Here is a 230,686-nt window from a genome sequence, read left to right as displayed (position 1 = left end):
CTGGGTGCCAATCTGGTATTGACCGAAGGTGCGAAAGGCATGAAAGGTGCCATCGCCAAAGCGGAAGAGATTGTTGCCGGCGACCCGGATAAATTTGTCCTGCTGCAGCAGTTCAGCAACCCGGCTAACCCGGAAATCCATGAAAAAACCACCGGCCCGGAGATCTGGGAAGATACCGATGGTGCCGTGGACGTGTTTATCGCCGGTGTCGGTACTGGCGGCACGCTGACCGGTGTCAGCCGCTACATCAAAAACACCAAAGGGAAGAAAGACCTGATTTCGGTGGCAGTCGAACCCACCGATTCCCCGGTGATCGCTCAGGCGCTGGCTGGTGAAGAGATCAAACCGGGTCCGCACAAAATTCAGGGTATCGGCGCTGGCTTCATCCCAGGCAACCTTGACCTGAAACTGGTTGACCGAGTTGTTGCCATCACCAATGACGAAGCGATCAGCACCGCACGTCGTCTGATGGAAGAAGAAGGCATCCTCGCCGGTATCTCCTCAGGTGCAGCCGTCGCCGCCGCGCTGAAATTGCAGGAAGACGAAGCATTCGCCAACAAAAACATTGTGGTGATCCTGCCGTCCTCTGGCGAGCGTTACCTTAGCACTGCGCTTTTTGCTGATCTGTTCACCGAAAAAGAGCTGCAACAGTGACGGTCAAAGTCTGAAAGTGGCGAAAAAAGCACCCGAATGGGTGCTTTTTTGTGGCTCAGATCTCACTTTTACCACCTGGCAGATTGCTTTCAGTGACGAGGGTCTGGTATTTAAGCAGCCAATTATTTCGATGCCTGAAATTAATCGGGCTTTGAAGTGGATCAAGCTGAATCGATTTACTGATTTGGCGATACGGCGAATCACGGCATAATGGGCAGATGGAGCGATCATCTCTGCTTTTGATCCTTCACCTGAAATGACGCTCTCATTCATGCGCATTTTTTGGTCATCTGTGATGCCTGACCCGCGCACCTACACAGGCTAAAGTTACGGCTCCAGGCTAGACTTTAGATCCATAACACCAAACCTGATAAAGTTGGGGAAATAGAATGTTCCAGCAAGAAGTTACCATTACCGCACCAAACGGCCTCCACACTCGTCCTGCAGCTCAGTTCGTTAAAGAAGCCAAGGCTTTCCAGTCAGAAATCACCGTGACTTCCAATGGCAAATCCGCCAGCGCGAAAAGCTTGTTCAAACTGCAGACACTGGGTCTGACTCAGGGTACGGTTGTTACGCTGTCTGCCGAAGGTGAAGATGAGCAGCAAGCGGTTGAACACCTGGTAAAACTGATGGCTGAGCTGGAGTAATCCGCTCAGTTTGTAACTAAACCGACTCCTTTGCCCCATTGAGTGCAAACATCTTGATCGCGGACAACCTGTCCGCGTTATTGCTTCCGTAGATTGACTTATCCGCGACAATGGCAATGCATCGGGTCAACGAGCCATCGTGATTATAAAGGTAGAGTTATGATTTCAGGCATTTTAGCATCACCGGGTATCGCTTTCGGCAAAGCACTGCTGCTGAAGGAAGATGAGATCGTCATCAACCGTAAAAAGATTTCTGATGACCAGGTTGAGCAGGAAGTACAGCGCTTCCTTGATGGACGCAGCAAAGCTGCTTCTCAGCTCGAAGCCATCAAAATCAAAGCCGGTGAAACCTTCGGTGAAGAAAAAGCGGCGATCTTTGAAGGTCACATCATGCTGCTGGAAGACGAAGAGCTGGAGCAGGAAATCATCGACCTGATCAAGAAAGATCGCGCGACTGCTGATGCTGCTGCCCACTCCGTCATTGAAGGCCAGGCGAAAGCGCTGGAAGAACTGGATGACGAATACCTGAAAGAACGTGCGGCTGACGTACGTGACATCGGTAAACGCCTGCTGCAAAACATCCTTGGCCTGCACATCGTTGACCTGAGCGCCATCGAAGAAGAATCCATTCTGGTGGCGAAAGATCTGACACCATCAGAAACCGCGCAGCTGAACCTGAAAAAGGTACTGGGCTTTATCACCGATCTCGGTGGCCGCACCTCTCACACCTCCATCATGGCGCGTTCTCTCGAACTGCCTGCGATTGTCGGCACCGGTAGCGTGACCACCACGGTGAACAATGGCGATTTTCTGATTCTGGATGGCGTAAACAACAAAGTTTACATCAACCCGACAGCAGACGTACTGGAAGAGCTGAAAGCCATCCAGACGCAATATTTGTCTGAAAAACATGAACTGGCGAAACTGAAAGATCTGCCGGCGATCACGCTGGATGGTCATCAGGTTGAAGTGTGCGCCAACATCGGTACTGTCCGTGATGTAGCCGGTGCTGAGCGTAACGGTGCCGAAGGTGTGGGCCTGTATCGTACCGAGTTCCTGTTTATGGACCGCGATTCACTGCCGACTGAAGAAGAACAGTTCCAGGCTTACAAAGCCGTGGCTGAAGCCATGGGCTCACAGGCCGTCATCGTCCGTACCATGGATATCGGTGGCGACAAAGATCTGCCCTACATGGACCTGCCGAAAGAAGAAAACCCGTTCCTCGGCTGGCGTGCGATTCGTATCGCCATGGACCGCAAAGAGATTCTGCACGCCCAGCTGCGCGCGATCCTGCGTGCCTCTTCGTTTGGCAAACTGCGCATCATGTTCCCGATGATCATTTCCGTGGAAGAAGTTCGCTTCCTGAAAGCAGAACTGGACATGCTGAAAGCGCAGCTGCGTGAGGAAGGTAAAGCCTTTGATGAAACCATCGAGATGGGCATCATGGTAGAAACACCGGCTTCCGCAGTGATTGCCCGCCATCTGGCGAAAGAAGTCGATTTCTTCAGTATTGGGACAAACGACCTGACGCAGTATACTCTGGCGGTCGATCGTGGTAATGATTTGATTTCTCACCTCTATAACCCAATGTCGCCTTCCGTTCTGGGCCTCATCAAGCAAGTGATCGATGCATCACATGCCGAAGGGAAATGGACCGGCATGTGTGGTGAGCTGGCTGGTGATGAACGTGCTACACTACTGTTACTGGGAATGGGGCTGGACGAATTCAGCATGAGTGCCATTTCAATCCCGAGCATCAAGAAAATTATTCGTAATACCAATTTTGAAGATGCGAAGGCATTGGCGGAGCAGGCTCTGGCTCAACCCACAGCAGATGATTTGATGAGCCTGGTTAACAAGTTCATCAAAGAAAAAACACTCTGCTGATCCGCGAGACGCTGGCCCCAAATTACTGCTTAGGAGAAGATCATGGGTTTGTTTTCTAAACTTTTTGGCGACAAAACAGAAAGCGCTTCCGGAACTATTGAAATCGTAGCGCCTCTGTCAGGCGAAATCGTGAATATTGAAGACGTACCAGATGTGGTATTCGCGGAGAAAATTGTCGGTGACGGTATCGCCATCAAACCTTCAGGCAACAAAATGGTTGCCCCGGTTGATGGGACTATCGGCAAAATTTTCGAGACCAACCACGCATTTTCAATCGAGTCTGACAACGGCATCGAGCTGTTTGTCCACTTCGGTATCGACACGGTTGAACTGAAAGGTGAAGGCTTCAAACGTATCGCTGAAGAAGGCCAGAAAGTGAAAAAAGGCGACGTGGTGATCGAATTTGATCTGCCACTGCTGGAAGAGAAAGCAAAGTCCACGCTGACGCCGGTTGTGATCTCTAACATGGATGAGATCAAAGACCTGATCAAACTCTCTGGTCCGGTTACCGTGGGTGAAACCCCGGTGATTCGTATCAAGAAATAATTCGCAGTCTGGATAGTAAAACGGCACCCAATGGGTGCCGTTTTTATTTAACAGCCACTCAATTCTGCTTCCAGCGTGGCAACTTCAGCGTCAGTTCCAGGCCCCCTTCCGGGCGATTAACCGCCTGCACTTCACCGTGATGCGCCAGGATCACCTTACGAACGATGGACAGCCCCAGACCGTAACCTTTGCCCATCAGCGGTGAATTCACCCGCACGAAGGGGTCGAAAATGCTGGAAAGCTTCTCATCATCAACACCCGGCCCCTGATCGCGTACGCGAATCGCCAGCCACTGGTTCTCCGCCTGCAAACGCACCTGAATATGCTGACCACGATGGGAGAAACGCAGCGCGTTACGCAGCACATTCTCCACCCCACGGCGAATCAGCTCCGCATTGCCGTGCACGGTATAGTCGGCATTTTCATCAACCTGAAAATCGACTTTCACGCCCGGAATCTGCGCCTCATAGCGGACATCGGTCACCACCGCATGTAGCAGACCGGTGAGGTCAAAATACTGCTCCCCAGGCATGCTTTCGTGCTCGGCACGCGATAAAGTCAGCAACTCGCCAATCATCTTATCGAGGCGACGCGCTTCCTCATCGATACGGTTCAAAGAGGTTTCTACGCTTTCCGGCGTCTGGCGCGCCAGACCGGTTGCCAGTTGCAGACGCGCCAGCGGCGAACGCAATTCGTGGGAGATATCATGCAACAGCTCCTCACGCGCTTTCACCAGCGTATCCAATCGTTCCACCATGGCGTCAAAATCCTGCGCCACGCTGGACAACTCATCATGACGTTTGCGCATCACCGGATAGAGACGCACGCTCAAATCACCGCTACTCACGCGGGCAAAACCTTCACGCAGCTGACGCATCGGACGCGTCAGGTTCCACGCCAGCAGCAGGCTAAACAGCAGCCCCAACGCACCAGCGAAGGTAAACATCGGCTCAGGAATATTCAGGATACGACGCGGGCCGCCCACGCCCATTGAGCTATCCTCACGCAGGCCTTTCACGTCGTAGCGTAGCTCGTACTCTTTGCCGTCAGACCCCTTGACCCAGCGTACAATCACATCCGGAAAAGGGCCGTGAAAGGGTTCATTAAACCCTTCCGGTGGCGCGTTCTGGGTTGAGACCGGTTTGTTGTGCTGAATCACCGAAAAGAACTGTCGATCATTCGGTTCCCAGTCAGCCATCATATCGTCGAGTGAACTTGGCCCACCGCGTTCCAGCACCGACACTGCCGACGCCATCTGCAAATTGACAATGCGCCGAATCGCCACGATTTCAGGGGGTTCATGGCGATTACCGGAGAGGGAAAAACCGAGCCACAGCAGCTGGCTGATAATCACAAAAACGATCCAGAAGCCCAGCAGGATCTTCCAGAACATCCGACCACGATAGCTGTGCTGCTTCATCGAATGCGATAACCAATACTGCGCACGGTTTCAATGTTGACGTTGTCTGCGGTTAACGCCGCCAGCTTTTGACGAATATTGCTGATATGCACATCGACGCTACGGTCGTAAGCTTCACGCGGACGGCCCAGCCCTTTCTCGGACAGTTCATCTTTCGATACCACACGATCCGGAGCACGCATCAACAGGTCGAGCAGATTGAATTCTGAAGCGGTCAGGTCAAAAGCTTTGCCCTGCCATTCGGTGATACGGGTAGCGGGATTGAGGCTCAAATCGCCCCAGCGCAGCACTTCTTTTTTATCGGGCAACGGCGTCTGATCTTCAAAGCGACGCAGCACCGCACGCAGACGCGCCACCAGTTCACGCGGGTAGCAGGGTTTTGGTACATAATCGTCCGCACCCATCTCCAGACCAATCACGCGATCGATATTGTCGCCTTTGGCCGTCAGCATGATCACCGGCAGACGGCTGTTCTGACGCACCTGGCGCAGCACATCAATTCCACTCATATCCGGCAGCATGATATCGAGAATCATGGCGGTGTAATTGCCTGAAAGCGCACCTTCAACTCCGGCACTTCCGGTTAAAACCAGTTGTGCATCAAAGCCTTCCGCAATCAGGTATTGGCTCAGCATAGTACCAAGCTCTAAATCGTCATCAACAAGCAGAATTTTCATCTTTATCTCTCGTACAAAATTGCCGCTATTTTGTCCTGAGTTCGTCCCGAACGCAGCCGGTTTTACTCGATCCTTACGTAGCGGCGCGATTTATCGCGCAACGAATTTGTGCAAAAGAATAGTTTAGTGGAAAACACCGGTGGAGAGATAACGGTCGCCGCGGTCACAAATAATTGCCACCACTACGCTGCCCGGCTGAGCCGCTGCAATGCGCAATGCCCCGGCTACCGCGCCGCCAGAACTGACACCACAGAAAATACCTTCACGCCGCGCCAGCGCACGCATGGTCTCTTCCGCCTCCTGTTGCGTCATATCCATCACTTCATCCACCAGTTCCGGGCGGAAAATACCGGGCAAATAGGCACTCGGCCAGCGACGGATACCGGGAATACTGCTGCCTTCCTGCGGTTGCAAACCAATAATTTTCACTGCTGGAGCAGACTCGCGCAGATAGCGGCCCACGCCAGTGATGGTGCCTGTCGTCCCCATGCTGGAGACGAAATGGGTCATGCGTTGCTGGCTCTGCTGCCAGATTTCCGGGCCGGTAGTGAGGTAGTGGCCGAGAGGATTATCAGGGTTATTGAACTGATCCAACACCCTGCCCTCACCGCGTGCCGCCATCTCCTGCGCCAAATCACGCGCCCCTTCCATTCCCTGTTCGCGTGTGACCAGCACCAGCTCCGCACCATAGGCGCGCATCGCGTCCTGGCGCTCCTGGCTCATGTTTTCCGGCATCAACAGGCGCAGACGATAGCCTTTCATCGCCGCGATCATCGCCAGCGCGATACCGGTGTTGCCACTGGTGGCTTCAATCAGCGTATCACCCGGTTTAATTTCACCGCGCAGTTCCGCCTGATGAATCATCGACCAGGCGGCACGATCCTTGACTGAACCCGCAGGATTATTACCTTCCAGTTTTAGCCAGATCTCGCTGCCGTTGTCAGGCGTCAGGCGCTGCAACTTAATCAACGGCGTATTACCGATGGTATTTTCCAGTGTGGTCACGGTCAGATTCCCGGAGAAAGAGGGGCAAAGAAATCGGGCGGGAAAGTCCCGCCCGAAGGAGTGTCAAAAATATCAGGCGCTCTCGGCAAAGGCAACCGTGCGCAGCGGTGTTGTGCCCTGGTAAAGCCGGGCCTGTTGCAGGCCAACAAACAAACGTTCACCGCGAATCGGGGCGGATTGCTCGCCATCAAACACCAGGGTAAAAGGTTCGCTCTGCCAGCCAGCGGGTTGTACCACCAGCTGCCAGAAATGTCCGCGCGGGCTGACTTCCAGCACCTGCACTGGCAGCGGCGTCTCCAGGCTGCTCTGGCGCGATACATCAATCTCCCACGGACGCAGGAATAGCTCTACCGGGCCCTGATGCGCCGGGGTATAGCCCAGCGGCCAGCGATGTGCCGCAACATGGAATTGCGAGCCATGCACTTCACCATCAAAGCGGTTAACTTCACCGAGGAACTCCAGCACGAAGCGGGTGGCCGGATCGCGCCACACTTCGTCCGGTGTACCGACCTGCTCAATATTGCCCTGGCTCATCACCACTACGCTGTCCGCGACTTCCATCGCTTCTTCCTGATCGTGGGTGACGAACACGCTGGTGAATTTCAGTTCTTCGTGTAGCTGACGCAGCCAGCGACGCAACTCTTTACGCACCTGGGCATCGAGCGCGCCGAAGGGTTCATCCAGCAATAAAATTTGCGGTTCTACGGCCAGCGCACGCGCCAGTGCGACGCGCTGTTTCTGACCGCCCGACAACTGTGCCGGGAAACGGCTGGCGAGATGACTCAACTGCACCATCTCCAGCAGACGGGTCACGCGCTGTTTGATTTCCGCACTGGAGGGACGCTCGCGGCGTGGCAGCACCGTCAGACCAAACGCGATGTTGTCAAACACCGTCATATGGCGAAACAGCGCGTAGTGCTGGAAGACAAACCCCACCTGGCGATCGCGCGCATGCAGGCGGCTGACGTCTTTACCGTGGAACTGGATCTGACCGCTGTTCTGATGCTCCAGACCGGCGATGATACGCAGCAGCGTGGTTTTACCCGAACCGGATGGCCCCAGCAGCGCCACCATCTGGCCGGAAGGAATATCCAGAGAGATATCGTTCAACACCGGCGTGCGGCCAAACGATTTGTTAATTTGTTTAATCTCAATGCTCATGATTTTCCTCCTGTTGGCGTTTCCGCTGATGCTCTAAACGCCACTGCACCACGCTTTTCAGAAACAGTGTCACTATCGCCATAAGGGTCAGCAGCGCGGCGGCGGTAAATGCGCCAACGGTGTTGTAGTCCTGATGGAGTAATTCAACCTGAAGCGGCAAGGTATAGGTTTCGCCGCGAATCGATCCCGATACCACCGAGACCGCACCAAATTCGCCGATGGTACGGGCATTGGTCAGCACCACACCGTACAACAACGCCCAGCGGATATTCGGCAGCGTGACGCGGCGGAACATCTGCCAGCCGGATGCGCCAAGCAGCACCGCGGCTTCATCTTCGTTACTGCCCTGGCTGAGCATGACCGGCACCAGTTCACGCACCACAAACGGACAGGTCACGAAAATGGTCGCCAGCACCATGCCCGGCCACGCAAACATAATCTGGATATTGTGCGCATCCAGCCAGCCACCCGCCGGACCATTGATACCCCAGAACAACAGATACATCAGGCCAGCGACCACCGGGGAGACGGCAAAAGGAATATCGAACAGCGTCAGCAACAACTGGCGGCCAGGGAAGTTAAAACGCGTCACCAGCCACGCCAGCAACGTACCGAACACCAGGTTAACCGGCACGGTGATCAACGCCACCATCACCGTCAGCCAGATGGCATGCAGCATATCGCCGTCTTTCAGATTGCTGAGGGCAGTGCCCAGACCCTGATTGAGCGCTTCCCAGAAGATGGAGACCATCGGCACCACCAGCAACATGATGGAAACCAGCGCGCCAATGCCAATCAGCAGCCATTTACCCCAGTTAATCGGTGAACGATCAACCCGATTGATTTGCGAAATCTCTGCCATCAGTGGCCTCCTAAACGACGGCCAAAGCGGCTTTGCAGGGTGTTGATGGCGAACAGCAGCAGCAACGAGGCGGCAAGGATCACCGAGGCGATGGCGCTGGCGGCCGGATAATCAAACTCCTGCAAACGCACAAAAATCATCAGCGAGGTCACTTCCGTTTTCCACGCGATATTACCGGCGATAAAGATCACCGCACCAAACTCGCCGAGGCTGCGGGTAAACGACAGCGCGGTCCCGGCCAGCAACGCCGGAGCCACTTCTGGCAGCACCACGCGGCGGAAGCTCTGCCACGGTGTCGCACCGAGGGTTTCGGCAGCTTCTTCGTATTCCGGCCCTAACTCTTCCAGCACCGGTTGCACGGTACGCACCACAAACGGAATGCTGGTGAAGGCCATCGCCACCGCGATACCGAGCCAGGTATAAGAAACTTTGATATCGAACTGGGCCAGCCACTGACCATACCAGCCATTAACCGAGAACAAACCCGCCAGCGTCAGGCCAGCCACTGCCGTGGGCAGGGCGAAGGGTAAATCCATCAGGCCATCGAGCAGAGTACGGCCAGGAAAGCGATAGCGAGTCAGAATCCACGCCATCAGCATGCCAAACACCGCATTGAAGAGGGAAGCCACACCGGCAGACAGCAGCGTCACTTTATACGCCGCTACCAGCTGTGGATTGGTGATCACTTCCCAGTACTGCGCCAGCGTCATTTTCGACAGCTGCATCAGCAACGCGCTGATCGGCAGCAGCAGAATCAGGCAGGTAAACAGCAGACTGGTACCGAGGCTGATACCGAATCCGGGCAGTACCCGTTTTTGCGTTGAGGCAAACATTAACCGCGCCCCGCTGCCAGCAATTTGTCCAGCTCAGCGCCGCTGGCAAAATGGGTTTTCATCACGTTATCCCAGCCACCAAATGCCTCATCGACATTGAACAGACGTGTCTGCGGGAAGCGATCCTGCTGGGCTGCCATCAACTGCGGGTTGTTCACACGATAGTAAAAGCTGGTAATGATTTTCTGTGCTTCCGGTGTGTAGAGATAATTCAAATAGGCTTTCGCCGCATCCGTCGTGCCATTGTGCGCAACGTTTTTATCCACCCAGGCAACCGGGAACTCGGCGAGGATGTTGGTCTTCGGCACAATCACTTCGTAGCCATCTTTAGCGTACTGGTTACGGATGTTATTCACTTCTGACTCGAAGCTAATCAGCACGTCACCCAGGCCGCGCTCGGCGAAAGTGGTGGTGGCACCACGACCTCCGGTATCAAACACTTCGACGTTTTTCAGGAATTGCGTCATAAAGGCTTCGGTTTTGGCCTGGTCTTTGCCATCTGCCTGATCCGCAGCGCCCCAGGCGGCCAGATAGGTGTAGCGGCCATTGCCGGAGGTTTTAGGATTCGGGAAAATCAGTTTCACGTCAGCCCGTGCCAGATCGGCCCAGTCGTGAATATTCTTTGGGTTGCCCTTACGCACCAGGAACGCCATGGTGGAGTAAAACGGCGAGCTGTTATTCGGCAGGCGGCTTTGCCAGTCGGCCGGGATCAGCTGACCTTTATCGTGCAGCACCTGCACATCCGTCACCTGGTTATAAGTCACCACATCGGCGCGCAAACCCTGCAGGATCGCCAGCGCTTGTTTTGATGAACCGGCATGAGATTGTTTAATCGTCAGCTTGTCACCCGGATGGCTGGCATCCCACTGCTGCTCAAAAGGCGCATTCAGGGCGACAAACAGTTCGCGCGAGACGTCATACGAGCTGTTGAGCAGCTCTGTCGCCTGCACAGCACCCGCCATTGCCAGCGAAAGCGCGATACCGCCAACCAACTTTTTAAAAACGGGAAGTGTCATGCTGCACCTGGAAATGTGGAGTTACGGCTGATGCCATTAGATGTTGTCAGTGTATTTATAACTCGAGGCAAACCAGTAACGGTTTTATATATCGTTTGCTGATTTCAAAGTCTAAAAAGGCATAAGACGACGGGGAAGTTTATGCATCTGGCGGGATAACGAACGGACGGCATCGCCGCCGTCCGGGAAGGCATTACAGCGCCTGTAACGCGTCAAGCGATGGAGCAAAAAAGTAGCTGCCGGTGACCGGTTTGGTAAACCGCAGCATGGCGTCCATCTTGCCATCACGCTCACCAAACATGCTCAACAGCTGCTGTTCAATATTATGCAGGCGATTGCAGTAGGCAATAAAGAACAGGCCATGGGTGCCGCTGGCAGTGCCGTAAGGCAGGCTCTGACGCAAAATCTTCAGCCCTTTGCCTTCTTCTTTAAGATCGACGCGGCTGAGATGCGAGGTCACCGGGCGCTCATCGCCGGGAATCTCTTCATTCTCCACCTTGGTGCGCCCCATTACCGCTTCCTGCTTGTCAACCGCCATGCGGTTCCACAGCTTCAGGTTATGTTCCCAGCGCTGGGTGAAGACATAGCTGCCACCTGCATCCGGGCCAGCGGCGATAATCGCTACCTGCTCACGCTGTTCGCCTTGCGGATTCTCGGTGCCATCGACGAAACCAGAGAGATCGCGTTCTTCCACCCAGCGAAAACCGTGGGTTTCTTCTTCGATGTCGACAGCAGCGGCAAACGCTACCAGCGCAGCCTGCGCCAGAGAGAAGTTCACATCGTGGCGTAACGACTGAATATGGATCAGCAAATCACGCTGCGTAGCAGGCGCAATGCCTTTGCCCAGCGCGCTAAAGGCTTTCAGTTCTGGTGCAGAATCCGCACCCTGCAAGTCGCGCCACAGCGTATCACCGAAGGCGATCACCGCGCCCAACCCGGCATCAGCGAATTTTTGTTGCAGTGCATCGAGGTGTTGCAGGAAGGTTTTGCTGCCCAGGCGCAGCGCATCGAGATCACCCGTGACGCGGGCTTCCAGCCAAATGGCGAAACGGCGGTGTTCCAGCAGAATCCCGCTCTGAAATTGAGACATCGACATGCTCTCCGGCAATGGGGGTTAAACGGCGTTTTTTTCGTCCGTATCATACCGGAAAGTGGCGGCGATAGCCCGTATCACCGCACTTTTTTGAGGGATTAGCGTTGCCAGACGATCTTACTGATTTTCCAGTTTTTCAGCGTATCATCCGACGGCATCAGCCCTTCAGGACCGTGCCATTCGCCACTATAGATATAAGCGATGTGCTGGCTATTCGGCGCACGGCACTCCACATCACGGCTATCGAGACCCGGCACCATTTTGCAGTTATCAAACGCCTTGGTGAATTTGGCACTGAACGGGTCGCCGATTTTGCTGCCGTCTGCACTTTTCGCGCTCGGGTCCAGTACCTCGATACGTTCAACGCTGCTTTGCCCGTTGATCACCAGTTTGACCTTGTCACCATCCAGTGCCTGCCAGAACTCCACCACCTGGCCATTCTGGGTGCGCATGCCCTGGCGCAGCTTGTAATCGCCACTCAGCGCTTTATCGATAGCCGTTTGCGTCATGGCGGTGCTGCTGGACAGCCCGGCGACACCCTGCTCGCTTACCGTCAGCGAACCACCGAACCAGCTGAGCGGATTAAGCGCCGACCAATGGTAACTCAGGGGGTTATACCAGTGGCTTTCATCAGCCGAACCCGAAGACGCAGAGCTGGCACAACCTGCCAGCACCAGAGCCGTCGCCAGCAGCGCGGGACGAACAACTTTCATGAAAACTCCTTGATCTTGTTTGCCGGTTTGGCGTGCCTGTTGGAGTCGCAAAGCGACAAAAAGTTTATTCGTGATGCTGATGTTCGGGCAAAAAGCAGTCACACAGGCGTCGATGGGTTTGCAGCCAGTACAGCGCCAGCAGGTCGAACAGCGTTAGCAGCAGCGGGAATGGCGAATCGGGCATCGCGCCCTGCAACAGGTTAACTCCCTGCCACAACAGGTTAATCAGCAATGACAGGCTCAGCACCAGACGCCAGCTTTGCCACAGGCGCGGCCAGCGTTGACGATAACCGGTGAGCAGCAGCCCGATAGCCGCCGGAATGCCGAGCGCCAGGCCCAGCCAGAAACTTTGCCGATCGGGATAGAACAGCGCCAGCAGGTCATTCCCCTGCTGACGGGACGCCCCGGCCATCACCAGAATCAGCCAGGTTCGCGCCTGGAGCAGCAGGATCAGCCAGAAAAGAAACGGCAGCCGCAGCTGCCCTTTTGCATCGTATTCTTCTGGCGGGTATTTCAGCGTAGCCACTTAATACTCACGGTCTTCAATCAGGCGCTTGCCCAGCAGCAGTGAATCCACTGGCTCGTAATCGAGCTTTTCATAGAAGGCCACCACCTGGTCGTTCTCTTCACGCACCATCAGATGGATTTTCGGGCAGCCGCGCGCAATCAGTTTCTTTTCCAGACGATTCATCAGCGCGTTGGCAAAGCCACGCCCCTGATAATCAGGATGCACCGCCAGATAATAAGCCGCACCACGATGACCATCGTAGCCGCCCATCAAGGTGCCCACCACCTCACCACCGACTTCGGCCACCAGAAACAGTTCCGGGTCATGGTTCATTTTGCGTTCAATGTCCAGCTCAGGGTCATTCCACGGGCGTAACAGATCGCAACGCTCCCAGAGCGTGATCACTTCTTCAAAATCTTCCTGGCGGAATGAGCGGATTTCCATCGGCGTTACCCTGCAGTTAGGCACAATTCGCTGATTATCACGTATTCTTTAGCGGGCGCAACCCTCGCACCGTTCAGTGGCAGAAAAAAGCGACGAAATTCCTGTTCGCGACCTGAAATACAAAGTAAAGCCCTGAAATAGTTACGGGGTCGCACCCGTCAGGATGTTACGATATAACACTTTTCAGGTAAGCCTGTCAGGGATTCATTGATGAAACAAATTTCACTGCTCAAACGTTTAACGAATCGTCGTCAGCTGCTGCTGTCCGGGCTGGCGCTGGCGGTGCTATCGCCACGTCTGGTGCAGGCCAAAGAAGAGAGTGCCGATTTGCACCTGCTGCCGCGCCACAACAAACCCGCGCCGCCAGCTAAAAACGGCAAACGTATTGTGATGATCGACCCGGGCCACGGCGGGATTGATTCCGGTGCGGTTGGCGAACAAGGTTCCGAAGAAAAACACATCGTGCTGGATATCGCCAACAACGTGCGCCAGCTGTTGCAGGATCATCCCCGGGTTGAAGTCCGCCTGACGCGTGATACGGATTACTTTATCCCTCTGTATCAGCGGGTGGAAATTGCCCATCAGCACGGTGCCAACCTGTTCATGTCTATTCACGCCGATGGTTACACCAGCCCGGACGCCAATGGTGCTTCAGTGTTTGCCCTGTCAAATCGTGGAGCCAGCAGCGCGATGGCGCGCTATATGTCGCAGAAAGAGAACGATGCTGACAAAGTCGCCGGGGTGGAAGTGGCGCAGAAAGATCAGTATCTGAACCAAATCCTGTTCGATCTGGTACAGACCGATACCATCCGCAACAGCCTGACGCTCGGCAAACATGTGCTGGATCAGATCCGTCCGGTGCATCATTTGCACAGCCAGCACACTGAGCAGGCGGCGTTCGCTGTGCTGAAATCCCCCTCGATTCCGTCGGTGCTGGTGGAAACCTCCTTTATTACCAACCCGCACGAGGAGCAGTTGCTTGGCACCCCCGCGTTTCGCCGAAAAATTGCCAGCGCCATCGCGGATGGTATCGTCAATTACTTTGAGGAGTACGATCGGCGTCAGGCTTAGGTATAATCGCGGCAAATTTCCGGAACGAGTGACTCATGAGCAATCCCGATATTTCCCGCGTCAAAGCCTTTCTGCTGGCGCTCCAGGATGACATCTGCGCCCAGCTGGCAGCGGAAGATGGTGCCGCCGATTTTGCCGAAGATAGCTGGCAGCGCCCGGGCGGCGGCGGTGGCCGCAGCCGCGTATTACGCAACGGCGCGGTGTTTGAGCAGGCGGGTGTTAACTTCTCCCACGTCCATGGCGATCAAATGCCTGCCTCAGCCACCGCGCACCGCCCGGAGCTGGCAGGCCGCAGTTTTGAAGCGATGGGCGTCTCGCTGGTGATCCACCCGGAAAATCCGTATGTCCCGACCAGCCACGCCAATGTGCGTTTCTTTATTGCCGAAAAACCGGGTGCCGATCCGGTGTGGTGGTTCGGTGGCGGTTTCGACCTCACCCCTTTCTACGGCTTTGAAGAAGATGCGCTGCACTGGCATCAGACCGCGTTTGATCTGTGCCAGCCGTTCGGTGCGGATGTCTACCCGCGTTATAAAAAGTGGTGCGACGACTACTTCTGGCTGAAACATCGTGACGAGCAGCGCGGCATTGGCGGCCTGTTCTTTGACGATCTCAACACCCCTGATTTTGACCATTGCTTTGCCTTTACTCAGGCGGTGGGCAATGGCTTCCTGCAAGCCTATCGCCCGATTGTAGCAAAACGCAAAGCGCTGCCGTGGGGCGAGCGTGAGCGCCAGTTCCAGCTGTATCGTCGTGGGCGTTATGTCGAGTTCAATCTGGTGTGGGATCGCGGCACGCTGTTTGGCCTACAAACCGGCGGACGCACCGAATCGATCCTGATGTCGATGCCACCGCTGGTGCGCTGGGAATATGATTATCAGCCGGAAGCTGACTCACCGGAAGCTGCGTTGTATCGTGATTTTCTGCCGGTGAAGGATTGGCTGAAACATCCGTGAAAACACGCGCGATAAATCGCGCCGCTACAAAATCGCAGAGAATCGTAGCGGCGCGATTTATCGCGCAATTTGCGTATTTACAGCGGTTCGGTCTGTGCCTCCACCACCGCCAGCGCCACCATATTGACAATGCGGCGTACTGACGCGATACGCGTCAGCACATGCACCGGTTTGCTGATCCCCATCAGCACCGGCCCGACGGTCACCCCTTCCGAGCAGGAAACACGCAGCAGGTTGTAGCTGATACGCGCCGCTTCGACATTGGGCATAATCAACAGATTAGCCGTGCCTTTGAGTGGGCTGTCCGGCATCAGCTCGCGGCGGATGTTTTCCACCAGTGCCGCATCGCCGTGCATCTCGCCGTCAATCTCCAGATCCGGCGCTCGCTGCTGAATCAGCGCCAGCGCGTCACGCATCTTGCGCGCCCCAGGCGCATTGGAGGTGCCAAAACTGGAGTGCGACAGCAACGCCACACGCGGTTCGATACCAAAACGCCGCACCGTTTCCGCCGCCATCAGGGTGATATCCGCCAGCTGTTCCGGCGTCGGATCTTCATTGACGTAGGTATCGGTAATAAAGGTGTTGCCGCTCGGTAGCAGCAGCGCATTCATCGCCCCAGCCACCCGCACATCAGGCCGGAAGCCAAACACCTTCTCGATCACCTCATAATGTTCATGATAATCGCCCACCGTACCGCAAATCATCGCATCGGCTTCGCCACGATGGACCATGATGGCACCGATCAGTGTTGGATTGCCGATCACCGCGCGCTGCGCCATCTCTGGCGTCACGCCACGCCGTTTCATGATCTGATAATATTCACTCCAGTAAGCTTTAAAACGCGGATCGGATTCGTTATTCACCACCTCAAAATCTTTGCCCGCCTCTATCTTCAGCCCCTGCTTTTGTAAACGCATGGCGATGACATTCGGGCGTCCAATCAGGATCGGTTTCGCCAGCCCGAGCGACACCAGCTCCTGGGTGGCATGCAGCACCCGCACCTCCTCCCCTTCCGCCAGCACCACGCGCTTCGGATCTTTACGCGCCTGCGAGAAGATCGGTTTCATAAACAGGTTGGTTTTATAAACAAACTCGGTGAGTTTCTCGCGATAGGCATCAAAATCTTCAATCGGCCGCGTCGCCACACCGGAGTCCATCGCCGCTTTAGCAACCGCTGGCGCGATCTGCACAATCAGACGTGGGTCAAAAGGTTTGGGGATCAGATATTCCGGGCCAAAGCTCAGATCCTGATCGTCATAGGCCGAGGCCACCACATCGCTCTGCTCAGCCTGCGCCAGCGCCGCGATGGCGTGCACTGCCGCCAGCTTCATCTCCTCATTGATGGCGGTGGCACCGACATCCAGCGCACCACGGAAGATAAAAGGAAAACACAGCACGTTATTCACCTGATTGGGGAAATCAGAACGCCCGGTACAGATAATCGCGTCGGGCCGGACTGCCTTCGCCAGCGGTGGCATGATTTCCGGCTCCGGGTTGGCCAGCGCCAGAATCAGCGGATCCTGCGCCATCTGCTGTACCATCTGCGGCGTCAGCACTTGCGGCCCCGAACAGCCGAGGAAAATGTCCGCACCGGCAATCACCTCCTCCAGCGTGCGTTTCCCATTATCCTCAACGGCATAGGCGGCTTTGGTTTCCGCCATATCGGTATCACGTCCGCGCCAGATCACCCCTTTCGAGTCACACGCCACAATGTTATGGCGTTGCATCCCCAGCGCCACCAGCAGATTCAGGCAGGCAATGGCCGAAGCCCCTGCTCCTGACACCACCAGCCGCACATCAGAGATGGCTTTTTTGACAATCTGCAAACCATTAAGTACCGCCGCAGTACAGATAATCGCGGTGCCGTGCTGATCGTCATGGAACACCGGGATCTTCATCCGTTCACGCAGCTTCTGCTCGATATAGAAGCACTCCGGCGCTTTGATATCTTCCAGGTTGATGCCGCCAAAGGTCGGCTCCAGCGCCGCGATCACCTCAATCAGCTTGTCCGGGTCCCGCTCGTCGATTTCGATATCAAACACATCAATACCGGCAAATTTCTTAAACAGCACCCCTTTGCCTTCCATCACCGGTTTACCGGCCAGTGCGCCGATATTGCCCAGCCCCAGCACCGCAGTGCCATTGGAGATCACCGCCACCAGATTGCCACGCGCGGTGTATTTGTGTGCCGCCAGTGGGTCTGCGGCAATTTCCAGGCAGGGTGCAGCCACGCCGGGAGAATAGGCCAGCGCCAGATCGCGTTGGGTCGCCAGCGGTTTGGTGGGTGACACCTGAATTTTTCCGGGAGTGGGATACTGGTGAAACTCGAGAGCGCTTTGCTTCAGTTGTTCGTCCATTGGGCATCCTGTTGCGCGGAGAGATAAGCGTTCAGTATAGAAATCAACGGCACAAAAGAGGGTGAAGGCGCTCAAAGAATGCACGGCTGGCAAGGGCACAGATTGCCACAGCAGGATCAACGGGTCTGCCACAGGCTGCTATGCTTAGGAGTGGTAAAACGCGCAGCTGACACCTTTCAGGCAGGCCCTCAATCACAACCGCGCGCGGTGGGCATCCCGGCGTCACAATCAGAGAAAACGCATTTTCTTCACCTGGCGCCTGTAGCAAGGTGTTGGACCGGACCCCACCTGGAAATGGCGCAACAAAGCCAGAGCTGCCTGAGGTTTTTATTTGCCATAATTATTGCTAATCAAGGAGTTAAGCGATGAACCAGCTAGATGCATTGAAACAGTTCACCACCGTGGTGGCGGACAGTGGCGATATCGAGTCCATTCGCCAATACCACCCGGAAGATGCTACCACCAATCCCTCGTTAATCCTCAAAGCCGCCGGACTCGACGCTTATAAGCACCTGATTGATGATGCCATCGACTACGCGAAAAAACAGGGCGGCAGTAAAGAAACGCAAATCATCAACGCCAGCGATAAAGTGGCGATCAACCTCGGTATGGAAATTCTGAAAAGCGTACCAGGCCGTGTCTCGACCGAAGTGGATGCTCGCCTCTCCTTCGATCGTGGCATGTGTGTCACCAAAGCGGAAAAACTGATTCGTTTGTATGAAGAAAACGGCATCGACCGCTCACGCATTCTGATCAAACTGGCTTCGACCTGGGAAGGGATCCGCGCCGCCGAAGAACTGCAAAAGAACGGCATCAACTGCAACCTGACGCTGTTGTTCTCTTTCGCCCAGGCCCGCGCCTGTGCTGAAGCCGGGGTGTTCCTGATTTCGCCGTTCGTCGGCCGTATTTATGACTGGTACAACAGCCGTAAACCGCTTGATCCGTATGTGGTCGATGAGGATCCGGGTGTGAAATCGGTACGCCGTATCTTTGATTACTACAAAAAGCATCGCTACAACACCGTCATTATGGGTGCCAGCTTCCGTAAAGTGGAGCAAATCCTGGCACTGGCGGGCTGTGACCGTCTGACCATCTCCCCGAACCTGCTGGAGGAGCTGGCAAACAGCGATGCCCCGCTGGAGCGTAAACTGGAGCCATCCACCGAGGGCTTCCATCAGCCTGCCCCGCTGTCTGAAGCGGAGTTCCGCTGGGAACATAATCAGGATCCGATGGCAGTGGAAAAACTGTCTGATGGTATCCGTCAGTTTGCTGTAGACCAGCAAAAACTGGAGGACGTGCTGGCCGCGCGCCTCTAGACATCATCCTCACCTCATGCCGGACGGGCGTCTGCCCGTCCTTATTATTGCCAAATCACAAGGGAGAACCCTATGTCTTCACGCAGAGAGTTGGCTAACGCGATTCGTGCTCTGAGCATGGATGCAGTACAAAAAGCAAATTCAGGCCATCCCGGTGCACCCATGGGCATGGCGGATATCGCCGAAGTCCTGTGGCGCGATTTCCTGAAACATAACCCGACGAATCCCGCCTGGGCGGATCGTGACCGCTTTATCCTCTCCAATGGTCACGCTTCAATGCTGCTCTACAGCCTGCTGCATCTCACCGGCTATGACTTGCCGATGGAAGAGTTGAAAAACTTCCGCCAGCTGCATTCGAAAACGCCGGGCCACCCGGAGCTGGGGTACACCCCTGGCGTTGAAACCACCACCGGACCACTGGGCCAGGGGCTGGCGAATGCGGTGGGAATGGCGATTTCCGAACGCACGCTGGCTGCGCAGTTTAATCAGCCGGGACACGACATCGTTGACCATTACACCTATGTGTTCATGGGTGACGGTTGTCTGATGGAAGGGATTTCGCATGAAGTCAGCTCGCTGGCAGGTACCCTTGGGCTTGGCAAATTGATCGGCTTTTACGATCACAACGGTATTTCGATTGATGGTGAAACTGAAGGCTGGTTTACCGACGATACCCACAAACGTTTTGAAGCCTATAACTGGCACGTGATTGGGGATATCGACGGGCACGATCCGGCTGCTGTCGCCAGCGCCATCAAAGAGGCGCAGAGCGTCACCGACAAACCCTCGCTGATCATCTGTCGCACCATTATCGGCTTTGGCTCGCCGAATAAAGCCGGTAAAGAAGAATCGCACGGTGCTGCACTCGGCGAAGCGGAAGTGGCGCTGGCCCGTAAGCAACTCGGCTGGAATTATCCGCCGTTTGAAATTCCGAAAGAGATCTATCAGCAATGGGACGCCAAAGAGGCCGGTGCCGCCCGTGAAAAAGCCTGGGACGACAAAATGGCGGCTTATCAGGCTGCCTATCCTGAGCTGGCAAAAGAATTTAAACGCCGCATGAGCGGTGAGATGCCCGTCAACTGGGAAAGCGATGTGCAGGCATTTATCGAACAGTTGCAGGCCAATCCGCAGAAAATCGCCAGCCGTAAAGCATCGCAAAACACCCTCGAAGTGTTTGGCAAGCTGCTGCCGGAGTTCCTCGGTGGCTCCGCTGATCTTGCGCCAAGTAACCTGACGATCTGGTCCGGTTCGAAATCGATCAAGGAAGATATTGCCGGGAACTACATTCATTACGGAGTGCGTGAATTCGGGATGACGGCGATTGGTAACGGCATTGCCCATCACGGCGGCTTTCTGCCCTACACCGCCACCTTCCTGATGTTTGTGGAGTACGCCCGTAACGCTGCGCGTATGGCGGCGTTGATGAAGGCACGTCAGGTGCTGGTCTATACCCATGATTCGATTGGTCTGGGGGAGGATGGTCCTACGCACCAGCCGGTGGAGCAGCTCGCCAGCCTGCGCCTGACGCCCAATATGAGCGTGTGGCGTCCGTGTGATCAGGTGGAAACCACGGTGGCATGGAAAGCGGCGGTGGAACGTCATCACGGCCCGACCGCGTTGATCCTGTCGCGTCAGAATCTGCTGCAACCGGAACGCAGCCCACAGCAGGTCGCTGATATCGCCCGTGGCGGCTATGTGTTGCAGGATTGCGATGGCACGCCGGAGGCTGTCATTATCGCCACCGGTTCGGAAATCGAGATTGCCCTGGGTGCGGCGGACAAACTCACCGCTAACGGGCATAAAATCCGCGTGGTTTCTCTGCCCTCCACCGACGTGTTCGATAAACAGGATGCGGCATACCGCGAGTCAGTGCTGCCTTCCGGTGTGAAAGCGCGCGTCGCCGTTGAGGCTGGCATTGCCGATTACTGGTTCAAATATGTCGGCCTGGAGGGTGCGATAGTCGGTATGACCACCTTTGGTGAGTCTGCACCTGCCGGAAAACTGTTCCCGGAATTTGGCTTCACCGTGGAAAACATCGTCAGCCATACCGAAGCCTTACTCAAGCCTCACTAATCGATTCGGCCCTGCGTCTCACGGCGTCAGGGCCGTTTTTGATCACAGCCTGATACAGAAAAAAACCTGCCCTGCCCCCTTCCCGCCTCGTTCAAACTGATTACTATAAGACTTTTCTCCGCTTCTTCTGCCGGACGTCTTACCGTTGAAAAAACATACACCCTGGTTGCTGACATTAATGGTTTCACTGCTTCCTTTAAAAAGCATGGCGCAGACCGCCCCGGATCCCCTGCTGGCTTCACAGATCGTTGATCGTTATGCCGAACACATCTTTTACGGCAGTGGTGCCGTGGGGATGGCGTTGGTCGCTATCGATGGCAATCAACGCGTTTTCGCCAGCTTTGGCGAAACCCGACCGGGTAGTAATGTCCGGCCACAGCAGGATTCACTGATCCGCATTGCCTCGCTGAGTAAGCTGATGACCAGCGAAGTGATGGTGAAAATGGCGGAACGCGGCCAGATTCGCCTGGAGGACCCGTTAAGCAAATACGCGCCTCCGGGAATGCGTGTCCCCAGCTACAACGGCCAACCCATTCGCCTGATTAACCTTTCAACCCACACCAGCGGCCTGCCGCGTGAGCAACCGGGTGGCAAACCGCATCGTCCGGTGTTCAACTGGCCGACACGTAGCGACCGCTGGCAATGGCTGTCTCGCGCTTCGCTCAAAGTCGCCCCTGGTGTGGACGCGTCTTATTCAAACCTCGGTTATGACCTGCTGAGTGATGCGCTGTCGCAGGCGGCGGGTAAACCTTATCCGGCGTTGTTCCAGCAACTTATCACGCGCCCGTTAGGGATGAAGGACACCACCTTTACCCCGTCACCGGATCAGTGTCAGCGTCTGATGATTGCCGAGAAAGGGACCAGCCCGTGTAATAACACTCTGGCAGCGACAGGCAGCGGTGGCGTTTATTCAACGCCAGAGGATATGGGGCGCTGGATGCAGCAATTCCTTAACTCCGCCGTGAATCAGCGCACCGCGCAAATCGACCGGCTGCAAACGTTGATCTATCGTCGTGACCAGCTGAATAAAGTGGAAGGAATGGATGTCCCGGGTCGGGCCGATGCGCTGGGCATGGGGTGGGTCTATATGGGACCGAAAAACGGCCACCCGGGCATCATTCAGAAAACCGGCGGCGGTGGTGGTTTCATCACCTATATGGCGATGGTGCCGCAGCATAATGTTGGGGTGTTCGTGGTGGTGACGCGTTCGCCGCTGACGCGCTTCACGCCGATGAGCGATGGCGTCAACGATATGCTGGCCGAACTGGTGGGTAACCAGAGCGGTTCACCGATGATGGTGCAGGTGATGCGTTAACGCGATTGTGGTGCATTTTGCGACTGGCTGACCCACAGGGTGGGCCAGTCGTCACTGCTGTGCCAGGCATCACAGGTTTTTTCTTCCGCATACTCCGCCAGCACAAATTCAGTGCCATCAAACTGCCAGCGTGTCGCCGTACCGCAATCGCCCAGACCACGTCCCTTACTGAAAGTATAAAGTAAGCCACTGCTGGCATCGTATTCCGCATTCACCAAATCCAGCTGATTATCCGTGCGTGAGGGGGGAGTAAACGGCAGGGTGAGGGTCAGACCACGCGCCACATACGGTTGGCTGCGCGTCACTTCAAATGCCAGATCGATAACATTGTAGGCCCCGGTTTCGCAGCTAATGAGCAACAGCGCTTTACTGTCTGTCAGCGGTGCAACGCTGACTTCTCGTCGTATCGGATCAAGTGAGCAACTATCGGTGTTGATGCGCCAGGTGCCGTAATCAATCAACCCACTGGTTTCATCACGGGTGAGTGCCGCAGGCTGGGGTAAGGGGTCGGGCAGACGGGGCAATGGCGGTTGTGGCGGTACATCCCATATGACGCGGTCGCCGCGTTTCACCCAGGCACTTAAACCGTTCACCCTGCCCTGCACGTCATCCATCAGCAGCAACGCGGCTTTCATGCCGTGCAGCGAGATAGAGGCTTTGGCTTGCCAGGTGAGCTGGAGAGTATCGGCATCCAGCGTCTGCGCCAGAAATTCATCAATGGCGATGGCATTGCTGGTCGCCAGATGGTGCGGCTCTACGCTCCAGTTTTTGAGATCGGGTTTCAGCCGTCGCTGGTCCAGCAGCAAATTGTCCTGCAACGGAGCACCCGGCAATTCACCGCTATAAGCACTGCCGTAGTCGATACGTAGCAACGGGCGATCGTTCACGCCAGCGTGCCGCGATATTGTCATGACCAATCCATTATCACCAGGAAAACTGCGAGCTACACAAAAAGCCGCATTGTTACAGGTCAGCTGCCAGTCAGAAAATGACTTTTGCAGTGGATCCGCCTGCACTCCCGCAGCAAAAAGAAAAAGCAATAAAAGCAGCGATTTCATCCAATACGACATCTAAAAAAACGATCCCCAAATTCTTAGAGAGAAGATGATAGCGCAATGACAACGCTGACACCGGACCTAATCTGTGAGCTGGCCCGAAAAGCGGTGCTAACTGCCGATAAAGACGTCGCTTTGAGCGATCTGTGCGGATAAAACTGAGCAGCCATCATCCTTGGCGAATGAATTCTGCTCAATCGGATTTGTCGCACAATTGCCCGGGTTGATGCAGAAGATCCTCGTTTTCGCGACGCTGATTATTGAGAATATCCGCCGCCGTCACAAAAACGTCATAAATTGATATGTTACGATAAATAAGTTTGGCTCAGTCGCAGTATCAACATCACTTCATTATCCTACTGGCACGGGTAAAAAAACATTGTGATCCAGGGATGGCAGAATTCCCTCCTTTAATTATTTGGCAGGGAAAGTGTGCCAGAGTAACAATCTATCATAAGGGACAAGGATGAAACATGCTAAGCAGCAGCGCAGTTAATACCCTCACAATCAAACCTCCAGTCACTCAACAAATATGCAGAAAGGAAATTTCCACCAATATAAATTCAATAAGCAATCTCTCTGCCCCACGGGACCTTATTAACCGACCGATGTCTTCCTTAGGCGTATCTTTAGCACAACCCAATAGCCTGTTACCTGCTCGTATAAAACTACCAATCCGGTCTAAAAAAGCGATATATCATCCGCAACCCAGTAAATGCTCTGATATTCCAGCGAGACAGGTTATTCAACAGTTTCGTGATAATGAGCGACTCATCGAACAACTACCCACATTCACCGAGCAGCTGGCTGAATCAAAATCATATCACATCAGAAAATTTGCCAGCCAGTGTGAAGACATTTTCAATAAGAAAGAAGGATTGAGAAAAAAGATACGTCAGAAAGCGAAACACTCCTGGGAAATAAATAAAAAAATCATCAATAAAAAATTAGCAAAAACAGATAATGAAAAATTAAAAAAACTCTTTAACACCGTCTCCGCTGTTTGTGCCGATAGACAAACAAATCACTTAGATGTGTTTTGGGATGGTGTCTTATCATTATCGTCAACCTGTGAACACAGAAACAACTATCGCAGATTATGGGAGTTTATCCTGGGTAACCCTCAACTGGAAACTTTCTTAACCCAGTTTGATCTCTGGACAGGTATTGAAAATGAAGTCAGAGAAATGTTATCCAATAACAACAATAAATTCTTCACGGTCTTTAATAGCACACAAAAGGATTTGCTGGATAAATTGCAGCTGCTTTGTGCTCCTATTGAGACAAAATACTACCATCAACTGTGCGAAATCGACTACAACGGTAAAACCACCGGTGAGGTGATCGATTCACTTATTAATAATACAGGATTACAGGAAGTATTGAGTGAAACCGCCAGTGGCTGCGAGTTATGGCGGGAGTTAAACAGCTTACCAACCCTATTTAAGCTTGAGGTATTAAAAAATGAAATCGATGATTTGCTCACCGAATATAAAGAGAATCGTGCAGAACTGAAGAGGCTGAAACATGGAACGATACTTAACCGCATCAGTGAGAGCTTCAATATATTGTATCGGATACCCAGTATACTCAATGATCTAAAAGGTCGTATTGAAAATCGAGTCGAGTTTGGTGAAGTCCATATTCTGTATCAGGATCTTTTTTTCAATGCTTTGGATCGATTACAAAATGCTGGTGTAGACACGACCTTTAAATCGTTAATGACCCGAGATGATAACTTTCAGGATATGGTTGCTAATGACATAGACCTTCATGAAATAGCAGAACAGGTATCACCTAATTTGCTATATAATCCAAATGAATGCTATGACTTTATTTGTATGGCTTCGATGCTGGATGCCAGCCAGGTGATTGCGGAAAACATCGCTGATACAACGTTATTATATCAGTTGATGAGGAGTTATTATCCTGACCCGCATGAAGTCGATGCGTTTTTCACCGCACACCAACACAACATAGGCAGTGGTTATGATCGCGGTATCATGCTGGCAATCAGTCGCCTTCTTCCTCCCGCCCTCAACTGGAGAATGCGGGAACGACTATTACTGGCAGTAACCGGAACCAATGTTTACGACATCCCTCCCATCAGCGAATTCCTGTTAAACATTGAAGAACACATCGTCAGCGTGTTGAATCCTGCCAGATTAGAAAAGCGTTATCAGCAAGGCCTGCATCTCGATCCGTATCTGATCGATAAACTGAATATCTCCGCAGAGCAGCAAACACAAATCAAAGAAATAGTGATGGATTTCCTGCTGTCACGTAACAGATATATCGACCCAGATATCAAATTGCCGCAATTCAAAGTCGATATTGCGACAATCCTTAATTTATTGCCCGAGAAATTATCTTTCGATCTTCAGATCAATGCACTGCGTCCGTCTCATTTTTTTAAGTACCATGCGATAACGCACAATACTCTGCTGACTGAAACACTGGTCAAAGAAATTGACCATTTATATATTTTACATAAATTTCTCGATAAGATGCTGGATGAAACATTTTCAGCACATGCACACATCAATCGGTTGAATGAATTAGTTGCTAACACAGATATTAGCTACGAAATTGCAATATATGCCAATGTCGCCCTGGCATTGGTGGAAAACAATCCATTCACTCTTGAATCTGAGCTGGAGATTCAACGGGCTATCAAAGAGCTATTTTCCAGTGATGAAATGGAAACATTAATCAACAATGGAACCTCACCATTGACGCAGGAACTGGCAGAGATCCAGAAATCGCTGTCAACCTATCCACAAACTACAACCCGTGATTTTTTCGCTAAAGCTGCGGGAATGGGTATCAGGGTAGATTCTGACTGCCAGAAAAATATAATTAAAATGCTTGGTGAATCCATTACTACCGATATCACCAATGAGGAGCGTAGCTGCCAGATTCTTTCTTATATACTGAGAAGATCCTTCGCAGCGGCAGATGTTCTGGAATTACCTACAGATACCACCGCCGGTCAGCCTCATGATTTTCTCAACACGCTGACCAACGGATTGATTACCCAGATAAATGGCTTGATCGCCACTGAACTGGATAGGGCACTTTCCGCTTTCGATCCGGGTAATAAAGAGGGGGATCGTTATACTAAAACGGCCTGCAAGCTTATTGAAGGGGCGATTCCCCATATTGTCTTAAAAGATCTCTGTAAAACCGACAAAGGCAAAGATGATAAACTCATCGGTCAGAAATTTACCGAAGATCAGTTCGCTCATGTCCGGAAAGAGTTACTAACGTTACTGGCGAAAGGCGGGGAAGATCATCGTAAAGACATTAGTAACATCTTCAGGGATCTACGGAGAACAATATCAGGTGATGAAAACAACCATGTAAATTACTTACTAAAATGCCTCAATTTTTTCAGAAACCTACAAAGTCAGGGAATCAAATTATCATCTGGCGAGATTTATCGAAAAATTGTTGATGAAATTTATGAAAGAGGCATTCCTTCACGCATTGCCAAAACAGGGCAAAAACTCACTGAAGCAGATTTACTGGAGTATTTTATTCTGGAGGATATGGGAGGAATCAATACTGAAAGTTCACAAAAATTCATCCAGTCCACGAATCAAAAACACCATATTTCTGACTCTCTGCTCTATTCCATTACTTTACTTGAGCCTTTCCTGGCTGATGCATTGACCTGGCGGCAGGATGAAATTGATGCTGAGTATAAAAAAATCATTAACCAGGAGGAACTGGATCAAGCCATTCAGGCATATACCGATGCAAACCTTGGAATATTTTCCACCCAGGCTGAGTATGATATGGCCGAATATCGAGCCGATCGTGAAAGCCGTGATGAGGAAAATAATGATGAAAAAGCCATCGATTCAGCTAATAAGTATGAGCACTATGAAAAATTAACTCAGACATGGAAATGGTTTTTCTATGTCGCGACGCAATTTTCTGATTACTGGATAGAGATGAACAGACCGGTTTTTGTTTATATCAACACCAACGTCACAGAAACACGCACTACCACCATTTCCTATCCCACGGGTGAAGAGGCTGAAACACAAAATATTCAGTCATCGAATCCAGGACTCACAATGCTCAGGTTCAAACTCTGCGACATTATTGATAAATATGGATATATTGATTATAAAAAAATAAATGAATTAATCCGTGAGAAATACTGCCCTGGGTTTCAGATACAGCATATTCAATTCACTCCACTTTTGGATGTACAACCACTAACAATACCCAATGAAGGTTCTGGAAACGCAACGGTTGCCACCATCACCAACCGTTATGATGTTGAAATAATTTCGGATATGGATATCCAAAAAGGCAGTTATATGCATAATATGCCGAGCCGTCCCCCTGAGTTTCCACTCTGTAATGCACCCATGCATTCAGTCAGCCTGCAACATTATTCCGAAAAATTCCGGCAACCGGTCAGCCACAAAGAAGTCAGTGCTAACGTATCTTCAGCCATTCAGGCCATGAAAAAAATTCATCATCCACGTGAACAGTTCAATCCTGCCGTACAAGCACAGGGTTTAGCAACAAAACAGGGAGCACTCATACGTCAACGTGAGAATAATGCCTGGTGTACACGCGTTGAAGATTCACTGCGACTGCTCACACAGCACCGCCCGGGAAATTTGCATCGAGATAAACCTTCAGTTCAGCCATTACAAAGTGCGATTATTAGCGCAGCCTCCGCATCAACGGGTAAAAAAATCATTGTAATAGATGACAAAAAACGCGGTCATTTATATAAACCAGGTAAAGATTCCGAACGATCTGGCCAGCCACTGGACACTCAACCGGGGAATATTGGCAACCAGGGTAGCATTGCACAAATAATACCTTCAGCGATGCTAAAAGAGGCCGTCACAGGGAAGACGCTGGTATTACAGCATGATAGTACAGGAAGGTTTAACCCGGTACGAATTCAGTCTCTCGGCGCCTCCACTTATAAATCAACCGTCGTCTCACCGGGACCCGATATTCGGGGTGTCATAGATCATCCTGCTACCAAACGATTGCCCCCCCCAATACTCAGTGAGGCTGATAATGTGTTGAATGCCATAACAACCTCATACTCTATGCCGCCACCAGATCAGCCAGGGCCATCTACACAACACTCTAACTTTCCAATTCGTACAAAAATATTATTGGATCTACAAACGACAGATAATGAGCATTGATACCTTAGATCCAGAACAACCTAAGCAGCTTATTATTTAATAAGGAGATTGATATGTTAAATACCAGTATAGAATCTTACCGAAAAAGTGCGATATCCACGCTGCATCAACATAATAATGAAATAACTAAAAAACTCCCCACAATTACTCATGTCACCAACCGTGTTATACAATCTGATAATCGGCATACTACAACGTTATTGTCGAATCGTTCTTCAGGCCTGGGTTCTCAACACCCCAGGTCAAGAGTTAAAGAGCCTGATTTCCAATCGCTGCGTCATGAGCAAAACTTACCATACAAACCAGAGGACGCCATTAAACGCCCCATGCCTAAGTTGTTTTTTGAAGCCTTCAGTGAACCAGCCAAAAAAGTTAAAAACACCTCTGAACATGTCGGAGAGACAACGGTTAGTAGCATACTAAAAAACACCGCAAGAAAATCCATTATCAAAAAATCAATTATTTCTGCCAGCAAAAAAAATGATGGTTCTACACTTTCTGGCAATGAAGCGGAACAATTAAAAGCAACAACACTGAAAAATATCCGAACTGATGGTTACTGGAACAATAATGGCATGGATCTGGCCATTTATGGTGTTGCGAGTGAGTACAATTTCCAGTTAGATGTTGAAGATACCACGGCACGGGATAATCGAGTTTTTCTTTATACGATTGGGCAAAGTGATGATCCAATGCGGATCATCCGTCTGCGCCGGGTCAGAAAAGAGGGGCATGAACATTATCAGCTTATCGGTCGCAGAGAAAGCACTATCGATGTTAAAAATGACGGAAATTGTTTATTCCGCGCTATTGCATTGGCCATGAGTAATGATGAAGAAAATTACGCAGAAGTCAGGGAACGAACCGCCCGACATATTGAAGAAAACTGGGAAGAATATAAAGATTACGCGGTCAATGAACAGGAAAATGTAGAGTATTATGCAGAAAATAAAAGATTTATTGCATTGTGGGAATCGATCAAAGCCACTGCCGAGAAAAAACTTACGAACTGGAGCAAGTTCAGTGGCAGAGAAAATGATTTAATCCATGTTCTGGTGGGTGGCATTGCTGAACCAGAGAAAATCTTACAGAAACTGAGCAGTCGAGACCTGCAAAACTTAGGTTATTCCTCCCGTGATCTGAATAAAGTTACAGAGGTATTCATTGCCAAAAACAAGAATAAAACACTTGAAAACTATGGTTCACTCAATGGCATCCCCTGTACGACAAAAGAGGGTTCAACCATCCGTATGGATTTAGAACTCTTAGCTAAATTCGATGAGCGAGTATCTTTTATTGATAACGAAGGACTTGAAGGGGCAGGTGAACTTATCTATTTTAAAAAATATATAGATAACTGGTATACGATGGTCCATGAAGCTCAAAAAATCATTATGTGGCAGGGGAATTATCTGCCACGGCAATTGATTAGTAAATTTCACACCGACTATCCGATTAACCCACGAGAATTATTTATTACAAACTTCCCACTGGATTACTTATATGAGTTAGCGGCTGAGGAATCCACCGATGCTCATCGGGATTGGTACAACACCGTGCTACAACAGAATTTAGTTTATTTTAATTTCCTGGATGAACATCATCCCCAGTAATTATTATGACAAAAGCAGGGAATCATCCCTGCTTTTTTCCTGTCAGGCTTTGAGCCAGCCCGCTATCTGCGCATGTTGCAGCAACATAATGGTTTTGCCGTCACAAATACGACCATTCTTCACCATCGCCATCGCCTCTGGAAAAGGCAGCTCAAGTACCGCGATCTCTTCGTCCTCTACGCCGCCGCCGTTATTCGTGCGTTGCGCCTCGCTATATTCCGCCGCGAAAAAGTGCACAATTTCAGTGACGCCACCCGGTGACATGTAAGCCTGCCAAAGTTTTTCTACTTCGCCTACCTGATAGCCGGTCTCCTCAATCGCCTCTTTGCGGATGCAATCTTCTGGAGTGTCATCATCCAGCAACCCGGCGCAGGCCTCAATCAGCTCACCGCTTTGGTTGCCATTAAGGTAGGTGGCGATACGGAACTGGCGTATCAACACCACGCTGTTTTTTTCACGGTTATACAGCAGGATAGTGGCACCGTTGCCACGATCGTAGACTTCACGTTTGTGGCGCAGCACTTCGCCATTGTTGCGGGTGATTTCGTAGGTAAAGTTGCGCAGTACAAACCAATTTTCTGACAGCAACTTCTCTTTGATGATGTTGATCTTTAACGGCATGACCACTCCACAGCAAATTTCGAGGGAGCCTGGCATGATAGGCCGAAGCCAGCGGGAAAACTATCTTAATTGTATTAACAGTCAAAACGCGCCGCTACGGACCGTTGAACTGGGCAGCGACGCGTTCTATCGCGCAGTCAAAAGGAATCACAGATTAAAACCCGTTCTTTTCCTCTTTCATATCCGGTAAATGGTGGGCGATACCTTTGTGGCAATCGATACAGGTTTTACCTTCCTCCACCGCTTTGGTATGCATCTTCGCCGCCACGGTCTTCTGCGTGGTAAAATCCATATATTCAAAGTTATGGCAGTTACGGCAGGCCTGCGAATTGTTGTTCTTCATCCTGCGCCATTCGTTTTGCGCCAGTTCGAGACGTTTCTCTTCAAATTTCTCGGGCGTATCAACAATGCCGAACACCTTGGCGTAAACCTCTTTACTGGCCTGTAATTTACGCCACATCTTCGGTCCCCACTCGTGCGGCACATGGCAATCCGGGCAGGTGGCACGCACGCCGCTACGGTTGTTGTAGTGCACCGTCTGCATATATTCCTGATAGACGTTATTGCGCATTTCATGGCAGCCAATACAAAACTGCTCGCGGTTAGTCATCTCCAGCCCGGTATTAAAACCACCCCAGAAAATGATGCCACCAGCAAAACCAATCAGCAGCAAGGTGCCGATTGCCAGGCGGCTGGGTCGCCGCCACCAGCGCCAGATTCGGATAATCATCTGTTTCATCGCTAACCTCACTGCCCAAAGCCTTCAGCCGGGCGGAAGGTATTTTCTACCACCGGTTTGGCATCGGTTTGCGGAACATGGCATTGCAGACAAAAGTAGCGACGCGGTGATACCGAACTGCTGACTAACCCATCACGGTCAGTAAAGTGTGTCGGGCTGACGCGTGGCGCACCCGTGGTCAGGTAGCTCTGCGTGCCATGGCATTGCAGGCAACGGTTGGTGTTTTTTGTCACCTGATAGCCATCCACGCTGTGCGGGATCACCGGTGGTTGATTGACATAATTCAGCGGCTTGCGGCTCTGCTCTTTGGGCTGATGGATCGTACCCTGCTGCGTCGCCGTTACCTCGGGTGACTGATTCAGGTCTACGCCATTCGCGGCCCAGACCGTGCCGCCCAACATCAGGGCGGCCAATGTGAGAAATGTGATAAGAGGTTTCATTGCATCCTGCCTTAAATTTTCACCAGCTTAACGGCGCATTTTTTGTAATCGGTTTGCTTCGACAGTGGATCGGTGGCGTCCAGCGTGATGTTGTTCACCAGCACCCCGGCATCGAAGAAAGGCGTAAACACCAGTCCCTGCGGTGGCTGGTTACGGCCGCGGGTTTCGACGGTGGCCAGGGTTTCACCACGACGTGATACCACGCGTACTTTCTCGCCACGACGCAAACCGCGCGCTTTAGCATCCAGCGGATGGATATACAGCAGCGCCTGCGGCACGGCGCGGTGCAGCTCGGGGACACGACGCGTCATGGTGCCGGTGTGCCAGTGTTCCAGCACGCGGCCAGTACAGAACCACAGATCGTATTCAGCATCCGGCGATTCAGCAGGCGGCTCATACGGCAGGGCGAAAATGGTCGCTTTACCGTCCGGCTTACCGTAGAAGCGTACCCCCTCCCCCGCTTTGACATAGCTGTCATGCCCTTCGCGATAACGCCAGCGTGTCTCTTTGCCATCAACTACCGGCCAGCGCAGACCCCGCGCCTGATGATAGGTATCGAACGGAGCCAGATCATGACCGTGACCACGACCAAAACTGGCGTACTCTTCGAACAACCCTTTTTGCAGATAGAAACCGAAGGTGCGCGCGTCATCGTTGAGTTGATCATCCGCGACTTCACTCAGCGGGAACTGATTGACCTGGCCGTTGGCGTACAACACGTCGTACAGCGTTTTGTCGCGCAGCTCCGGTTGCCGGGCGATCAATTCTTCCGGCCACACTTCCGCCACGCGGAAGCGTTTGGAAAAGTTGACGAGCTGCCACAGGTCGGATTTTGCTTCACCCGGCGCTTTAACCTGTTGATGCCAGAATTGCGTACGGCGTTCAGCGTTTCCATAGGCACCTTCCTTCTCTACCCACATGGCGGTCGGCAGAATCAGATCGGCGGAAAGCGCGCTGACAGTCGGATAAGGATCGGACACCACAATGAAATTACGTTCATCACGCCAGCCCGGCATACGTTCCTGAGTCAGGTTCGGTCCGGCCTGCATATTGTTGTTGCACATGGACCAGTAGGCATTGATCTTGCCATCTTTCAGTGCACGATCCTGCGCCACTGCGTGATAACCCACTTTCGCCGGGATGGTGCCCGCTGGCAGCTTCCACAGTTTTTCTGCCAGTGCACGATGTTTGTCGTTGGTCACCACCATGTCGGCAGGCAAACGGTGGGAAAAGGTGCCAACTTCGCGTGCGGTACCGCAGGCTGATGGCTGCCCGGTCAGTGAGAAAGGCCCGGTGCCGGGACGCGAGATTTTGCCCGTTAGCAGATGCAGGTTGTAAACCAGATTGTTGGCCCACACGCCGCGCGTATGCTGGTTGAACCCCATAGTCCAGTACGACACCACCTTGACGTTAGGGTCGGCATACAGCTCAGCCAGCATCACCAGTTGATCTTTCTCCACCCCGCTCATTTCACTGGCTTTTTCCAGCGTGTATTCAGAGACAAATTTCGCGTATTCATCGAAACTGATCGGGGTTGAGTCACCGCTGTCCGGGTTTTTCGCCTTCGCCTGGCGGGGATCGGTCGGACGCAAGCCATAACCGATGTCGGTCGCCCCCCGGTGCAAATTCACATGGTTTTGCAGGAAGGTTTTATCCACCTTGCCGTTCTGGATGATGTAATTGGCAATAAAGTTGAGGATCACCAGGTCGGTTTGCGGCGTGAACACCATGCCGTTGTCGGCCAGCTCAAAGCTGCGATGACGATAGGTGGAAAGCACCGCGACTCTGACGTTTTCATTGCTGAGGCGGCGCGCGGTTAATCGCGACCAGAGGATCGGGTGCATCTCGGCCATGTTAGATCCCCACAGCACGAAGGCATCGGCCTGCTCGATATCGTCGTAGCAGCCCATCGGTTCATCCATACCGAAAGTGCGCATAAAGCCCACCACCGCCGACGCCATACAGTGACGTGCGTTCGGATCGAGGTTATTACTGCGGAAGCCAGCTTTCATTAACTTCGAGGCGGCATAACCTTCCCACAGCGTCCACTGGCCGGAGCCGAACATACCGATCGATTCCGGCCCGTTCGCTTTCAGCGCTGCCTTGAACTTCTCTTCCATGATGTCGAACGCCTGATCCCAGCTGACCGGCGTGAACTCACCATTTTTATCGAAACGGCCATCGGTCATGCGCAGCAGTGGCTGAGTCAGACGATCTTTGCCGTACATGATTTTTGGCAGGAAGTAGCCTTTGATACAGTTAAGCCCGCGGTTAACTTCCGCCTGCGGATCGCCCTGAGAGGCAACCACCCGGCCATCCTGGGTGCCCACCAGCACACCACAGCCGGTGCCGCAAAAACGACAAGGCGCTTTTTCCCAGCGAATGGGCGCGGCGAGCGCAGTGGCCGCTTTGGTTACGGTGGGAATCACTAATCCAGCAGCAGTCGCGGCAGCCGCCGCCGCGTTAGCCTTCATAAAATCACGACGACTTAGTTGCATAATGCTTCCTTTGCGGGTTGTTCAAATTCGTCCTGCTGGTGATACACCAGAGACACCGCCAGCACGCCGGGAATGTTGCGGGTGGCTTCAATATTGCGCAGCAGCGTCGCGCTGTCGGCGGCACCAAGGGTGACGGCCAATGTGCCGCGTGCCGCGTCTTGTGCGGCGATCTCGCTATCGGCATACGTCAGCAACGTCTGGCTGACCGCATCAACGACCGTCGGGCGTGCCTGAATCACCAGGCCACAGACGTGCCAGCTGTTATTTGTGTTCATGATCTAATCCTGTGGCTGACACCGGGCAAGGTGCGATACATGCGCCACAGCCAGTGCAAAGCTGCGGCATGGTTTCCGGTTGGGCGATGCCATTGGCGGTGAGACGAAAGCGAATCGCCTGCTGTTCACAACTTTCCTGGCAACTGCGGCAGTTAACGCCCTGAAAGGTGATGCAATCGCGACTGATATGGATGCGCTGCTGCCACGGCTGATGGTCGCGTGGATGAAACAACGGTTGCGGGCAGACATCTGCGCAGGCACCACAGAAGGTGCATTCGCCATGCTGAAAGTTGAGTTGTGGCTGCGCACCTGCCGCCAGCTGCACAATTTGCGTGGTGCAGGCAGCCACACAGCGGCCACATCCATCACAACTCGCCTGATGACGCCACCACGGCAACGCGATCGCCCCCGTGACAGCTTTGCGCTGTCCGGTAAAGAATTCGCGTCGTGACAGCACCATCGGAACACCTGTTTCGGAGTAAAAAGTGAGATGTGTAAAATAACCTGACACTAAAGAGGGCTATATCACTCGAAAGGTGTAATTCCCGATGCGGGATCAAGTCGCCGCACGATTGATCGCATGGCTGAGAAATGAGCAAAAAAAAAGGCCGTCCTACTGGACGGCCCATCGCACTGTCACATCAAAAAACTTAGCGTGGAGAGTCTTCTGCTAATGTACGCGAAACTTCTTCCTCACCCTCATGATGGTGATCATGCGCTTTCAGCGCTTCTTCATTGACGCGCTTACGCACGCCAAACCAGCCCAGTACCAATATCACCGCGATCAACGGGATGGATGCGATGGTGTAGGTACCGTTCGGATAGTCAAACGCCATCAGTACCAGCACGCTGACCAGGAACAGCAGCGTCAACCAGGAGGTGACCGGTGCCCACGGCAATTTAAAGCTGACATCTTCCGCTTTGCCTTCTTTGATAGCTTTGCGCAGACGCATCTGGCAAACCACAATGAAGCCCCACGAAGAGATGATGCCCAGTGATGCCACGTTCAGTACGATCTCAAACACCTGCGACGGAACATAGTAGTTCAGCACCACACCGACGACGTAAACGGCGATGGTGACCAGGATACCCGCGAAGGGTACCTGCTGGTTGCTCATCTTCGACATAAACTTCGGTGCCGAGCCGCCCATCGACATAGAACGCAGAATACGACCGGTGGAGTACAGACCTGAGTTAAGGCTGGAGAGTGCAGCACTCAATACCACGATGTTCATCACGCTACCGATATAGGGCACACCGAGTTTGGAGAAGAACGTCACGAACGGGCTTTGCCCCGCCTGATAAGCATTCCACGGCAGCAGCAGCACCAGCAGCACCACCGAACCAACGTAGAACAGACCGATACGCCAGATCACACTATTGATGGCTTTCGGCAGCATGGTTTTCGGGTCTTTACATTCACCGGCAGCAGTGCCGACCAGCTCGATCGAGGCGAAAGCAAACACCACCCCTTGCACCAGCACCAGCGCGGGCAGCAGACCATGCGGGAACAGGCCGCCATTATCGGTGATCAGATGGAAGCCGGTCGCATTGCCATCCAGCGGCTTACCGCTGCCAAGGAACACCACGCCAACGATCAGGAAGACCACAATCGCCAGCACCTTGATCAGCGCAAACCAGAACTCCATCTCGGCGAACCACTTCACGCCGATCATGTTCATGGTGCCGACAATGGCCAGCGCACCCAGGGCGAATACCCACTGCGGTACGTCACCAAACGCGCCCCAGTAATGCATATACAGTGCGACAGCCGTGATATCTACGATCCCGGTCATCGCCCAGTTAACAAAGTACATCCAGCCCGCCACATAAGACGCTTTTTCACCAAGGAATTCACGTGCATAGGAGACGAAGCTACCGCTGGAAGGACGATGTAATACCAGTTCGCCCAACGCACGGAGGATGAAGAAAGAGAAGATACCGCACACCAGATACACCAGCGCCAGTGCCGGCCCCGCCATTTGCAGACGCGCACCTGCACCCAAAAACAGACCGGTACCGATAGCGCCACCAATGGCAATCATTTGAACCTGACGATTACCCATCGCTTTGTGGTAACCGGTGTCGTGGGAATTAAGCCAGCGTCGTTTCGCAGCGCGCTGTTCGGCTGCGGTTTTTTTAGTAGGTTTCATAGCTTTCCTGTTTGTCCTGACCATCAATCACCGCTCACCAAACGTTTGCGTAGCGCGGTGCGAAATGGGGTAACACCCGGAAGCAGGGGGCAGAACGATGCCACACAACCAGCCGGGAAATTACGGCGATGAATCCTACCCGTTCTGCATGAATGAAGCAAAATATACCGCTAGTCTGCACGGGATGATTTGCAATTATCCGTTGTCGTGCACAAAAAAACCGGCCAAAGGATCTGGCCGGTCGGGGTTGCTACAGGGAGAAAACCTGAGAGAAATTAACGGTAAATCTCGGCAGTGCCACTCCACATGCTGGAGTCGCCAGGATTTTGCACACCGATAACGCGGTAATGGCTGGCACCCATCTCAGTGGCTTTTTGCGACAGCTGGCGGGTGGCATCGTCGAGCGAACCACTCACGCCACTGACGGAAACGCTGCCCATACTTTGCATATTTTGTGCCTGCTCCGCGTTCAATGCGGTGGCGGCCAGGCTACTGAAACTTAAGGTGGCTAGCAGTGCACCAGCCAGAACGGCATATCGTGTCTTCATGGGGATGCTCCTGTGTTTTTCTGGGAAAATGACTACCCCTAAAGTATTAACCCGCGAACGCAAACCAGATTGAGCCAGCGGTAAATTTGTTTAATATTTCGCCCGCCATCTCAGATTCATCCAGGGAAAGGTAAAGAATGGTTACTTTTTGTACAAAGAGTAACCTGATGTGGCGAGATATCGTCGCCGATGCGGTTGCACTGCTTTATAATTCCGCGTTCTTAACAGGGTTTTTAATCGTGATAGTGAAACGTCCCGTAACACGTACCATTGCTCGCGCACTCAGCGCCATTGTACTGCTTTCGCTTCTCACCTCCGGGCTGGCGCTGATGACCCTTTCCAGCAGCCTGCGCGATGCCGAGACGGTCAATGCGGCTGGCTCACTACGCATGCAGGTTTATCGCCTCGCCTGGGACAGTGCACGCGATCCGCAACAGCTGGAACATCATATCCAGCTCTATCAGCAGACACTGGAATCACCGGCATTAAGCGGTCTGGATCGCCCCTGGGTACCGGCTGAAGTCACTAATCGTTATCACTACCTGCGGGACAGCTGGCCAGAGTTACAGCAGCGCTTACAGCCGCAACACCTGCAGGTTTATCAACAACAAGTGGCGAGTTATGTGGGTGAAATCAATCGTTTTGTATTGGCGGTGCAACATTATGCCGAGCTGAAAATGCACCTGGTGGTTGCCAGCAGTTTGTCTGGCTTTCTGGCGATTGTCGGGCTGGCGCTGTGGACCATCCGTTTTATTCGCCGCAATGTGGTCGGTCCACTGGATTCGCTGGTCACCGCCAGCCAGTATGTTGAGAAAACCCGGTTTAGCTTTCCGCCCTTACCGGTGGATCAACCCAACGAACTCGGTGTGCTGGCGCAGGCTTTCACCGCGATGGCATCGCGTTTACAGTCACATTATCGTCTGCTGGAAGATGCGGTGCAGGAGAAAACCGAGAGCCTGACGCAGGCAAATCGGATGCTGTGGTTGCTGTATGAAAGCTCCCAGATCCTCACCAGCAGCGCGCTCAACCCTGATGTTTTTCAGGGGCTGCTCCAGCAACTTAAGTTACGCGAAGGTTTCCGCGTGGTGGTGCTGGAGAGCGAAAATCTGACCTTTCAGGCCGGAAGCAGTGATGAGTCACTGGTTTGGCAGCATCTGGCATTGCAGCAGGATGAACAGCTGCTCGGGGAGTTGCGCTGGCAATCGGCTAAGCCCGCTTCCGATGAATTAATGCAAAGTCTCGCCAATATGCTGGCGCGCGCCCTGTGGATCTGGCAAACGCAGAAGCAATATCAGCAAATGCTGCTGATCGAGGAACGTGCCACCATCGCGCGCGAACTTCACGATTCGTTGGCGCAGTCACTCTCCTTTCTGCGCATCCAGCTTACTCTGCTGCGACGAACGGTTGATGGCAGCCAGCCAGAGGCGCAAAGTATCATCAGCGAATTTGATCGCGCGCTGGCCGATGCCTATCAGCAACTGCGCGAGCTGCTGACCACTTTCCGTCTGACCATTGAACAGGCCGATCTGGTGGCCGCGATGCAGGCCATGATCGTCCCCCTGCAGGAGCAATCCCAGGCGGAAATCCAGTTTGATTATCAACCCGGATTGCAGAGCCTGGATGCACAGCAGCAAGTGCATGTGTTGCAGATTGCCCGCGAAGCACTGCTCAATGCGATCCGCCATGCGGGAGCACAGCAGATTACGATTCGCTACCAGCGTGTTGCCGATGAGGACCATCTGTTAACGATTGAAGATGATGGCAAAGGTATACGCAGTACGGAAGAACCGCCAGGCCACTATGGCCTGACAATTATGGCAGAACGAGCAGCGCGCCTGTCTGGCACGCTGCTGATTACCCCGCAGGAACACGGCACACGGGTAACATTACGTTTCCCGCCACGCCCGATGCACCTGCTGGAATAACAGGCTACATGGACCGTTTATTGGAGAGAATATGGACCTGCAAACTCTGACAATTATGATCGTTGATGACCATCCCCTGATGCGCCGTGGCATTCGCCAGTTACTGGCTCTGGAGCCGAAGTTACAGGTGGTCGCCGAGGCCAATAATGGCACCGAGGCGCTGGCAGAGGCGCGCCGCCTGGCACCTGACGTCATTCTGCTCGATCTCAATATGAAAGGGATGTCGGGGCTGGATACGCTGAAGGCACTGCGTAATGAGGACATCTCGGCACGCATCCTGGTGCTCACCGTCTCGGATGCCCGTAATGATATCTACGCCATGGTCGATGCCGGTGCCGACGGTTACTTACTGAAAGACAGCGAACCCGAGCAGCTGCTGCAGCAAATTTTGCGCGGCGCACAAGGTGAGAATGTGTTCAGCGAGATAGTCGTTGAATATCTGGCTAACCGCCCCCACAGTTCTAACCCATTCCGCCTGTTAACCGAACGCGAACTGGATGTGCTGCAGGAAGTCGCGCGTGGATTGTCAAATAAAGAGATTGCCAGCACCCTGCATATCTCGGAAGAAACGGTGAAGGTGCACATCCGTAATATGCTGCGCAAGCTGGACGTGCGCTCGCGCGTGGCAGCCACTGTGCTTTGGCTGGAAAGCCGCAATGTCTAGCGCATCTCAAAAATCCGTCGGGAGATTTACACTTTCTCCATAATTTCTCCACGATTCTCTAATTTGCGCCGCGTAGAGTAAGCTGCGGCAGGAGATGTCCCAGGATAGCGCTTCCACTCCGCCAGCGTGAACCCGAGCAGGGTTCACGCTTCTGATAATAAAAGTAAAAAATACGCAGCTGAGGAGTGTCGGTTCCATGTCGAATTTTTTTATCGACCGCCCCATTTTTGCCTGGGTTCTGGCGATTCTACTTTGCTTATGCGGTACGCTGGCGATTATCGCCCTGCCGATTGAGCAGTATCCCGACCTCGCGCCACCTAACGTGCGCATTACCGCCAATTACCCCGGTGCCTCAGCCGAAACGCTGGAAAACACCGTGACTCAGGTGATCGAGCAGAACATGACTGGCATCGACAATCTGATGTACATGTCATCGAACAGCAGCAACACCGGTCAGGCACAAATCACCCTGACCTTTACTGCGGGTACAGACCCGGACGAAGCACGCCAGCAGGTGCAAAACCAGCTACAAACCGCCCTGCGACAGTTGCCATCGGCGGTGCAATCCCAGGGCGTAACGGTGAATAAAACCGGTGACAGCAACATTCTGATGATTGCGTTTGTTTCTACCGATGGAAGTATGGACAAACAGGATATTTCAGATTATGTCGCCAGTAACATTGAAGATCCGCTCAGCCGTATTGATGGTGTCGGTGAAGTCGATGCCTACGGCTCGCAATATTCCATGCGTATCTGGCTCGACCCGAACAAGCTGAACGCGTATGCGCTGACCACGGATGATGTCGTCAGCGCCATTGAATCTCAGAACGCTCAGGTGGCTGTCGGCCAGCTGGGCGGATTACCCTCAGTGGAAAAACAGGCGCTTAATGCCACGGTCAATGCCCAGTCAATGCTGCAAACCCCGGAACAGTTCAAAGCCATTACACTAAAAACCAATGCCGATGGTTCGGTGGTGACAGTGGGCGATGTTGCGGATGTGGCCATGGGGGCTGAGAAATATGACTATCTCAGTCGCTACAACGGCCAGGCCGCCTCCGGTCTCGGCATTAAACTGGCCTCCGGTGCCAATGAGATGAATACCGACAAACTGGTACGCGCCCGCATTGCCGAGCTGTCGCAGTACTTCCCACACGGGCTGGAGGCGAAAGTCGCTTATGAAACCACCCCGTTCGTTAAAGCCTCGATCACCGACGTGGTGAAAACCCTGCTGGAAGCGATCCTGCTGGTGTTCCTGGTGATGTATCTGTTCATGCAAAACTTCCGGGCAACGTTAATCCCCACTATCGCCGTACCGGTGGTACTGCTAGGCACCTTTGCCGTGCTGTATGCCTGTGGTTACAGTATCAACACCCTCACCATGTTTGCCACGGTGTTGGCGATTGGTCTGCTGGTGGATGATGCCATCGTGGTGGTAGAGAACGTCGAGCGAATCATGAGCGAGGAAGGTCTCTCGCCACGTGCGGCAACGCGTAAATCGATGGGACAGATTCAGGGGGCGCTGGTCGGTATTGCGCTGGTGTTATCGGCAGTGTTTGTGCCGATGGCCTTTTTTGGTGGCACCGTCGGTGCGATTTACCGTCAGTTCTCCATCACTATCGTTTCCGCGATGATTTTGTCGGTATTGGTGGCGTTGATCCTCACGCCTGCGCTCTGTGCCACCCTGCTTAAACCGCTCGAAAAAGGTCAACATCACGGTCGGCGTGGCTTTTTCGGCTGGTTTAACCGCCACTTCAACGCCAACGCTGGACGTTATGAACGTGGTGTGGCGCGTATTCTGGTAAAAAGTGGTCGCTGGATGCTGCTCTACCTGGCGATCATTGGCCTGATGGCGTTTATGTTTATCCGCCTGCCGACCTCGTTTCTGCCCCAGGAAGATCGTGGCGTGTTCCTGACCCAGGTACAACTCCCGGCGGGGGCCACTCTCGAGCAAACCTCTAAGGTGGTGGCGAAGGTGGAGAATTATTATATGACCGCCGAAAAAGATAATGTCCTGTCGGTGTTTTCCACTATCGGTGCCGGTCCGGGTGGTAACGGTCAGAACGTGGCACGTATGTTTATCCGCCTGAAAGATTGGGACGAACGCCCTGGTGCCGATCGCACCGCCTTTGCCATCATTGACCGCGCCACTAAGGCTTTCCGTAAAATCAAAGAAGCCAACGTTATCGCCAGCAGCCCGCCCGCCATTACCGGTCTTGGCAGTTCATCGGGTTTCGACCTCGAACTCCAGGATCATGGCGGGATTGGTCATACGGCCTTGATGGCGATGCGTGATAAATTACTGGGCGAAGCGGCCCGCGATCCGGCATTATCCCGCGTGCGCCATAACGGTCTGGACGACAGCCCGCAGTTGCAGATTGATGTTGACCAGCGCAAAGCGCAGGCACTGGGCGTCTCAGTGGATACCATCAATGACACCCTGACCACGGCCTGGGGTTCAACCTATGTGAATGACTTTATCGACCGGGGTCGCATCAAGAAAGTTTACGTGCAGGCGGCGCCGGAATTCCGCATGCTGCCGGATGACATCAATAAATGGTATGTGCGCAACAGCAGCGGCACTATGGTGCCTTTCTCTGCCTTCGCCACCAGCCACTGGGAAGTGGGGTCTCCACGACTGGAGCGTTATAACGGCTATTCCTCGCTGGAGATTATTGGTGAAGCTGCAAACGGCGTCAGCAGTGGTACGGCAATGGATGCGATGGAAAAGCTGGTCAGCCAGTTACCGCTCGGCATCGGCTTCCAGTGGACCGGTGCCTCGTATCAGGAACGACTCTCTGGTTCGCAGGCTCCGGCGTTATATGCTATCTCACTGCTGGTGGTGTTTCTGAGCCTGGCGGCGCTGTACGAAAGCTGGTCCATTCCGTTCTCGGTGATGCTGGTGGTACCACTCGGCGTGGTGGGGGCGTTGATCGCCACCTGGCTGCGTGGGCTGGAAAACGATGTCTATTTCCAGGTCGGGCTGTTGACGGTGATTGGCTTGTCGGCGAAGAACGCCATTCTGATTGTAGAGTTCGCTAACGAGATCAACAGCAAAGGACGTGAATTGATTGAAGCCACGCTGGAGGCCTCACGCCAGCGCCTGCGCCCGATCCTGATGACCTCACTGGCGTTTATCTTTGGTGTGCTGCCCATGGCGATCAGCGCGGGTGCCGGTTCCGGCAGCCAGCACGCGGTGGGGACGGGGGTGATGGGCGGGATGATTTCCGCGACCGTACTGGCTATCTTCTTTGTGCCGCTGTTCTTTGTACTGGTGCGTCGCCGCTTCCCGCTGAAAGACAAGCCGCATGATTAAGCGATAAAAAATTAAGGCAGCCTGATTATTGGCTGCCTTATTTTTGTTTGGTAAGAATTACAGCAAGTTGGGGATTTGCCCTGCTTTTCTCTTCGCGGGTTACTTACGTAACATCGCGTCAATAAATTCTTTCCAGTTCCCCAGTTCAGTGTCAACCATAATACCCTCTCTTATTGTGCCGCCGAGTATACGCCGTTTTTTTCTACAGGTGAATACGCTTCCACCTGTTATCTGTATCGGCAAAAGCTGGTAAAAGCTGTAATTTGCTCAAATTGTGTACTGACGCACATTTCAGCAAACCCCTAACGTAGCGGAAGAAAATTCCTGGTGACAACGCGTAGCACAATTTTTCGATTGGGAAGATTCTGATCAGGCTTATGGTGCGGCGGGCAATTATTCACGGGGCTAATGAAAGCGGTTACTGGTACTAAACGGCAAGCGTTTTGGCAGAATCCGTAACGGCGCGATTTATCGCGCAATATCAGGAAAAAGACTTCCGGGATTGCTCCCGGAAGCCCGATTTACAACTTAGAAACGATCAAGATTCATCACTTTGGTCCAGGCCGCGACGAAGTCATGGACCAACTTCTCACGGCCATCGCTGCTGGCGTACACTTCCGCCAGCGCGCGCAGAATGGCGTTAGAACCGAACACCAGATCGGCACGGGTGGCGCTGAATTTAACCGCACCGCTGCTGCGCTCACGACCTTCATACAGCCCTTTCGCCTGATCAACCGATTTCCACTCATTGCCCATATCCAGCAGATTGACGAAGAAATCGTTGCTCAGCACGCCTTTGCGGCTGGTAAACACGCCATGTTCGCTACCATCGAAGTTGGCACCCAGTACACGCAAACCACCAACCAGCGCGGTCAGCTCTGGTGGGGTCAACGTCAGTTGCTGTGCTTTATCAATCAGCTGCGTTTCTGCCGCCTGAGTGGTACCAGCACGCTGGTAATTGCGGAAACCATCATAGCCCGGTTCCAGCAGCGCGAAGGCTTCCACATCAGTTTGCTCCTGAGTGGCATCCACGCGGCCCGAGGTGAACGGCACTTTCACCGCCACATTAGCCGCCTGTGCTGCCTGCTCCACACCGACAACGCCCGCCAGCACAATCACATCGGCCAGTGAAGCTTTACCGGATGCCTGTTGGATAGCGATCAATGTGTTCAACGCAGGCTGAATGCTGGCATTGACTTCCCAGCTGTTCTGCGGCGCTAACGCCACACGGGCACCGTTGGCACCACCACGTTTATCACCACCGCGGAAGGTTGAAGCTGAAGCCCAGGCAACTGATACCAGCTCACCTACCGACAGACCGGCATCGGCAATCGCCGCTTTCAGATTATCGATGTCAGCGGGCGTCGGGTTATGCGATGGCGTCGGCAGCGGATCCTGCCAAATCAGCGCTTCTTTCGGCACTTCCGGGCCTAAGTAACGTGCAATCGGCCCCATATCGCGGTGGGTCAGTTTGAACCAGGCACGGGCGAAGGCTTCGTTAAACGCCTGCGGATTATTCAGAAAACGACGCGAGATTTTCTCGAATTCAGGATCAAAACGCAGCGTCAGGTCAGTCACCAGCATAGTTGGCTTACGTTTTTTTGCCGGGTCAAACGGATCCGGAATGATTTCCGGGGCGTCAACCGCTTCATACTGGATAGCGCCTGCCGGGCTGTGCGTTTTAACCCACTCGTATTTGAACAGGTTCTCGAAGAAGTAGTTGCTCCACTGGGTCGGGGTTTGTGTCCAAACCACTTCCAAACCGGAAGTGATGGCATCCGCACCGACACCGCTGTTGTAGCTGCTTTGCCAACCGAAGCCCTGTGATTCCAGCGGAGCCGCTTCCGGCTCAGCACCGACATGGCTGGCTGCACCGGCACCGTGGGTTTTCCCCAGCGTATGACCACCGGCAATCAGCGCCACGGTTTCTTCATCGTCCATGCCCATATTACCGAAGGTGGCACGGATGGCCGGAGCGGCAGAAGCCGGATCGCCGCTGGCGTTCGGACCTTCCGGGTTAACGTAAATCAGGCCCATTTCTGTCGCGGAGAGTGGATTTTTCGCCAGCGCTTCCGGATGACGATGGCTCAGCCAGGTTTTCTCATCACCCCAGTTCACATCGAGATCCGGCTCCCAGACATCTTCACGTCCGGCACCAAAACCAAAGGTGCGGAAACCGGCGTTTTCCAGCGCCACGTTCCCCGCCAGGATATAGAGGTCGGCCCAGGAAATTTTCTGACCATATTTTTGTTTCACCGGCCACAGCAGGCGGCGCGCTTTATCCAGGCTGACGTTATCCGGCCAGGAGTTCAGAGGCGAAAAGCGCTGCTGACCGCGACCGGAACCGCCGCGACCATCAGTCATACGGTAGGTCCCTGCGCTATGCCAGGCCATACGAATAAACAGACCGGCATAGTTACCCCAGTCGGCAGGCCACCAGGGTTGAGAGTCGGTGAGCAGCGCTTTCAGGTCGGCTTTCAGGGCAAAGTAGTCGAGCTGGCTAAAGGCTTCGCGATAGTTGAAGTTTTCACCGAGGGGATTCGAACGATTGGAATGCTGATTGAGTAAATCGACACGCAGCTGGTTAGGCCACCAGTCACGGTTGTTGGTTCCGCCGCCCGCAGCAGGCAAATCTGCGCCCTGGTGGAAAGGGCATTTAGCTGCTGATGGGGTTGTTTCGTTGGAATTGCTCATGTTGCTCTCCGCTTTTTTAATTTGCGACTAGATTAAAACACCTCAATTGATAGGTAATACTCGTTTATATCAAACGATTTGATAGTTATTATCTTCTTACAACGACAGACCAGCGCTTTATTGCCGGGGGCGATGACAGAACGCTGTTATCCCCTCCGGCAACCTTGTTACAATCCCTGGCCGACCACGCAATTAATCTTCACGCTAAAAGAGTAGTCAAATACTATGTTCCAGCTCTACGGCATTAAAAATTGTGACACCATTAAAAAAGCTCGCCGATATTTAGAGGCTTCCGGCATCGATTATCGTTTCCATGACTACCGCGTAGATGGCGTGGACGATGCCTTGTTGCAGTCATTTATTGACCAGCTCGGCTATGAGCCGCTGCTCAATACCCGTGGCACCACCTGGCGTAAACTGCCGGAAGCGGAACGCGCAGCGGTACAGGATGCCGACAGCGCCAAAGCCATCATGCTGGCACAGCCCGCCGTTATCAAACGTCCGGTGCTGGCAGCGACCAATGGTGACCTGCTGGTCGGCTTTAATGAATCCCTTTATCACGCGTTTATCCAGGAGAAGTCATAACATGTTCTGTCCGGTTATTGAGCTGGCTCAGCAGCTGATTCGTCGTCCTTCCCTCAGTCCGGATGATGCAGGTTGTCAGGCGCTGCTGATTGCCCGACTGGAAGCGATTGGCTTCACCGTGGAACCGATGCACATTGAAGATACCCTGAATTTCTGGGCCACGCGTGGTCAGGGCGAAACCCTGGCGTTTGCCGGACACACCGACGTGGTGCCACCCGGGGACGCCAACCGCTGGATCAATCCGCCATTCGAACCCACCATCCGCGATGGCATGCTGTTTGGCCGTGGTGCTGCCGATATGAAAGGCTCACTGGCCGCGATGGTGGTCGCCGCAGAACGTTTCGTCGCCGCGCACCCGAATCACAAGGGCCGCCTCGCCTTTCTGATTACCTCAGACGAAGAAGCCAGCGCCGCTAACGGCACGGTAAAAGTGGTTGAGCGACTGATGGCGCGTCATGAGCGGATGGATTACTGCCTGGTGGGCGAGCCTTCCAGCACCGAAGTGGTGGGTGATGTGGTGAAAAATGGCCGTCGTGGCTCGATCACCGCCAATCTAACCATTCACGGCGTGCAGGGCCATGTTGCTTACCCGCATCTGGCGGATAACCCGGTGCATCGCGCCATGCCCGCGTTAAATGAACTGGTCGCTACCGAGTGGGATCAGGGTAACGAATTCTTCCCGCCAACCAGCATGCAAATTGCCAACGTGCAGGCGGGTACCGGCAGCAACAACGTCATTCCGGGCGAGTTTTTCGTACAATTCAATTTCCGTTTCAGCACCGAACTGACCGATCAAATGATCCGCGAGCGCGTTGCCGCCCTGCTCGATCGCTACCAGCTGCACTACACGCTGGAGTGGAAACTTTCCGGCCAGCCGTTCCTGACGTCGCGCGGTAAACTAGTGGATGCCGTAGTGAACGCTGTAGCGCACTATAATGAAATCAGGCCGCAGCTGTTAACGACCGGCGGCACCTCTGACGGACGTTTCATCGCCCGTATGGGAGCACAGGTGGTAGAACTCGGTCCGGTGAATGCCACCATTCATAAAATCAATGAGTGCGTGAAGGCGTCAGATTTGCAGATGTTGAGCCGCATGTATCAGCGCATCATGGAACAGCTGATCGCCTGAGAGCACGCATAAGGAGCAGGCAAATGGAATGGTTAAAAGAATATTGGTGGATCCTGGTGATCCTGCTGATGGTCGGTATTTTGATGAACGTTTATAAAGACCTGAAACGTATCGATCATAAAAAATTCATGGATAACAAACCGGATCTGCCGCCGCATCGCGACTTCAACGACAAGTGGGACGATGACGACGACTGGCCGAAGAAAAAATAACGGCCCTTCGTAACGTTAACGGCGCGATCAATCGCGCCGTTTTTCATCTAAACCATCATCACCACATCGTCATCGCCAGGTTTGGCACCGCTCAGCGCCTCGTCAAAATAACGCTTTGGAACGGTGTAGCGCAGATGGTTCAGCGCCAGTTCCATGCTGCGATGGTCAATGGCATGTGGCAAATCTTCAACAATATCCAGCGTCACATCGCCACCCAGTGCGGTTAAGCGCTGTGCTGCTTCTTCTGCATGCTGCATCGGGATCTGATCATCATATTCGCCATGAATCAGATGGATGGTGGTGCGGGTACTGGCGCGCTCCGGCAGCGTCGCGTAACGCCCGCTGAACGCCACCACGCGCCCGGCCAGATCAGGCTGCGCTTTCACGCCTTCCAGCACCATGGTGCTACCCTGCGAGAAGCCAATCAGCGCCGTCGCTTCAGGCCGCACCCCACTCTGCTGTTGCCAGTGACGTACCGACTCAACAAACTCCGGCATCGCCGCGTTGACGCCCTGTTGCTCCGAACGATCGTGTGCCGGAATTTCGGCAAACCATTTACGCCCCTGGGGAACGCTGCCTGGCAAAGGCGCGCCAACCGCCACCACCTGCGCTTCCGGGAAAGCACGGGCAAACCAGCTGCCGATTTGCGCCATCGAATCCGGGTTGTCGTTCACGCCGTGGTACAGCAGAAACAGCTGGGCGGGATCGGTGCTCGGTTGCTGAACAATTACATAATGTAGTGCCATAACATCCTCCTGACATCACTATACGCCACTGCCTGGCGAGTGATATTGGGAAAATTTGAACGAGATAATGGATTTATTGCAACGAAGCGAGCCGCTGTTGCCAGCTTGCGGCCATGCTGGCGTCCCGCTGTTGCAGCGCCTGAGCCACCTCGGCACGCAGCTTTACCATCAATGCCTTACGTCCGCTGATCCCGCCCTGGCGGGCCACCTCACTCAGCGCTTGTTTTTGTATAAGTATGGCGTGTAACAACGGCTGATGCAGCGGGGTCTGGCGTATCAGACGCTGTAACGCGGCATAGCTTGCCTCCCAGGGGCGTTGCGCCCAGGCAAAACCGGCCAGCAACGCCAGGTCATCCTCATCAATCTGCTGCTCATCATCCGCCAACAGCGGTAAATCCAGCGCAATTAACTGTTGCAGCCAGCGCCAGTCACGCGCCAGACGCCGTGTCGCCTGCTGCTGCAACGTCTGTGCCGCGGGCGTCAGTGCCAGCATCGCCATCGCGGCATAGCAGCCACTGCTGGCTTCGCGCTGCGAACCGATGCGCACCAGAGTGAAACCACAGCGCTGCCAGAAGCGCCACAAGGTTTCCGTATAACCAAAACTGACCGAGAGATAATCGCTGCCCTGAGCCTGCTGGCGCGCAGCCGCCACCAGCGCGCTACCGATGCCACGCTGTCGCATGGCGGCCATCACCGCAATACGGCTGATACGCTGTGAACGCAGCGTGGCAGCCTCAGGGAAGCCCGCATGAGCCGCCAGCGACTGCGCCACCAGGTTGCCACGCGGACGGCGCACCCCGGCCCATACCGCCCAGGCCAGCGCAGCATCCAGTCCTCCCTCCTCCACCAGCCACAGCGCTCCCTGCACGTTGTCAGGTGTCCCGGCCAGCCAGAAACACATCCCCGGCGCATCCAGCATGCGCCGTAAATCGAGCGGCGTGGTGCGATAATGTGCACTGGACAGCAGACGATAACCCGCCGCCAATGCGTCAGGATGAAGCTCTGGCGTCGCTGGAAACAGCGTCAACTCAGCTGGAGCCTCACTCTCCTGGGCATCCTCAAATAACAACGCGTGACTCAGCCAGGCTTCCAGCGGATCCCGGGGCGACCAGCGGAGCGGCTCATCCAGCGTGAAATAGCGTACATCCGGCAATGAGGCGCAGAAGCGCAGCATAAATCCACGCCCGGTACCTTCATAGCCCTGCACGGTGGTGGTCAGCAGCACGCGAGGAAAATGCGCCACCAACTGTGACAGCAGTGGTGCGGGGATAGCGGCGGCTTCGTCGATAATCAGCCATGAGGCGTCTGGTGGCGGTTCCTGTGCCAGCAACGCATCCGGGGCGATAAAGTGGAAATGTTCCGCGGCGAACTGCGCCAGCACGTCGGTGGAGACTTTAGCCGGGGCAGTGACGAGGCAATGACCATCCTGCTGCGCCAGCATCCCGGCCAGCGCTGACTTACCGCGCCCGCGCGCAGCGGTGATGACCGCCACGCCCGCAGGCAGGGTGAGCAGTTGTTGCAGGATGCGCTGTTGCTGCTGCGGTGCCTGGCAATGCCAGTCAGGGAGCGCGGCAGCAGCCGGTTCCCGCGCTGGCAGACCTTCGCGCAGCAACATAATTTGCGCATCCGACAGTATCTGCTGTTGCAACTGACGGGTGAAATGTGGCGTGGCAATCGGCTGGCTGACGTCTGCCCAGCGCAGGCTATCAGCATCAGGCCGGGTGGCCCATTCCTGCCAGGGTGGTGTCAGCAGCAGCAACCAGCTTCCGGCGGTCAACGTACCCGCCAGTGCGGCAAAAGCTTCCGCATGGAAACCGTGGCGAGCATCGAAAATGGCGTGATGAAATTCGCGTCCCAGCAGGGTGCGCAGGGCTGCTGGCGGGTGAAAGGACGCAGCGAGGTCGTTTAGTTCGCTGATGGTCAGCCAGTCACCGGGTAATGCCGCCCGCCAGACGCTAGCCTGCTGCTGCGCCCACTCGCTGCTGCCGCTTATCACGCACAAACGGCGAATACCTGCCCGCTGCATCGCCGTGCTGATGTCAGGCAAATTCATCCGTTAGTGGCGAAGGTGTTGCATTGCCCGGGATTACCGCTGTCGAAACCGCGTTTAAACCAGGTATAACGCTGCTGCGAGGTGCCGTGGGTAAAGCTGTCCGGCACCACCCGTCCCTGACTTTTTTGTTGCAGGCGGTCATCACCAATCGCCTCAGCGGCATTCAGTGCTTCCTGCAAATCACCGACTTCGAGGATATTTTGCTGCTGCATATAATGGCCCCAGACACCGGCAAAGCAGTCCGCCTGAAGCTCCATTTTCACCGATAGCTGATTGACCTGCGTCTGGCTGGCACCCTGCTGCATCTGACGCACTTTCGGTTCGATACCCAGCAGTTTCTGTACATGATGGCCGACTTCGTGGGCGATCACGTAGCCCTGGGCGAAATCACCACCCGCGCCGAGTTTGGTTTTCATCTCATCGTAAAATGACAGGTCGATATACACAGTTTGATCCGCCGGACAGTAGAACGGCCCCATCACCGACTGGCCAGTACCACAACCGGTGCGGGTGGCACCACGATACATCACCAGTTTAGGCGGCACGTACTGTTTGCCCATTTGCTGGAACAGCTTGCTCCAGGTATCTTCGGTGGTGGCAAGAATGACCGAGGTGAATTTTGCCGCTTCATCCTGCGCCGGGTTGGCGCGTTGCTGCTGGGTGGTGGGAGTGAGGTTGCCGCCGCCTTCGATCAGCGCCGTCAGGTCATAGCCGTAATAACCGGCCACTGCGACGATGATTAATAGGATGATACCGCCTTTACCACGCGGCAGACGTATTTGTCGCCCCTCGTAACCGCCTGGCGACTGGTCACGTCGATCTTCCACATTGTCGCTTTCGCGACGTCCCTGCCAGCGCATGGCGTGCTCCTGTGTTCATCAAATAAACTTTGCATGATTTTAGATGGCAGCAGCAGGAAGCACCAGCCTGTAGCGCCGCGATTTATCGCGCGCTTTTGAACGTGGCAGATAAAAAAACGGCGCGATAAATCGCGCCGCTACATAAGATGGCTACAAATTAATCCAGTTTCACACCCAGTCGGTGCGCCACTTCTTCATAGGCTTCGATCAGGCCACCGAGGCTCTGACGGAAACGGTCTTTGTCCATTTTGTCCATGGTTTCTTTGTCCCACAGACGTGCGCCGTCTGGCGAGAACTCATCGCCCAGCACCACTTCGCCTTTGAACAGACCAAACTCCAGCTTGAAGTCCACCAGGATCAGACCGGCGTCATCAAACATTTTGCTCAGCACGTCGTTGGCTTTGTAGGTCAGCTCACGCATACGCGCCAGATTCTCTTTACTCACCCAGCCAAAGGTTTCGCAGTAAGATTCGTTCACCATCGGGTCGTGTTTGGCGTCATCTTTCAGGAAGAGATCAAACAGCGGTGGATTGAGCAGCATGCCCTCTTCCACACCCAGACGTTTTACCAGCGATCCTGCCGCACGGTTGCGCACCACGCACTCCACCGGCACCATCTCCAGCTTTTTCACCAGCGCTTCGTTATCCGACAGCAGCGCTTCCATCTGGGTCGGAATGCCCGCTTCCTGCAATTTGGTCATGATGAAATGGTTGAACTTGTTATTCACCATCCCTTTGCGATCAAACTGCTCGATTCGTGCACCGTCTCCTGCTGACGTATCGTTGCGGAATTCAAGTACCAGCAGATCCGGATTGTCGGTGCTGTATACGGTTTTCGCTTTACCGCGATACAACTCAGCTCGCTTTTGCATCTTGTTAACTCCAAACATGAAAGAACCCGTGTTCGTGCCGCGGTTACCCACTGCACGGCGGCAATACGCAATCGTTTACCTCGCCGGGCGCTATTATGCCAAAATCTCAAAAAAAAGGCCGGATATTCTCCGGCCTGAGGCAATTTATTTGTTCAGTGCGCCCTGCATCACCGCCACCAGCGCATCATTCTGCGACTGAGTCAGCACGTGACCTTTAGGATCGATGAACTGCAGACTGCTGCGGTTATCGAGATCGCCGACCTGCAATTTGTAATCGCCGTTCGGTAAGCCCGGATCTTTGGCACCGATATCATCCCACGCGCCGCTACCCGGCTGTTTGTAGGTGACGTTCAGGCTACCCTGCGAGCGGTTGCTGTCGGTCACTTCCATACCTGCGCGTTTCAGCGCAGCTGGCAGACGCTGCCAGGTGAGGTTGAACGGTGAACGCAGAATCAACAGCGGCAGACCGGTGTCATCGGCACCGCTCTGGACGGCAATCTGTCCAACACCACGACCGGCTGCGGCATCCTGGCTGGCAGTATCGATCTTATCCATACCGGTGCTGATGTCGTTCAGCATCTGCGCGGTGTAGCGCTGGATTTGTACCGGTGCAGTCACGGTCTTGCCTGACTGTTGCAGTTCCAGCAGACGCACCGTCAGCACCTGCTGATAGCTCTGGTTCTGAACGCTGACCTGGTAACGACCACGATACTGATTGTCTTCATCCGCACGGTTCCACTGCACCCAATCGGTGGTCAGCTGTTGTCCGGCATCATCACGCTGGGCAATCGGGAATTTGTACGATTGCACCACGTTGACCACCTGCGGCCAGATGGAACCACGGCTGCTTTCCACGGCCAGCACGCCGGTATTGCCGGTGAACTGGGCACGTGTACCGTTCATCAGTGCCAGCGGCTGGGCAGGCGGGCGAATATCCAGCTCTTTACCCACTGCGCCTTTGGCAACCGCGTGCGGTACGTCGTAATCACCATTCTGCAGAGGCAGAATCATCCCCGCCGGGGCTTTTAAATCATGCAGTTCAGGCGCCTGCAGGTAAGATTCATCACCGCTGACCTGGCGCTTATAACGCTGATCGCTGGAACAAGCTGACAGCAGCATCAGGGTGGAAAGGCCCACCACCGTAGCCAGCGTCGAGCGCTTAACTGAATAACTCATTGATTCTCCCTAAATTATCGCAGACCCGCTTTGATCAATGCCTGCGCCGTTTTGGCCTGACCGGCTTCGGTCAGCGGCGTCATTGGCAAACGCAGCGTGTCATCCGCGATTAATCCTAGTTGTTTCGCGGCCCATTTCACCGGGATAGGATTGGGTTCACAGAAAAGCGTCTGGTGCAGGTGCATCAGACGCTGATTCAGGCGACGCGCTTCGGCAAAGTTGCCCTGCTGCGCCAGCGCGCACAGTTCAACCATTTCACGTGCCGCAATGTTGGCCGTGACCGAAATAACGCCTTTGCCGCCCAGTTGCATGAAGTCCAGTGCAGTGCCGTCATCGCCACTCACCAGAATGAATTCATCATCAACCAGCTCTTGGATCTGACTAACCCGCGATAAGTTCCCGGTTGCCTCTTTGATTCCGATAATATTTTTGATTTCGGCCAGACGAGCAACTGTCTCCGGCAGCATGTCGCAACCGGTACGGGAAGGGACGTTATACAGCATCTGCGGCAGATCGGTACTTTCCGCAATCGCTTTGAAATGCTGGAACAGGCCTTCCTGGGTCGGACGGTTATAGTAAGGCGTCACCGTCAGGCAGCCTACCACACCGGTGCCGGTGAAGCGTTTAGTGAGGGAAATCCCTTCGGCGGTCGCATTCGCGCCGGTTCCGGCAATCACCGGGATGCGGCCATCGGCCAGTTCGAGGGTCATCATCACCACTTCGCCATGTTCTTCATGGCTGAGGGTGGCAGATTCGCCGGTGGTGCCAACAGAAACAATCGCCGCGGTGCCGCTGGCGACATGATAATCAATCAGTTTTTTCAAACTCGCGCGGCAGACATTACCTTTGTCATTCATTGGCGTAACGAGCGCAACAATACTTCCGGTGAACATGGGCGATCCCCTCGACATACAAGTGCCTCATGGTACGTTTTACGCCAAGGGAAAAGCAAGCGAGCCACGCCATTCAAGCGCTTGTCAGCAGTTTTTTTTATGTTTACCTTATGGTTATTAGCGAACACACAGGAAATGTCATTTTGTCGCAGCCACAGCCTCACCACCTGGTGATCACCGCGTTGGGCGTTGATCGTCCCGGTATCGTGAATACCATCACCCGCCATGTCAGCAGCTGCGGCTGCAATATCGAAGACAGCCGTCTGGCGATGCTCGGTGATGAATTCACCTTTATTATGCTGCTCTCCGGAAGCTGGAATGCCATCACCCTGATTGAATCCACTCTGCCGATGAAAGGCGCGGAGCTGGAATTGCTGATTGTGATGAAGCGCACCAATGCGCGCATCACCCCGCCGATGCCCGCCACCGTCTGGGTGCAGGTAGAAGTACCGGATTCACCGCATATCATTGAGCGCTTCACCGATTTGTTTGATAAGCATCAGATGAATATCGCCGAGCTGGTTTCGCGTATTCAACCCGCGCAGGATGGCGTGCCACCCACGCTGTATATTCAGATGACCGCGCACAGCGTTGAAGGTGCCAGCATCGAACCGGCGTTTAATCAACTCTGTCAGGAACTGCACGCCCAGGGTACGATTCGTCTGTACAGCGCTGCCAGCACCCCTGCCGGGCACTGATCAGGCCTCCGGGTTATTTCGTCACACACTCTGCCCAAACGGGTAAACAGTGTGCGGAAATAACCCTGACGGTAAACTCCACCTGGCACTTTTGGTCCTGATGGTGTATTACCCACAGCATGAAAGAAAAAAATGGAGAGTTGTGATGAATCCACTGAAAGCCGGTGATACCGCACCGAAATTTAGCTTGCCCGATCAGGATGGCGAACAAGTAAATTTGGCCGACTTCCAGGGACAGCGCGTTCTGGTCTATTTCTATCCGAAAGCCATGACCCCAGGTTGCACCGTTCAGGCCTGTGGTCTGCGCGACAACATGGATGATCTGAAAAAAGTCGGCGTAGAAGTGCTGGGCATCAGCACTGACAAACCAGAAAAGCTGTCACGTTTTGCCGAAAAAGAGATGCTGAACTTCACGCTGCTGTCTGATGAAGATCATCAGGTGTGCGAGCAGTTTGGCGTCTGGGGGGAGAAATCCTTTATGGGGAAAACCTATGACGGCATCCACCGCATCAGCTTCCTGATTGATGGTGAAGGCACGGTGGAGAAGGTGTTTGACGACTTCAAAACGTCGAACCACCACGACGTTGTGCTGGATTACCTGCAGTCAGCCTGATAATCACGGGTGCGCCATGCGCACCCGTTTTATTTAGCTTACGATCGTCTCTTCCGGCCAGGCGCGAACCACGGCTTTGATTAATGTTGCCAGTGGGATGGCAAAGAACACGCCCCAGAAGCCCCACAACCCACCGAAAATCACCACCGATAAAATGATCACCAGCGGATGCAGGTTGACCGCCTCGGAGAACAGAATCGGGACCAGTATGTTGCCATCCAGACCCTGAACCACCAGATACACCACAAACATGGTCCAGAAATCGCTGCCCAGTCCCCACTGGAACAGGCCGACGCCAATCACCGGAATGGTCACCAGCATCGCCCCGATATAGGGGATCAACACGGAAATCCCCACCAGCACAGCCAGCAGCAACGCGTAATTAAGGCCGAGCAACAAAAATGCCAGCCAGCTCACCACGCCCACCGCCAGCATTTCCAGTACTTTGCCGCGAATGTAGTTGGTGATTTGCTGATTCATCTCCTGCCACACGACGCCCGCCAGACCACGATTACGTGGTAATACGCGACGTACCGCATTGAGCATCTGCTCTTTGTCTTTCAGCAGGAAAAACACCATCAGCGGCACCAGCACCAGATAAATCATCAGCGTCATCAACCCGACCAGCGACGCCAGCGAATATTTCACCAGCGAATCACCCAGCCCGGTAAGACGGCTACGCAGGTTCTCGACGACGATATCGATGATGCCAGCATCCACCAGCGCCGGGTAACGTTTCGGCAGCCCAGCAGCAAACTGGTAGAGTTTGTTCAGCATGTTGGGGAGGTCGTGGGTCAGGTTGATACTTTGCTGCCACGCCACTGGCACGACAATCAATCCCATCACCAGCACGATGCTACCGAACAGCACCAGCACAATGCTGGTAGCCCAGGTGCGGCTACAGCCGACCCGTTGCAGGCGCACAGTGGGCCACTCCAGCAGGTAAGCCAGTACCACGGCCACCAGCAGCGGGGCCAGCAGGCCACTGAAGAAGAACAGGATGCAGAACGCCGCCAGCAGAATCACCACCAGGCCAATCGCCTCGGGATCACTGAAACGACGTCTGTACCATTGAATAAGCAGAGCCAGCATAACTTTCGTTGCCTGAGGTCAAACGGGATGACGATTGTACTGAAATTCCGGCTGATGAACAGACTGCTGTTTAACGGGTGATACTGCTGACCAGCGCATCCTGCCCGACAATCATCACGCAGTTACGTCCGGCATTCTTCGCCTGATACAAGGCTGCATCGGCCTGTTTCAGGCTCTGCTCCTGGGTGCCATTTTCCGGCTGCCACAGGGCTATGCCGACAGAAATGGTGATGTTACCGACCGTTTCGATCCTGCTATCAGCAATATTGTTGCGTAACCGCTCGGCAATAATTCGCGCTTCTTCGGCAGTGGTGCCTGGCAGCAGCATCAGAAACTCTTCGCCACCGTTGCGGCACACCACGTCTGTTGCGCGCGCGCTGTGGCTCAGGGCCTGGGCGATTTTTTTGATCACTTCGTCACCCACATCGTGACCGAAGTTATCATTCACGCGTTTAAAGTGGTCGATATCCAGCGCCAGCACGGCAAACGGCTGGCGCATGGCATTGAAATAATCCAGCACCGCGCTCAGGCCGCGCCGGTTAAGCAGACTGGTCAGTGGATCGGTCTGAACTTCGGACTTCAACCGGCCAATTTTGTCCTGTACCAGGCTGATACCGGTCAGCATCGCGCGTTTGACCTGCGCGGCTTCAAAGTACCAGGCACGAATGCCGCCAATCTCACCTGACACACTTTGCGTATCCATCTGGCTGGCCTTACGCGCCAGCTGCCACAATGGCAGCGCGATCAAACGCGCCAGAATCACCGCCACCAGCAGCGTTAACAAGGCAAAGGGCACCGAGTTTTTCAATACTTTTAACAGCAATCCGGAGAGCGGAGCCAGGGTGACATCGGTGGGTTTCAGCGCCACCACCATCCAGCCGGTGGTCGGCACAATGGCGTAACCGGCCAGTTTCGCCGTTCCTTCCTCCGTCAATTGCAGCGAACCATTGGTTTGCTCCTGACGCTGGCTCTCGCTGATGATGCCCGGCACACTTTTACCAATCAGCTGGTTGTTCTGGTGATACAGCACCTGATTATTGCGATCCAGCACGTATACACGGGTGCCATCACGATAATACTGCTCGCCCAGTAGCTCGTTCAGAATGCTTTTCTTCTTCAGATAGATGGTGCCGCCGACATAACCCAGGTAGCGACCTTCTTTGCTCCAGATCGGCCAGGAGACAAACACCAGCAGGTTATTGGCGGCGGAAAGGGTCGGTTTGCTGACCATTGGCTGACGTTTTGCCAGCGCTTCGCGTGATGCCTGGCTGGTGAGTTTCATGCCTTTCAGCATCAGCGATTCCGGCGAAATGGCTTTCACCACGCCATCGGTGTTCACCACCGCCACCGAGTTGAAGCTGCTGGTCTGCTCGCGCAGACGATTCACTTCCTGCTGCGCCAGTTCGGTATTGTCGAAATCTTTGCCCAGTTGGGTCGCGCTGTAGTGCAGCTGGGATTGTGCCAGCTGAAAGAAAACTTCGGTGGTGGCGGCCAGTTTGGTGGCATAAGCGCGGTTGGCTTCGAGGGTGCTCTCAATCAGGACCATACGTTGCACGCGCCATGTCGCATACAAGGCGTTAGCAAGCGTGATAACAATACTGGTGATGGCCAGCAGCGTGATCAGCGTGCGCAGATCGGTTTTTGGCCGGATGCGCATTAACATGGTGGTTCCACCATGATGAGTCTGTTCATAATTCGAATGCCTGACAGTATTGTTATTGTTGGTGGTACATACCCTGGTGAGGTAACAGAGGATTGTACACCCGCAACTCAATTTGAGCACGAAGCATCCTGTCGGCACACGAATTCTTTTACTTATATCTGGTGCTGATTAGTCGATTAAGCCGTTAGCATCGTAGAATGGAAACGGTCCGGGATAATCACCAATGGCACACAGATGCGTCGTCATTCCCTGCTGAGCATGCCAGCGATGTAACAGAAAACCCGGCGGTTCCAGCACAAAGTTGGCCGGTCCCTCTGCGGACAAATCAAACGCCACCTGATGCGATACCCCTGGTGCTGTGCAGGCCAGGGTACCAGCGAAACGTGCCTGGATGGATCGATGCAGATGACCACTGAGCACCCGCTCCACCTGCGGATGCTGGCGAATCACCGCCGCCAGTGCGTCAGGGTTGCGCAGCGGTTGTTTATCCATATGGCCGATGCCGGTGATAAAAGGTGGATGATGCAGCATCACCAGGGTTGGCGTGTCGGGTGCGCTTTGCAGTTGCGCATCCAGCCACTGTAGCTGCGCTTCATCAACATAACCCCACGGTTGCTGCGGCACGCTGGAATCCAGCGCCAGCAGTTGCACACCGTTAACACGGGTTTGCCAGTTGAGGGTTTCTCCGCGTTGCAAATACGTATGTTCCGGGAAAGCCGTGCGTAGCGCCTGGCGGTCGTCATGGTTACCCGGCATCAGCAGATAAGGCAGTTGCAGCTGCTTCAGTGCCTGCCGCAGGGTTTGATACTCTTCCGGCAAGCCAAAATCGACCAAATCGCCGGTAATCACCACCACATCCGGGCGTGGGCGCAGCTGATTCAGCGTATCAATCACCCGTAACAATGCCGCCTGGGTATCCACTTTTTTATACGACAGGCGACCCTGCGCCTTGATATGTAAATCGCTGATTTGCGCAATCAGCGTCATGACTTCAGACAATCTTTATTCCTCAGGATGCAGAAAATTGGAGGGCGGCGTCCTGCGCCAGTGACCAGCTTACCGGTTGCCCGGCATGCCAGGCTTCGCGTGCATGACGATCAACCTGAATCGGTGCGGCCAGACCAATATCGATCATCAGCCGCTGAGACGCGCCAAGGAAGGTACTGGCGACGACAAAACCCTGGCGCGTATAACGGTTATCACTGGCCAGTAGCACATCTTCCGGGCGGCAAAAACGCTGGGGGTTACCACGCATATCCACATCAACGCAGTTAATCGCCCCGACAAAATCGGCCACAAACTTCGAAGCCGGATGCTGATAAATGCGCTGCGGCGTATCGATTTGTACCAGCCGTCCATGTTCCATCACCGCAATCCGATCGCCCAGCGCCATCGCTTCCTGCTGATCGTGAGTGACGTACACCGCGGTGATCGCCAGCTGCTTCAGCAGCGCCCCGATCTCCAGACGCAGACGGTCACGCAGGCGTGCATCCAGCGCCGCCAGTGGCTCGTCAAACAGCAGCACTTTCGGGCGAGCCGCCAGCGCTCGGGCCAGCGCCACGCGTTGCTTCTGACCGCCGGAAAGCTTGTCGATACTGCGCTGCGCCAGCGCGCTAAGGTCCACCAGCGCCAGCATCTCTTTAACCCGCGCCTCACGCTCCGCACGCGGCACGCCCTGCACTTTCAGGCCGTAAGCCACGTTGTCGGCCACGTTCAGATTGGGAAACAGCGCGTAGTTCTGGAACACCATGCCGACATTGCGTTTTTCAATCGGCAAATCGGTAACGTTGCGCCCGTCAAACCACACTTCACCACCAACATCGCAGCTTTCCAGCCCGCTAATAATGCGCAGCGTGGTGGTTTTACCGCAGCCCGAAGGACCAAGCAGCACCAGGGTTTCACCCGCATTGACTGTCAGATCCAGCGGATGCAGCGCCAGGTGATGATGAAAGCGACGCGAACAGTTACGCAGCGTCACGGTTACGGCAGCGTTGTTCATGCCGACTCCTTGTGTTGGCGCGCAACTGCGCGGTTAAGCCATTGATTGAGCGCATTCAGCAGCAGCAACAACGGCAGAATCATCAGGATAAAAATCAGGGTATAGGCCGAGCCCACTTCCAGCCGCATTGAGGCATAGCTATCGGCCAGGCCCACTGGCAGGGTTTTGGTCAGCGGCGTGTGCAGCATCCAGGTGATGTTGAACTCCCCCACCGATAAAGTGATGACCATAAACGCCCCGGCGAGAATGCCGTTGCGACAGTTGGGCACCACCACGGTGAAGAAACGCTGCCAGAACCCGGCACCGAGGCTGGCGGAGGCTTCTTCCAGACGCGGCATATCCACCGCCTGCATCACCGCCAGCACCGGGCGCATCATAAATGGCAGGGTAAAGAGTACGTGACCGATCAGGATAAACAGCCAGCTGTCGCGCAGGCTGGAAAACTGACCATATAACAGGATGATACCGAGCGCGGTGGCTAAACCCGGCAGCGCCACCGGCAGCATCAGGCATTCTTCAATGCGTGCCGCGAAGCCGCGAGGTGCTTTCAGTAATCCCCAGGCGGCAGGCACACCAACCACCAGCGTGACCAGCAGGCAGCACAGCGCAATCAGTAACGACAGCCAGAAGGTGTCGGCGTACATCTGCCACACCTGCTCCACCCACTTCAGCGTCAGGCCGCTGCGCAGGCCAATAAAATAGTTGTTGGTCACCCCGGCCAGCATCGACAGCACCACCGGCACCAGCATAAACAGCGCGGTGAGCGTGGTGATCAGCAGTTGCAGGGTGAAGAGTCCACGACGGGTCATTCGGCCTCCTTCGTTGAACGATGTGCCAGACGGCGCGCCAGCATCAGCGCCAGCCAGGCGACGCCCCCCATCACCACGGACAACGCTGCGGCGGTGGCAAAGTTGGCGTAGTTAGTGAACTCGCCATAAATGGTCAGCGGCAACACCGCTAAATCAGTGCCTAGCGTAAAGGCGGTGCCAAATGCCCCCATACTGGTGGCAAAGCACAGTGCACCCGTGGAGAGCAGCGCCGGTTGCAGTCCGGGGACGATCACATCCCAGGTAATGCGCCATTGACTGGCACCGAGCGAACGCGCTGCTTCTTCCAGCGAACGATCGAGTTTTTCACTGGCCGCCACCAGCGTGACGATGGCACGTGGCAGTGAAAAGTAGAGATAACCGATAAACAATCCGACCAGCGAATAGGCCAGCGTCCAGCGTTCATGCACCAGGCTCATACTAATCTGTGCCAGCAAACCCTGGCGGCCTGCCAGCATCACCACCAGAAAACCCACTACTACACCGGGAAATGCCAGCGGGAAGGTCAGCAACGCCAGCAAAATGCCGCGACCGGCAAAGCGCTGACGCGCCAGAAAACAGCCGACACTGGCGGCGATTAACAACGTCACCAGCGTCACCGCCAGCGACAACAGCACGGTATTCAGCAGGCTGACTAAATATTGCGGCTGGCTTACCACCGTCCAGTATCCGCTGTGCTGGGTGGTGCGGTCTGCCTGCATGCCGATTTGCAACAAGCGGGCAAACGGCAACAACCAGAATGCACAGAAGAACAACAGCGCGGGCAGCGTCAGCCACAGCCAGCGGCTGCCCGACCATTTACGCGTCTGGCGGCACGAGGCCGCCAGGATGTCGGACTGCGACATTAATGGATCTCACTCAGATAACGGGCAGAGAAGGCTTTCTGCGCATCGGCCATCTGCTGGTAATCAACAGTTTTGGCGCGCGTGTAATCGCTGTCCGGCAGGAAGTATTTCTTCGCTTCAGGCGACATGGCGGAAGTGCGTACCGGGCGCAGGAAAGCATTGGCCCAGATGGCCTGTCCTTTGTCCGACAGCACGTAATCGATCACTTTCTTGCCGTTAGCTTCATGCGGCGCGTTCTTCACCAGGCTGATGACATACGGCACCGTAACTGTGCCCTCTTTCGGGATCACAAAGGCTACGTTGGCATGGTCTTTATATTTAGCGCGATAGGCGTTGAAGTCGTAATCGAGCAGAATCGGAATCTCGCCGGAGAGCAGACGCGCATAGGCGGTTTGTTTCGGCACAATCGGCTGATTCGCCTGCAATTTTTTGAACCAGTCCAGACCCGGCGTAAAGTCGTGCATGTTGCCGCCCAGCGCCTGGTTCACCGCCACTGCCGCCACATAGCCAACGAAGGCGCTGGCCGGATCGAGGTAACCAATCATGCCTTTGTATTCCGGCTTCAGCAGGTCATGCCAGGATTGCGGGATTGGTGCACCACCGAGCGCATCCACATTGACCATAAAGCCCATGGTACCCGAATGCAGCGCGACCCATTTACCGTTGGGATCTTTCATACCTGCCGGGATTTCATCCCAGTGTTTGGGTTTATAGCTGGCGATCACTCCGGCGCTGTCTGCCTGGATGCCAAAGCTGACGCCGTAATACACCACATCCGCCACCGGATTAGCCTGTTCAGCCACCATCTGCGCCAGCGCCTGGCCGGAGTTTTTGTTGTCCTGCGGCACCTGAATACCGGTGTCTTTGGCGATGGCTTTGAGCTGCGTGCCCCAGTCAGCCCATTCCGGTGGGCAGTTGTAGCAAATGGCGGTTTCTGCCGCCTGCGTCTGTGCGCTGAGTAGCGAACCGAGCGTCAGGGCCAGCGCCCCGGCAATGATTTTGACTTTTTTACGCAATTTCATGATGGTTCCCTGGTGTTGGCAATAAAGGAAAAAACCGGTGCCGCCACGCTTTCACCTGGCCGCAGTCGATGTGCCAGTACGCGTGTGCCGCGGCTGGCTTGTTGTAAAAGCATCTCAATGGCGCAGGAACCCAGCCGATCGCCAGGCTGCGCCACGCTTGCCAGTGAGGGGGCAATCTGTTCACCGATATCGATGCCATCAAATCCCATCACTGAAAGTTGTTGTGGAATGCGTACTCCGGCGCGCTGGGCGTCACCAATCAGGCTGATCGCCAGCAGATCATTGGTGCAAATTACCGCCGTCAGCGCCGACTCGCCCTGCAACCAGGGTTGCAGCAGCGTGAAATCTGAATGGGTGTGGCTGGGCATTTCAATCACCGGCAGGGCCGCCTGCTGCATGGCATCGCAGTAGCCCCGATAACGCAGACGGGCGCGATCGGATTGCAGCATCGGACCGGCAATCATGCCGATATGCCGGTGCCCGAGTTGCAGCAGATGGTCGGTGGCTTCACGCATCGCCTGGCGGTTATCGACGCAAACCGCAGGCCAGTCGCTGTGCTGCGGCACGTTATGCGCCAGCACAAACGGCATCTGTGCCTCATGCAGGGTATGCAGCACCGCGCTGTTGTCTGCATCGGCCACGGTTAGCACCAGTCCCGCCACCCGCTGGCGCAGCATATGTTCAACAATCGCCGCTTCGCGATCCGGCTGATAATCACTGGTCGCCACCAGCAAGCCAAATCCGGCCTGACGCGCTTCGCGCTCCATCGCCTGCAACTGTTGCGAGAAAATCGGGTTGAGCAGCGAAGGCAGCAGCACTCCGAGGGTGGTTGAGTTTTGCGTGCGTAACTGGCGGGCGATGTGGTTGGGGCGAAAACCCAGTTGTTCCGATGCCGCCAGCACCTTATTTAAGGTGTCCGGCCGCAGCAGATGGGGATCAGAGAAGGCACGCGCTGCTGTCGCGCGCGAGACGCCAGCCAGCTTTGCCACACTCAGTAAATCGGACATATTCGCCTCGTTAGTCACCAATGAGATCGATCTCATTGGCGCTTAACTTAATGGCGAACTGTGACAGCCACATCGCGCGGAGATGACAACAAGATGACAGCAGCGAAGACTGCTGTCAGAGGGATTACAACATCAGGAAAGCATAACCTTCGTTTTGCAACGTGGCGACGGTGGTGCCACTGGACAGCGTGTGCGTGACCATCGGGTCAATCCATTCGCGTTCCAGCTGATGGAAAGCCACCGACTGATCGCAAATCGACACCTTCACCCCGGCTTTTTCCAGCTCGCTGATCAACTTCAGGTTGGGATTATCGACGCCATAAGCTTTGCGGAATTGCTCGTTGTTCAGCGCAGCAGGCACCGCATCGCTGTTAATCGATACCACGAAGTTCAGCTGGTTCAGCGGCACTCCGGCAGCGTAATAAAGGTTGGTGACGCGCGCCACACGTTCCAGACCGAGGTTCGGCTGGCGAATATCCCCTTCGCTACGGTTAATCTGGAAGACGATTTTGTTGCTCAGGCCTGGCGTGCTGCCAGGGTTAAACGCCGGTGTGTTCACAAAATGAATCTTGCCATAACCGTCGATGGCGGGTGTGCTCCAGAAATCAACCGGTTCGGTTTTTTTATCCGCAAACTTGTCGCTGACTTTACCAACAAGGTCGGGAAGCTGAAGCACATTTCCGCCGATAAAACCGGCCAGTGCTGCCACTACAATGTATGTTGCTGGACGCATTTCACTTCTCCTCAACCATCATCAAAAAGCCCGTTACATTTGTAGCCATGCATAGCCCTGATTTTGCAGCGTCGACACCGTGGTCGGGCTGGAGAGCGCATGGATCACCGATTTGTCGATCCAGTCATTGGGGTAATGATGAAACGCCACCGACTGATCGCATACCGACACCTTCACCCCTTGCTTATTCAGCTCTGCAATCAACGGCAGATTGGGGTTATCGGTGCCATAAAATTGTTTGAAATGCGCGTTATCCAGCATCGCCGGGGTCGCATCACCGGTGACTGACACCACAAAGTGCAGTTGCTCCGCCGGGACACCCGAGGCGATATACAGATTCACCACCCTGGCCACACGTTCCAGCCCAAGGTTTGGCCGGGCGATATCACCTTCGTTTTTGGTGAGTTGAAACACGATCTTGTTGCTTAGGCCGGCCACCGGCTTAAAGGCCGCATCGGGTTCGTAATGGATTTTGCCGTAGCCATTAATGCCCGGCGTGCTCCAGAACCCTTCCGGATCGCTCGGTGGCGATGAAAAGTGGTTAACGACACGCTGATAGAGGTCATCACTTTTACTGGCAACGGCACCAACAAAACCACCGACGATCGCAATCAGGGCATAGGAGACAACAGAACGCATAGGCACTCTCCGGCAGGTAGTCGCAGTCCGTTTGAACAATGTGCTTTATCTATACCACACCAGGACAACGCCTAAAGCCGCCGGTTTTCGCGGCTGTGCGCGGTTTCATTGCAGGAAAAATAATTAGCGCGACTCATTGAATAGCAACGCTGATGAAGGAAAGACGGCAGGTTGAAAAATGGCTGGACGGAAGTTTTGCCGGGGAAACCGATTGTCATGACTATCAATGATGGGAAATATGACCATCCTTTTATACAGTTCCCTGCTTAACCTTTTGCGTCATGATTAATAATGTCGATGGATAAATCAGGCCATCCGCACATTCTTTGCCCTACTTTTCAGAGTAAACCTGGAAAGATTCATGCCAGATTCAATAATTTTGAGTAATTTTACCTGAATTTACGCTTAGCCAGGCGCAACACTGCTGTAAATGGCGCATTTGTCTTATTCAAATTTTTGCTACTTTTTTCGCCATGCGTCAGCAACATTTTGCATTTATCTCATTTCGTGCCTGCGCTTGCTTGTACGATAAGTCTGGTTAAGATAAAAACCCTGTCCGTAGCGGTGCGATTTATCGCGCGTTTTTTCAAAAACAGCGCGATAAATCGCACCGCTACGGAACAGCATCGCAGAACATTTGCACCACTTACCTGTCCAATTTCAGGTCACTCGTTACAGGATCAAGGCATGTTTAACCGGTTGAAGAAATCAGTGCTGGCGGCCCTTATTCCTGCGCTGCTGCTCACACCCGCGCTGAGTGCCCGCGCCGACGTGAGCGATTCTCTGCCCGATATGGGCACCACGGCGGGCGCAACGCTGTCGATTAATCAGGAATTGCAGATCGGTGATTTCTATGTGCGGCAGTTACGTGCCAGCGCCCCGCTGATCAACGATCCCTTGCTGAATCAATATATCAACCAACTCGGACAGCGCCTGGTCGCGCATGCCGACTCGGTGCGCACACCGTTTCATTTTTATCTGATCCAGAATGATGAGCTGAACGCCTTCGCCTTCTTTGGTGGCAACGTGGTGCTGCACTCGGCGCTTTTCCGCTTCACCGATAACGAAAGCCAGCTGGCATCGGTGATGGCGCACGAAATCTCCCACGTCACCCAGCGCCATCTGGCACGCGCAATGGAAGAACAGAAGAAGAATGCGCCGCTGACCTGGGTCGGTGCGCTCGGTTCGATTTTGCTGGCGATTGCTAACCCGCAGGCGGGGATGGCCGGGCTGATGGGCACCCTCGCCGGGACGCAGCAGGGGATGATCAGCTTTACCCAAAGCAATGAACAGGAAGCGGACCGCATTGGTATTCAGGTGTTGCAACGCGCCGGGTTTGATCCCCAGGCGATGCCTGCTTTCCTGCAAAAGCTGGCGGATCAAAGCCGCTTCTCGTCTAAGCCCCCGGAAATCCTGCTGACTCACCCCCTGCCTGACAGCCGTCTGGCGGATGCGCGCAACCGCGCGAACCAGATGCGTCCGGTAGTGGTGCAGTCCTCACAGGATTTCTATATGGCGAAAGTCCGTTCTCTCGGCATGTATTCCACCGGCCAGAATCAGCTGACCGATGAGCTGCTGAATCAATACGCCAAAGGCAACAGCCGTGAACAACAGGCATCGCAGTACGGCAAAGCGGTGCAGTTTTTGCAGGCCAAAAGCTTTGAAAACGCGAAGAAAATCATTGCGCCGATGCTGGCTAAACAACCGGATAACGTCTGGTTTCTCGATATCATGTCCGACATTGATATCGGTCTGAATCAACCCCAGCAAGCTATCAACATGCTCAGCAGCGCCAAAGGCAGCAACAGCAATGCGGTGATTCAGCTCAACCTGGCGAACGCCTACGTTGAAGCCAAACAACCCGCCAATGCCAGCCGCATCCTCAATCGCTACACCTGGTCGCACCCGGACGATCCTAATGGCTGGGATCTGCTGGCGCAGGCTTCCGCCGCCCAGGGTTTGCAGGATGAGGAACTCTCGGCACGCGCAGAAGGCCTGGCGTTGAATGGTCAGATGGATCAGGCCATCCGGGCACTCAGTAGCGCCAGCGCCCAGGTGCCGATCGGCAGCCTGAAACAGGCGCGTTATGATGCGCGCATCGACCAATTCCGTGAGCTGCAAAAACGCTTCCGTCAGTATCAAAAAGGATCTTAATCATGGTGACCATTTATCATAATCCGCGTTGCAGCAAGAGCCGCGAAACCCTCGCGCTGCTGCAACAGCAGGGCGTACAGCCGGAGGTGGTGCTGTATCTGGAGACCCCACCCGACGTAGCCACGCTGAAAACGTTGCTGAAACAACTTGGGATGAGCAGCGCGCGTGAACTGATGCGCCGCAAAGAAGATTTGTATAAATCGCTGGAATTAGCCAACCCGGAACTGACAGAAGATCAGCTGCTACAGGCGCTGGCAGCAAACCCGAAATTGATTGAAAGGCCGATTGTGATTAACGGTGAGCAGGCGCGTCTCGGTCGCCCGCCGGAAGCGGTGCTGGAGATTGTTTAAAGCCCCAGCGCTTCTTTAACAAAGGGAATGGTGAGTTTGCGTTGTGCGCTGATCGAGGCACGATCCAGTCTGTCGAGTGTATCGAACAGGGTACGCATTTCACGGTCGAGGCGTTTCAGCAGGAAGCGCCCGACGTCCTCCGGCAATTCAAATCCGCGGATCCCGGCACGCAACTGCATCGCCTGCAATTTGTCGTCATCCGACAGCGGCTGTAAGCGGTAGATTTGGCCCCAGTCGAGACGGGACGCCAGGTCCGGCAATCCGAGGTTAAGCTGACGCGGCGGACGATCGCCGGTGATCAACAGACGGGTTTTACCGATTTCCAGAATGCGGTTGTAGAGATCAAAGATCGCCATTTCCCATTCGGCATCCCCGGCGATACATTCAATATTGTCGATACACACCAACGCCAGATGCTCCATGCCTTCCAGCACATCGGGAACAAACCAGGTACGTTTATCCAGCGGGACGTAGCCCACCGCCTCACCACGCGCCGACATTTCCGCGCAGGCCGCATGCAGCAGATGGCTGCGCCCACCGCCTTCGCGTGACCAGAAATAGAGATAGCTGCCGTGTTGCTGCACCAGCGCGCCTTGAAGCGCAGCGAGGAGGGACGGATTTTCCCCTGGCCAGAAGCTGGCAAAGGTTTCGTCATCAGGTAAGTAAAGTGGCAGTGAAAGCTGTGCCGGCGTGTTCAGAAGCACCTCAGGGTATGAACGGGCAGAAAACCGGGCAAGTTTATCATGATCCTTGCCAGAGATGAACCGGGCTTCCCTGCCCGGCAAAGACGCTTAGGATTCGCGTTGTTCTTCAGCGTCCAGTACCACTTCTTCCGGGCGTAACAGGCTGATTACGCGGAAGATCAGGCTGAGGGCCACACCGACGATGGTCGCCAGCGCCATACCTTTCAGCTCGGCAGCACCGATATGGACTTTCGCGCCACTGACACCGATGATCAGGATCACCGAGGTAAGGATCAGGTTCTGTGCTTTGTTGTAATCCACTTTGGATTCAATCAACACACGGATACCGGAGGCACCGATCACCCCGTACAGCAGCAAAGAGACACCGCCCATCACCGGCACCGGGATCGCCTGAATCGCCGCCGCCAGTTTACCGACGCAGGACAGCAGAATCGCCAGGATCGCCGCGCCGCCGATCACCCAGGTACTGTAGACACGGGTAATCGCCATCACGCCAATGTTTTCACCGTAGGTAGTGTTAGGCGTCGAACCGAAGAAACCGGAGATCATGGTAGAGAGACCATTAGCAAACATCGAGCGATGCAGGCCCGGATCGCGGATCAGATCTTTTTTGACGATATTCGCCGTCACCACCAGGTGACCAACGTGCTCGGCAATCACCACCAGCGCCGCAGGCAGAATGGTCAGCATCGCTGCCCACTCGAAGCGTGGCGTGTAGAAGGTTGGCAACGCGAACCAGGACGCATTCACCACCGAAGACCAGTTGACGATCCCCATAAATGAAGAGAGCGCGTAGCCCACCAGCACGCCAATCAGAATCGGGATGATGGCGAAGAACCCCCGGAACAGTACCGAACCGAAAACGGTAACGCCGAGCGTGACCATCGAGATAAACACGGTGGTGCCATCCGGTGAGGTACCCTCAGCGGGCAGCAGTCCGGCCATATTGGCCGCCACGCCTGCCAGTTCCAGGCCGATAACCGCAACAATTGCGCCCATCGCTGCTGGTGGGAACATCACGTCCAACCAGCCGGTACCGGCTTTTTTCACTATCAGCGCCACCACACAGAACAGGAAGCCGCAGAGGATAAAGCCCCCCAGCGCCACTTCATAGCCCAGCGGCAGCAGCAGCAACACCGGTGAAATAAAAGCAAAGCTGGAGCCGAGATAGGCCGGAATTTTGCCTTTACAGATAAACAGGTACAACAGCGTACCGACACCGTTAAACAGCAACACCGTGGCCGGGTTGATGTGGAACAAAATCGGCACCAGCACCGTTGCACCAAACATAGCAAACAGATGTTGCAGGCTGAGTGGAATGGTTTTGAGTAGCGGCGGTCGTTCGTTAACGCCGATGGCGCGACGAGTCATTCAGTTATCCCCTTGAGTTGTGTGGTGCTTTTTTGCCAAAAAAAAGCCGACTCTCTGGCCGGCTGCTTTATTTATTTGGTTCCGAAAATCTTGTCACCGGCATCGCCGAGACCAGGAATAATGTAGCCCTTCTCGTTCAGGCCTTTATCAATAGACGCGGTGTACAGTTCCACATCCGGGTGCGCTTTTTCCAGCGCGGCAATCCCTTCCGGTGCCGCTACCAGCACCAGCACCTTGATGCTGTTACAACCGGCTTTTTTCAGCAGGTCGATGGTGGCGATCATTGATCCACCGGTCGCCAGCATCGGGTCAACCACCAGCGCCATGCGTTCTTCAATGTTGGAAACCAGTTTCTGGAAGTACGGCACCGGCTCGAGGGTTTCTTCATCACGATAGACACCCACCACGCTGATACGCGCGCTTGGTACGTGCTCCAGCACCCCTTCCATCATGCCCAGACCGGCGCGCAGAATTGGCACCACGGTAATTTTTTTGCCTTTGATTTGTTCGATTTCTACCGGGCCATTCCAGCCTTCGATGGTAACGCGTTCGGTTGCCAGGTCGGCAGTGGCTTCATAGGTCAACAGGCTACCCACTTCCGAGGCCAGTTCGCGGAATCGCTTGGTGCTGACATCATGCTCACGCATCAGGCCCAGTTTATGTTTGACCAGCGGGTGTTTGACTTCCACGATCTTCATGAGTGTTCTCCCGGAATTGTGTTGAGCGAAAAAAAATCGCCGGATTATACCGCCTTTTTTCCGCGACGCCATATGTCATTGGTCAAGACAACGCCCTGCTCCCTCCGGGATTAAGGATTAGCGAAAAAGCGGTACTGTGCAAAGGCGGCGTGAGATGGGACTCGCAAACGTTTGCCTGCGCTGGTAGAATTACGCCGCTTTATTTTAACCACCAACCGCAACTCGCGTGGGGATTCCGCAGTGACCGACAAGACCTCTCTCAGCTACAAAGACGCCGGTGTAGATATTGACGCTGGTAACGCTCTGGTTGACCGTATCAAAGGCGTAGTGAAAAAGACCCGCCGCCCGGAAGTGATGGGTGGACTGGGTGGCTTTGGCGCGCTTTGTGCGCTGCCGCAGAAATACCGCGAGCCAGTGCTGGTTTCCGGCACCGACGGCGTCGGCACCAAGCTGCGTCTGGCGATGGATCTGAAGCGCCATGACAGCATCGGTATCGATCTGGTGGCGATGTGCGTGAATGACCTGGTGGTACAAGGCGCTGAGCCGCTGTTCTTCCTCGACTACTATGCAACCGGCAAGCTGGATGTAGATACCGCTTCATCGGTCATCACCGGTATCGCAGAAGGTTGTCTGCAATCGGGTTGTGCGCTGGTCGGCGGTGAAACCGCTGAAATGCCAGGCATGTACCATGGCGAAGATTACGACGTGGCCGGTTTCTGCGTTGGCGTGGTGGAAAAATCAGAAATCATCGACGGCTCGAAAGTGCAGGATGGCGATGTACTGATTGCGCTGGGTTCCAGCGGTCCGCACTCCAACGGTTATTCGCTGGTGCGTAAAATCCTCCAGGTGAGCCAGACCGATCCGGAAAGCAAACAGCTGGAAGGTAAATCGCTGGCCGATCATCTGCTGGCCCCGACCCGTATCTACGTGAAAAACATCCTCAGCCTGATCGAACAGGTTGATGTGCACGCGATTGCGCACCTCACCGGTGGCGGCTTCTGGGAAAACATTCCGCGCGTACTGCCGGACAACACCCAGGCGGTGCTGGAAGAGAGCAGCTGGCAGTGGCCAGCGGTGTTCGGCTGGCTGCAGCAGGCAGGTAACGTTAGCCGTCATGAAATGTACCGCACCTTTAACTGCGGCGTGGGTATGGTGATTGCGCTGAGCGCGGCAGAAGCCGACAAAGCGATTCAGCTGATGACCGACGCAGGCGAGCAGGCATGGAAAATCGGTGTGATCAAAGCTTCTGCTGCCGAAGAGCGTGTGGTCATCAACCCATGAAGAAACTGGTTGTACTGATTTCCGGTAACGGGAGCAATCTTCAGTCCATCCTCGACGCCTGCGCAAGCGGGCGGATTAACGGCAGCGTGGCTGCCGTTTTCAGTAATAAAGCCTCGGCCATGGGTTTAACGCGCGCGCAGGAAGCGGGTGTCGCGACCCATACGCTGGCCGCCAGTGAATTTGCCGACCGTGACGCCTTCGATCGCCAGCTGATGCAGGAGATTGATGCTTACGCTCCGGATCTGGTGGTGCTGGCGGGCTACATGCGTATTCTCAGCCAGGCGTTTGTTGCGCATTACCACGATCGTCTGGTCAACATCCATCCCTCCCTGCTGCCGAAGTATCCCGGCCTGCACACTCATCGTCAGGCGCTGGAGAATGGCGACGAGGAACACGGCACCTCAGTGCATTTCGTCACGGATGAGCTGGATGGCGGGCCGATTATTTTGCAGGCGCGCGTACCGGTGTTTGCGGATGATACGGAAGATGAAGTCACCGCCCGCGTGCAGCATCAGGAGCATGCGATTTATCCGCTGGTGATCAGCTGGTTTGTCGATGGACGCTTGCAGATGCGCGAGGGTGCCGCCTGGCTGGATGGCCAACCGTTGCCGCCACAGGGTTATGCCCACGATTGATCCCGTACCCAATACGACTTCGCGCGATAAATCGCGCCGCTACAGTATTCGCAACCTTTTGTAGCGGCGCGATTTATCGCGCAATATTTTAGGTTTTCCCTTACCCAAACCGTCCCGTAATGTAATCTTCGGTGCGCCGTGTTTTCGGCGTGGTGAAGATGCGGTCAGTTTCATCAAACTCCACCAGCTGGCCATGGTGCATAAACGCGGTGTAATCCGACACGCGCGCTGCCTGCTGCATATTGTGCGTCACCAGCACCAGCGTGAAATGCTGCTTCAGCGTGCTCATCAACTCTTCAATCACCAGTGTAGAGATCGGGTCCAGCGCCGAGGTCGGCTCGTCCAGCAACAGGACTTCCGGTTCGATGGCAATGGCGCGCGCAATCACCAGCCGCTGCTGCTGTCCGGTGGAGAGGGTTAAGGCACTTTGCCCCAATTGATCCTTCACCTCACCCCACAGCGCCGCCGCACGCAGCGCATTTTCGCAGGCTTCATTCAGCACCCGACGATCGCGCACGCCCTGCAAGCGCAGACCATAAACCACGTTTTCATAAATTGATTTAGGGAACGGATTCGGGCGCTGAAACACCATGCCAACACGCCGCCGCAGCGCAGCCAGATCCTGTTCCGGTTGCATAATGGCATGCTGCCCCAACAGGATCTCACCTTCCACCCGGCAGCGATCAATCACATCATTCATGCGATTAAAGCAGCGCAACAGCGTCGATTTGCCGCAGCCGGAGGGGCCAATCAGCGCCGTGATGCGATTCTTCGGCAGTTGCAGGGCAATGTTGTTCAGCGCCTGGCGTTCGCCATACCATAGCGAAAGCTGATTAACCTCAAGAGCGATGTCGTAATCGGGCGTCATGTGTAAAACCTTTTAATGCGTCATAAGCCGGTAACGCTCACGCAGACGGTGGCGCAACGCCATCGCCAGCAAATTGAGCGACAGGATGATCACCACCAGCAACAGAGCGGTGGCGTAAACCAGGGGGCGATCAGCGTCGATATTCGGGCTCTGGAAGGCCAGATCGTAAATCTGAAAACCGAGGTGCATAAATTTGCGGTCAAGGTGCAGATAAGGAAACACTGCGTCTACTGGCAGTTCCGGTACCATCTTCACCACCCCGACCAGCATCAGCGGGGCAGTTTCCCCGGCAGCACGCGCCACCGCCAGAATCAACCCCGTCAGCATCGCCGGAACCGCCATCGGCAGTACCACGCGCCACAGGGTTTCGGCCTGCGTCGCCCCCAACGCCAGCGAACCTTGTCGCAGGCTATCCGGGATACGGGACAGACCTTCTTCCGTGGCGACGATCACCACCGGCAGCGTCAGCAGCGCCAGCGTCAACGCCGCCCACAGCAGACCGGGGGTACCAAATGTCGGGTTGGGCAAGGCGCGCGCGTAAAATATCTGGTCAATGGTGCCGCCAATCAGCCAGACAAAAAAGCCCAGACCAAACACGCCATAAACAATCGAGGGAACCCCCGCCAGATTCACCACCGCAATCCGCACCAGCCGGGTCAGCGCGTTGCGCCCGGCGTATTCATGCAGCCAGACCGCCGCCACCACACCGAGTGGCATGACGATAACCGACATCAGCAACACCATCAGCACCGTACCAAAAATCGCCGGAAAGGCGCCGCTTTCGCTCTCGCCTGCCGCCGGGTTATCGCTGACAAATTGCCATAACTGGCTGAGAAAGTGCTGCATTTTCTGGCCGAGGCTCATGTTATTCGGATACCAGGTCGCGACAATTTGCGCCAGCGGGATCAGATGGTCCTGCCCCTGCACATCGCGCAACACCAGCACATCACGGTGGCTGGCGCTTTGCAACTGCGCCAGCTGGCTGCCCAGCGCAGCGAAGTTCCGTTGCAAAGCGGCGCTGTTGGCGTCGTATTCAGACTGACGCTGCGCGCTAAACTCCCCATTCTGCTGTTGCCTCTCAGCCTGCCGTTGCAGATTTTCCAGCTGGGCATTGAGGCGCGCCATTTCGATACGGCGAATATGGCTGGCCTGCCGCAGCTGCCCGTGGATCTGTTGCAAACGCTGGTGCAGCAACGCATCACGGTCGCGCGCCGTCAGCACTTCATTATCTTCACGCAGCTCAATAAACCAGCCGTAGGCATTCCCGCCGCTGCGACGTTGCAGCACTATCACATCCGCAGGCCTGCGGGTTTTCGCCCGGCTCTGGCTGTCAATCACGCGAAAATCAGGAGGGGAAAAATCACGATTACCGGTTTTCACCCAATAACGCCAGCCGCTGTCATGCCGCTGTCGTTGCAGGGTTTCCCCCAGCACCATCACCGGATCGCCCTCAGGTGGCTGGAACAGATATTGATCGACCGGCTGCGGCCAGAAGGCACGCATCCCCTGCCACGCCAGTAAGCCAATCAGCAGGGTAAAAGCCAGTAAACATACGGCCACAGCACCGGCAGTCAGCCAACGCCAGCGATCATTTTGGCGCATTGCCTTCATCCCTGTCCCTCATGCTGGCTGTAGCGCTGTCGCAGGCGCTGACGGATCACTTCCGCCACCGTGTTAATGATTAAGGTAAATATCAGCAGAATCAGCGCACTGAGAAACAGAATGCGATAATGGGCGCTGCCCGCTGCCGCTTCCGGCATTTCAATAGCGATATTGGCGGAAAGCGCACGTAATCCGGCAAATAACCCGCCTTCACTCACCGGGGTGTTACCGGTTGCCATCAGCACGATCATGGTTTCCCCCAGGGCCCGACCAAAACCAATCATCAGTGCGGCAAAAATCCCGGCCGAAGCACCGGGCAAGATCACACGCGTCAGGGTCTGCCACGGCGTAGCCCCCAGCGCCAGCGAGCCTTGCCCCAGTGAGACCGGCACGCTGAATAACGCATCTTCCGATAAGGTAAAAATCAGGGGTACCAGCGCAAATGCCATCGCCAGCGCAGCCACCAGCAGGTTGCGCTGTTCATAATGAGCCAGCCGTTCCCCCATCGCGGGCCAGAAATGGGTTGGCAGCCAGAGCGTCAGCAACGTCACCGCCAGCAGAATCGGCAGCAACAGCAGCACTTCATAACCAGGCTGACGCCAGCGCGCAGGCAGCCGCGGGCTGAGCACTCCGCATAACAACAACGTGGCCGCCAGTATCAGCGGCAGCAGTAACACGCCAATCAACGCATTGCTGATATGCGGTGCCAGCCACACCCCGGCAATCAGGCCGATGACCACGCTCGGCAGCGCACCCATCATCTCAATGCCCGGTTTCACCCAACGGCGCAGGCCCGGTGTCATAAACCAGGCGGTGTACATCGCCGCAGCCAGCGCCAGTGGGGTGGCAAACAACAGCGCCAGGCTGGCGGCCTTCAGGGTGCCAATAATCATCGGTATCAGGCTGAATTTGGCCTGATAGCTGTCCCCCGCCGCCGTGGATTGCCACACCCAATCCGGCTGTGGATAGTTTTCATACCAGATTTTCTGCCACAGGTTGCGCCAGCTAAAGTCAGGCCAGGGATCGTCAAGGCGCAGACGCTGCCATTGCCCTGCCCGTTCCACCACCAGCGTATCGCCGCGCGGTGAAAAAGCGGCAGCCACGATGCCCGGTTCCAGCTTGCGGGTGACTGTCGCCCCCTGTTGCTTACTGGCGAACAGGCTGACGTCGCCTTCAGGTGTCAGGGTGGCGAAGACGCGACGCTGTGGTTCGGTCACAATCAAAGCCGTATCCGAACTGCCGTCAAAAGTATGGATTTCCTGTAAACGTGGCCCCTGTGGACCGGTAATCGCGAACCATTGGCTGATGCCGCGTTGATCCTGAATCAGCAGGGTGCGGCCACCGGCCAGCAGATGCAGGCTACGCGGACGCTGCACCAGCGTTTGTGTTTCACGCAGTTGCGCACCGTCATCGCTGATTTGCCAGACACGCAGCAGACGGCCCTCGCTGGTATACAGCAGGTTGCCATCCGGGGAGAACAGCAGATGATCGGCCTGCTGTTGAGACAGGACAATCTGGTTGACGTGGGCTGATTTATCCAGCGTCAGCACGATAATGCCGGTGGCGGTTTGCGCAGCGATGCGCCATTGATCAGCCCCGAGGGTAGCCAGTGCCATCTGCGCTACGGCTCCCTGCGGCAGATGCATCGGACGATCGCCCAGCGGAAAACGCCATTCGCCATTAACCGGTTGTATCAACATCAGGTCACCCTGCATATTCAACAGCAGGCTGTTGTGGTCGGCGCTTTGCACCACCGCATCCGGTTTACCCTTCAGTGCCAGCGCAGGCCCGGCAGGTTGACCATCAAGCGGAATAAAGCGTGCTTCATCGCGGCTGATGCGCCATCCCAGTTGCCCATCATTGCCTAATGCCAGCACCGGGGCCTTATCCCACAGCTGCTGACTGGCGACGATCTGCATCCCTGGCGGATTAAAAAGTGGCATAACAACCCAGATCAACCAGAAAAATAGCAGTAACATCAAAACCAGAATCCCCACGCCGCAGGCGGTGACAACACGCTTTACCCACCGGTCGATGGCTCGACGGCGGCTATCACTAAAGTGGACGGGAATTCTTGTTATGCTCATGCAGACCAGGGTTACGCTCGTAGACAAGCCGCTATGTTGCCCGTAGCTGATTGATAAGACAACTGTTGGCGTTGGACAAGCCTGCCATACTCTCGCCATAATGGTGACGGACACTGAGCGAAAGCCCCTTTTCGCCGGACACCCCGTCCAGCAACAGCATCACGGAGTCAGAATGGGTCAGGAAAAGCTGTATATAGAAAAAGAATTAAGCTGGTTATCATTTAATGAACGCGTGTTACAGGAAGCAGCGGATAAAAGTAACCCGCTGATTGAACGTATGCGTTTCCTCGGGATCTATTCGAACAACCTTGATGAGTTTTATAAAGTCCGCTTCGCGGATTTGAAACGTCGCATTCTGATCGGTGAAGAACAAGGATCGCCCAGCACCCCACGCCATCTGCTGAAGAAAATTCAACTACGGGTGCTGAAATCCGACCAGGAATTTGACGCGCTGTATAACGAATTGCTGCTGGAGATGGCGCGTAATCAGATCTTCCTGATTAATGAACGTCAGCTGTCGCCCAATCAGCAGGTCTGGCTGCGGTATTACTTCAAGCACCAGCTGCGCCAGCATATCACGCCGATTCTGCTCAACCACGACACCGATTTAATCGAATTCCTTAAGGACGATTACACCTATCTGGCGGTGGAAATCATTCGTGGTGAAGACAAACGCTATGCCCTGCTGGAGATTCCGTCCGATAAAGTGCCGCGTTTCGTTAACCTGCCGGCCGAGTCACCCCGCCGTCGTAAACCGATGATCCTGCTGGACAACATTCTGCGCTATTGCCTTGATGAAATTTTCAAAGGCTTTTTCGATTATGATTCGCTGAATGCCTACTCCATGAAGATGACGCGCGATGCCGAGTACGATCTGGTCACTGAGATGGAATCCAGCCTGCTGGAACTGATGTCCTCCAGCCTGAAACAGCGCCTCAACGCCGAGCCGGTGCGCTTCGTGTATCAGCGTGATATGCCGGATGAAATGGTGGAGATGCTGCGTCATAAGCTCTCTATCTCCAACTATGACTCGGTGGTGCCGGGCGGCCGTTACCATAACTTCAAAGATTTCATCAGTTTCCCGAATGAAGGTAAAAGCAATCTGGAGAATCGCCCGTTACCGCAGATTCGTCATATTGGCTTTGATGGCTTCCGCAACGGCTTTGATGCCATTCGCAACCGCGATGTGCTGCTCTACTATCCGTACCATACTTTCGAGCATGTGCTGGAACTGCTGCGCCAGGCTTCCTTCGACCCCAGCGTGCTGGCGATCAAAATCAACATCTACCGTGTGGCGAAAAACTCGCGCATCATGGATGCGATGATCCACGCGGCCTACAATGGCAAAAAAGTGACGGTGGTGGTGGAATTGCAGGCGCGCTTTGATGAGGAAGCCAACATCCGCTGGGCGAAGCGCCTGACCGAGGCTGGCGTCCACGTGATTTTCTCTGCGCCAGGTCTGAAAATTCACGCCAAACTGTTCCTGATCTCGCGTCGCGAAGGGGACGAGATTGTGCGCTACGCACATATCGGCACCGGTAACTTCAACGAAAAAACCGCACGCCTTTATACTGACTATTCTTTGTTAACTGCGGATGCGCGTATCACCAATGAAGTCCGCCGGGTGTTTAACTTTATTGAAAACCCGTATCGTCCGGTGAGTTTCGACCATCTGATGGTGTCGCCGCAAAATTCGCGCAATATGCTTTATCAATTGATTGATAACGAAATTGCCAACGTGCAGCAGGGTATTCCAGCGGGTATTACGTTGAAAATCAATAACCTGGTGGATAACGGTCTGGTGGATCGGCTGTATGCGGCGTCATCTGCCGGAGTAAAAGTGAACCTGCTGGTACGCGGTATGTGCTCGCTGATCCCGGATTTACCCGGCATTAGCGAAAATATTCGCGTGATTAGTATCGTTGACCGCTACCTGGAGCACGACCGCGTCTATATTTTCGAAAACGGTGGCGATAAAAAAGTGTATCTCTCCTCTGCGGACTGGATGACACGCAATATCGATTATCGTATTGAAGTGGCGGTGTCGATCCTGGACCCTCGTCTGAAAGAGCGCGTCCTGGATATCATTGCCATCCTGTTTAGCGATACAGTAAAAGCCCGTATCGTCGACAAAGAACTGAGTAACCGTTATGTGCCGCGCGGCAACCGCCGGAAGGTGCGCTCGCAGCTGGCGATTTACGATTACATCAAGAAACTGGAACAACCTGAATAATTCCTATGCCAATTTCCCATAAGAGTACGCCGAAGCCACAGGAGTTTGCGGCCATTGACCTCGGCTCCAACAGTTTTCATATGGTGATTGCCCGTGTGGTGGATGGTGCCATGCAGGTGCTGGGACGACTCAAGCAACGTGTGCATCTGGCCGATGGGCTGGATGCACAGAATCGCCTGAGCGAAGAGGCGATCCAGCGCGGGCTGAGCTGCCTGGCGCTGTTTGCCGAGCGCCTGCAAGGGTTCAGCCCGGCTAACGTCACCATCGTGGGGACGCATACGCTGCGTCAGGCGATTAACGCTGAAGAGTTTCTGCAACGGGCGGCCGACGTCATCCCCTACCCGATTGAAGTGATTTCCGGCAATGAAGAAGCACGTCTGATCTTTATGGGCGTGGAACATACGCAGCCGGAGAAAGGCCGTAAGCTGGTGATCGATATCGGCGGCGGCTCGACCGAGTTGGTGATTGGCGAAGATTTCGAACCGCAGCTGGTGGAAAGCCGCCGTATGGGTTGCGTCAGCTTTGCCCAGCTGTATTTCCCCAAAGGGGAAATCTCGCCGGAAAATTTCCGTCGCGCCCGTCTGGCGGCGGCGCAAAAGCTGGAAACCCTGGCCTGGCAATATCGCCTGCATGGCTGGCAGTACGCGCTGGGCGCGTCTGGCACCATCAAAGCCGCCTGTGAAGTGCTGCTGGCCATGGGCGAGAAAGAAAAGCTGATTACCCCGGAGCGGCTGGACCAGCTGTATAACGAGGTGATCAAGCACAAATCTTTTGCAGCACTTAGCCTGCCGGGCCTGTCTGAAGAACGTAAAGCGGTGTTTGTGCCTGGACTGGCAATTCTGTGTGGCGTCTTTGATGCGTTGGCGATTCGCGAGCTGCGTCTGTCCGATGGTGCCCTGCGCGAAGGCGTGCTGTATGAAATGGAAGGCCGCTTCCGCCACCAGGATATCCGCAGCCGTACCGCTCAAAGTCTGGCAAACCATTACGCCATCGATAACGAGCAGGCGCGTCGCGTGCTGGAAACCACCGAGCAACTGTATCTGCAATGGCTCGACCAGAACCCGAAGCTGGCGAATCCGCAACTGGCGGCCCTGCTGAAATGGGCGGCAACCTTGCATGAAGTCGGGCTGACCATCAACCACAGCGGCATGCAGCGTCACTCGGCCTACATCCTGCAATACACCAACATGCCAGGTTTTAATCAGGATCAACAGATGCTGCTGGCGATGCTGGTACGCTTCCACCGTAAAGCGGTGAAGGTGGATGAAATGCCACGTTTCACCTTGTTTAAGAAGAAGCAGTTTCTGCCGCTGGTTTTCCTGCTGCGTCTTGGCACCCTGCTGAATAATCAGCGCCAGGCCACCACGCGCCCGGATACGCTGAAGCTGAATACCGATGACGGACACTGGACGCTCACTTTCCCGGCGGGCTACTTCAGCCAGAACACGCTGGTGCAGCTGGATCTGGAGCGCGAGCAAAGCTACTGGAATGAAGTGACCGGCTGGAACCTGATTCTGCAAGAGGAGTAAACGCGGGTTATTATGACCATTCGTCCTGACAACTATTTCGCGGAAAAGTATGGCCTGACGCCACCACACTCGGAAGTGCTGGAAGCGCTGCCCAAATTAACACCCGGTAAGGTGCTGGATTTGGGCTGCGGCCAGGGCCGCAACAGTCTGTTTCTCAATCAACAGGGGTTTGATGTCACTGGCTGGGATAGCAATCCGCAAAGCCTGGCCCGGTTGCAGCAGATTATCCACGATGAGCAGCTGCAACATATCCGGGCGGAAGCCTGTGACCTGAACCAGGTCCGCTTCAACGGCGATTACCAGCTGGTGCTCTCCACCGTGGTGATGATGTTTCTGCAACCGGAAACCATTCCGCAGCTGATTGCCGATATGCAGGCCAGCACGGTGAAATATGGCTACAACCTGATTGTCGCCGCCATGGACACTGACGATTATCCCAATCCGCTCAACTTCCCGTTCACCTTTAAATCCGGTGAACTCAGTAACTACTATCGCAACTGGCATATCGTGAAATATAACGAGCATGTTGGTGAGCTGCATCGGCGTGATGAAAACGGCCAGCGAATCCGCTGCCGCTTCGCTACGCTGCTGGCGCAAAAAGCCAGTTACTGATTGGTCGCGGCGCAGATGCGCCGCCATTTTTAACCTTTTCTGCTCATTTTTCACACAGCGATTGCTTTACCGATCTAAGTATGACTAAATGTTGCTATCGCCCAAATGGGTATCTACAGGAATCACCCCGCGTGAATAACGCTTTCCCCGCACGAAGACGTCCCAAAACCGGTTCGATGACGCGCATTGTTTTGCTGATCAGTTTTTTCATTTTGGTTGGCCGTCTGATTTTCACTATTCCAGGTGCCATCGAGCATCATCAGCAGAAGAAAGCCACGCCCGATCCGGTGACGCAAAGCAGTACCGACACGCGTTAAAGGAATTTGCGAGTCACTGCACCTTCACATTGCCCTGTGCGACAATGCAACCTGTTATGTCCTGTTGACCCGTAACGCACTACACTTCGACCTGACAATTACAGACACAAAGGACGCGTTATGTCTGCTTCGCCCGCGCAACAACTGACTGAAACCCGCCATCGCATTCTCAACCTGCTGCTTACTCAACACGATTTAGTGGATGTTCTGCTGGATAAATCGGTGGATTTGTCTGCCAGTGAGCTGAAGGAGATCAACGGCTGGCGTCAGCAGCTGGAAAGTGATTTGCAGATGATGCACGCCGCGGATTTGGCCGACATTCTCGAAGCGCTGCCGCATGTCGAGCGTCAGGCACTGTGGCGCTTAGTTCCCTGTGAACAACGTGGTCGGGTATTGGTTGAAGCCTCCGATACTGTCTGGGCCAGCCTGACCGAAAACATGACCGATCGCGAGATCCTGCGCGCCATCGAGCCGCTGGATCTTGACGACCAGGCTTATCTGGCACGCTATCTGCCGCGCGATCTGACCGGACGCCTGCTGACCACGCTGGATCCCAGCCAGCGTGCGCATGTGCTCAGCGTGGAAGAGTTCGACCGTGACCAGGTAGCGCGTATCATGGATTTCAACATCCTGACGGTGCGCGCGGATGTCACACTGGCCACCGTGCAGCGTTTTTTGCGCCGCCATAAAACCATGCCGGATGGCACTGATAAGCTATTTATCACCGATAAAAGCAACCAATTGCTGGGCGAACTGCCGCTCACCACCATCCTGCTTAATCCGCCCAGCACGCGGGTTGAAAGCGTTATGAACGCCAAACCCACCACCTTCCAGCTTAACGATAAAGCGGAAGACGCGGCAGGCGCATTTGAACGTTATAACCTGATTTCTGCCGCGGTCACCGATGCAAAAGGCAAGCTGATTGGCCGCGTTATCGTCGAGGACGTGATTGACCTCGTCAACGAAGAGAACGAAAGCAATATCCGTAAAATGGGCGGCATCAGCCAGGAAGAGGATGTGTTCGCGCCGGTACGTAAAGCGGTAAGCAAACGCTGGGCGTGGCTGGCGATTAATCTTTGCACCGCGTTTGTTGCCTCGCGCGTGATCGGCCTGTTTGAAGCCACCATCTCGCAACTGGTGGCGCTGGCAACCCTGATGCCGATCGTGGCCGGGATTGGCGGTAATACCGGCAATCAAACCATCACCATGATTGTGCGCGCGCTGGCGTTGCATCAGGTGGAACCGGGCAACTTTTCGTTTCTGATCCTGCGCGAGCTTGGCGTCGCGTTGCTAAACGGCGTGTTCTGGGGCGGCATTATGGGCGGGGTCACCTGGATGATGTACGACAATCTGGCGCTGGGAGGGGTGATGATGCTGGCGATGGTGCTCAACCTGCTGCTGGCTGCGTTGATGGGGGTGCTGATCCCACTGATCATGACCAAACTGAAACGCGACCCGGCAGTCGGCTCCAGCGTGCTGATCACCGCCATCACCGATACCGGGGGCTTTTTTATTTTCCTCGGGCTGGCTACGCTGTTTTTACTGCACCATTAACCCGGCGGGTTATCCTGCTGAACATTGTCGCTACCGATGCCACCAATAAAGGGTAAGCGCAGACGGAACGGGCTGAAATCCAGCCCCATATTCAGGCCCAGCACATTCAGTTCAAACCCTTCCTCAGCGCCGACTGTCACCCCAGCCAGCCCCAGCACGGATACCTGAATGCCTCGTCCCGATGGCGGTAGCCCCACCGGATTCCACAGCGGCCGGTAATCCTTCCCTACCGCGTTTGCGGGTAAATCCAGTTCCAGTGCCGGAACTTCACGGCCAATATGGGCAAGAAACGTATTGCTGTTCGGACCCGGCCAGGCGTGATAAGTCTGGGGCCACGGATAGGATTTGATGGCGGCTTCAATCTGCGGAATCATCGCCTGCGCCGCCGCACCGCGATGCTCCACCAATAGCCTTGGCCGTGCGCCATACCAGTAACCATCCGGGACATTGGCGTTGTGGCGCACTTTGTCATCGCTGCCCCAGCTAATCACCTCATAACGGTTGTATTGCGTTTCACCGGCGCGCTTAAAGATGATCCACGGATGGACCGCCACCGCCCCCTTCCAGCCATAGGTCGGGGCCGCATAAACCTGCACAATCGCTTCCGACGCATGGCTGCGCGGGTCGGGGGCGATACCTGCTGAATCACGCCGCGCTGACCACCAGCCATCACGCTCGCTGGTGGCACCAACGCTATGCGTGGCACGCGCCAGGCTGGCACAAAGCGACAACAGGATGATCATAACAACGCAGAGTGAAAACGCTTTAAGGGTCAGCATAGTGGCGTCCAGCGGGAAATCGGCAAGGCAGCATAGCCTGTCTGATATTTACCCGCTTAACGCGGTGTGGCAGATTACTTTTTCGGTGTCAGTTGCAAAAAACGCATCATGCAGGGCCGACGTTCAGAGGTAAACAGCAGACGATTGTCATCCGTCATATCTCTTAATTCAGGCAGATGACTGGTGGTGCGATCAATACGCTCAACCATTTCAATGTCAAAGAAGAGATGGGCATTACGCAACAGCTGCGTATATTTGGTGAGGAAATCCTCTACCCAGTTATGCACTTCGATGATGATGGTGCAGGATTGGAGTTTCGCTAAAAAGGCCGGATTCAGCAGCTCGAACTCAAAACCTTCGATATCAATTAATACCAGCGCCCGTTGCAATTCTTCTGGTAACAACGAGGCCAGACTCTGCTCATTGGCTTCGCCGAAGATCTTTAGCTCTCCCGGTGAGTGATTACGTTGCCAGTTCGCCAGAATCGTTTGCTGGCCTTTTTCCGACTGTTCAAAACAGATGCAATTGCGGATTTTTTGCGAAAGCAGCATGCCAATGGCGTAATAACCATCCGCTGCACCAATATCAATAAAATGAGAGAACCGATTATCTGGCAGCGCCTCAATAAAATTGAGCAGCTCTTTTTCATATAAACCAAGGCACTGAGAACCTAAATCGAGTTTGCCCCACCAGGTCTCACGGTTTAATTGCAGACCTTTAAACGGTCCGTATTTAACCCTGCCCTCAACAGAATCAAAAACCTCCAGCGAAATCCTTTCCTGCCTTTCGCGCACCGTCTCTTTTTGCCATGACGCACGTTGTTCGGCAGTGGCTTTTTCTGCTCTGGCAATCATTGGCGCGAAATAGTCTTCTTCCGCAGCAATGAGTTCTTCAATATTCATTTCACTCTCCATATAAGCTGTCTACAGCGCGATCGCCTGCTGTTTATGCCTCACTTCCTGCCAGAAGGTGGTAAAGAGATAACCTGCGCCAACCTCTTCAAACGTCACACCGGCTGCTTTTAAGCGCTGGTTCAGCTCAGGCAAATGATAATAAGGAATGGACGGCATAATATGATGTTCACAATGGTAATTCATATTGGCATAGAGAAATGCCAGCCACACCGGCAACGTGATGGTACGGGAATGACCTAATGGCCCATTATCTTTCTGCTCCTCCAGCCCCAAATGTTGGGCCTGGGCCAGCATGCGATTGGGCAACTGACAGGAGAACTGAGCAACAAAATAAGCCAGTACCACCCACCCGCTATGCGTGGCAAGATACACAGCCAGATAGATCAACCCATTAATAATCAAAACTTCAGCAGCTGCTCGCTGGATATTGACTTTAATGGCCGAAAACGAGGCGGGAATAATACCGCAGGCGTTTTTAATAGTGTAAGTCACCTTCCGCCACATAAAGGTATAATCGAACAGGGCGTAACGAATAATGTTCGCGATACTCCAGTTCTGAAAACTGTGCCCTTCATCGTCATCATCACTGAAGGTTTTGCTGTGATGACGCATATGGCTCGCTTCAAAAAATGCCCGATTATTAAATGTCACAGCAGCCGAAAAGCGAAACAGCAGTTGATTCGCCCACTTTGCTGAAAATACTCGCTTGTGAAAAAGCTCATGGGCATAACCCGCATAGCCCCAGAAGCTGTGCACAAAACCGAGCAAAAAAATGGTTAAAACCAGCAGAAAAATATGATGCTGAGTTTTGTACAACATATAAATCAGCAATAACTCAATCCCCAGACGCAGGGCAAGATGCAACGAGGCGACCCGGTTGTTGGTTGCTGATAATTTTCTTAAAACACTTTTGTCGATTACCTCAGTAATGCGCATTTTGCCCCCGGTCAAAAGCCAGTAAAGGCAAAGGCACACAACGAATTTTTCACGTGAAATATTTTCAGGTCATCACGGGAATTCAGATATTGCGTCACGTCGCTGTGAATACCTGAAGCATAATCATGCCAAATCACCACGCCTTTGCGTACCGCCTGCAAAGCGTTTTCGGTATCGCTTTTAATAATGTCCCAGGCATGTCCGCCATCAACAAATACATAATCCAGCTCACCAAATGCCTGCTGAAAATTAACCTGGGTCGAATCCTTTTTAATCAGATTAACTCGTTCCCGTTGTTCTGTGGTTAAGTTTTTCAGATACACCGCCCCTTCAATGGATTGGGTGTGGCGCAGGAAATCATCATTCACATCACCATCGGTGAGGATTTTATCGCTATCAAACTGCGTTTCCAGGCAGGCGTCAGTGGGCAAATCGAGAGAGAATATTTTGGCATCGCTATTCAGTGCCAGCAGCGTGGTGGAATAGCCAAGATAAGTGCCGACTTCGAGCACGCTTTTAGGCTGGGTGATTTTCAGCAGGCTAAGCAGGACAATCTGATCAACCAGCGTAATGCTGCCAATTTCCACTGGCGGGAACAGGGTGGAAATTTGCTCATCAGCTGAGCAGATATTTTTCAGGGTGAGAAGGTCTTTTAACTTTATTTCATTGATTCCATTACCATAGCCGGACAAAAAATCAATAACTGAACTGTTCACACCCTTCTCCTCAAACCTTGCTGCCGCGCTTTGCCATCGTTTTGTTCTGAACCACCGTTGTCAGGGCCACGGAACAGAAACACATTTTCGCTATCTTAACGTTTCGCTCTGATGCGCCGTGGGGGAAATAACAAGCTGTTTTGCGGATAATTCTACGGATTGGGATGAAAGGGTTCAGGCTGGATATTCGTTTTTGTCTGCCGCTGCCGCGGCGATCAACCAGTCACGGAAGCGTCGGCTCATCCGTTGCAACACGGCAGACTCGTCGTACACAAGGTAGTAAGCGATAGGAGATGCCACCTCGACCTGGAGTGGATTAACCAGCGTGCCCTGCTCAAGCTCCTCCCTGACCAGCGACCGCCGGACCAGCGCCATCCCTTTCCCTGCCAGTGCCGCTTCGATCACGCCATTAGAATCGACAAATACTGGCCCTTTATGGGTTTCGGCATCATTGATACCCACGGCACGGAACCAGAGTCCCCAGTCCATACGGTGCTCATCATGCAACAACGTATAACGGGTGATATCCAGCGGAGTCAGCAGGGTTTCTCCCGCAGCAAGCAGGCGCGGACTGCATACCGGACGCAACCGGTCATTGAGCAAACATTGCGACTCCAGCCCCGGATAGACACCCATACCATGCCGCACCGCAAAATCGATCCCTTCCGCAAGTAAATCGACCTTACGGTTGGTGGTGCTGATCTGAACCTCAACCCCTGGATTATCCTTTTCAAACGCCGCTAATCGCGGCAGCAGCCACTGGATAGCAAAGCCACTGGTGCAGCTGACGGTAATTTTATTGGGTTTGCCTTCATCCATTAACCGCTGGGTCGCTTCCGCAATCTGGCTGAAGGCAGGCCGTATAGCGCGTAGATAGATACGCCCCTCGGTAGTTAATTCGAGCTGACGTGGACTGCGGATAAAAAGCCGGATGTTAACCGTCTCTTCAAGTTTGGTAATCTGCTGGCTAACGGCACTGGGTGTGACACATAACTCTGCGGCAGCTTGTTTCATACTGAGATGCCTGGCGGCAGACTCAAAACACATCAGCGCATGTAGCGGCGGAAGTTTCATCGATGCCTCATAACCATAAGTTAGAAAAACTTAATCCAGGAAGAAATTATGGTTTGAATAATACGTCGATCAGGCTCAAAGTCATTTGAACGATTAAGTTTAGCTAACCATAGGAAATTTTGATATGCGCCTCGCAGATTATATCAGGCTGATCGTTCTCGCGGCGATTTGGGGAGCCAGCTTCCTGTTTATACGCATCGCTGCCCCGCAGTTCGGTGCCATTAACACCGCGTTTTTGCGTGTCTTTTTCGGTTTTGTCGGACTGGCGGCGATACTTTTCGTGACAGGTTCATCGTGGCAATTTGCGGGCAAATTTCGCGCATCGCTGATTCTCGGCATCATTAACTCTGGCCTGCCATTTTTTATGTACTGCCTGGCAGCAAAATGGTTACCGGCTGGCTATTCCGCCATCCTTAATGCCACCACGCCACTGATGGGGGCCATCATCGGCTTTGCCTTCTTCAGTGAAAAACTGACACCGCGCAAATGGGGCGGCGTAGTGCTGGGACTGGCAGGCATTGTGGTCATCACCGCGATGGGGGAAACCCATTCCGCCAGCAGCACGCTGGCCGGTGTTATTGCCTGCCTGGTGGCTACCGGTTGTTACGGGGTCGCCGGATTCCTGACGCGTCGCTGGATCTCCGATCGCGGCGGCCTTGATCCGAAAATCGTGGCATTTGGCAGCCAGATTGGTGCCAGCCTGTTTCTGCTGCCGTTTTTTGCTTTCTCAGTGGCCAGCGGGCCGCAGGTAAACTGGCATCAGCCCGCCGTCTGGGCCAGCGTGATCGCTGTCGGGCTGATCTGTACCGCGTTTGCTTATATCCTCTATTTCAGGTTAATCGCTGATATTGGTCCGCTACGCTCCCTCACCGTGACCTTCCTGATCCCGCCCTTTGGCGTGCTATGGGGCTACCTGGTGCTGGGTGAAACCCTTTCTGGTGGGTTTGTTATCGGCGCAGTGATTGTGTGTCTGGCGGTATGGATGATTGTAACGCCAGGGAAAGTGACCACGGGCGCCGCTAAACTCTCAACAACTTTGCCAGCAACACGGAAGCCCAGGTGAAGTCAGGTAGCGTGTGCGAAAAAAGAATACGGTAAATGATGGGTGCAATCAGCTCATCCATCACCCGTTCCGTTCCAGGGGGGATCTCGCCACGTTGTATGGCGCGCTGGCGGATAGCATCGATTTGTTCGACGTGCCGCCGTTGGCAGCGCACACGATATTCATCGCTCTCCGCCGCCGCAATTTCGCTCAGTAATTTACGCCCGGTTTCTGTCGCCAGCTCATCAACATACTCCTCCAGCCAGCGACTGAAATCTTCGTGCATGTTGCCGGTATCTTCCGGTTCTGAATCCGGTAAAAGCTTTTGCAGCGCAATATCCGAGAGTAGCTGGCTCAGCGAACCCCAGCGCCGATAAATGGTGGTGGGATTGACGGCAGCCTCCTGCGCGATGGCATGCACGCTCAAACCCTCATCCCCCTTCTCTGCCCGCAGGCGTGCTACCGCCGCATAAACTGCCGCCTGAATACGCGCCGCACGCCCACCCGGGCGCGGTGCCGAGCGTGTATTAACCTCATTCTCACTCATCTTGCTTCCTGTCATCGCTGTTGCTGTCACTATAAAAGCAAAAAAGTTGCTTTTATGCGAGAGGAGATCTATAAAAGCAACAAAATTGCTTTTATCATCTCACGGAGAAGATCATGCATTCCACCAGCCTTTTGTTTTCCCCTTATCAGCTGAAAAATCTACTTCTGCCCAACCGGGTGGTGATGGCCCCCATGACCCGTTCCTTTTCTCCAGGTGGCATCCCCACACCGGAGATGGCCGCTTATTATCGACGCCGTGCCGCTGCTGGTGTCGGGTTAATCATCACTGAAGCAACGGGTATTAACCGCCCGGCGTCCGTTAATGAACCCGATGTGCCGGTTTTCCACGGTGAAGCCGCTTTGGCAGGCTGGAAAAGAGTGGTCGATGAGGTGCATGCGGCAGGCGGAAAAATCATGCCGCAGCTGTGGCATGTCGGAACCAAGCGTTCCATTTTCCATGCAGACTGGCAAGTAGCAGCCAGCTTTGAAGGCCCTTCGAGTTTATCGATCGCGGGAGAATCCGTCGGCAACCCAATGAGTGATGCGGATATTGCCGACACGATTGATGCCTTTGCTGACGCCGCTGTGAACGCAGAGCAGTTAGGCTTTGACGGCATAGAACTGCATGGCGGCCATAGTTATCTCATCAACCAGTTTTTCTTCGGCCACCTCAACCAGCGTCAGGATCGCTGGGGCGGAGAGTCGCTGCTGGCGCGATCACGCTTCGCGATTGAAGTCCTGCAAGCGATTCGCCAGCGAGTCAGCGCCGATTTTCCCGTCCTGTTTCGCTTTTCGCAGTGGAAAGCCCAGGCGTTTGATTCCCGCATCGCCGAAACACCCGATATTTTGGCTGACTGGCTGAATGCGCTGGTCAATGCCGGTGTGGATGCCTTTGACTGTTCTCAGCGCCACTACTGGGATGCCGCATTCCCTGAGGTTGATAAGACGCTGAATATGGCCGGGTGGGTGAAAAAACTCACCGGTGTCACCAGCATCGCCGTGGGCGCAGCCGGGCTAAGTGGTGATGTCTTTTCCTCGCTGGCGGGCAAATGCTTTGCCACGGCACCGCTCGACCCGCTGCTGGAAAGGCTGGAAAATGGCGAGTTCGATTTGATGATGGTGGGCCGCCCGTTGTTGCAGGATCCACAATGGCTGGAAAAGATTCGTCTGGGGCAGTGGGATCAGCTGGCGGGGTTTAATACCGGGGCGTTGAAGACCTTGTATTAAAAAAAAGCCCGCAATCACGCGGGCTTCACTTTTTCGGCAACTGGGGTGGAAATTATTCCCACTCGATCGTCGCTGGCGGCTTACCAGAAATATCGTAAACCACGCGGGAGATACCGTTCACTTCATTGATGATGCGGTTGGAGACGCGGCCAAGGAAGTCATACGGCAGGTGCGCCCAGTGAGCGGTCATAAAGTCGATGGTTTCCACTGCGCGCAGTGACACCACCCAATCATATTTACGACCATCACCCATCACACCGACAGAACGCACCGGCAGGAACACGGTGAATGCCTGGCTGACTTTGTTGTAGAGGTCAGCTTTGTGCAGTTCTTCGATAAAGATGGCATCAGCACGACGCAGCAGGTCGCAATACTCTTTCTTCACTTCGCCCAGCACACGCACGCCGAGGCCCGGACCCGGGAACGGGTGACGGTACAGCATGGCGTACGGCAGGCCGAGTTCCAGACCGATTTTGCGCACTTCGTCTTTGAACAACTCTTTCAGCGGCTCAACCAGACCCAGCTTCATCTCTTTCGGCAGACCGCCCACGTTGTGGTGCGATTTGATCACGTGCGCTTTGCCGGTGGCAGAAGCCGCAGATTCGATCACGTCCGGGTAGATGGTGCCCTGTGCCAGCCATTTCACGTCGGTCAGTTTGCTGGCTTCTTCGTCGAAGACTTCCACAAACACGCGACCGATGATCTTACGTTTGGCTTCCGGATCGTTCTCACCCGCCAGCGCGTCAAGGAAACGAGCCTCAGCTGCAACGTGGACAATGTTCAGACCGAAGTGGTCACCAAACATCTCCAGCACCTGGTCCGCTTCGTTCAGACGCAGCAGGCCGTTATCGACGAATACGCAGGTCAGACGGTCGCCAATCGCGCGGTGCAGCAGCATCGCAGTGACGGAAGAATCGACACCACCAGACAGACCAAGGATTACTTTGTCTTGACCTACCTGCTCACGAATACGCTCAACCGCGTCTTCGATGATTTTGGCCGCAGTCCACAACGCTTCACAGCCGCAGATATCGCGCACAAAACGCTCCAGCATGCGCAGGCCCTGACGGGTATGGGTGACTTCCGGGTGGAACTGCACGCCGTAAAAACGCTTCTCTTCGTTCGCCATAATGGCAAACGGACAGGTTTCGGTGCTGGCTACGGTAACGAAATCCGCCGGGATCGCCGTCACTTTATCACCGTGGCTCATCCAGACATCCAGCAACGGTTTACCTGCATCGCTGATGGCATCTTCGATGTCACGAATCAGCGCGCTCGGCGTGGTCACTTCAACCTGCGCATAACCAAATTCACGCTCTGTGGAGCCTTCAACCTTGCCCCCCAGCTGCATTGCCATGGTCTGCATGCCATAGCACACGCCCAGTACCGGCACGCCAGCGTTAAAGACATATTCCGGCGCACGCGGGCTGTTCAGCTCAGTGGTGCTTTCCGGACCACCAGAAAGAATGATGCCGTTCGGGTTGAACTGACGAATTTGCTCTTCGGTGACATCCCACGCCCAGAGTTCGCAGTAGACGCCCAGCTCACGCACGCGGCGCGCGACCAGTTGCGTATACTGAGAACCAAAATCGAGGATCAAAATGCGATGTTTATGAATATTTTCAGTCGTCATTGCGGCGTTTCCATGGGATGGACTTAATAATAAATTCGCCCGGCTGGAGCCGGGCGGTAAATCTTACGGGATTATGAACCCATGCGGTAGTTCGGCGACTCTTTGGTGATGGTCACGTCGTGCACGTGGCTTTCCGAGATGCCCGCGCCGCTGATGCGAACAAACTCTGCTTTGGTGCGCAGATCGTCAATGGTCGGACAACCGGTCAGACCCATACAGGAGCGCAGGCCACCCATCTGCTGGTGCACGATCTCTTTCAGGCGGCCTTTGTAAGCAACGCGACCTTCGATACCTTCCGGCACCAGTTTGTCAGCAGCGTTATCGCTCTGGAAGTAGCGGTCTGAAGAACCTTTGGACATCGCGCCCAGTGAACCCATACCACGGTAAGATTTGAATGAACGGCCCTGATACAGCTCGATTTCACCCGGAGATTCTTCGGTGCCGGCCAGCATAGAGCCGACCATCACCGCTGCCGCACCAGCGGCGATGGCTTTGGCGATGTCACCAGAGAAGCGGATACCGCCATCGGCGATAACCGGAATGCCCGTGCCTTCCAGCGCTTCTACTGCGTCAGAAACGGCAGTGATCTGCGGAACACCCACGCCAGTCACGATACGAGTAGTACAGATGGAGCCTGGGCCGATACCCACTTTCACCGCGCTCACACCGGCTTGCGCCAGCGCCAGTGCGCCTGCACCGGTCGCTACGTTGCCACCGATGATTTCGAGGTCCGGGTATTTCGCACGGGTTTCACGAATACGCTGCAACACGCCTTCAGAGTGACCGTGTGAGGAGTCAATCAGCAGAACGTCAACACCTGCCGCGACCAGCGCATCGACGCGCTCTTCGTTGCCCGCGCCTGCCCCCACCGCAGCACCCACACGCAGACGACCCTGCGCATCTTTACAGGCATTTGGTTTACGTTCGGCTTTCTGGAAATCTTTTACGGTGATCATGCCCAGCAGATGGAAGCTATCGTCCACCACCAGCGCTTTCTCAACACGTTTTTCGTGCATTTTCTGCAGCACGATGTCACGGGCTTCGCCCTCTTTCACCGTGACCAGGCGCTCTTTCGGCGTCATCACCGCTGAAACCGGCAGGCTCAGATCGGTAACGAAACGCACGTCACGGCCGGTAATGATACCCACCAGCTCGTTGTCGGCATTCACGACCGGGTAACCGGCAAAGCCGTTACGTTCGGTCAGCGCTTTCACGTCCGCCAGGGCGGTAGTTGGCAGCACGGTTTGTGGTTCAGTCACCACGCCGCTTTCATGTTTTTTCACCTTGCGAACTTCATCCGCCTGGCGCTCAATTGACATGTTTTTGTGGATAAAGCCCAGACCACCTTCCTGTGCCAACGCGATAGCCAGACCCGCTTCGGTCACGGTGTCCATTGCAGCGGAGAGCATAGGGATGTTCAGACGAATGTTTTTCGTCAGTTGGGTGCTGAGATCGGCCGTGTTAGGCAGAACGGTAGAATGAGCAGGAACGAGCAGAACGTCGTCAAATGTGAGTGCTTCTTTAGCGATTCGTAGCATGGCAATATCTCAACCTGGGGGTGAATGAGAACAGATAAAATATTGCCGCGGCATTATACAGGCCGAAATCGGTTGCCTCCAGTGTTTTTTCAGAAAAACTCTTGATCCTCTGTACCAGCCATGTAGTATCGGTTAATTAACCCTCTGATTTACTATTTGATCTCCATCACATGTCGCTACCGCCAACCGCCAATATTTTTACCGTTAGCCGCCTGAATACCACGGTGCGTCAACTGCTGGAAAATGAAATGGGGCTGGTGTGGCTCAGTGCAGAGATCTCCAATTTTACCCAACCCGCGTCCGGCCACTGGTACTTCACCCTGAAGGATGATGGTGCCCAGGTGCGTTGCGCCATGTTCCGTAACAGCAATCGCCGGGTAGCATTTCGTCCGCAGCATGGTCAGCAGGTGCTGGTACGTGCCAGCATCACGTTGTATGAACCGCGTGGCGATTATCAGCTGATTATTGAAAGCATGCACCCGGCAGGTGAAGGCTTGCTGCAACAGCAGTTTGAGCAGCTTAAAACCCGGCTGGCGGCGGAGGGTTTATTTGATCAGCAATTCAAGCAACCGCTGCCGGATCCGGCGCGTCAGGTCGGGGTGATTACCTCTGCCACTGGTGCCGCGCTACATGATGTGCTGCGCGTGCTGCATCGTCGCGATCCCTCCCTGCCGGTGGTGATTTATCCCACGGTGGTACAGGGAGTGGATGCCCCGGCGGCGATTGTGCGTGCTATCGAGCTGGCGAACCTGCGTGATGAGTGTGATGTGCTGATCGTCGGCCGTGGTGGCGGTTCACTGGAAGATTTGTGGAGTTTTAACGACGAACGCGTAGCACGGGCGATTTTCGCCAGTCGCCTGCCGATTGTCAGCGCAGTCGGGCATGAAACCGATGTCACGATTGCCGACTTTGTTGCCGACCTGCGCGCCCCCACGCCGTCCGCGGCCGCCGAACTGGTCAGCCGTAATCAGCTGGAGTTAGTTCGTCGCCTGCAATCACAGCAGCAGCGGCTGGAAATGGCGATGGATTACTACCTGGCGCAGCAGCAACGTCGCTTTACCCGTATGCAGCATCGGTTGCAGCAACAGCATCCCCAGCTGCGCCTGGCGCGCCAGAGCACCGCCCTGCTGCAACTGAAACAGCGTTTGACTGAGGCGATGGACCTGCGCCTGCGCAGCGCCAGCCGCCAGCAGGATCGCCTGATGCAGCGTCTGAACACCCAGCAGCCACAACCCCGCATCCTGCGTGCCCAGCAACAGCTTCAGCAGTGGCATTACCGTTTGCAGCAGGGGATGGAGCGGCAGCTCAACCATAATCGTCAGCGCTTTGGCACCCTGGCGGCGCAGCTGGAGGCGGTAAGCCCCCTGGCAACGCTGGCACGCGGTTTTAGCGTGACCACCGATACCCAGGGTCATGTGGTGAAAAAAATGCAGCAGCTGAGCAAAGGCGACTTGCTGCGTACCCGGCTGGATGATGGCTGGGTGGAAAGCGAAGTCACCGCATTGACCCCGCAAAAATCCACCGGGCGTAAATCCCGTACCTGAATCGCCCCGCAACATTCGATCTATACTTTCTGGCACATTCATCTGCCAGGGAGCCTGGTATGCCCTACAGTGTGATTCCACCCTATATTCTGCGCAATATTATTGCTCACGGCTCTGGCCCACAGCAGGATTACGCGCGTCGCACCCTCACCCATGTTCAGCATCTGATGGCTGCGCACCCGTACAGTACAACCCCTTCCGGCAGCGCGACACCCGGCCAGGTGGTACGCGCCATTTATGACGCCGAACAGACTCAGACCCTGCCCGGTACGCTGATTCGTCAGGAAGGTCAGCCCGGCAATGGCGATGTCGCCGCCGAGGAGGCCTGGGAGTATCTCGGCGTCACTTACGATTTCTACTGGCGCATCTATAAGCGCAACTCATTGGATAACAAGGGGTTGAAGCTGGATGGCACCGTTCATTACGGCAAGGAATACCAGAACGCCTTCTGGAACGGTCAGCAGATGGTGTTTGGCGACGGTGACGGTGAGATTTTCAATCGTTTCACCATCGCCATTGACGTGGTCGCGCACGAACTGACCCACGGGGTGACAGAAAGCGAAGCCGGGCTGGTTTACTTCGCCCAATCTGGCGCACTCAATGAGTCAATGTCGGATGTATTTGGTTCGCTGGTGAAACAATTTCATCAGCAGCAAACCGCCGATCAGGCTGACTGGATCATTGGTGAAGGGTTACTGGCTAAAGGGATCAACGGGCGCGGCTTGCGTTCTATGTCAGCTCCAGGCACCGCTTATGACGATCCGATGCTGGGTAAAGATCCGCAACCTGCCGATATGGCGCATTACATCGACACCCGTGACGACAACGGTGGCGTGCACCTGAATTCCGGCATTCCTAACCGCGCATTTTATCTCGCGTCAACTTCGCTGGGTGGCTTCGCCTGGGAGCTGGCAGGTCAGGCATGGTATGACACCTTATGTGATAAAAGCCTGCCTCAGAATGCAGATTTCAGTACCTTTGCCCGCTTTACCGTAGAGCACGCCGCCAAACGTTTTAACCGTTCGATCGCTGATGCGATTCAGAGCGCGTGGCAGCAGGTAGGTGTGACGTGAATATCCCTGAACTCACCGATGACGCGATTATCGAGCTGGCTCGTGAAGGCGGACTGGCCTTTATTCCGCGCCTGCGCACCGAACGACGTTTTGCGCTGGCGCAATTGCCCACGCCGCAGAAACAACGGATATGTGCGGTGCTGGAACAGGCAATGCCGCTGGGCGAGCCGGAAGATCAGGCTGCCAACATCGGGCGTGGTGATCAACGCTATTTTCGCATCCAGATCAGCTACGCCACCCATCAGCAAAGCGGGACAGTGGTGATTTTGATTCCGGAACAAGTCGCGCCACCCGAGCTGGAAGCGCTGTGGCGTGATGGTGAGCAGACATAAAAAAAGGACCGACGATGTCGGTCCTGTTTCTTAGCATCCAGCCAGCAGAGACTGGCCGGGAGCATCATCGTTACGGCAAGGCGTAGGCGATAACGTAATCACCACGGTCCGGAGACTGACGAGCACCACCTGCGGAGATCAGGATGTACTGTTTGCCAGTTTTCGGCGACACGTAGCTGATCGGGCCACCCTGGCTACCTACTGGCAGACGGGCTTTCCATACTTCTTTACCGGTTGAGCTGTCGAACGCACGCAGGTAGTAATCCTGAGTACCGGCGAAGAATACCAGGCCACCCTGCGTTGCCAGAGAGCCGCCCAGAGTCGGCATACCGATTGGCATCTGCGCGTGCATTTTAATACCGAACGGACCGGTATCCTGCACCGTACCTACCGGCACCTGCCAGACAATCTTACGGGTCTTCATATCAATCGCGGACATGGTACCGAACGGCGGAGCCTGGCACGGGATACCCAGCGGAGACATAAAGCGGTTTTTGTTAACAGCGTACGGCGTGCCTTTCAGCGGAACTGCACCCATACCGGCGTTGACAGACTCACCACCATTGCTGGCTGACGCTTTGCTGGTGTCCTGCGGAACCATCTGCACCCACAGGCCCAGACGCATATCGTTGACGAACATGTACTGGTTGTTTGGGTCAAACGAGATGCTGCCCCAGTTCATACCACCCAGTGAACCCGGGAAGCTGAGCGAGACATCGGTATCCGGCACAGTGAACAAGCCGTTGTAACGCATGGATTTGAAGCTGATACGACAGATCAGTTGGTCGAACGGTGTTGCACCCCACATGTCAGACTCTTTCAGGGTCTGATTACCAATGCTCGGCATTTCCACCGAATGCGGCTGGGTTTTGGTGTACTGCTCGTTCGGGATGTGACCCTGCGGCATCGGCAGCTCTTCAACCTTAGTTAAAGGCTTGCCAGTCAGGCGATCCAGCACCCAAATCATGCCAGTTTTCGCACCGATAACCACAGCAGGCTTGGTGGTGCCATCCTTCATCGGGAAGTCAACCAGGCTCGGCTGCATCGGCAGGTCGAAGTCCCACAGATCGTTATGCACGGTCTGGTAAACCCATTTCTCTTTACCGGTTGTCGCATCCAGCGCCAGAACCGAGGCACCGTATTTATGATCCAGTCGGGTACGATTTGCACCCCACAGGTCAACAGACGGGCTACCCATCGGCAGGAACACGGTGTTCATCGCCGGATCGTAGGACATCGGTGCCCAGGAGTTCGGGGTACTACGGGTGTAGTCTTTGCCCGGCATCAGAACCGCATTCGGGTCCACGTTGCCTGGGTCAAACGCCCAGCGCATCTGGCCCGTGATCACGTCGAAGCCACGCAGCACGCCGCCAGGCATGTCGGTTTTCACGTTATCGGCAACACGACCACCTACCACTACCGTGGTCCCCGCCAGTGCAGGAGCAGAAGTCAGCTGATAAAGCGGGTCTGGTGCATCGCCCAGGCCTTTTTTCAGGTCAACCGAACCGTGGTCACCGAAGTCTTCACAGTATTCACCGTTGTCGGCGTTGATAGCGATCAGGCGTGCATCGATGGTGTTCATCAGAATACGACGCTGACAGGTATCACCGGCAGCCAGAGTCACCGGAGTGACCGGCGTTGATCCAGGTTGAGTCGGCTGAGTCAGCGGCTTGGTCGCATCAAAGTACGCCAGGCCACGGCAGCGGTTCCACACCTGAGACTGGGCGTTAACTTCACGTTTCCAGATCTGCTTACCGGTGTCAGCCGCAACCGCGATCACGTTGTTGTGCGGAGTACACAGGAACAGGGTGTTGCCAACCTGCAACGGTGTTTCCTGATCTTCAGCACCGTTTCCGCCGGGGCTGATTGGGGTATCACCGGTGTGGAACGTCCAGGCCACTTGCAGGTCTTTCACGTTGTCACGGGTGATCTGGTCCAGCGCCACAAAACGGTCACCGCCCGGGGTGTTGCCGTAGTTTTCCCAGTTCTTCTGCTGTTTCGCTTTATCCACCGGAATCAGCGGCAGCTGTGTGCCTTCAAAAGCGACAGTCGGGTGCGGCTGGAACATCTGAACAAAGGTTGCCACCATACCAACGACAATCACCGCAGACAGCGTGTACGAGACTTTTGCCAGTGAGCTTTTGCCCTCAGCCTTACGCAGTGCAGGCCAGGTCAGGAACGCCAGCAGCATCAGACCCGCAGGTACCATCAGACGTGAAACCAGCGGCCAGAACACCCATCCCGCATCCACCAGCGCCCAAATCAGCGTACCGGCGAAGACCAGAATGAACAGCGTGACAGCTGAAGATTTACGACGGAAGAACTGAATCGCCGACAGTAACATTACGATACCGGCGATCAGGAAGTACCAGCTACCGCCGAGGGAGACCAGCTTGCCACCGCCGATGGCGAAGAACAGCCCGACGGCCAACAGGACCAGCCCTAATAACACAGACCAGATGCTCAACCCTTTACAGGGGCGAGCGGAATTTTCTGCCATAACACAAACTCTCCTGAAAAAATAAAGCGCTGGCGCCGGACATAGCATATTGCCCGGTCACAGATACCCTGCCGTGCCTGTTGCAGGAATCGTTCCGTTAACGTCTTTATTTTAGAACTATTGGTACGGGTGCGATGCCCGTGATGCAGTGCTTGTGAGGAAGGACACAGCGAAACGCTATTGAGACTTACCACAAGGCGGCAAGATTGTACCACCTGGTACATTAAGAAGTGAATATCCATAACGCAGGAGTTACTGCGCAATAGCATTTTTGCTACAAATCCAGTCGTAACTTATTAAAATTTATGACGCAGGGAGGGCGAGATTTTTGTAGCGGCGCGATTTATCGCGCGGGGTTGAGACGGCATCGCGCCGCTACGATTCAGAAGCGTTGGTAATATCCGGAATAAATTCCACGCGCTTTTTCGAAATCAGCCCATCGCCGTGCTGGCAAAAATAATCCACCGCACCACAGGCTTTCAGCACCTGCAAAGGCTGATGGCAATCCGGGCAGATGGCTATTTGATCGAAATGGCTGCCGCAATGTGGGCAATCAAAACCTTCTGTTACGTGAGTCAGCGCTTGCTGGCAGTTTGGACAATGTGCGTTCATCTTCTTCTCCAGACACACAAAAAAATGAGGGCCACTTTGGCCCTCATCATCTTATTTTTTGTTCTTTTTCAGGTGCGCCAGCAGACGCTTGCGTTTGCGCTGCTGAGTTGGCGTCAGCAGGTTACGTTTGCCTGCGTACGGGTTATCACCCTCTTTGAACTGAATACGAATCGGCGTACCCATCACGTTCAGCGAACGACGGAAGTAGTTCATCAGATAACGTTTGTAGGAATCCGGCAGGTCTTTCACCTGATTACCGTGAATCACCACAATCGGCGGGTTGTAACCACCAGCATGCGCATACTTCAGCTTCACGCGACGACCACGCACCAGCGGTGGCTGATGGTCTTCGGCTGCCATGTTCATGATGCGCGTCAGCATCGAGGTGTTCACACGTTTGGTGGAACAATCGTAAGCTTCGGTGACCGATTCAAACAGGTTACCTACGCCGCTACCGTGCAGTGCCGAAATAAAGTGAACGCGAGCAAAATCGATAAAGCCGAGACGGAAATCCAGCGTCTCTTTCACTTCATCTTTCACTTCCTGCGACAGGCCATCCCACTTGTTAACCACAATCACCAGTGAGCGCCCACTATTCAGGATAAAGCCCAGCAGCGACAGGTCCTGATCAGAAATGCCTTCACGCGCATCGATCACCAGCATCACGACGTTGGCGTCTTCAATCGCCTGCAGAGTTTTGATCACCGAGAACTTCTCAACGGTATCAGTGATCTTGCCACGCTTACGCACACCGGCGGTGTCGATCAGAATATATTCACGATCGTCACGCTCCATCGGGATGTAAATGCTGTCACGTGTGGTGCCCGGCATGTCGTAAACCACGACACGGTCTTCACCGAGAATACGGTTAGTAAGCGTTGACTTACCGACGTTAGGACGTCCGACAATCGCCAGTTTGATCGGTAAAGTGGTCGGATCGAAGTCGTCCTCTTCCTCATCAATCAGCTCCTCGCCGTTCTCTTCTGCCGCTAACGCTGCCCAGTAGGCTTCGTTTTCGTCTTCTTCGCTGACTTCCCGCGGCGCAACGACATCCATCCACGGCAGCAACGCAGTTTCCAGCAGCGAGGTCACGCCACGACCATGCGAAGCGGCGATAGCGTGGATCTCACCCAGTCCCAGGGCGTAGAAATCCAGCACAGCGGCTTCCGGATCGAGACCGTCGGTTTTGTTCGCCACCAGGAAGGTCGCTTTTTGACGTGAACGCAGGTGATTAGCGATCTGCTGGTCAGCTGGCATCACACCCGCACGGGCATCCACCAGAAACAGCACCACATCGGCCTCTTCAATCGCCAGCAGTGACTGCTCTGCCATGCGATTTTCTACACCTTCTTCAGTGCCATCAATACCACCGGTATCGATAACAATAAATTCGCGCCCTTCCACTTCGGCGCGACCATATTTGCGATCGCGAGTCAGTCCAGGAAAATCCGCCACCAGCGCATCACGGGTGCGCGTTAAGCGGTTAAACAGCGTGGATTTCCCCACATTGGGACGCCCAACCAGCGCGACCACAGGTACCATAACACTTGCCTCAGTTTAAAAATGAATCGCCCGAATGGCGTGAGTATAACGACATTTACCGTAAGGTTCAGGCTGAAGGCGCTAAGAATACCATAAAAACGAAACGGCCCCTGAACAATCAGGAGCCGTCGCAACCTACAGCCAGGCTTCGCCCTTAACGGGTAATGGCGTAAACCTCACCGTCTTTCGACTGAATCAGCAGCTTGTCACCCGCCACCACTGGTTCGGTCTGGAAGCCGGAGCTGTCGAGTTTCTGCTGTGCCACAAAGCGGCCATCCAGCGTATTGATCCAGTGAACATAACCTTCACTGTCGCCCACCACCAGGTAGCCATTAAACAGCACCGGTGAAGTCAGATTACGGTGCAACAGCTCGCTCTGACGCCAGATGGCTACGCCACCGTCGGCGTTCAGCGCATCGACACGGTCATTCTGATCCACCAGGTAGATACGACCCGCATCAACGATCAGATCTTTCACGCCGCCAATTTCGCGCTTCCACAGGATCTGACCAGAACGCAGATCCAGCGCCGTCAGGTTGCCGTTGTAAGCCAGCGCATAAACCACACCATTAACGATAACCGGCGTGGTATCGACGTCGTTCAGACGGTCGATCTCAGTGGCACCGCTCGGCTGCGAAATACGCTGCTGCCAAATCAGCTGGCCCTGGTTCATGATCACCGCGCTGACGCGACCGTTGTCGCCGCCAACAATGGCACCACCAAAGGCAACCGCCGGAGCTGATTCACCGCGCAGTGACAACGCTGGCATATCGAGGTTGACGCTCCACTTGATCGCACCGCTCGCCTGATCCAGCCCTTGCAACTGACCGTTGCTGGTATGAATCAGTACCAGACCATCGCTGACGACCGGACGTGATAACGCCTCACCCGCCACTTTGGTCTGCCAGGCAATGCTGCCATCGCTGGTGTTCAGTGCAAACACCTGACCGCGCTCACTGCCGATGTAGAGGCGGTCACCGTTTACGGTAACGCCACCCGACAGCAGTGCTGAAATATTTTTCGAGAAGAAGCCGGTCTTCTCAGAGAGGTCCACTTTCCATTTTTCTTTGCCGTTGCTGGCATCGAGTGCTTTCACCACGCCAAAGCGGTCAGCTGCGTAGACAGTACCATCCTGCCAGGCCGGATGCAGGTTGGAGTAGAAGTCGCCGACACCATCACCCACGGAGGTGCTCCACGCAGTTTGCGGCGTAAACTGATTTTCTACTTTCGGCAGCGGGGCCATTTTCACTACATCTTCTTCGCCGCTGAACAGCGAGCAACCGCTGAGCAGAGTGACTGAAATCAGCCCTGGCAGCAGGTATTTACGTAATTCCATGTGCGCTCTCTTGACTGGCTTAACTTAAGTTATTCATCTTCATCTGCAGCATTTGCTTCAGGGCCGGAGAAGCTTGTGACTCCGCACCTTTGCTCCAGGCATCACGCGCGCCCTGCTTGTCGCCTTTGCTCAGCAGTGCTTCGCCACGAATGTCCGCTACGATAGCTGTCCAGCCATCACCCTTAACATTGTTGAGGGTAGAAAGTGCGGCATCGGCCTGATTTTGTTGCAGTTGAATGCGTGCCAGACGCAGGTTAATCACCGCCTGCAGATTGGCATCTTTGGTGTCTTTCAGCCCGCTCTGTAGCAGAGCGATAGCTTTGTCCAGCTGATTGGTTTCAACATACTGTTTAGCCAGATCCAGCGACGCCAGGGCACCATAGGTGTTGTTGTTTTCACTGGCAAAACTGGCAACAGCTTCCAGCGTTTGCGGCTTATCAGCCTGCATGGCGCTGGTCAGCTGCTGATACTGCGCTGAGGCGGCTTTGTCGGCACCGGCCTGATGGCTGGCCCAAAAACGCCAGCCGCCCAATGCTGCGATACCGATGACAACGCCTACCGCCAGTGCTTTGCCATTGTTGGCAAAAAAGCGACGCAGCACATCAACCTGTTCGTTTTCGTTGCTGTAAACTTCCACGCAATCCCTCTCTTAAAAATGGCTGTTGCGATGCTACGCTTACGGCAACAACGTGCGCAACGTAGCACTGGCTTCACTCTGGGCCAGCGTCTGCTGATCGCCGGTACGCAGGTCTTTAATCACCACCAGGCCGGTTTTCACTTCATCTTCGCCCAGCACCAGCGCAATGCGCGCGCCCCACTTGTCTGCACGGGCAAACTGCTTCTTGAAGTTACCACCACCGAAGTTAGTCATCAGCTTCAGCTGTGGGTCAGCATCACGCAGTTTTTCCGCCAGTTGCATCGCAGCGGACTGCACGCCCTGCCCCGAAGCGATAACATAGACATCAACAATGCGCGTCGGTTCAAATTCCGGGTTAACTGCCTGCACCAGCAGCACCAGACGTTCCATACCCATGGCAAAACCGACAGCTGGCGTCGGACGTCCACCCAGTTGTTCAACCAGACCATCATAACGGCCACCACCGCACACGGTGCCCTGAGAGCCGAGCGCACTGGTCACCCACTCAAACACGGTACGGTTGTAATAGTCGAGACCACGCACCAGACGTTGGTTAATGGAGTAGCTGATACCGGCATCGTCCAGCAGAGCACACAAGCCGCTGAAGTGCGCGCGAGAATCTTCATCAAGGAAGTCACCCAGCGTCGGCGCATCATTCAGCAGCTTTTGAATATCCGGGTTTTTGCTATCGAGTACGCGTAGCGGGTTGGTGTACATACGGCGTTTGCAGTCTTCGTCCAGCACCTCTTTATGCTGTTCGAGGAAAGCCACCAGGGCGTCACGGTAGTTAGCACGCGCATCGAGTGAACCAATCGAGTTCAGTTCCAGCTGGACGTGCTCGGCAATACCCAGTGCTTTCCACCAGCGCGCGGTCATCATGATCAGTTCAGCGTCAACATCCGGTCCCTGCAGGCCGAAGACTTCCGCACCCATCTGATGGAACTGGCGATAACGGCCTTTTTGCGGACGTTCGTAGCGGAACATTGGCCCCATGTACCACAGGCGCTGCTCCTGGTTGTAGAGCAAACCGTGTTCGATACCGGCGCGCACGCAGCCTGCAGTCCCTTCCGGACGCAGCGTCAGGCTTTCACCATTGCGATCCTCAAAGGTATACATCTCTTTTTCAACCACGTCGGTGACTTCACCAATCGCGCGGCTGAACAGCGGGGTCTGCTCAACGATCGGCAGGCGGATTTCACTGTAACCATAGCTGGCCAGCACCTGCTTGAGCGTGCCTTCGATACGTTGCCAGATCGCGGTATCCGCCGGCAGGTAATCGTTCATCCCGCGAATCGCTTGAATATTCTTCGCCACGTTAAAATCTCTTAAGACAAAAAAACCTGTCCGGCATCATACCTTATGAGGATGAAACCGCACAGGTTCAATCACAAACTGGCACGCGGCTGACGCGCACCTTCCCTTATTTTTCCAGCTGCTGCACGTTAATGCGGCGGCTTTCGTCCAGCATTGATGCCTTAGCACGGATACGCGCTTCCAGCTGGTCGATCATGTCCTGGTTATCGAGACGGTCACGCTGGCGCACGCCATCTTCGTAGAAACCACTTTTCTTGTTACCACCGGTGACGCCCAGCGTCGATACCGTGGCTTCGCCTGGACCGTTGACCACGCAGCCAATGATCGAGACATCCATCGGCGTGATGATGTCTTCGAGGCGTTCTTCCAGTGCGTTTACCGTGCCAATCACGTCAAATTCCTGACGTGAACAGGTTGGGCAGGCAATAAAGTTGATACCACGGGAACGGATGCGCAGGGATTTGAGGATGTCATAACCCACCTTGACCTCCTCCACCGGATCGGCGGCCAGCGAGATACGCAGCGTATCGCCAATCCCCTCTGACAGCAGCAAGCCTAAACCAATGGCGGATTTCACTGCACCCGCGCGCGCGCCACCCGCCTCGGTGATGCCGAGATGCAGAGGCTGATCAATGGCTTTCGCCAGCAGACGATAGGATTCAACCGCAAGGAAGACATCGGAGGCTTTAACACTGACTTTGAACTGATCAAAGTTGAGACGATCGAGGTGATCCACATGGCGCATGGCGGATTCGAGCAGCGCCTGCGGCGTTGGCTCACCGTACTTTTCCTGCAGATCTTTTTCCAGCGAACCGGCATTCACACCGATACGGATCGGAATATTGTAGTGACGCGCGCAATCCACCACCTGACGGATACGCTCGTTATTGCCGATGTTGCCTGGGTTGATTCGCAGACAATCTACGCCATATTCGGCGACTTTCAGCGCGATGCGATAGTCAAAGTGAATATCCGCTACCAGCGGCACATTAACCTGCTGCTTAATCAGTTTGAAAGCTTCAGCCGCGTCCATGGTCGGCACTGAGACGCGGACGATATCGACGCCGACGCGCTCCAGCGCTTTGATCTGATTGACCGTGGCGGCAACATCCGTGGTACGGGTGTTGGTCATCGACTGAACGGCAATAGGCGCACCGTCGCCAACTGGCACCTTGCCGACGTAAATCCGCGTTGATTTGCGACGGATAATGGGTGCTTCGTTATGCATATTCTCTCTCCACAATTGCCCGGCAAGCGCGATGCGCGTTATTGCGCACCGACTGTCAGACGGGCAACCTGGTTATTACGGATAAAACGGCTTAAATCAACGGGCTGATTCTGATATTGCACCTGGACAGCGGCTGGCGCACCAATTTTCAGACGATACGGAGCCTGACCAGACAGACTCAGTTTACCGCCGCTACGTTGCAGGCCGCTGAACAGCTTTTTACCGCTGGCGTCGGTGACTTCCAGCCAGCAATCCGCATTGAAGTTCATCACCAGCGCATTAGGATCGGCTGACGTCTGGCTGACGCCTGCGCTACCGGTCGGCAACTGACCCGCAACGCTATTCGCCGGGGCAGGAGACGTCGCCGGAGGTGGCGTGCTATCAACCGGCGCCTGGCTTGGCGCGACCACAGCATTGTCGCTGCTCTGCGCAGCGGGTGCACTGCTGGCCGCAGCAGGCGCATTGCTGCTAGCGGCAGGCGCGCTGGTGTTGTTATTCGGGGTAGCTACCGCACCGGCACCGTTATCGATCGGCGTGCCTGCGGCGTTGGTGTCGGCATCAGTGGGGGCGTCGTTGCTGCTGCTATCACCCAGCGGAATTGACTGACTGTTGTCACCGCTGTTGCTGCCGTTTTGGTCAGCCATTGACACCAAATCTTCCTGTGAGGCTTTATGATTCTGCCACCACCAGGCACCGGTCAGACCGATCACCACGAAGATCACCAGCCAGGTGAAGATCATCAGCCAGCCATCACGTTTCTTGCGTCGTTTACCCAACGAGAAGCTCTGCATAGGCTCGATTTTGGCCGCACGAACCGGTGCCTGTTTTGCCATCATCGGCAACAGGTCATCTTCCGGTACATGAACCAGACGGGCATAGGAGCGAATATAACCGCGCAGGAAAGTCGAAGCTAAATCAGCAGGCGATTTGTCCTCTTCAATGTCGCGTACGGTTGAAAGTTTCAGGCACAGGCGTTCAGCGACGTTTTGCTGGGTCAGCCCCATCTGCTCACGGGCCAGACGCAGGCGTTCACCTGTGGAATGTACTGCAGATTTCTCTTGAGTGGCTTCAGTATTCATTAGCTAAATAACGCTGGTACTGTATCGATTGTGGAAAACTTCGCGCCAACCGGTCGCCATAACGTGTAACGTCAGCAGCGTTTCCCTGTTGCGCGGCGAAACGTATCTGTAACCCTAAGCTGTCGGCACTGGCGGGCAGCTTATGGTGGTAAATCTCTAAGAGCAGTGAAACCTTGTCCCACGCTTGCTGTTCAGATTGCCTTTCCGCTTCCGTCAGCAGTTGATTGCCCAGCTGCGGTGCGGCATCCAGTGCGTGAGTTAATTGCTTCCGTGCAGCGGCATAATCGCCAGCCTGCAGGTAACAATAGCCCGAAAACAACAATGCATCCTGACGGGCATCGAGGTCCTGCGCATCAGCTGCCAGCTTAAACTGTTGATGCGATTCGTCATACTGCCTCAAACCGCAGAGAAACGCACCGTAATTGTTAGCCACATAACCATTGGCCGGGGCCAGTTGTTGCGCACGCTGGTAGTACCAACGTGTTTGCGCGATATTCTGCTGCGCCTGAGCCACGCGCGCAAGCGCCAGCGGTACCCGATAATCTTGCGGCGCAGCCTGTTGTGCTCGCAGCAAATTGCGCTGCGCTGCCGAAAAATCTTTCACCGCCAGGTAGTGCAATCCCAGCTGCAGGCGAATATCTGCAGCCCCCTGACGCGCGGGTTCACTGACACACCCGGTTACAACAAAGCCTGCCAGCAATACTGCCGGTAATCCCTTACTCATCGTCCATTCTCCCTGAATCATTCAGGCGGGAGAGACTGACACGAGTTGCGCCCGGTGAACATCACCAGGCGCTGACTTTCAGAGCGCCTTCACAGAGATGGCTTCACCGGCCATCTTTTTACGCATCGTACGCTTGGTACGGTCGATCACATCACCAGCCAGCTGACCACAGGCGGCATCAATATCATCACCACGGGTTTTACGCACGATGGTGGTGAAACCGTATTCCATCAATACTTTAGAGAAGCGATCGACACGGCTGTTGGAGCTACGGCCATAAGGCGCACCGGGGAAGGGGTTCCACGGAATCAGGTTGATTTTGCACGGCGTATCTTTCAGTAACTCGGCCAGTTGATGGGCATCATCCGTGCTGTCATTAACATGATCCAGCATCACGTACTCAATCGTGACACGTCCCTGGTTGGCATTGGATTTCTCCAGGTAACGTTTCACCGCACCGAGGAAAGTTTCGATGTTGTATTTCTTGTTAATCGGCACGATATCGTCACGCAGCGTGTCGTTTGGGGCATGCAGCGAGATAGCCAGTGCAACGTCAATCATATCGCCCAGTTTATCGAGTGCCGGAACCACGCCGGAGGTCGACAGCGTGACGCGACGCTTAGACAGACCAAAACCGAAGTCATCCAGCATGATTTCCATGGCCGGAACCACGTTGTTGAGATTAAGCAACGGCTCACCCATGCCCATCATCACCACGTTGGTGATCGGACGCTGACCCGTCACTTTGGCCGCACCGATAATTTTCGCCGCGCGCCACACCTGGCCGATGATTTCCGAAACGCGCAGGTTACGGTTAAAGCCCTGCTGTGCCGTCGAACAGAATTTGCATTCCAGCGCACATCCTACCTGCGAAGAGACGCACAGTGTGGCGCGGTCATCTTCCGGGATATACACAGTTTCGACCAATTGGTCGCCGACGCGAATTGCCCATTTGATGGTGCCATCACTGGAACGTTTCTCTTCCGCCACTTCCGGCGCGCGAATCTCAGTGAGCTGCATCAACTTGCCACGCAGCACTTTGTTGATGTCGGTCATCTGCTCGAAATCATCGCAGCAGTAATGATACATCCACTTCATCACCTGATCGGCGCGGAAGGGCTTTTCACCGAGCGAAACAAAGAATTCGCGCATCTGCTGACGGTTAAGATCCAGCAGGTTAATTTTTTCGTTTTTAGGGGAAACAACCACGGGGGAAGCGGACGACGGCGTCACAATCTGTTCGGACATAATGTTCTCTGGCCTCGTTGTTACACGTTATGGCTCTGGTTAAGAATAGGAAAAAAACTGCGCCCTTGCTGAGTGAGCTCAACAAGGGCGCATAATTGTACTACATCTGCGGCATGATGCCAGGGGGAACGGTTTACGCCAGGTTAAAAGGTGTAAACCTTTCGTCGCCTTAGCGAGTGCGCGGGCAGACTTCGTTTTCAGCGAAGAAGTAAGCGATTTCACGGGCAGCTGATTCTGCAGAATCAGAACCGTGGGTCGCGTTCTCGGTGAAGCTGTCAGCGTAGTCAGCACGCAGAGTACCAGCCAGCGCGTTGTCCGGGTTGGTTGCACCCATCAGATCACGGTGACGCTGAACGGCGTTTTCGCCTTCCAGAACAGAAACCACAACCGGACCAGAGGTCATGAATTCAACCAGACCATCAAAGAACGGACGGCCTTTGTGCTCAGCGTAGAAGCCTTCAGCCTGCTCTTTGGTCAGGTGCAGCATTTTTGCGCCAACGATTTTGAAGCCCGCGCTTTCAAAACGGTTGTAGATAGCACCAATCACGTTCTTAGCGACGGCGTTTGGTTTAACGATTGAGAAAGTACGTTCGATTGCCATGTTGACCTCTGTTTTTACGGCATAGCCATTCTGAAGAAACCGGGAACCTGCCCGGTAAGAAAACGGGGCGATTATAGGGACATCGCCGGGCGTTGCCTATTGCCGATCGCAGGAATTATTGAAAATAATTGATTTCTGTCGGGGCAGACCGTTTAAAAATGTGCCATATCCTGATGACCATCTTCAACTTTCACCTTATCAGCCCTTGAGATAGCCTGCACATTACCGGACACTGAAGGCTTTCCTGATTGATGAGAAGAGGTTGCTATGACAGCTCCCCTGTTTGTATCCGCTGACTGGTTAAATGAACATTACACCGAGGAAACCCTGCAGCTGCTGGATGCCCGTATGCTGCCACCTGGCCAGGAAGCCGTGCGTGATATCCAGGCCGAGTATCTGGCAGGCCATCTGCCTGATGCCCCCTTCTTTAATATTGAAGCCCTTTCCGATCACACCAGCCCCTACCCGCATATGATGCCGCGTGCCGAATCCTTTGCCGTCGCGATGCGCGAGCTGGGTGTCAGCCAGGATAAGCACCTGGTGGTCTACGACGAGGGTAACCTGTTCTCCGCGCCCCGGGCATGGTGGATGCTGCGTGCTTTTGGTTGCCTTAATGTGTCGATTCTGGCGGGAGGCCTGGCGGGCTGGAAAGCGGCGGGCTTTACCATTGCCAATGGTCCGGTTTCGCTGGCGGAAGGGGAATTTGAAGCGAAGTACGACGCCAGCCAGGTGAAACGTCTGACCGATGTACTGCTGGTAAGCCATGAAGGGGGAGCGCAGATTGTCGATGCCCGTGCGGCCAATCGCTTTAACGCTGAAGTGGATGAACCCCGCCCCGGACTGCTTCGTGGGCATATCCCCAATAGCCTCAACGTGCCGTGGAATAATCTGGTGGTTAACGGCGCACTCAAGCCTGCGGCTGAACTGCGCAGCGAGTTTGATAAAGCGGGCGTGAAACTGGATCAACCGGTGATTGCCAGCTGCGGTTCGGGGGTGACGGCGGTGGTGGTGATTCTGGCGCTGACGTCGCTCGGCGTGCGGAATGTCGCCTTGTATGACGGCTCCTGGGGCGAATGGGGCAGCCGCGACGACCTCCCTATCGAGAAGTAATAACCGTAGCGGCGCGATTTATCGTGCGCCTTTGGCAACAGCGCCGGAATAACAACGCGCGATAAATCGCGCCGCTACGATTCAGTGCAGTTTTAGATAATTCGCTGGCTGCCTTTGAAATCGCGCAGGAAACTGCCCCAGCGACGTTCATAAAAAGGCGTGATATGGGCGGTAAAGAAATGGCTCACGCCATGCTCGCCGCTCACCACTTCACAGAGATCAATCGGTGCATCATCCGTCAGCGTATCAGTCGCCACGCTGCCTGCCGCCTGAATAATCTGTTCAATATCGCTATCCGCTTCAATGCCAATCAGCAGGTTCGGTGCATCGCCCGCCTGTTCACGAATGCTGGCAATATACGCGCGGCGTACCTGTTTATATTTAGCGAACAACTGCGTCAGCGAGTCGATCATCTGAGCGGGTGGTTCAGCGACTTCAGACAGCAGCAAAGCATGGCCGCCTTCCAGCACCGTTTGCTGGCTAAGTGCACTACCCTCTTCGCCCAGCAGATGGGCAATCTCACCGGCTGAAAACTCTTTCCCTACCGGCAGCTTCGGGTTGAGAAACAGGGTTTCGCCCAGCGTCATTTCGAACAACGTCCGCGCGGGCAAGCGCAGGTAAGCCTGTTCATCCTTGATCGCTTCACTCATCGCCTGTTCAGACGTGAAAAACGGAATGACGCTACCGCCCTCTTCCTTTTCCCAGTGCTGCAAATCAATCGGTGTGGTGGCATCGAACTGCTGCGCGCTGCTTTCACCCGGCACCCAGACATCAGCCTCCAGCAACAGCTGAAAAAATTCCGGACGGTGCGCAGGCTCAGTGGCCGCCAGCTTCAGCACCTCTTCAAGACGGTTACTCATGGTTTGGTTTTTCCAAAAAAAGACGGCAGGTTTACGCCTGCCGTCATCAGGATTATTTCAGCAACAGATTCGCGATGGTACGCACACCGAGGCCGGTTGCGCCAGCTGACCACTGTTCCACCGCGCTCTTGCGATAGGTTGCTGAGCAGTCGATATGCAGCCAGCCCTGCTGATATTTGCTGACAAAATGCGACAGGAACGCCGCTGCACTGCTGGCACCCGCAGAGTGTGCCGGGCTGGCGATGTTATTCAGATCGGCAAAGTTTGACGGCAGATGGCTGCGGTGGAATTCCGCCAGCGGCAGACGCCAGAACGCTTCGTTTTCACCGGCGGCACTGCCCAGCAGCGACTGAGCCAGCACGTCATCAAAAGTGAACAGCGCATGGTAATCATTGCCGAGCGCGGTTTTCGCCGCTCCGGTCAGTGTCGCCGCATCAATCAGCAACTCAGGATTTTGTGCGCTGGCGTCGATCAGGCCATCGGCCAGTACCAGACGTCCTTCCGCATCGGTGTTCATCACTTCAACGGTTTTGCCATTGCGGTAACGAATGATGTCGCCCAGACGGAAGGCATTGCCGCTGACCATGTTGTCGGCACAGCACAGATACAACTTCACGCGTTTGTTCAGCCCGCGGGAAATGGCCAGCGCCAGTGCACCTGTGACGGTGGCGGCACCGCCCATGTCGGACTTCATCGAGTCCATAAAGCTGCTCTGCTTCAGGCTATAACCACCGGTATCAAAGGTGATGCCTTTACCCACCAGGCAGGCATATACCGGGGTATTTTCATCACCACCAGGATTGTAATCCAGTGCCAGCAGCACCGGCGGGCGAGTTGAACCACGGCCCACGGTATGGATACCCAGGTAGCCCTGCTCGCGCAGATCTTCACCTTTGGTAATGCGGTAGCTTACGGCATTGCCACCCACATCAGAGATCAGGTCAATCGCGCCATGTGCCAGCTGTTCCGGGCTGAGGTCTTCTGCCGGTAAGTTGATGATGTCGCGCACCCAGTCAACAATCTTCAGGCGGCGATCAAATTCGCTCTGCTCATGCTCGCTCAGCGCGGGCCATTCCACCTGACGCGTGCCTTTCGGACCACGGTAGCCCTGCCAGAATGCCCAGCATTTTTCCAGATCCCAGCCTTCGCCGCTTAAGGCGACATGGCGAATACCCTGGCCATCGAGTTTGCGCGCCGCGCGCTGAATGCTCAGCAGCACATCGGTGCCGGTGAGGTGAAGGGTCATGCCACTGTCATTGCTGCTCAGCAACGCTTTCTCACCCCAGCGCGCATCGGCGGCCTGGGAGCTGAGCGTAATTGTCATTGGTTGTGTTGTCATCGCGTGGCTCCGTATGCATGAGTTATCACCTTCCGCCAGACCAGCGGAATGATGCTGTTTAACAGAAAGTTAGCGGGTATTGGCCGCAGGCATTAACGCCCGCAGGCGGGTTACCGCTTTGTTGACCAGCTCAATGGCGTAATCAATTTCCTCTTCGGTGGTAAAGCGTCCGAGCGAAAAACGCAGCGAGCTGTGTGCCAGCTCCTGCTCAACGCCCATGGCGCGCAGCACATAAGAGGGTTCGAGGCTGGCCGAGGTACAGGCAGAACCGGACGACAGCGCCAGATCTTTCAGCGCCATAATCAGCGATTCACCTTCAACGTGGGCAAAACTGATATTGAGGATATTGGGTGCGCCCTGCTCCAGGGAACCATTCAGCGTCACATCGCTGAGTGCGCTGATGCCCTGCCACAAACGCTGGCGTAACGCCGCAAGGCGTGCAACTTCCGTGCCCATCTCTTCCCGCGCGATACGATAGGCCTCGCCCATGCCAACAATCTGATGTACCGGCAAGGTACCAGATCGCATGCCGCGCTCGTGACCACCGCCATGCATCTGCGCATCAATCAGCAGACGCGGTTTACGGCGAACCCAGAGCGCGCCGATGCCTTTCGGACCGTAAATTTTGTGCGCGGAGAAAGACATCAAATCCACCGGCAGCGTGCTGACATCAATCGGCAGTTTGCCAACGCTTTGCGTCGCATCAACGTGAAACAGAATGTCGTGCTCACGGCACAAGGCACCGAGCGCAGCGATATCCTGAATCACACCGGTTTCGTTGTTGACGTGCATCAGCGAGACCAGAACGGTGTCAGCACGCAACGCCGCAGCCAGCATTTCTGGCGTGACGATGCCATCGTGACCGGGTTGCAGATAGGTGACCTCAAAGCCTTCGCGCTCCAGCTGATGGCAGCTGTCGAGCACCGCTTTATGTTCGGTCTGACTGGTGACGATATGTTTGCCGCGCGCCTGATGCGACAAAGCGGCGCCTTTGATCGCAAGGTTGTCAGCTTCGGTGGCACCGGAGGTAAAAACGATTTCACGTGGATCGGCATTGACCAGCTCGGCAACCTGGTTGCGAGCGACATCGACAGCTTCTTCAGCCTGCCAGCCAAAACGGTGAGAACGGGAAGCGGGGTTACCGAAGGTGCCATCCAGGGTGAGGAACTGCATCATTCTGGTGGCAACACGCGGATCCGCTGGCGTGGTGGCCGCGTAATCCAGGTAGATCGGTAATTTCATTGCGCTAAAGCTCCGTATAAAAAATCATACGACTTTATAGCATGATTCGGCCCTCCCTGCGTTAGCAGGAAAGGCCGAAGGAGGCAGGATCAGGCACGCAGATTAACGTTGATGGTTTCCTGCACGCGGTGATTCTGGAAGCGACGATTGTCGATAGCATTCTGACGATCGGCCACATCAAGAATTTCCTGATTGTTAACCAGTTCCGCCAGCGTGATGTTGTTAAGGAATTCGCTGATGCGTTCACTCAGGTCACGCCACAGCACGTGAGTCAGGCAACGTTCACCACCCTGGCAACCTTCTTTACCCTGGCATTTGGTGGCATCAACGGATTCGTCAACCGCGGTGATTACCGCGCCAACGGCAATCGCGCCAGCATCTTTACCTAACAGATAACCGCCGCCCGGACCACGCACGCTGGCAACCAGACCATGCTTACGCAGACGCGAGAATAACTGCTCCAGATAGGACAACGAAATGCCCTGACGCTCAGAAATATCAGCCAGCGGCACCGGCCCCTCGTGCGAGTGCAGGGCAACGTCCAGCATAGCGGTAACGGCATAACGTCCTTTGGATGTCAGTCTCATAGCATACAACCTCGTAAGCGTCCGTCGGTTATCGGCGGGTATCTGATGAATGGCCGCTAGTCTGACATTCCTGAGTAAATTGGTCAACTATTTAACCGAGTAATTTGCTCAACTATTTAACTGAGCAATTTACTCAACTATTACCCTCACTACCTTTACGTTTTTCGAACGACGCCAGCATACCGCGCAGAATATTCAGTTCATCACGCTCCGGGCGCGCACGGGTATAAAGACGACGCAGCTTGCTCATCACCTGGCCGGGATTGCCTTCACGGATAAAGCCGCTGTTTAGCATCATCTGTTCCATGTGCTGGTAGAAGCGTTCCAGATCATCCACCAGCGGATAAGGGGATTCTTCAAACTGCGGCTTCGGTGTGGCCTTCTCCTGCTCTTCCAGCCAGGCCATGCGCACTTCATACGCGATGATCTGCACCGCCATCGCCAGGTTCAGCGAGCTGTATTCCGGGTTAGCCTGAATCGCCACATGATAATGGCACTTTTGCAGTTCTTCGTTGGTCAGGCCAACGCGCTCGCGACCAAACACCAGCGCAACCGGTGCCTGCTGGCCCTCTTCGACGCTTTTGATGCCGCATTCACGTGAATCCAGCATCGGCCACGGCAGCGAACGTGAACGTGCGCTGGTACCAACCACCAGACTACAACCTGCGATGGCCTCATCCAGTGTATCGACAATTTGCGCATTACCAATCACGTCGCTGGCACCCGCAGCCAGTGAGATCGCCTGAGAATCAGGCTTCACCAGCGGGTTGACCAGGTAAAGGTTACTCAGGCCCATGGTTTTCATAGCGCGGGCCACCGAGCCCATGTTGCCGGTGTGGGAGGTTTCAACCAGTACAATTCGGATATTTTGCAGCATAATAGAAGCAGGTAAGAAAATGATGGCGCGATCCTAACATAAAAGCAGGACATTTACCGAATGCGCTGCTATACTCCGCGCCGTTTTCCCTGTTCTTTAACATCCAGCGAGAGATACCGATGCATCCGATGCTCAACATCGCCGTGCGCGCTGCGCGCAAGGCCGGAAATTTAATTGCAAAAAATTATGAAACCCCGGACGCTGTCGAAGCCAGCCAGAAAGGCAGCAACGATTTCGTCACCAATGTTGACCGCGACGCAGAACGTCTGATTGTCGAAGTGATTCGCAAGTCATACCCGCAACACACCATCATCACCGAAGAAAGCGGTGAACTGGCGGGCGACGATCAGGACATTCAATGGGTAATCGATCCGCTGGATGGCACCACTAACTTTATCAAACGCCTCCCCCACTTCTCAGTTTCTATCGCTGTGCGCATCAAAGGCCGCACCGAAGTCGCTGTGGTTTACGATCCAATGCGCAACGAACTGTTCACCGCCGTACGTGGTCAGGGCGCGCAGCTGAACGGTTACCGCCTGCGTGGCAGCACCGCTCGCGATCTGGATGGCACCATTCTGGCGACGGGTTTCCCGTTCAAACTGAAGCAGCATGCCCAAACCTACATCAATCTGGTGGGTAAACTGTTCACCCAGTGCGCTGACTTCCGTCGTACCGGTTCTGCCGCACTGGACCTGGCTTACGTAGCCGCAGGCCGTGTTGATGGCTACTTCGAAATTGGCCTGAAGCCGTGGGATTTCGCTGCCGGTGAACTGCTGGTACGTGAAGCGGGCGGTCTGGTGACTGACTTCACTGGCGGCCATGGCTACCTGATGTCCGGTAATATCGTGGCCGGTAACCCGCGCGTCGTGAAAGCGCTGCTTTCCAACATGCGTGAAGAACTGAGCGAAGCGCTGAAGCGTTAATCTCTGGTTGCGGCGCAATGTATCGCGCCGCGACATTAAAACGGCCGCAGGCCACTGCTCATCATTGGCTGTGCGCTTTGCCACAGCACCACGCCCGCCATCAGCAAAATTACACTGCCAAACAACGCCAGCATGGGCATCAGTACTTTCGCCTGTCGTGCTGCCGGGCTGGCGCTACCCAGCTTCTCTGCCAGTTTACGCGAACGCTGCACCAGCAAGCCCATCGCCGAGACGGTGACTGCGGTGCCCATCGCCATCGCAACAGCCGATGCCACACCCCAGGCATAAACGTTAATCACTTTGGCAAATAACAGCATCATGATGGCACCGGAACAGGGACGTAATCCCATCGAGAACACCACCAATGCCTGTGTTTTGCCGCTCACCGCCTGCTCCATCTGCGCGGGAGAAGGCAGATGCGCATGGCCGCACCCACAATGTTCATCATGCTGATGATGTGGCCGGATGGCATGAATCTGCATACGGGGCGCAGGCTTTAACGCTGCCCACAGCGAGCGTAGCGCACGCCAGCCAACCCACACGCCCAGCGCCATCACCAGCAGATAACTGCCCTTCTCCAGCCAGTAGCTGCCGAGATGCAGTTCACGCGAGGATGTCTGTAGCACTACCAGCATCACCGTCACCAGCCCGATTGCCACGCCCCCCTGCAACAGCGCCGCCAGTAACGTCAGCTTCATGCTGGTTTTTAAGCGTGCCGGATGAGTCGCCAGAAAGGTGCTGATCACCACTTTACCGTGTCCCGGACCCAGTGCGTGCAACACGCCATAGGCGAGGCTGAATAACATCAGGGTAAAACCGGCCTGATGTGGCTGTTCAGCCACCTGCTGTAGCAGTTGCGTCATTTCGCGGTTCAGCACTTTTTGCCAGATGACACTTTGCAGCAAAATCTGCGGCCAGAATTGCCACAGCAATCCCCCTGCCAGCAGCAAAACCAGCGCCAGCAGCCACAATGGCCATAAATGACGTGAACGGGAAGGCAGTGAAATTAATGACATGTCAGCGTCACCGTCTGCGCGAACTGCTGCCCGAGATCCATATCCTCGGGTGGAGCATCGGCTTTATCAAGCGACAGCGCATACTGTTTCAGCGAGTCGTCAGGTTTTGGCGTATGCAGATCCAGCTGGCAGCGCGATTTCAGCGCATCCGGCATGGTCAGCGCCTGCGCATTGTCGTAGTACATATCAACGAAATAGCTTGGGTCAAAGGTGAGGATACGATACTGGCTCGCGCTCAGGGATTGCGGCTCCCCCAGTGGCAAAATGAATTCCAGCACCGCTTTGTTACCGTTGCGCGACAGCTGGTATTCCTTCGGTAGATTGAGGAATTTCACCCGGTTTTTCCCCTGCCACACTTCGGTGAAATAGTGCTGCCCCAGCACATTAGCCATCACCTGCGCCGCAAGTTTTTTCCACACCACGCTACCCGGCTCGGCTTTACCAGCATCATATAGCAGATCAGCGGAGGTGATTTCGTCCATCGTCCAGACCATTTTTAATCCGGTCAGATGATCATTTTCGGTGACCAACTCAGTTTTCATATCAATAAAGCTATGTGGATGTGACCAGGCTACGCCACTAAACAGCAGCATCAGGGTAAAAAGCGCGATTTTCATAATGTTATAAAGTAACAATTAAAAGGTGCAGATTCCAGTGGTCCAGAAAAACTGTGACCCGCTTTGAAGCTCTGAGTAAAAGTCACGACAAAGTGCAGGGTTACCGTGTGGAGTTGACTATTCTTAGCTCAAAAATGACCTGCTGGAATGACCATTGATGAGTTCTGCGTCCTCTTCTGCACCACTCTTCAGCCGTTCCCAACGTCGTTGCCATCTGCTACTGCTGCTATTTCTGCCCGCTCCCGCGCTGACGCTTGAAAAGCTCTGCCAGTTAAATGGCGTGGACCCTGTTGTCGCCCGACAGGATATCGCGGATGTCAGTGACGAGATACAGCGTTATCATCAACTGGAGCTACACCAGATGGTTGATGGCAGCTTTCGCGTACATGGAACGGAACTGGACAGGCGCTTATGCCTGCTTCATTGGCTGCGACGCGCATTGCGCCTGTCGCAGGATTTTGTTTGTGAACACTTTGCCCCGGTGCTGCGCCAACGTCTGAAAGTGCTGAAGATTGAAAAAGCGTTGTGGGATGAGACCAATTTGCAGGCGCTGATTCAGCATTGCAGCCTGCGGCTTAATCGCAACTTCAGTCAGCGCGATCGGCTGTTTCTGCAAATCTTTATGAAGTATGCCCTGTGCCAGCGCCAGAACGCGTTGTTTAACCCTGCGCAGCGCGCCTGGCTGGCGGAGAAGGCGGAGCGGGAAGCTGCGGACGATGTGATTCATCACTGGCAAAAACGTTGCCATCTGGTGCCGGATGCCAGCGAGGCCGATTTCTGGACACTGCTGTTTAGCCTGATCCACGCACCGGACGGCAACCAGTTGCAGCACCCGCAGGCGCAAATCCTGATGCAGGCAATTGAAGCGCTGATCAGCCGTTTTGAACAGCTGGCACAGACACGTATCAATTATCCGGAAGAGTTAAAACAACAGCTTTTTACCCATCTGGCGCAGGCGCTGGACCGCAGCCATTTTGCCATCGGTATTGATAACAGCGTGGCGCTGGATGTTGCCCGGCTCTATCCACGCCTGCTGCGTACCACTGAACAGGCGCTGGATGACTTCGCGCAGCAATTTGCTACCCGTTTCAGCGCCGAAGAGGTGAGCCTGGTGGCAGTGTTGTTCGGTGCATGGCTGATGCAGGAGAACGCATTACAGGAGAAGCAGGTCCTGATGCTGACTGGCGAAGATGCCAGCCTGGAACAATTGCTGGAGCAGCACATTCGCGAACTGACGCTGCTGCCAATCAACATTACTTATCAGGACATGCAGCAGTTTCAGCAGCACGGCGCACCGCGTGATATCGCGCTGGTGATCTCTCCGTATGCGACCTCGTTGCCGCTGTTTTCACCAACCTTAATTCATGCGGAGCTGCCGCTGAGCGAGTACCAGCAGCGCCGCATCCGTCAGTTGCTGGAGTCTTAAGCCGCGCGTGGACGCAAAAACAGCGCCGGCAGTGCCACCAGCGCCATCACCCAGAACAGATGTCCCTGCAGGTGAGTAAACAGCACGCCACAAATCATGGTCATCACCGCGATGCCGCCGCCCATCGCCAGCGCCGAGTAAAGCGATTGCAGGCGGATGACTTCGGCACCTTTACGTGCGGCGATAAAGCGCATCGCCGCCAGATGGCAGACAGTAAAACTGCCACAATGCAGAATCTGCGCCACGATCAACAGTGGCAGCGCGGTGCTGGAGCCGAGTAGCGTCCAGCGCACCAGCGCGCAAACGCAGGACAGCAGCAGCAGATCGCGCGCGGTCCAGCGGCGGAACAGGCGATTGCTGAGCGCGAAGACCACAATTTCTGCCACCACCCCCAGTGACCAGAGATAGCCTACGATGGCGGCGGAATAGCCTGCCTCCTGCCACCAGATGGCACTGAAGCTATAATAAGCCGCGTGCGCTCCCTGCATCAGGGTGACACATAACATAAAACGCCAGACGGCATTTTCCCGCAGTAAATCACGCCAGGCAGACCAGCCACCGCTTGCACCGTGGCGGGCATCCCCCTGTGGACGGGTGTGCGGCGGCAGCATCATACCAGCCAGCATCGACAGCACGCCGACAGATAACAGCAGCAGAATCGCCTGCGATGAGAAGGCGCTGACCAGCATCCCTGTCAGCGCGGAGCTGATGACAAACGCCAGTGAACCCCATAAGCGTACCGGACCATAGGCCAGGCCAATTTGTTGCGTCCAGGTGGCGGCCAGCGCATCGCTTAACGGCACCAGCGGAGAAAAGAACAGGTTAAAACCGATCATCACCAGCAGCAGCCACAACCACTGGCCGCCGAGCCAGAAGCCCAGCGCAAACAGGCAGGTCATCAGCGCCAGCAGGCGCAGCGCACGAATCAAATGGGAAGGTGTTTTCACCTGCGAAGCAATGAGCAGACTGCCGACAAAACGCGCCACCATGCCGCAACCGATCATCAGACCGATTTTCTCAGCATCCAGTCCGATGCCTTTGAGCCACACGCTCCAGAATGGCAGATAGATGCCGTAACAGAAAAAATAGGTGAAGTAGCTGAGACCCAGCCACTTTGCCGATCCGAGGGTCATATTGGCTCCGCAGGGTAATCGATACCGATCTAATAATTTTGTGCGGTACTTTGTCAGAGCCAGGCAGAAAAAGGAATAGAAAGGCGGATTATCTGCCGCCATCAACGCTGAGGATTTGACCTGTCACCCAGTTCGCCCAATCCGAGGCGAAATAAAGCACCGCGTGAGCAATATCGTCTGCCACACCCAGCCGCCGCAGGGCGATATTGTCGATCAACTGCTGCTGACCTTCACTGCCGAGCGCATCCCATTGCTTTTCCGTCGTCGGGTTACTGCGAATGAAGCCCGGCGCCACGTTGTTAACGGTGATGTTCCACGCGCCCAATTCGTGGGCCAGTTGACGCGTCAGACCAATTTGCCCGGCTTTGGCGCTGGCATAAGCCTGAATACCGGTCAGACTGACATCCAGTCCGGCGCGGCTGGAAATATTAATGATGCGGCCAAAACGGCGGGCTTTCATGCCGCTGACCGCCGCCTGCGACATCAAAAAGGCCGCATTCAGGTTGACTGCCACAATCGCCTGCCACTGGGCAAAGGTCACCGTTTCCAGCGGCTGCCCCACCTGACCGACGACACCACCGGCATTGTTAACCAGTGTATCAACATCAATCTGCTGTGATGCGAGCGAGCTAAACAGCGCGCTAATTGCCTCGGGCGAACTCAGGTCGAGCGCGAAAGCCAGCGCATCGTTGCCACACAACGCCGCCGTCTCTTCGACCTGCTCTTTCTGGATATCGCAGGCAATCACCCGCGCGCCGCGCGCCGCAAAGGCCAGACAAATGGCCCGACCAAATCCGTGCGCTGCACCGGTCACTAATACCTGGCGTTGCGAAAAATCAAAAGGGTTTTGCATCAGGCGGTTCCCGTTTCGTTAATTTCCAGCAACGCCAGCGTCGCGAGACTCTGCGGCAGCTCGCCGCGCTCAATCCGATGAATGAGGTGCACCAGTTGCGTAGTGAGGGGCATCGGCAGATCAAATCCACGGCCAATATCAATAGCCGGAGCAATCTGCGCGTCAATTTCAGTCTGACGTTTCCGCACCGCCAAATCTCGCCAGATACCGGAGTGGGATTTGGCCGAGCGCCGGTTGTGCGCCACCATATCCTCAAAGGATTGACGAGTGTGTTCAGGACTGGCATCAGGTAAAAACGCCGAAGGGTCAAAACCATCAAACCCTTCCAGTACGATATTCTGCGCGTGCGCCACGCTGCCAATTTCCCGCGCCAGTGCCGTCAGCACCGGACGAAAGCGCGGCATCGCCAGCACATCGGCGATGCTGTCGTCGGACAGTGCAGTGGCAAACAGCAACGCGCCGTAAATCATTTTCGCCCACAGGAATCCCCAGATATTCGGGGTCAGGATCGCCGCAGCATCAAACTGCAGCAACAGCGAGTAGAGCGTTGCGGTACGCGGTCGCGTGACGCCGTCTAACTCCCCTATCACCACCGCCCCGCGTCCACCGTGATGAATCACACCGGGTTCAAGGAAGTCTGCACCAAAGTTAAGGAAAGCTCCCACGGTGCGTTCGATGCCAATCTCGTCGGCAATAACCCGTTCGTTGAGGCCATTTTGCATCGAGACCACGAAGCCGTCGGGTGCTAAATGCGGCACAATCTGGCGGATGGCCGCCGCAGTGTGATGTGATTTCACCGCCAGCAGCACGCAGCGGAAACTGCCTTCAAGTTGTTCAGGGAGAAAAGCCTGCGCCTGCACCACTTTGTCGCCGAGGGGGCCGGTGATGCGCAAGCCGTGCTGGTTGATTGCCGTCACATGTTCCGCGACGTTATCGACAAAAATCACCGGCTGTCCGGCGTCGATAAATGAAGCGCCTATTGCGCCGCCAATCGCTCCCGCGCCCCAAATAACCAGCGGAGCAGGCGTTTGCGGCTGAGTGACAACTGACATCGGTTTTTCCTCCGGGAAAGTTGCGCCTCAGCACACTAAAGCGCGTCAATAATCTCGCGAATTTCCGCCAGCGCGGTTTGCCAGATCGCCAGCATTTCCTCATCGGCACGCTGATAATAGCCACCGTAGTTGCCATCACCGAGATAGGCTTTGGCGCGTATCGGGTCCATTTTGCGCAACGTCACCAGATCGACCAGCGGCTTCTGCTGCTCAGGCTGCGTCACCCCAGGCAAACGCGTCCACGGAAAATTCTCCATCCACGATGCATGCGAAGCTATCGGGTCGATGGACATGACTTTTGCCCAGGTTTTTGGCGCATTCCACCAGTTGTGTAATTGCACCGTCACCCCCGGGTTGTTCACCATCCATTCGCTGAAAATGTTTTGCGCCGGTGAGTTGCCGCCGTGACCATTGATAAACAGAATGCGCCGAAACCCCTGCCGCTTCAGGTTATTGAGGATGTCATTCAGCAGGCAGATATAGGTTTGCATGCTGAGGCTGATGGTGCCGGGATAATCACTAAACGCGGGTGTCATGCCAAAAGGCATCACGGGAAAAACAGGAATGCCATAAGGCTCTGCGGCCTCGGTTGCCACTCTTTCTGCCAGAATCGAATCCACTGACAGGCTTAACAGCGCATGCTGCTCGGTACTGCCGAGCGGCACAATCACCCTATCGTCAGTGGTCAGATAGTGTGCTAATTGCTGCCAGTTCATTTCACTGATCTTCATTACGGTCCCCGGTGTTGGACGCGTGTAAAATTTCCTGCTGCAGCAACGGGACAACAACCCGCTGGATTTCTCCTGCATCAGGTACGTGCCTGTATTCAAAAGAAGATTGTTTTTCTCCCAGCTGGGCGGTGAGTTCCTGAACGCCGGTGGCGTACACCAGGGCATCGGTCTCTTTTAATAATTCGCCAAGCCGGGGATCATCGCTGTGAACCACCGTGACCTGAGTGACGTGTGGAGCAAAGCGCGCCACGCCATGCGTCATCAGCGCGGTAAATTCTGGAAAAATCGATACCACCAGCGTGCGGGTCAGCGGTTCGAGCGAAGCCAGCGCGCGGCGCGTGGCTTCGGACGGAATAAAGCTGATGTTCAGCAACGGCTGCCCCGTAAATAGCTCGCTGACTTCACGCCGACGATGGGCAAAAGTCAGCAGTAAATCGGCGCTGGCCACTCGCTGGCGCAGAACCTCATCCTGTTTCAAATCGGTGAGGGTCGTCGCTTCTACCGCCGCGATGTCACCCAGCGTTTCCGCGATGCACTGTGCGTAATCACGCGCCGCATCAATAAAATTGCCAATGAAAAAGACGGTTTTCTTCTTGAGCTGACGCTGCTTTTCGCCATAACGGCTGCTGACCAGCGCACCGAGTTCGGCGGCACTCAACCCCATCAACATGCCGCAATTGATAAAGGCATCCAGGTGCTGATGCAACTCATTGACATCATGCTCTGAAGACCCGAGCAACAGTGATGCATCGGCGATAAAGGTTCCGGCACCTGGCTTGCTGTACACCAGCTCCGCCGCCCTTAATTCGCGATAGACCTGCGCCACCGTCATCGGCGCGACACCAACCAAATCGGCCATTTCGCGCACCGAAGGCAACTGCTCGCCGGGCTTTAACGCACCAAAGGTGATGGCGTATTCAATGATGCCGCGTAACTGCGCCCCCAGCGGGATCGAAGATTCTCGGTCGAGGTGGAATTCCATTACCTACCCTGAAAGTGTACTGGTCTGTTAATACAATTATGCTGTTTTTTGCATCAACGCAAGTCGTTAACGCAAAAAATAATCATAAAATAACTTTTTGTTATAACAGCATTGAATTTTTTTGCATTTTTTTTGCGCTAATCATTGACAGTTTATGAGCAATCCTTCAATTATCGTACCAGTTAACTAGAACACAATCATCACCGCCATTTTTTGCAGGTTCCGTCTCCCTTCTTTTCAGGGTGACAAACAGGTGCCTGACAAGCATTTTTTTCTGACTCAACAGAGAGGCAAGGTAATGAAAGTTATGCCTAAATTAACGTTAATCGCCTTACTGGCAGCAAGTGCCTTCAACACCCTGGCCGCACAGGCAGCAGAGGTAGTACAGCGCGGCGGAACCCTGACTTATGGCCGCTACGCCGACAGTAATTTCCTCGAACCGGTCCTGAATGAAAGCAATAACGATATCTGGATCCTCTCCAACCTGTATGACACCCTGCTGCTGCCGACCAACGATGGCAAGGGCATCAGACCAGGTCTGGCAACGGCCTGGAAACTGGCGGCAGACGGTAAAAGCGTCACGCTTACCCTGCGCCCTGATACTAAATTCTCTGACGGCTCGCCCATCACCGCCGAAGACGTTAAATGGTCACTTGAACGTGCTGCCAAACCAGGTAACGGCGTATGGCAATTTCTGGTCAGCGCAATCGATAACGTCACCATCAGCGATCCTCATACCGTGGTGATCCACCTGTCGCATACCGATCCTGCCATCCTTACCGCGCTGACGGTTTTCAACACCGCGATCATGCCGGAGAAACAGTTCGAAGCGGAACCGGGTGCCACCGATCACGACAAAGCGGCGGCATTCGCTGAACATCCGATTGGATCCGGCCCTTTTATGCTGAAATCGTGGCAACATAACGCCACCATGACGCTGGTGCGTAACCCGTACTACTGGGAAAAAGGCGCGGATGGCAAAGCCCTGCCCTACCTTGACGGCATCAAGTTTGAAATCATTCCTGACGATGCCACCCGCATCCTGAAGTTGCAGTCTGGTGAGCTGGACGGGGCCGAGTTTATCCCTTACTCACGCGTTAAGGAGTTGCAGGGCAATCCGGCACTGAATATGGCGCTGTTCCCGTCAACCCGTGTCGAAGTCGCCAGCGTCAACGCACGGCCAGAGATCGACGGCAAGCCGAACCCACTGGCGAACCCGAAGGTACGCGCTGCGCTGAACTATGCCACGGATAAAGACGGCATCATCCAGCTGGTGACATTCGGGCTGGGTAAACCGATGACTTCGTTTATGTCAACCTCTACCCCGCTGAACTCCGGCACCAAACCACTCTGGCCGGTGGATGTGGAAAAAGCGCAGTCACTGATGAAAGAAGCGGGCTATCCTAACGGCTTCAGCACCAGCATGAATATCCTGGCGGGTAATGAAGACAGCCTGAGCATTGCCACCGGCCTGCAACAGATGTGGGCGCAGATTGGCGTTAAATTAACCATCAACCAGATGGATAACGCCACGCTGAACGCCAACTTCCGCAAGGGGAATTTCAGCACCCGCATTGGGCCGTGGACCGACGATATCGCCGATCCAAACGAAATCACCTCCTACTACGCCTATTCGAAGAACATTCAGGCGCTGCATTCAGGCTGGAAAAGTGACGAGCTGGATAAGCTGTTTGAGGCCTCACAGCAGGAAACCAATCCGACGAAACGCGCAGAGCAGTACAAACAAATCCAGGACATCTACAACAGCACCGGTCCGACTATCCCGTTATATGAAAGTTCTTATCCGGTCGCGCTGAAGAAAAATGTCGAAGGATTCGTCCAGATCCCACTGGGTAATAACATCTTCACCGAAACCTGGCTGAAGAAGTAATTCGCCATTCATTACACCGAGTGAAATCCAGCCATCTGGCGCTGTAGCGACTACAGCGCCATTACGCTGGATTTGGGAGCACGCGTTGACTGAGCTGAGTTATATTTTAAAACGCATTCTGCTGATCATCCCGACGCTGCTGGTCATTCTGGTGGTGACTTTCACCATCGTGCGTCTGCTACCTGGCGATCCCGCCAGTGCGATGATCGGCGACCGCGCCACCGACACTGATGTTAATCGTATCAATCAACAGCTGGGGCTGGATCAGTCGCTGCCCGTGCAGTTTGCCGGGTTTGTGCGCCAGGTCGCCAGTGGCAATCTGGGCAACTCCTATGCAATGCATGCCCCGGTGACGGCAGTGATCGCCGAACGTTTGCCGGTCACCCTGCTGTTAACCGGCATGGCCGCGCTATTTTCGCTGCTGATGGCGATCCCGTTGGCCTTTATTTCCGCGCTTAAACGCAACAGCGTCACCGATATCACCATCCGCGGCGCATCGCAGGTTACGCTGTCGATGCCCTCCTTCTATATCGGCCTGGTGCTGCTGACCGTTTTCGCTGCGCAACTGCACTGGTTCCCGGTCGGCGGTTATGGCGATAGCTGGGGACAGCGCATCTATCATCTGTTTCTTCCGGCGATGACGCTGGCTGTAAGCATCACATCGGTGCTGATTGGCAGCCTGCGCAACTCGATCATCGCGGTGCTCGATGCGGAATACATTACCTTCGCCCGCGCTAAAGGGCTGAGCAGCCGGGTAGTGTTGCTGCGCCATGTGCTGCGTAACTCGCTGATCCCGATGCTGAGTCTGTTTGCCCTCAATATCGGCACCACCATCGGCAGCGCGGTAATCACCGAAACGGTGTTCGCCGTGCCCGGCATCGCGCGCCTGATGGTCGATAGCATTTTCAGCCGCGACTATCCGATGATTCAGGGACTGGTAATCGTGCTGTCCGTGCTGGTGTCGCTGATTTTTCTTATCACCGACATCGTACAGGTGATGATTGACCCAAGGAGGGCACGATGAGTGAATTAATTATCCAGCGATCCCTCACCCGCAAGTGGCGCAAATATCTGCCCTGGTCGTCACTGTTGGGCTGCGTCATCCTGCTACTCAGCCTGCTGATGGCGTTCTTTCCGCATCTGATTGCCACCGCCGACCCGCTGAAGTTCGACTACCGCGCCATCCTCAAAGGGCCGAACCTGCAACACGTTTTTGGCACCGATAACTTTGGACGCGATATCTTTTCGCGCGTGGTGTATGCCTACCAGATTGATTTGCAAATCGCCTTCTTCACCACACTGTTCCCGATGGTGTTTGGCACCCTGGTTGGGCTGCTGGTCGGCTATTTCGGCGGCGTGGCCGAGATGCTGTTTCAAAGGATCGTCGATGCGGTAGTCACCTTCCCGCTACTGGTGCTGGTGATCGCTATCGTCGCGATTCTCGGCCCGGGACTGAATAGCATGTATATCGCCGTCGGTATTATTTATTGGGTGTTCTACGCCAGGTTAATTGCCGGTGAAGTGAGCATTCAGAAACGGCTGGAATACGTGGCCGCAGGCAAAGTCATGGGCTACAGCACACCGCGCATTATCTTCCGTCACGTGCTGCCGAACGTTATTACCACCACGCTGGTGTACTGGATGACCGATATGGCGCTGGCGATCCTGCTGGGTTCCAGCCTCGGTTATCTCGGCCTCGGCGCACAACCGCCCACCGCCGAATGGGGGGTGCTGATCGCCTCTGGTAAGAACTTCATGGATACCGCATGGTGGATAACGATTTTCCCCGGTATTGCCATCGTATTAACCGGCCTGGGATTCAGCCTGTTTGGCGATCTGCTGGCAGACTGGCTGCGTCCTGGAAGCCGTTAGTGAACATGAGAGCGAATTATGCCCAGCCAGACTTCCCCTTTGCTTGAGGTGCAGCAGCTCAACACCCAAATTCATACCTCGCGCGGTAGCCTGCGAGCGATTCAGGACGTGAGTTTCAGCCTCAAACCGGGAGAAATTCTCGGGCTGGTCGGTGAATCCGGCTCGGGAAAAAGCGTCACCCTGCGTTCTCTGCTGCGCCTGATGCCCGCCAGCGCCGAAGTTTCGGGTTCAGTGAAATGGCAGGGGCGCGAGATTACCAGTATGAAACCGGCGGAGCTGCGCAGCATTCGCGGCGGTGAAATCGCGATGATTTTTCAGGAACCGATGATCGCCCTCAATCCGGTGTTAACCGTCTGGCGGCAGATTGAGGAAAGTCTGGCCGCCCACACCGATTTAACGCGTAAACAACGCCGCCAGCGCGCCATTGAGTTACTGAATCAGGTGGGGATCCCCGCACCGGAGTTGCGTCTCGACGATTATCCGCACCAGTTCTCCGGCGGGATGCGCCAGCGTGTGATGATTGCCATTGCGCTGGCGGGCAATCCCCGTCTGCTGCTGGCCGACGAGCCCACCACCGCGCTGGATGTCACCATTCAGGAGCAAATCCTCAAGCTGCTATTCAACCTGCGTGACCAGTTAGCGATGGGAATTATTTTTGTCACCCACGATCTCGGCGTGGTTGCTCAGCTGTGCGATCGCGTGGCGGTGATGTATGCCGGACGTATCGTCGAAAGCGCACCGGTGCGGGAAATTTTCAGCCAGCCACGTCATCCCTACACCCAGGGGTTGATCGCCTCGGTGCCACAAAACGGCGGCGAGCGAAAACCACTACAGTCGATTGAGGGCACACCGCCGTCGCTGCTCAGCCTGCCGCAGGGGTGCAGTTTTAGCCCGCGCTGTCGCTATAAAACTGACATCTGCCTGCGGGAGGTGCCGCCCCCTGAGGCGCTGAATAGCGAACATCAGGTTGCCTGTCATCATCACGCTAACCTTAACGTCATGGAGGGCATCTGAGATGGGTGAAACTTTGTCACACAACAGCCTGCCAATCGTCAGCGTCGAGGAGGCGATCGTCCACTTCCCAGTGGCGCAGACCATCCTCGAAAAAGTGCAGGGTAAACCCCGTAAGTTTGTACAGGCGCTGAATGGCGTCCGGCTGGAACTGATGCAGGGTGAGACACTGGGAGTGGTTGGTGAGTCCGGCTGCGGTAAATCCACGCTGGCGCGCACTATGGTGGGTCTGCTGCAAACTAACGAAGGCAAAATCTACTTCAATGGCAAAGATATCGCGACGCTGCGTGGCAAAGAACGCCGTAGCTTTAACCGCCAGGTGCAGATGATTTTCCAGGATCCCTACAGTTCACTTAACCCGCGCATGACCGTCGGCCAGGTACTGACCGAAGCGCTGTCGGTGCACGGCATGTGTGCGAAAAAAGATATTCCGGCGCGTATCCGTGAGTTGATGGAATTGGTGCGCCTGCCTGTCGACGCCATCGATAAACTGCCGCATGAGTTTTCCGGTGGGCAGCGCCAGCGTATTGGCATCAGTCGCGCGCTGGCCGTGGAGCCGCAGGTGTTGATCGCCGATGAACTGGTTTCGGCGCTGGATGTGTCAGTGCAGGCACAGGTGGTAAACCTGCTGCTGGATTTGCAGCAGAAACTCAATCTGACGGTGCTGTTCGTCGCCCACGATCTGCGGCTAGTCAGACATATTTCGCATCGTGTGGCGGTGATGTACCTTGGCGAAGTGGTGGAAGTGGCTGATACGGAAACGTTATTTATCAAGCCATTGCATCCCTATACCCAGGCCTTATTACGCGCGGCACCGAGTATGGACCCTGACGACCGCGGGAAAAATGTCAGCCTGACCGGCGAACTCCCCAGCCCGCTTGCCCCCCCGTCCGGCTGTCGCTTTCACACCCGCTGCCCATTTGTTACCGATCGCTGCCGCACTGAGCGGCCGGTGCTGGCACTGAAATCCGGTGGTCAGCGCGTGGCCTGTCACCTGGTTCCCTTTGAATCCGGGACATAAAAAAAGGATGGCTTTCGCCATCCTTTCTATCGCCACGCGCTTATGCGAAATCAGGCATAAACCGGCAGACGAGCACAGATATCCAGCACTTTCTGCTTGGTACGTTCGATGGTGGCTTCGTCGTTGATGTTGTCCAGCACATCAGCAATCCAGCCTGCCAGTTCACGCACTTCAGCTTCTTTGAAGCCGCGACGCGTGACTGCCGGGGTACCGATACGCACACCGGAAGTCACGAACGGGCTCTTCGGATCGTTCGGTACGCTGTTTTTGTTGACGGTGATGTTAGCACGGCCCAGCGCGGCATCCGCTTCTTTACCGGTCAGGTTTTTGCTCACCAGATCAATCAGGAACAGGTGGTTATAGGTGCCACCTGATACGATGTTGTAGCCGCGCTCAATCAGCACTTCCACCATCGCTTTGGCGTTTTTAGCAACCTGCTGCTGGTAAGTTTTGAACTCAGGTTCCATCGCTTCTTTGAACGCGACGGCTTTACCGGCGATCACGTGCATCAGCGGGCCGCCCTGGCCGCCAGGGAACACCGCAGAGTTCAGTTTTTTGTACAGCTCTTCATCACCGTTTTTCGCCAGGATCAGGCCGCCACGCGGACCCGCCAGGGTTTTGTGGGTAGTTGAAGTGACGATATGTGCATGCGGAACCGGGTTCGGATAGACGTCAGCCGCGATCAGACCCGCCACGTGTGCCATGTCAACGAACAGGTACGCGCCAACGCTGTCAGCGATTTCACGCATTTTGGCCCAGTCAACCACGCCAGAGTAAGCAGAGAAACCACCGACGATCATTTTCGGTTTATGGGTTTTCGCCAGTTCTGCCAGCTCGTTGTAGTCAATTTTGCCGGTTTCATCGATGCCGTAAGGCACCACGTTATACAGTTTACCGGACAGGTTAACCGGTGAACCGTGAGTCAGGTGACCACCGTGTGCCAGGTTCATACCCAGAATGGTGTCGCCCGGCTGCAACAGCGCAGTGTAAACCGCGAAGTTTGCCTGAGAACCAGAGTGCGGCTGCACGTTGGCGTAGTCTGCGCCGAACAGCGCTTTCGCGCGATCAATCGCCAGCTGTTCAACGATATCAACGTATTCACATCCGCCGTAGTAGCGTTTGCCCGGATACCCTTCCGCGTATTTATTGGTGAGCTGTGAACCTTGCGCCTGCATAACGCGCGGGCTGGTGTAGTTTTCAGAAGCAATCAGTTCAATGTGCTCTTCCTGGCGCACTTTCTCTTGCTCCATCGCCTGCCACAACTCGGCATCATAATCGGCAATGTTCATATCACGCTTTAACATCCGCATCTCCTGACTCAGCTAACTTTTTTAACGGCAATTTAAGCCCCGCTAAGGGGCGAAGGCCAACAGTGTAAACCGTTTTGGCAGGTGACGGTAGCAGCAATCCCCTCTTTTTACGCAAACGATTGGCAAGGCGCTGGAACGGGTTTTTTACGCATTTTTGCAAGCCAGAGAATCACGATATTTCCTCAGAATGAAGCGGAAAAAATTTCAGGATTGCGGCAGAGATTCCAGTAAACCTGATTTATCCCTGAGCATTCAGGGGGATTTACAACCACATGCTCGCGATTATAAGATGCATTTAAAATACAACTTTTAAAATGCTATGAGGATTCACCCATGCTCAACGCGCAAGACATCGCTATCATCAAATCCACCCTGCCCGCTATTGCCGAAGTAGGCCCACAGCTCACCGGCCATTTTTATCAGCGTATGCTGACGCAGCATCCGGAACTCAAGGATGTGTTCAACATGAACAATCAGCGCAGTGGCAACCAGCGTGAAGCGCTGTTCAACGCCATCTGCGCCTACGGCAGCAATCTGGAAAACCTCGAAGTGCTGCTGCCTGCGGTGGAAAAAATCGCCCAGAAACATACCAGCCTGAATATTCAGCCCGAGCAGTACGCCATCGTCGGTGAAAATCTGCTGGCGACCATTCAGGAACTGCTGAATCCGGGGGATGAGGTGCTGCAGGCATGGGGCAAGGCGTATGGCGTGCTGGCTGAGGTGTTTATCCAGCGTGAAGAAGCGATTTACCGCGCGTCCGCAGCGAAAACCGGTGGCTGGCGTGGTGCGCGTGAGTTCCGTATTCGTGCCATTCAGCCGCGAAGCAGCGTGATTAAAAGCTTTGAACTGGAGCCGGTGGATGGTGCAGCGGTGGCGGATTTCCTGCCTGGTCAGTATCTGGCCATCACCCTGCGCCCGGACAGCAAGGGCAATCTACAGCATCGTCAATATTCACTCACCCACCAGCCAAATGGTCAGTTCTATCGTATTGCGGTGAAACGTGAAGATCAGGGTGCGGTATCCAACTGGCTGCATGACGAAGCGCAGGTCGGGGATGTGGTGCAATGCGCGGCACCGGCGGGCGATTTCTTCCTCCAGGCAGAGCCTGCGACGCCTGTTACCCTGATCTCAGCAGGTGTCGGCCAGACTCCGATGCTGGCAATGCTCGCCAGCCTGGCAGAGCAACAACATCCGGCCGCAGTGACCTGGTTGCATGCAACGGAAGACGGCCAGCAACATGCCTTCGCCGGGGAAGTCCAGGCGCTGGGCAGCCGTCTGCCGAACTTTAGCAGCCATGTCTGGTATCGCCAGCCTGCCGTTGCTGACGCCGGTCATTACGATGCGCAGGGGTTGATGGATTTAGCGGGCGTTTCTGCTGAACTCAGTCAGCCCGATCGCCAGTTCTGGTTCTGTGGCCCGCTGGCGTTTATGCAGTTTGTCGCACGCCAGTTGCTGGATGCGGGTGTCACCGCCGACCGTATTCATTACGAAGTGTTTGGTCCGCATAAGGTGCTATAACTCAGTAAAAAACAAAAAGCCCGCAGCATTTGCGGGCTTTTCAGCAATCTGAAGCTGCGATTAGATCGCCTCTTCGTCTTCTTCACCGGTACGGATACGCACTACACGTGCCACGTCAAAGACAAAGATTTTACCGTCGCCGATTTTGCCGGTTTGCGCAGTTTTCATGATGGTCTCAACGCAGGTATCAACGATATCGTCGCCCACCACCATTTCGATTTTTACTTTCGGCAGAAAATCGACCATATACTCGGCACCACGATACAGTTCAGTGTGACCTTTCTGGCGACCAAATCCTTTCACTTCGCTGACCGTCATCCCGGTGATGCCGACTTCCGCTAACGCTTCGCGTACATCATCGAGTTTAAATGGTTTGATAATTGCATCGATCTTTTTCATCACAGATCCTTTTTTCACTCCCTCCGTGGCCGGACGGGTAACAGATAGTATAAATGTTCCTGCCGCAGCCGCTGGCTCAGAGCCGTCTGTGGCGTCAAAACAGGACTTTCTCCTGCTTTCTGTCCGAATGCCGGGGCAACAGGCCGAATCGCAGCGGCAGAAAGCTACTCTTTAAAATCGCTGGCGTCCAGTTCATGGCGCGACAGCAGCTTATAAAACTCGGTGCGGTTACGTCCAGCCAGACGCGCAGCATTGGTCACATTTCCTTTGGTCATTTGCAGCAGCTTACGCAGATAGTTCAGTTCAAACTGATTGCGCGCTTCAACAAACGTCGGCAATGCGGTGTTCTCACCTGCCAGCGCCTGTTCAACCAGCGCATCGCCAATCACCGGTGAGGTACTCAGCGCCACGCACTGCTCGATGACGTTCACCAGTTGACGCACATTACCCGGCCAGCTGGCTCCCACCAATCGTTTCATAGCGTCCACGGAAAAACTGCGCACAAAGGGTTTATGACGATCGGCAGACTGACGCAGCAAATGATTCGCCAGCAGGGGAATATCTTCGGCACGTTCATGCAACGCCGGGATCTTCAGGTTCACCACGTTGAGGCGATAGTAGAGATCTTCGCGAAAGCTTTTCTTTTCCATCGCTTTAGGCAAATCACGATGGGTGGCAGAAATGATGCGCACATTGATACTGACATCATGATTACTGCCGAGCGGACGAACCTTGCGCTCTTGCAGCACGCGTAGCAGCTTCACCTGCAACGCCTGCGGCATATCGCCAATCTCATCGAGGAATAGCGTGCCGCCTTCCGCTGCCTGAAACAGCCCCTCGCGGGCACTCACCGCGCCGGTAAACGCCCCCCTGGCGTGGCCGAACAGCTCAGACTCCAGCAACTGCTCCGGTAACGCGCCACAGTTGATGGCGATAAAAGGTTTACTGGCACGCGGGCTGGCGGCATGAATTGCCTGCGCCAGCACTTCTTTACCGGTGCCGCTCTGGCCGTTGATCAACACACTGACGTCGGATTGCGCCACCATGTGCGCCTGCTCCAGCAGTCGTAGCATCAGCGGATTACGTGTGACGATAGACTCACGCCAGCCATCATCGATCTCGGGTGCACGCAGGGCCAGCGCCTCATCAATCGCTTTGTATAACGCATCACGATCCACCGGTTTGGTAAGAAAGCTAAATACGCCCTGTTGGGTGGCTGAAACCGCTTCCGGGATCGATCCATGCGCAGTCAGGATGATCACCGGCAGACCCGCGTGGCGCTTCTGGATTTCGCCAAACAACGCCAGACCGTCCATCTCATCCATACGCAGGTCGCTGACCACCAAATCGACCTTCTCTTTTTGCAGATGACGTAAGGCTTCCGGCCCGCTGGCCGCCGTTGCGACCTGATAGCCTTCGCTGCTGAGACGCATTCCCAGCAGCTTCAGCAGCCCCGGATCATCATCCACCAGCAATAATCGTGCGGCCTGTTTCATTATGGCTGCTCCTCATTCGCCGTACCGCTGGCACTGTGCGATGTGTCGCTGCTGTCGGGCGCTTTACGCGAGGACAGCTGACGCTCGATATCCGTCAGACGCTCCAGCTTATGCTGCGTATCTGCCAGCGAGGTACGAAGCGTGCGTTGCTGCTGGCGCAGGCTATCCAGCTCGGCATCGGTACTTTGCTGTAGCCGTGCGTAGCGGCCACGCGCGTCACTCAGCTCAAGCTGAGCGGCCTGGTTGCTGCGCCACAGCTGAATCAGCGGACGAACTGCCGCCGGAAACGTCGTACTGTAGCCATCCAGCGTATCAACATAGTCGCGGCGCTCCTGTGGCGTTACGTTGCCGTTGGCCAGCAATATGCCCTGCTTAAAGGCACGGGACCAGCCCTGCACCGGCCAGCGACGTGCTTCCGCCCGGGCCTCGGCCGGTGACAGACGTTCCGCACAATCAATGGCACGCTGCCAATACAATGGGTTGCTCATGGCTGCCGGATATTCAATTTGCCAGACACTGCCACAGTCAGTCGCCAGATAGTCCGGCAGACGCACCTGCGGCTCCGGCTGGATGCTGTCGTCCCTGAGGGCGTTGTCTGCAGAAGGTGCATGGCAACCCGCCAGGCTGAACACCAGCAGGCTGGCGGCGCATAATTTGTTGAGGGATAAATTCATTGATCAGGCATTCCCGGCGGTGGTAGTCAAAATGATACGAAAACAGACATCCGCGTCCTTACGTGTCACCAACTGTAAATCACCCTGCATCCTGCGCAGGCAATCTTTGGCGATGCTCAACCCCAGCCCACTGCCTTTAACCGGCCCCTTGCGTTGTTGGCTGCCCTGATAAAAAGGCTCAAAGATCATCGCCTGCTCTTCAGCCGGAATCGGTGTGCCGGTGTTTGCCACCTCGATCCACACCTCATTGCCCTTCTGCTGGCTGTGCAGCCAGATGTTACCGGATTCGCTACCGTAGTTCACGGCGTTCGAATAAAGGTTATCGATCACCCGTTGCAGCAGGGTTGACTCTGCCAGGCAGTGGTTCACCTGTAAATCCACATGGGTGCGCATTTGCCGCGCATGGGCCGGTAACGAGTGTGATTTCACCACCGTCTCGACAATGGTATCCAGTGCCACGACATCCAGCGCCAGCGGGCCATCGGCCAGTTTGCGGTTGTAATCCAGCAACTGCTCGATCAAACGTTGCAAATGACGGCTGCTGGTATCCAGAATCGCCACCACTTCCTGCTGTTCGCTATTCAGTGGACCTGCCACCTGATCGGCTAACAATTCCGTGCCTTCGCGCAGGCTGGCAAGTGGCGTTTTCAGCTCATGGGAAAGATGGCGTAAAAACTCGTGGCGTTGCGCTTCCAGCCAGCTCAGGCGTTCACTCAGCCAGACAATACGCTTACCGAGCGAGCGGATCTCACGCGGACCACGGAAGCTGATACTGTCGCCCAGCGCCTTGCCTTCACCCAGACGGTTGATCATCCGCTCCACCCGCTTCACCGGCCCGATAATCATGCCGGTAAACAACAACACCAGCGCCAGGCTGATCAGGAACAATATCAGAGCCTGCCAGCCAAAAAACTGGCCTCGATCAGCAATTTCACGCTGCAATTGCAAACCCCGCGAAAACACCACTTCGCGTGTTTCCTGCACCATTTGCGCATTGGTATCGGAAAAGTGCTCAAGGGCTGTCGATGCAGGTGCGGAGGGATTGCCGCTGGCACATTGCAGCGTTTCCAGCTGTGGCAACGTTGCAGCTAACAGTTTGAACGAAGGCAAATCCGGCAGGCTGGCAGCGTGGGTGGTGAGCATCTGACTGTAGTGCGCACGTTGTGACTGATAGAGCCGCGCCAGACTGTCATCACCCAACACACAATATTGACGATAGCTGCGCTCCAGCTCGATGGCAGTCCGCGCCATGGCTTCACTGCGGCGCACGTCCGTAAAGGTGTTGCGATTGGTGTCTGCCGCCTGATTGCTCAGCGCCGACAGACTTTCCCATGCCTGCCACGCCAGTACCAGCAGCGGCAGCAGCACCAGCAGGAACGCCATCAACACCAGCTGACGCAGCGAACGGGGAAATAAACGCCATCTCTTCACAACCGGATTTCCTTAAATTTTTACTACAGGAATGCTAGCGGAGTCTGAAAGCGGAAGAAAGCATAGATAAGAAAACGGCAGGCGCTATGGCCTGCCGTTGAGCGTGACGCCGAACGCCTCACGCGGGAATAAGGTGGTGCCTAACTCAACGTTACGTCCGATGCTTGATAACGTTGCAAAGCAAGCGATTATCGGTTGGGTGGACGGCAGGCACCGTTTGGTGCGTCATTCAGTTTTTATGAGCTCAACCGCAATGCGGGGCAATCATAAGCAGGAGAATGAGCAACGTAATGAGTATAGCAAACATCGTGCCAAAAATAAAATAGCGTTAATTATCAGATAAATGCTTTCTCAGAGTGAGACACGGCGCAAAAAATTTACCGTCCGGTCTAAAAAAACTGTCGCTGATTAGCAACGCGTTTCTGAAGGAAAAATCACACCCAATAATATCAATAGGTTAAATGTCACCTTTTGACGACAGGCTAACCGTAGCGGTGTCGCTGTTTTCCGACATCAAAAAAAAGGGCATCCATCAGGATGCCCTTGATTGCGCGATAAATCGCGCCGCTACGCATTAACCCAACTGCTTACGTGCGTTGCGGAAAATACGCATCCACGGGCTGTCTTCGCCCCACTCTGCCGGGTGCCAGGAATTGCTCACAGTACGGAACACGCGTTCCGGGTGCGGCATCATAATGGTCACGCGGCCGCTTTCGTTGGTCACCGCAGTGATACCGTTCGGGGAACCGTTCGGGTTGGCCGGATAAGTCTCGGTCACCTTACCGAAGTTGTCCACGAAACGCAGCGCCACCAGGCCTTTGCTTTCCAGCGCCGCCAGATGCGCGCCATCACGCACTTCAACAAAACCTTCGCCGTGTGATACCGCAATCGGCATATGCGAACCGGCCATGCCGTCCAGCAGCAGTGACGGGCTGGCAGCCACTTCCACCAGGCTGAAACGCGCTTCAAAGCGTTCTGACTGGTTACGCACGAAGCGCGGCCACAGTTCGCTGCCCGGCACCAGCTCACGCAGATTGGACATCATCTGGCAGCCGTTACAGACGCCCAGCGCCAGCGTCTGCGGACGATGGAAGAAGTTTTCGAACTCATCACGCACGCGGCTGTTGAACAGGATGGATTTCGCCCAGCCTTCACCCGCACCCAGTACGTCACCGTAGGAGAAGCCACCACAGGCCACCAGCGCATGGAACTCTTCCAGACCGCGACGGCCCGCCAGCAGATCGCTCATATGCACATCGACAGCGGTAAAGCCTGCACGATGGAAGGCGGCCGCCATTTCAACGTGGGAATTGACGCCCTGCTCACGCAGCACCGCCACACGCGGACGCGCACCGGTGGCAATCATCGGCGCGGCAACGTCTTCTTCCGGTTTGAAGGTCAGATGGACATTCAGGCCAGGATCGTTGTCGTTTTTCTTCGCTTCATGTTCCTGATCGGCACAGGCCGGGTTGTCACGCAGACGCTGCATCTGCCAGGTGGTTTCTGCCCACCAGGTACGCAGCGTGGTACGGCTTTCGCTGTACACCGCATGCTCACCAGAACGAATCACAAAACGATCGCCCGGCAGCGCCTGACCAATCACATGGACGTTGGTCATCAGGCCATGATCGGCGAACGTCTTCAGCACCGCATCACGGTCAGCAGCGTTGATTTGCACCACCGCACCCAGTTCTTCGGTAAACAGCGCCGCCAGCGCATCACTACCCAGCGCGGCGATGTCCGCTTCGATACCGCAATGACCGGTAAACGCCATCTCAGCCAGCGTTACCAGCAGGCCGCCGTCAGAACGGTCGTGGTAGGCCAGCAGTTTCTGCTCCGCCACCAGCGCCTGAATGGCGTTGAAGAAGCCAGCCAGCTGTCCGGCGTCACGCACGTCAGCCGGTTTATCACCCAGTTGACGATAGACCTGTGACAGCGCCGTCGCCCCCAGCGTGTTTGCGCCATTGCCCAGATCCACCAGCAGCAGCAGGTTGTCTTTATCGGCCTGCAATTGCGGCGTCACGGTGCGGCGTACGTCTTCCACGCGGGCAAAAGCGGTGATGACCAGCGACAGCGGTGACGTCATTTCACGCTGTTCATTCCCCTGCTGCCAGCGGGTTTTCATCGACATGGAATCTTTACCCACCGGGATGGTGATACCCAGCGCCGGGCAAAGTTCTTCGCCGACCGCTTTCACGGCTTCATACAGGCCCGCATCTTCACCCGGGTGACCGGCTGCCGCCATCCAGTTCGCTGACAGCTTCACGCGTGTCAGTGAACCAATTGCCGTTGCGGCGAGGTTAGTCAGAGCTTCACCCACCGCCAGACGGCCTGAAGCGGCGAAGTCGAGCAGTGCGACCGGGGCGCGTTCGCCGAGAGAGAAGGCTTCACCGTAGTAGCTGTCGAGACTGGCGGTGGTCACTGCGCAGTTAGCAACCGGAATCTGCCACGGACCCACCATCTGATCGCGTGCCACCATACCGGTTACGGTACGGTCACCGATGGTAACAAGGAAGGTTTTCTCTGCCACGGTCGGCAGATGCAGCACACGGTTGACCGCATCAGCCACGGTGATGCCGTCGCGCTGCAACGCTTCACCTTTCGCCTGCTGACTGACCACATCACGCGTCATCTTCGGCGTTTTGCCCAGCAGCACATCCAGCGGCATATCGATCGGTTTGTTGTCGAAATGCGTATCCGCCAGGCTCAGATGCTGTTCTTCGGTGGCTTCACCAATTACCGCGTAAGGGGCACGCTCGCGCTGGCACAGCTCATCAAACAGCGCCAGTTTGTCCGGCGCTACCGCCAGCACATAACGTTCCTGCGATTCGTTACACCACACTTCCAGCGGGCTCATGCCTGGCTCATCGCTCAGCACGTCACGCAGATTGAAGCGGCCACCACGGCCACCGTCGCTGACCAGCTCCGGCATGGCGTTAGACAAGCCACCTGCACCCACGTCATGGATAAACAGAATCGGGTTAGCTTCGCCCAGCTGCCAGCAGCGGTCGATCACTTCCTGGCAACGACGTTCCATTTCCGGGTTGTCACGCTGTACGGAAGCAAAGTCGAGGTCGGCATCAGACTGGCCAGAAGCCATTGATGAGGCAGCACCGCCGCCGAGACCGATATTCATTGCCGGGCCACCCAGCACAATCAGCTTCGCGCCCACCACTATTTCGCCTTTCTGCACGTGGTCGGCACGGATGTTACCGATGCCGCCCGCCAGCATGATTGGCTTGTGGTAACCACGCAGTTCTTCACCGTTGTGGCTGTTAACGCGCTCTTCATAGGTACGGAAGTAACCGTTCAGTGCCGGACGACCAAATTCGTTGTTGAACGCCGCGCCACCCAGTGGGCCTTCGGTCATGATATCCAGCGCCGTCACGATACGATCCGGCTTACCAAAGTCTTCTTCCCACGGCTGTTCAAAGCCCGGAATACGCAGGTTGGACACTGAAAAGCCCACCAGACCCGCTTTGGGTTTGGCACCACGTCCGGTTGCGCCTTCGTCACGGATTTCACCACCGGAACCGGTCGCCGCACCTGGCCATGGAGAAATCGCCGTTGGGTGGTTATGCGTTTCCACTTTCATCAGGATATGCGCGGCTTCCTGATGGAAATCGTATTCGCCTTTTTCGGCATCGGCGTAGTAACGGCCAACTTCGGAACCTTCCATCACCGCCGCGTTGTCTTTATAGGCAGACAACACATAGTCAGGCGTTTGTTCGAAGGTATTTTTGATCATTTTAAACAGCGACTTCGGCTGTTTTTCACCGTCAATAATCCAGTCGGCGTTGAAGATTTTGTGGCGGCAATGCTCGGAGTTCGCCTGGGCAAACATATAGAGTTCAATGTCGTTCGGGTTGCGACCCAGCGTAGTGAAGGCGTTCAGCAGATAGTCGATTTCGTCATCGGCCAGAGCCAGACCCAGCGTAGTGTTAGCCAGTTCCAGTGCCTGACGGCCTCCACCCAGCACATCAACACTTTTCAGCGGCTGCGGCTCATGGTGGGCAAACAGTTGCTGCGCATCATTGAGATCGCCGTATACCGTTTCCATCATGCGGTCATGCAGCAGGCTGGCAAGGGTCTGCCACTGCGCTTCTGTCAGCTGCGGTGCCTGAACATAGAACGCCATACCGCGTTCCAGACGACGCACCTGTGGCAGATCGCAGTTGTGGGCGATATCGGTCGCTTTGGAGGACCAGGGTGAAATGGTGCCTGGACGCGGCGTCACCAGCAACAGACGCCCTTGTGGCGCATGTTCGGCGAGAGACGGACCGTATTTCAGCAGGCGTTGCAGGCGGGCTTTTTCGTCCGCACTCAGCGGCGCACTGACATCGGCAAAATGGACGTACTCGGCGTAAATATCACTCACCGGCAGATGAGCGTCCTGAAAGCGGGTCAGCAGTTTGTTTACACGAAATGCCGACAGGGCGGGCGAACCACGCAGAATTTCCATCATTAAAGATCTCTCGTCTTCGAAGCGCCGGGCGACGCTTCATTGGGCGCAACAGGGAAAACGGGGCGTATTATAGAGAAACAGCACCGGTTACGAAACCGTTTGCGCAGAATTTATGGCCTACCGGATTCGCCTGAATTTTGCGCAAATCCTGCTATATAAGTTGCTCCGGCTCGCTTTGTTGCGCAAAATGCCCTTCGCTCTGGGAGTTCATACAAGATCAATACTGCCTTTTAAAGACAGAGGCCTTAGAGCCAGCGAGAGACAACTATTTGAAACGCCTGAAATTAAACTATCTGTTTATCGGTCTGATAACCGTGCTACTTGCGCTGGCACTGTGGCCGTCGATCCCCTGGTACGGGGGCGGCAAAGACGCGATATCGCAGATCAAATCACGGGGAGTGCTGCGCATCAGTACCGTTAACTCCCCGCTGACTTACTACACCATCAATAATGCACCAGCCGGTATGGATTACGAGCTGGCAAAGCGCTTCGCCGATTATCTTGGCGTCAAACTCCAGGTGACGGTGCGTCCGAACCTCGGTGACCTGTTTGACGATCTTGATGATGGTAAGGCGGATTTGCTGGCTGCGGGCCTGATCTACAACAACGATCGCATAGCCCGTTATCAGACCGGACCGAGTTATTACTCGGTATCGCAACAGCTGGTGTATCGCATTGATAAGCCGCGGCCAAAAAACCTCGGTGATCTGAAAGGCCGCCTGATTGTGCAGTCCGGTTCCGCGTACCTGTCAACTTTACGTTCCGCTAAAGCCGGAAACTATCCCGATCTTGACTGGTCAATCGCTACCGACCAGGGGCAAAAAGCGCTGCTGGAAGCGGTGGCGGATGGCAAACTGGACTACACCGTGGGGGATTCTGTCACCATTGGCCTGCTGCAACGCATTCATCCGCAGCTGGCAGTGGCCTTTGATATCACCGATGAAGAACCCGTCACCTGGTATCTGCCACATGATAAAGAAGATGACAGCCTGAATGCAGCCATGCTCGACTTCTATAGTCAGATGAGCGAAGAAGGCACCATCGCGCGGCTGGAGGAGAAGTATCTCGGCCATGTCGGCACTTTTGATTACGTCGATACCCGCACCTTCCTGCGCGCCATCGACAATACCCTGCCGGATATCAAGCCGTTATTTGAGAAATATGCCTCCAGCCTCGACTGGCGGCTGCTGGCGGCGATTTCTTATCAGGAGTCGCACTGGAATCCACAGGCAACCTCGCCCACCGGCGTGCGCGGCATGATGATGCTGACGCGCAACACCGCAGACAGCCTTGACGTTGCCGATCGTCTCGATCCTGAGCAAAGTATCCGCGGTGGCAGCGAATACCTGCAACGTATGGTGGAAAAAGTCCCCACGACCATCCCGGAAGATGAACGTATCTGGTTTGCTCTGGCGGCCTATAACATGGGCTATGCCCACATGCTGGACGCCCGTAAGCTGACGTCCAAACAAGGCGGCAACCCCGATAGCTGGGCCGATGTGAAGCTGCGTTTGCCGATGCTGAGTCAGAAGCGTTACTACGCGCAGACCACGTACGGCTATGCTCGCGGTCATGAAGCGTATAACTACGTGGAAAATATCCGTAAGTATCAGATTAGTTTGGTGGGATATTTACAGGAACAGGACAAACGGCTGGCGCAGCAGTCAGCCATGGAAGCAGAACTGGGCGCCGGTTATCCTGCTGTCGAACCGAAGATTGCGATGAATTAACCCGCGTCGCGCTGCGCCTGACGCAGCGCTTTTTTCTGCTCACGCCGCATGCGGAAAAAATCACTCAGCGTCGCGGCGCATTCTTCCGCCAGCACACCAGAAGCAATCTGGATTTGGTGATTCATACCGGGATGACCAATCACATCCAGCAGCGAACCGACCGCTCCGGTTTTTTCATCTTTTGCGCCATACACCAGCCGGGTAATCCGGCTATGCACCATCGCCCCGGCACACATCACACAGGGTTCGAGCGTCACGTATAACGTGGTGTCGAGCAGACGATAATTTTCCAGCACTTTACCGCCCTGGCGCAGCGCCATAATTTCCGCATGCGCAGTAGGATCATGCTGACCGATCGGACGGTTCCAGCCTTCGCCAATCACCTTGTCACCCTGCACCAGCACCGCACCGACTGGCACTTCCCCCTGCTCCCACGCCAAACGTGCGAGGCGTAAAGCGTGACGCATCCAGTATTCATCAGTCTGTGGGTTCACCGGGTAACTCCTGCGGGTAACAAAGGCGGCGCATTATAGCGAAATAGCGAGGTTATTCCAGCTGCTGCAACTCTCCACGCGGAGTGACGCGCCAGCGATGCTGGCAAAAGAACAGCAGCGGGTTGTCCTGCTTGCTGTCGCTATAGCCACTGTAGAGCTGCAACGGCGTGCCGATTTTCTCCTCCAGCTGCGCCACTTTTTCATGCCCGAGACAGCGCATCGTCAGTACACGCCCACCCCGTCCTGGCTTCATCTGGCTGGCAATGAGTTGTACACGCGGCAGAAAAGCTGAATCGAAATAGACCTGCTCCACCAGCGACTGCGGTGAACCGGTGATTAACCAGACATCGGCATCATCGCTGCTGAGGTAATCCGTCAGCCGCTGCTGTACCACCGGAAAAGCGGTAACGCGCTGGCGGAACCAGCGGGCGAATTCAGCTTCGCGCTGCAACAGGCGTTTTTCACTGTGACCGAAGGTGATGGCCCACAGCAACAAACTCATCGGCCAGCGCGCGGCGCGCCCTTTAAACAGCAACCCCGCAGCAATCACCGGTAACAATGGCACGACCAGCAATAAATTCAGCGGCTGATGTCTCAGCAGATAGCGCATAAAGGTGCCGAACATATCCTGTTGATGTAGCGTGCCGTCGAGATCAAAAAACACCACGCGTCGTTGCGTACCCTTTGTCAAACCACTCTCCTTTCATTCTGCTTTATCATGCCTGCTCTTGAGTGTAGCCAGGCGAACGCGGTCATTTTTAATTCCAATGACTACAATGCCCGCTGAATAGTTTATTCTTATTGGCGGCAGGCTGCTATGTGGCATTCCTCGCCACATTTATCAGGCTAAATAAGCATTACGTTCTGAATTAAGGATCGGAGATGAGTTCATTGCTGCGGATTCGTCAGCTTTATCCGCGTCTGGCGCTCAACGAGCGACGTCTGGCGGATTTTTTGTTGTCACAACCGGACCGGGCGCGGCATTTGAGTTCGCAAAAACTGGCGGAAGAATCAGGGGTCAGCCAGTCCAGCGTGGTCAAGTTTGCCCAGAAACTGGGCTATAAAGGGTTCCCGGCATTGAAGTTAGCACTCAGCGAATCACTGGCCGACCGTGATGCCATCACCGTTCATAACCATATTCTTAGCGATGACCCGCTGAAAGTCGTGGGTGAAAAACTGCTGGCCGAGAAGATCTCGGCAATTCGCGCCACGCTGGATATCAACAGCGAAGAGATGTTGATGGAAACGCTACGGCTGCTGAAAAATGCCAACCGTATCCTGCTGGTCGGCATTGGCGCATCGGGCCTGGTAGCAAAAGATTTTTCCTGGAAACTGATGAAGATCGGCATCAACGCGGTCGCCGAGCAGGATATGCATGCGTTGCTCGCCAGCGTACAGGCCATGACGGCAGGCGATGTGCTGCTGGCCATTTCCTATACCGGCGAACGACGCGAAATCAATCTTGCCGCCCAGGAAGCCGCGCAGACCGGGGCCGATGTACTGGCGTTTACCGGGTTCACCCCCAATACGTTGCAGCAGTGCGCCACGCATTGTCTCTACACCGTTGCCGAGGAGCAAAGCACCCGCAGTGCCGCAATCTCCTCAACCAGCGCCCAGCTGGCCCTGACGGACCTGCTGTTTATGGCACTGGTACAGAATGATCCTGAGCGCGCCTCCAGCCATATCCGCCACAGTGAAGCGCTGGTAAGAAAACTGGTGTAACAGTTCAACAGCGCGATCTATCGCGCTATTTTCAGGCGCTTCACACTGTTACAAAACCCGCGTGATAACCAGCACCGCCAGACATGATGTTCAGCGTGCTGCGCGCGGATTCAACCAACGCCACCACCACAATGGCCGCCAGTATTTCCTGATTTTTGGCGGCATTGCCGGACAACGATTATAGGTTTTCATTTTAATCCAGTCGAAATTGAGAAAAATACGACTATGTCCATACTCTCTGCCAAAGTAGCTACACTCATTCTTCTTTCGCAAATCAACCGGCGTATTAGCAGAAAGATCACGTGATAAATTGTGATAGCTTTTTTCACGATCCAGTTGACGCTCATAACACCAAATGCTGTCCGGCATATAACGCTGCTGCGACCCCTGATACTTCTGATATTTCACAAACCGATAATCTTCTGCACCATAATTGCCGCAATATTCTTCATCATAGCCGTAAAAACGCAGAAAACGGGCGCGGCTCATAAAAAACAGATTGGAATGGCCTTTATAGCAGATGCCATCAGCACGCTTACGCCGCAGTTTATAGAAACATCGTCCAGGGTTGTCAGAGTCAGCCAGATATGCCAGCGTGCTGGCCGGGAAACCATGATCGAGGTCTGACATCAAAATTTTATCCGATTTTGCGTAGGTCACTCCCAGATTACGTGCCCCGCCCTGATTCCATTTGATATCCGTCGTGATGCGTAACCAGGTCAAATTTAAATTCAATGCCGGTATTTCATATTCAATCGGTGAGCAATCATCGACAATAATAAATTCGATACGATCTAATAATGGTGCCGGATAAGTTTCATATTCCTTTAACAAAGAGGTGACCGAGCTGATAGATTCCTGGTCACAATAAAAATGCGTAATATAGCTCAGTTCAATATGGGATTTGTCGGCAGGATGTCGGTTGCTAATCAGTTCATTTATTATATTCATTGCATAATTTATTAGAGGTTCACCTGGTAGCGCAGATGCTAACTCAGCACCAGATAGCTTCAACCCAGGCTCCATGATAAATTATTGATATCATAGAAATAAATAAATCCATGATGGCATCATCAGAAAAATATAACGAATGCAATCTTGCGCTGGCGCAAATGAAACGGAGAAAAATCAACACGCCAGATTGGGGGGAAGGCCGGATTATGCTAAGGTGCGCGCCTTTACTGAATCTTTTACACCAGATAGTAACTCACCATGGCTTTACTGATTACCCAGCGCTGTATCAACTGTGACATGTGCGAACCGGAATGCCCGAACCAGGCGATCAGCCTCGGTGACGCCATCTACCAGATCGACAGCGCTCGCTGCACCGAATGTGTCGGCCATTATGATGTGCCGACCTGCCTGAGCGTATGCCCCATCGATAACACCATCATTCCTGACCCACAGCACCCCGAAAGTCGTGAAGCGCTGTGGGAGAAATTTGTGGTGCTGCATCACTAGCTTTCGATGATCACCGTGGCACAGGCGTAGTGCCGTTCATCGGCCAGAGTGACGTGGACATGCTGCACACCAAGCTGTCGTGCAATTTCCGCCGCTTGCAGGAAGAAACGTAAACCCGGTTTGCCCAGCGCATCGTTGTACACTTCAAACTGATTAAACGCCAGGCCGCCACGAATACCGGTACCAAAAGCTTTCGCCGCCGCTTCCTTCACCGCAAAACGCTTAGCCAGAAAACGCACCGGCTGCTGGTGCGTCTGGTATTGCTGCCACTCGGCTTCGCTCAGCACCCGACGCGCCAGACGATCCCCGGAGCGCTCAATGACACCGGCGATGCGCTCAATCTCAACGATATCGCTGCCCAGCCCGAGTATGGCCATTAACGGCGCGCTTCCCGCATCAGCTGTTTCATCTCTTTGACTGCGTCAGCCAGACCACTCATCACCGCGCGACCAATAATCGCATGACCGATATTCAGTTCATGCATTTCCGGTAAAGCCGCAATCGGCAGCACGTTGTGGTAGGTCAGTCCGTGGCCTGCATTCACTTTCAGCCCGAGGCTGGCGGCAAAGGTGGCAGCGATACGAATTCGTTCCAGCTCAGCATCACGCACCAGCCCTTCAGGCGCTTCAGCATAGGCACCGGTGTGGATTTCAATATAAGGCGCACCGCTGGCGACTGCCGCTTCAATCTGACGGTGATCGGCATCAATAAACAACGAAACCAGAATTCCCGCCTCACTCAGTTGCCTTACCGCAGCGTTGATTTTGTCCTGTTGTCCCGCCACATCGAGCCCACCTTCGGTGGTCACTTCCTGACGTTTTTCCGGCACCAGGCAGCAGAAATGCGGTTTGATGTCACAGGCAATGCCGACCATTTCATCGGTGACGGCCATTTCCAGGTTCATACGTGTCTGGATGGTGTCACGCAGAATACGCACATCGCGGTCGGTAATATGACGACGGTCTTCACGCAGGTGCACGGTAATGCCATCCGCCCCAGCCTGTTCGGAGATAAATGCGGCCTGCACCGGATCAGGATAATGGGTGCCACGTGCGTTACGTACGGTGGCGATGTGGTCAATGTTGACCCCTAACAGCAACTCAGCCATGACAATCCTTAAAAATGTTTAGTGTGTTGAGAGTGTACCGCGCGACATCCCGCCTGGCATCATTCGCTCGCCGTATCCGGCTTCTTTTTCGGCACAAACTGACGAAAGAGTTCCTGACTCTTGAGCGGTTTACCGCCCAGGTATGGCTTTAGCGCCATACGGGTAAAACGTTTGGCTGCGCGCAGGCTATCCGCATCCGGGAAATCTCGCTCCCATAGCGCCCGCAGCTGGCGACCGGTAAAGCTGCGCTGGTTCACCACCAGGCTGGCAATAAACCCTTTTTCTTCGCGATAGCTGTAGGTCATGCCGTCATCCACCTCTTCCCCACTGCCTGCGCAGTGCAGGAAATCGACACCGTATCCCAGGTGGCCCAGCAACGCCAGTTCAAAGCGGCGCAACGCCGGTTCAGGCGTGCCGCTGGCGGCTGCCAGTGACTGGATGCAATTCAGGTAATCGAAGAACAGTTCAGAGAAAGGAATTTCCTGCTCCAGTACGCGTGACAAGAGTTCGTTCACGTACAGGCCACAGTAGAGTGTGATACCGCTGAGCGGCAGCGCCAGCGATACCGCTTCGGCACTGCGCAGCGTTTTTACTTCGCCGCGCCCGCCCCAGCGCACCAGCAATGGTGTGAAAGGTTGCAAAGCACCTTTTAGTTGCGAACGGCGCGACCGCGCGCCTTTGGCGAGGACACGCACGCGCCCTTCGCTTTCGCTAAAGAGATCGATCAGCAGGCTGGTTTCGCTATAGGGGCGACTATGCAGCACAAAGGCGCGTTGCCAGCCTTCCATCGGTTAGAGGTCGTCTACATAACCCAGACTGCGCAACGCACGTTCGTCGTCTGCCCAGCCAGATTTGACCTTCACCCACAGTTCGAGGTGCACTTTGGCCTCAAACATCTCTTCCATATCTTTACGCGCTTCAATACCGATGGTTTTGATTTTGGCCCCTTTGTTGCCAATCACCATTTTCTTCTGTCCGTCGCGCTCAACCAGAATCAGGCCGCTGATATCGTAGCCACCACGTTCGTTGGTTTCGAACTTCTCAATCTCAACGGTAACGGAATAAGGCAGCTCAGCACCGAGGAAACGCATCAGTTTTTCACGGATGATTTCGGATGCCATAAAACGTTGTGAGCGGTCAGTGATGTACTCTTCCGGGAAGTGATGCTCGGCCTGCGGCAGACGCTTGCGCACGATAGCGGCAATAGTATCCACGTTCTTACCGAATTCAGCGGAAATCGGCACGATTTCAGCGAAGTTCATCTGCTGACTGAGGAATTGCAGGTGTGGCAGCAGGATGCTTTTATCCTGGATGTTATCAACTTTGTTAACCGCCAGCACTACCGGCACTTTGCCATCACGCAGCTTGTTTAGCACCATTTCGTCATCAGGCGTCCAGCGCGTGCCATCAACCACGAAAATGACCAGTTCAACATCACCAATGGAGCTGCTGGCAGCACGGTTCATCAGGCGGTTGATCGCCCGCTTTTCTTCCATATGCAGCCCAGGGGTGTCCACGTAGATGGCCTGATAAGGCCCTTCAGTATGAATACCCATGATGCGGTGACGCGTGGTTTGCGGCTTGCGTGAAGTGATCGACACCTTCTGCCCCAGTAACTGGTTCAGTAAGGTGGATTTGCCGACGTTCGGTCGGCCAACAATCGCGACAAAGCCGCAATAAGTTTCGTGTTCGCTCATTCGAGTCCTGACTTAATCAGCACCGTTCAGGGTGCTGCGATGTGACTATTCGAGGCCGAGTTTAATCAGCGCTTGTTCGGCAGCGGCCTGTTCCGCTTTACGGCGGCTGGAGCCTACGCCCACCACCGGTTCTGCCATGCCACTCACCTGACAGTGAATGGTAAATTCCTGATCGTGGGCTTCACCACGCACCTGCACCACCAGATAAGAGGGCAGTGGCAGATGGCGTCCCTGCAGATACTCCTGCAGGCGGGTTTTCGGATCTTTTTGCTTATCGCCCGGGCTGATTTGTTCCAGCCGCGTTTGATACCAGTCGAGAATCAGCTTTTCGACGGTCTGAATCGTGCTGTCGAGGAAGATGCCACCAATCAGCGCTTCCACGGTATCAGCCAGAATCGATTCGCGACGAAAACCGCCGCTTTTCAATTCACCCGGACCGAGGCGTAAACACTCGCCGAGATCAAACTCCCGTGCCATTTCAGCCAGCGTGTTACCACGTACCAGCGTGGCGCGCATGCGGCTCATATCACCTTCATCAACGCGAGGAAAGCGTTGATAAAGTGCGTTAGCAATCACATAGCTAAGAATTGAATCGCCAAGAAATTCAAGACGCTCGTTATGTTTACTGCTGGCACTGCGGTGAGTCAGCGCCTGTTGCAGTAGTTCCGGATGAGTAAAAGTGTAGCCCAGTTTGCGCTGTAGCTTGTTAATGAGGATGGGGTTCATGCGATTCCAGTTCTTCTGTGCGTCTGTCACTCTGCATACGAAACAGGGCTGAGGTTCCAACACGTTCTGTTTCGTGTGCAGTGGCTCCCCGCAGGGAGCCAACCGTTTTGCCCGCTATGCGGGCCTGTTATCAGTGAATACCGCCGATGCGACTCAGTCGCACGCCGGTTGGCCACTGTCCTTCCTGTTTCTCAAAGCTCATCCAGATAGCGACCGCTTTACCGACCAGATTACGCTCGGGTACAAAGCCCCAGTAGCGGCTGTCGGCGCTGTTATCACGGTTATCGCCCATCATGAAGTATTGCCCCTGCGGCACAATCCACGTGGATTGCGGCTCGCCTGGCTGCTGATAGTACATGCTCGCCTGACTTTGCGCTTCGTTAACCAGCAGGATGTCATGCGTCACGTTGCCCAGCGTCTCTTTACGTGTCCCGAGACGCAGGCCGCCACGCATGGTTTCTCCCGGCGGTACCTGGAAGAAGCCGTTGCCGGTTTCATTGCCATCGAAGCCGCTGAAAGTCTGAATAAAGCTGCTCGGTTCGATATTGGTGTAGGTAATCGGCAGTGCCGTATCGCACTTGCTCCCTGCACAGCCCGGGTTAACGGTCAACGTTTTGCTATAAGGATCGTAGACCACTTTGTCGCCCGGTAAGCCGATAACGCGTTTGATGTAATCCATGCTCGGATCTTTCGGGTATTTAAATACCGCGACGTCACCTCGCTGCGGATGACCGGTTGGGATCAGCGTGGTTTGCGTGATCGGATCTTTCAGACCATAGGCGAACTTCTCGACGAGGATGAAGTCACCAATCAACAGGGTGGGCATCATCGAACCAGATGGGATCTGGAACGGCTCATAGACGAAAGAACGAACAATAAACACCACCGCCAGCACCGGGAAAACCGATGCTGCGGTTTCCACCCAGCCTGGCTGCGCGGAGACTTTCGCCAGCGTTTTGCTATCCAGCGTGTTGCCGGCTTGCGCCTGTGCAGCAGCCTGCTTAGCACGACGCGCCGGTGCCCATTTAAAACGATCAATACACCAGATAACACCCGTTACCAGGGTGGCGATCGCCAGAATCAGGGCGAACATATTAGCCATTGAGGTTCCTTATTTGCTGTCTTTACCGACATGCAGAATGGCAAGGAATGCTTCCTGCGGCAGCTCAACGTTACCGACCTGCTTCATTCGCTTCTTACCGTCCTTCTGCTTCTGCAACAGTTTTTTCTTACGGCTGACGTCACCGCCATAGCATTTCGCCAGAACGTTTTTACGCAGCTGTTTGACTGTTGAGCGAGCGATAATGTGGTTGCCAATTGCTGCCTGAATCGCGATATCGAACTGCTGTCGTGGGATCAGTTCTTTCATCTTCTCCACCAGATCACGGCCACGATATTGCGAGTTATCACGGTGAGTAATCAGCGCCAGCGCATCGACACGTTCTGAGTTGATCAGCACGTCGACACGCACCATGTCAGAGGCCTGGAAACGCTTGAAGTTATAATCCAGTGAAGCATAGCCGCGTGACGTCGATTTCAGACGGTCGAAGAAGTCGAGGACCACTTCTGCCATCGGAATTTCGTAAGTCAGCGCAACCTGGTTGCCGTGGTAAACCATATTTGTCTGAACACCACGCTTCTCGATGCACAGTGTAATGACGTTGCCCAGATATTCCTGCGGCAGCAGCATATGACACTCGGCGATCGGTTCGCGCAGTTCTTCAATGTTATTCAGCGGCGGTAGCTTCGACGGGCTGTCGACATACACCACTTCGCCATCTGTGGTTTCCACTTCATACACCACGGTTGGTGCGGTGGTGATCAGATCGAGATCGTATTCACGCTCCAGACGTTCCTGGATGATCTCCATATGCAGCAGGCCAAGGAAGCCACAGCGGAAGCCGAAGCCCAACGCAGTGGAGCTTTCCGGCTCGTAAAACAGCGAGGCATCGTTCAGGCTCAGTTTGCCCAGCGCATCGCGGAAGGCTTCGTAATCATCAGAGCTGACCGGGAACAGACCGGCATAAACCTGCGGCTTCACTTTTTTGAAGCCCGGCAGCGCTTTATCTGCCGGATTACGTTGCAGCGTCAGGGTATCGCCCACTGGTGCACCGAGGATGTCTTTAATGGCGCAAACCAGCCAGCCTACCTCACCGCATTTCAGTTCGGTGCGATCGACTTGTTTCGGCGTGAAAATCCCCAGACGCTCAGCGTTATACACCTGACCGGTGCTGATCACTTTAACTTTGTCGCCTTTACGCAGCGTGCCGTTCTTGATACGAATCAGCGACACCACGCCAAGATAGTTATCGAACCATGAGTCGATGATCAGTGCCTGCAGCGGAGCATCCGGATCGCCCTGCGGCGGCGGAATGTCACGTACCAGACGTTCCAGCACTTCCGGCACACCGACGCCGGTTTTTGCTGAACAGCGCACGGCATCCGTCGCATCGATACCAACGATATCTTCAATCTCTTCCGCCACACGCTCCGGGTCGGCCGCAGGCAGGTCGATCTTGTTCAGTACCGGTACCACTTCCAGATCCATTTCCATTGCGGTGTAGCAGTTCGCCAGCGTCTGTGCTTCTACGCCCTGACCTGCATCGACCACCAGCAACGCCCCTTCACAGGCCGCCAGAGAACGCGATACTTCATAGGAGAAGTCAACGTGTCCGGGGGTATCGATAAAATTGAGCTGGTAAGTTTCACCGTTCAGCGCTTTGTAATCGAGCGTTACGCTCTGCGCTTTAATGGTAATGCCGCGCTCACGTTCCAAATCCATTGAATCCAGAACCTGCGCTGCCATCTCACGATCGCTCAGGCCACCACAAATTTGGATCAAACGGTCGGAGAGCGTCGATTTGCCGTGGTCGATATGAGCGATGATGGAGAAATTTCTTATGTGCTTCATTTATATGAATATCTTCACGTAGAACAGCAGTTGAATACTTGAGCACAGACACATTCAGGAAACGGTATTTTACCTGGAACCCTGTCAGCCTCATTAATGACGACGCATATTACACTGTTAACGCCTTGCGTTAAAGAATGGAACAGCGGGGAATCGCAACAGATTTCAGCGGCTAAGCGCGGAGAAAAAGGCCGCGATTGACACGGCCCGGTAAGAATCAGATTTCAGTTTCAACCCGCATGGCATCTGGCGGCAAAGCAACATTCAGGATCACCGGTTGAAAAGCCTCACGTTCGCCGACTAATGTCGAGACCCCTTTCGCCACAATAAAGCCCCCTGTGCCGCCCAGCAGCGCACCACAGGCGGATGCCAGATCGCTATGGAACAGCATCTGAAACAAGCCAGCAACCAGAAACAGGCCAAACAGCGGTGTCATGTAAACCAGCAACGCAGAGCCCAGCAGACTACTCTCACGGATACCCAGCTCAATACGCTGACCAGGTTGTAGCGGTTCCGGGCTGGCGATTTGCATCACGTGGGCATTTTTCGGCCCCAGCTTATTCAGCATGTGGCTGCCGCAGCCTTTACGCGCCGAGCAACTGTTACAGGAGGTCTTCGCTTCGGTATGTAACGTCGCGACGCCCTCTTTCCATGCCACCACGGTGGCCCATTCTCTCATCATTTTGCTGGTCCCGAATCAATGCTGTCCGCAATACGTTTTGCTGTGGCGGGAGGAATCTCACCCACCACGGTAATCTCGCTATTATTGCGCACTTCGGTCTGCACCGTACGACGCCCAGTGCGCAATGTCTGCGCAACACTGTTTTTATCAGCTGGCGTTACGTTAATGGCGAAACTGAACAAACCATCGCTGTAGAGACGGGATTCCACCGTTTTGTTCAGCGCAGGGATATCACGACGGCTCTGCGAAATCAGCGTCATCCCCGCCGGTAGCCATGTTGGCTGCCAGTTGAGCTGAACTTTATCGCCCACGGGTAAGGATAAGGTGGGTGGAAGATTGGCTTTCTCCAGTCCCTGCATCAGATTACGCACGCCTTCATCGACAGCAAAACTGATGACGCGGAACTGTTCGAGCGTCTCGCCATCGCGATCCAGCAGATCGATACGTAATGGCAACCTGGTATCGACATCCAGCCACACGACATAGCTGTAACGTGTGCCATCCCGGGAAACAATACGCATCACTTCACACAGCTGGTCGGCAATACGTGAACGACCAACCGGAATGAAATCGTAGGCACTGCTCAGACGAGAGAAGTCGGCAAACATCAACGGAGGCAGTGCATCGACGATATGGTTGCCGGGCAGTGTGAACGGATCGAGGCCAGCCTCGAAATAGCTGATGTCATTACCGCGCTGAATCACCTCACGTCGCGGACCGTCCATCTGCAAAAGCTGGGCAAAAACACGGTTGTTGATAACCGCGTGGCGATAACGCAGAGATTCAATGCCGAGACGCGAGACATTGATATAAGCGAATTCGTAATTGAGGGACTGGCTTGCCTGCTCCATCTGCTGTAACAACGCCCCGGACGCAGAGGTCTGCGCCGGGGCGGTAGATGTGTAAAGCAGGCTGCCTGCCAGCAGGCTAACGGCACACCAAAGCTGCTTCATTACTGCTGCTGAATTCCTAACGACTGATTACCGGGAACATTAGCCTGTGCCTGTTGCGGATCGTTCTTTTCAAACTGAACCTGATCGGCATGCAGACGACGTTGCAGCTCATAATCCTGCAGCATCGCGTTGATACGGCGACGCTGTTCCTGCACCTGCTGATTCGAACTGTTGGTATCGAACGCGTCAGAAGGAACCCCCAGACTGACCGGAGAGGCCTTGCCCATCATCGGCAAAGTGTTGAATACCGGAGAATCGGACGATGGCGTCGCGTTGCTACCCGCAGGCTGATTGTAGTGCTGAACACCGACAATCACCGCCAGCGATACACAGGCGGCTAAACCGACCTGCGCCAGTTGCGCTGTCCAGGAGCCAGACTTACGCCAGAACGGCATTTTCTTCCAGCTCGCCGGTTCAGGCTGCGCTTCCGGAATCAGCGACGTCACTTTGCGTACCGGTTCATTTTCGATGGCTGCCGCTACACGCGCGGAGATATCAAAATGCAGCACTTCACCCACATCGCCCCGCAGGGTGTCGCGGATCAGATGGTAGCTTTCCCAGCTTTTTTGCAGATTTGCATCCCTGGACAACGACGCCAGCAGCTCGTTATCTAAAGTCTCACCATCCATTAAAGCGGAAAGTTTTTCTTTCTGCATGCTTTGGTACCCTTCCAGTAGCCGTTATCACTGACGTTGGATAAGCGGTTGAACTTTATTATCAATAGCCTCTCGTGCACGGAAGATACGCGAACGTACCGTACCGACCGGACAATCCATGATGGCGGCAATTTCTTCGTAGCTTAATCCGTCCAGCTCTCTGAGGGTAATGGCCATGCGTAAATCCTCAGGAAGCGCCTCAATGGTACGAAAGACAATCTGTTTCAGTTCGTCAGACAACATTAAGTTCTCAGGGTTCGAAATTTCTTTTAACGCACCCGCACTTTCGAAATTTTCCGCGTCGATCGCGTCAACATCGCTGGATGGCGGGCGGCGTCCCTGAGCCACCAGATAATTTTTTGCTGTGTTCACCGCAATGCGGTACAGCCATGTATAAAACGCGCTGTCGCCACGGAACGATTCCAGTGCGCGATACGCTTTAATGAAAGACTCCTGTACCACATCCGGCACATCGCCCGACGGGACATAACGTGAAACCAGGCTCGCCACTTTATGCTGGTATCGTATCACCAGTAAATTAAAGGACTTTTGATCTCCCTTCTGAACCCGTTCAACAAGAACCTGATCCGTTAACTGCTCGCTCATCCGAGGTAATGTCTCCCCAAACTCTTTAAATACGCGTAAATGAACTGCCAGCACATCTCATTAGTTCTGAGCAAGCATGCGCTTAGAGTCATATTCTGGCCTGAAGTTCATTACGACCTGATAATTTTCCGTATCGGCACCAAGACGCCTTTGTTGTTGATTGTCATACAGTGTAGCGACTTGCCGCGCGGGCGACCTTTGGTCGGAACCGATAATCGCTGGCAGAGTAACCCATGACGCTACGATTTTCATCTTTATTACCTGAATTTTCAGTATGTTTGGTATAAAAAACGCGTAAAGACTATTTTCAGACATAACTTACTGAAATCGCGTTGTTATCACGGAAAAGCGTCTAATTTTCCCGCGACACTTGTTCAAAATACTTCACAACGCGGGTATCCGGGCTTATGCTCAGGGGACCTTTTGTTTAGTAAATTAAACATCATGACCTCATTCTCCGATTATCAGTGTGATGTACTTATTGTCGGCAGTGGCGCTGCTGGCCTGTCATTGGCGCTACGCCTGGCTCCGCATTATCAGGTCACGGTGCTGAGTAAAGCCCAGGTAAATGAAGGTTCGACGCTCTACGCACAAGGCGGTATCGCCGCCGTGTTTGATGAAACCGACAGCATTGAATCACATGTAGAAGACACCCTGATTGCGGGTGCCGGCTTATGCGATCGCGCGACGGTCAGTTTTATCGCCAGCAACGCACGTAGCTGCGTGCAATGGTTGATTGATAACGGTGTGGCCTTCGATAAAGAGCCGCAGGGGGAGGGCGAAGCGCGCTACCACCTGACGCGGGAAGGCGGCCACAGCCATCGCCGCATTCTGCACAGTGCTGATGCGACCGGGCGTGCCGTGGAAACCACACTAGTCAGCCAGGCCCTGAGTCATCCCAACATTCGTATTCTCGAACGCACCAACGCGGTAGACCTGATCTTATCCGATAAAATTGGCCAGCCGGGTCCACGTCGTGTGGTCGGTGCCTGGATCTGGAACCGTAATCGCGAACAGGTAGAAACCTGCCGGGCGCGTGCAGTGATTCTGGCTACCGGCGGCGCCGCTAAAGTTTATCAATACACCACCAATCCAGACGTTGCTTCCGGTGACGGGATCGCGATGGCATGGCGCGCAGGCTGCCGGGTCGCGAATCTGGAATTCAATCAGTTCCACCCCACCTGCCTGTTCCATCCCCAGGCGCAAAACTTCCTGCTTACCGAAGCGCTACGTGGTGAAGGAGCATGGTTACTGCGCCCGGACGGTACGCGCTTTATGCCTGATTTTGATCAACGCGCCGAGCTGGCACCGCGCGATATCGTGGCACGCGCTATCGACCATGAGATGAAGCGTCTTGGCGTGGATTGCATGTATCTCGACATCAGCCATCAGCCAGCCAGCTTTGTTCGCGCCCACTTCCCGATGATTTATGAAAAGCTGCTGACCTTTGGCCTGGATCTGACCAAAGAGCCGATACCCATCGTCCCCGCCGCCCATTACACCTGCGGCGGTGTGATAGTCGATCAGCAGGGGCGTACCGATGTCGATGGCCTGTATGCCATTGGCGAGGTCAGCTATACCGGCCTGCATGGCGCGAACCGTATGGCGTCAAACTCCCTGCTGGAATGCCTGGTGTATGGCTGGTCGGCCGCGGAAGATTTGATTCGTCGTCTGCCAGAGATCAAACAGGTCGAGCATCTTCCTGCCTGGGATGAAAGCCGCGTCGATGATGCCGATGAACGCGTGGTGATTCAACATAACTGGCACGAACTGCGGCTGTTTATGTGGGATTACATGGGAATCGTGCGCACCACCAAGCGGCTGGAACGGGCGCTGCGCCGTATCAACCTGCTACAGCAGGAAATTGATGAGTATTACGCGCATTTTCGCCTGTCTAACAATTTGCTGGAACTGCGCAACCTGGTTCAGGTGGCGGAGTTGATGGTGCGCTGTGCACTGGAACGTAAAGAGAGCCGCGGCCTGCATTACACGCCGGACTATCCTTTCCTGTTACCCGAAGCACAGCCCACGGTACTGGCTCCAGCCCATTACATGAACAGATAGAAATCGCGCGTCAGGCTGCACCAGTCTTCTGAGTATTGCGTGTTCTCATCACGTATCGCCAGCCGCTCCATCAAGTGTTCTCCGGCACTGGGTGAGAACCCAAGCAGCACGCGATGGGGCGGCCGCTGTGCGTATTCTGCCACGTCATAACGAAAACGCAGATGCCAGCCATCCTGCTGTGCCTGCTCAATCATGCCCTGCCCCAGTGATTCGGGCAGCACCACGCAAAAGAACCCCTCTTCTTCTATTAACTGCGCCGCACAACGTAGCAAAGTCTGGTGATCAAGACTATCGGTGGACCGCGCGGCGGCACGTTGCGGGGTCGCACAGGCCACGCCAGGTGCGAAATAAGGGGGATTACTGACGATCAGGGAGTAACGTTGTTCGCAATCCTCTGCCCAATCGGTGATATCTGCATGATGAACCGTCACCCTCGATGGCCAGGGTGACGCCTGCACATTCTCCTGCGCCTGCCCTGCTGCATCAGCGTCCAGTTCTACGGCGTCGATATGCACCTCATCTGGCGTGCGCTGGGCAATCATCAGGGCAATCAGCCCGCTGCCGCTACCGATATCCAGCACCCGCCGCACACCAGCAACCGGCGCCCACGCGCCCAGCAAAATCCCGTCAGTGCCAACTTTCATTGCACAGCGATCGTGAGCAATAAAAAACCGCTTAAAGGTAAAACCATTCTTTTGTAACTGAGGCCGCGGATGCGGCGTCGTTTCTGTCATTCTCTGCAACCACTCAACAAATCCTGCCCAATGGCAGAGCTTCAGTGTAACGTGGCTCGGCAGGGAAAACATCTCCTGGCCGAACGACATCGGCACACAAACAGATGAAGATTATGTTTGTTCTGTCTATAATCAGCGCCCCAAACTGAGGTAGACCATGACCGTAACCACATTCTCCGAACTCGAACTCGACGAAAGCCTGCTGGATGCCCTGCAGGAAAAAGGCTTCACGCGCCCAACAGCCATCCAGGCTGAGGCCATCCCTGCCGCACTGGAGGGCCGTGACGTACTGGGTTCAGCACCGACCGGAACGGGGAAAACCGCAGCTTATCTGCTGCCGGCTTTGCAGCACCTGATCGATTTCCCACGTAAAAAATCAGGCCCGCCGCGCATTTTAATTTTAACGCCCACGCGCGAACTGGCGATGCAGGTTGCCGATCACGCGCGTGAACTGGCAAAACATACACATCTGGATATCGCCACCATCACTGGCGGCGTTGCCTACATGAACCACGCTGAAGTCTTCAGCGAAAATCAGGATATCGTGGTGGCGACCACGGGCCGCTTGCTGCAATACATCAAAGAAGAAAACTTTGACTGCCGCGCCGTTGAAACGCTGATTCTCGATGAAGCCGACCGCATGCTGGACATGGGTTTTGCCCAGGACATCGAAACCATCGCTGGCGAAACCCGCTGGCGTAAGCAAACGCTGCTGTTCTCCGCCACGCTGGAAGGCGACAGCATCAAAGACTTTGCCGAACGCCTGCTGAATGACCCGGTTTCAGTTGATTCGGATCCCAGCCAGCGCGAGCGTAAGAAAATTCAGCAATGGTATTACCGTGCTGACGACCTCGAGCACAAAACCAAACTGCTGGTGCATCTGCTGAAGCAACCTGAAGTCACACGCTCGATTGTGTTTGTGCGTAAGCGCGAGCGTCTGCATGAACTGGTGACCTGGCTGCATGAAGCCGGTATTCGTTGCAGCTATCTCGAAGGCGAGATGGTGCAAGCCAAGCGCAACGAAGCGCTGAAACGTCTGAATGACGGTCGCGTCAACGTACTGGTGGCCACCGACGTCGCTGCACGCGGTATCGACATCGAAGATGTCAGCCACGTATTCAACTTTGATATGCCACGTACTGCGGATACCTATCTGCACCGCATTGGCCGCACCGCGCGTGCTGGCCGCAAAGGGACTGCGCTGTCACTGGTTGAAGCGCATGACCATGTGCTGCTGGGCAAAATCAGCCGTTATATTAATGAACCGCTGAAGCCACGTACCATCGATGAGTTACGTCCGGAGAGCCGTGCACCCAGCGCAAAAGTGACCGGAAAACCGTCGAAAAAGGTGCTTGCGAAGCGTAAAGAGCAGAAAGAGAAAGAAGCCGAAAAACCGCGGGTAAAAAAACGTCACCGCGATGCTAAAAATATCGGTAAACGCCGCAAGCCAAGCGGTTCCGGCACACCGGATCAAAGTGTGGAATAAATCAGCACACTTACCAAGAAATCGCCTCCTGTGAGGCGATTTTTTTATGTTTAACTGCCAAAAATTCCCATTTCGCTCCCCTTTTCACTCTGGTGTTACGAAGCTAAAAAATTAAATACAAAAAGGCCGTACCGGTAAGCACCGGTACGGCCTGGATTGCTGTGTGTCTTTTCGTCAGTTATGCAAAAAGCCGCAATTACAGGCTTTCAGTGAAAGTACGGGTGATAACATCACGCTGTTGTTCCGGCGTCAGCGCATTAAAACGTACTGCATAACCTGATACGCGGATGGTCAGCTGCGGATATTTTTCCGGGTGTTTCACCGCATCTTCCAGCGTTTCACGACGCAGAACGTTAACATTCAGATGCTGGCCGCCCTCGATACGTACCTGTGGTTTCTGCTCCACCGGAATTTCGCGGTAAGCAATTTCACCCAGATCGCTGATGGCAACCACCTGATCTTCAGCAAAATCACCTTTTGCACACAGGCAACGTGCTTCAGATTTTTCATCGTCCAGCAGCCAGAAAGAATTCAGCAGCTGCGGATTATTTGTTTTAGTAATTTGAATACCGGTAATCATACATGGCCTCCAGGTCCAGGCGCTGCCACGGTTGAACAGCGCGGTTTTCGAAAATCTTTGATGCTCAGGTATATCACTGACAGAAATGAGCCGTTTTGACCTGCATCAATTTCAACCAGGCCCCCTGGCGCCAGCAAAAACTAATAACTTGTTTTATAACAGGTTTACGTTTTAAATTTTTTTGTAAATTATCAAATTATTTTTGGCCTTCTGCTCCCCGCCCGGACGCGTTAAGCTAGGCGCAATTTTTTGGCAGGGAGTCCATGATGACCGAGAAGCTGACCTGGCACGATGTGCTGGCTGAAGAGAAAGAGAAACCTTACTTTGTGGAGACCCTGAAGGCGGTCGCCAGTGAGCGCGCTGCGGGTAAAACGGTCTATCCGCCGCAAAAAGATGTGTTCAATGCCTTTCGCCTGACCGAGTTAGGGGACATCAAGGTAGTGATATTGGGCCAGGACCCTTATCACGGCCCCAATCAGGCTCACGGACTGGCTTTTTCCGTACTACCGGGCGTAGCCATCCCCCCCTCGCTGCTAAATATGTATAAAGAGCTGGAGCAGGATATACCAGGATTTGTTCGCCCTCAGCATGGCTTTCTGGAGAGCTGGGCAAAACAAGGCGTGATGTTGCTCAACACGGTGCTGACAGTGGAAGCAGGACAGGCACATTCACATGCGCGCTTTGGCTGGGAAACCTTTACTGACAACGTGATCAGCGCAATTAACCAGCATCGCGAAGGGGTGATTTTTCTGCTGTGGGGTTCGCATGCGCAAAAGAAAGGCAGCATCATTGATCGCCAGCGTCATCATGTTCTGAAAGCGCCGCATCCTTCACCGCTGTCCGCCCATCGGGGCTTTTTTGGCAGCCGTCATTTTTCGCAGACCAACACCTTGCTGAATCAGGCCGGGAAACCCGTTATTGACTGGACACCGGTGTTGCCCTGAAACGCAAACGGCCGCATCAGGCGGCCGTTTGTGATTAAGCAGCAAATCAGCTTTTCGCTTTTGCTACCGCAACCATCGCCGGACGCAGCAAGCGACCGTTCAGCGTATAACCACGCTGCATCACCATCATCACGTGATTAGGAGCCACTTCTTCGGATTCCATCATCGACATCGCCTGATGCACATCCGGGTTGAAAGGCACATTGGTCTCACCCACCACCTCCACACCGAATTTACGCACCGCACCCAGCAGTGATTTCAGCGTCAGCTCGATGCCTTCAATCATTGATGCCAGTTCAGAATTCTCTTTGTCCGCCACTTCCAGCGCACGCTCGAGGCTATCGATGACCGGCAGCAGCTCGTTGGCAAATTTTTCCAGCGCAAATTTGTGCGCTTTTTCCACATCCATTTCAGTACGACGACGGATGTTTTCGATTTCCGCCTGCGCACGCAGTTGTGCTTCACGCACACCGGACTGCGACTGAGCTAATTCAGCTTCCAGTTGCGCGATGCGTTCATCACGCGGATCCACCTCAGCTGCCGTCTCTGCGTCCAAGTGCTGTTGATCCTGTTGAATTTCGTCTGAGACTTGCTCGTTTGGGGTGTTCTGTTCTTTACTACTCATGAATTTCTCCGCGTTTTGCACATTCATCTCGCTGGTTCGCTTATTATGGGGATCAGTTTGACGGTTTCAAGGGAACCCATCACATTGCCTGGCCGTTTTGGCTTATGAGGAATACGAGCGCAAATGAACAAACACTTTAACTGCATTGGGATCGTCGGTCATCCCCGCCATCCTACTGCGTTAACTACCCATGAAATGCTGTGGCGCTGGCTGACAGCAAAAGGCTATGAGGTGATTGTTGAGCAGCAAATTGCGCGCGAACTGGCACTGAAAAATGTGCAAACCGGCACGCTGGCGGAAATTGGCCAGCAGGCCGACCTGGCTGTCGTGGTCGGTGGCGACGGCAACATGCTCGGAGCCGCGCGCGTGCTGGCCCGTTACGATATCAAAGTGATTGGTATTAACCGTGGAAATCTGGGTTTTCTGACCGATCTCGATCCAGACAACGCCCAGCAACAGCTGGATGATGTACTGCAAGGCGATTATTTCGTCGAAAGCCGTTTTTTACTGGAAGCGCAGGTATGCAAAGAAGATTGCTCACCGCGTATTGGCAGCGCCATTAATGAAGTGGTTCTGCATCCGGGTAAAGTGGCGCATATGATTGAATTTGAAGTCTATATCGATGAGGTTTTTGCCTTCTCGCAACGTTCCGATGGCCTGATTATCTCCACCCCGACGGGTTCAACCGCTTATTCACTCTCCGCTGGTGGCCCGATTCTGACACCTTCGCTGGAAGCCATCGTGCTGGTACCGATGTTCCCGCATACTCTGTCTGCGCGTCCGCTGGTGATCAACAGTAACAGTACCATTCGCCTGCGTTTCTCCTCACGCCGCAACGATTTGGAGATCAGCTGCGATAGCCAGATTGCATTGCCGATTCAGGAGGGTGAAGATGTGTTGATTCGCCGCAGCACCCATCACCTCAATCTAATTCACCCTAAAAATTACAATTATTTCAATACGTTAAGCTCAAAACTTGGCTGGTCAAAAAAATTGTTCTGAACCACTTTACTGGATAAAAAACCAGTTTATACTGTATGAAAAACCATATCTGTTTTTCTATACAGGTGAATTTATGCTGGCACAACTTACCATCAGTAATTTTGCTATCGTTCGTGAACTGGAAATCGATTTTCACCGTGGCATGACAGCGATCACAGGTGAAACCGGCGCAGGAAAATCCATCGCCATCGATGCGCTTGGCCTGTGCCTTGGTGGTCGTGCCGAAGCAGATATGGTGCGCCAGGGAGCGAATCGTGCGGATATTTGTGCACGCTTTCAGCTGAAAGCCTCACCGTCAGCCCAACGCTGGCTGGTGGAAAATCAACTGGATGACGGCAATGAATGCCTGTTACGCCGCGTGATCAGTGCCGATGGCCGGTCACGCGGTTTTATCAACGGCACGTCGGTCCCACTTTCTCAACTACGTGAACTGGGTCAGTTGTTGATTCAGATTCACGGCCAGCATGCCCACCAACTGTTGCTCAAACCCGAACATCAAAAGCATCTGCTCGATGCTTATGCTGCACACGATGCTCTGCTGGTCCAGATGCGTACCCACTATCAACACTGGCATCAAAGCTGCCGTGCATTGGCCCAGCATCAGCAACTCTCCCAGGAGCGGGAAGCACGCCGCGAGCTGTTGCAGTACCAGTTGAAAGAGTTGAATGAGTTTGCACCGCAACCCGGTGAGTTTGAGCAAATCGACGAAGAATATAAACGTCTTGCCAACAGCGGTCAGTTGCTCTCGACCAGCCAGCAGGCCTTGCAGATTCTGGCCGACAGCGAAGACACCAATATGCAAAGTCTGCTGTATAGCGCACGTCAGATGCTGAGCGAACTGGTCACGCTGGATGATAAAGTCGGCGGCGTATTTAATCTGCTGGAAGAAGCGGCAATCCAGTTGAGTGAGGCCAGCGATGAACTGCGCCACTATTGCGACCGCCTCGATCTCGATCCCAATCGTCTGCACGAACTGGAGCAACGCCTGTCACGCCAGATCGCACTGGCACGCAAGCATCATGTCACACCCGAAGCGCTGCCCGTGTTGTATCAGCAACTGCTGGATGAAGCCGAACAACTCTCTCAGCAGGAAAGCGATCAGGAGACATTACAGACTGCTGTCGCTGCGCATCATCATGAAGCACTGGCGAGCGCCACGCTGCTGCATCAGCAACGGGAGGTTGCAGCACAGGAACTGACCCGGTTAATCACCCAAAGCATGCGCATGCTGGCGATGCCGCACGGTGAATTCGCGATTGTGCTGGAATTCAACCCGGAGCAGCTGACTGCCGAAGGAGCCAGCCGCATTGATTTTCGCGTGACGACTAACCCTGGCCAGCCATTGCAGCCGCTCGGGAAAGTGGCATCAGGGGGTGAATTGTCGCGTATCGCGCTGGCAATTCAGGTCATTACTGCGCAGAAAATGGAAACTCCGGCAATGATCTTTGATGAAGTGGATGTTGGTATCAGTGGCCCGACAGCTGCCGTTGTCGGCCAGATGTTGCGTCAGTTGGGTGAATCAACCCAGGTGATGTGCGTGACGCACTTGCCACAGGTTGCCGGTTGTGGTCATCAACATTTCTTCGTCAGCAAAGAAACGGATGGTGCAATGACAGAAACACACATGCAACCGCTTGATAAACGTGCACGCCTGCAGGAACTGGCGCGGCTGCTGGGCGGTAGTGAGGTGACACGCAACACGCTGGCGAACGCGAAAGAACTTTTAGCAGCCTGATACCGCACTTTTTTCCGGCCCGATGGTCATATGCTTGCTCTGTAGAGGTTTCCAATAGCGAAAAGGTTTATTATCATCGGCACTTATGTCGCCAGAGTAATAAAGCCTGCCGCAGGCAGAGTTCAGAATTTGATGGCAAAAAAACAGCCTGATGAAAAGGCGTTTGGCCCCAGAAAAGGAATGTAGAGATGCGCTGTAAAATGCTGACTGCCGCGGCAGTGGTAATGTTGATGATGACCGCCGGATGTTCCACCCTTGAGCGCGTTGTATACCGTCCTGATATCAATCAGGGGAACTACCTGGTCGCCAATGATGTGGCTAAAATCCACACTGGCATGACGCAGCAGCAGGTCGCGTATACCCTCGGTACCCCGATGATGCGCGATCCCTTCGGTAGCAATGTCTGGTACTACGTTTTCCGCCAGGAACCCGGTCATGAAAGCGTGAAACAACAGACGCTGACGCTGACTTTCGATAGCAATGGCGTGCTGACTAACATCGACAACAAACCGCGTCTCACTGGCAGCGAAGGCTAAGTAAGATGCAATAAAAAAGGCGCCTGGAGCGCCTTTTTTGTTGCTGTCGTTTCGCTATTTTTTCTCAGCTGAGCGTTCCGCTCGCTGGCGTCTCATCTCTTTCGGGTCGGCAATCAACGGACGATAGATTTCCACGCGATCGCCATCCTGCAACGTATCATCCAGTTTTACCGGGCGGCTGAACACACCGACTTTATTCGTTTTCAGATCGATATCTTTGCGCAGAGATAACAGTCCTGAGGCTTTAATCGCCTCCTCCACTGTCGCACCCTCTTCCAGCGTTACGGTGCGCAGGTACTGCTTGTCCGGCAGCGCATAAACAACTTCTATCGTGATATCAGGCACGATAAACCTCTTTGGCGCGTTTAGTAAAGGCCAGCACCATATTGTTAGCCAGCTCTTTAAATACCCGGCCGAACGCCATTTCTACCAGCATGTTGGTGAACTCAAAATCCAGACTCAACTCGACCTTGCAAGCATCGTCACCCAGTGAAGTAAAGTGCCAGCCCCCGGTCAACTTGCGGAACGGACCGTCAACCAGCTGCATATGAATGCTTTGATTGCTGGTCAATGTGTTACGCGTAGTAAAAGTCTTACTGATGCCTGCTTTGGAGACATCGACAGCAGCTGTCATTTGATTACCGCTGTTTTCCAGCACCCGACTGCCGGTGCAACCCGGAAGAAATTCAGGATAAGCATCCACATCATTCACGAGCTGGTACATCTGCTCAGCGCTGTAGGGGACCAGCGCTGAACGACTTATCTGGGCCATAATGGTTCCTGTTCATCACAAAACCGTTGAATAATACCATTTTCAGCCATTAAACAAAAATTCACGGCTTTGCCAGCTGTGCTAAAATAGTCTGTTTTTTACCGCCCCGCAGGACAGGGGATGCGTCCACAGACTGAGTGATGTAGACTACGCCGCACTATGACAAAGAAAAAAGCTAACAAACCCGGTTCAGCCACTATTGCCCTCAACAAACGCGCTCGCCATGAATACTTCATTGAAGAAGAGTTCGAAGCGGGTATGTCGTTGCAAGGATGGGAAGTCAAATCTCTCCGCGCTGGCAAAGCCAACATCAGCGACAGCTATATTCTGCTGCGCGATGGCGAAGCCTATCTGTTTGGTTCGACTTTTCAACCGCTGGCGGTGGCCTCTACGCATGTGGTGTGCGATCCAACCCGCAACCGTAAACTTCTGCTGAAGCAGCGTGAACTTGATTCGCTCTATGGCCGTGTCAATCGTGAAGGTTACACGGTAGTCGCCTTGTCAATTTACTGGAAAAATGCCTGGGCCAAACTGAAGATTGGTGTGGCACGTGGTAAGAAAGAGCACGACAAACGCGCGGATATCAAAGAACGCGAGTGGAAGATGGATAAAGCGCGCATCATGAAAAATTCCAACCGCTAAGGGATGGAATCTACAGTTTTTTTTGCTATAATCAAAAGTTCCTGGGGCTGATTCTGGATTCGACGGGATTGTGAACCCTAAGGTGCATGCCGAGGTGCGGTAGGCCTCGATAAAAAACCGCAAAAAAATAGTCGCAAACGACGAAAACTTCGCACCTGCTGCTCTCGCAGCTTAATCAGCCTAAGAAACTGAAGGTGTCCTCTCTCCCTAGCCTCCGCTCTTAGGACGGGGATCAAGAGAGGTCAAACCCAAAAGAGATCGCGTGGATGCCCTGCCTGGGGTTGAAGCGTTAAATCCAATCAGGCTAGTTTGTTAGTGGCGTGTCCATCCGCAGCTGGCAGGCGAATGTAAAGACTGGACTAAGCATGTAGTGCCGACGGTGTAGTAATTTCGGACGCGGGTTCAACTCCCGCCAGCTCCACCACTTTTTAGTAAAATGACGTCTACTAAAGTCTACTAAGGCCGCATTCCACAAGGGTTTGCGGCCTTTTTCATGTCCAGTGAAGTCTACTGAGAATTGCTAGAAACCACTCCTTATGGCACCCTCCTATTATCCCTCGTCGATGAGGGAGTAAAAACGAGGGAGCAAAAATGCCGAAGTTAGCAACAAAACTCACTGACACAGAGATCAAAAAGGCCAAGCCCACAGAGAAAGAGTTCACGCTATGGGATGGAGATGGTTTGTTCCTGCGTATCAAACCAAGTGGCAAAAAAATCTGGCACCTCGGCTATACCGTTCCTTTAACCAAGAAACGGGCCAAAATGAGCCTTGGGTTCTATCCCTACCTGACTCTTGCACAGGCAAGAGCGCTACGGGATGAATACCTCTCTTTGCTTGCACAGGGTATCGATCCCCAATCCCACAATGAGCAAAAAGCTCAAGCGCTCAAAGATGCCACTGAACACACATTCCAGACAGTGGCGAAAAAGTGGCTTGATGAAAAAATTAAAACATCAGGCATATCGCAAGATCATGCTAAGGATATCTGGCGTAGCCTTGAACTAAACATCTTTCCAACATTGGGGGATATTCCTATTAAAGAGATCCGCCCTAAGATGTTGAAACAACATCTTGACCCTATCGAGCAAAGAGGTGTTCTTGAAACTCTACGCCGTATAATTTCCCGACTGAACGAAATTTTCCGTTATGCGGCCACAGAAGAGCTTATTGAGTTCAACCCCGCAGATAATCTCACACAGCGTTTCAGCAAGCCAAAAAAGCAAAACATGCCAGCCCTGCCCCCCAGCGAGTTACCAAGGTTCATAGTGGCTTTAGCAAACGCATCTATACGCTTAGAAACACGCCTACTGATTGAATGGCAACTTCTTACATGGGTTCGCCCCGGAGAGGCTGTCCGTGCTCGTTGGACTGACATCGACGAAGAGAACCGATTCTGGAACATCCCCGCTGAGTTCATGAAGATGAAACGGCCCCACAAGGTTCCATTGAGTAAGGAAGCTATGCGTATTCTTGAATCCATGAAACCAATCAGCGGTCATCGTGAGTGGGTTTTCCCCAGTATCAAAGCTCCTCTTAGCCATATGCACGAGCAAACAGCGAACGCAGCGATCATCCGCATGGGTTTTGGCGGTGAACTGGTGGCACATGGTATGCGTTCTATTGCCAGAACAGCCGCCGAGGAATCCAGTAAGTTCAGAACAGAAGTTCTTGAAGCAGCCCTCGCTCACTCTAAAAAAGATGAAATCATTGCGGCATACAACCGTGCAGAATATTTAGCCGAGCGTGCCGAGTTAATGCAATGGTGGAGTGATTATATCCAAATACAAAAATATAAGTCTATTGCCGCATGATAAAACACAGAAATGTATACTATCTTTTAATATCGAAGTTCGGCAATTAATAATTATCAATATTTAAGGAGTTCCCTTGTTAATGTCAAAAGATGAACTTGATAAGTTCAGTAAACTTGCGGATCAATACATCATTACATGTGATCACGCTTCTTTAGCTGCGTTAGTCGAAAGTTATACAAAACAGGATTTCACCTTTTCTCACCCCTTGTACGAAGCCCATTATCTCTACTGTCTAGGAAATTGCTATTCCGAACTCTATGAAACACGTAAAACAGAGTGGTATTCAGATGATTTGATGAAATCGGTCATCTTCTACAGAAAAGCCATACATACTCTCCCTAAAGCAAACTGGCAGGAACACGTAAATAACACTCATGCATATGATAGTCTTAGATCTATGATTGAGACAAATTTAGCTAACCGTCTTTCATCACAGGGAAGAGCACTATGCTGTATCCCTCACTATGACAAAGCTATTTCTATAGATAATAATCCCGTAGCAATTATATCAAAAGCCAATAATGAATTATTTCTTGGCAATTCACTTTACGATAAAGGACATTCTGAATATCATTATTTCATTGCTTATAATCTTTTAAAAAAAGGACTCGATAATTTCAAAAAACAATATCCAGAACAAAAAGAATCACTTGAAGATGGGGAGCGATTACACAATTTCAAAAAATGGTTTGAGAATAATTTTGAGATATCATCTTTCGATTATTTCATGAAATACACTGAAAAACTCACATCATTAAAACAGAAAAAATATTTTGAATGGTGTGCTAAAAACAAACTTTTCCTTAATGATTTAAATGATGTTTGCGATTACCAGATTACATACCAAGATATTTTTTCATTACCATCATTTATCCAATCTCTGAATGGTGCGCTTACAATGCATGAAGAATTATCATACCATGGTAATTATGATGAATTAAAAAATGACTACTGCTATGCACGGTATTTAATATATTCCTCAAAGGATATACCGGACGATGCGCCTCATATATTCAACTCAACTTTTCAACACGTTGAAGATATGACTTACTCAATTAACAATTTAAAGGTTTCCCAATACAAATCAGCATTCAGAATAATATATTCACTTTTTGACAAAATAGCATACCTAATTAGCCATTTTTTTGATTTAAATGACTTAAAGCATGACAGAAAAATAAACATCGACAATTTATTTCGCGACTTCACAGGCAATAATAATGAATGGAAGCCCCATAAAAAACTTAAGGATAGTGATAATCCTTTTATCCATGCTTTATTCTATATATTAAAAGACATTCGCAAAGTTGGTAGCTCTGATTCAGTATCAAAATGGTTAGATCCAAATGCTGTAGCATTTACTAAAATCAGAAATGCTATGGAACATCGTTCATTGAAAATTGTTAATGATTTTGGCTATGAACTCGCAACATCACATAATACTTACAATGATGAAGAATTTACAAAATTTCAAAGAGAGGTCAATACGATACCAGATGAAATTAGAGAAATTGAATTAAAGATAAACAAAACAAATGAAGAAAATGACCCTCATTTATCTAAACAGCTTAAAGAAAAGATTAACAAACTAAATACTAAGCATTCAGACTTAAAAGCAAAAATCCATGAAAAAGAAAAACTATCAACACATTGTCTTTTAGTGCCAATAAGCCAATTCGAATCAAGAATTATGCAACTCATTGGTTTAGCTCGTAACTCAATAATGTATCTATCATTAGCTATCCATTTTGAAGAGCGAAAACGCCCAAACGACGGTATTTACATGCAAAGAGAAGTACCACTCAAGCATAATTTATGATTGTACTAAGAACATTTCAGCAGATCTAAACATATGCTTTTTCATGTAAGGCCGTGATAAAAAGGTCTAATAGGTGGAGTGTTTCACTACGTGAATCACCCACCCATAAAATTTTTTTATCTATGTGTCATCAAGAACAATAGCGGAACCCTTAAAAGGGAACCCCCGCCATTCTTCTTGACGCCCTAAATATAGGAGTTGTTATTTTGCTTTATTGGATAGATTGCGGCATTCCATGAATAACTTATAACGTTCATCAGCTTCTTTTTGAAATTTTTCAGCGTCAAATGTATCAGTTTCTATTTTTATTTTTTGTTTAACTGCTTCATCTAATATTTTATTTTCTTTCAGCCTCTCCTTTTCATTTAATATTAACTTGTAGTATTTCATCTTAATATTAAAACTTGCATTTACAAACTCGTTAGAATCAAAATCTATATTGTATTTTTTAAGAAGTTTTAATATATAATCTATATTCATTTTTTTCACTTCCTTTTTTATTTTTTCTTCATGCGCATCTTTTTTTATACTCCCACTTTTTAACCATTGCTTAAACTTATAGCTGTTATAATGCTGCCACTGATATATTTCAGACGCATATATAACCGACAACATACAAGCAATAAAAAATATGACCATAAAAACCATACATATTAAATAAAACATATCAGCCCCCGCCTTTCTTTCTATACTGCTCTTTTATTAGTGCTATGTGATATTTTTTTGCATTGTTTATACTCACGTCTGCTGAATTTTTAGCAGAACGAAAAGCACTAGAAACAACAGAGGCAATGATAGCAACTAAAAAAGCACAAATAAAAAAACCCATCGCGGCAGGAATGAGACTACCGCCGCCATCGTCTACCGCAGGTTTTTCCTTTGCTATTAAACCTAATATATTCATATATTTTTCTCCTCAATAGTTTTAATCGCTGTTTCTATTCTTTGTTTTACAAAGTCTCTAAACACATAACCTATTATTCTCGCATCCTCCCCCATGTCTAAATCATCTTTTTTATTAAAATATAAATCAGCGCTCAATAGTTCTTCACTTTGAATATCTAACATTTTGCTAGCAAGTGATATTCTAATAATATTTAATATCTCTAAATCTAAACTTGCTCTATCATGCTTGTTTAAAAGCTGGAGCGGGTAAAAATCTTTTTTTCTTTTCATTTCTTGCATGTCATTATCAAAATCTATCATTAAAAAGTGTAAGCAAGTAAAAGACGTATCATAGAAGTTCAGGCGGTTAATCATGTCCGCCGTTCCCTCGCGTGGAGGGTTCGGGTTAGGTCTTAAGTTATTCATCCGTCTTACTCCTTTTTTTATTATTTTTTAGTTTCCATTCGTTAAGCCTCTTATCCCCTTCAGCTCTCAAATACTCGCGCTGATCGTATATTCTTTTTAATACCATATGATTAGTTAAAGCCCCGACCAATAGCGATAAATCATTAGTAAAATCTAACTCGTCAGATACTTCTTTGCTATTTTCTCTAACTATTCTTATTAACTCAGCACCAATTTTTATTTTACGTGCTGTATCTTCTTTTCTTTTTTCAGCTTTCATTTCTTGCTCCAACCTATTTAGTAAGTTTGCTTTTTGTTCAAGTTCTTTTTTTACTTTATTATATTTATCAATATTAAATGCCATTTTTAAAACCTCTCTTTTCTTTTATCATAATAAAAAGCGCAATCAATCCAGCCATAAACAAAATCGGCAGCGTAAAAATAAACCCTAGCAATAAAACAACGGTAAACCCAAAAACGCCGGACATTTCGTATAAATGACCAAAAAACGAACTTTCATTTTTATACTCAATCATTTTCTGTAAAACAGATTTTTTTTCTTGCTCTTGTTCTCTTAAATAATCCTCTATATATTCGTCATCTTCACAGCTCAAAGGAATTTCTATAGTGTCATCATTTAAATACTCATTATCATCATAGTTGTAATCATTATTATAATTTCCAATCATTCTAGATCTCCCCCTAACGTGTCATAAACAACAGTAAAATCGCTTTCATGAGAAAAAAGATTGTAAGTTATAAATAAGCTTGTTCTACATATAACATCCGTATTTTCATCTTGTAGTTTTTTTATAATCAATCGAACGAGTTCAGACGCTGCTACTTCTATTTTTTTATCAATATCATTCATATTCCACCTCTTTTATTTTTATGTTTTTCTGATATATATATTTTAAGTAATATATTTATTTATTAAAGTAAAGCGCGATATATGTATTTTCATTTCCAGAGCGCGATTTTATAGATAAAAGGTTTACGTGTAGCGGCTATTTTAGTTTTGCTAAAAACTACAATAGCGCACTTATACATTCTTCGAATGTGCGCGCCCCATAAATGGGGATTTACTAACGCATAAAGATAAAAAGTAATATTCGCTTTATGCTCAATATTACTTAATCGCTTTTTAAAAAAGCAAATATATTTTGCTTGTTTTAAAAAGTATGTGCTTTCAATATCAGGAGATAGAAACAATGGCAATATTTCATATGAGCGCTCAAACAATAACACGCAGTAAGGGGCATAGTAGCGTAGCTGCGGCAGCTTATCGCCACGGCGAAAAGTTAACGGACGAACACACAGGAGAGATCCACGACTACAGCAAAAAGAAAGGTATTTCAGACAGTGTGATATTAATACCAGAAAGCGCAGACCGTAATTTTTTAAAGCCTGCATATTTATGGAACACGATAGAAAAAAGCGAAAAAAGAAAAGATGCGCAGTTAGCACGCGAGTTTAATATTGCGCTTCCTGTCGAAATGACAGACGAAGAAAAAAAGGCGTTAGCAATAGATTTTTGCCAAGAGCATTTTGTAAAAAATGGAATGATAGCTGATATAGCTTTTCACAAGCTCGATAGCGACAACCCACATTTCCACGTAATGCTAACTACTCGCCGCCTTACTCCTGACGGTGCAGGGTTCGGGCAAAAGGTCAGAGAATGGAACAGCAAAGAGCAGCTACAAGAATGGCGCAAGAGCTGGGCAGACACAGCGAACGAGCACATGCAAAAGGCTGGCATCGATGCGCGTATTGATCATCGTTCACTGAAAGAACAAAAAGCAGAGCTTGACGCTATCCTCCCCCCTATCAGAACGGTTGAGCAAGAGGCGCAGACTATCAGCTTAGACAGACCGCCGACTATCCATAGAGGCCATAGCCGCAATCCAGAGCGACAAGCAAGATTTCGCGTGCTACAAGAAGTGAAAGTATCACAAGAGGCAAAAGCACTTAACAACATTGAACAGAAACAGCTTAAGCCCTCGCCGCTGGCTCCTGCTTCCTCCTCTGCCGCATCTTTGCCAGATGCTACACAGGGAGGCAATGAAAACAACCCACAAAATAAACTCGGCGGAGTTGGAGAATATCTTCAATCTAAACTCAATAAGGAAGATAAAGCAGATCTTAATGCTGATAATGAAATCAAATCCCCTACGTCTAAAGATACTAAAAATAATAATAAAAGCAGTTCAGCAGCAGCTACAGGTTCAACATCAAATATTAATTTGATAGATGAGAAAATAGATAAGAACCTACACTTAACAGAAGCACAAAAAGAAGAGTTAGAGGATTTAGAAAATAAAGAAGCCGCAGCTAAGAAAAAAGCTTATCTGATGGGTGGCACTGCCGTCCCTGAACTTTCACAAGATAACAAAACACAGTCAAAAAGTGAGTTTAAAAATAAATTTCATACAGCTAAACAAACAATATCATTAACTGAACAGAGATTTAATGAAGAACGTGAAGCATATGAGAACAGAAGAAACCGACCAATACAGCGCTAAGTATTTTGCTCATTTTTTATCCCCAATGAATGACTCAGCGTTATATTTAATTTAACCAATTGATAGTATTGGTTTATTTTCACCTAACGTCGTATTGTTTATATCGATCAAAATCGATCAAATGATAGTTTTTAACTATCATAACTATACTATCGATCGATTAAAGCAATTGACATACCGATCGATAAACCAATTTTAATCGCTAAAAACTATCAATACTAAACAATTGATCTGTAATAACGATCATTTTGCTTGAGAGTAGCCCTCCTCATGGTATGCTCGGAGCGTGGAAGGCCGGGCGAATCACCTTGGTATCTTCATGATTAAGCTAAAAACTATCGCGCTATGAGGAATGAAATTTTATGAAAACCGAAAACATTATTTTTCTTTTTTGGGCAGTGATTTTTATCCTGATTCTCTGCCAGTTTTTTTACTTTGGCCCTAAGAAAAGAAGGCATCTCAATACTTACACAGAGATGTTAGATGGTGATATTCTCTCATATGAATGCCAAAATACCGGTATAGTCATTAATACTAAAAAACGCACAGTACGTATTTTCAATGCAGATAAAGATAGCACTTTCGAATACGGCAACATCAGGGAAATAAATTATACGCTATCCGAAGCCGGAAAAATTTATAGCACAGGTAATAATCTAAACTCTATGATAAAGTCCGCTGGAGCTAACAGTAATGAACAAATGTTAGCTAATCAGCGTTCCGGTATTTTTATACTGACAGATGATATAAAAAATCCTTCATGGAAAATCAATCTACCAATGAAAAATAAAACATCATCGACCAATCAGGAGATCTGCGATCGCTGGCTTCTCATTTTTAATAAATACGTTTTATAACCTTGTTGTGTTTTATTATTTATATTTGGAGTTGATATGAAAAGATTGATTGCGGCAGCATTTATTATTCTTCCTTTGGCGAGTTGTACCGTTTATGGAAACAAATCCATTAAAAACGAAACACAGGAGAACATAGCCTCTAAGATTATCAAGGGTAAAACTACTCAACAAGATATCCTTCGTTTTTATGGGGAGCCTCAGACTAAAGAAACTAACGATGGTAAAGAAATGTGGGGGTATTCCGTTATGTCCGGCGAATCTCAGATTTCAAATTACATACCGGGATTAGCATTATTAAAGAACAGCAGCACAGCGCACATGAAAGATCTTGAGATCTGGTTTAAAGGTGATGTTGTTGAACGCTATACCTTTAGACAAACGGCAAGTAAAACTTCTCGCGGATTGTTAGATTAATCTAAATCCAATACCATTTTACCTATAAAAGAAGTTGGTGTAATCCGACTTCTTTTATATTTTATCCATGATTTGACATTACTTATATTTCTATTAGTGCTTCATGAAATGGCACTTTGATTTTTATATTTTCATCTGGTATTTTATCTTTATTTTTATTAAAAATTTGTACTAGTAGTACTAATTAATTAATTTAAAAGTTTTTGGTTTTAAGGTTTTGGGGTTTGTGTTTTAGCGGGGCGGCTTTCAGCCGTAGTAGTTTTCCTCCGAAGGAGGAAATAGTTTTTCTTTAAGCATTCCCCCCCTACCCCCCACGCCAAAAAGGCTGAAATAGAGAGATAGGAGATGCTCATTGCGCCTTGAAAATATTCAGAACGTTTCCATTCTGATACTTCCCCCACGACCCACGCAAACACAAATCATGAAACTTTCAAACAACTCTCGTTTTACTAAAGAGTCTATACTACTGTTTGTAAATTTTTTAGATTGTGCGATTCAGGTTGGCAGCTACGCATATCCCGGTTAACCGCTGCCGCAATATTCTAAGTTTCACCAAACACCCGATGTCCTTCGTACTTAGACCTTGATACAACAAGGGTAATATTATATTGCTTTTGTAGATTAAATGTTTCTGGAAATGGTATTGACATTTTATCTATGTCAAAGTCGGCGAAACTTGTTTAATCATGCAGATTAGAGGCTTCTGGAAGTGGTATTTAACATTAGTTAAAAGTCGACGAAGCATTTCTAATCTTTTGTATCTTTATATTATATAAATCTATATATAACATCAGTCAATAGATAAAATCAAAAATATTTTAAAAACATGATTAGATGAAAAACAAAAAAAGACCAGATTAAACCCCAGTCTCTGTTTTACTTAATATCAGTTATGTTTTTCATATATAGTCCTAAAACGCTCTGTACGCGATTTTGAGACGTTTTACACTGGAAGCGGTGTAATCATATAAATAATAAAATATAATACTGTAATGATATTTACGCCGCTTGATTACGCGAATAAAAAATCTTTTCATCAATCCATTCGTCAACTTCACTTTCAACAAATGCGATAGTTCTTTAACCAGTCTTGATCGGAGAAGGGAAATCACCCCGGCTAATCAGCCGATAGATCCACGCTTTACAAAAACCAGTCTTGTTTAACACTTCGGGTAAGCGGATAAGTCTTTTTCTTTCGTTCATATATTTCCTCATAGTTGTTTTGATGAGGCTATTATTCGAATATCGCTTATGACGATCAACAACTTTTTTTAGCAAAAAGTGCTTTTTTAGTTGACTATTTTAAATCAACAGTCATTCATTCACCTTCGGAAGTTGAACTCATGAGTTCAACTCCTCACCGCTAGTCATGACATTCAAATGTGCTTATTTTTTAGCCACATTGCTTTTTTTATCCCTTCATTGCACCTCAATGTAAAACACAAATAATTAATATATTTAATAATCAAATGATTAAACAGTCGATTACAGGGACGCCAGCCCAAAATTCTTCAAAGATGGTTCCAGAGCCATCCGCAGAAGTCCTGAAAGCCCGCACAGCGTAAGCCTTGCGGGCTTTTTTGTGTCTGTAACTCCTGCTAGCTACATAGAAGGAAGTTAACGACATCCTAAAATCATGAGAAAGATTAATTGATCAATATTTATCCATGAGGAATATTAAGTCGCCGGGGCAAGAGGCTCCGGGATTCAATAAGGAGATATCTCATGGGCTATTACATTCTCAAGAAAAGTACAAAAACCGTACAGAACCAGAAGTATTACTTTGTGTTGAAGGCAAGCAATGGCGAAACTATCGCCACCAGCGAAATGTACTCCACTAAGCAAGCCGCACAAAATGGCATCAGATCCGTTCAGCAGAATGGTAGCTCAGCTGATGTCCGCGACCAAACTTAACATCGCAGCCTAATTTAAGGGCTGTCATCAGCCCTTTTTCATGCTGCACGGCCAGCACCTTGCCCGCATGAGGGCGGAAAACCTCATTGAGAGCGAGAGACAGGCGCAGCGCGTTAATTATTCTATTAAAGATGAATCAGTACAAAAGCTGGTAGCGACCTTAAAAGCGATTTTCTGCCCGGAGAATACATGATGAGCCACGCCACAGCTTCACCCAATGAAATCAACCAACTCAGGAAAAAGGGGCCGTGATTGTTGATATTCGCGAAAAAGATGAGTTTCGCCGCAAGCACATCCCCGGAGCTATTTCATGGCCTCTGAGTGAGATACAGCCTGGCAACACGCTGCACACCTTCCCCGCACAGAGTCCCATGATTTTTCATTGTCAGGTAGGCACGCGTACCCAACAGAACAGAGCAGCGCTGGCAAAAACCGTCGATGGTGGCGAACTCGTCCTGCTTGAGGGTGGGATCAATGCCTGTAAACAAGCGGGTCTTCCGATAGTAAAAAACGACAGACAGCCTCTCCTCCTGATGCGACAGGTGCAGATCACTGCCGGAACGATGGTTCTGGTGGGGGTTATTGCGGGGTATAATCTGCATCAGGGATTCTTTTTACTATCCGGTTTTGTCGGCGCGGGTTTGCTTTTTGCTGGTATCAGTGGCTGGTACGGCATGGCAAATTTACTGGCAAAAATGCCCTGGCATCGCCAGTAGTAAAAATAAAGCCGGTCAGAACACGATGATTCATTTACAGTTTATTCCTAAAGCCAGATGTTACTGAGCGTGCCATTGTTAACTACGGTCAGAACATTAATGACTTTGATGAGGGAATATTCATGAAAAAGACAATTATCGCTTTATCAGCATTTCTGCTGGCTTCGTCGGCTTTTGCCGCTACCACACATGCAACCGATGAAACCGTAGCCAATGCACAGGCAGGCGCGAATACCGCAAAAGAGAAACTGCATCAGGCTCAGGATGAAGGGTCTGAACTGAAACTCAAGTCTAAACATGCTGCTGAAGGTAAAAGCGACAGCCTGAGTAGCAAGGCGAGCGAAGGCACACAAAAAGCCTGGAATAAAACCAAAGAAGGGACTGAAAAAGGTTGGGATGCCACCAAAGAAGGTGCTCAGAAAGGCTGGAACAAAACCAAAGAAGGTGCCAGCGACGTGAAGAAAAAAGTCACCGAATAAGTTAACTCAGAGGCCGCAAATGCGGCCTTTTCTTTATCTTAACAAACCCCATTCTTTGCTTCCTGGCTGCATAGCCCTTACACTGCTGTTTTCCTTCAAAAACCATTAAACACGCTTATGTCTGACACCTTCATCCGCCAGCCACTTCCCCTGCCAAACGGTCACAACAAAGTGCTGCTGCATTCCTGTTGCGCGCCCTGCTCCGGTGAAGTAATGGAAGCGATGCTGGCTTCCGGTATCGATTACACCATTTTCTTTTACAACCCAAACATTCATCCACTGAAAGAATACGAACTGCGGAAGGAAGAAAATATACGCTTTGCCGAGCAGTTTGGTGTCCCTTTTGTCGATGCCGACTACGACAAAGACAACTGGTTCGAACGCGCCCGCGGTATGGAGTGGGAGCCGGAACGCGGCGTGCGCTGCACCATGTGTTTTGATATGCGCTTCGAACGCACTGCATTATATGCCCACGAACATGGTTTCCCGGTCATCACCAGCTCACTGGGTATTTCGCGCTGGAAGAATATGCAGCAAATCAACGATTGTGGAGTACGTGCCGCCGCACGTTATCCGGATATGCTGTATTGGGAATTTAACTGGCGTAAAGGTGGGGGTTCCGCACGCATGATCGAAATCAGCAAGCGCGAGCGTTTCTATCAGCAGGAATATTGTGGTTGCATCTATTCATTACGCGACAGTAACCGCCATCGCGTCGCCAGTGGTCGGGAACGCATCGAGATTGGCGTGCAGTATTACCAGCCTGATGAAGACTAGCTCTGCAGAATGCTGGTGAAAAACCGCTGAACCATCGTCGCATCCGGCTGCCTGCCTTCCTGAATAATGGAACGCAGCAGCCACGCATCAGTGAACGCTACCGCGGCTTCTGCCTGCTGCGAAGTCAACGCCAGTTGCTGTTGCAGTATTTGCTGATGACTGGTAATCCATGCCGCTGCTGCCTGCCGCAGACGAGGGCGTGAAACCGCAGCAACAAACAATTCGTACTCACAAATTAATCTTGCCCGCGCATCCAGCGTCCAGAACAAGAACCGGGTTAGCTGCCGTGGGATGTCCGTTTCTGCTTCCACGAGAAACCACTCTTGTGTTTGCCGGGTAAAATTCTCCACCGCCCGTTCGATGACCGCAGCATGCAGCTCATCGAGATTTTTAAAATGATAAGTGACGGTTCCAGGCGAGATATCACAATCTGTTGCCACCGCGCGATGGGTACAGGCATGTAATCCGTCACGGCGAATAATCGCCGCTGCACAGTGCAAAATGTTGTCACGCATCTGCTCAGCGCCAGCGCGCATCGCTCTCTTCCCGACACTCATCATCTGACTCATCTTACTTCAACAGCTGTGCACTGCCTGAAAAGGTGTTCTTGCCGTTGGCAGAAGTGATATGAAACGCCGGAGCACCTGCGCGGTCAGCTTTTTGAGCGAGCGCTGCAACCAGATCGTCAAGATTGCTGGCACCGCTGGCACTGATATGCCCGATCACCTGCTGCGTTCCTGGAGACGCAATTTCAGTGGCAGCCAACGCCGAAGCACTCAGGGAGACCAGCGCACCGGTCATCATCAGTTTTACAAGGATAGTTTTCATATTTGCTCCAATAGGGGGGAAATGCTGGAGCGCATGGTAGAGCGATGGTCAGATAAACATAACCCTGTCATCCTGACAGACTTATTCATTAAAATTGAACAAGAATAGCCAATTAAAACACCGTACAACGTACAAAATTAGAAATTATTATCTATAAAATAACATAAAAATAATTAAATACTCCAAAAACAGACTTCCATCGTACCGGCGTACGATAAACCCGTGTCAAGCCTTGCGTTTTCTGGTCAAAAAAAAGCAGCGCTTCCTGGGAAAACGCTGCTGTTATAACCGCCCAAATCGTTAAATCCGTTAACGCACCACTACCGTCAACAGTACGATCACTGCCATCATGATTAGCAGATGGCACACCACCTTATCCAGTTTGCGCATATCGCCTCCCTGGTTTTAGAACCACTGACCAAAACGTTTGATGTAGAACGTTTTCATGCCCTGCGCCAGCACGCAGTAACCCAGCAGAATCGCGACCAGCCACGGGAAGTAGGCCCACGGCAGCGGTACCAGACCCACCATCGCGCCGAGTGGCGAGAACGGTAGCAAAATCCCAGCCACCATCACACAGCCGGTGGCAAGCAACACCGGCAATGCCGCACGGCTCTGAATAAACGGAATTTTTTGTGTCCGCAGCATATGCACCACCAACGTCTGTGACAGCAACCCTTCTACAAACCAGCCAGACTGGAACAGCGACTGTACTGCCGGAGTATTGGCAGCGAACACATACCACATGACGGCAAAGGTTGTGATATCAAAGATGGAAGAGGTCGGCCCAATCCACAACATGAAACGTTTGATATTACGCGCATCCCATTTACGCGGTTTACGCAGGAATTCACGGTCCATTTTGTCCCACGGCAGTGCCAGCTGGGAAACGTCATACATCAGGTTCTGAATCAGCAGATGTATCGCCAGCATTGGCAGGAACGGTATAAAGGCGCTCGCTACCAGCACGGAAAAGACGTTGCCGAAGTTAGAGCTGGCGGTCATATTCAGGTACTTAATGATGTTACCGAAGGTTTCCCGCCCCTTCATCACGCCGGCCTCCAGCACCATCAGATCTTTTTCCAGCAGGATAATGTCAGATGATTCTTTCGCGATATCCGCAGCGCTATCGACAGAGATCCCCACATCCGCATCGCGCAGGGCTGGTGCATCGTTGATACCGTCCCCCAGGAAGCCAACGGTATGATCCTGCTGTTGCAGCGCTCGCAGGATGCGTGATTTCTGCAATGGCGTCAGTTTGGCGAATACCGCACTCTGCGCGGCTACTGTCGCCAGCTGTTCATCACTCATCGCCGCAATGTCATCACCGGTAACGATGGTGCCACAGTCAATACCGACCTGCTGGCAGATACGCGCCGTCACGACCGGGTTATCACCGGTCAGCACTTTGACGCTGACACCGTTTTCCTGCAACGCAGTAATGGCTTTCGCAGCACTCTCTTTTGGCGGATCGAGGAAGGTGAGCAACCCTTCGATCGTCAGCCCCTGCTCATCTGCCACACTCAGCGCATGCTGTAAGCCGGGTTCCGGCAGAACACGGCTGGCAACCAGCAGCACGCGAAATCCCTGTTCGTTATACTGATGCGCCAGTGCCAGCAGTTCCGCACGACGATTCGCATCCAATGGCTGGATTAGCTTACCTTCACGTTCTGCCGTGGCAATGCTCAGCATCTCTTCCACCGCGCCTTTGCAGATCAGCAACTGCTGACCAAGACGACGGTCTGCCACCACCACCGATACCCGGCGGCGGATGAAATCAAACGGCAGCTCATCCACTTTGCTGTAGTAATCCGCCACAGCACTGCTGACGCGGTGTTCACCGTAGCGCAGGATGGCGCGGTCCATCAGATTGGGCGTGCTACTTTGATAGTGGCTGTTCAGCCAGCTCAGCATCAGTACGCGTGAGTTTTCCACGCCCGCACAATCAAGATGGTGCTCCAGAATAATGTTGTCCTGGGTCAGCGTGCCGGTTTTATCGGTACACAGAATATCCATCGCACCCAGGTTCTGAATCGCATTCAGACGTTTCACGATAACTTTGCGGCGTGACATGGCGATCGCACCTTTCGCCAGGTTGGAACTGACAATCATCGGCAGCATTTCCGGTGTCAGGCCCACCGCCACCGCCAGGGCAAACAATGCAGCATCCAGCCAGTCACCTTTGGTCAAGCCGTTAATCAGCAAAACCACCGGCACCATCACCAGCATAAAACGGATCAACAACCAGCTAACGCTGTTAACTCCACGGTCAAACGACGTTTGCGTACGGTTGCCAACGATGGATTTCGCCAGGCTGCCAAAATAGGTTTCCTCTCCGGTCGCCACCACTACGGCTTTCGCTGTACCGCTGGAGACGTTGGTTCCCATCAGACACACGCTACCCAGTTCCAGCAGAGAAGCCCCCTGCTCACTGGAAGCCATGCTTTTGCTGGCGAGGTTGCCGGTGACATCATATTTTTCCACCGGCAGCGACTCGCCAGTCAGAATTGCCTGGCTGATAAACAGATCGCGTGAATCAAGCAGGCGCACATCGGCAGGCACCAGATCCCCGGCAGAGAGATAAATGATGTCGCCCGGCACCAGGGTGGTAATGTCCACTTCCTGTTTGCACGCGGGTTGCTGTGCCGATTCGCGACGCAGTACCGTCGCGGTGGTACGCACCATAGATTTGAGTGCCTGAGCCGCTTTATTAGTACGGAATTCCTGCCAGAAACGCAGCAAACCGCTGAGCGTTACCATCGTCAAAATGATGATGACACCGGTCAGATCGGTCTCCTCGCCATGGCGTGCCGGTATCCAGTAATCGGTGAAGAAGCTCACGCCGGCCAGCACCATCAGGACATAAATAAATGGATTGTTGAACGCCAGCAACAGCTGTACCAGCGCTGGTGGCGCTTTATCATGTGCCACCTGATTGTGACCAAATACCGCCAGACGCGCTTCAGCTTCACTGGCACTCAGTCCCTGCGCATCGCTATGCACCCGAGCCAGGGTTTCACTGGCGGTGAAAGCAGCTTCTTCTTCAATCAGATAGCGCGGGGTTTTCTGACGCGGCTGACGTGCGATGTTCAGCGCTCTTTTTTCTTTATTGAGTTTCATGTCAGTCATCGTGACACTCCTCTTTTTTACGGCGATAAATATCCCTGCATGTCTGGCATGCATTATTGGGAAATAAATTAACGGCAAAGCGTTATTAAAAAAAAACGACACACACGAAATATTCATGCCTGTTTACGGGAAGAGAAAATAAGTTATCCCGCTCACTGAGACAGTAAGTAATGAATATTCAACGATGTCGATGCCCGCGTTCTGTCGCCAGATGCGCAGGAAGAACCAGCACACTGAAGATCAGTGTGCGCACCGAGGTGGAGGGAAAAGTGCGTGTAAAATCATGTGCATGACGTTATCCCCTGGGCAGTAGCCCGTACAAAAGTTAAAGCATGGGAACAATCGTCAGAAAAGAGAGAGGATTGCTACCTGCCGGTTCCGGCAAGCAGCAACAAAAGAATTCGTGCGTCAGCTTGCCTTGTGTTGTGTTAAATAAGGGTGACTGTCCAACTGAATTCTCCTGTTTGAAGTTGCGGCCATTATATTCCCGGCACATGTATTGTAAAGTTAATTATTCTGCCATCGGTTTCCGTTTAAATTCTGTTGTAAATCCCCTGACTTCAACCGATCCATACCTGAGCTAATGTTAAGGTTCCGCAAATCTGTTCACCCCATGTTTACCGGCTTATAACCATAAGGTTAGCCTTAGAACTTTAAGGCATATCTATATCTGATAATTGACTATTATTCATTACAACGCTTTCGTAAACTCGCGTTACTTTTTTAAGGCAAGGAATTCTCATGAAAAAAATAATCCCCTCCCTGCTGGCGTTATCGATGGTAGCCGCGTTCTCAGTTAATGCCGCAACGCCGAAAGATACGCTGGTGATTGCCCAATCCACCGACGATGCCGACAGCTTTGACCCGGCCCAGGGCTTTGAGCTGACGACAGTCCAGGCGTTCACCAACATTTACCAACGCCTGGTCCAGTCCGACCCGCAAAATCCGACCGACCTGAAACCCACCCTGGCAACCTCCTGGCAGCCAGGCAGTGACAACCGCAGCCTGACATTTGAACTGCGTAAAGATGCCAAATTCGCCAGCGGCAACCCACTGCGTCCGGAAGATGTGATCTTCTCACTGGGCCGTGTGGTGAAGCTAAACCTCGATCCTTCCTTTATCCTTACTCAGCTCGGCTGGAACAAGGACAACGTTGATAGCTTCCTGAAAAAAGTTGACGACAACCATGTCCAAATCAGCTGGAGCGCCAACGTGAGTCCGGCCTATGTGCTGAGCCTGCTATCTGCGCCCGTCTCCTCAATCGTTGATGAGAAAACCGCGCAGGCAAACGCGACCAATGGCGATTTTGGTCACGCATGGCTTGCCACCCATTCGGCGGGCAGCGGCCCTTATCAGATCCGCAAAGTGGTATTACACGAAGTGGTGTTGCTGACGGCTAACCCCACCTCTCCGGCTGGCGCGCCGAAGCTGAAGAACATCCTGATCAAAAACGTACCGGAACCGGCTGCGCGTCGTCTGCTGCTGGAGCAGGGTGATGTGGATATCGCACGTAATCTCGGTGCCGACCAGATTGCAGCGCTGAAAGGCAAAGCGGGCGTGAAAACTGAAGCCATCCCGATGGCCTCGCTTTACTACATCCAGTTCAACGTGGGTGCCAATCCGGAGCTGAAAAACCCGGCATTGTGGGAAGCCGCGCGTTACCTGTTCGACTATAAAGGTATCGCCAACGACCTGCTGAAAGGCCAGTTCGAAGTGCATCAGACCTTCCTGCCAAAAGGTTTCCTCGGTGCCCTTAACGATACCCCGTACAGCTACGATCCGGAAAAAGCCAAAGCGATTCTGAAGAAGGCCGGTCTGACCAACGTCAGCTTTACCCTCTCCACCAGCAATCAGCCGCCGTATCTGGACATCGCGCAGGCGTTGCAGGGCAGCTTTGCCAAAGGTGGCGTGAAGGTTGAAGTGCAGCCGGGACTCAGTTCTGAAGTGTCTACCAAGGTTAAAGCGCACCAGTATCAGGCGACGCTGAATGCCTGGGGTGCTGACTACTTCGATCCCAACACCAACGCCGCCTCCTTTGCTTACAACCCGGAAGATGGCAGCAAAACCATCGCTTACCGTTCTGACTGGCACATCCCGGAGCTGAGCAAGCAAACGCTGGCAGCCACCGCCGAGAGCGACAGCAACAAGCGTGTGGAAATGTACCAGGCGATGCAGCGTGAAGTGCTAAAGAACTCACCTTATGTGATTGGTCTGCAGGCACGTAACCTGATTGCGCTGCGCGACAATCTGCAAGGCTACGTTCAGGGCATCAACCCGGATATGGTGTATTACTCACAGGTTACCAAGTAATGGCGGCATCAGCCCCACAGGCCGGGTTCGCCCGGCCACTCTGGCAACGCACCAGCCGATTAATCACCAGCCTGCTGTCGCTGCTGGTGACGCTGCTCGGCCTGCTGGCCTTTACCTTTATGTTATCGCACCTGTCACCGGTCGATCCGGTGCAGCAGATCGCAGGCGATCACGCCAGTGAAGCCACTTATGCGCAGGTGCGTCACGATCTCGGTCTCGATCAGCCGGTGCTGGTGCAGTTCTGGCGTTATATCAGCCATCTGGCCCACGGCGATCTCGGCCTGTCCCATCTGACCAATCAACCGGTTAGCGCCGACCTGATGCGCACCTTCCCGGCGACCATTGAGCTGGCGACCTGTTCGATCATTTTTGCGGCGGTATTCGGTGTGGCGCTGGCGCTGCTGGCGGCCTGGAAACCAGGCAGCATCATCGATAACGTGGCGCGTTTTATTTCGCTGCTCGGTTATTCCGTGCCGGTGTTCTGGCTCGGTCTGCTCGGTCTGCTGTTGTTTTACGCCGTGCTGCACTGGTCTGCCGGACCGGGTCAGCTGGATGATATCTGGATATATACGCTGGAGCCGAAAACCGGCTTTGTGCTGATTGATAGCTGGCTGTCCGGGGACCCTGAGATGTTCCGCAATGCGATCGCCCATATCTGGCTGCCGGTGGTGATTCTCGGCATGCTGGCGATGGCCGGGATTACGCGCCTGCTGCGTGCCGCGTTGCTGGAGGAGAGCAGCAAGGAGTATGTGATTCTGGCGCGCGCCAAAGGTGCTGGCCGCACGCGCATTCTGCTGCGTCATATCTTTCCCAACGTGCTCGGCACGCTGATTACCGTTATCGCCCTCTCCTGGGCCACCCTGCTGGAAGGTTCGGTGCTGACGGAAACCGTTTTTGCCTGGCCCGGCGTGGGTCGTTACATGACTAACGCGCTGTTCTCCGCCGATGTTCCGGCGATTCTCGGCGCGACCCTGCTGATTGGCAGCTGCTTTATTCTGCTTAACGCGGTGGCCGACGCCCTGACCTGGTTAACCGATCCGAGAACCCGATGACTCAACAACTCTCCGAACTGGAAACGCTGCGCCCACGTCGCAGCCGACGTCGCATCACCTCTCTCAGCATCGGTTTAACGCTGGTGGTGATTCTGCTGGTGATGGCGGTATTTGCACCGCTGCTGTCCCCTTTTGATCCGAATGTGCAAACCATCAGTATGCGCCTGCTGCCGCCTTCGGCAACCCACTGGTTTGGCACCGATGGTTTTGGTCGTGATCTGCTGTCTCGCGTGATTTATGGCACCCGTCCGACGCTGCTGTTAGTGGCGCTGATTCTGGTACTGACCATCCCAGTAGGTCTGCTGGTCGGCATCACCGCCGGTTATGTTGGTGGCTGGACCGAGCGCGTGCTGATGCGCATTACCGACATTTTTCTCTCGCTGCCTAATCTGGTTATCGCCCTGGCGTTTGTCGCCATGCTCGGCCCAGGTCTGATGAACGGCGCGCTGGCGCTGGCACTCACCAGCTGGCCACCGTTCGCCCGTCAGGCGCGCGCCGAGACACTGGCGCTGCGCCGTAGTGATTACCTCGCCGCAGCGCGGATGCAGGGCATCACCGGCCTGCGTCTGATGTTCGGCCATATTCTGCCGCTTTGCTTGCCTACCGCGGTGGTGCGTGCGGCGCTGAGTCTCGGCGGCATTATTCTTTCCGCTGCCGGTCTCGGCTTCCTCGGCATGGGTGTGCAACCGCCTACCGCAGAATGGGGATCGATGGTGGCCGAAGGCAGCAAAGTCATTTTCGACCAATGGTGGGTGGCTGCAGCCCCCGGTGCTGCCATCTTGTTCGCCAGCCTGGCCTTTAACCTGGCAGGCGACGGCCTGCGTGACCAACTGGATACCCGCCATGCCAAATGATCTGTTAATTGATGCTCAGGGGCTGGTGATTCGCAGCGACGACGCGTTGCTGGTTGATAACATCCACTTTCAGCTCGGGCGCGAACGCGTGGCGCTGGTCGGTGAGTCAGGTTCGGGCAAATCCCTCACCGCCCGCACCCTGATGGGGCTGTTGTCACCGTCACTGCATTTGCACGCGGATCGTCTGCAGGTGGTGGGTCAGGATGCGTTGCAGATGCGCGAGCGCGACTGGAGCCGCCTGCGCGGCAGCAGGGTAGCGATGGTGATGCAGGACCCGAAATACGCCCTCAACCCAACGCGCACCATTGGCTGGCAGGTGGAGGAACCGCTGGTGCTGCACCATCGTCTGAGCCGCGCCGAGCGCAAAGAGAAAGTGTGCGACATGCTCGATGCCGTCGGCCTGCCGGATCCCCGTCAGCTGATGAAACGTTATCCGCATCAGCTCTCCGGGGGAATGGGCCAGCGTGTAATGCTGGCGATTGCCTTGATCACCGATCCCGAGCTGCTGATCGCCGATGAACCGACCTCAGCACTCGATCATGCGATGCGTGATCAGGTGCTGGCGCTGATTCGTCGTCTGGTGGAACAACGCAACATGGGGCTGCTGCTGATCAGCCACGATCTGCAACAGGTGTCGGAGCATTGCGAGCGGGTGATGGTGATGTATAAAGGCCGTCTGCTGGATACCTTGCCTGCGGCGGAGTTGTCCAACGCCAGCCATCCGTATACCCGTACGCTGTGGGCCTGCCGTCCGAGCAAAGCCACCCACGGCGCAGCACTGCCAGTGCTGGATCGTGCCGCCCTGGAGCAGAACCATGATTGAGTTATCCAACCTGAGCGTATCCCATAAACAGGGCTACGAACTGCGCACCGTGGTGCATGACGTCAACCTTAATGTAAAGGCAGGCGAATGTTTTGGCCTGGTTGGTCCCTCTGGCTGCGGTAAATCATCGCTGCTGTGGGTGATGGCCGGACTCAACCCGCACTGGTCCGGCAGCATGGCGCTGGCGGGCACCACCGTGAAACCGGGTAAACCCTTTACCGGCCAGTTGCGGCGTGATGTGCAGATGGTATTTCAGGATCCCTACGCTTCGCTGCATCCACGCCATCGCCTGCGTCGTACCCTGGCCGAGCCGTTAAAACTGCTGAAACAGGACCATATCGACGATCGCATCAACGATGGATTTCGCCATGTGGGCCTTGATCCGGCGCTGGCAGATCGCTATCCGCATCAGCTCTCGGGCGGCCAGCGTCAGCGCGTCGCCATTGTGCGCGCCCTGTTGCTTCAGCCGAAGATCCTGCTGCTGGATGAGCCAACCTCGGCGCTGGATATGTCAGTGCAGGCAGAGATCCTCAACCTGCTGAACGAGCTGAAGCGTGATGATGGATTGACGATGGTGCTGGTAAGCCACGATCCTGACGTGATCGATCATATGTGCGATCGCGCCGTTCGCATGGCACAGGGCAGGATTGTTGAACAGTTAAGTGCTTAAAACCGCGCAATAAATTGCGCCGCTACGATCAGGCCAGTTTTTGTAGCGGCGCAATTCATCGGGCAATCCGTTAATGCGCCATCGTTTGCAATGTTTCGCTGCGGATCGACTCGGTAATTTCCGCCTTCAGCGTCATAAACTCCGGTGAAGTTTTAATGGTGTAATCACGGCCACTGTTAAAATTCACCGCCACCTCCTGTTTGATGCGACCCGGCCGGGCGCTGAAGATCGCCACCTTATTTGCCATAAAGATCGCCTCATCGATGTCGTGTGTAACGAAGAGCACCGTCTTGCGCGATTGCTCCCACACTGACAGCAACAACTCCTGCATCATCACCCGCGTCTGATTATCCAGGGCACCAAAGGGTTCATCCATCAGCAGCACTTTCGGGTCATTCGCCAGCGCACGCGCGATGGCGGTACGCTGCTGCATGCCGCCAGAGAGCTGGCGTGGATAGTGCTGGGCAAAGCCACGCAGCCCCACCTGCTGGATATAATAATCGCTGCGCTCCTTTTGCTGCGCGGCACTCAGGCCGCGTTCGCGCAGACCAAAGCGGATGTTCTCTTCCACCGTCAGCCACGGGAACAGCGTGTAGCTCTGAAACACCATGCCGCGGTCGGCTCCGGGGCCATCGACCGGCTGCCCATCAAGCCAGATCTCTCCACGCGTCGGGGTATCCAGCCCGGCAATGATGCGCAACAACGTCGATTTGCCACATCCTGACGGGCCGAGGATGGTGATGAAATCATTCTCCTCCACCTGGTAATGAATCGGCTGCAACGCCAGCGTTTGTTCACCTTTCGGCCCGGTAAATACGCGCTCCACCCCGCGCACGTTCAGCTTGCTGTGTTTCATCACAGGTTACTCCATGCAAACAAGCGCCGGTTGGCGACTTTGAACAGATAATCGGACACCAGCCCGATACAACCAATCACGATGATGCCAAAGATAATTTGCCCGGTATTCAGCAGCGCCTGGCTATCGACAATCATATGGCCGATACCGCTTTCCGAGCCGATCAACTCGGCAACGATCACATAGGTCCATGCCCAGCCCAGCACCAGGCGCAGCAGCTCGGCAATGCCGGGAGCGGCACCGGGGATCAATACCCGACGCACGATGGAACGATTGCTACAGCCGAGTGTATAGGCTGCCTCAACCAAATCACGCCGTGCGCTACTGACGGTGACCGCCACCATCAATACAATCTGGAAAAAGGAGCCGATAAAGATGACAAGGATTTTCTGCATTTCACCAATACCGGCCCACAGGATCAGCAGTGGCACAAAGGCCGATGCAGGCAGATAACGGCAGAAGGAGACGAAGGGTTCGAGAAAGGCTTCCCACATTTTGTACGCGCCCATCATGATGCCGAGCGGCACCCCGATCAGGGCCGCCAGCAGGAACCCAGCCAGCACGCGCATCACCGTCATGCCGATATCCAGCGAAAAGTTATATTCGGTGAATAGCGACACCCCCTGTTGCAGCATGGTGATGGGATCGGCAAGGAAGGTTGGCGATACCATGCCACTGAAGGTCACCAGCGCCCACACCGCGACGAACAGCACAAAGAAAGCCACGCCAAGGCCGATACGCAACCGGGTTGAGATCGCTTTTAACGGCACCATTAGCGGATTGTGCCAGCGGCGTGGTGCATCCGGCAGCGCCTCGGGCGGCGTTACGGGTTGGCTTTTACTCATCTCCATCTCCTGTCTCCCTGATTACTGCACGAAGCTGGCGTCGTACAGACTCTTCACGTCCGGCATTTTTTTAATCACGCCCGCGCGCAGCAGCAGTTTGCCCGCTTCATCACTAAAGGTTTCAATTTCACCGCTAAAGAATTTTTTGTTCTCTTCAGGACCGGCCCAGCGCAGGTAGCTGGCGGATTCGGCAAACTCTTTGCCGGTGGATTTCACCGCTGCACCCATGATTTCGTTGGATTTATCCGGCTGTTGTTTGATCATCTCCAGCGCATCGTAGTAGCTGGCCACCAGCGCTTTCGCCGCCTGTGGATGCTCTTTCAGGAAGGTTGGGGTACAGCCGAGCGTATCCATCACCATCGGATAATCCAGCGTGGTGGCGAGGATTTTACCCGCTTTCGGCTGGTTACGAATCACTGACAGGTAAGGTTCATAGGTCACGGCCGCATCGTTTTGCCCGGCAGCGAACGACTGGGCCGCCGCCTGGGGTGCCATCGTCGCCAGCTTAACGTCTTTCATGGTCAGGCCGTTTTTATCCAGCATCCACGCCAGCAGGAAGTATGGTGACGTGCCCGGCGCGTCGACGGCGATGGTTTTGCCTTTCAGATCTTTGATGCTGGTAATATCGCTGCGGGTTGCCAGGCCATCAGCCCCGTAGGATTTATCCAGCTGGACGATTTGCTTGATCGGCACACCGGCCGCATTCCATGAAATATAGGTTTCGACCGTGGTGGCCGCACATTGAATGGTGCCGGAAGCCACCGCAAGATGACGGCTGCTTTGCGGGATCATTTTTACATCGACATCAAGGCCATGCTTTTTGAAGATACCGGCTTTATCTGCCAGCGTCAGCGGAGCAAATCCGGTCCAGCCGGAAATACCGATCGCCACTTTAGTATCCGCAGCCTGCGCGCCGAGCGCAGACCCCAACATAACGGCTACGGTTAACGCACGAACTGCATGTTGCACTGGCTTACCCATCTTCCACTCCTGTCAAAAGGTGATGAAAAACTACAGTTGTATAGGCTTATCTATACAAGCAAAGCAATGGCTGTGCCAGAAAGCAGATCGAGACTGTGCGGCAGCGCACGCGATGATCGGAAAATGCGTTGCACCGTCGCGGAGCAAGCCAGGGAGCGCATTAACCACTTTGGTGCGGTTATACTCTCCGCATCTTAGTTAAAGAAGGAATGCCGTATGACGGTTAAATTACGTCCGCTGGAGCGGGAAGATCTGCACTTTGTGCATCAGTTAGATAACAACGCCAGCGTGATGCGTTATTGGTTCGAGGAGCCGTATGAAGCCTTTGTCGAACTGTCGGACCTGTACAACAAGCATATTCACGACCAGACCGAACGTCGTTTCGTGGTCGAGCATGATGGACAGAAAGCCGGGCTGGTGGAGCTGGTCGAGATTAATCACGTACATCGCCGCGCCGAGTTTCAGATCATTATCGATCCGGCTCATCAGGGCAAAGGACTGGCAACCCAGGCGGCGAAGTTAGCGATGGACTATGGCTTTTCGGTGCTGAATCTCTACAAGCTCTATCTGATTGTCGATCAGGAGAATGAGAAGGCCATCCACATCTACACCAAACTGGGCTTTGAAGTGGAAGGCGTGTTGAAACACGAGTTTTTCATCAACGGTGCGTACCGTAACACCATCCGCATGTGTATCTTTCAGCATCAATATCTGGCGCAGCATAAAACGCCAGGAGCGATGGTGAAGCCAACCGCGCAATAAGCCCGACTGGGGTTTACCCGCGTGCGCCCACCCGGTTAAGAAATGCTTTGGGGTGCTCAGGCTTCAGGTCATACATGCCGCCGTTGAACGGATCGACCAGCAACCAGCCGGGAAAACCGAGCAGCGGAATGTTCCCCAGCAAATACCACAGGTTGGCGCTGCCTTCGATCGGCATCGTCACCGGAACATAACCCGGATTCTCCAGCATCACCAGATAGTGTTTCTTACCGAAATAGCTGCCGGTGGATTTCGCCAGTTCAATGGTCTGGGGGGTAAAGCCCTGCGCCACGGCATGCCCGGTCTCATCCTGCACGGTGAAACGCGCGCCCTGTGGCACGGAGTCAATTCTTACCGATTGCGTTTGGGTGCCAACAATGGTCGCACAGCCGCTTAACAGCAGCGCACAGGCAGGAAGGAGATGTCGCAGGTTCATAGCAGGTCCGCTTCAGGGTCAGAAGGAACAGTCTAAACTGCCCTTCCGCCCTTTTCACTCGCCTCAATCGCGCTATCAGTGGCGCTTTTCGGCGTCTTATTGCGGTTGACAACAGGCGGCAATCGCCGCGATATCCTGCGGCGTGGTGCGACAGCAGCCGCCAATCAGGCGGGCACCGGCCTGCTGCCACTCCGGGAATTTGTCATGCAGCGTGCAGCCCGAGGGTGCCGAATGCCAGGTTTTACTGCTGGCATCGTACTGTTCGCCCGAGTTCGGATAGACCAGCAGCGGCTTATCACACAGCGCCTGCAAGCTACGCAGCGCCGGGGTGACGCTCTCCAGTGCGACACAGTTGATTCCCAGCGCCACCACCTGCGGGGCCGCATTGAGCAGCGCCGCGACTTTGCTGAGCGGTGTACCATCGCTAATATGCTGCGCATCACGCAGCGTGAAGGAGAACCAGGCACTGCTGTCCGGGAACTCCGCCAGCAGGCTGACCAGCGCCTCGGCTTCCGCAAACGACGGCAGCGTCTCACAGGCCAGCAGATCGACGCCCGCCTCAAGCAAGGCCGCGATGCGTGGACGATGGAACGCCTTCATCTCGTCTTCAGGCAATGCATAATCGCCCCGGTATTCCGCCCCATTGGCGAGAAACGCGCCATAAGGCCCCACCGACCCGGCTACCAGCAGTGGCGCGCGGCTGCCAGACGCCGCACGATAATCATCCCGCGCACGTTTTGCCAGCGTGGCACTCTGGCGGATCAGCGCCAGCGCCTGAGTCTCATCCAGGCCACGCTGGGCAAAGCCCTGTGGCGTCGCCTGGTAGCTGGCGGTAATGGCGCAATGGGCACCGGCAGCAAAATAATCGTAATGGACCTGATAGATCAGTTCAGGATTTTCCATCAGCACTTTCGCCGACCATAACGCATCGGCCAGATTACAGCCGCGTGCTTCCAGTTCGGTTGCCAGTGCACCATCAAGGATCAGGGTGTCGGTTTGAGATAGCGCCTGCGCTATCGGGTTACGCCACATCGTTGGCCTCCTCAGCCTGCAAAGATGATTTACGTCGCTGCGTGACATGGTATGCGGCATAACAGAAGAGAACAAACGGAATCCCGCACCACAGCGCAATCCGTTGTGACGGGTCGAAAGCCAGCCCGACACAGGCCAGCCCGCACAGCAGGAAACCGAGGATTGGCGTCAGCGGATAGAGCGGCGCACGATACACCAGATCCTTTAAGGATCCCCCCTGCTGGAGATGGCGACGGCGGAAAACATAATGGGAGGCGCAGATACTGAGCCAGACGGCCACCACGGCAAAACCCGAGATGGCAGACAGCGCGACAAACACCGTATCCGGGGCAATCACGCTGGAGAACAGCGCCAGAAGGCCACCGATCATGCTGATGGTCAGCGCCAGTACCGGAATCCCCCGGCGATTCACCCGGGCAAAACAGCGTGGCAGGGTGTTTTCATTGGCCAGCGACCACAACATCCGCCCCGACGCATACAACCCGGAATTTGCCGCCGACAGGATCGCCGTGAGAATCACGAAGTTGAAGATATCAGCCGCCCAGGGAATACCGATCTTCTCAAACACCAGCACAAACGGACTTTTCACAATCCCGGCTTGATCCATCGGGATCAGCGCCGCCAGCACCAGCACCGTGCCGATAAAGAAGATGATCAGACGCGCCACCGTGGTACGGATCGCCAGCGGCAGGGCTTTTTGCGGCTGCTCGGTTTCCCCGGCAGCGATACCGATCAATTCCGTGCCCGAGAAGGCAAAGTTGACCGCCACCATCGTCATCAGAATCGGCAAAGTGCCGTGCGGCAGCCAGCCCGATGCGGTGAGATTATGCAGGCCGGGCGCTGCGCTGCCGTCCTTCATCGGGATAAAACCAAACATCGCCCCTGCGCCGAGAATAATAAAGGCGACAATGGTGACCACCTTGATAATCGAGAACCAGAATTCCCCTTCGGCAAAGAAGCGGGTCGAGACGATATTCAGCAAATAGATGGCGATACAGAACACCAGACACCACGCCCAGACCGGGATGGTCGGGAACCAGTACTGCATACAAAACCCGGCAGCGGTGAGGCTGGAACCCAGCGCCACCGTCCAGGTGAGCCAGTAGAGCCAGGCAACGGTATAGCCAGTGGCCGGGCTGAGGTAACGCGCAGCATAGACATGGAAAGCCCCGGTTTCCGGCATCGCCACCGCCAGCTCACCGAGACACACCATCACCAACCACACCACCAGCGCACCAATCAGATAGGCCAGCAGCGTACCAGCGGCGCCGGTGGTTGAGATGATGTAGCCGGTGTTAAAGAACAGGCCAGTGCCGATAACGCCCCCCAGCGACAGCATCACCAGATGCCGCACTTTCATGGTGCGTTTAAAGTTTTCCTGCGGAGGATTTTGCTCGGATTGCATTATTTTTATCCATATGGACGTCTAAACATCTACATGGATACAGGGTTATACGCGCCAGCGCCGGGAAATGCAACGTGGCAAAAGGTAAGGATTTTATCAGGTGAGTGCGGCCCCGCACGGGCGGGGCACTGCGTCAGCCGCCGAATACGCCCTGCAAATAGCGCTCCAGCGCGATGCGTGAGCTAAAGCCGTGGGGAATCCCGTAATGTTCCTGAGTATCGCCCGCCAGATAGAGAGGAAATTGCGTGTAATGATCGCAGGTTTTCATTTCTGATGCCGGTTCAGCGAAGTTCAGGCTTTTCTCTTTCAGCGTGGGGTGAATGATCAGTGCCGTGCGCCCCATACGCGCTTCACGGTTGACGTAAACATAGTTGTCGCCACGACGATAGCCATAGATTTTCGGCGTCAGGGTATCCATTTCGAACCCTGCTTTCTCCAGTACGCGCGCAACCTCATCCGGTCGTAAATACATGCTTGCTCCTCTCTGCTCTAGCCTCGCAACCTTACAACAGCCGTGTGGCACAAGGCTTTCGGAATTTTCCATAAAGCCAGGCGAAAACCAGCGTTTGATGATGACTCGTCTACACTAAGTATTACTTTTTAAATCAAAGGGAGCGAAAAATGTTTAATCGAACCAGTAAAAACGATGACATTGATATCAATCAGGATGTGAACGAGCTGGCAGATTCGCTGGAAGCGTTACTGAAATCTTACGGCAGCGAAGCCAAAGATGAGGTAGAAGGCGCGCGCAGCAAAGCCCAGTCACTGCTGAAACAGACCCGCGCCAAACTGAATGGCAACAACCGGGTTTCACAGGCTGCGCGCGATGCGAGCTATCAGGTTGATGCTTATGTTCATGATAAACCCTGGCACGGTGTCGGCATTGGTGCCGCCGTCGGCCTGGTCATTGGGGCGTTGCTGGTATCACGCCGCTAACCATCACATCCCTTCAGAGAGCCTCGCACCCTGCGGGGCTTTTTTGTGTCCAGCGATCACGCCTGGTTCCCCATTGATTGTTCAATTTCCAGCCTGAATTTGCCTTAAATGCCGTGCCCTGCCCTTTTACAAAATTATTTTTTAGCCGGGAAAGCGCATGATCCCTGGCCTTAGGCGAAATCTGAGGTTCGAAATCATAAAACCCTATATCTGGTGGGCTTGACCGCCACAACCACTACATCTAGTATTTACTCCATCAACTCGCTACCAGATGTCAGCAAGGATGAGGCTCGCAGCAGAAGGATTTTTGCTTCGTATCTCGCATCCTGACCACAACCAGAGGGAAATACGAATCATGCGCATTATTATTTACACCAAGAACAACTGTGTCCAGTGCAACGCAACAAAAAATGCCATGGACCGTAATGGCATCGATTACCAGCTGATTAACCTCGACGCACAACCTGAAGCCATCGACAGCCTGAAATCCCTCGGCTATCGCCAGGTCCCGGTGGTGATGACCCAGGATGACCACTGGAGTGGTTTCCGTCCCGATAAAATCGCCAGCCTGCGCCAGCTCGCTGCTGTCGGGGGATAAGGCAATGTTTCCACTGGTGTATTTTTCCAGCCAGTCGGAGAACACGCACCGATTCATCACCCGTCTGGGCCTGCCTGCACAACGCATTCCCGTTGATAGCACGCAGCAACTGCATATTGACCAACCCTATATCCTGGTGGTGCCCAGCTACGGCGGCGGCAGCACGCGAGGTGCGGTGCCCAGACAAGTGATCCAGTTCCTCAATGATGAAGCTAACCGACGCGGTATTCGCGGGGTGATTGCTGCCGGTAACCGCAACTTTGGTGCAGGGTCCTGCCTGGCAGGCGACATCATTGCGCAGAAATGTCAGGTTCCCTATCTCTACCGCTTTGAGTTGATGGGAACCCCCGACGATATCGCTAATGTAAAAGCGGGAGTAACCCAATTTTGGCAACGACAGACACCCTCAACGGCACCGGGCTTGATTACCACGCCCTGAACGCGATGCTGAACCTGTATGACGCTGATGGCCGCATCCAGTTCGATAAAGATCACGAAGCCACACAGCAGTTTTTCCTGCAACACGTTCAGCCAAATACCGTACCCTTCGCCTCAGCGGCGGAGCGTCTGCGCTATCTGGTGGCCGAAGGCTACTACGAAGCGGCAGTGCTGAATCAATACGATTTCACCTTCCTGTGCCAGCTGCACGACGAAGCCGATGCCTGGGGTTTCCGTTTTCATACCTTCCTCGGCGCGTGGAAGTTCTATACCAGCTACACACTGAAAACCTTTGACGGCAAACGTTATCTGGAAACCTTTGAACAGCGCGCCTGCATGGTGGCGCTGACGCTGGCACGCGGCAACGAGCAGCTGGCGCGTGAGCTGCTGGCAGAGATGCTGAGTGGCCGCTTCCAGCCCGCAACGCCCACCTTCCTTAACTGCGGTAAACAGCAGCGCGGTGAGCTGGTCTCCTGCTTCCTGCTGCGTATCGAAGACAATATGGAATCGATTGGTCGCGCGGTGAACTCAGCGTTGCAGCTTTCCAAGCGTGGCGGCGGCGTGGCCTTCCTGCTGTCAAACCTGCGTGAATCCGGTGCACCGATTAAGCGCATCGAAAACCAGTCTTCCGGGGTGATCCCGGTGATGAAAATGCTGGAAGATGCCTTTTCTTACGCCAATCAGCTGGGTGCACGTCAGGGGGCGGGAGCGGTATGGCTGAACGCCCATCACCCGGATATCCTGCGTTTCCTCGATACCAAACGCGAAAACGCCGACGAGAAGATCCGTATCAAAACGCTGTCGCTCGGCGTGGTAATCCCCGATGTCACTTTCCGTCTGGCGAAAGAGAACCGCGAGATGGCGCTGTTTTCACCCTATGACGTGGAACGCATCTACGGCAAGGCATTTGGCGATATCAGCATCAGCGAGCATTACGATGAAATGCTGGCCGATGACCGTATCCGCAAAACCTTTATTCAACCGCGTGATTTCTTCCAGACGCTGGCGGAGATTCAGTTCGAATCCGGCTATCCCTACATCATGTATGAGGACAGCGTAAACCGCAGTAACCCAATCGCCGGTCGCATCAATATGAGCAACCTGTGTTCGGAGATTTTGCAGGTCAATAGCGCCAGTGAGTACCACGACGACCTCAGCTATCGCCGCGTTGGCAAGGATATTTCCTGTAACCTCGGCTCACTCAACATCGCCCATGCCATGGATTCCCGCAATCTGGCGCAAACGGTGGAGGTGGCGGTACGCGCGCTGACCGCCGTATCCGATATGAGCGAAATAAATTCAGTGCCGTCAGTGGCGGAAGGTAACCGTCGTTCACACGCGGTCGGTCTCGGTCAGATGAACCTGCATGGTTATCTGGCGCGTGAAGGGATGGCCTATGGTTCGGAAGAGGCGCTGGACTTCACCAATCTCTATTTTTACTGCGTCACTTATCACGCGGTACGTACTTCGAACCTGCTGGCGCAGGAGCGTAAACAAAGTTTCGATGGTTTTGCGCAGTCAACCTATGCCAGCGGCCATTATTTCGACAAGTACACTGAACGCGCCTGGCAGCCGCGTACCGCACGCGTGGCACAGCTGTTTGCCGATGCCGGTATCGCGTTGCCGACCCAGGCCGACTGGCAGGCTTTGCGTGATGCCGTGATGACGCATGGTTTGTATAACCAGAACCTGCAGGCGATCCCGCCAACCGGTTCCATCTCTTATATCAACCACGCCACCTCGAGCATTCACCCGATTGTGTCGCGTATTGAGATCCGTAAAGAAGGCAAAACCGGACGCGTTTATTACCCGGCACCGTTTATGACCAATGACAATCTGGATTTCTATCAGGACGCGTACCAGATCGGTCCGGAAGCGATTATCGATACCTACGCTGAAGCCACGCAGCATGTGGATCAGGGGCTGTCGTTGACGCTGTTTTTCCGTGATGACGTCACCACGCGCGATATCAATAAAGCGCAGATTTATGCGTGGAAGAAAGGCATCAAAACGCTTTATTACATTCGACTGCGCCAGATGGCGCTTCAAGGCACAGAGGTGCAGGGCTGCGTTTCCTGCGCCCTGTGATGAAAACTATGCGATTAAATCAAATTCAAGCGATTAACTGGAACCGCATTCAGGACGAGAAAGACCTTGAGGTGTGGAACCGTCTGACCAGCAACTTCTGGCTACCGGAAAAAGTGCCGTTATCTAACGATCTGCCCGCCTGGCAGACGCTGGATAAACAGCAGCAGCAGCTGACCATTCGCGTGTTTACCGGCCTGACACTGCTCGATACCATTCAAAACGTGATTGGCGCGCCAGGGCTGATGGAAGATGCGCTGACGCCACATGAAGAAGCGGTGCTGTCCAACGTCAGCTTTATGGAAGCGGTGCATGCGCGCTCCTACAGCTCGATTTTTTCCACCCTGTGCAACACGGCGGATGTGGATGCCGCCTATCGCTGGAGTGAAGAAAACGAAGCGCTGCAAAACAAAGCGAAAATTGTGCTGGAGCATTATCGCGCTGACGATCCGCTGAAAAAGAAAATTGCCAGCGTGTTTCTCGAATCGTTCCTGTTCTACTCCGGCTTCTGGTTGCCAATGTACTGGTCAAGCCGCGGTAAGCTGACTAACACCGCCGATTTGATTCGTCTGATCATCCGCGACGAAGCGGTGCACGGTTATTACATCGGTTATAAGTATCAGAAAGCGCTGGAAAATGTGGATGATGCACGCCGTGAAGAGTTACAGCAATTCGCCATCGAACTGCTGCTGGCCCTGTACGAAAACGAGGTGGTGTATACCGAAGCGCTGTATGCCGATGTTGGCTGGGCGGAAGAGGTGAAAACTTTCCTGCATTACAACGCCAATAAGGCGCTGATGAACCTCGGTTATGAAGCGTTATTCCCGGCGGAGCTGACCACCGTCAACCCGGCGATTCTGTCTGCGCTGTCACCGAATGCCGATGAAAACCACGATTTCTTCTCGGGTTCTGGCTCCTCCTACGTGATGGGTAAAGCGGTAGAAACCGAAGACGAAGACTGGAACTTTTAATCCTTTCATATCGGGCTGGCCTCAGCCCGATATTTCCCCTTGCTGCTGTTGGTTATTTCCCCGTTATTTACCCTTTATAACTTCATTCTATTGTCATTTTATCGTCATTCAAATGGTCCATATATCGCCAGCTAAAGCGTGATTTATCACCTTTCAGACAATTATTTCCGTCCAGACGGCATAAATTCGGAAAAAAAATACGAAAAAATTGAACCCCCCTCATCCCTTGTGAGCACTGGAATTGCACGCCATTTCATCCAGCAGCGCGCAACGAATATCGGCCGCAAGGGTTGTCAGATATTCTCATTATGTTACGGTATAGGCCGCTTAATTTTAATCAGGGCCACAACAAGAAATAGCGAAACATCAATTAACCAGGAATTTAATTACTGCATGGCAATTAAACTCGAAGTAAAGAATTTATATAAGATATTTGGTGATCACCCGGAAAGGGCATTTAAACATATTGATAACGGTGAGGGTAAAGAGGCAATCCTGGCGAAAACCGGACTCTCTCTCGGCGTTAAGAATGCCAGTCTGGCCATTGAAGAAGGCGAGATCTTCGTCATCATGGGGCTTTCAGGTTCAGGTAAGTCCACCATGGTTCGCCTTCTCAATCGTCTGATCGAGCCGACACGCGGCCAGGTGATTATTGACGGTGTCGATATTGCGAAAATATCGGAAGCCGAACTGCGCGAAGTGCGCAGAAATAAAATCAGCATGGTATTTCAGTCATTTGCCCTGATGCCACATATGACGGTATTAAATAATACCGCCTTCGGCATGGAATTAGCGGGCGTCGCATTGCAAGAGCGTCAGGAAAAAGCGCTGGAAGCATTGCGTCAGGTTGGATTGGAAAATTATGCCCATGCGTACCCGGATGAGCTTTCCGGTGGTATGCGTCAGCGTGTTGGATTAGCCCGCGCACTGGCAATCAATCCCGATATATTGTTGATGGATGAAGCCTTCTCCGCACTCGATCCGCTTATTCGTACTGAAATGCAGGATGAGCTGGTGAAATTGCAGGCAAAACATCAGCGTACCATTGTGTTTATTTCCCACGATCTCGATGAAGCGATGCGTATTGGCGATCGCATTGCCATTATGCAGGGCGGCGAAGTGGTGCAGGTCGGCACGCCGGATGAAATTCTTAATAATCCGGCCAACGATTATGTCCGTACCTTCTTCCGTGGCGTCGATATCAGCCATGTATTTAGTGCCAAAGATATTGCGCGTCGTACTGCCGGGGCACTGATCCGTAAAGCGGCCGGTCTTGGTCCGCGCTCAGCGATTAAGCTGTTGCAGGATGAAGATCGCGATTTTGGTTATGTGCTGGAAAAACAGAAATTTATTGGCGTGGTCTCGACCGATTCGCTGAAAGCGGCGTTAGCGGCTGGCGATGGACTGGACAGCGCGCTGCTGGACATTGCTGCGGTTCCTGCGGACACCTCACTGAATGATTTGCTCTCCCATGTGGCTCAGGCACCTTGTGCCGTGCCGGTAGTGGGTGAAGAAAATCAATATGTTGGTGTTATTTCGAAAAGCACGCTGCTGCGCGCTTTAGATCGTGAAGGAGCCTGAGAATGAGTGAACAAAACAGCAACCCGTGGGATAGCGCCAGCCAGGCTGCCACCCCTGATAACAGCGCGGCGGCCAGCAGTAGCGATCCCTGGTCAACCGGGGCCAGCAGCACGCCCGCCGATAGCGGTGCTGCCGCTGCCAGTAGCGGCGGTCATGACGCGGCCAGCAGTGCAGCAAGCAGCGACTGGCTGAGCAGTGCGCCTGCGCCGCAGCCCGAACATTTTAATATCATGGACCCGTTCCATAAGACCATGATCCCCCTCGACAGCTGGGTGACCGAGGGCATCGACTGGGTGGTTAACCACTTCCGTCCGGTGTTCCAGGGCATCCGCGTGCCGGTGGATTACATTCTCAGCGCCTTCCAGCAACTGCTGCTGGGGATGCCGGCGCCGGTAGCGATTATCGTGTTTGCGCTGATTGCCTGGCAGATCGCCAGCCCGGCGATGGGTATTGCCACCCTGATTTCGTTGGTGTTGATTGGCGCGATTGGTGCCTGGTCGCAGGCAATGGTGACGCTGGCGCTGGTACTCACCGCCCTGCTGTTCTGCATCATTATTGGTTTGCCACTCGGCATCTGGCTGGCACGCAGCGAACGTGCTGCCCGTATCATCCGGCCGCTGCTTGATGCGATGCAAACCACCCCGGCCTTCGTCTATCTGGTGCCGATTGTGATGTTGTTCGGTATCGGTAACGTCCCGGGTGTGGTAGTGACCATTATCTTTGCGCTGCCGCCGATTGTGCGCCTGACCATTCTGGGGATCAAACAAGTCCCGGCTGATCTGATTGAAGCCAGTGAATCCTTTGGTGCCAGCCCGCGTCAGATGTTGTTCAAAGTGCAGCTGCCGCTGGCAATGCCGACCATTATGGCCGGGGTTAACCAGACGCTGATGCTGGCGCTGTCGATGGTAGTAATCGCCTCGATGATTGCCGTCGGTGGTCTTGGTCAGATGGTACTGCGCGGGATTGGTCGTCTTGATATGGGCCTCGCCACTGTCGGCGGTGTCGGTATCGTAATCCTCGCCATTATTCTCGACCGTCTGACCCAGTCAGTCGGCCGTGACAGCCGCAGCCGTGGCAATCGCCACTGGTACAGCACCGGCCCGATCGGCCTGCTGATGCGCCCTTTCAGTAAAAACAAGTAATCCATTTGGGCGGCACCTTGTGGCCGCCCGTCTCCGACGCCACACGTAAAATAAGGAATGACTATGCGCAAGACAGCTCTATTCGCTGCCGTCCTGACGACGTTCGCCGTGACGCACGTGTCCGCCGCCGACCTGCCGGGTAAAGGCATTACCGTTAAGCCGGTGCAGAGCACCATCTCAGAAGAAACCTTTCAGACGCTGCTGGTGAGCCGCGCGCTGGAAAAACTGGGCTACACCGTAGATAAGCCAAGTGAGGTCGATTACAACGTCGGTTACACCTCAATTGCCGAAGGTGATGCCACCTTTACCGCCGTGAACTGGCAGCCGCTGCACGATGATATGTACAAAGCCGCCGGTGGCGACCAGAAGTTCTACCGTGAAGGCACCTACGTGACTGGCGCGGCACAGGGCTATCTGATCGACAAAAAGACTGCAGAAAAATATCACATCAACAATTTTGCCCAGTTAAAAGATCCGAAGATTGCGAAATTGTTCGATACCAATGGTGACGGCAAGGCTGACCTGACCGGATGTACGCCGGGCTGGGGCTGCGAAGCAGTGATTAATCACCAGATCAACGCCTATGGCCTGAGCAATACCGTGGAACATAATCAGGGTAACTACTCCGCGATGATCGCCGATACCATCACCCGATTTAAGCAGGGTAAACCGATTCTGTACTACACCTGGACGCCGTACTGGGTGAGCGACGTACTGAAGCCGGGTAAAGATGTGGTATGGCTGCAGGTGCCGTTCTCATCACTGCCAGGCGAGCAAAAGAATGTCGATACCAAACTGGCCAACGGTGCTAACTACGGTTTCCCGGTGAATACCATGCACATCGTTGCTAACAAAGCCTGGGCTGAGAAAAACCCGGCAGCGGCGAAACTGTTTGCTGAGATGAAACTGCCGATTACCGATATCAATGCGGAAAACGCCGCCATGCATAGCGGACAAGCTTCGGAAGATGACATCAACCGCCACGTCGACGGCTGGATCAAAGGCCATCAGGCTGAATTCGATAAGTGGGTGCAGGACGCACTGGCCGCCGCGAAGTAATTGCACAGGAAGGCCATTTAAAGCACGCTGCGTAGCGGCACGATTTATCGTGTCGCTACGGCAGATGCTGGCATGAAACAACATCTGGAAATAATTCCACACTCATTACATTCCCCTGCTCTTTTCTCAAAAGTCACGTAACGACGAAACTAACTTAATTGCCGGCGGCAACGCCATCCAAAATATGACACCCATCGTCATTTCGTAATCTGCGTGAGATTCGATAAAAACATGTTCACCAAAACGTGTTTTACCACTGTAAAGCCAGCCGCCTTCAACCTCGCCATTTTCTAACTGGATAATACATTCCTGTTTAAAACCCGGGGATTGCTCATTAATATCAATCCATTCAAGTATATGTCGCATAACGCGTACCTTTTAAATGGGCAGGAACATTGAAGTGACAAAAAATCCCAGAACTATGTGCTGAGAGATTTATCTTAGCCGAACTGAAAATATTTATTTCTTATCTATAAACAATGCCTTGCACTGCGGACAAATCATTACCTGCCCACGTGCTTGTTTTATAAAGGATTGTCTGGATATCATTTTGCATTCCGGACACTGAGAATTAACATCTTTGTGTCGCATGGCGTCTAAAGTTCGATTTAGCCAGTTCATAATGTTTACCTCTTTATGGAATTCAATCATAACACACCTTGTTAACAGGGGCCGAAAAATAAGCATATATGCGCTTGCGAATTACTAACAGGCTCATAACGTTGCATATAATTTAAATTTCATCACTAAGCCACGTGCTAATTTTAAAGATAAATTGATATTTTTAATTTTTCTGCCACGCATGCACGTTTTAAATTTTGAGAATGACTATACTTCTATCACGATCATTAAGATTAATCCCACCGTCAAAATGACGTCCCGGAATGAACATCGCCTTTTCTTCCCGCCTTACGTTATTTCTTCTTCATCAGGGGTAATAAAATGAAAACCGGAATTAATTTTTGGCCTCAAAAGGAAGGTGATATTGCCATTGCATCTGTCATTCAGCCTGCATTTTTGCCACAGGATGCTGTTTATCAGGCAGTAAAACCCGAAATATTCACTGAAGCACAGATGGAAAGCTACGGTGAAAAACTGGCGCATACCCATTCCCTCTCGGGTAACAAAGGGGCTTATCGTCTCGTGCAACGACTTGCGCAATGCGAAAAATCACTGATCAAAAATGCAGAAATTCTGTGTGTGGGGGATAAAAGAAGTCTTACCCCCGCCGGAGTGTGGGTGCTGGATAATTTCTACATTATTGAGGAGCAGATCCGTTTGATCCGCCAGTTATTGCCGGCAAAGTTTGGTCAGGGTTTACCCGTATTAAGTGACCCTGCCCACTTCCTCAGAATTCAGGCAATTGCAGACGAAATGGTGAAGCATAGTGATGGGCGCATCGAAAGCAATATTCTCCATCGGCTTGTCTCTTCATATCAACGCGTTACGCCGCTCATGCTGGGTGAGCTATGGGCTTTGCCGACGATGCTACGTTTTGCGCTCATTACCCATCTTGCCAGGATTGTCGAAGAAGTGGCGGCCACACATCAGGAAAGACTGAGAGCCGAAACCTGGATTGACAAAATTCTCATCACCAGGGAAAACGACGCAGCAAAAGCCATTATGGTTGTGGCCGAAATGGCAAGATTAAACCCCATGCCGTCGGGTGCTTTTGTGGCTGAATTGGCTCGTCGGCTGAGTGGCCAGAACCCTACGCTGACGTTAACCTGGATCGAGCAACATCTTCAGACGATGGGATTAACGGTGGCGAAAGTGATCGAGCAGTTTAATCGGCAACTGGCGCTGAGTCAGCTTTCCGTCAGTAACTGCATCGCCGGATTACGTCAGTTAGGGGAAATAGACTGGCAGGCATTTATCGAGTCACTCAGTCTGGTGGAAACCGTTTTATGTCAGGATCCAGCGGAAATTTATCCCCGCATGCATTTTGACAGCCGTGATAGCTATCGCCATATCATTGAACAATTAGCACGCCATAGTCACTTTTCGGAGCAGGAAGTCGCTCAGAAAGTACTGGCGCTGTCCAGCCAGCCTGAACTTCCCAGACGTCAGCAGCATATTGGTTTTTTTCTGCTGGATAAGGGACGAGCGCAGTTAGAACAACATCTGGCAACGCGCTACTCACTGCTGAATCACCTGCGGCATCGTCTGAATCAAACCCCTCTCCTTTCCTGGCTGGGGAGTCTGCTATTGCTGACAACTGCCTGTAGCGCAGAGATGCTGCTGGCAACCCGCCAGGCCGGCATGAACATGTGGATATGGCTATTATTTATTCCGGTCGTCATTATCAGTAGTCAGCTGGTTGTCCAGCTGCTGAGTGAGGTGACCACCCGCAGTCGTGTTCCCGCCTCGCTTCCCCGCCTCAATTACGAAAGTTCCATCCCTGATGAAGCCAGGACGTTAGTCGTGATCCCCTGCATGCTGGAAAGTCACAGTGGCATAGATGCTTTACTCCGCTCGATGGAGGTTTGTTATTTAGGCAATGCCCTGCCGAATATCGTTTTCGCACTGCTCACCGATCTCACAGACAATATTGCAGAGAACGCGGAGAACGATAGCCTGCTGGTTGATTACGCTGTGCTGAAAACCGCAGCACTCAACCGGCGGTATATGACCCCTGACGAAAGCTGCCCCCGCTTCACCCTGTTGCACCGCAACCGTGAGCTGAATGAAGCGCAGGGAATCTGGATGGGTTACGAACGCAAAAGAGGGAAACTGAATGCCCTGAACCGTTGGCTACTCGGAGGATCAGACAGTTTCAGCATTATTAGCGGGGCAACACAGGCGCAGCTTAGCAACGTCAAATATGTTATTACCCTGGACAGTGACACCGTGTTACCACGTGAAGCGGCCCACCGCCTGATCGGGATGATGGCGCATCCGCTCAATACGCCAGTGTTTGACCAGCATAAACAACGGGTTGTGGCTGGGTATGCGATTCTTCAGCCCCGACTGGCTGAAGAAATTCCGCGCCACGGTCAGAGCATTTATGCAAAATTGTGCAGCGGCGTACCTGGTAATGATCCCTATTCATCCATTTCTTCAGATATTTATCAGGATTTATTTGGTGAAGGGTCATTTGTTGGCAAAGGCATCTATGATGTCAGCGCTTTCACCCAGGCAACCCTGAATGCCTGCCCGGAAAATTTAGTGTTGAGTCATGATCTGCTTGAGGGATGCTATGCACGCTCCGGTGTGGCCAGCAATGTGGTATTTTATGAGCAGTATCCTGAAGATTACCTCAGTGATGTAGCCCGCCGCTTTCGCTGGATCAGGGGAGACTGGCAACTCCTTAATTGGTTACGACTGCGGGTAAATTTGCAGGATGGTACCCGACAGAACAATCCGCTGAGCGCCCTTTCACGCTGGAAAATCTTCGATAATTTGCGCCGCAGCCTGGTGGCCCCCCTGTTGCTGCTGGTCATTTTTTTCAGCCTGACCATCATGCCTAATCCGGGCTTATGGCTGGGGGGGATAGTCCTGTTCCTTGTTCTGCCAGCCTTGTGCGCCTTGCTAATGGATGTGATCAGGAAAGGGAAACAACGCAGCTGGCCTCAGCATTATCGCATCGTTCTTAATGACGGATTGTCCCGCCTCTGCCGATCCGGGCTGTTTCTGGCAACACTCCCCTATGAAAGCTATTGGTCCCTGAAAGCCATCATCGTGACGTTATGGCGACTGAATATCAGCCATCGCAATCTGAGCGAATGGGCAAATGCCTCCCAGATAAAAGCCGGTGCCAAACTTTCGGCGCGTCATTATTTTCATGCAATGTGGATTAATCCACTGGCCGGAATCACCTTATTGCTTCTGACTGGCCTGATGATGCCCACACTCATTCTGATTGCATTAACTCTGGCGCTGGTTTGGATCATCACACCGGAATGGGTCAGGCGCATCAGCCATCCGGCACCGTCCCGACAGCCGAAAGTTTCTGCTGAGCAGCAGCATTTTTTACGCCTTACTGCCCGGCGAACCTGGGCGTGGTTTGACGAATTCGTCAATGAAAAGGAGAACTTCTTACCCCCGGATAATTTTCAGGAGATACCTGAAGCTACTGTCGCACATCGCACATCCCCGACCAATATTGGTCTGTCACTGCTGGCGACCCTGACGGCCTGGGATTTTGGCTACCTGACGCAGAGGAAAGTGCTGGCCCGAACGACGGCCACGCTGGATGCTTTGGATAAAATGGAGCACTTTCGCGGTCATCTTTACAACTGGTATGACACTCTGACGTTGCTCCCGCTGCATCCACGTTATGTTTCCAGCGTGGACAGCGGCAATTTAGCTGCGCATCTGATAACCCTCCAGGCGGGATTATCGCAATGGAAAAACCAGCCACTATTCATACCCTCCAGTATGGTGCCCGGGCTCAGGGACACGCTTTATCTGGCTGAATATCAATGCTCACCCACTGAACTGAGTGTATTTGCCAGGTTGCATGCACAATTAGATATCATTGCAACCTGTAGCCCAAACCTCGTTGCCGCTGAAATGACAAAACTTGCCGCCCTGAACGCGCAAGCTATCAGCCGTAGCCGGTCTGGCACAAAATGGCTCAAAGCTTTTTTCCACCAGTTGAATGATTTTCGTGACGAATGGGCACTGTTCTTTGACTGGCTATCGGAAAGCCAGTACTGGCCTGCTGAACCTTGTTCACTGCTCTGGCTGGCCAACCTGGCAAAACACCGACCGGAGTTAACCTCACAGCAAACCCAGCCGGTGATGTGGGCTGCCCGTCAGCGGCTGGCCACGTTAATCGAGCTGGAAACCCGGTTACGCGATCATGCCAAAATGGATTTTCGCTTCCTGTATCATTCTTCAACCGCATTGTTGAGCGTCGGGCACAACTGCGAAAGCGGTCTGCCGGACAGCAGCAAATACGACCTTTTCCCCTCGGAAGTCCGCCTGACTCATTATTACGCCATCTCAGCAAATCAACTCCCAATGAAGAGCTGGTTTACTCTTGGCAGGCTGTTCACCCTGCTGAACGGACAACCCGCAGTGATGTCCTGGAGCGGTTCCATGTTTGAGTATTTGATGCCGCATCTGGTGATGCCATTTTATCCCGAGACACTACTTGAGAAGATGGCCAGGTCCGCAGTCAGGCAACAGATCGCGTCCGGCAAGTCATCAGGAACACCATGGGGGGTGTCAGAATCCGCTTATGCCAGTTTTGATGCCAACCATAACTATCAGTACAAGGCTTGTGGCACACCCGAACTGGGGTTGAAAAACGGATTGAATGAAGATCATGTCGTTGCCCCCTATGCAACGTTGCTGGCGTTAATGGTCTTCCCTCATGCAGCGATTGATAACCTTTATCGCCTGAAAACGTTAGGGGCCACTGGAGAGTATGGCTTTTATGAAGCGCTGGATTTTACCCCGCAGCGCTTAACCAATGGGCAACGATTCGCCCCGGTAAAAACCTATATGGCTCATCACCAGGGCATGGGGTTACTGGCTATATCACATCTGCTATTTAATGCCCCAATGGTAGAGCGTTTCATGTCAAGTGCCTTGTTTCAGTCATCTCGTCTGCTGATGCAAGAACGGCTTCCCGATGACATCGAGCTATATACCCCACGCCGTCAGTTCGTTGACACTTCGGAAAACAAATCGTCCAGGGCCGTAAGCGGTGAGCGTGAATTTAGCAAAGGCGACACCCGAGTACCGCAGCTTCAGTTACTTTCTAATGCTGATTACCACTTAATGATCACGCAAACGGGGGTCGGTTATAGTACCTGGCAGGGGTTAGCACTGACGCGCTGGCGTTGCGATGCCAGTCGCAATAATCAGGGCATATTTTGTTATATCCGCGACCTGAAAACTGAGACGGTAATGAGCAATGTCTTGCAGCCAGTCAATAACGATCGCGCTGATTACCACACGCATTTCCGTGATGCTGGCGTGGAATTTCACGGTACGGACGGCGCAATCAGCGCGCAGACTCACATCGTTGTCTCACCCGAGGATGACATTGAAATCAGACGGATAACCTTAACGAACCGCTCACGTCATCCCGGAGAATTTGATATCACAACTTACGCCGAAGTGGTACTGGCACCAGCCGATCAGGATTTAGCGCACCCGGCCTTCAGCAACCTTTTTGTGCAGACCGAGATCGTGGCCGAACTTGAAGCCATTCTGGCGCATCGTCGTCCACGCACTGCCCATGAAGCCACCCCGTGGATGTTTCATGCCATGGTAATACATGGCGCATTTGAAAGAAGCACCTCTTTTGAGACTGATCGGGCGCGTTTTATTGGTCGGGGAAACAGCGTCGCCACCCCCCAGGCGCTTGCTCCGGCCGCAGTGCTTTCTAATAGTGATGGCTCGGTGCTGGATCCTGTGCTGTCCATCAGGCAGGCATTTCGTCTGAAAGCAGGTGAATCGGTGGTCATTGATATGATTTATGGCGTCACTCTGCAACGTGACACCAGCCTGTCGCTGATTGAAAAATACCGCAATCAAACTAACGCCAACCGCATCTTTGAGCTGGCCTGGTCACACAGTCAGGTGGTATTGCGGCAGCTAAATGTTACGGCGGAAGATGCGAGCCTGTTTAATCAGCTCGCCAGCGCCGTGATCTTCCTGTGCCCTGAAATATGGGGGGATACAAAATCTATTCAGCAAAACCGTCTTGGGCAGTCAGCTTTATGGCGCTATTCGCTGTCGGGTGATTTACCCATCGTGGTACTGGTGGTTGATCAGAGCGAACAGATGGATTTGGTGCTGTCTTTAATCCAGGCGCATCAGTATTGGCGGCAGAAAGGGTTACTCGTCGATCTGGTCATCCTGAACATGGATCATGGCGGCTATCAACAGACATTGCACAGTCAGATACTTGGGCTGCTTACCTCACATGAAGCATCAGTGCTGGTGGATAAACCGGGAGGCATTTTTCTCCGTAAAGAAGAAACGTTTACAGTGGAAGATCTGCGATTATTAATGAGCGTTGCCGCTGTGGTACTGCGAGGCAGCAACGGCAGCCTGACCGATCAGCTCAGTATGATCCTCAGGCCAGTGCACCCGGTATCAACGCGATTAATTCCGACGTCCTCCCCCTTCCCTGACCAGCCCGCCCCATCTTTAGCGACTCAACCTGCGTGTTTTTTCAATGGCATCGGGGGTTTTACTACCACAGGAAGTGAATATCAAATCTGTCTGAAGCCCGGACAGCAAACCCCTGCCCCCTGGTGCAACGTACTGGCAAATCCATTATTTGGCTCAGTCATCAGCGAAAGTGGACAGGCTTACAGTTTTTATGAAAATGCGCATGAATATCGTTTAACGCCCTGGGAAAACGATCCGGTCAGCGATCTTTCTGGCGAAGCTTTCTATATTCGTGATGAAGAAAGCGGTGAGGTCTGGTCACCCATGCCACTGCCGATACGTGGTACGGGTGATTATCTGATCAAACATGGTTTTGGTTACAGCACGTTCGATCATACGCAACAAGGGATTACCAGCGCGATGACCGTGTTCGTCGCGGAATCCGCCGCCGTTAAACTGACTCTGCTGACGATCAGGAACCATTCTGGCCGGTCCCGTCAGTTATCCGTTACCGGCTATGTCCAGTGGGTACTGGGTGAGTTAGCGAGTAAATCCGCAAGCCATATTGTGACGTCTTCGATTACCCCGACGGCAGGGAGTGCCATTCTGGCAAACAATTATTACGGCGGTACAGATGCTGCACGTAGTGCGTTTTTCGCCGTGACTGGCAACCGGATAGCGTTAAGTGCCAACTGCTTTGAATGTCTTGGCCCTAATGGCACGGTCAGGCAGCCGGCGATGATGCAGAAGCGTGGTTTATCAGGTACTACCGGGGCGGGTTACGATCCCTGCGCAACATTGCAAAGTGTCACCACACTTATTCATGGTGATAGCCGTAGTTTTGTTTTCGTGCTGGGCGTTGGCAAAGATTTGCCTGATGTCTGCCAACTGCTGGAACACTATCTGGTCAGCGAAAATGTCGAACTGGAACTCGGGAAGGTCAAAACACACTGGCAGACATTGCTCGATAAAATTCAGATAGTGACGCCAGATCCTGCCGTAAACATATTGGCTAATGGCTGGCTGCTATATCAAACCATCGCCAGTCGCTTGCTGGCTCGCAGTGGCTACTATCAATCGGGTGGTGCTTACGGTTTTCGCGATCAACTCCAGGATACGCTGGCGCTGTCCCACAGCTCACCGGATACATTACGTAATCAGCTGATACTTTGTGCTTCACGGCAATTTCTGCAAGGTGATGTCCAGCACTGGTGGCATATGCCGGGTGGAAAAGGGGTACGGACGCGCTGTTCCGATGATTATCTCTGGCTCCCTTTTGCGCTTTGCCGCTATATCGAGGCAACAGAGGATTTGACGGTGCTGTCGCAAGTGATTCCCTATCTGGAAGGACGGCTGCTGGATGCCGACGAAGAGTCTATCTATGAAAAACCGGATATCAGCCAGACCGCAGAAACGCTGTGGCAGCACTGCATCTGCGCGATTAAGCACGGCTTAAATTTTGGTGAACATGGTCTGCCGCTGATGGGTTCAGGTGACTGGAATGATGGGATGAACACAGTTGGCATCGGTGGTAAAGGCGAAAGCGTCTGGCTGGGCTTCTTTCTTTACAGCGTATTAACACATTTCAGCACCCTGGCGGATCGGATCGGGGATCATGCCACTGGCATATTCTGTCGGCAGCATGCGGAAAAATTACGGGTCGTTCTGAATGATTCAGCCTGGGATGGGAATTGGTATCTGCGCGGTTACTTTGATAACGGAGAAAAACTGGGGTCAGGCAGTAGCGTTGAGTGCCAGATTGATGCAATCGCTCAAAGTTGGGCGGTGTTGTCAGGTGCAGGCGATGCAGAAAAGTGCCGGATAGCTATGGCGGCGCTGGATACCCATTTGGTGGATGAGAAAATGGGTCTGATTAAATTGCTCACTCCGCCGTTTAACGGTGCGGGACCTAATCCTGGCTATATCCGCGGTTACCTGCCTGGTATCAGAGAAAACGGCGGACAATACACCCATGGTGCATTATGGGCGATTATGGCATTTGCTCAACTGGGTGACATTGAGCGGGCATGGTCACTGCTGGCATTAATTAATCCGGTGAATCACAGCCTGGATGCCAGCAAAATGGCCGTTTACAAAGTTGAACCCTATGTCATGGCCGCCGACATCTACGCCGCAGCATCTCATGCTGGACGAGGAGGGTGGACGTGGTACACCGGCTCTGCAGGATGGACTTATCAGTTAATTACCGGGAGTTTATTGGGGATTGTCAGACACGGGGAATGTTTGGCGCTGCGACCACGCCTGCCTGCGGCCTGGCCGGAAGTCATGATCATCTACAAAGAGGGCCATGCCACTTATCATATCAATGTGGTCCGCGGTGAGTCCGACTATCAACTTTGGCTGGATGGCAACCGGTGCCCTGGCGATGAAATTCACCTGAGTAAGGAACCCGGTGACCATGAGGTAAAGGTGGTGCTGGCAAATGATCCTTACCCGTTACTGAATTCGTCATGGTGCGGTGAATCGCACCACGACAAAAAAGAAGAGTCATCTAAGGAGGATTCATAATCCCAATCGATTCGGACGTTATAGCGTACTGGTACGTCCTGTTAATTAACACAACAATGAAATAGTTTTTTGGGTTACTATTACCCTATTATGATTATTTGTCTGCACATCTCGCTATGAATGCTTCCCATCAGGGCCTCAATTCTGCCCTGGTCGCACTGATGTCGGTCGCGACTGGCCTTGCCGTCGCCAGTAACTATTATGTCCAGCCGCTGCTGGATACCATCGCCCACCAGTTTAATCTCTCCGTCAGCCTTGCTGGTTTTATCGTCACCACTGCCCAACTGGGTTATGCATGCGGCCTGCTACTGCTGGTGCCATTGGGGGATATGCTGGAACGCCGTAGCCTGATCGTGTCGATGAGCCTGCTGGCCGCCGGTGGCATGATGATCACCGCGCTCTCCCCTTCTCTACCCTTCATGCTGCTGGGCACCGTTGTCACCGGGTTATTTTCCGTGGTGGCGCAGATGCTGGTGCCCCTCGCCGCCACCCTGGCTGCGCCCGAAAAACGCGGCAAGGTGGTCGGGACGGTGATGAGTGGTTTGCTGCTGGGTATCCTGCTGGCACGTACCGCCGCAGGGGCACTGGCACAACTGGGCGGCTGGCGCTGCGTCTATTGGACTGCCAGCGTACTGATGATCCTGATGGCGCTGGCGCTGTGGCGATTTCTGCCACGCTATAAACAGCATGTGCCGCTGAATTATCCGCAGCTGCTGCGCTCCATCTTTAGCCTGTATGCCGGTAATCGGGTGATCCGTACCCGCGCATTAACTGGCTGCCTCAACTTTGCCAACTTCAGCATGCTCTGGACCTCAATGGCGTTTCTGCTATCTGCCCAACCCTATGGCTTTAATGAAGGTGAAATTGGCCTGCTGGGGCTGGTCGGTGCAGCGGGCGCGCTGGCGGCACGTCAGGCGGGTGGCCTCGCCGATAAGGGCAAAGCCAAACTCACCACCAGCGTCGGATTGCTGATTATGCTGGTGGCCTGGCTGGTGACCGCACTGGGCGCACAGCATTTGCTGGCGCTGATTGTCGGTATCCTGCTGCTCGATTTAGCTGTTCAGGCAGTGCATATCACCAACCAAAGCGTCATTTATCGCCACAAACCCGAGGCACGTAATCGCCTCAATGCCGGTTATATGACCAGTTATTTTATTGGCGGCGCACTGGGCTCCATCATCTCAGCGAACGCATTTCATCATGCAGGCTGGTATGGCGTTTGTGGGGCTGGTGTGCTGTTCACCGTAATTAACCTATTGATTTGGTGGCGCAATGCGCGTTTCGAAAGTGTTTAGAAAACGTAAAGACCGGACCAAATGAATGAGCAATACTGTTCATCAATGATTGGGTTTGTTATGGTTAGCCAGAGAGTTATTCATCAGGGTTATTTTTTCTCGCGAAATTATTCAACAGTAAAAAGATTTCGCGAGGCGAATTGATAGCATCCCTTGTCTGCGAATCTGCAGCCATCGGATCGGGCCATGTGCCCGGGGTCAGGGAGCGGCCTCGAATCGCCTGGTGTTGACAGTGTGATCCTGCTAACAATCACATGCGGGAATTATGACTACGCTTAATCTGTCACCATCATTACTATACCAGTTGCAACTAGTGAGGTTTTTTTAGAATGGAAAGTTCGTTTACTCCCATTGAGCAGATGCTAAACATCCGTGCTACTCGCCACAAAGATTTTCCACTGCAGGAAATCATCCTGACGCGTCTGTGCATGCATATGCAGGGCAAACTGCTGGATAATCGCAACAAAATGTTGAAGGCGCAGGGAATTAACGAAACCTTATTCATGGCGCTGATCACCCTGGACGCGCAGGAAAACCAGAGCATCCAGCCATCAGAATTGAGTTCCGCACTGGGTTCTTCCCGTACCAACGCCACGCGTATTGCTGACGAACTGGAAAAACGCGGCTGGATTGAGCGTCGTGAAAGCGATAACGATCGCCGTTGCCTGCATCTGCACCTGACAGAAAAAGGTAACGAATTCTTACGTCAGCTGCTGCCACCGCAGCACCAGAGCCTCCAATATCTCTGGTCCTCCCTCTCCTCAGACGAACAGGGCCAGCTGGAAGCCATTACCCGTAAGCTGCTTAACCGCCTCGACAAAATGGACGAAGACCAACTCATCGCCTCTCTGTCGCGCTAATAGCAAGAAGTGCGACACAATCACCTGTCGAAACCGATATTTTAATCCCCTTTTGTCCGGCCAGCGTGTTAAACGCTGGCTTTTTTCGACTCGGGACCCCGTGTTGATGGATCAGTACATCCCGAAAAAATGGAAAACGTGGAGAATCAAATGAGTGCGACAGCGGAAGCCCAAAGCCCGCAACAGCCAGCAAATAAAAAGAAGAAGCGCAAAGGTGTGCTGATCCTGCTGGCAATCGTGTTTGTATTAATTGGTGTGGCATATCTGGCTTACTGGTGGGTGGTACTGCGGCATTTTCAGGAAACCGATGATGCTTATGTCTCCGGTAACCAGGTGCAGGTGATGGCACAGGTTTCTGGTAGCGTGAATAAAGTCTGGTTCGATGATACCGACTTCGTAAAAAAAGGTGATGTGCTGGTATCGCTCGACAAAACCGATGCCGAACAGGCATTCGAGAAAGCCCAGACGGCGCTGGCCACCAGCGTTCGTCAGACGCATCAGTTGATGATCACCGGCAAGCAGGATCAGGCCACCATTGCATTGCAGAAAACTGCACTGGAACAGGCGGAGGCGGACCTGAAACGCCGTGAGCCGCTGGGTGCGGCTAACCTGATTGGCCGTGAAGAGTTACAGCACGCCCGTGATGCTGTGGCAACCGCTAAAGCACAGCTCGATGTGGCGGAGCAGCAGTTCAACGCGAATCAGGCGATGATCCTCAACACCTCGCTGGAAAACCAGCCCGCTGTCAAACAAGCATCTGCTGAACTGCGCGATGCCTGGCTGGCACTGCAACGCACCGATATTCGCAGCCCGATGGATGGTTATGTCTCCCGTCGTAGCGTTCAGGTAGGTTCGCAAATCTCCACCAGTACGCCGTTGCTGGCGGTGGTTCCGGCCACCAATTTGTGGGTGGATGCTAACTTCAAAGAGACCCAGCTGGCAGACGTTCGTATTGGACAGCCTGCGACAGTGGTCAGTGATATCTACGGTGATGATGTGGTGTATCAGGGGAAAGTGGTTGGCCTCGATATGGGCACCGGTAGCGCCTTCTCGTTGCTGCCAGCCCAGAACGCCACCGGTAACTGGATCAAAGTGGTTCAGCGTCTGCCGGTGCGTATCGAACTGGATGCCAAAGAAGTGGCGGATCATCCACTGCGTATCGGTCTGTCCACCCTGGTGAAAGTGGATACTTCGAATAAAGAGGGTGCAACCCTGGCCAGCAGCGTACGTGCTCAGGCCGCTTATGAAAGTAATGCGCTGGCAATCGACCTGACACCGGTTAACCAGATGATCACTGACATCGTTCGTGCCAACGCCGGCTGATAACGCGGGAGGCTGTTATGGCACAAAAACCGCTTGAAGGCGCGCCGTTAGTCCTGATGACCATCGCCCTGTCGCTGGCGACGTTCATGCAGGTACTCGACTCGACTATCGCCAACGTGGCGATTCCAACCATCGCCGGTAATCTCGGTGCCTCGAACTCGCAGGGCACCTGGGTGATCACCTCCTTCGGGGTGGCAAACGCCATCTCGATCCCGATCACCGGCTGGCTGGCGAAACGCGTGGGTGAAGTGAAGCTGTTTACCTGGGCGACCATTTTGTTCGCCCTCGCCTCCTGGGCGTGTGGTATGTCAGAAAGTCTGTCGATGCTGATTTTCTTCCGTATCATCCAGGGGGTCGTGGCAGGCCCGCTAATTCCTCTGTCGCAGAGCCTGCTGCTGAACAACTACCCACCCGCAAAACGCAGCGTGGCGCTGTCGTTATGGGCAATGACGGTGATCGTCGCGCCGATCTGTGGACCGATACTCGGTGGCTGGATTAGCGATAACTATCACTGGGGCTGGATCTTCTTCATCAACGTGCCGATTGGCGTGGTGGTGGTGATGCTGACGCTGCAAACCCTGCGTGGTCGCGAAACCGCAACCGCCGTCCGGCCGATTGATATGGTCGGTCTGGTGCTGCTGGTGGTGGGTATTGGCTGTCTGCAGGTGATGCTGGACCGTGGCAAAGAGCTGGACTGGTTTAGCTCGACGGAGATTATCGTGCTGACGGTCGTCGCCGTGGTCTCCCTTTTGGTGCTACTGGTGTGGGAACTGACCGATGACCATCCGATAGTCGATCTTTCGCTATTTAAATCGCGGAATTTCACCATCGGTTGTTTGTCGATCAGCCTCGCTTACATGCTCTACTTCGGCTCGATCGTGTTGTTGCCCCAGCTATTGCAGGAGGTGTACGGCTACACCGCCACCTGGGCTGGGCTGGCCTCAGCACCGGTCGGGGTGATTCCGGTGATCCTGTCGCCGATTATCGGGCGCTTTGCGCATAAGCTGGATATGCGCCGTCTGGTGACCTTCAGCTTTATTATGTATGCCGTCTGTTTCTACTGGCGCGCGTATACCTTTGAGCCGGGGATGGATTTTGGTGCGTCGGCGTGGCCGCAGTTTATTCAGGGCTTCGCAGTGGCATGTTTCTTTATGCCGCTGACCACCATCACGTTGTCGGGCTTACCGCCGGAACGTATGGCGGCAGCGTCCAGTCTGTCCAACTTCGTGCGAACGCTGGCGGGTTCCATCGGTACCTCGATCACCACCACCATGTGGACCGATCGCGAATCAATGCATCACAGCTATTTGTCGGAGTCGGTCAATCCGTACAACGCCAATTCGCAGCAGATGTACGATCAGCTGGAAAGTCTCGGGATGACCCACCAGCAGGCCTCTGCGTATATCGCGCAGCAGATCACCAACCAGGGCCTGATTATCTCAGCCAACGAGATTTTCTGGGCCTCCGCCGGGGTGTTTATCATTCTGCTGGTGTTGATTTGGTTCGCGCGTCCGCCTTTTGGGGCGGGCGGCGGTGGCGGCGGTGCACACTAAGCCAGAAAGCAAAACGGGCCATTCGGCCCGTTTTTTTATGCGTTCTGTCGCCACCATTCGGCGAGCAGGATGCCGGTAGCTACCGACACGTTAAGGCTTTCCACGTTGCCGGTGCCGCCAATCGACAAGCTCATGTCGCCCTGCTGGAATGCGCTGTCGGACAGACCTTCACGCTCCTGACCCAGCACCAGCACCATTTTGGCCGGTAATTCAGCTTTCGCCAGCGGCGTACCTTCATGGCTTGAAGTGGTCACAATGGTGTAGCCCGCTTTACGGAACGCTTCCAGACCCTCGGAGAAGCTCTCACCGCTGATCGCCTGGACATGCTCGGCACCGCCTTCTGCGGTACGTACCGCTGCACCTGATTCCAGCAGCGATGCGTCATTGACCAGCAGGCCCTTCACGCCAAAGTGCGCGCAGCTACGCATGATGCCGCCGAGGTTATGCGGGTTGCTGACATCTTCCAGCGCCAGCACGCAATCTTTGGCTTCGGCCTGGCTTAACCATTCAGAAACCGCCATGCCCATGCGTTTTTTGATAATGAAGCAAACGCCGCCATGATGTTCAGTGCCTGAGGCTTTCGCCAGTTCGGCATCTTCAACCACGTGATAGGCTTTACGATTGGCCGCCAGCCAGCGCAAGGTCTCGCGGAAGCGCGGCGTCACGCTCTGCACAAACCAGGCACGTACGATGCTTTCAGGACGACTCTGGAACAATGCCTGACAGGCATTTTCACCGTAAACGCGCGTCTCTTCCTGACGCTGACGGCGAATCTGCTCCGGATCGATGGCAGGCTTGCTGCTACCCACCTCATCAGACAGGCTTTCTTCACTAACCGGTGGACGCGAAACAGTGCGCCACGGTGAATCTTCATAGCCACGCGAGGATTCGCGGTCGTTACGACGACCGGCACTGCGGCCACCTTCTTCACTATTACGTCCGCCACGAGGACCGGCGTTACGGCCACCCTCTTCATTATTACGTCCGCTACGAGGCCCGGAACGACGATTATCTTCCTGGCGCGCAGCAGTACGGCCGCCTTTGCCGGTACGGGGGTTTGGCGCACGCGAGCCTTTCTGGCCCTCATCCTCACCACGTACATACATCACTTTTACCTTGCCGCTTTTGCCTTTAAATTCGTCGTTCATCTGTTCCTCCAGCATTGAGAGCGCGAAGATTACCTGATGTGTAGGCGCTTAGCTATCAACTATTGAACCTATTGGGCAATCCAGATTGAGCATAGCACTCAACCCTTTCATAATGCTCGGCAATCGTAAGTTTTACAGGTCCGGTTGAGGTAACTATGAATACGGTATGCGCCTCCTGTCAGGCAACCAATCGCGTGCCCGATGCACGCATTGCCGATGGAGCCAAGTGTGGCCGCTGCGGCGGTGAGTTGTTCAACGGTGAAGTGGTCAGCGCGACGGCCGCGACGCTGGATAAATATTTGCAGGATGATCTGCCGGTAGTGGTCGATTTCTGGGCACCGTGGTGTGGTCCTTGCGTCAATTTCGCACCGGTGTTCAAAGATGTCGCCGATGAACGTCGTGGTAAAGTGCGTTTTGTAAAGGTTAATACCGAAGCAGAACCCGCACTCAGCTCGCGTTTTCGCATTCGCAGCATACCCACCATCATGCTGTTTAAGAACGGTGAAATGGTCGATATGCTCAATGGTGCCATGCCCAAAGCACCCTTTAATGAATGGCTCGACGAATCGCTGTGATCCTGCCCCTGGCCAGCCTTGCGCTGGCCATATTACCTTTCTGCGGCAATTCCATTACAATTGTGTTTTTTCTGCCCGCCTGAGTGTTATGTCTGAAAATGCTGTCCTGCGTTTGCGTTCGCAACGCCTTGCCCGCGCCACGCGCCCCTTTCTGGCACGAGGAAATCGTGTTATCCGCTGTCAGGGCTGTCTTTTGCCGCATAAGCATTGCGTCTGTGCCAGCTTACAACCGCAAACCGCGCGTAGCCGTTTCTGTCTGGTGATGTTTGATACCGAACCAATGAAGCCGAGCAACACCGGACGCCTTATCGCCGACATCTTGCCAGATACGCTGGCATTTGGCTGGTCGCGTACCGAGCCGGATGCAGCATTATTACAGGCGGTGCAGATGAGTGAATACCAGCCTCTGGTGGTGTTCCCCGCTTCCTATGCCGATCCTGGCCGTGCGGTATTGACCGAACCGCCAACCACCGGCAAGCCACCGCTGTTTATTATGCTCGACGGCACCTGGACTGAAGCCCGCAAAATGTTCCGCAAAAGCCCGTGGCTGGATGCATTTCCGGTGATGTCACTGAATGTCACCACGCCTTCGCGTTACACGCTGCGTGAAGCACATGGTGAAGGCCAGCACTGCACTGCTGAAGTCGCCGCCGCCCTGCTGAAGCAGGCGGGTGATGCAGCAGCGGCCAACGCTTTGCAACAGCATTTCGAACAGTTCCGTCAGGCGTATCTGGCCGGAAAGCCGCATCATCCTGTACACGCGCTGGACGAAGCCCTGTAGCAGACTGCGATCGGTGAATCGGCAAACGGCGCCAAAAGCGTTTACAATCATGCAAATCCCCATGTCAGGAGTGCATGATGAGCCAACGCGGACTGGAAGCGCTGTTACGACCTAAATCCATTGCGGTAATTGGTGCCTCGGTGAAACCCGGTCGTGCGGGTTACTTTATGATGCGCAACCTGCTGGCGGGGGGCTTTAGCGGCCCGGTATTACCGGTGACGCCCAAATATAAAGCCGTGAGCGGTGTATTGGCCTGGCCGGACATTGCCAGCCTGCCCTTCGCCCCGGATCTTGCTGTCATCTGCACCCATGCCCGACGCAACCTCGAACTGCTGCAACAACTGGGCGAAAAAGGCTGTAAAGCCTGCATTATCCTCTCTGCACCGGCCAGCCAGCTGGAAGAACTGAAAGCCTGCGCCAGCCAGTGGCAGATCCGCCTCCTCGGCCCCAACAGCCTCGGCTTGCTTGCGCCCTGGCAAGGTCTGAATGCCAGCTTTTCCCCGGTGCCGATCGCGAAAGGCCGCATCGCCTTTATTTCGCAATCGGCGGCGGTGTCGAACACCATCCTCGACTGGGCACAACAGCGTAACCTTGGGTTCTCCTGGTTTATTGCCCTCGGTGACAGTCTTGATATTGATGTTGATGACCTGCTCGATTTTCTCGCGCGCGACGGCAAAACCAGCGCCATTCTGCTGTACCTGGAACATCTCAGCGATGCGCGCCGCTTTGTTTCTGCATCACGTAGCGCCTCGCGTAATAAACCCATTCTGGTGATCAAAAGTGGCCGCAGCCATCAGGCCCAGGCGATGATTGGCACCCATAGCGGGCTGGATGCCGCCTGGGATGCGGCTATCCAGCGTGCTGGTCTGCTGCGCGTGCAGGATACCCATGAACTGTTTTCTGCCGTCGAATCACTCAGCCATATGCGTCCGCTACGCGGCGATCGTCTGATGATCATCAGCAATGGTGCCGCCCCGGCAGCCCTGGCGCTGGATGAGCTTTACGCGCGCAATGGCAAACTGGCAACACTGAGCGAAGAGACCTTGCAGGCGCTGGCGGCGCTGCTGCCGGAGGGAGTGGGACGCGGTAATCCTCTTGACTTGAAAGATGATGCCACTCCGGAACGCTATGTCGCCTGCATTGAGAAGCTGCTTGATAGCCACGAGCTGGATGCGCTGATGATCATCCACGCGCCGAGCGCGGTATCGCCTGCCAGCGAAACTGCCGCGCAAATTATTGAGGCAATTGCCCGCCATCCGCGTGGCAAACAGGTGACATTGCTGACTAACTGGTGCGGCGAGTTCTCCTCGCAGGACGCACGGCGTGCCTTCACCAGGGCGGGCATCCCCACGTGGCGCACCCCGGAGGGGACTGTCACCGCGTTTATGCATCAGGTGGAGTATCGTCGCAATCAGAAGCAACTGCGTGAAACGCCCGCGCTACCACCAGGGCTAACGCAGAATAGCGCGCAGGCGCACCAGCTGATTCAGCAGGCGCTCGATCAAGGCATCACCACGCTGGATACCCACGAGGTGCAGCCCGTGCTGGAAGCCTATGGTCTGGCAACTTTGCCGACCTGGATTGCAGCTGACAGCGCTGCGGCAGCCAGTATTGCCGGGCAGATTGGCTATCCCGTGGCACTCAAACTTCGTTCGCCAGATATCCCGCATAAATCCGAGGTGCAGGGGGTGATGCTTTATCTGCGCAGTGCCGCAGAAGTAGAGCAGGCTGCTGAAGCCATTTTTGACCGCGTGCGCCAGACCCATCCGCACGCGCGTATTGATGGCCTGCTGGTACAGAGCATGGCGAATCGCGCTGGTGCACAGGAGCTGCGCGTGGTGGTCGAACAGGATCCGCTGTTTGGCCCGATTATTTTGCTGGGCGAAGGCGGCGTTGAATGGCAGCCAGATAAACAGGCCGCCGTTGCCCTGCCGCCACTCAATATGACGCTGGCGCGTTACCTGGTGATCCAGGCGATGAAGAGTGGCAAAGTGCGTAGCCGCAGCGCCCTGCGACCGTTAAATATTCCGGCGCTTAGCCAGTTACTGGTGCAGGTTTCTAACCTGGTGGTGGATTGCCCGGAGATTCAGCGACTGGATATTCACCCGCTGCTGGCCGCCGGGGAGGAATTTACACTGCTGGATGTCACGCTCCAGCTGGCCCCTTTCCACGGCGATAACGAAGCCCGGCTGGCGATTCGCCCCTATCCTCATCACCTTGAGGAGCAGTTCGCGTTGAAGGATGGTCAGCATTGCCTGTTCCGTCCCATCCTGCCTGAAGATGAACCGCTGCTGCGTGACTTTATTGCGCAGGTGACCAAAGAAGATCTCTACTACCGCTATTTCAGTGAGATCAACGAATTCACTCATGAGGATTTGGCCAATATGACGCAGATCGATTATGACCGCGAAATGGCGATTGTGGCGGTGCGTCAGCAGGCAAATCAACAAGAGATTATTGGCGTGACGCGTGCCATTTCTGATGCCGATAACATTGATGCTGAGTTTTCCGTCCTGGTGCGTTCAGATCTCAAAGGGCTGGGCATGGGCAGACGCCTGCTGGAGAAGATGATTCGCTATACCCGCGATCACGGTCTGCAACAATTGAACGGTATCACCATGCCACACAATACCGGCATGATTACGCTGGCACGAAAACTTAACTTTCGTGTGAATATTCAACTGGATGACGGAATTGTCAGCCTCAATTTACCCTTAAATGATGGCATCGACTAACCTTGTAGAGAAAGGTAAAAATCCCCCCGGGCCCGCCGGTTGATGTTATTATCGCGCGTTAGGATCATGATTTGATGGCAAAAGGCCATGCAATGAACAGAGAAGAAGTGCACCGTGATGTTGTCTAAATTCAAACGCAATAAACACCAACAACACCTCGCACAGCTGCCTAAACTGTCACAATCCGTGTCGGATGTGACCACGCTTTACTCGCCCGCTGAATTTCGCGAAACCCTGCTGACGAAAATTGCCGCTGCAGAAAAACGTATCTGTATCGCTGCGCTTTACCTGGAAAATGATGATGGTGGACGTGGCATTATGCAGGCACTGTATGCTGCGCGTCAGGCACGTCCTGAACTGGATATCAGTATTCTGGTGGACTGGCATCGTGCGCAACGTGGCCGCATCGGCGCAGCACGAGGCTTCACCAATGCCGACTGGTATTGCGAGATGGCGACGCAGCATGCGGATATCGCCATTCCGGTGTATGGTATTCCGGTGAACACCCGTGAAGCGCTGGGCGTACTGCATTTGAAAGGCTTTATCATTGATGACACGCTGTTGTATAGCGGTGCCAGCCTGAACGATGTCTATCTGCATCAGCATGATAAATACCGTTATGACCGCTATCAGCTAATCCGCAACCCGCAGCTGGCCGATACCATGTATCAGTGGATCTGTGAGAATCTGAAGCAATCAGATGCGGTGCACCGTCTTGATCAGTCCGAACGCCCTTCCAGCCCGGAAATCAAAAATGAAACCCGCCAGTTCCGCCAGGATCTGCGTGGCTTCAACTATCAGTTTACCGGTAATGCGGGCAACGAAACGCTGACAGTCACACCATTGGTGGGCCTGGGCAAACGTAGCCTGCTGAATAAAACCATCTTCCATTTAATGCCCTGTGCCGAGCGTAAACTCACCCTGTGTACGCCTTATTTCAATCTGCCCGCTATCCTGGTGCGTAACCTGATCCATTTACTGCGTCAGGGAAAAGAGGTTGAGATCATCATCGGGGACAAAACGGCCAACGACTTTTATATTCCACCTGAGCAGCCCTTTAAGATTATCGGTGCGTTGCCTTATCTCTACGAGATTAACCTGCGCCGTTTCCTCAGCCGCCTGCAATATTACGTCAACAATGGTCAGCTGACGGTGCGCCTGTGGAAAGATGGTGAAAATAGCTACCATCTGAAAGGCATCTGGGTGGACGATGAATGGATGATGATCACCGGCAATAACCTCAATCCACGCGCCTGGCGGCTCGATCTGGAAAATGCGGTGTTGATCCATGACCCGCTGAATCAGCTGGCTGAACAACGCGAGCGGGAACTGGCATTGATCCGTACACATACCACGGTGGTGGTGCATTTCCGTGAACTGGAGAGCATTGCCGACTATCCGGCAAAGGTGCGCAAGTTGATTCGTCGTCTGCGGCGGATCCGGATCGATCGTCTTATCAGCCGTCTGCTGTGAGAACCTGGCCGCTCAGTGAGGAGCGGCCAGCCATTTTATAACTTAATCCCCTTCCCTTTGCGATGCAGCATCAGTGACACCAGAAACGCTAATGCGCCCATTGCTGACACATACCAGAAGAAACTGGTTTCCGCGCCTTCTTTTTTCAGCAGCAACGCAACGTACTCGGCAGAACCGCCAAAAATAGCATTTGCCACTGCATAAGATAAGCCGACACCCAGTGCTCGCACCTCCGGCGGGAACATCTCTGCTTTAAGTATGCCGCTGATAGCGGTATAGAAGCTGGTGATGATCAACGCTACCATCACCAGAAGAAATGCCAGCCAGCCACTCTGCACATTTTGTAGCAGCGTCAGAATCGGTACGGTACAAATCGCTGCACCCGCACCAAAAATTATCATGGATGCACGGCGGCCGATTTTATCGGATAACGCGCCGATAATCGGCTGAATCAACATAAATACCAGCAACGCCCCGGTCATTAATGCACTCGCGCTGCGTGCATCCATCCCGGCGGTATTGACCAGGTATTTTTGCATATAGGTAGTAAAGGTATAAAAACTGAGTGAACCACCGGCAGTAAAGCCCAGCACCATCAGAAAAGCACGAGAGTGATTGCGCAGCAGACCAAGAATACTGCCAGCATCACGATGTTCGCGGTGTTTTTTCTCTGAAGTTTCATTGAGCGAGCGACGCAGCCAGAGTGCGACAACTGCCAGAATAGCGCCCAGGAAGAATGGGATACGCCATCCCCAGCGATGTAGTTGTTCATCACTAAGAATTTGTTGCAGCACCACCACGGTAAGCACTGCCAGTAACTGCCCACCGATTAAGGTCACGTACTGGAATGAGGCGTAGAACCCTTTGCGTCCTTCCAGCGCCACTTCACTCATATAAGTGGCGCTGGTGCCATATTCCCCACCCACGGACAACCCCTGAAACATGCGCGCCAGCAGCAGAATCGTGGGAGCGGCAATGCCAATTTCCCCATATCCGGGCAGACAGGCAATCACCAGCGAACCGAGACACATCATACAAACTGAGATCAGCATGGAGTTTTTTCGTCCGTGGCGATCGGCAATATAACCAAATAGCCAGCCACCGATAGGACGCATCAAAAATCCTGCGGCAAATACACCTGCGGTTTGCAGTAATTGCGTGGTGGTATCGCCCGATGGGAAAAAGATATGGGCGAAATAGAGTGAGAAGAACGAATAAACATAGAAATCGAACCACTCCACCAGGTTGCCTGATGAAGCACCAACAATCGCCCAGATGCGTTGTTTGCTAATGGTCGTCGTGTCGTGTGGTACCACTTTTTGTTGTAGAGAGTCTGTCATGCTTTCCTCTTTTCCTTGCGGATAATAAACGCCAAAGCATTGAGTAAAGCATTTGTTGGCCCGTCAGGTGAAGCGGGCAAATATCCGAATGACAAAATGTGACCGGGAAGAGGTTTGTGGGGCGATTTTCAGACGTAAAAAAGCCCTGAACTTTCGTTCAGGGCTTCTTTACTTGATTGATGCCTGGCAGTTCCCTACTCTCGCATGGGGAGACCCCACACTACCATCGGCGCTACGGCGTTTCACTTCTGAGTTCGGCATGGGGTCAGGTGGGACCACCGCGCTACAGCCGCCAGGCAAATTCTGTTTATCCGCACCGCCCTCTCAGGCCGCACGAATCTATCCGGATGAATCAAGCTGAAAATCTTCTCTGGTCTCTCAATCAAAACGCCTCTGGCGTTGTAAGGTTAAGCCTCACGGGTCATTAGTACCGGTTAGCTCAATGCATCGCTGCACTTACACATCCGGCCTATCAACGTCGTCGTCTTCAACGTCCCTTCAGGACTCTCAAGGAGTCAGGGAGAACTCATCTCGGGGCAAGTTTCGTGCTTAGATGCTTTCAGCACTTATCTTTTCCGCACTTAGCTACCGGGCAATGCCATTGGCATGACAACCCGAACACCAGTGGTGCGTTCACTCCGGTCCTCTCGTACTAGGAGCAACCCCCCTCAATTCTCCAGCGCCCACGGCAGATAGGGACCGAACTGTCTCACGACGTTCTAAACCCAGCTCGCGTACCACTTTAAACGGCGAACAGCCGTACCCTTGGGACCTACTTCAGCCCCAGGATGTGATGAGCCGACATCGAGGTGCCAAACACCGCCGTCGATATGAACTCTTGGGCGGTATCAGCCTGTTATCCCCGGAGTACCTTTTATCCGTTGAGCGATGGCCCTTCCATTCAGAACCACCGGATCACTATGACCTGCTTTCGCACCTGCTCGAGCCGTCACTCTCGCAGTCAAGCTGGCTTATGCCATTGCACTAACCTCCTGATGTCCGACCAGGATTAGCCAACCTTCGTGCTCCTCCGTTACGCTTTGGGAGGAGACCGCCCCAGTCAAACTACCCACCAGACACTGTCCGCAGCCCGGATTACGGGCCTACGTTAGAACATCAAACATTAAAGGGTGGTATTTCAAGGTCGGCTCCACGCAGACTGGCGTCCACGCTTCAAAGCCTCCCACCTATCCTACACATCAAGGCTCAATGTTCAGTGTCAAGCTATAGTAAAGGTTCACGGGGTCTTTCCGTCTTGCCGCGGGTACACTGCATCTTCACAGCGATTTCAATTTCACTGAGTCTCGGGTGGAGACAGCCTGGCCATCATTACGCCATTCGTGCAGGTCGGAACTTACCCGACAAGGAATTTCGCTACCTTAGGACCGTTATAGTTACGGCCGCCGTTTACCGGGGCTTCGATCAAGAGCTTCTCCTTACGGATAACCCCATCAATTAACCTTCCGGCACCGGGCAGGCGTCACACCGTATACGTCCACTTTCGTGTTTGCACAGTGCTGTGTTTTTAATAAACAGTTGCAGCCAGCTGGTATCTTCGACTGGCTTCAGCTCCGGGAGCAAGTCCCTTCACCTAATGCCAGCGTGCCTTCTCCCGAAGTTACGGCACCATTTTGCCTAGTTCCTTCACCCGAGTTCTCTCAAGCGCCTTGGTATTCTCTACCTGACCACCTGTGTCGGTTTGGGGTACGATTTCGTGTTACCTGGAGCTTAGAGGCTTTTCCTGGAAGCAGGGCATCAGTTACTTCACCACCGTAGTGGCTCGTCATCACGCCTCAGTGTTAAAGAAGACCGGATTTGCCTGGTCTTCACACCTACACGCTTAAACCGGGACAACCGTCGCCCGGATAACCTAGCCTTCTCCGTCCCCCCTTCGCAGTAACACCAAGTACAGGAATATTAACCTGTTTCCCATCGACTACGCTTTTCAGCCTCGCCTTAGGGGTCGACTCACCCTGCCCCGATTAACGTTGGACAGGAACCCTTGGTCTTCCGGCGAGCGGGCTTTTCACCCGCTTTATCGTTACTTATGTCAGCATTCGCACTTCTGATACCTCCAGCAGACCTCACAGTCCACCTTCAGCGGCTTACAGAACGCTCCCCTACCCAACAACACATAGTGTCGCTGCCGCAGCTTCGGTGCATGGTTTAGCCCCGTTACATCTTCCGCGCAGGCCGACTCGACCAGTGAGCTATTACGCTTTCTTTAAATGATGGCTGCTTCTAAGCCAACATCCTGGCTGTCTGTGCCTTCCCACATCGTTTCCCACTTAACCATGACTTTGGGACCTTAGCTGGCGGTCTGGGTTGTTTCCCTCTTCACGACGGACGTTAGCACCCGCCGTGTGTCTCCCGTGATAACATTCTCCGGTATTCGCAGTTTGCATCGGGTTGGTAAGCCGGGATGGCCCCCTAGCCGAAACAGTGCTCTACCCCCGGAGATGAGTTCACGAGGCGCTACCTAAATAGCTTTCGGGGAGAACCAGCTATCTCCCGGTTTGATTGGCCTTTCACCCCCAGCCACAGGTCATCCGCTAATTTTTCAACATTAGTCGGTTCGGTCCTCCAGTTAGTGTTACCCAACCTTCAACCTGCCCATGGCTAGATCACCGGGTTTCGGGTCTATACCCTGCAACTTAACGCCCAATTAAGACTCGGTTTCCCTTCGGCTCCCCTATACGGTTAACCTTGCTACAGAATATAAGTCGCTGACCCATTATACAAAAGGTACGCAGTCACACCCAAAAGGATGCTCCCACTGCTTGTACGT

Annotated in this window: 207 protein-coding genes, 2 rRNA genes, 1 other RNA gene and 2 pseudogenes (2 of these 212 only partly in view); 86 read left to right on the top strand and 126 right to left on the bottom strand. The window is 53.6% G+C overall.

The window, feature by feature from the left end; translation table 11 throughout:
- Positions 1–654 carry the 3' portion of a cysteine synthase A gene (cysK, locus tag RCF31_RS18885; RefSeq protein ID WP_299455125.1) on the top strand. The gene continues 318 nt to the left of window position 1, outside the view, so the window shows 654 of its 972 coding nt (coding positions 319–972); its start codon lies beyond the left edge, outside the window; its stop codon occupies positions 652–654.
- 3 nt (positions 655–657) lie between these two features.
- On the opposite strand, the gene RCF31_RS18880 is transcribed toward cysK, so the two are convergent.
- Positions 658–933 (bottom strand): hypothetical protein, encoded by a 276-nt coding sequence (locus RCF31_RS18880; RefSeq protein WP_299455122.1) that lies wholly within the window; start codon positions 931–933, stop codon positions 658–660.
- Positions 934–1,043: 110 nt separating this feature from the next.
- Here RCF31_RS18880 and ptsH point away from each other — a divergent pair, with 110 nt between their 5' ends.
- From ptsH to crr, 3 genes are all read left to right on the top strand, one after another.
- Entirely contained in the window at positions 1,044–1,301 is a 258-nt protein-coding gene (gene ptsH, locus RCF31_RS18875; protein WP_007889063.1) for a phosphocarrier protein Hpr, read from the top strand.
- A 159-nt stretch (positions 1,302–1,460) separates the two neighbouring features.
- The gene (ptsI, locus tag RCF31_RS18870; RefSeq protein ID WP_299455098.1) at positions 1,461–3,188 is read left to right on the top strand and encodes a phosphoenolpyruvate-protein phosphotransferase PtsI; all 1,728 of its coding nucleotides are present in this window, start codon (positions 1,461–1,463) and stop codon (positions 3,186–3,188) included.
- 42 nt (positions 3,189–3,230) lie between these two features.
- The gene (gene crr, locus RCF31_RS18865; RefSeq protein ID WP_084876224.1) at positions 3,231–3,734 is read left to right on the top strand and encodes a PTS glucose transporter subunit IIA; all 504 of its coding nucleotides are present in this window, start codon (positions 3,231–3,233) and stop codon (positions 3,732–3,734) included.
- A gap of 58 nt (positions 3,735–3,792) precedes the next feature.
- Here the strand turns inward: crr and RCF31_RS18860 are convergent, their stop codons facing one another.
- From RCF31_RS18860 to RCF31_RS18810, 11 genes are all read right to left on the bottom strand, one after another.
- Positions 3,793–5,154, bottom strand: a complete 1,362-nt coding sequence (locus RCF31_RS18860) for an ATP-binding protein (RefSeq protein WP_299455095.1) — start codon at positions 5,152–5,154, stop codon at positions 3,793–3,795.
- The gene (locus RCF31_RS18855) at positions 5,151–5,831 is read right to left on the bottom strand and encodes a response regulator transcription factor (RefSeq protein WP_084876226.1); all 681 of its coding nucleotides are present in this window, start codon (positions 5,829–5,831) and stop codon (positions 5,151–5,153) included. Before RCF31_RS18855 ends, RCF31_RS18860 begins: the two co-directional genes overlap by 4 nt.
- A gap of 123 nt (positions 5,832–5,954) precedes the next feature.
- On the bottom strand, positions 5,955–6,836 hold the full coding sequence (gene cysM, locus RCF31_RS18850) for a cysteine synthase CysM (protein WP_299455093.1): 882 nt from the start codon (positions 6,834–6,836) through the stop codon (positions 5,955–5,957).
- A gap of 72 nt (positions 6,837–6,908) precedes the next feature.
- On the bottom strand, positions 6,909–7,997 hold the full coding sequence (gene cysA, locus RCF31_RS18845) for a sulfate/thiosulfate ABC transporter ATP-binding protein CysA (RefSeq protein ID WP_299455091.1): 1,089 nt from the start codon (positions 7,995–7,997) through the stop codon (positions 6,909–6,911).
- Positions 7,987–8,859: a sulfate/thiosulfate ABC transporter permease CysW gene (gene cysW / locus RCF31_RS18840; protein WP_299455088.1), complete on the bottom strand. Its 873-nt coding sequence runs from the start codon at positions 8,857–8,859 to the stop codon at positions 7,987–7,989. Before cysW ends, cysA begins: the two co-directional genes overlap by 11 nt.
- Positions 8,859–9,692 carry a sulfate/thiosulfate ABC transporter permease CysT gene (gene cysT, locus RCF31_RS18835; protein WP_299455086.1) on the bottom strand — a complete coding sequence of 278 codons (834 nt, stop codon included), beginning with the start codon at positions 9,690–9,692 and terminating at the stop codon, positions 8,859–8,861. Before cysT ends, cysW begins: the two co-directional genes overlap by 1 nt.
- Positions 9,692–10,708 (bottom strand): sulfate ABC transporter substrate-binding protein, encoded by a 1,017-nt coding sequence (locus RCF31_RS18830; protein ID WP_313685225.1) that lies wholly within the window; start codon positions 10,706–10,708, stop codon positions 9,692–9,694. The genes cysT and RCF31_RS18830 overlap by 1 nt, the downstream gene beginning before the upstream one ends.
- 193 nt (positions 10,709–10,901) lie before the next feature.
- A complete protein-coding gene (locus RCF31_RS18825) occupies positions 10,902–11,798 on the bottom strand; it encodes a Dyp-type peroxidase (protein ID WP_313685227.1) in 897 nt (298 codons plus the stop codon).
- Between the two features lie 101 nt (positions 11,799–11,899).
- Positions 11,900–12,514, bottom strand: a complete 615-nt coding sequence (locus RCF31_RS18820; protein WP_416411960.1) for an RpoE-regulated lipoprotein — start codon at positions 12,512–12,514, stop codon at positions 11,900–11,902.
- 64 nt (positions 12,515–12,578) lie between these two features.
- Positions 12,579–13,040, bottom strand: a complete 462-nt coding sequence (locus tag RCF31_RS18815) for a DUF2919 domain-containing protein (RefSeq protein WP_416411959.1) — start codon at positions 13,038–13,040, stop codon at positions 12,579–12,581.
- Positions 13,041–13,466: a GNAT family acetyltransferase gene (locus RCF31_RS18810; RefSeq protein ID WP_084876235.1), complete on the bottom strand. Its 426-nt coding sequence runs from the start codon at positions 13,464–13,466 to the stop codon at positions 13,041–13,043.
- Between the two features lie 210 nt (positions 13,467–13,676).
- Here RCF31_RS18810 and amiA point away from each other — a divergent pair, with 210 nt between their 5' ends.
- Entirely contained in the window at positions 13,677–14,537 is an 861-nt protein-coding gene (gene amiA, locus RCF31_RS18805) for an N-acetylmuramoyl-L-alanine amidase AmiA (protein ID WP_416411958.1), read from the top strand.
- Positions 14,538–14,572: 35 nt separating this feature from the next.
- A complete protein-coding gene (gene hemF, locus RCF31_RS18800; protein WP_416411957.1) occupies positions 14,573–15,490 on the top strand; it encodes an oxygen-dependent coproporphyrinogen oxidase in 918 nt (305 codons plus the stop codon).
- Between the two features lie 77 nt (positions 15,491–15,567).
- Here the strand turns inward: hemF and maeB are convergent, their stop codons facing one another.
- Positions 15,568–17,847, bottom strand: coding sequence for an NADP-dependent oxaloacetate-decarboxylating malate dehydrogenase (maeB, locus tag RCF31_RS18795; RefSeq protein WP_313685234.1), 2,280 nt, complete (start codon positions 17,845–17,847; stop codon positions 15,568–15,570).
- Positions 17,848–18,212: 365 nt separating this feature from the next.
- Between maeB and tal the strand changes: the two genes are divergently transcribed.
- The 3 genes from tal (at position 18,213) to ampH (ending at position 22,551) form a co-directional block, all read left to right on the top strand.
- Complete coding sequence (gene tal, locus RCF31_RS18790; RefSeq protein ID WP_299455061.1) at positions 18,213–19,163, top strand: transaldolase; 951 nt, start codon at positions 18,213–18,215, stop codon at positions 19,161–19,163.
- A gap of 72 nt (positions 19,164–19,235) precedes the next feature.
- Positions 19,236–21,236 carry a transketolase gene (gene tkt / locus RCF31_RS18785; protein WP_416411954.1) on the top strand — a complete coding sequence of 667 codons (2,001 nt, stop codon included), beginning with the start codon at positions 19,236–19,238 and terminating at the stop codon, positions 21,234–21,236.
- 145 nt (positions 21,237–21,381) lie between these two features.
- On the top strand, positions 21,382–22,551 hold the full coding sequence (gene ampH / locus RCF31_RS18780) for a D-alanyl-D-alanine-carboxypeptidase/endopeptidase AmpH (protein WP_416411953.1): 1,170 nt from the start codon (positions 21,382–21,384) through the stop codon (positions 22,549–22,551).
- Here the strand turns inward: ampH and RCF31_RS18775 are convergent.
- A complete protein-coding gene (locus RCF31_RS18775) occupies positions 22,548–23,621 on the bottom strand; it encodes a DUF1176 domain-containing protein (RefSeq protein ID WP_416411951.1) in 1,074 nt (357 codons plus the stop codon). The two genes, ampH and RCF31_RS18775, sit on opposite strands and share 4 nt — an antisense overlap.
- Before the next feature lie 458 nt (positions 23,622–24,079).
- On the opposite strand from RCF31_RS18775, the gene RCF31_RS18770 reads away from it, so the two are divergent.
- Both RCF31_RS18770 and RCF31_RS18765 read left to right on the top strand, forming a co-directional pair.
- A complete protein-coding gene (locus RCF31_RS18770; RefSeq protein ID WP_416411950.1) occupies positions 24,080–28,798 on the top strand; it encodes a hypothetical protein in 4,719 nt (1,572 codons plus the stop codon).
- Between the two features lie 53 nt (positions 28,799–28,851).
- Positions 28,852–30,411, top strand: a complete 1,560-nt coding sequence (locus RCF31_RS18765; protein WP_416411949.1) for a hypothetical protein — start codon at positions 28,852–28,854, stop codon at positions 30,409–30,411.
- A 42-nt stretch (positions 30,412–30,453) separates the two neighbouring features.
- Here the strand turns inward: RCF31_RS18765 and nudK are convergent, their stop codons facing one another.
- The 8 genes from nudK to RCF31_RS18725 form a co-directional block, all read right to left on the bottom strand.
- On the bottom strand, positions 30,454–31,032 hold the full coding sequence (nudK, locus tag RCF31_RS18760; RefSeq protein WP_299455048.1) for a GDP-mannose pyrophosphatase NudK: 579 nt from the start codon (positions 31,030–31,032) through the stop codon (positions 30,454–30,456).
- Positions 31,033–31,186: 154 nt separating this feature from the next.
- Positions 31,187–31,771, bottom strand: coding sequence for a cytochrome c-type protein NapC (gene napC, locus RCF31_RS18755; RefSeq protein WP_416411948.1), 585 nt, complete (start codon positions 31,769–31,771; stop codon positions 31,187–31,189).
- Between the two features lie 8 nt (positions 31,772–31,779).
- Complete coding sequence (napB, locus tag RCF31_RS18750) at positions 31,780–32,211, bottom strand: nitrate reductase cytochrome c-type subunit (protein WP_416411946.1); 432 nt, start codon at positions 32,209–32,211, stop codon at positions 31,780–31,782.
- An 11-nt stretch (positions 32,212–32,222) separates the two neighbouring features.
- Entirely contained in the window at positions 32,223–34,709 is a 2,487-nt protein-coding gene (napA, locus tag RCF31_RS18745; RefSeq protein WP_416411945.1) for a nitrate reductase catalytic subunit NapA, read from the bottom strand.
- The gene (locus RCF31_RS18740) at positions 34,700–34,984 is read right to left on the bottom strand and encodes a chaperone NapD (protein ID WP_416411944.1); all 285 of its coding nucleotides are present in this window, start codon (positions 34,982–34,984) and stop codon (positions 34,700–34,702) included. Before RCF31_RS18740 ends, napA begins: the two co-directional genes overlap by 10 nt.
- Positions 34,971–35,444: a ferredoxin-type protein NapF gene (napF, locus tag RCF31_RS18735; RefSeq protein WP_416411943.1), complete on the bottom strand. Its 474-nt coding sequence runs from the start codon at positions 35,442–35,444 to the stop codon at positions 34,971–34,973. Before napF ends, RCF31_RS18740 begins: the two co-directional genes overlap by 14 nt.
- A 190-nt stretch (positions 35,445–35,634) precedes the next feature.
- Positions 35,635–37,137 (bottom strand): L-asparagine permease, encoded by a 1,503-nt coding sequence (gene ansP, locus RCF31_RS18730; RefSeq protein ID WP_299455032.1) that lies wholly within the window; start codon positions 37,135–37,137, stop codon positions 35,635–35,637.
- Positions 37,138–37,412: 275 nt separating this feature from the next.
- A complete protein-coding gene (locus tag RCF31_RS18725; protein ID WP_299455030.1) occupies positions 37,413–37,685 on the bottom strand; it encodes a YdgH/BhsA/McbA-like domain containing protein in 273 nt (90 codons plus the stop codon).
- 239 nt (positions 37,686–37,924) lie between these two features.
- Between RCF31_RS18725 and narQ the strand changes: the two genes are divergently transcribed.
- From narQ to acrD, 3 genes are all read left to right on the top strand, one after another.
- Positions 37,925–39,610 (top strand): nitrate/nitrite two-component system sensor histidine kinase NarQ, encoded by a 1,686-nt coding sequence (gene narQ / locus RCF31_RS18720; protein ID WP_416411942.1) that lies wholly within the window; start codon positions 37,925–37,927, stop codon positions 39,608–39,610.
- Between the two features lie 31 nt (positions 39,611–39,641).
- Positions 39,642–40,274 carry a response regulator gene (locus RCF31_RS18715; protein ID WP_416411941.1) on the top strand — a complete coding sequence of 211 codons (633 nt, stop codon included), beginning with the start codon at positions 39,642–39,644 and terminating at the stop codon, positions 40,272–40,274.
- A 196-nt stretch (positions 40,275–40,470) separates the two neighbouring features.
- The gene (gene acrD, locus RCF31_RS18710; protein ID WP_416411940.1) at positions 40,471–43,587 is read left to right on the top strand and encodes a multidrug efflux RND transporter permease AcrD; all 3,117 of its coding nucleotides are present in this window, start codon (positions 40,471–40,473) and stop codon (positions 43,585–43,587) included.
- Positions 43,588–43,686: 99 nt separating this feature from the next.
- On the opposite strand, the gene ypfM is transcribed toward acrD, so the two are convergent.
- Together ypfM and katG are read right to left on the bottom strand one after the other, a co-directional pair.
- Positions 43,687–43,746 carry a protein YpfM gene (gene ypfM, locus RCF31_RS18705; RefSeq protein ID WP_139810981.1) on the bottom strand — a complete coding sequence of 20 codons (60 nt, stop codon included), beginning with the start codon at positions 43,744–43,746 and terminating at the stop codon, positions 43,687–43,689.
- 369 nt (positions 43,747–44,115) lie between these two features.
- Positions 44,116–46,281, bottom strand: a complete 2,166-nt coding sequence (gene katG, locus RCF31_RS18700; RefSeq protein WP_416411939.1) for a catalase/peroxidase HPI — start codon at positions 46,279–46,281, stop codon at positions 44,116–44,118.
- 225 nt (positions 46,282–46,506) lie between these two features.
- On the opposite strand from katG, the gene RCF31_RS18695 reads away from it, so the two are divergent.
- The 3 genes from RCF31_RS18695 to RCF31_RS18685 are packed head-to-tail and all read left to right on the top strand — an operon-like array spanning position 46,507 to position 48,207.
- On the top strand, positions 46,507–46,866 hold the full coding sequence (locus RCF31_RS18695) for an ArsC family reductase (RefSeq protein ID WP_416411938.1): 360 nt from the start codon (positions 46,507–46,509) through the stop codon (positions 46,864–46,866).
- Between the two features lies 1 nt (position 46,867).
- A complete protein-coding gene (dapE, locus tag RCF31_RS18690) occupies positions 46,868–47,995 on the top strand; it encodes a succinyl-diaminopimelate desuccinylase (RefSeq protein ID WP_299456188.1) in 1,128 nt (375 codons plus the stop codon).
- A 23-nt stretch (positions 47,996–48,018) separates the two neighbouring features.
- The gene (locus RCF31_RS18685; protein WP_084876258.1) at positions 48,019–48,207 is read left to right on the top strand and encodes a YpfN family protein; all 189 of its coding nucleotides are present in this window, start codon (positions 48,019–48,021) and stop codon (positions 48,205–48,207) included.
- A 47-nt stretch (positions 48,208–48,254) separates the two neighbouring features.
- Here the strand turns inward: RCF31_RS18685 and ypfH are convergent, their stop codons facing one another.
- From ypfH to dapA, 6 genes are all read right to left on the bottom strand, one after another.
- The gene (ypfH, locus tag RCF31_RS18680) at positions 48,255–48,953 is read right to left on the bottom strand and encodes an esterase (protein ID WP_313684272.1); all 699 of its coding nucleotides are present in this window, start codon (positions 48,951–48,953) and stop codon (positions 48,255–48,257) included.
- Positions 48,954–49,026: 73 nt separating this feature from the next.
- On the bottom strand, positions 49,027–51,006 hold the full coding sequence (locus RCF31_RS18675; RefSeq protein WP_416411937.1) for a tRNA(Met) cytidine acetyltransferase TmcA: 1,980 nt from the start codon (positions 51,004–51,006) through the stop codon (positions 49,027–49,029).
- On the bottom strand, positions 51,003–51,866 hold the full coding sequence (locus tag RCF31_RS18670; RefSeq protein ID WP_313684269.1) for a neutral zinc metallopeptidase: 864 nt from the start codon (positions 51,864–51,866) through the stop codon (positions 51,003–51,005). The genes RCF31_RS18675 and RCF31_RS18670 overlap by 4 nt, the downstream gene beginning before the upstream one ends.
- A gap of 157 nt (positions 51,867–52,023) precedes the next feature.
- Positions 52,024–52,737 carry a phosphoribosylaminoimidazolesuccinocarboxamide synthase gene (purC, locus tag RCF31_RS18665; protein WP_013510031.1) on the bottom strand — a complete coding sequence of 238 codons (714 nt, stop codon included), beginning with the start codon at positions 52,735–52,737 and terminating at the stop codon, positions 52,024–52,026.
- A 144-nt stretch (positions 52,738–52,881) separates the two neighbouring features.
- A complete protein-coding gene (gene bamC, locus RCF31_RS18660; RefSeq protein ID WP_299456178.1) occupies positions 52,882–53,913 on the bottom strand; it encodes an outer membrane protein assembly factor BamC in 1,032 nt (343 codons plus the stop codon).
- A gap of 14 nt (positions 53,914–53,927) precedes the next feature.
- A complete protein-coding gene (gene dapA, locus RCF31_RS18655; protein WP_084876263.1) occupies positions 53,928–54,806 on the bottom strand; it encodes a 4-hydroxy-tetrahydrodipicolinate synthase in 879 nt (292 codons plus the stop codon).
- A 143-nt stretch (positions 54,807–54,949) separates the two neighbouring features.
- Here dapA and RCF31_RS18650 point away from each other — a divergent pair, with 143 nt between their 5' ends.
- Together RCF31_RS18650 and bcp are read left to right on the top strand one after the other, a co-directional pair.
- Positions 54,950–55,504, top strand: coding sequence for a glycine cleavage system transcriptional repressor (locus RCF31_RS18650; RefSeq protein ID WP_084876264.1), 555 nt, complete (start codon positions 54,950–54,952; stop codon positions 55,502–55,504).
- Positions 55,505–55,649: 145 nt separating this feature from the next.
- A complete protein-coding gene (gene bcp, locus RCF31_RS18645) occupies positions 55,650–56,117 on the top strand; it encodes a thioredoxin-dependent thiol peroxidase (RefSeq protein ID WP_299456173.1) in 468 nt (155 codons plus the stop codon).
- Between the two features lie 33 nt (positions 56,118–56,150).
- Here the strand turns inward: bcp and RCF31_RS18640 are convergent, their stop codons facing one another.
- The 10 genes from RCF31_RS18640 to RCF31_RS18595 all read right to left on the bottom strand — a co-directional run bounded on the left by RCF31_RS18640 (position 56,151) and on the right by RCF31_RS18595 (position 65,944).
- Complete coding sequence (locus RCF31_RS18640; protein WP_299456171.1) at positions 56,151–57,209, bottom strand: AI-2E family transporter; 1,059 nt, start codon at positions 57,207–57,209, stop codon at positions 56,151–56,153.
- Between the two features lie 70 nt (positions 57,210–57,279).
- Entirely contained in the window at positions 57,280–58,872 is a 1,593-nt protein-coding gene (locus RCF31_RS18635; RefSeq protein WP_416411934.1) for a sensor domain-containing diguanylate cyclase, read from the bottom strand.
- Positions 58,873–59,040: 168 nt separating this feature from the next.
- Positions 59,041–59,859 carry a phosphodiesterase gene (locus tag RCF31_RS18630; protein WP_416413294.1) on the bottom strand — a complete coding sequence of 273 codons (819 nt, stop codon included), beginning with the start codon at positions 59,857–59,859 and terminating at the stop codon, positions 59,041–59,043.
- 22 nt (positions 59,860–59,881) lie between these two features.
- Positions 59,882–60,871 (bottom strand): ABC transporter ATP-binding protein, encoded by a 990-nt coding sequence (locus RCF31_RS18625; RefSeq protein WP_416411933.1) that lies wholly within the window; start codon positions 60,869–60,871, stop codon positions 59,882–59,884.
- Entirely contained in the window at positions 60,868–61,680 is an 813-nt protein-coding gene (locus RCF31_RS18620; RefSeq protein ID WP_416411932.1) for an ABC transporter permease, read from the bottom strand. Before RCF31_RS18620 ends, RCF31_RS18625 begins: the two co-directional genes overlap by 4 nt.
- On the bottom strand, positions 61,677–62,543 hold the full coding sequence (locus RCF31_RS18615) for an ABC transporter permease (RefSeq protein WP_313684252.1): 867 nt from the start codon (positions 62,541–62,543) through the stop codon (positions 61,677–61,679). The genes RCF31_RS18620 and RCF31_RS18615 overlap by 4 nt, the downstream gene beginning before the upstream one ends.
- Positions 62,543–63,565 (bottom strand): ABC transporter substrate-binding protein, encoded by a 1,023-nt coding sequence (locus RCF31_RS18610; RefSeq protein WP_416411930.1) that lies wholly within the window; start codon positions 63,563–63,565, stop codon positions 62,543–62,545. The genes RCF31_RS18615 and RCF31_RS18610 overlap by 1 nt, the downstream gene beginning before the upstream one ends.
- Positions 63,562–64,572 carry a LacI family DNA-binding transcriptional regulator gene (locus RCF31_RS18605; protein WP_416411928.1) on the bottom strand — a complete coding sequence of 337 codons (1,011 nt, stop codon included), beginning with the start codon at positions 64,570–64,572 and terminating at the stop codon, positions 63,562–63,564. The genes RCF31_RS18610 and RCF31_RS18605 overlap by 4 nt, the downstream gene beginning before the upstream one ends.
- Positions 64,573–64,696: 124 nt before the next feature.
- A complete protein-coding gene (locus tag RCF31_RS18600) occupies positions 64,697–65,305 on the bottom strand; it encodes a DsrE family protein (RefSeq protein ID WP_416411926.1) in 609 nt (202 codons plus the stop codon).
- Between the two features lie 33 nt (positions 65,306–65,338).
- Positions 65,339–65,944 carry a DsrE family protein gene (locus RCF31_RS18595; RefSeq protein WP_416411925.1) on the bottom strand — a complete coding sequence of 202 codons (606 nt, stop codon included), beginning with the start codon at positions 65,942–65,944 and terminating at the stop codon, positions 65,339–65,341.
- Positions 65,945–66,631: 687 nt separating this feature from the next.
- On the opposite strand from RCF31_RS18595, the gene RCF31_RS18590 reads away from it, so the two are divergent.
- Together RCF31_RS18590 and arsC are read left to right on the top strand one after the other, a co-directional pair.
- Positions 66,632–68,098 carry a tetratricopeptide repeat protein gene (locus RCF31_RS18590; RefSeq protein ID WP_299456155.1) on the top strand — a complete coding sequence of 489 codons (1,467 nt, stop codon included), beginning with the start codon at positions 66,632–66,634 and terminating at the stop codon, positions 68,096–68,098.
- A 2-nt stretch (positions 68,099–68,100) separates the two neighbouring features.
- Complete coding sequence (gene arsC / locus RCF31_RS18585) at positions 68,101–68,448, top strand: arsenate reductase (glutaredoxin) (RefSeq protein WP_416411924.1); 348 nt, start codon at positions 68,101–68,103, stop codon at positions 68,446–68,448.
- Here arsC and hda read toward each other — a convergent pair.
- From hda to upp, 3 genes are all read right to left on the bottom strand, one after another.
- Positions 68,445–69,152, bottom strand: coding sequence for a DnaA inactivator Hda (hda, locus tag RCF31_RS18580; protein ID WP_208716049.1), 708 nt, complete (start codon positions 69,150–69,152; stop codon positions 68,445–68,447). The two genes, arsC and hda, sit on opposite strands and share 4 nt — an antisense overlap.
- An 87-nt stretch (positions 69,153–69,239) precedes the next feature.
- Positions 69,240–70,523, bottom strand: a complete 1,284-nt coding sequence (uraA, locus tag RCF31_RS18575) for a uracil permease (protein WP_416411922.1) — start codon at positions 70,521–70,523, stop codon at positions 69,240–69,242.
- A 71-nt stretch (positions 70,524–70,594) separates the two neighbouring features.
- A complete protein-coding gene (gene upp, locus RCF31_RS18570) occupies positions 70,595–71,221 on the bottom strand; it encodes a uracil phosphoribosyltransferase (RefSeq protein WP_021184323.1) in 627 nt (208 codons plus the stop codon).
- A 240-nt stretch (positions 71,222–71,461) separates the two neighbouring features.
- Here upp and purM point away from each other — a divergent pair, with 240 nt between their 5' ends.
- Both purM and purN read left to right on the top strand, forming a co-directional pair.
- Entirely contained in the window at positions 71,462–72,502 is a 1,041-nt protein-coding gene (purM, locus tag RCF31_RS18565) for a phosphoribosylformylglycinamidine cyclo-ligase (RefSeq protein ID WP_416411921.1), read from the top strand.
- On the top strand, positions 72,499–73,137 hold the full coding sequence (gene purN / locus RCF31_RS18560; protein ID WP_416411919.1) for a phosphoribosylglycinamide formyltransferase: 639 nt from the start codon (positions 72,499–72,501) through the stop codon (positions 73,135–73,137). The genes purM and purN overlap by 4 nt, the downstream gene beginning before the upstream one ends.
- Positions 73,138–73,237: 100 nt before the next feature.
- Here the strand turns inward: purN and pstB are convergent, their stop codons facing one another.
- From pstB to RCF31_RS18545, 3 genes are read right to left on the bottom strand one after another with little or no spacing between them, the layout of a single operon-like run.
- On the bottom strand, positions 73,238–74,005 hold the full coding sequence (pstB, locus tag RCF31_RS18555; RefSeq protein WP_299456142.1) for a phosphate ABC transporter ATP-binding protein PstB: 768 nt from the start codon (positions 74,003–74,005) through the stop codon (positions 73,238–73,240).
- A gap of 12 nt (positions 74,006–74,017) precedes the next feature.
- The gene (pstA, locus tag RCF31_RS18550; RefSeq protein WP_416411918.1) at positions 74,018–75,616 is read right to left on the bottom strand and encodes a phosphate ABC transporter permease PstA; all 1,599 of its coding nucleotides are present in this window, start codon (positions 75,614–75,616) and stop codon (positions 74,018–74,020) included.
- Positions 75,613–77,694 carry an ABC transporter permease subunit gene (locus tag RCF31_RS18545; protein ID WP_416411916.1) on the bottom strand — a complete coding sequence of 694 codons (2,082 nt, stop codon included), beginning with the start codon at positions 77,692–77,694 and terminating at the stop codon, positions 75,613–75,615. The genes pstA and RCF31_RS18545 overlap by 4 nt, the downstream gene beginning before the upstream one ends.
- A gap of 172 nt (positions 77,695–77,866) precedes the next feature.
- Here RCF31_RS18545 and ppk1 point away from each other — a divergent pair, with 172 nt between their 5' ends.
- From ppk1 to mgtE, 5 genes are all read left to right on the top strand, one after another.
- Positions 77,867–79,927, top strand: coding sequence for a polyphosphate kinase 1 (gene ppk1, locus RCF31_RS18540; RefSeq protein WP_416411914.1), 2,061 nt, complete (start codon positions 77,867–77,869; stop codon positions 79,925–79,927).
- Positions 79,928–79,932: 5 nt separating this feature from the next.
- Positions 79,933–81,456 carry an exopolyphosphatase gene (gene ppx / locus RCF31_RS18535; RefSeq protein WP_084876284.1) on the top strand — a complete coding sequence of 508 codons (1,524 nt, stop codon included), beginning with the start codon at positions 79,933–79,935 and terminating at the stop codon, positions 81,454–81,456.
- Between the two features lie 12 nt (positions 81,457–81,468).
- Positions 81,469–82,068 carry a tellurite resistance methyltransferase TehB gene (gene tehB, locus RCF31_RS18530; RefSeq protein WP_313689086.1) on the top strand — a complete coding sequence of 200 codons (600 nt, stop codon included), beginning with the start codon at positions 81,469–81,471 and terminating at the stop codon, positions 82,066–82,068.
- A gap of 131 nt (positions 82,069–82,199) precedes the next feature.
- Positions 82,200–82,385 (top strand): YfgG family protein, encoded by a 186-nt coding sequence (locus tag RCF31_RS18525; protein WP_084876286.1) that lies wholly within the window; start codon positions 82,200–82,202, stop codon positions 82,383–82,385.
- Positions 82,386–82,505: 120 nt separating this feature from the next.
- Positions 82,506–83,939: a magnesium transporter gene (gene mgtE / locus RCF31_RS18520; protein WP_299456126.1), complete on the top strand. Its 1,434-nt coding sequence runs from the start codon at positions 82,506–82,508 to the stop codon at positions 83,937–83,939.
- On the opposite strand, the gene RCF31_RS18515 is transcribed toward mgtE, so the two are convergent.
- The 5 genes from RCF31_RS18515 to gcvA form a co-directional block, all read right to left on the bottom strand.
- Positions 83,936–84,718, bottom strand: coding sequence for a DUF3750 domain-containing protein (locus RCF31_RS18515; RefSeq protein ID WP_299456124.1), 783 nt, complete (start codon positions 84,716–84,718; stop codon positions 83,936–83,938). The two genes, mgtE and RCF31_RS18515, sit on opposite strands and share 4 nt — an antisense overlap.
- Before the next feature lie 74 nt (positions 84,719–84,792).
- Positions 84,793–85,620: a hypothetical protein gene (locus RCF31_RS18510; protein WP_416411913.1), complete on the bottom strand. Its 828-nt coding sequence runs from the start codon at positions 85,618–85,620 to the stop codon at positions 84,793–84,795.
- Between the two features lie 21 nt (positions 85,621–85,641).
- Positions 85,642–86,568 carry a fatty acid desaturase family protein gene (locus RCF31_RS18505; protein ID WP_416411912.1) on the bottom strand — a complete coding sequence of 309 codons (927 nt, stop codon included), beginning with the start codon at positions 86,566–86,568 and terminating at the stop codon, positions 85,642–85,644.
- 11 nt (positions 86,569–86,579) lie between these two features.
- A complete protein-coding gene (locus RCF31_RS18500; protein ID WP_416411910.1) occupies positions 86,580–87,284 on the bottom strand; it encodes a class I SAM-dependent methyltransferase in 705 nt (234 codons plus the stop codon).
- 174 nt (positions 87,285–87,458) lie between these two features.
- On the bottom strand, positions 87,459–88,358 hold the full coding sequence (gene gcvA, locus RCF31_RS18495) for a transcriptional regulator GcvA (protein ID WP_416411909.1): 900 nt from the start codon (positions 88,356–88,358) through the stop codon (positions 87,459–87,461).
- Between the two features lie 124 nt (positions 88,359–88,482).
- Between gcvA and RCF31_RS18490 the strand changes: the two genes are divergently transcribed.
- Entirely contained in the window at positions 88,483–89,421 is a 939-nt protein-coding gene (locus RCF31_RS18490) for a DMT family transporter (protein ID WP_416411907.1), read from the top strand.
- Here the strand turns inward: RCF31_RS18490 and RCF31_RS18485 are convergent.
- Positions 89,378–89,947 (bottom strand): TetR/AcrR family transcriptional regulator, encoded by a 570-nt coding sequence (locus RCF31_RS18485; RefSeq protein ID WP_416411906.1) that lies wholly within the window; start codon positions 89,945–89,947, stop codon positions 89,378–89,380. The genes RCF31_RS18490 and RCF31_RS18485 overlap by 44 nt on opposite strands.
- A gap of 113 nt (positions 89,948–90,060) precedes the next feature.
- On the opposite strand from RCF31_RS18485, the gene RCF31_RS18480 reads away from it, so the two are divergent.
- Entirely contained in the window at positions 90,061–91,173 is a 1,113-nt protein-coding gene (locus tag RCF31_RS18480; protein WP_416411904.1) for an NADH:flavin oxidoreductase, read from the top strand.
- A gap of 52 nt (positions 91,174–91,225) precedes the next feature.
- Here RCF31_RS18480 and guaA read toward each other — a convergent pair whose 3' ends face one another.
- Both guaA and guaB read right to left on the bottom strand, forming a co-directional pair.
- Positions 91,226–92,806, bottom strand: a complete 1,581-nt coding sequence (gene guaA, locus RCF31_RS18475; RefSeq protein ID WP_416411903.1) for a glutamine-hydrolyzing GMP synthase — start codon at positions 92,804–92,806, stop codon at positions 91,226–91,228.
- Between the two features lie 71 nt (positions 92,807–92,877).
- The gene (gene guaB / locus RCF31_RS18470; protein WP_084876297.1) at positions 92,878–94,344 is read right to left on the bottom strand and encodes an IMP dehydrogenase; all 1,467 of its coding nucleotides are present in this window, start codon (positions 94,342–94,344) and stop codon (positions 92,878–92,880) included.
- A 170-nt stretch (positions 94,345–94,514) separates the two neighbouring features.
- Between guaB and xseA the strand changes: the two genes are divergently transcribed.
- The 3 genes from xseA to RCF31_RS18455 are packed head-to-tail and all read left to right on the top strand — an operon-like array spanning position 94,515 to position 97,293.
- Positions 94,515–95,888, top strand: coding sequence for an exodeoxyribonuclease VII large subunit (gene xseA / locus RCF31_RS18465; RefSeq protein ID WP_416411902.1), 1,374 nt, complete (start codon positions 94,515–94,517; stop codon positions 95,886–95,888).
- Positions 95,889–95,947: 59 nt separating this feature from the next.
- Complete coding sequence (locus RCF31_RS18460; protein WP_416411901.1) at positions 95,948–96,961, top strand: M4 family metallopeptidase; 1,014 nt, start codon at positions 95,948–95,950, stop codon at positions 96,959–96,961.
- Positions 96,958–97,293 carry a protealysin inhibitor emfourin gene (locus RCF31_RS18455; protein ID WP_299456101.1) on the top strand — a complete coding sequence of 112 codons (336 nt, stop codon included), beginning with the start codon at positions 96,958–96,960 and terminating at the stop codon, positions 97,291–97,293. Before RCF31_RS18460 ends, RCF31_RS18455 begins: the two co-directional genes overlap by 4 nt.
- Before the next feature lie 70 nt (positions 97,294–97,363).
- Here the strand turns inward: RCF31_RS18455 and RCF31_RS18450 are convergent, their stop codons facing one another.
- The 11 genes from RCF31_RS18450 to ndk form a co-directional block, all read right to left on the bottom strand.
- Positions 97,364–99,793, bottom strand: coding sequence for a glucose/quinate/shikimate family membrane-bound PQQ-dependent dehydrogenase (locus RCF31_RS18450; protein WP_299456099.1), 2,430 nt, complete (start codon positions 99,791–99,793; stop codon positions 97,364–97,366).
- Positions 99,794–100,168: 375 nt separating this feature from the next.
- A complete protein-coding gene (locus RCF31_RS18445) occupies positions 100,169–100,405 on the bottom strand; it encodes a zinc ribbon domain-containing protein (RefSeq protein ID WP_310615931.1) in 237 nt (78 codons plus the stop codon).
- A gap of 51 nt (positions 100,406–100,456) precedes the next feature.
- Positions 100,457–101,947: a ribosome biogenesis GTPase Der gene (gene der, locus RCF31_RS18440; RefSeq protein ID WP_416411900.1), complete on the bottom strand. Its 1,491-nt coding sequence runs from the start codon at positions 101,945–101,947 to the stop codon at positions 100,457–100,459.
- Positions 101,948–102,101: 154 nt separating this feature from the next.
- Entirely contained in the window at positions 102,102–103,283 is a 1,182-nt protein-coding gene (gene bamB, locus RCF31_RS18435) for an outer membrane protein assembly factor BamB (protein WP_299456093.1), read from the bottom strand.
- A gap of 19 nt (positions 103,284–103,302) precedes the next feature.
- Positions 103,303–103,920: a YfgM family protein gene (locus RCF31_RS18430; protein ID WP_084876305.1), complete on the bottom strand. Its 618-nt coding sequence runs from the start codon at positions 103,918–103,920 to the stop codon at positions 103,303–103,305.
- A gap of 39 nt (positions 103,921–103,959) precedes the next feature.
- Positions 103,960–105,234, bottom strand: coding sequence for a histidine--tRNA ligase (gene hisS, locus RCF31_RS18425; RefSeq protein WP_416411898.1), 1,275 nt, complete (start codon positions 105,232–105,234; stop codon positions 103,960–103,962).
- 106 nt (positions 105,235–105,340) lie between these two features.
- Positions 105,341–106,462 carry a flavodoxin-dependent (E)-4-hydroxy-3-methylbut-2-enyl-diphosphate synthase gene (gene ispG / locus RCF31_RS18420; protein WP_084876307.1) on the bottom strand — a complete coding sequence of 374 codons (1,122 nt, stop codon included), beginning with the start codon at positions 106,460–106,462 and terminating at the stop codon, positions 105,341–105,343.
- Positions 106,463–106,500: 38 nt separating this feature from the next.
- Complete coding sequence (gene rodZ / locus RCF31_RS18415) at positions 106,501–107,541, bottom strand: cytoskeleton protein RodZ (protein ID WP_416411896.1); 1,041 nt, start codon at positions 107,539–107,541, stop codon at positions 106,501–106,503.
- A complete protein-coding gene (gene pilW, locus RCF31_RS18410) occupies positions 107,531–108,265 on the bottom strand; it encodes a type IV pilus biogenesis/stability protein PilW (RefSeq protein WP_416411895.1) in 735 nt (244 codons plus the stop codon). The genes rodZ and pilW overlap by 11 nt, the downstream gene beginning before the upstream one ends.
- Before the next feature lie 78 nt (positions 108,266–108,343).
- Complete coding sequence (locus RCF31_RS18405) at positions 108,344–109,513, bottom strand: bifunctional tRNA (adenosine(37)-C2)-methyltransferase TrmG/ribosomal RNA large subunit methyltransferase RlmN (protein WP_084876310.1); 1,170 nt, start codon at positions 109,511–109,513, stop codon at positions 108,344–108,346.
- Between the two features lie 169 nt (positions 109,514–109,682).
- Positions 109,683–110,114: a nucleoside-diphosphate kinase gene (gene ndk, locus RCF31_RS18400; protein WP_007884899.1), complete on the bottom strand. Its 432-nt coding sequence runs from the start codon at positions 110,112–110,114 to the stop codon at positions 109,683–109,685.
- Positions 110,115–110,381: 267 nt separating this feature from the next.
- Between ndk and sseA the strand changes: the two genes are divergently transcribed.
- On the top strand, positions 110,382–111,224 hold the full coding sequence (sseA, locus tag RCF31_RS18395) for a 3-mercaptopyruvate sulfurtransferase (protein ID WP_416411893.1): 843 nt from the start codon (positions 110,382–110,384) through the stop codon (positions 111,222–111,224).
- Positions 111,225–111,316: 92 nt separating this feature from the next.
- On the opposite strand, the gene sseB is transcribed toward sseA, so the two are convergent.
- The 5 genes from sseB to trmJ form a co-directional block, all read right to left on the bottom strand.
- Positions 111,317–112,084, bottom strand: a complete 768-nt coding sequence (sseB, locus tag RCF31_RS18390) for an enhanced serine sensitivity protein SseB (RefSeq protein ID WP_084876312.1) — start codon at positions 112,082–112,084, stop codon at positions 111,317–111,319.
- Between the two features lie 52 nt (positions 112,085–112,136).
- Positions 112,137–113,423, bottom strand: coding sequence for an aminopeptidase PepB (pepB, locus tag RCF31_RS18385; RefSeq protein ID WP_313683586.1), 1,287 nt, complete (start codon positions 113,421–113,423; stop codon positions 112,137–112,139).
- A gap of 69 nt (positions 113,424–113,492) precedes the next feature.
- On the bottom strand, positions 113,493–114,665 hold the full coding sequence (locus RCF31_RS18380; RefSeq protein ID WP_416411892.1) for an IscS subfamily cysteine desulfurase: 1,173 nt from the start codon (positions 114,663–114,665) through the stop codon (positions 113,493–113,495).
- Positions 114,666–114,754: 89 nt separating this feature from the next.
- A complete protein-coding gene (gene iscR / locus RCF31_RS18375) occupies positions 114,755–115,252 on the bottom strand; it encodes a Fe-S cluster assembly transcriptional regulator IscR (protein ID WP_084876315.1) in 498 nt (165 codons plus the stop codon).
- A gap of 133 nt (positions 115,253–115,385) precedes the next feature.
- On the bottom strand, positions 115,386–116,129 hold the full coding sequence (trmJ, locus tag RCF31_RS18370; RefSeq protein ID WP_084876316.1) for a tRNA (cytosine(32)/uridine(32)-2'-O)-methyltransferase TrmJ: 744 nt from the start codon (positions 116,127–116,129) through the stop codon (positions 115,386–115,388).
- Between the two features lie 119 nt (positions 116,130–116,248).
- Here trmJ and suhB point away from each other — a divergent pair, with 119 nt between their 5' ends.
- Positions 116,249–117,052 carry an inositol-1-monophosphatase gene (suhB, locus tag RCF31_RS18365; protein WP_084876317.1) on the top strand — a complete coding sequence of 268 codons (804 nt, stop codon included), beginning with the start codon at positions 116,249–116,251 and terminating at the stop codon, positions 117,050–117,052.
- A 35-nt stretch (positions 117,053–117,087) separates the two neighbouring features.
- Here suhB and RCF31_RS18360 read toward each other — a convergent pair whose 3' ends face one another.
- Both RCF31_RS18360 and RCF31_RS18355 read right to left on the bottom strand, forming a co-directional pair.
- Positions 117,088–118,068 carry a nickel/cobalt transporter gene (locus RCF31_RS18360; protein WP_416411891.1) on the bottom strand — a complete coding sequence of 327 codons (981 nt, stop codon included), beginning with the start codon at positions 118,066–118,068 and terminating at the stop codon, positions 117,088–117,090.
- Positions 118,059–118,685, bottom strand: coding sequence for a DUF1007 family protein (locus RCF31_RS18355; RefSeq protein ID WP_299456069.1), 627 nt, complete (start codon positions 118,683–118,685; stop codon positions 118,059–118,061). Before RCF31_RS18355 ends, RCF31_RS18360 begins: the two co-directional genes overlap by 10 nt.
- A gap of 157 nt (positions 118,686–118,842) precedes the next feature.
- Here RCF31_RS18355 and csiE point away from each other — a divergent pair, with 157 nt between their 5' ends.
- Positions 118,843–120,111: a stationary phase inducible protein CsiE gene (gene csiE / locus RCF31_RS18350; protein WP_416411890.1), complete on the top strand. Its 1,269-nt coding sequence runs from the start codon at positions 118,843–118,845 to the stop codon at positions 120,109–120,111.
- Here csiE and RCF31_RS18345 read toward each other — a convergent pair.
- From RCF31_RS18345 to RCF31_RS18325, 5 genes are all read right to left on the bottom strand, one after another.
- Complete coding sequence (locus RCF31_RS18345; RefSeq protein ID WP_299456065.1) at positions 120,108–121,244, bottom strand: 3-phenylpropionate MFS transporter; 1,137 nt, start codon at positions 121,242–121,244, stop codon at positions 120,108–120,110. The genes csiE and RCF31_RS18345 overlap by 4 nt on opposite strands.
- Before the next feature lie 88 nt (positions 121,245–121,332).
- Positions 121,333–122,097, bottom strand: coding sequence for an SDR family NAD(P)-dependent oxidoreductase (locus tag RCF31_RS18340; protein ID WP_416411889.1), 765 nt, complete (start codon positions 122,095–122,097; stop codon positions 121,333–121,335).
- Positions 122,097–123,149, bottom strand: a complete 1,053-nt coding sequence (locus tag RCF31_RS18335; RefSeq protein ID WP_416411888.1) for a ketopantoate reductase family protein — start codon at positions 123,147–123,149, stop codon at positions 122,097–122,099. Before RCF31_RS18335 ends, RCF31_RS18340 begins: the two co-directional genes overlap by 1 nt.
- A gap of 35 nt (positions 123,150–123,184) precedes the next feature.
- Positions 123,185–123,880 (bottom strand): creatininase family protein, encoded by a 696-nt coding sequence (locus RCF31_RS18330; protein ID WP_299456058.1) that lies wholly within the window; start codon positions 123,878–123,880, stop codon positions 123,185–123,187.
- The gene (locus RCF31_RS18325) at positions 123,867–124,862 is read right to left on the bottom strand and encodes a GntR family transcriptional regulator (RefSeq protein WP_416411887.1); all 996 of its coding nucleotides are present in this window, start codon (positions 124,860–124,862) and stop codon (positions 123,867–123,869) included. Before RCF31_RS18325 ends, RCF31_RS18330 begins: the two co-directional genes overlap by 14 nt.
- A gap of 298 nt (positions 124,863–125,160) precedes the next feature.
- Here RCF31_RS18325 and RCF31_RS18320 point away from each other — a divergent pair, with 298 nt between their 5' ends.
- From RCF31_RS18320 to RCF31_RS18300, 5 genes are all read left to right on the top strand, one after another.
- On the top strand, positions 125,161–126,753 hold the full coding sequence (locus RCF31_RS18320; protein WP_416411886.1) for an ABC transporter substrate-binding protein: 1,593 nt from the start codon (positions 125,161–125,163) through the stop codon (positions 126,751–126,753).
- An 85-nt stretch (positions 126,754–126,838) separates the two neighbouring features.
- On the top strand, positions 126,839–127,777 hold the full coding sequence (locus RCF31_RS18315; RefSeq protein WP_416411885.1) for an ABC transporter permease: 939 nt from the start codon (positions 126,839–126,841) through the stop codon (positions 127,775–127,777).
- Complete coding sequence (locus tag RCF31_RS18310) at positions 127,774–128,625, top strand: ABC transporter permease (RefSeq protein WP_416411884.1); 852 nt, start codon at positions 127,774–127,776, stop codon at positions 128,623–128,625. Before RCF31_RS18315 ends, RCF31_RS18310 begins: the two co-directional genes overlap by 4 nt.
- Before the next feature lie 18 nt (positions 128,626–128,643).
- Positions 128,644–129,639, top strand: coding sequence for an ABC transporter ATP-binding protein (locus RCF31_RS18305; protein ID WP_416411883.1), 996 nt, complete (start codon positions 128,644–128,646; stop codon positions 129,637–129,639).
- Position 129,640: 1 nt separating this feature from the next.
- Positions 129,641–130,657 (top strand): ABC transporter ATP-binding protein, encoded by a 1,017-nt coding sequence (locus tag RCF31_RS18300; RefSeq protein ID WP_416411882.1) that lies wholly within the window; start codon positions 129,641–129,643, stop codon positions 130,655–130,657.
- A 50-nt stretch (positions 130,658–130,707) separates the two neighbouring features.
- On the opposite strand, the gene glyA is transcribed toward RCF31_RS18300, so the two are convergent.
- Entirely contained in the window at positions 130,708–131,961 is a 1,254-nt protein-coding gene (gene glyA, locus RCF31_RS18295; RefSeq protein ID WP_084876335.1) for a serine hydroxymethyltransferase, read from the bottom strand.
- Positions 131,962–132,300: 339 nt separating this feature from the next.
- On the opposite strand from glyA, the gene hmpA reads away from it, so the two are divergent.
- Complete coding sequence (gene hmpA / locus RCF31_RS18290; protein ID WP_416411881.1) at positions 132,301–133,485, top strand: NO-inducible flavohemoprotein; 1,185 nt, start codon at positions 132,301–132,303, stop codon at positions 133,483–133,485.
- A 60-nt stretch (positions 133,486–133,545) separates the two neighbouring features.
- On the opposite strand, the gene glnB is transcribed toward hmpA, so the two are convergent.
- From glnB to purL, 5 genes are all read right to left on the bottom strand, one after another.
- The gene (gene glnB, locus RCF31_RS18285; RefSeq protein ID WP_007886217.1) at positions 133,546–133,884 is read right to left on the bottom strand and encodes a nitrogen regulatory protein P-II; all 339 of its coding nucleotides are present in this window, start codon (positions 133,882–133,884) and stop codon (positions 133,546–133,548) included.
- A gap of 164 nt (positions 133,885–134,048) precedes the next feature.
- Entirely contained in the window at positions 134,049–135,380 is a 1,332-nt protein-coding gene (gene glrR / locus RCF31_RS18280; RefSeq protein WP_299456035.1) for a two-component system response regulator GlrR, read from the bottom strand.
- Positions 135,380–136,054 carry a two-component system QseEF-associated lipoprotein QseG gene (qseG, locus tag RCF31_RS18275; RefSeq protein WP_313683568.1) on the bottom strand — a complete coding sequence of 225 codons (675 nt, stop codon included), beginning with the start codon at positions 136,052–136,054 and terminating at the stop codon, positions 135,380–135,382. Before qseG ends, glrR begins: the two co-directional genes overlap by 1 nt.
- Positions 136,055–136,057: 3 nt before the next feature.
- On the bottom strand, positions 136,058–137,485 hold the full coding sequence (locus RCF31_RS18270; protein ID WP_299456031.1) for a sensor histidine kinase: 1,428 nt from the start codon (positions 137,483–137,485) through the stop codon (positions 136,058–136,060).
- Between the two features lie 574 nt (positions 137,486–138,059).
- Positions 138,060–141,950 (bottom strand): phosphoribosylformylglycinamidine synthase, encoded by a 3,891-nt coding sequence (purL, locus tag RCF31_RS18265; protein WP_416411880.1) that lies wholly within the window; start codon positions 141,948–141,950, stop codon positions 138,060–138,062.
- Positions 141,951–142,219: 269 nt separating this feature from the next.
- Here purL and mltF point away from each other — a divergent pair, with 269 nt between their 5' ends.
- Complete coding sequence (mltF, locus tag RCF31_RS18260) at positions 142,220–143,680, top strand: membrane-bound lytic murein transglycosylase MltF (protein ID WP_416411879.1); 1,461 nt, start codon at positions 142,220–142,222, stop codon at positions 143,678–143,680.
- Here the strand turns inward: mltF and tadA are convergent.
- Positions 143,677–144,147, bottom strand: a complete 471-nt coding sequence (gene tadA / locus RCF31_RS18255; protein WP_416413292.1) for a tRNA adenosine(34) deaminase TadA — start codon at positions 144,145–144,147, stop codon at positions 143,677–143,679. The genes mltF and tadA overlap by 4 nt on opposite strands.
- 79 nt (positions 144,148–144,226) lie before the next feature.
- On the bottom strand, positions 144,227–144,865 hold the full coding sequence (gene yfhb, locus RCF31_RS18250; RefSeq protein WP_299456020.1) for a phosphatidylglycerophosphatase C: 639 nt from the start codon (positions 144,863–144,865) through the stop codon (positions 144,227–144,229).
- Positions 144,866–145,056: 191 nt separating this feature from the next.
- Here yfhb and RCF31_RS18245 point away from each other — a divergent pair, with 191 nt between their 5' ends.
- Positions 145,057–145,896, top strand: coding sequence for a MurR/RpiR family transcriptional regulator (locus RCF31_RS18245; RefSeq protein ID WP_084876345.1), 840 nt, complete (start codon positions 145,057–145,059; stop codon positions 145,894–145,896).
- Positions 145,897–145,986: 90 nt separating this feature from the next.
- On the opposite strand, the gene RCF31_RS18240 is transcribed toward RCF31_RS18245, so the two are convergent.
- Entirely contained in the window at positions 145,987–146,847 is an 861-nt protein-coding gene (locus tag RCF31_RS18240) for a glycosyltransferase family A protein (protein WP_416413291.1), read from the bottom strand.
- Between the two features lie 261 nt (positions 146,848–147,108).
- Here RCF31_RS18240 and RCF31_RS18235 point away from each other — a divergent pair, with 261 nt between their 5' ends.
- Positions 147,109–147,357 carry a YfhL family 4Fe-4S dicluster ferredoxin gene (locus RCF31_RS18235; protein WP_084876346.1) on the top strand — a complete coding sequence of 83 codons (249 nt, stop codon included), beginning with the start codon at positions 147,109–147,111 and terminating at the stop codon, positions 147,355–147,357.
- On the opposite strand, the gene acpS is transcribed toward RCF31_RS18235, so the two are convergent.
- From acpS to rpoE, 11 genes are all read right to left on the bottom strand, one after another.
- Positions 147,354–147,734, bottom strand: coding sequence for a holo-ACP synthase (gene acpS, locus RCF31_RS18230; protein WP_299456014.1), 381 nt, complete (start codon positions 147,732–147,734; stop codon positions 147,354–147,356). The genes RCF31_RS18235 and acpS overlap by 4 nt on opposite strands.
- Positions 147,734–148,465, bottom strand: a complete 732-nt coding sequence (gene pdxJ / locus RCF31_RS18225) for a pyridoxine 5'-phosphate synthase (protein ID WP_416411878.1) — start codon at positions 148,463–148,465, stop codon at positions 147,734–147,736. The genes acpS and pdxJ overlap by 1 nt, the downstream gene beginning before the upstream one ends.
- A 59-nt stretch (positions 148,466–148,524) precedes the next feature.
- On the bottom strand, positions 148,525–149,253 hold the full coding sequence (gene recO / locus RCF31_RS18220) for a DNA repair protein RecO (protein ID WP_299456010.1): 729 nt from the start codon (positions 149,251–149,253) through the stop codon (positions 148,525–148,527).
- A 3-nt stretch (positions 149,254–149,256) separates the two neighbouring features.
- Positions 149,257–150,162 (bottom strand): GTPase Era, encoded by a 906-nt coding sequence (gene era, locus RCF31_RS18215; protein ID WP_084876350.1) that lies wholly within the window; start codon positions 150,160–150,162, stop codon positions 149,257–149,259.
- A 45-nt stretch (positions 150,163–150,207) separates the two neighbouring features.
- Positions 150,208–150,888, bottom strand: a complete 681-nt coding sequence (gene rnc / locus RCF31_RS18210; RefSeq protein ID WP_208716115.1) for a ribonuclease III — start codon at positions 150,886–150,888, stop codon at positions 150,208–150,210.
- 130 nt (positions 150,889–151,018) lie between these two features.
- The gene (lepB, locus tag RCF31_RS18205; RefSeq protein ID WP_084876352.1) at positions 151,019–151,990 is read right to left on the bottom strand and encodes a signal peptidase I; all 972 of its coding nucleotides are present in this window, start codon (positions 151,988–151,990) and stop codon (positions 151,019–151,021) included.
- A gap of 9 nt (positions 151,991–151,999) precedes the next feature.
- A complete protein-coding gene (gene lepA, locus RCF31_RS18200) occupies positions 152,000–153,799 on the bottom strand; it encodes a translation elongation factor 4 (protein ID WP_084876353.1) in 1,800 nt (599 codons plus the stop codon).
- Between the two features lie 217 nt (positions 153,800–154,016).
- The gene (gene rseC / locus RCF31_RS18195) at positions 154,017–154,481 is read right to left on the bottom strand and encodes a SoxR-reducing system protein RseC (protein ID WP_299456000.1); all 465 of its coding nucleotides are present in this window, start codon (positions 154,479–154,481) and stop codon (positions 154,017–154,019) included.
- Positions 154,478–155,434 carry a sigma-E factor regulatory protein RseB gene (gene rseB / locus RCF31_RS18190; protein ID WP_416411877.1) on the bottom strand — a complete coding sequence of 319 codons (957 nt, stop codon included), beginning with the start codon at positions 155,432–155,434 and terminating at the stop codon, positions 154,478–154,480. Before rseB ends, rseC begins: the two co-directional genes overlap by 4 nt.
- On the bottom strand, positions 155,434–156,090 hold the full coding sequence (rseA, locus tag RCF31_RS18185) for an anti-sigma-E factor RseA (protein WP_299455996.1): 657 nt from the start codon (positions 156,088–156,090) through the stop codon (positions 155,434–155,436). The genes rseB and rseA overlap by 1 nt, the downstream gene beginning before the upstream one ends.
- 27 nt (positions 156,091–156,117) lie before the next feature.
- On the bottom strand, positions 156,118–156,696 hold the full coding sequence (gene rpoE, locus RCF31_RS18180; protein ID WP_010617748.1) for an RNA polymerase sigma factor RpoE: 579 nt from the start codon (positions 156,694–156,696) through the stop codon (positions 156,118–156,120).
- A gap of 444 nt (positions 156,697–157,140) precedes the next feature.
- On the opposite strand from rpoE, the gene nadB reads away from it, so the two are divergent.
- Positions 157,141–158,760 (top strand): L-aspartate oxidase, encoded by a 1,620-nt coding sequence (nadB, locus tag RCF31_RS18175; RefSeq protein WP_416413290.1) that lies wholly within the window; start codon positions 157,141–157,143, stop codon positions 158,758–158,760.
- Here nadB and trmN read toward each other — a convergent pair.
- Positions 158,745–159,494: a tRNA(1)(Val) (adenine(37)-N(6))-methyltransferase TrmN gene (gene trmN, locus RCF31_RS18170; RefSeq protein WP_299455983.1), complete on the bottom strand. Its 750-nt coding sequence runs from the start codon at positions 159,492–159,494 to the stop codon at positions 158,745–158,747. The genes nadB and trmN overlap by 16 nt on opposite strands.
- A 157-nt stretch (positions 159,495–159,651) precedes the next feature.
- Between trmN and srmB the strand changes: the two genes are divergently transcribed.
- Positions 159,652–160,980 carry an ATP-dependent RNA helicase SrmB gene (gene srmB / locus RCF31_RS18165; protein ID WP_208716125.1) on the top strand — a complete coding sequence of 443 codons (1,329 nt, stop codon included), beginning with the start codon at positions 159,652–159,654 and terminating at the stop codon, positions 160,978–160,980.
- Between the two features lie 196 nt (positions 160,981–161,176).
- On the opposite strand, the gene grcA is transcribed toward srmB, so the two are convergent.
- Entirely contained in the window at positions 161,177–161,560 is a 384-nt protein-coding gene (grcA, locus tag RCF31_RS18160) for an autonomous glycyl radical cofactor GrcA (protein ID WP_084876360.1), read from the bottom strand.
- 266 nt (positions 161,561–161,826) lie between these two features.
- On the opposite strand from grcA, the gene ung reads away from it, so the two are divergent.
- Positions 161,827–162,504: a uracil-DNA glycosylase gene (gene ung / locus RCF31_RS18155; protein ID WP_313685128.1), complete on the top strand. Its 678-nt coding sequence runs from the start codon at positions 161,827–161,829 to the stop codon at positions 162,502–162,504.
- Positions 162,505–162,550: 46 nt separating this feature from the next.
- Here the strand turns inward: ung and grpE are convergent, their stop codons facing one another.
- Entirely contained in the window at positions 162,551–163,129 is a 579-nt protein-coding gene (gene grpE / locus RCF31_RS18150) for a nucleotide exchange factor GrpE (RefSeq protein WP_084878548.1), read from the bottom strand.
- 123 nt (positions 163,130–163,252) lie between these two features.
- Here grpE and nadK point away from each other — a divergent pair, with 123 nt between their 5' ends.
- The 3 genes from nadK to bamE all read left to right on the top strand — a co-directional run bounded on the left by nadK (position 163,253) and on the right by bamE (position 166,402).
- Positions 163,253–164,131, top strand: a complete 879-nt coding sequence (gene nadK, locus RCF31_RS18145) for an NAD(+) kinase (RefSeq protein ID WP_084876362.1) — start codon at positions 163,253–163,255, stop codon at positions 164,129–164,131.
- Positions 164,132–164,204: 73 nt separating this feature from the next.
- Positions 164,205–165,866, top strand: coding sequence for a DNA repair protein RecN (gene recN, locus RCF31_RS18140; protein WP_416411876.1), 1,662 nt, complete (start codon positions 164,205–164,207; stop codon positions 165,864–165,866).
- Between the two features lie 188 nt (positions 165,867–166,054).
- Positions 166,055–166,402 carry an outer membrane protein assembly factor BamE gene (bamE, locus tag RCF31_RS18135; protein ID WP_299455974.1) on the top strand — a complete coding sequence of 116 codons (348 nt, stop codon included), beginning with the start codon at positions 166,055–166,057 and terminating at the stop codon, positions 166,400–166,402.
- A gap of 54 nt (positions 166,403–166,456) precedes the next feature.
- On the opposite strand, the gene RCF31_RS18130 is transcribed toward bamE, so the two are convergent.
- Together RCF31_RS18130 and RCF31_RS18125 are read right to left on the bottom strand one after the other, a co-directional pair.
- Entirely contained in the window at positions 166,457–166,747 is a 291-nt protein-coding gene (locus tag RCF31_RS18130; protein WP_299455972.1) for an RnfH family protein, read from the bottom strand.
- Positions 166,740–167,174 (bottom strand): type II toxin-antitoxin system RatA family toxin, encoded by a 435-nt coding sequence (locus RCF31_RS18125; protein WP_299455970.1) that lies wholly within the window; start codon positions 167,172–167,174, stop codon positions 166,740–166,742. Before RCF31_RS18125 ends, RCF31_RS18130 begins: the two co-directional genes overlap by 8 nt.
- 159 nt (positions 167,175–167,333) lie before the next feature.
- On the opposite strand from RCF31_RS18125, the gene smpB reads away from it, so the two are divergent.
- From smpB to RCF31_RS18105, 4 genes are all read left to right on the top strand, one after another.
- The gene (gene smpB, locus RCF31_RS18120; RefSeq protein ID WP_416411875.1) at positions 167,334–167,816 is read left to right on the top strand and encodes an SsrA-binding protein SmpB; all 483 of its coding nucleotides are present in this window, start codon (positions 167,334–167,336) and stop codon (positions 167,814–167,816) included.
- A 43-nt stretch (positions 167,817–167,859) separates the two neighbouring features.
- Positions 167,860–168,240, top strand: a transfer-messenger RNA (tmRNA) gene (ssrA, locus tag RCF31_RS18115).
- A gap of 167 nt (positions 168,241–168,407) precedes the next feature.
- Positions 168,408–169,628, top strand: a complete 1,221-nt coding sequence (locus tag RCF31_RS18110) for an integrase domain-containing protein (protein ID WP_416411874.1) — start codon at positions 168,408–168,410, stop codon at positions 169,626–169,628.
- Between the two features lie 82 nt (positions 169,629–169,710).
- Positions 169,711–171,450 (top strand): LA2681 family HEPN domain-containing protein, encoded by a 1,740-nt coding sequence (locus RCF31_RS18105; RefSeq protein ID WP_416411873.1) that lies wholly within the window; start codon positions 169,711–169,713, stop codon positions 171,448–171,450.
- 201 nt (positions 171,451–171,651) lie between these two features.
- On the opposite strand, the gene RCF31_RS18100 is transcribed toward RCF31_RS18105, so the two are convergent.
- Genes RCF31_RS18100 through RCF31_RS18075 form a run of 6 tightly spaced genes read right to left on the bottom strand, consistent with a single transcriptional unit; the run spans position 171,652 to position 173,611 of the window.
- The gene (locus RCF31_RS18100; RefSeq protein WP_416411872.1) at positions 171,652–172,116 is read right to left on the bottom strand and encodes a hypothetical protein; all 465 of its coding nucleotides are present in this window, start codon (positions 172,114–172,116) and stop codon (positions 171,652–171,654) included.
- Position 172,117: 1 nt separating this feature from the next.
- Positions 172,118–172,354, bottom strand: coding sequence for a hypothetical protein (locus RCF31_RS18095; protein WP_416411871.1), 237 nt, complete (start codon positions 172,352–172,354; stop codon positions 172,118–172,120).
- Positions 172,351–172,761 carry a hypothetical protein gene (locus RCF31_RS18090; RefSeq protein ID WP_416411870.1) on the bottom strand — a complete coding sequence of 137 codons (411 nt, stop codon included), beginning with the start codon at positions 172,759–172,761 and terminating at the stop codon, positions 172,351–172,353. The genes RCF31_RS18095 and RCF31_RS18090 overlap by 4 nt, the downstream gene beginning before the upstream one ends.
- On the bottom strand, positions 172,754–173,104 hold the full coding sequence (locus RCF31_RS18085; RefSeq protein ID WP_001528603.1) for a hypothetical protein: 351 nt from the start codon (positions 173,102–173,104) through the stop codon (positions 172,754–172,756). The genes RCF31_RS18090 and RCF31_RS18085 overlap by 8 nt, the downstream gene beginning before the upstream one ends.
- Positions 173,094–173,429, bottom strand: coding sequence for a hypothetical protein (locus tag RCF31_RS18080; protein ID WP_416411869.1), 336 nt, complete (start codon positions 173,427–173,429; stop codon positions 173,094–173,096). The genes RCF31_RS18085 and RCF31_RS18080 overlap by 11 nt, the downstream gene beginning before the upstream one ends.
- Complete coding sequence (locus tag RCF31_RS18075; RefSeq protein WP_001528714.1) at positions 173,426–173,611, bottom strand: hypothetical protein; 186 nt, start codon at positions 173,609–173,611, stop codon at positions 173,426–173,428. The genes RCF31_RS18080 and RCF31_RS18075 overlap by 4 nt, the downstream gene beginning before the upstream one ends.
- 340 nt (positions 173,612–173,951) lie before the next feature.
- Here RCF31_RS18075 and mobQ point away from each other — a divergent pair, with 340 nt between their 5' ends.
- From mobQ to RCF31_RS18060, 3 genes are all read left to right on the top strand, one after another.
- Positions 173,952–175,262 (top strand): MobQ family relaxase, encoded by a 1,311-nt coding sequence (gene mobQ / locus RCF31_RS18070; protein ID WP_416411868.1) that lies wholly within the window; start codon positions 173,952–173,954, stop codon positions 175,260–175,262.
- Between the two features lie 362 nt (positions 175,263–175,624).
- Complete coding sequence (locus RCF31_RS18065; protein WP_079844914.1) at positions 175,625–176,119, top strand: DUF4755 domain-containing protein; 495 nt, start codon at positions 175,625–175,627, stop codon at positions 176,117–176,119.
- Positions 176,120–176,155: 36 nt separating this feature from the next.
- A complete protein-coding gene (locus tag RCF31_RS18060; RefSeq protein WP_416411867.1) occupies positions 176,156–176,533 on the top strand; it encodes a hypothetical protein in 378 nt (125 codons plus the stop codon).
- A gap of 999 nt (positions 176,534–177,532) precedes the next feature.
- Here the strand turns inward: RCF31_RS18060 and RCF31_RS18055 are convergent.
- Positions 177,533–177,736, bottom strand: a pseudogene (locus RCF31_RS18055) (helix-turn-helix transcriptional regulator).
- Positions 177,737–178,258: 522 nt separating this feature from the next.
- Here RCF31_RS18055 and RCF31_RS18050 point away from each other — a divergent pair.
- From RCF31_RS18050 to RCF31_RS18030, 5 genes and pseudogenes are all read left to right on the top strand, one after another.
- Positions 178,259–178,447, top strand: a complete 189-nt coding sequence (locus RCF31_RS18050) for a YegP family protein (RefSeq protein WP_299449670.1) — start codon at positions 178,259–178,261, stop codon at positions 178,445–178,447.
- 52 nt (positions 178,448–178,499) lie between these two features.
- Positions 178,500–178,640, top strand: a pseudogene (locus tag RCF31_RS18045) (ArsR/SmtB family transcription factor); the annotation flags it as partial.
- 55 nt (positions 178,641–178,695) lie between these two features.
- Positions 178,696–179,163: a rhodanese-like domain-containing protein gene (locus RCF31_RS18040; protein ID WP_416411866.1), complete on the top strand. Its 468-nt coding sequence runs from the start codon at positions 178,696–178,698 to the stop codon at positions 179,161–179,163.
- Between the two features lie 122 nt (positions 179,164–179,285).
- Complete coding sequence (locus RCF31_RS18035; RefSeq protein WP_299449669.1) at positions 179,286–179,642, top strand: hypothetical protein; 357 nt, start codon at positions 179,286–179,288, stop codon at positions 179,640–179,642.
- 117 nt (positions 179,643–179,759) lie between these two features.
- Positions 179,760–180,419 (top strand): epoxyqueuosine reductase QueH, encoded by a 660-nt coding sequence (locus RCF31_RS18030; RefSeq protein ID WP_084876377.1) that lies wholly within the window; start codon positions 179,760–179,762, stop codon positions 180,417–180,419.
- On the opposite strand, the gene RCF31_RS18025 is transcribed toward RCF31_RS18030, so the two are convergent.
- The 4 genes from RCF31_RS18025 to mgtA all read right to left on the bottom strand — a co-directional run bounded on the left by RCF31_RS18025 (position 180,416) and on the right by mgtA (position 184,376).
- The gene (locus RCF31_RS18025; RefSeq protein ID WP_299449668.1) at positions 180,416–180,988 is read right to left on the bottom strand and encodes a TetR/AcrR family transcriptional regulator; all 573 of its coding nucleotides are present in this window, start codon (positions 180,986–180,988) and stop codon (positions 180,416–180,418) included. The genes RCF31_RS18030 and RCF31_RS18025 overlap by 4 nt on opposite strands.
- Before the next feature lies 1 nt (position 180,989).
- Positions 180,990–181,247, bottom strand: a complete 258-nt coding sequence (locus tag RCF31_RS18020; RefSeq protein WP_299449667.1) for a DUF1471 domain-containing protein — start codon at positions 181,245–181,247, stop codon at positions 180,990–180,992.
- A 151-nt stretch (positions 181,248–181,398) separates the two neighbouring features.
- A complete protein-coding gene (locus RCF31_RS18015) occupies positions 181,399–181,614 on the bottom strand; it encodes a hypothetical protein (RefSeq protein WP_416411865.1) in 216 nt (71 codons plus the stop codon).
- A gap of 38 nt (positions 181,615–181,652) precedes the next feature.
- On the bottom strand, positions 181,653–184,376 hold the full coding sequence (gene mgtA, locus RCF31_RS18010) for a magnesium-translocating P-type ATPase (protein ID WP_416411864.1): 2,724 nt from the start codon (positions 184,374–184,376) through the stop codon (positions 181,653–181,655).
- Positions 184,377–185,117: 741 nt separating this feature from the next.
- Between mgtA and RCF31_RS18005 the strand changes: the two genes are divergently transcribed.
- From RCF31_RS18005 to RCF31_RS17985, 5 genes are read left to right on the top strand one after another with little or no spacing between them, the layout of a single operon-like run.
- Positions 185,118–186,686 (top strand): ABC transporter substrate-binding protein, encoded by a 1,569-nt coding sequence (locus RCF31_RS18005; protein ID WP_416411863.1) that lies wholly within the window; start codon positions 185,118–185,120, stop codon positions 186,684–186,686.
- Positions 186,686–187,738, top strand: a complete 1,053-nt coding sequence (locus RCF31_RS18000) for an ABC transporter permease (RefSeq protein WP_416411862.1) — start codon at positions 186,686–186,688, stop codon at positions 187,736–187,738. Before RCF31_RS18005 ends, RCF31_RS18000 begins: the two co-directional genes overlap by 1 nt.
- The gene (locus RCF31_RS17995) at positions 187,735–188,592 is read left to right on the top strand and encodes an ABC transporter permease (RefSeq protein ID WP_084876383.1); all 858 of its coding nucleotides are present in this window, start codon (positions 187,735–187,737) and stop codon (positions 188,590–188,592) included. Before RCF31_RS18000 ends, RCF31_RS17995 begins: the two co-directional genes overlap by 4 nt.
- Positions 188,582–189,415, top strand: a complete 834-nt coding sequence (locus RCF31_RS17990) for an ABC transporter ATP-binding protein (RefSeq protein WP_416411861.1) — start codon at positions 188,582–188,584, stop codon at positions 189,413–189,415. The genes RCF31_RS17995 and RCF31_RS17990 overlap by 11 nt, the downstream gene beginning before the upstream one ends.
- Entirely contained in the window at positions 189,408–190,085 is a 678-nt protein-coding gene (locus tag RCF31_RS17985) for an ABC transporter ATP-binding protein (RefSeq protein ID WP_416411860.1), read from the top strand. Before RCF31_RS17990 ends, RCF31_RS17985 begins: the two co-directional genes overlap by 8 nt.
- A gap of 70 nt (positions 190,086–190,155) precedes the next feature.
- Here the strand turns inward: RCF31_RS17985 and RCF31_RS17980 are convergent, their stop codons facing one another.
- The 3 genes from RCF31_RS17980 to RCF31_RS17970 are packed head-to-tail and all read right to left on the bottom strand — an operon-like array spanning position 190,156 to position 192,767.
- A complete protein-coding gene (locus RCF31_RS17980; RefSeq protein WP_084876386.1) occupies positions 190,156–190,941 on the bottom strand; it encodes an ABC transporter ATP-binding protein in 786 nt (261 codons plus the stop codon).
- On the bottom strand, positions 190,941–191,786 hold the full coding sequence (locus RCF31_RS17975; protein WP_299449661.1) for an ABC transporter permease: 846 nt from the start codon (positions 191,784–191,786) through the stop codon (positions 190,941–190,943). The genes RCF31_RS17980 and RCF31_RS17975 overlap by 1 nt, the downstream gene beginning before the upstream one ends.
- A 21-nt stretch (positions 191,787–191,807) precedes the next feature.
- Complete coding sequence (locus tag RCF31_RS17970) at positions 191,808–192,767, bottom strand: ABC transporter substrate-binding protein (RefSeq protein WP_409521665.1); 960 nt, start codon at positions 192,765–192,767, stop codon at positions 191,808–191,810.
- 216 nt (positions 192,768–192,983) lie between these two features.
- Here RCF31_RS17970 and speG point away from each other — a divergent pair, with 216 nt between their 5' ends.
- A complete protein-coding gene (gene speG, locus RCF31_RS17965) occupies positions 192,984–193,529 on the top strand; it encodes a spermidine N1-acetyltransferase (protein WP_299449660.1) in 546 nt (181 codons plus the stop codon).
- Between the two features lie 13 nt (positions 193,530–193,542).
- Here the strand turns inward: speG and RCF31_RS17960 are convergent, their stop codons facing one another.
- The 4 genes from RCF31_RS17960 to RCF31_RS17945 all read right to left on the bottom strand — a co-directional run bounded on the left by RCF31_RS17960 (position 193,543) and on the right by RCF31_RS17945 (position 196,871).
- Positions 193,543–193,962, bottom strand: a complete 420-nt coding sequence (locus tag RCF31_RS17960) for a hypothetical protein (RefSeq protein ID WP_299449659.1) — start codon at positions 193,960–193,962, stop codon at positions 193,543–193,545.
- Between the two features lie 96 nt (positions 193,963–194,058).
- Positions 194,059–194,994, bottom strand: a complete 936-nt coding sequence (gene mmuM, locus RCF31_RS17955; protein WP_416411859.1) for a homocysteine S-methyltransferase — start codon at positions 194,992–194,994, stop codon at positions 194,059–194,061.
- On the bottom strand, positions 194,984–196,399 hold the full coding sequence (gene mmuP / locus RCF31_RS17950; RefSeq protein WP_416411858.1) for an S-methylmethionine permease: 1,416 nt from the start codon (positions 196,397–196,399) through the stop codon (positions 194,984–194,986). Before mmuP ends, mmuM begins: the two co-directional genes overlap by 11 nt.
- A 133-nt stretch (positions 196,400–196,532) precedes the next feature.
- On the bottom strand, positions 196,533–196,871 hold the full coding sequence (locus RCF31_RS17945; protein WP_084876393.1) for a DUF2002 family protein: 339 nt from the start codon (positions 196,869–196,871) through the stop codon (positions 196,533–196,535).
- A gap of 149 nt (positions 196,872–197,020) precedes the next feature.
- Here RCF31_RS17945 and RCF31_RS17940 point away from each other — a divergent pair, with 149 nt between their 5' ends.
- From RCF31_RS17940 to proX, 8 genes are all read left to right on the top strand, one after another.
- A complete protein-coding gene (locus tag RCF31_RS17940) occupies positions 197,021–197,335 on the top strand; it encodes a DUF883 family protein (RefSeq protein ID WP_313683324.1) in 315 nt (104 codons plus the stop codon).
- A gap of 355 nt (positions 197,336–197,690) precedes the next feature.
- Positions 197,691–197,933: a redoxin NrdH gene (locus RCF31_RS17935; protein ID WP_299449653.1), complete on the top strand. Its 243-nt coding sequence runs from the start codon at positions 197,691–197,693 to the stop codon at positions 197,931–197,933.
- A gap of 4 nt (positions 197,934–197,937) precedes the next feature.
- A complete protein-coding gene (gene nrdI / locus RCF31_RS17930; RefSeq protein WP_416411857.1) occupies positions 197,938–198,372 on the top strand; it encodes a class Ib ribonucleoside-diphosphate reductase assembly flavoprotein NrdI in 435 nt (144 codons plus the stop codon).
- Between the two features lie 5 nt (positions 198,373–198,377).
- Positions 198,378–200,459 (top strand): class 1b ribonucleoside-diphosphate reductase subunit alpha, encoded by a 2,082-nt coding sequence (nrdE, locus tag RCF31_RS17925; protein ID WP_299449674.1) that lies wholly within the window; start codon positions 198,378–198,380, stop codon positions 200,457–200,459.
- Positions 200,460–200,467: 8 nt separating this feature from the next.
- Positions 200,468–201,427, top strand: coding sequence for a class 1b ribonucleoside-diphosphate reductase subunit beta (gene nrdF / locus RCF31_RS17920; protein ID WP_084878550.1), 960 nt, complete (start codon positions 200,468–200,470; stop codon positions 201,425–201,427).
- Between the two features lie 393 nt (positions 201,428–201,820).
- A complete protein-coding gene (gene proV / locus RCF31_RS17915; RefSeq protein WP_299449648.1) occupies positions 201,821–203,008 on the top strand; it encodes a glycine betaine/L-proline ABC transporter ATP-binding protein ProV in 1,188 nt (395 codons plus the stop codon).
- Between the two features lie 2 nt (positions 203,009–203,010).
- Complete coding sequence (proW, locus tag RCF31_RS17910; RefSeq protein ID WP_416411856.1) at positions 203,011–204,150, top strand: glycine betaine/L-proline ABC transporter permease ProW; 1,140 nt, start codon at positions 203,011–203,013, stop codon at positions 204,148–204,150.
- A gap of 63 nt (positions 204,151–204,213) precedes the next feature.
- Positions 204,214–205,209, top strand: a complete 996-nt coding sequence (gene proX, locus RCF31_RS17905; RefSeq protein ID WP_416411855.1) for a glycine betaine/L-proline ABC transporter substrate-binding protein ProX — start codon at positions 204,214–204,216, stop codon at positions 205,207–205,209.
- A gap of 126 nt (positions 205,210–205,335) precedes the next feature.
- Here proX and RCF31_RS17900 read toward each other — a convergent pair whose 3' ends face one another.
- Entirely contained in the window at positions 205,336–205,575 is a 240-nt protein-coding gene (locus tag RCF31_RS17900) for a hypothetical protein (protein WP_416411854.1), read from the bottom strand.
- Positions 205,576–205,668: 93 nt separating this feature from the next.
- Positions 205,669–205,758 (bottom strand): hypothetical protein, encoded by a 90-nt coding sequence (locus RCF31_RS17895; RefSeq protein WP_416413289.1) that lies wholly within the window; start codon positions 205,756–205,758, stop codon positions 205,669–205,671.
- A 393-nt stretch (positions 205,759–206,151) separates the two neighbouring features.
- Here RCF31_RS17895 and RCF31_RS17890 point away from each other — a divergent pair, with 393 nt between their 5' ends.
- The 5 genes from RCF31_RS17890 (at position 206,152) to emrB (ending at position 219,846) form a co-directional block, all read left to right on the top strand.
- Positions 206,152–214,815, top strand: coding sequence for a GH36-type glycosyl hydrolase domain-containing protein (locus RCF31_RS17890; protein WP_416411853.1), 8,664 nt, complete (start codon positions 206,152–206,154; stop codon positions 214,813–214,815).
- A gap of 116 nt (positions 214,816–214,931) precedes the next feature.
- Entirely contained in the window at positions 214,932–216,110 is a 1,179-nt protein-coding gene (locus RCF31_RS17885) for an MFS transporter (protein WP_416411852.1), read from the top strand.
- A 329-nt stretch (positions 216,111–216,439) separates the two neighbouring features.
- A complete protein-coding gene (mprA, locus tag RCF31_RS17880; protein WP_084876402.1) occupies positions 216,440–216,970 on the top strand; it encodes a transcriptional repressor MprA in 531 nt (176 codons plus the stop codon).
- A 150-nt stretch (positions 216,971–217,120) separates the two neighbouring features.
- The gene (gene emrA, locus RCF31_RS17875) at positions 217,121–218,293 is read left to right on the top strand and encodes a multidrug efflux MFS transporter periplasmic adaptor subunit EmrA (protein WP_416411851.1); all 1,173 of its coding nucleotides are present in this window, start codon (positions 217,121–217,123) and stop codon (positions 218,291–218,293) included.
- A gap of 17 nt (positions 218,294–218,310) precedes the next feature.
- On the top strand, positions 218,311–219,846 hold the full coding sequence (gene emrB / locus RCF31_RS17870; protein WP_208716213.1) for a multidrug efflux MFS transporter permease subunit EmrB: 1,536 nt from the start codon (positions 218,311–218,313) through the stop codon (positions 219,844–219,846).
- A 35-nt stretch (positions 219,847–219,881) separates the two neighbouring features.
- Here emrB and RCF31_RS17865 read toward each other — a convergent pair whose 3' ends face one another.
- Positions 219,882–220,994 carry a tRNA/rRNA methyltransferase gene (locus RCF31_RS17865; protein ID WP_416411850.1) on the bottom strand — a complete coding sequence of 371 codons (1,113 nt, stop codon included), beginning with the start codon at positions 220,992–220,994 and terminating at the stop codon, positions 219,882–219,884.
- Positions 220,995–221,149: 155 nt separating this feature from the next.
- On the opposite strand from RCF31_RS17865, the gene trxC reads away from it, so the two are divergent.
- The 4 genes from trxC (at position 221,150) to pssA (ending at position 226,558) form a co-directional block, all read left to right on the top strand.
- The gene (gene trxC / locus RCF31_RS17860; protein ID WP_084876407.1) at positions 221,150–221,569 is read left to right on the top strand and encodes a thioredoxin TrxC; all 420 of its coding nucleotides are present in this window, start codon (positions 221,150–221,152) and stop codon (positions 221,567–221,569) included.
- Between the two features lie 88 nt (positions 221,570–221,657).
- Complete coding sequence (locus tag RCF31_RS17855) at positions 221,658–222,350, top strand: tRNA-uridine aminocarboxypropyltransferase (protein WP_416411849.1); 693 nt, start codon at positions 221,658–221,660, stop codon at positions 222,348–222,350.
- Positions 222,351–222,427: 77 nt separating this feature from the next.
- On the top strand, positions 222,428–225,085 hold the full coding sequence (locus RCF31_RS17850; protein WP_416413287.1) for a GNAT family N-acetyltransferase: 2,658 nt from the start codon (positions 222,428–222,430) through the stop codon (positions 225,083–225,085).
- Positions 225,086–225,202: 117 nt separating this feature from the next.
- Positions 225,203–226,558, top strand: a complete 1,356-nt coding sequence (pssA, locus tag RCF31_RS17845) for a CDP-diacylglycerol--serine O-phosphatidyltransferase (RefSeq protein WP_416413286.1) — start codon at positions 225,203–225,205, stop codon at positions 226,556–226,558.
- 35 nt (positions 226,559–226,593) lie between these two features.
- Here the strand turns inward: pssA and RCF31_RS17840 are convergent, their stop codons facing one another.
- The 3 genes from RCF31_RS17840 to RCF31_RS17830 all read right to left on the bottom strand — a co-directional run.
- On the bottom strand, positions 226,594–227,898 hold the full coding sequence (locus RCF31_RS17840) for an MFS family transporter (protein WP_416411848.1): 1,305 nt from the start codon (positions 227,896–227,898) through the stop codon (positions 226,594–226,596).
- A 181-nt stretch (positions 227,899–228,079) separates the two neighbouring features.
- Positions 228,080–228,195: ribosomal RNA gene (gene rrf / locus RCF31_RS17835) — 5S ribosomal RNA — on the bottom strand.
- A gap of 106 nt (positions 228,196–228,301) precedes the next feature.
- A 23S ribosomal RNA gene (locus tag RCF31_RS17830) occupies positions 228,302–230,686 on the bottom strand; it runs 519 nt beyond the window's last position.

Source organism: Pantoea sp. App145, assembly GCF_047947045.1.
GTDB lineage: Bacteria > Pseudomonadota > Gammaproteobacteria > Enterobacterales > Enterobacteriaceae > Pantoea.
The sequence above is the reverse complement of the archived record's forward strand: the minus strand, read 5'-3'. Positions and strand labels throughout refer to the sequence as shown.

What these genes read in the sequence shown, in the direction of transcription:
- RCF31_RS18880 (WP_299455122.1), bottom strand. Translation starts at nt 933, where the DNA reads ATGCGCATGAATGAGAGCGTCATTTCAGGTGAAGGATCAAAAGCAGAG.
- ptsH (WP_007889063.1), top strand. Translation starts at nt 1,044, where the DNA reads ATGTTCCAGCAAGAAGTTACCATTACCGCACCAAACGGCCTCCACACT.
- ptsI (WP_299455098.1), top strand. Translation starts at nt 1,461, where the DNA reads ATGATTTCAGGCATTTTAGCATCACCGGGTATCGCTTTCGGCAAAGCA.
- crr (WP_084876224.1), top strand. Translation starts at nt 3,231, where the DNA reads ATGGGTTTGTTTTCTAAACTTTTTGGCGACAAAACAGAAAGCGCTTCC.
- RCF31_RS18860 (WP_299455095.1), bottom strand. Translation starts at nt 5,154, where the DNA reads ATGAAGCAGCACAGCTATCGTGGTCGGATGTTCTGGAAGATCCTGCTG.
- RCF31_RS18855 (WP_084876226.1), bottom strand. Translation starts at nt 5,831, where the DNA reads ATGAAAATTCTGCTTGTTGATGACGATTTAGAGCTTGGTACTATGCTG.
- cysA (WP_299455091.1), bottom strand. Translation starts at nt 7,997, where the DNA reads ATGAGCATTGAGATTAAACAAATTAACAAATCGTTTGGCCGCACGCCG.
- cysW (WP_299455088.1), bottom strand. Translation starts at nt 8,859, where the DNA reads ATGGCAGAGATTTCGCAAATCAATCGGGTTGATCGTTCACCGATTAAC.
- cysT (WP_299455086.1), bottom strand. Translation starts at nt 9,692, where the DNA reads ATGTTTGCCTCAACGCAAAAACGGGTACTGCCCGGATTCGGTATCAGC.
- RCF31_RS18830 (WP_313685225.1), bottom strand. Translation starts at nt 10,708, where the DNA reads ATGACACTTCCCGTTTTTAAAAAGTTGGTTGGCGGTATCGCGCTTTCG.
- RCF31_RS18825 (WP_313685227.1), bottom strand. Translation starts at nt 11,798, where the DNA reads ATGTCTCAATTTCAGAGCGGGATTCTGCTGGAACACCGCCGTTTCGCC.
- RCF31_RS18820 (WP_416411960.1), bottom strand. Translation starts at nt 12,514, where the DNA reads ATGAAAGTTGTTCGTCCCGCGCTGCTGGCGACGGCTCTGGTGCTGGCA.
- RCF31_RS18810 (WP_084876235.1), bottom strand. Translation starts at nt 13,466, where the DNA reads ATGGAAATCCGCTCATTCCGCCAGGAAGATTTTGAAGAAGTGATCACG.
- amiA (WP_416411958.1), top strand. Translation starts at nt 13,677, where the DNA reads ATGAAACAAATTTCACTGCTCAAACGTTTAACGAATCGTCGTCAGCTG.
- hemF (WP_416411957.1), top strand. Translation starts at nt 14,573, where the DNA reads ATGAGCAATCCCGATATTTCCCGCGTCAAAGCCTTTCTGCTGGCGCTC.
- maeB (WP_313685234.1), bottom strand. Translation starts at nt 17,847, where the DNA reads ATGGACGAACAACTGAAGCAAAGCGCTCTCGAGTTTCACCAGTATCCC.
- tal (WP_299455061.1), top strand. Translation starts at nt 18,213, where the DNA reads ATGAACCAGCTAGATGCATTGAAACAGTTCACCACCGTGGTGGCGGAC.
- tkt (WP_416411954.1), top strand. Translation starts at nt 19,236, where the DNA reads ATGTCTTCACGCAGAGAGTTGGCTAACGCGATTCGTGCTCTGAGCATG.
- RCF31_RS18775 (WP_416411951.1), bottom strand. Translation starts at nt 23,621, where the DNA reads ATGTCGTATTGGATGAAATCGCTGCTTTTATTGCTTTTTCTTTTTGCT.
- RCF31_RS18770 (WP_416411950.1), top strand. Translation starts at nt 24,080, where the DNA reads ATGCTAAGCAGCAGCGCAGTTAATACCCTCACAATCAAACCTCCAGTC.
- RCF31_RS18765 (WP_416411949.1), top strand. Translation starts at nt 28,852, where the DNA reads ATGTTAAATACCAGTATAGAATCTTACCGAAAAAGTGCGATATCCACG.
- nudK (WP_299455048.1), bottom strand. Translation starts at nt 31,032, where the DNA reads ATGCCGTTAAAGATCAACATCATCAAAGAGAAGTTGCTGTCAGAAAAT.
- napC (WP_416411948.1), bottom strand. Translation starts at nt 31,771, where the DNA reads ATGAAACAGATGATTATCCGAATCTGGCGCTGGTGGCGGCGACCCAGC.
- napB (WP_416411946.1), bottom strand. Translation starts at nt 32,211, where the DNA reads ATGAAACCTCTTATCACATTTCTCACATTGGCCGCCCTGATGTTGGGC.
- napA (WP_416411945.1), bottom strand. Translation starts at nt 34,709, where the DNA reads ATGCAACTAAGTCGTCGTGATTTTATGAAGGCTAACGCGGCGGCGGCT.
- RCF31_RS18740 (WP_416411944.1), bottom strand. Translation starts at nt 34,984, where the DNA reads ATGAACACAAATAACAGCTGGCACGTCTGTGGCCTGGTGATTCAGGCA.
- napF (WP_416411943.1), bottom strand. Translation starts at nt 35,444, where the DNA reads ATGGTGCTGTCACGACGCGAATTCTTTACCGGACAGCGCAAAGCTGTC.
- ansP (WP_299455032.1), bottom strand. Translation starts at nt 37,137, where the DNA reads ATGAAACCTACTAAAAAAACCGCAGCCGAACAGCGCGCTGCGAAACGA.
- RCF31_RS18725 (WP_299455030.1), bottom strand. Translation starts at nt 37,685, where the DNA reads ATGAAGACACGATATGCCGTTCTGGCTGGTGCACTGCTAGCCACCTTA.
- RCF31_RS18715 (WP_416411941.1), top strand. Translation starts at nt 39,642, where the DNA reads ATGGACCTGCAAACTCTGACAATTATGATCGTTGATGACCATCCCCTG.
- acrD (WP_416411940.1), top strand. Translation starts at nt 40,471, where the DNA reads ATGTCGAATTTTTTTATCGACCGCCCCATTTTTGCCTGGGTTCTGGCG.
- katG (WP_416411939.1), bottom strand. Translation starts at nt 46,281, where the DNA reads ATGAGCAATTCCAACGAAACAACCCCATCAGCAGCTAAATGCCCTTTC.
- RCF31_RS18695 (WP_416411938.1), top strand. Translation starts at nt 46,507, where the DNA reads ATGTTCCAGCTCTACGGCATTAAAAATTGTGACACCATTAAAAAAGCT.
- dapE (WP_299456188.1), top strand. Translation starts at nt 46,868, where the DNA reads ATGTTCTGTCCGGTTATTGAGCTGGCTCAGCAGCTGATTCGTCGTCCT.
- RCF31_RS18685 (WP_084876258.1), top strand. Translation starts at nt 48,019, where the DNA reads ATGGAATGGTTAAAAGAATATTGGTGGATCCTGGTGATCCTGCTGATG.
- ypfH (WP_313684272.1), bottom strand. Translation starts at nt 48,953, where the DNA reads ATGGCACTACATTATGTAATTGTTCAGCAACCGAGCACCGATCCCGCC.
- RCF31_RS18675 (WP_416411937.1), bottom strand. Translation starts at nt 51,006, where the DNA reads ATGAATTTGCCTGACATCAGCACGGCGATGCAGCGGGCAGGTATTCGC.
- RCF31_RS18670 (WP_313684269.1), bottom strand. Translation starts at nt 51,866, where the DNA reads ATGCGCTGGCAGGGACGTCGCGAAAGCGACAATGTGGAAGATCGACGT.
- purC (WP_013510031.1), bottom strand. Translation starts at nt 52,737, where the DNA reads ATGCAAAAGCGAGCTGAGTTGTATCGCGGTAAAGCGAAAACCGTATAC.
- bamC (WP_299456178.1), bottom strand. Translation starts at nt 53,913, where the DNA reads ATGAGTTATTCAGTTAAGCGCTCGACGCTGGCTACGGTGGTGGGCCTT.
- dapA (WP_084876263.1), bottom strand. Translation starts at nt 54,806, where the DNA reads ATGTTCACCGGAAGTATTGTTGCGCTCGTTACGCCAATGAATGACAAA.
- bcp (WP_299456173.1), top strand. Translation starts at nt 55,650, where the DNA reads ATGAATCCACTGAAAGCCGGTGATACCGCACCGAAATTTAGCTTGCCC.
- RCF31_RS18640 (WP_299456171.1), bottom strand. Translation starts at nt 57,209, where the DNA reads ATGCTGGCTCTGCTTATTCAATGGTACAGACGTCGTTTCAGTGATCCC.
- RCF31_RS18635 (WP_416411934.1), bottom strand. Translation starts at nt 58,872, where the DNA reads ATGTTAATGCGCATCCGGCCAAAAACCGATCTGCGCACGCTGATCACG.
- RCF31_RS18630 (WP_416413294.1), bottom strand. Translation starts at nt 59,859, where the DNA reads ATGACGCTGATTGCGCAAATCAGCGATTTACATATCAAGGCGCAGGGT.
- RCF31_RS18625 (WP_416411933.1), bottom strand. Translation starts at nt 60,871, where the DNA reads ATGAACAACGCTGCCGTAACCGTGACGCTGCGTAACTGTTCGCGTCGC.
- RCF31_RS18620 (WP_416411932.1), bottom strand. Translation starts at nt 61,680, where the DNA reads ATGACCCGTCGTGGACTCTTCACCCTGCAACTGCTGATCACCACGCTC.
- RCF31_RS18615 (WP_313684252.1), bottom strand. Translation starts at nt 62,543, where the DNA reads ATGTCGCAGTCCGACATCCTGGCGGCCTCGTGCCGCCAGACGCGTAAA.
- RCF31_RS18610 (WP_416411930.1), bottom strand. Translation starts at nt 63,565, where the DNA reads ATGAAATTGCGTAAAAAAGTCAAAATCATTGCCGGGGCGCTGGCCCTG.
- RCF31_RS18605 (WP_416411928.1), bottom strand. Translation starts at nt 64,572, where the DNA reads ATGTCCGATTTACTGAGTGTGGCAAAGCTGGCTGGCGTCTCGCGCGCG.
- RCF31_RS18600 (WP_416411926.1), bottom strand. Translation starts at nt 65,305, where the DNA reads ATGCGTCCAGCAACATACATTGTAGTGGCAGCACTGGCCGGTTTTATC.
- RCF31_RS18595 (WP_416411925.1), bottom strand. Translation starts at nt 65,944, where the DNA reads ATGCGTTCTGTTGTCTCCTATGCCCTGATTGCGATCGTCGGTGGTTTT.
- RCF31_RS18590 (WP_299456155.1), top strand. Translation starts at nt 66,632, where the DNA reads ATGTTTAACCGGTTGAAGAAATCAGTGCTGGCGGCCCTTATTCCTGCG.
- arsC (WP_416411924.1), top strand. Translation starts at nt 68,101, where the DNA reads ATGGTGACCATTTATCATAATCCGCGTTGCAGCAAGAGCCGCGAAACC.
- uraA (WP_416411922.1), bottom strand. Translation starts at nt 70,523, where the DNA reads ATGACTCGTCGCGCCATCGGCGTTAACGAACGACCGCCGCTACTCAAA.
- upp (WP_021184323.1), bottom strand. Translation starts at nt 71,221, where the DNA reads ATGAAGATCGTGGAAGTCAAACACCCGCTGGTCAAACATAAACTGGGC.
- purN (WP_416411919.1), top strand. Translation starts at nt 72,499, where the DNA reads ATGAAGAAACTGGTTGTACTGATTTCCGGTAACGGGAGCAATCTTCAG.
- pstB (WP_299456142.1), bottom strand. Translation starts at nt 74,005, where the DNA reads ATGACGCCCGATTACGACATCGCTCTTGAGGTTAATCAGCTTTCGCTA.
- pstA (WP_416411918.1), bottom strand. Translation starts at nt 75,616, where the DNA reads ATGAAGGCAATGCGCCAAAATGATCGCTGGCGTTGGCTGACTGCCGGT.
- RCF31_RS18545 (WP_416411916.1), bottom strand. Translation starts at nt 77,694, where the DNA reads ATGAGCATAACAAGAATTCCCGTCCACTTTAGTGATAGCCGCCGTCGA.
- ppk1 (WP_416411914.1), top strand. Translation starts at nt 77,867, where the DNA reads ATGGGTCAGGAAAAGCTGTATATAGAAAAAGAATTAAGCTGGTTATCA.
- ppx (WP_084876284.1), top strand. Translation starts at nt 79,933, where the DNA reads ATGCCAATTTCCCATAAGAGTACGCCGAAGCCACAGGAGTTTGCGGCC.
- tehB (WP_313689086.1), top strand. Translation starts at nt 81,469, where the DNA reads ATGACCATTCGTCCTGACAACTATTTCGCGGAAAAGTATGGCCTGACG.
- mgtE (WP_299456126.1), top strand. Translation starts at nt 82,506, where the DNA reads ATGTCTGCTTCGCCCGCGCAACAACTGACTGAAACCCGCCATCGCATT.
- RCF31_RS18515 (WP_299456124.1), bottom strand. Translation starts at nt 84,718, where the DNA reads ATGCTGACCCTTAAAGCGTTTTCACTCTGCGTTGTTATGATCATCCTG.
- RCF31_RS18510 (WP_416411913.1), bottom strand. Translation starts at nt 85,620, where the DNA reads ATGAATATTGAAGAACTCATTGCTGCGGAAGAAGACTATTTCGCGCCA.
- RCF31_RS18505 (WP_416411912.1), bottom strand. Translation starts at nt 86,568, where the DNA reads ATGCGCATTACTGAGGTAATCGACAAAAGTGTTTTAAGAAAATTATCA.
- gcvA (WP_416411909.1), bottom strand. Translation starts at nt 88,358, where the DNA reads ATGAAACTTCCGCCGCTACATGCGCTGATGTGTTTTGAGTCTGCCGCC.
- RCF31_RS18490 (WP_416411907.1), top strand. Translation starts at nt 88,483, where the DNA reads ATGCGCCTCGCAGATTATATCAGGCTGATCGTTCTCGCGGCGATTTGG.
- RCF31_RS18485 (WP_416411906.1), bottom strand. Translation starts at nt 89,947, where the DNA reads ATGAGTGAGAATGAGGTTAATACACGCTCGGCACCGCGCCCGGGTGGG.
- RCF31_RS18480 (WP_416411904.1), top strand. Translation starts at nt 90,061, where the DNA reads ATGCATTCCACCAGCCTTTTGTTTTCCCCTTATCAGCTGAAAAATCTA.
- guaA (WP_416411903.1), bottom strand. Translation starts at nt 92,806, where the DNA reads ATGACGACTGAAAATATTCATAAACATCGCATTTTGATCCTCGATTTT.
- guaB (WP_084876297.1), bottom strand. Translation starts at nt 94,344, where the DNA reads ATGCTACGAATCGCTAAAGAAGCACTCACATTTGACGACGTTCTGCTC.
- xseA (WP_416411902.1), top strand. Translation starts at nt 94,515, where the DNA reads ATGTCGCTACCGCCAACCGCCAATATTTTTACCGTTAGCCGCCTGAAT.
- RCF31_RS18460 (WP_416411901.1), top strand. Translation starts at nt 95,948, where the DNA reads ATGCCCTACAGTGTGATTCCACCCTATATTCTGCGCAATATTATTGCT.
- RCF31_RS18450 (WP_299456099.1), bottom strand. Translation starts at nt 99,793, where the DNA reads ATGGCAGAAAATTCCGCTCGCCCCTGTAAAGGGTTGAGCATCTGGTCT.
- RCF31_RS18445 (WP_310615931.1), bottom strand. Translation starts at nt 100,405, where the DNA reads ATGAACGCACATTGTCCAAACTGCCAGCAAGCGCTGACTCACGTAACA.
- der (WP_416411900.1), bottom strand. Translation starts at nt 101,947, where the DNA reads ATGGTACCTGTGGTCGCGCTGGTTGGGCGTCCCAATGTGGGGAAATCC.
- bamB (WP_299456093.1), bottom strand. Translation starts at nt 103,283, where the DNA reads ATGGAATTACGTAAATACCTGCTGCCAGGGCTGATTTCAGTCACTCTG.
- ispG (WP_084876307.1), bottom strand. Translation starts at nt 106,462, where the DNA reads ATGCATAACGAAGCACCCATTATCCGTCGCAAATCAACGCGGATTTAC.
- rodZ (WP_416411896.1), bottom strand. Translation starts at nt 107,541, where the DNA reads ATGAATACTGAAGCCACTCAAGAGAAATCTGCAGTACATTCCACAGGT.
- pilW (WP_416411895.1), bottom strand. Translation starts at nt 108,265, where the DNA reads ATGAGTAAGGGATTACCGGCAGTATTGCTGGCAGGCTTTGTTGTAACC.
- RCF31_RS18405 (WP_084876310.1), bottom strand. Translation starts at nt 109,513, where the DNA reads ATGTCCGAACAGATTGTGACGCCGTCGTCCGCTTCCCCCGTGGTTGTT.
- ndk (WP_007884899.1), bottom strand. Translation starts at nt 110,114, where the DNA reads ATGGCAATCGAACGTACTTTCTCAATCGTTAAACCAAACGCCGTCGCT.
- sseA (WP_416411893.1), top strand. Translation starts at nt 110,382, where the DNA reads ATGACAGCTCCCCTGTTTGTATCCGCTGACTGGTTAAATGAACATTAC.
- sseB (WP_084876312.1), bottom strand. Translation starts at nt 112,084, where the DNA reads ATGAGTAACCGTCTTGAAGAGGTGCTGAAGCTGGCGGCCACTGAGCCT.
- pepB (WP_313683586.1), bottom strand. Translation starts at nt 113,423, where the DNA reads ATGACAACACAACCAATGACAATTACGCTCAGCTCCCAGGCCGCCGAT.
- RCF31_RS18380 (WP_416411892.1), bottom strand. Translation starts at nt 114,665, where the DNA reads ATGAAATTACCGATCTACCTGGATTACGCGGCCACCACGCCAGCGGAT.
- iscR (WP_084876315.1), bottom strand. Translation starts at nt 115,252, where the DNA reads ATGAGACTGACATCCAAAGGACGTTATGCCGTTACCGCTATGCTGGAC.
- trmJ (WP_084876316.1), bottom strand. Translation starts at nt 116,129, where the DNA reads ATGCTGCAAAATATCCGAATTGTACTGGTTGAAACCTCCCACACCGGC.
- suhB (WP_084876317.1), top strand. Translation starts at nt 116,249, where the DNA reads ATGCATCCGATGCTCAACATCGCCGTGCGCGCTGCGCGCAAGGCCGGA.
- RCF31_RS18360 (WP_416411891.1), bottom strand. Translation starts at nt 118,068, where the DNA reads ATGTCATTAATTTCACTGCCTTCCCGTTCACGTCATTTATGGCCATTG.
- RCF31_RS18355 (WP_299456069.1), bottom strand. Translation starts at nt 118,685, where the DNA reads ATGAAAATCGCGCTTTTTACCCTGATGCTGCTGTTTAGTGGCGTAGCC.
- csiE (WP_416411890.1), top strand. Translation starts at nt 118,843, where the DNA reads ATGAGTTCTGCGTCCTCTTCTGCACCACTCTTCAGCCGTTCCCAACGT.
- RCF31_RS18345 (WP_299456065.1), bottom strand. Translation starts at nt 121,244, where the DNA reads ATGACCCTCGGATCGGCAAAGTGGCTGGGTCTCAGCTACTTCACCTAT.
- RCF31_RS18340 (WP_416411889.1), bottom strand. Translation starts at nt 122,097, where the DNA reads ATGCAAAACCCTTTTGATTTTTCGCAACGCCAGGTATTAGTGACCGGT.
- RCF31_RS18335 (WP_416411888.1), bottom strand. Translation starts at nt 123,149, where the DNA reads ATGTCAGTTGTCACTCAGCCGCAAACGCCTGCTCCGCTGGTTATTTGG.
- RCF31_RS18330 (WP_299456058.1), bottom strand. Translation starts at nt 123,880, where the DNA reads ATGAAGATCAGTGAAATGAACTGGCAGCAATTAGCACACTATCTGACC.
- RCF31_RS18325 (WP_416411887.1), bottom strand. Translation starts at nt 124,862, where the DNA reads ATGGAATTCCACCTCGACCGAGAATCTTCGATCCCGCTGGGGGCGCAG.
- RCF31_RS18320 (WP_416411886.1), top strand. Translation starts at nt 125,161, where the DNA reads ATGAAAGTTATGCCTAAATTAACGTTAATCGCCTTACTGGCAGCAAGT.
- RCF31_RS18310 (WP_416411884.1), top strand. Translation starts at nt 127,774, where the DNA reads ATGAGTGAATTAATTATCCAGCGATCCCTCACCCGCAAGTGGCGCAAA.
- RCF31_RS18305 (WP_416411883.1), top strand. Translation starts at nt 128,644, where the DNA reads ATGCCCAGCCAGACTTCCCCTTTGCTTGAGGTGCAGCAGCTCAACACC.
- RCF31_RS18300 (WP_416411882.1), top strand. Translation starts at nt 129,641, where the DNA reads ATGGGTGAAACTTTGTCACACAACAGCCTGCCAATCGTCAGCGTCGAG.
- glyA (WP_084876335.1), bottom strand. Translation starts at nt 131,961, where the DNA reads ATGTTAAAGCGTGATATGAACATTGCCGATTATGATGCCGAGTTGTGG.
- hmpA (WP_416411881.1), top strand. Translation starts at nt 132,301, where the DNA reads ATGCTCAACGCGCAAGACATCGCTATCATCAAATCCACCCTGCCCGCT.
- glnB (WP_007886217.1), bottom strand. Translation starts at nt 133,884, where the DNA reads ATGAAAAAGATCGATGCAATTATCAAACCATTTAAACTCGATGATGTA.
- glrR (WP_299456035.1), bottom strand. Translation starts at nt 135,380, where the DNA reads ATGAAACAGGCCGCACGATTATTGCTGGTGGATGATGATCCGGGGCTG.
- qseG (WP_313683568.1), bottom strand. Translation starts at nt 136,054, where the DNA reads ATGAATTTATCCCTCAACAAATTATGCGCCGCCAGCCTGCTGGTGTTC.
- purL (WP_416411880.1), bottom strand. Translation starts at nt 141,950, where the DNA reads ATGATGGAAATTCTGCGTGGTTCGCCCGCCCTGTCGGCATTTCGTGTA.
- tadA (WP_416413292.1), bottom strand. Translation starts at nt 144,147, where the DNA reads ATGCGTCACGCTTTACGCCTCGCACGTTTGGCGTGGGAGCAGGGGGAA.
- RCF31_RS18245 (WP_084876345.1), top strand. Translation starts at nt 145,057, where the DNA reads ATGAGTTCATTGCTGCGGATTCGTCAGCTTTATCCGCGTCTGGCGCTC.
- RCF31_RS18240 (WP_416413291.1), bottom strand. Translation starts at nt 146,847, where the DNA reads ATGAATATAATAAATGAACTGATTAGCAACCGACATCCTGCCGACAAA.
- RCF31_RS18235 (WP_084876346.1), top strand. Translation starts at nt 147,109, where the DNA reads ATGGCTTTACTGATTACCCAGCGCTGTATCAACTGTGACATGTGCGAA.
- acpS (WP_299456014.1), bottom strand. Translation starts at nt 147,734, where the DNA reads ATGGCCATACTCGGGCTGGGCAGCGATATCGTTGAGATTGAGCGCATC.
- pdxJ (WP_416411878.1), bottom strand. Translation starts at nt 148,465, where the DNA reads ATGGCTGAGTTGCTGTTAGGGGTCAACATTGACCACATCGCCACCGTA.
- recO (WP_299456010.1), bottom strand. Translation starts at nt 149,253, where the DNA reads ATGGAAGGCTGGCAACGCGCCTTTGTGCTGCATAGTCGCCCCTATAGC.
- era (WP_084876350.1), bottom strand. Translation starts at nt 150,162, where the DNA reads ATGAGCGAACACGAAACTTATTGCGGCTTTGTCGCGATTGTTGGCCGA.
- rnc (WP_208716115.1), bottom strand. Translation starts at nt 150,888, where the DNA reads ATGAACCCCATCCTCATTAACAAGCTACAGCGCAAACTGGGCTACACT.
- lepB (WP_084876352.1), bottom strand. Translation starts at nt 151,990, where the DNA reads ATGGCTAATATGTTCGCCCTGATTCTGGCGATCGCCACCCTGGTAACG.
- lepA (WP_084876353.1), bottom strand. Translation starts at nt 153,799, where the DNA reads ATGAAGCACATAAGAAATTTCTCCATCATCGCTCATATCGACCACGGC.
- rseC (WP_299456000.1), bottom strand. Translation starts at nt 154,481, where the DNA reads ATGATGAGAGAATGGGCCACCGTGGTGGCATGGAAAGAGGGCGTCGCG.
- rseB (WP_416411877.1), bottom strand. Translation starts at nt 155,434, where the DNA reads ATGAAGCAGCTTTGGTGTGCCGTTAGCCTGCTGGCAGGCAGCCTGCTT.
- rseA (WP_299455996.1), bottom strand. Translation starts at nt 156,090, where the DNA reads ATGCAGAAAGAAAAACTTTCCGCTTTAATGGATGGTGAGACTTTAGAT.
- rpoE (WP_010617748.1), bottom strand. Translation starts at nt 156,696, where the DNA reads ATGAGCGAGCAGTTAACGGATCAGGTTCTTGTTGAACGGGTTCAGAAG.
- nadB (WP_416413290.1), top strand. Translation starts at nt 157,141, where the DNA reads ATGACCTCATTCTCCGATTATCAGTGTGATGTACTTATTGTCGGCAGT.
- trmN (WP_299455983.1), bottom strand. Translation starts at nt 159,494, where the DNA reads ATGACAGAAACGACGCCGCATCCGCGGCCTCAGTTACAAAAGAATGGT.
- srmB (WP_208716125.1), top strand. Translation starts at nt 159,652, where the DNA reads ATGACCGTAACCACATTCTCCGAACTCGAACTCGACGAAAGCCTGCTG.
- grcA (WP_084876360.1), bottom strand. Translation starts at nt 161,560, where the DNA reads ATGATTACCGGTATTCAAATTACTAAAACAAATAATCCGCAGCTGCTG.
- ung (WP_313685128.1), top strand. Translation starts at nt 161,827, where the DNA reads ATGACCGAGAAGCTGACCTGGCACGATGTGCTGGCTGAAGAGAAAGAG.
- grpE (WP_084878548.1), bottom strand. Translation starts at nt 163,129, where the DNA reads ATGAGTAGTAAAGAACAGAACACCCCAAACGAGCAAGTCTCAGACGAA.
- nadK (WP_084876362.1), top strand. Translation starts at nt 163,253, where the DNA reads ATGAACAAACACTTTAACTGCATTGGGATCGTCGGTCATCCCCGCCAT.
- recN (WP_416411876.1), top strand. Translation starts at nt 164,205, where the DNA reads ATGCTGGCACAACTTACCATCAGTAATTTTGCTATCGTTCGTGAACTG.
- bamE (WP_299455974.1), top strand. Translation starts at nt 166,055, where the DNA reads ATGCGCTGTAAAATGCTGACTGCCGCGGCAGTGGTAATGTTGATGATG.
- RCF31_RS18125 (WP_299455970.1), bottom strand. Translation starts at nt 167,174, where the DNA reads ATGGCCCAGATAAGTCGTTCAGCGCTGGTCCCCTACAGCGCTGAGCAG.
- smpB (WP_416411875.1), top strand. Translation starts at nt 167,334, where the DNA reads ATGACAAAGAAAAAAGCTAACAAACCCGGTTCAGCCACTATTGCCCTC.
- RCF31_RS18110 (WP_416411874.1), top strand. Translation starts at nt 168,408, where the DNA reads ATGCCGAAGTTAGCAACAAAACTCACTGACACAGAGATCAAAAAGGCC.
- RCF31_RS18105 (WP_416411873.1), top strand. Translation starts at nt 169,711, where the DNA reads ATGTCAAAAGATGAACTTGATAAGTTCAGTAAACTTGCGGATCAATAC.
- RCF31_RS18100 (WP_416411872.1), bottom strand. Translation starts at nt 172,116, where the DNA reads ATGTTTTATTTAATATGTATGGTTTTTATGGTCATATTTTTTATTGCT.
- RCF31_RS18095 (WP_416411871.1), bottom strand. Translation starts at nt 172,354, where the DNA reads ATGAATATATTAGGTTTAATAGCAAAGGAAAAACCTGCGGTAGACGAT.
- RCF31_RS18090 (WP_416411870.1), bottom strand. Translation starts at nt 172,761, where the DNA reads ATGAATAACTTAAGACCTAACCCGAACCCTCCACGCGAGGGAACGGCG.
- RCF31_RS18085 (WP_001528603.1), bottom strand. Translation starts at nt 173,104, where the DNA reads ATGGCATTTAATATTGATAAATATAATAAAGTAAAAAAAGAACTTGAA.
- RCF31_RS18080 (WP_416411869.1), bottom strand. Translation starts at nt 173,429, where the DNA reads ATGATTGGAAATTATAATAATGATTACAACTATGATGATAATGAGTAT.
- RCF31_RS18075 (WP_001528714.1), bottom strand. Translation starts at nt 173,611, where the DNA reads ATGAATGATATTGATAAAAAAATAGAAGTAGCAGCGTCTGAACTCGTT.
- mobQ (WP_416411868.1), top strand. Translation starts at nt 173,952, where the DNA reads ATGGCAATATTTCATATGAGCGCTCAAACAATAACACGCAGTAAGGGG.
- RCF31_RS18065 (WP_079844914.1), top strand. Translation starts at nt 175,625, where the DNA reads ATGAAAACCGAAAACATTATTTTTCTTTTTTGGGCAGTGATTTTTATC.
- RCF31_RS18060 (WP_416411867.1), top strand. Translation starts at nt 176,156, where the DNA reads ATGAAAAGATTGATTGCGGCAGCATTTATTATTCTTCCTTTGGCGAGT.
- RCF31_RS18050 (WP_299449670.1), top strand. Translation starts at nt 178,259, where the DNA reads ATGGGCTATTACATTCTCAAGAAAAGTACAAAAACCGTACAGAACCAG.
- RCF31_RS18035 (WP_299449669.1), top strand. Translation starts at nt 179,286, where the DNA reads ATGAAAAAGACAATTATCGCTTTATCAGCATTTCTGCTGGCTTCGTCG.
- RCF31_RS18030 (WP_084876377.1), top strand. Translation starts at nt 179,760, where the DNA reads ATGTCTGACACCTTCATCCGCCAGCCACTTCCCCTGCCAAACGGTCAC.
- RCF31_RS18025 (WP_299449668.1), bottom strand. Translation starts at nt 180,988, where the DNA reads ATGAGTCAGATGATGAGTGTCGGGAAGAGAGCGATGCGCGCTGGCGCT.
- RCF31_RS18020 (WP_299449667.1), bottom strand. Translation starts at nt 181,247, where the DNA reads ATGAAAACTATCCTTGTAAAACTGATGATGACCGGTGCGCTGGTCTCC.
- mgtA (WP_416411864.1), bottom strand. Translation starts at nt 184,376, where the DNA reads ATGACTGACATGAAACTCAATAAAGAAAAAAGAGCGCTGAACATCGCA.
- RCF31_RS18005 (WP_416411863.1), top strand. Translation starts at nt 185,118, where the DNA reads ATGAAAAAAATAATCCCCTCCCTGCTGGCGTTATCGATGGTAGCCGCG.
- RCF31_RS18000 (WP_416411862.1), top strand. Translation starts at nt 186,686, where the DNA reads ATGGCGGCATCAGCCCCACAGGCCGGGTTCGCCCGGCCACTCTGGCAA.
- RCF31_RS17995 (WP_084876383.1), top strand. Translation starts at nt 187,735, where the DNA reads ATGACTCAACAACTCTCCGAACTGGAAACGCTGCGCCCACGTCGCAGC.
- RCF31_RS17990 (WP_416411861.1), top strand. Translation starts at nt 188,582, where the DNA reads ATGCCAAATGATCTGTTAATTGATGCTCAGGGGCTGGTGATTCGCAGC.
- RCF31_RS17985 (WP_416411860.1), top strand. Translation starts at nt 189,408, where the DNA reads ATGATTGAGTTATCCAACCTGAGCGTATCCCATAAACAGGGCTACGAA.
- RCF31_RS17980 (WP_084876386.1), bottom strand. Translation starts at nt 190,941, where the DNA reads ATGAAACACAGCAAGCTGAACGTGCGCGGGGTGGAGCGCGTATTTACC.
- RCF31_RS17975 (WP_299449661.1), bottom strand. Translation starts at nt 191,786, where the DNA reads ATGAGTAAAAGCCAACCCGTAACGCCGCCCGAGGCGCTGCCGGATGCA.
- RCF31_RS17970 (WP_409521665.1), bottom strand. Translation starts at nt 192,767, where the DNA reads ATGGGTAAGCCAGTGCAACATGCAGTTCGTGCGTTAACCGTAGCCGTT.
- speG (WP_299449660.1), top strand. Translation starts at nt 192,984, where the DNA reads ATGACGGTTAAATTACGTCCGCTGGAGCGGGAAGATCTGCACTTTGTG.
- RCF31_RS17960 (WP_299449659.1), bottom strand. Translation starts at nt 193,962, where the DNA reads ATGAACCTGCGACATCTCCTTCCTGCCTGTGCGCTGCTGTTAAGCGGC.
- mmuM (WP_416411859.1), bottom strand. Translation starts at nt 194,994, where the DNA reads ATGTGGCGTAACCCGATAGCGCAGGCGCTATCTCAAACCGACACCCTG.
- mmuP (WP_416411858.1), bottom strand. Translation starts at nt 196,399, where the DNA reads ATGCAATCCGAGCAAAATCCTCCGCAGGAAAACTTTAAACGCACCATG.
- RCF31_RS17945 (WP_084876393.1), bottom strand. Translation starts at nt 196,871, where the DNA reads ATGTATTTACGACCGGATGAGGTTGCGCGCGTACTGGAGAAAGCAGGG.
- RCF31_RS17940 (WP_313683324.1), top strand. Translation starts at nt 197,021, where the DNA reads ATGTTTAATCGAACCAGTAAAAACGATGACATTGATATCAATCAGGAT.
- RCF31_RS17935 (WP_299449653.1), top strand. Translation starts at nt 197,691, where the DNA reads ATGCGCATTATTATTTACACCAAGAACAACTGTGTCCAGTGCAACGCA.
- nrdI (WP_416411857.1), top strand. Translation starts at nt 197,938, where the DNA reads ATGTTTCCACTGGTGTATTTTTCCAGCCAGTCGGAGAACACGCACCGA.
- nrdE (WP_299449674.1), top strand. Translation starts at nt 198,378, where the DNA reads ATGCTGAACCTGTATGACGCTGATGGCCGCATCCAGTTCGATAAAGAT.
- nrdF (WP_084878550.1), top strand. Translation starts at nt 200,468, where the DNA reads ATGCGATTAAATCAAATTCAAGCGATTAACTGGAACCGCATTCAGGAC.
- proV (WP_299449648.1), top strand. Translation starts at nt 201,821, where the DNA reads ATGGCAATTAAACTCGAAGTAAAGAATTTATATAAGATATTTGGTGAT.
- proW (WP_416411856.1), top strand. Translation starts at nt 203,011, where the DNA reads ATGAGTGAACAAAACAGCAACCCGTGGGATAGCGCCAGCCAGGCTGCC.
- proX (WP_416411855.1), top strand. Translation starts at nt 204,214, where the DNA reads ATGCGCAAGACAGCTCTATTCGCTGCCGTCCTGACGACGTTCGCCGTG.
- RCF31_RS17900 (WP_416411854.1), bottom strand. Translation starts at nt 205,575, where the DNA reads ATGCGACATATACTTGAATGGATTGATATTAATGAGCAATCCCCGGGT.
- RCF31_RS17895 (WP_416413289.1), bottom strand. Translation starts at nt 205,758, where the DNA reads ATGATATCCAGACAATCCTTTATAAAACAAGCACGTGGGCAGGTAATG.
- RCF31_RS17890 (WP_416411853.1), top strand. Translation starts at nt 206,152, where the DNA reads ATGAAAACCGGAATTAATTTTTGGCCTCAAAAGGAAGGTGATATTGCC.
- RCF31_RS17885 (WP_416411852.1), top strand. Translation starts at nt 214,932, where the DNA reads ATGAATGCTTCCCATCAGGGCCTCAATTCTGCCCTGGTCGCACTGATG.
- mprA (WP_084876402.1), top strand. Translation starts at nt 216,440, where the DNA reads ATGGAAAGTTCGTTTACTCCCATTGAGCAGATGCTAAACATCCGTGCT.
- emrA (WP_416411851.1), top strand. Translation starts at nt 217,121, where the DNA reads ATGAGTGCGACAGCGGAAGCCCAAAGCCCGCAACAGCCAGCAAATAAA.
- emrB (WP_208716213.1), top strand. Translation starts at nt 218,311, where the DNA reads ATGGCACAAAAACCGCTTGAAGGCGCGCCGTTAGTCCTGATGACCATC.
- RCF31_RS17865 (WP_416411850.1), bottom strand. Translation starts at nt 220,994, where the DNA reads ATGAACGACGAATTTAAAGGCAAAAGCGGCAAGGTAAAAGTGATGTAT.
- trxC (WP_084876407.1), top strand. Translation starts at nt 221,150, where the DNA reads ATGAATACGGTATGCGCCTCCTGTCAGGCAACCAATCGCGTGCCCGAT.
- RCF31_RS17855 (WP_416411849.1), top strand. Translation starts at nt 221,658, where the DNA reads ATGTCTGAAAATGCTGTCCTGCGTTTGCGTTCGCAACGCCTTGCCCGC.
- RCF31_RS17850 (WP_416413287.1), top strand. Translation starts at nt 222,428, where the DNA reads ATGAGCCAACGCGGACTGGAAGCGCTGTTACGACCTAAATCCATTGCG.
- pssA (WP_416413286.1), top strand. Translation starts at nt 225,203, where the DNA reads ATGTTGTCTAAATTCAAACGCAATAAACACCAACAACACCTCGCACAG.
- RCF31_RS17840 (WP_416411848.1), bottom strand. Translation starts at nt 227,898, where the DNA reads ATGACAGACTCTCTACAACAAAAAGTGGTACCACACGACACGACGACC.